This is a genomic window from Necropsobacter massiliensis (assembly GCF_000827595.2).
Taxonomy (GTDB): Bacteria; Pseudomonadota; Gammaproteobacteria; order Enterobacterales; family Pasteurellaceae; genus Necropsobacter; species Necropsobacter massiliensis.
Genome location: NZ_LN776183.1, coordinates 173014 through 403699, shown reverse-complemented (window position 1 = coordinate 403699; position 230686 = coordinate 173014). Strand labels below are relative to the sequence as shown.

At 44.3% G+C, this 230686-nt stretch carries 208 protein-coding genes, 1 tRNA gene, 2 other RNA genes and 3 pseudogenes (2 of these 214 running past the window's edge); 128 read left to right on the top strand and 86 right to left on the bottom strand.

Annotation, left to right across the window (positions count from 1 at the left end):
* Nucleotides 1-622, bottom strand: partial view of a tRNA pseudouridine(38-40) synthase TruA gene (gene truA / locus BN3349_RS05755; RefSeq protein ID WP_040976385.1) — the 5' portion only. It extends 173 nt beyond the left edge of the window; 622 of the gene's 795 nt are visible here — the first part of the coding sequence; its start codon is at nucleotides 620-622; its stop codon lies beyond the left edge, outside the window.
* Nucleotides 623-740: 118 nt separating this feature from the next.
* Here truA and BN3349_RS05750 point away from each other — a divergent pair, with 118 nt between their 5' ends.
* The 3 genes from BN3349_RS05750 (at nucleotide 741) to BN3349_RS05740 (ending at nucleotide 5125) form a co-directional block, all read left to right on the top strand.
* Nucleotides 741-1589 (top strand): patatin-like phospholipase family protein, encoded by an 849-nt coding sequence (locus BN3349_RS05750; protein WP_040976384.1) that lies wholly within the window; start codon nucleotides 741-743, stop codon nucleotides 1587-1589.
* A gap of 281 nt (nucleotides 1590-1870) precedes the next feature.
* A complete protein-coding gene (locus BN3349_RS05745; protein WP_040976383.1) occupies nucleotides 1871-3322 on the top strand; it encodes a peptide MFS transporter in 1452 nt (483 codons plus the stop codon).
* Nucleotides 3323-3334: 12 nt separating this feature from the next.
* The gene (locus tag BN3349_RS05740; RefSeq protein WP_040976382.1) at nucleotides 3335-5125 is read left to right on the top strand and encodes an aminopeptidase P family protein; all 1791 of its coding nucleotides are present in this window, start codon (nucleotides 3335-3337) and stop codon (nucleotides 5123-5125) included.
* 104 nt (nucleotides 5126-5229) lie between these two features.
* On the opposite strand, the gene BN3349_RS05735 is transcribed toward BN3349_RS05740, so the two are convergent.
* Nucleotides 5230-6171, bottom strand: a complete 942-nt coding sequence (locus BN3349_RS05735; protein WP_040976381.1) for a sugar ABC transporter substrate-binding protein — start codon at nucleotides 6169-6171, stop codon at nucleotides 5230-5232.
* Nucleotides 6172-6388: 217 nt separating this feature from the next.
* On the opposite strand from BN3349_RS05735, the gene BN3349_RS05730 reads away from it, so the two are divergent.
* Genes BN3349_RS05730 through deoR form a run of 4 tightly spaced genes read left to right on the top strand, consistent with a single transcriptional unit; the run spans nucleotide 6389 to nucleotide 11148 of the window.
* Nucleotides 6389-7903, top strand: a complete 1515-nt coding sequence (locus tag BN3349_RS05730) for a sugar ABC transporter ATP-binding protein (RefSeq protein ID WP_040976380.1) — start codon at nucleotides 6389-6391, stop codon at nucleotides 7901-7903.
* Complete coding sequence (locus BN3349_RS05725; protein WP_040976379.1) at nucleotides 7893-8921, top strand: ABC transporter permease; 1029 nt, start codon at nucleotides 7893-7895, stop codon at nucleotides 8919-8921. Before BN3349_RS05730 ends, BN3349_RS05725 begins: the two co-directional genes overlap by 11 nt.
* Nucleotides 8922-8934: 13 nt before the next feature.
* A complete protein-coding gene (locus tag BN3349_RS05720) occupies nucleotides 8935-10386 on the top strand; it encodes an FGGY-family carbohydrate kinase (protein WP_040976378.1) in 1452 nt (483 codons plus the stop codon).
* A gap of 6 nt (nucleotides 10387-10392) precedes the next feature.
* Nucleotides 10393-11148, top strand: a complete 756-nt coding sequence (gene deoR / locus BN3349_RS05715) for a DNA-binding transcriptional repressor DeoR (protein ID WP_040976377.1) — start codon at nucleotides 10393-10395, stop codon at nucleotides 11146-11148.
* 41 nt (nucleotides 11149-11189) lie between these two features.
* Here deoR and BN3349_RS05710 read toward each other — a convergent pair whose 3' ends face one another.
* From BN3349_RS05710 to BN3349_RS05695, 4 genes are all read right to left on the bottom strand, one after another.
* Complete coding sequence (locus BN3349_RS05710; protein WP_040976376.1) at nucleotides 11190-11666, bottom strand: redoxin family protein; 477 nt, start codon at nucleotides 11664-11666, stop codon at nucleotides 11190-11192.
* 17 nt (nucleotides 11667-11683) lie between these two features.
* Nucleotides 11684-12334 (bottom strand): cytochrome c biogenesis protein CcdA, encoded by a 651-nt coding sequence (locus BN3349_RS05705; protein ID WP_040976375.1) that lies wholly within the window; start codon nucleotides 12332-12334, stop codon nucleotides 11684-11686.
* A gap of 1 nt (nucleotide 12335) precedes the next feature.
* The gene (msrB, locus tag BN3349_RS05700; RefSeq protein WP_370738137.1) at nucleotides 12336-13310 is read right to left on the bottom strand and encodes a peptide-methionine (R)-S-oxide reductase MsrB; all 975 of its coding nucleotides are present in this window, start codon (nucleotides 13308-13310) and stop codon (nucleotides 12336-12338) included.
* A gap of 160 nt (nucleotides 13311-13470) precedes the next feature.
* On the bottom strand, nucleotides 13471-13767 hold the full coding sequence (locus BN3349_RS05695) for a hypothetical protein (protein ID WP_245853748.1): 297 nt from the start codon (nucleotides 13765-13767) through the stop codon (nucleotides 13471-13473).
* Nucleotides 13768-13900: 133 nt separating this feature from the next.
* On the opposite strand from BN3349_RS05695, the gene BN3349_RS05690 reads away from it, so the two are divergent.
* Together BN3349_RS05690 and BN3349_RS05685 are read left to right on the top strand one after the other, a co-directional pair.
* Nucleotides 13901-14470 (top strand): sigma-70 family RNA polymerase sigma factor, encoded by a 570-nt coding sequence (locus tag BN3349_RS05690; RefSeq protein ID WP_040976372.1) that lies wholly within the window; start codon nucleotides 13901-13903, stop codon nucleotides 14468-14470.
* A 1-nt stretch (nucleotide 14471) separates the two neighbouring features.
* Nucleotides 14472-14642: a zf-HC2 domain-containing protein gene (locus BN3349_RS05685; protein ID WP_048736331.1), complete on the top strand. Its 171-nt coding sequence runs from the start codon at nucleotides 14472-14474 to the stop codon at nucleotides 14640-14642.
* Nucleotides 14643-15199: 557 nt separating this feature from the next.
* Here the strand turns inward: BN3349_RS05685 and rpsI are convergent.
* From rpsI to BN3349_RS05640, 9 genes are all read right to left on the bottom strand, one after another.
* Nucleotides 15200-15592, bottom strand: coding sequence for a 30S ribosomal protein S9 (gene rpsI / locus BN3349_RS05680; RefSeq protein WP_017806615.1), 393 nt, complete (start codon nucleotides 15590-15592; stop codon nucleotides 15200-15202).
* A 16-nt stretch (nucleotides 15593-15608) separates the two neighbouring features.
* Entirely contained in the window at nucleotides 15609-16037 is a 429-nt protein-coding gene (gene rplM, locus BN3349_RS05675; RefSeq protein ID WP_032108986.1) for a 50S ribosomal protein L13, read from the bottom strand.
* A 233-nt stretch (nucleotides 16038-16270) separates the two neighbouring features.
* Nucleotides 16271-16867, bottom strand: a complete 597-nt coding sequence (locus BN3349_RS05670) for a class I SAM-dependent methyltransferase (protein ID WP_040976371.1) — start codon at nucleotides 16865-16867, stop codon at nucleotides 16271-16273.
* A gap of 54 nt (nucleotides 16868-16921) precedes the next feature.
* On the bottom strand, nucleotides 16922-17662 hold the full coding sequence (cobB, locus tag BN3349_RS05665; RefSeq protein ID WP_245853753.1) for a Sir2 family NAD+-dependent deacetylase: 741 nt from the start codon (nucleotides 17660-17662) through the stop codon (nucleotides 16922-16924).
* The gene (gene recD, locus BN3349_RS05660; RefSeq protein ID WP_040976369.1) at nucleotides 17632-19650 is read right to left on the bottom strand and encodes an exodeoxyribonuclease V subunit alpha; all 2019 of its coding nucleotides are present in this window, start codon (nucleotides 19648-19650) and stop codon (nucleotides 17632-17634) included. Before recD ends, cobB begins: the two co-directional genes overlap by 31 nt.
* Nucleotides 19650-23297, bottom strand: a complete 3648-nt coding sequence (gene recB, locus BN3349_RS05655) for an exodeoxyribonuclease V subunit beta (protein ID WP_048736325.1) — start codon at nucleotides 23295-23297, stop codon at nucleotides 19650-19652. The genes recD and recB overlap by 1 nt, the downstream gene beginning before the upstream one ends.
* A 186-nt stretch (nucleotides 23298-23483) precedes the next feature.
* Entirely contained in the window at nucleotides 23484-23840 is a 357-nt protein-coding gene (locus tag BN3349_RS05650; RefSeq protein WP_040976367.1) for a DsrE/DsrF/TusD sulfur relay family protein, read from the bottom strand.
* A 63-nt stretch (nucleotides 23841-23903) separates the two neighbouring features.
* A complete protein-coding gene (locus BN3349_RS05645; RefSeq protein ID WP_040976366.1) occupies nucleotides 23904-25214 on the bottom strand; it encodes an NCS2 family permease in 1311 nt (436 codons plus the stop codon).
* 168 nt (nucleotides 25215-25382) lie between these two features.
* On the bottom strand, nucleotides 25383-26357 hold the full coding sequence (locus BN3349_RS05640; RefSeq protein WP_245853747.1) for an oxidoreductase: 975 nt from the start codon (nucleotides 26355-26357) through the stop codon (nucleotides 25383-25385).
* Nucleotides 26358-26418: 61 nt separating this feature from the next.
* On the opposite strand from BN3349_RS05640, the gene ybaK reads away from it, so the two are divergent.
* Nucleotides 26419-26892, top strand: a complete 474-nt coding sequence (gene ybaK, locus BN3349_RS05635; RefSeq protein WP_040976365.1) for a Cys-tRNA(Pro) deacylase — start codon at nucleotides 26419-26421, stop codon at nucleotides 26890-26892.
* A 78-nt stretch (nucleotides 26893-26970) separates the two neighbouring features.
* On the opposite strand, the gene fabA is transcribed toward ybaK, so the two are convergent.
* The gene (gene fabA / locus BN3349_RS05630; protein WP_040976364.1) at nucleotides 26971-27501 is read right to left on the bottom strand and encodes a 3-hydroxyacyl-[acyl-carrier-protein] dehydratase FabA; all 531 of its coding nucleotides are present in this window, start codon (nucleotides 27499-27501) and stop codon (nucleotides 26971-26973) included.
* 198 nt (nucleotides 27502-27699) lie between these two features.
* A complete protein-coding gene (locus tag BN3349_RS05625; RefSeq protein WP_040976510.1) occupies nucleotides 27700-29481 on the bottom strand; it encodes an AAA family ATPase in 1782 nt (593 codons plus the stop codon).
* 144 nt (nucleotides 29482-29625) lie between these two features.
* On the opposite strand from BN3349_RS05625, the gene matP reads away from it, so the two are divergent.
* Nucleotides 29626-30072: a macrodomain Ter protein MatP gene (gene matP / locus BN3349_RS05620; protein ID WP_040976363.1), complete on the top strand. Its 447-nt coding sequence runs from the start codon at nucleotides 29626-29628 to the stop codon at nucleotides 30070-30072.
* Between the two features lie 105 nt (nucleotides 30073-30177).
* Complete coding sequence (gene dld, locus BN3349_RS05615; RefSeq protein WP_040976362.1) at nucleotides 30178-31869, top strand: D-lactate dehydrogenase; 1692 nt, start codon at nucleotides 30178-30180, stop codon at nucleotides 31867-31869.
* 50 nt (nucleotides 31870-31919) lie between these two features.
* On the opposite strand, the gene rnpB is transcribed toward dld, so the two are convergent.
* Nucleotides 31920-32321: RNase P RNA component class A (gene rnpB / locus BN3349_RS05610), an RNA gene on the bottom strand.
* Between the two features lie 92 nt (nucleotides 32322-32413).
* Here rnpB and BN3349_RS05605 point away from each other — a divergent pair.
* A complete protein-coding gene (locus BN3349_RS05605) occupies nucleotides 32414-33349 on the top strand; it encodes a KpsF/GutQ family sugar isomerase (RefSeq protein ID WP_040976361.1) in 936 nt (311 codons plus the stop codon).
* A gap of 4 nt (nucleotides 33350-33353) precedes the next feature.
* A complete protein-coding gene (locus BN3349_RS05600; protein ID WP_040976360.1) occupies nucleotides 33354-33902 on the top strand; it encodes a KdsC family phosphatase in 549 nt (182 codons plus the stop codon).
* A gap of 72 nt (nucleotides 33903-33974) precedes the next feature.
* On the opposite strand, the gene BN3349_RS05595 is transcribed toward BN3349_RS05600, so the two are convergent.
* Nucleotides 33975-34844: a pirin family protein gene (locus BN3349_RS05595; RefSeq protein WP_040976359.1), complete on the bottom strand. Its 870-nt coding sequence runs from the start codon at nucleotides 34842-34844 to the stop codon at nucleotides 33975-33977.
* A gap of 319 nt (nucleotides 34845-35163) precedes the next feature.
* Between BN3349_RS05595 and ftnA (BN3349_RS05590) the strand changes: the two genes are divergently transcribed.
* Both ftnA (BN3349_RS05590) and ftnA (BN3349_RS05585) read left to right on the top strand, forming a co-directional pair.
* A complete protein-coding gene (gene ftnA, locus BN3349_RS05590) occupies nucleotides 35164-35649 on the top strand; it encodes a non-heme ferritin (protein ID WP_040976358.1) in 486 nt (161 codons plus the stop codon).
* A gap of 15 nt (nucleotides 35650-35664) precedes the next feature.
* On the top strand, nucleotides 35665-36162 hold the full coding sequence (ftnA, locus tag BN3349_RS05585) for a non-heme ferritin (RefSeq protein WP_040976357.1): 498 nt from the start codon (nucleotides 35665-35667) through the stop codon (nucleotides 36160-36162).
* A gap of 40 nt (nucleotides 36163-36202) precedes the next feature.
* Here ftnA (BN3349_RS05585) and BN3349_RS12045 read toward each other — a convergent pair whose 3' ends face one another.
* Nucleotides 36203-36367 carry a hypothetical protein gene (locus BN3349_RS12045; RefSeq protein WP_180334836.1) on the bottom strand — a complete coding sequence of 55 codons (165 nt, stop codon included), beginning with the start codon at nucleotides 36365-36367 and terminating at the stop codon, nucleotides 36203-36205.
* 128 nt (nucleotides 36368-36495) lie between these two features.
* Here BN3349_RS12045 and fnr point away from each other — a divergent pair, with 128 nt between their 5' ends.
* Both fnr and uspE read left to right on the top strand, forming a co-directional pair.
* On the top strand, nucleotides 36496-37269 hold the full coding sequence (gene fnr / locus BN3349_RS05580; protein WP_032108969.1) for a fumarate/nitrate reduction transcriptional regulator Fnr: 774 nt from the start codon (nucleotides 36496-36498) through the stop codon (nucleotides 37267-37269).
* 132 nt (nucleotides 37270-37401) lie between these two features.
* The gene (gene uspE, locus BN3349_RS05575) at nucleotides 37402-38328 is read left to right on the top strand and encodes a universal stress protein UspE (protein WP_040976356.1); all 927 of its coding nucleotides are present in this window, start codon (nucleotides 37402-37404) and stop codon (nucleotides 38326-38328) included.
* Nucleotides 38329-38417: 89 nt separating this feature from the next.
* Here uspE and topA read toward each other — a convergent pair whose 3' ends face one another.
* Nucleotides 38418-41024, bottom strand: coding sequence for a type I DNA topoisomerase (topA, locus tag BN3349_RS05570; RefSeq protein ID WP_040976355.1), 2607 nt, complete (start codon nucleotides 41022-41024; stop codon nucleotides 38418-38420).
* A gap of 99 nt (nucleotides 41025-41123) precedes the next feature.
* Here topA and BN3349_RS05565 point away from each other — a divergent pair, with 99 nt between their 5' ends.
* Nucleotides 41124-42017: a LysR family transcriptional regulator gene (locus BN3349_RS05565; protein ID WP_040976354.1), complete on the top strand. Its 894-nt coding sequence runs from the start codon at nucleotides 41124-41126 to the stop codon at nucleotides 42015-42017.
* A gap of 199 nt (nucleotides 42018-42216) precedes the next feature.
* Here the strand turns inward: BN3349_RS05565 and rplY are convergent, their stop codons facing one another.
* On the bottom strand, nucleotides 42217-42504 hold the full coding sequence (gene rplY / locus BN3349_RS05560; RefSeq protein WP_040976509.1) for a 50S ribosomal protein L25: 288 nt from the start codon (nucleotides 42502-42504) through the stop codon (nucleotides 42217-42219).
* 249 nt (nucleotides 42505-42753) lie between these two features.
* Between rplY and BN3349_RS05555 the strand changes: the two genes are divergently transcribed.
* Entirely contained in the window at nucleotides 42754-43362 is a 609-nt protein-coding gene (locus BN3349_RS05555; RefSeq protein WP_040976353.1) for a DedA family protein, read from the top strand.
* Between the two features lie 157 nt (nucleotides 43363-43519).
* Here BN3349_RS05555 and BN3349_RS05550 read toward each other — a convergent pair whose 3' ends face one another.
* The 8 genes from BN3349_RS05550 to glnS all read right to left on the bottom strand — a co-directional run bounded on the left by BN3349_RS05550 (nucleotide 43520) and on the right by glnS (nucleotide 56032).
* The gene (locus BN3349_RS05550) at nucleotides 43520-45982 is read right to left on the bottom strand and encodes a glycogen/starch/alpha-glucan phosphorylase (protein WP_040976352.1); all 2463 of its coding nucleotides are present in this window, start codon (nucleotides 45980-45982) and stop codon (nucleotides 43520-43522) included.
* A gap of 136 nt (nucleotides 45983-46118) precedes the next feature.
* Nucleotides 46119-47561, bottom strand: coding sequence for a glycogen synthase GlgA (gene glgA / locus BN3349_RS05545; RefSeq protein ID WP_040976351.1), 1443 nt, complete (start codon nucleotides 47559-47561; stop codon nucleotides 46119-46121).
* Nucleotides 47562-47628: 67 nt separating this feature from the next.
* A complete protein-coding gene (gene glgC / locus BN3349_RS05540; protein WP_040976350.1) occupies nucleotides 47629-48936 on the bottom strand; it encodes a glucose-1-phosphate adenylyltransferase in 1308 nt (435 codons plus the stop codon).
* Between the two features lie 43 nt (nucleotides 48937-48979).
* Nucleotides 48980-50977: a glycogen debranching protein GlgX gene (glgX, locus tag BN3349_RS05535; protein WP_040976349.1), complete on the bottom strand. Its 1998-nt coding sequence runs from the start codon at nucleotides 50975-50977 to the stop codon at nucleotides 48980-48982.
* A 96-nt stretch (nucleotides 50978-51073) separates the two neighbouring features.
* Entirely contained in the window at nucleotides 51074-53266 is a 2193-nt protein-coding gene (gene glgB, locus BN3349_RS05530) for a 1,4-alpha-glucan branching protein GlgB (RefSeq protein ID WP_040976348.1), read from the bottom strand.
* On the bottom strand, nucleotides 53235-53732 hold the full coding sequence (locus tag BN3349_RS05525) for a hypothetical protein (protein ID WP_040976347.1): 498 nt from the start codon (nucleotides 53730-53732) through the stop codon (nucleotides 53235-53237). The genes glgB and BN3349_RS05525 overlap by 32 nt, the downstream gene beginning before the upstream one ends.
* 82 nt (nucleotides 53733-53814) lie before the next feature.
* Nucleotides 53815-54270, bottom strand: coding sequence for a YcgN family cysteine cluster protein (locus BN3349_RS05520; RefSeq protein ID WP_082024881.1), 456 nt, complete (start codon nucleotides 54268-54270; stop codon nucleotides 53815-53817).
* Nucleotides 54271-54361: 91 nt separating this feature from the next.
* Nucleotides 54362-56032, bottom strand: a complete 1671-nt coding sequence (gene glnS / locus BN3349_RS05515) for a glutamine--tRNA ligase (RefSeq protein ID WP_040976345.1) — start codon at nucleotides 56030-56032, stop codon at nucleotides 54362-54364.
* 256 nt (nucleotides 56033-56288) lie between these two features.
* On the opposite strand from glnS, the gene BN3349_RS05510 reads away from it, so the two are divergent.
* The 3 genes from BN3349_RS05510 (at nucleotide 56289) to tdeA (ending at nucleotide 60853) form a co-directional block, all read left to right on the top strand.
* Nucleotides 56289-57455: an efflux RND transporter periplasmic adaptor subunit gene (locus BN3349_RS05510; RefSeq protein WP_040976344.1), complete on the top strand. Its 1167-nt coding sequence runs from the start codon at nucleotides 56289-56291 to the stop codon at nucleotides 57453-57455.
* 17 nt (nucleotides 57456-57472) lie between these two features.
* Nucleotides 57473-59407 carry a MacB family efflux pump subunit gene (locus BN3349_RS05505; protein WP_040976343.1) on the top strand — a complete coding sequence of 645 codons (1935 nt, stop codon included), beginning with the start codon at nucleotides 57473-57475 and terminating at the stop codon, nucleotides 59405-59407.
* Nucleotides 59408-59482: 75 nt separating this feature from the next.
* Nucleotides 59483-60853: a toxin/drug exporter TdeA gene (gene tdeA / locus BN3349_RS05500; protein WP_040976342.1), complete on the top strand. Its 1371-nt coding sequence runs from the start codon at nucleotides 59483-59485 to the stop codon at nucleotides 60851-60853.
* A 151-nt stretch (nucleotides 60854-61004) separates the two neighbouring features.
* Here the strand turns inward: tdeA and cspD are convergent, their stop codons facing one another.
* Complete coding sequence (gene cspD / locus BN3349_RS05495) at nucleotides 61005-61214, bottom strand: cold shock domain-containing protein CspD (RefSeq protein WP_040976341.1); 210 nt, start codon at nucleotides 61212-61214, stop codon at nucleotides 61005-61007.
* A gap of 213 nt (nucleotides 61215-61427) precedes the next feature.
* The gene (locus BN3349_RS05490) at nucleotides 61428-61601 is read right to left on the bottom strand and encodes a YoaH family protein (RefSeq protein ID WP_082024880.1); all 174 of its coding nucleotides are present in this window, start codon (nucleotides 61599-61601) and stop codon (nucleotides 61428-61430) included.
* A 79-nt stretch (nucleotides 61602-61680) separates the two neighbouring features.
* Between BN3349_RS05490 and BN3349_RS05485 the strand changes: the two genes are divergently transcribed.
* Nucleotides 61681-62685 carry an ornithine carbamoyltransferase gene (locus BN3349_RS05485; protein WP_040976340.1) on the top strand — a complete coding sequence of 335 codons (1005 nt, stop codon included), beginning with the start codon at nucleotides 61681-61683 and terminating at the stop codon, nucleotides 62683-62685.
* 103 nt (nucleotides 62686-62788) lie between these two features.
* Here BN3349_RS05485 and truC read toward each other — a convergent pair whose 3' ends face one another.
* A complete protein-coding gene (truC, locus tag BN3349_RS05480) occupies nucleotides 62789-63517 on the bottom strand; it encodes a tRNA pseudouridine(65) synthase TruC (RefSeq protein ID WP_040976508.1) in 729 nt (242 codons plus the stop codon).
* A 2-nt stretch (nucleotides 63518-63519) separates the two neighbouring features.
* Complete coding sequence (locus BN3349_RS05475) at nucleotides 63520-63834, bottom strand: YqcC family protein (protein ID WP_040976339.1); 315 nt, start codon at nucleotides 63832-63834, stop codon at nucleotides 63520-63522.
* Between the two features lie 107 nt (nucleotides 63835-63941).
* On the opposite strand from BN3349_RS05475, the gene BN3349_RS05470 reads away from it, so the two are divergent.
* The 3 genes from BN3349_RS05470 to ppnN are packed head-to-tail and all read left to right on the top strand — an operon-like array spanning nucleotide 63942 to nucleotide 66965.
* The gene (locus BN3349_RS05470) at nucleotides 63942-64730 is read left to right on the top strand and encodes a Zn-ribbon-containing protein (RefSeq protein ID WP_040976338.1); all 789 of its coding nucleotides are present in this window, start codon (nucleotides 63942-63944) and stop codon (nucleotides 64728-64730) included.
* 19 nt (nucleotides 64731-64749) lie between these two features.
* Nucleotides 64750-65589 (top strand): NADPH-dependent 7-cyano-7-deazaguanine reductase QueF, encoded by an 840-nt coding sequence (queF, locus tag BN3349_RS05465; protein WP_040976337.1) that lies wholly within the window; start codon nucleotides 64750-64752, stop codon nucleotides 65587-65589.
* A gap of 11 nt (nucleotides 65590-65600) precedes the next feature.
* Entirely contained in the window at nucleotides 65601-66965 is a 1365-nt protein-coding gene (gene ppnN / locus BN3349_RS05460) for a nucleotide 5'-monophosphate nucleosidase PpnN (RefSeq protein ID WP_040976336.1), read from the top strand.
* 94 nt (nucleotides 66966-67059) lie between these two features.
* Here ppnN and BN3349_RS05455 read toward each other — a convergent pair whose 3' ends face one another.
* From BN3349_RS05455 to BN3349_RS05440, 4 genes are all read right to left on the bottom strand, one after another.
* Nucleotides 67060-68226 (bottom strand): multidrug effflux MFS transporter, encoded by a 1167-nt coding sequence (locus BN3349_RS05455; RefSeq protein ID WP_040976335.1) that lies wholly within the window; start codon nucleotides 68224-68226, stop codon nucleotides 67060-67062.
* Nucleotides 68227-68297: 71 nt separating this feature from the next.
* Complete coding sequence (gene hrpA / locus BN3349_RS05450) at nucleotides 68298-72200, bottom strand: ATP-dependent RNA helicase HrpA (RefSeq protein ID WP_040976334.1); 3903 nt, start codon at nucleotides 72198-72200, stop codon at nucleotides 68298-68300.
* A complete protein-coding gene (locus BN3349_RS05445) occupies nucleotides 72197-72592 on the bottom strand; it encodes a DUF423 domain-containing protein (protein WP_040976333.1) in 396 nt (131 codons plus the stop codon). The genes hrpA and BN3349_RS05445 overlap by 4 nt, the downstream gene beginning before the upstream one ends.
* A 1-nt stretch (nucleotide 72593) precedes the next feature.
* Complete coding sequence (locus BN3349_RS05440; protein ID WP_040976507.1) at nucleotides 72594-73046, bottom strand: DUF441 domain-containing protein; 453 nt, start codon at nucleotides 73044-73046, stop codon at nucleotides 72594-72596.
* A 174-nt stretch (nucleotides 73047-73220) separates the two neighbouring features.
* Between BN3349_RS05440 and BN3349_RS05435 the strand changes: the two genes are divergently transcribed.
* Entirely contained in the window at nucleotides 73221-74150 is a 930-nt protein-coding gene (locus tag BN3349_RS05435) for an AEC family transporter (protein WP_040976332.1), read from the top strand.
* Between the two features lie 53 nt (nucleotides 74151-74203).
* On the opposite strand, the gene BN3349_RS05430 is transcribed toward BN3349_RS05435, so the two are convergent.
* The 3 genes from BN3349_RS05430 to fdhD form a co-directional block, all read right to left on the bottom strand.
* Nucleotides 74204-76438, bottom strand: coding sequence for a copper-translocating P-type ATPase (locus BN3349_RS05430; protein WP_245853746.1), 2235 nt, complete (start codon nucleotides 76436-76438; stop codon nucleotides 74204-74206).
* A 47-nt stretch (nucleotides 76439-76485) separates the two neighbouring features.
* Nucleotides 76486-76695, bottom strand: coding sequence for a cation transporter (locus BN3349_RS05425; RefSeq protein WP_032108942.1), 210 nt, complete (start codon nucleotides 76693-76695; stop codon nucleotides 76486-76488).
* A gap of 223 nt (nucleotides 76696-76918) precedes the next feature.
* Nucleotides 76919-77743: a formate dehydrogenase accessory sulfurtransferase FdhD gene (gene fdhD, locus BN3349_RS05420; RefSeq protein ID WP_370738131.1), complete on the bottom strand. Its 825-nt coding sequence runs from the start codon at nucleotides 77741-77743 to the stop codon at nucleotides 76919-76921.
* A 196-nt stretch (nucleotides 77744-77939) separates the two neighbouring features.
* Between fdhD and fdnG the strand changes: the two genes are divergently transcribed.
* The 5 genes from fdnG to BN3349_RS05390 all read left to right on the top strand — a co-directional run bounded on the left by fdnG (nucleotide 77940) and on the right by BN3349_RS05390 (nucleotide 84615).
* Nucleotides 77940-81041 carry a formate dehydrogenase-N subunit alpha gene (gene fdnG, locus BN3349_RS05410; RefSeq protein ID WP_143933744.1) on the top strand — a complete coding sequence of 1034 codons (3102 nt, stop codon included), beginning with the start codon at nucleotides 77940-77942 and terminating at the stop codon, nucleotides 81039-81041.
* Complete coding sequence (fdxH, locus tag BN3349_RS05405; protein WP_032108938.1) at nucleotides 81038-81961, top strand: formate dehydrogenase subunit beta; 924 nt, start codon at nucleotides 81038-81040, stop codon at nucleotides 81959-81961. The genes fdnG and fdxH overlap by 4 nt, the downstream gene beginning before the upstream one ends.
* The gene (locus BN3349_RS05400; RefSeq protein WP_040976328.1) at nucleotides 81954-82622 is read left to right on the top strand and encodes a formate dehydrogenase subunit gamma; all 669 of its coding nucleotides are present in this window, start codon (nucleotides 81954-81956) and stop codon (nucleotides 82620-82622) included. The genes fdxH and BN3349_RS05400 overlap by 8 nt, the downstream gene beginning before the upstream one ends.
* A 75-nt stretch (nucleotides 82623-82697) precedes the next feature.
* Nucleotides 82698-83615 carry a formate dehydrogenase accessory protein FdhE gene (gene fdhE / locus BN3349_RS05395; protein WP_040976327.1) on the top strand — a complete coding sequence of 306 codons (918 nt, stop codon included), beginning with the start codon at nucleotides 82698-82700 and terminating at the stop codon, nucleotides 83613-83615.
* A 184-nt stretch (nucleotides 83616-83799) separates the two neighbouring features.
* A complete protein-coding gene (locus tag BN3349_RS05390) occupies nucleotides 83800-84615 on the top strand; it encodes a pyridoxal phosphatase (RefSeq protein WP_040976326.1) in 816 nt (271 codons plus the stop codon).
* A 68-nt stretch (nucleotides 84616-84683) separates the two neighbouring features.
* Here BN3349_RS05390 and BN3349_RS05385 read toward each other — a convergent pair.
* Nucleotides 84684-84773 (bottom strand) — tRNA-Ser (locus BN3349_RS05385).
* Between the two features lie 203 nt (nucleotides 84774-84976).
* On the opposite strand from BN3349_RS05385, the gene BN3349_RS05380 reads away from it, so the two are divergent.
* From BN3349_RS05380 to BN3349_RS05355, 6 genes are all read left to right on the top strand, one after another.
* Nucleotides 84977-85639 carry a Bax inhibitor-1/YccA family protein gene (locus tag BN3349_RS05380; RefSeq protein ID WP_040976325.1) on the top strand — a complete coding sequence of 221 codons (663 nt, stop codon included), beginning with the start codon at nucleotides 84977-84979 and terminating at the stop codon, nucleotides 85637-85639.
* A gap of 82 nt (nucleotides 85640-85721) precedes the next feature.
* A complete protein-coding gene (locus BN3349_RS05375; RefSeq protein WP_040976505.1) occupies nucleotides 85722-86051 on the top strand; it encodes a TusE/DsrC/DsvC family sulfur relay protein in 330 nt (109 codons plus the stop codon).
* Nucleotides 86052-86143: 92 nt separating this feature from the next.
* Nucleotides 86144-87025, top strand: coding sequence for a metal ABC transporter substrate-binding protein (locus BN3349_RS05370; protein WP_040976324.1), 882 nt, complete (start codon nucleotides 86144-86146; stop codon nucleotides 87023-87025).
* Nucleotides 87025-87954, top strand: coding sequence for a metal ABC transporter ATP-binding protein (locus tag BN3349_RS05365; protein ID WP_040976323.1), 930 nt, complete (start codon nucleotides 87025-87027; stop codon nucleotides 87952-87954). The genes BN3349_RS05370 and BN3349_RS05365 overlap by 1 nt, the downstream gene beginning before the upstream one ends.
* Entirely contained in the window at nucleotides 87948-88805 is an 858-nt protein-coding gene (locus BN3349_RS05360; protein ID WP_040976322.1) for a metal ABC transporter permease, read from the top strand. Before BN3349_RS05365 ends, BN3349_RS05360 begins: the two co-directional genes overlap by 7 nt.
* A 40-nt stretch (nucleotides 88806-88845) precedes the next feature.
* Entirely contained in the window at nucleotides 88846-89622 is a 777-nt protein-coding gene (locus BN3349_RS05355) for a metal ABC transporter permease (RefSeq protein WP_370738136.1), read from the top strand.
* Here BN3349_RS05355 and BN3349_RS05350 read toward each other — a convergent pair.
* Nucleotides 89619-89891, bottom strand: coding sequence for an acylphosphatase (locus tag BN3349_RS05350; RefSeq protein ID WP_040976320.1), 273 nt, complete (start codon nucleotides 89889-89891; stop codon nucleotides 89619-89621). The genes BN3349_RS05355 and BN3349_RS05350 overlap by 4 nt on opposite strands.
* Before the next feature lie 176 nt (nucleotides 89892-90067).
* On the opposite strand from BN3349_RS05350, the gene BN3349_RS05345 reads away from it, so the two are divergent.
* The 4 genes and pseudogenes from BN3349_RS05345 to yccS all read left to right on the top strand — a co-directional run bounded on the left by BN3349_RS05345 (nucleotide 90068) and on the right by yccS (nucleotide 93912).
* Nucleotides 90068-90724 carry a curli polymerization inhibitor CsgI-related protein gene (locus tag BN3349_RS05345; protein WP_040976319.1) on the top strand — a complete coding sequence of 219 codons (657 nt, stop codon included), beginning with the start codon at nucleotides 90068-90070 and terminating at the stop codon, nucleotides 90722-90724.
* A gap of 71 nt (nucleotides 90725-90795) precedes the next feature.
* Nucleotides 90796-91253: pseudogene (mgsA, locus tag BN3349_RS05340) on the top strand (methylglyoxal synthase).
* Between the two features lie 20 nt (nucleotides 91254-91273).
* Nucleotides 91274-91720, top strand: coding sequence for a YccF domain-containing protein (locus tag BN3349_RS05335; protein ID WP_040976318.1), 447 nt, complete (start codon nucleotides 91274-91276; stop codon nucleotides 91718-91720).
* Nucleotides 91721-91734: 14 nt separating this feature from the next.
* Nucleotides 91735-93912, top strand: coding sequence for a YccS family putative transporter (gene yccS, locus BN3349_RS05330; RefSeq protein ID WP_040976317.1), 2178 nt, complete (start codon nucleotides 91735-91737; stop codon nucleotides 93910-93912).
* On the opposite strand, the gene smrB is transcribed toward yccS, so the two are convergent.
* Nucleotides 93898-94404: an endonuclease SmrB gene (gene smrB, locus BN3349_RS05325; protein ID WP_040976504.1), complete on the bottom strand. Its 507-nt coding sequence runs from the start codon at nucleotides 94402-94404 to the stop codon at nucleotides 93898-93900. The two genes, yccS and smrB, sit on opposite strands and share 15 nt — an antisense overlap.
* Nucleotides 94405-94500: 96 nt before the next feature.
* Here smrB and prmB point away from each other — a divergent pair, with 96 nt between their 5' ends.
* The 4 genes from prmB (at nucleotide 94501) to BN3349_RS05305 (ending at nucleotide 97940) form a co-directional block, all read left to right on the top strand.
* The gene (gene prmB, locus BN3349_RS05320; RefSeq protein WP_048736322.1) at nucleotides 94501-95490 is read left to right on the top strand and encodes a 50S ribosomal protein L3 N(5)-glutamine methyltransferase; all 990 of its coding nucleotides are present in this window, start codon (nucleotides 94501-94503) and stop codon (nucleotides 95488-95490) included.
* Nucleotides 95491-95702: 212 nt separating this feature from the next.
* The gene (locus tag BN3349_RS05315) at nucleotides 95703-96341 is read left to right on the top strand and encodes a nucleoside recognition domain-containing protein (protein ID WP_040976316.1); all 639 of its coding nucleotides are present in this window, start codon (nucleotides 95703-95705) and stop codon (nucleotides 96339-96341) included.
* Nucleotides 96338-96799 (top strand): YjiG family protein, encoded by a 462-nt coding sequence (locus BN3349_RS05310; RefSeq protein ID WP_040976315.1) that lies wholly within the window; start codon nucleotides 96338-96340, stop codon nucleotides 96797-96799. Before BN3349_RS05315 ends, BN3349_RS05310 begins: the two co-directional genes overlap by 4 nt.
* 16 nt (nucleotides 96800-96815) lie before the next feature.
* Complete coding sequence (locus BN3349_RS05305) at nucleotides 96816-97940, top strand: M20/M25/M40 family metallo-hydrolase (RefSeq protein ID WP_040976314.1); 1125 nt, start codon at nucleotides 96816-96818, stop codon at nucleotides 97938-97940.
* Between the two features lie 108 nt (nucleotides 97941-98048).
* Here BN3349_RS05305 and BN3349_RS05300 read toward each other — a convergent pair whose 3' ends face one another.
* Genes BN3349_RS05300 through BN3349_RS05290 form a run of 3 tightly spaced genes read right to left on the bottom strand, consistent with a single transcriptional unit; the run spans nucleotide 98049 to nucleotide 100042 of the window.
* Nucleotides 98049-98378, bottom strand: coding sequence for a branched-chain amino acid transporter permease (locus BN3349_RS05300; RefSeq protein ID WP_040976313.1), 330 nt, complete (start codon nucleotides 98376-98378; stop codon nucleotides 98049-98051).
* Entirely contained in the window at nucleotides 98379-99107 is a 729-nt protein-coding gene (gene azlC / locus BN3349_RS05295; protein ID WP_040976312.1) for an azaleucine resistance protein AzlC, read from the bottom strand. It lies immediately after the preceding gene.
* Nucleotides 99108-99115: 8 nt separating this feature from the next.
* Nucleotides 99116-100042, bottom strand: coding sequence for a LysR family transcriptional regulator (locus BN3349_RS05290; protein WP_040976311.1), 927 nt, complete (start codon nucleotides 100040-100042; stop codon nucleotides 99116-99118).
* Between the two features lie 341 nt (nucleotides 100043-100383).
* Here BN3349_RS05290 and BN3349_RS05285 point away from each other — a divergent pair, with 341 nt between their 5' ends.
* The 12 genes from BN3349_RS05285 (at nucleotide 100384) to BN3349_RS05230 (ending at nucleotide 114119) form a co-directional block, all read left to right on the top strand.
* Nucleotides 100384-102300: an FTR1 family iron permease gene (locus BN3349_RS05285; protein WP_040976310.1), complete on the top strand. Its 1917-nt coding sequence runs from the start codon at nucleotides 100384-100386 to the stop codon at nucleotides 102298-102300.
* A gap of 40 nt (nucleotides 102301-102340) precedes the next feature.
* Nucleotides 102341-102862 (top strand): iron transporter, encoded by a 522-nt coding sequence (locus BN3349_RS05280; RefSeq protein WP_040976309.1) that lies wholly within the window; start codon nucleotides 102341-102343, stop codon nucleotides 102860-102862.
* A gap of 138 nt (nucleotides 102863-103000) precedes the next feature.
* On the top strand, nucleotides 103001-104401 hold the full coding sequence (locus BN3349_RS05275; protein WP_040976308.1) for a Fe-S-containing protein: 1401 nt from the start codon (nucleotides 103001-103003) through the stop codon (nucleotides 104399-104401).
* 1 nt (nucleotide 104402) lies between these two features.
* Complete coding sequence (locus tag BN3349_RS05270) at nucleotides 104403-105722, top strand: ABC transporter permease (protein ID WP_040976307.1); 1320 nt, start codon at nucleotides 104403-104405, stop codon at nucleotides 105720-105722.
* A gap of 10 nt (nucleotides 105723-105732) precedes the next feature.
* Nucleotides 105733-106848, top strand: coding sequence for an ABC transporter permease (locus BN3349_RS05265; RefSeq protein ID WP_101430482.1), 1116 nt, complete (start codon nucleotides 105733-105735; stop codon nucleotides 106846-106848).
* Between the two features lie 2 nt (nucleotides 106849-106850).
* Nucleotides 106851-107522 carry an ABC transporter ATP-binding protein gene (locus BN3349_RS05260; protein ID WP_040976305.1) on the top strand — a complete coding sequence of 224 codons (672 nt, stop codon included), beginning with the start codon at nucleotides 106851-106853 and terminating at the stop codon, nucleotides 107520-107522.
* Nucleotides 107519-108007 carry a TlpA family protein disulfide reductase gene (locus tag BN3349_RS05255; protein ID WP_040976304.1) on the top strand — a complete coding sequence of 163 codons (489 nt, stop codon included), beginning with the start codon at nucleotides 107519-107521 and terminating at the stop codon, nucleotides 108005-108007. Before BN3349_RS05260 ends, BN3349_RS05255 begins: the two co-directional genes overlap by 4 nt.
* A 2-nt stretch (nucleotides 108008-108009) precedes the next feature.
* Nucleotides 108010-108321, top strand: a complete 312-nt coding sequence (locus BN3349_RS05250) for a c-type cytochrome (protein WP_040976303.1) — start codon at nucleotides 108010-108012, stop codon at nucleotides 108319-108321.
* Nucleotides 108322-108455: 134 nt separating this feature from the next.
* The gene (locus BN3349_RS05245; RefSeq protein WP_040976302.1) at nucleotides 108456-109220 is read left to right on the top strand and encodes an ABC transporter ATP-binding protein; all 765 of its coding nucleotides are present in this window, start codon (nucleotides 108456-108458) and stop codon (nucleotides 109218-109220) included.
* A 55-nt stretch (nucleotides 109221-109275) separates the two neighbouring features.
* Nucleotides 109276-110103, top strand: coding sequence for an iron-siderophore ABC transporter substrate-binding protein (locus tag BN3349_RS05240; RefSeq protein ID WP_370738135.1), 828 nt, complete (start codon nucleotides 109276-109278; stop codon nucleotides 110101-110103).
* Nucleotides 110097-112052, top strand: a complete 1956-nt coding sequence (gene fhuB / locus BN3349_RS05235) for a Fe(3+)-hydroxamate ABC transporter permease FhuB (protein ID WP_040976300.1) — start codon at nucleotides 110097-110099, stop codon at nucleotides 112050-112052. The genes BN3349_RS05240 and fhuB overlap by 7 nt, the downstream gene beginning before the upstream one ends.
* A gap of 51 nt (nucleotides 112053-112103) precedes the next feature.
* The gene (locus BN3349_RS05230; RefSeq protein ID WP_040976299.1) at nucleotides 112104-114119 is read left to right on the top strand and encodes a TonB-dependent siderophore receptor; all 2016 of its coding nucleotides are present in this window, start codon (nucleotides 112104-112106) and stop codon (nucleotides 114117-114119) included.
* Nucleotides 114120-114225: 106 nt separating this feature from the next.
* Here the strand turns inward: BN3349_RS05230 and grxD are convergent, their stop codons facing one another.
* The 5 genes from grxD to ompA all read right to left on the bottom strand — a co-directional run bounded on the left by grxD (nucleotide 114226) and on the right by ompA (nucleotide 117671).
* Nucleotides 114226-114555 (bottom strand): Grx4 family monothiol glutaredoxin, encoded by a 330-nt coding sequence (gene grxD / locus BN3349_RS05225; RefSeq protein ID WP_032108903.1) that lies wholly within the window; start codon nucleotides 114553-114555, stop codon nucleotides 114226-114228.
* An 83-nt stretch (nucleotides 114556-114638) separates the two neighbouring features.
* Complete coding sequence (locus BN3349_RS05220) at nucleotides 114639-115424, bottom strand: TPM domain-containing protein (protein ID WP_040976298.1); 786 nt, start codon at nucleotides 115422-115424, stop codon at nucleotides 114639-114641.
* Nucleotides 115417-115866, bottom strand: a complete 450-nt coding sequence (locus BN3349_RS05215; RefSeq protein ID WP_040976502.1) for a TPM domain-containing protein — start codon at nucleotides 115864-115866, stop codon at nucleotides 115417-115419. The genes BN3349_RS05220 and BN3349_RS05215 overlap by 8 nt, the downstream gene beginning before the upstream one ends.
* A gap of 15 nt (nucleotides 115867-115881) precedes the next feature.
* Nucleotides 115882-116463: a LemA family protein gene (locus tag BN3349_RS05210; protein WP_040976297.1), complete on the bottom strand. Its 582-nt coding sequence runs from the start codon at nucleotides 116461-116463 to the stop codon at nucleotides 115882-115884.
* A 140-nt stretch (nucleotides 116464-116603) separates the two neighbouring features.
* Nucleotides 116604-117671 (bottom strand): porin OmpA, encoded by a 1068-nt coding sequence (ompA, locus tag BN3349_RS05205; RefSeq protein ID WP_040976296.1) that lies wholly within the window; start codon nucleotides 117669-117671, stop codon nucleotides 116604-116606.
* 529 nt (nucleotides 117672-118200) lie between these two features.
* On the opposite strand from ompA, the gene ydiJ reads away from it, so the two are divergent.
* The 5 genes from ydiJ (at nucleotide 118201) to yfaE (ending at nucleotide 124364) form a co-directional block, all read left to right on the top strand.
* Nucleotides 118201-121296: a D-2-hydroxyglutarate dehydrogenase YdiJ gene (ydiJ, locus tag BN3349_RS05200; protein WP_040976295.1), complete on the top strand. Its 3096-nt coding sequence runs from the start codon at nucleotides 118201-118203 to the stop codon at nucleotides 121294-121296.
* Nucleotides 121293-121712, top strand: coding sequence for a hotdog fold thioesterase (locus BN3349_RS05195; RefSeq protein ID WP_040976294.1), 420 nt, complete (start codon nucleotides 121293-121295; stop codon nucleotides 121710-121712). The genes ydiJ and BN3349_RS05195 overlap by 4 nt, the downstream gene beginning before the upstream one ends.
* Entirely contained in the window at nucleotides 121709-122674 is a 966-nt protein-coding gene (hemH, locus tag BN3349_RS05190) for a ferrochelatase (protein WP_040976293.1), read from the top strand. The genes BN3349_RS05195 and hemH overlap by 4 nt, the downstream gene beginning before the upstream one ends.
* A gap of 184 nt (nucleotides 122675-122858) precedes the next feature.
* Nucleotides 122859-123989, top strand: coding sequence for a class Ia ribonucleoside-diphosphate reductase subunit beta (gene nrdB / locus BN3349_RS05185; RefSeq protein WP_032109912.1), 1131 nt, complete (start codon nucleotides 122859-122861; stop codon nucleotides 123987-123989).
* A 117-nt stretch (nucleotides 123990-124106) separates the two neighbouring features.
* A complete protein-coding gene (yfaE, locus tag BN3349_RS05180) occupies nucleotides 124107-124364 on the top strand; it encodes a class I ribonucleotide reductase maintenance protein YfaE (RefSeq protein ID WP_048736319.1) in 258 nt (85 codons plus the stop codon).
* Between the two features lie 104 nt (nucleotides 124365-124468).
* On the opposite strand, the gene dapB is transcribed toward yfaE, so the two are convergent.
* From dapB to ribH, 6 genes are read right to left on the bottom strand one after another with little or no spacing between them, the layout of a single operon-like run.
* Nucleotides 124469-125281: a 4-hydroxy-tetrahydrodipicolinate reductase gene (gene dapB, locus BN3349_RS05175; protein ID WP_040976291.1), complete on the bottom strand. Its 813-nt coding sequence runs from the start codon at nucleotides 125279-125281 to the stop codon at nucleotides 124469-124471.
* A 15-nt stretch (nucleotides 125282-125296) separates the two neighbouring features.
* A complete protein-coding gene (locus BN3349_RS05170) occupies nucleotides 125297-125923 on the bottom strand; it encodes a homoserine/threonine efflux transporter (RefSeq protein WP_040976290.1) in 627 nt (208 codons plus the stop codon).
* A gap of 8 nt (nucleotides 125924-125931) precedes the next feature.
* Nucleotides 125932-126423: a phosphatidylglycerophosphatase A family protein gene (locus BN3349_RS05165; RefSeq protein WP_370738134.1), complete on the bottom strand. Its 492-nt coding sequence runs from the start codon at nucleotides 126421-126423 to the stop codon at nucleotides 125932-125934.
* 9 nt (nucleotides 126424-126432) lie between these two features.
* Complete coding sequence (gene thiL, locus BN3349_RS05160) at nucleotides 126433-127440, bottom strand: thiamine-phosphate kinase (protein ID WP_040976288.1); 1008 nt, start codon at nucleotides 127438-127440, stop codon at nucleotides 126433-126435.
* A gap of 21 nt (nucleotides 127441-127461) precedes the next feature.
* Nucleotides 127462-127890: a transcription antitermination factor NusB gene (nusB, locus tag BN3349_RS05155; protein ID WP_040976287.1), complete on the bottom strand. Its 429-nt coding sequence runs from the start codon at nucleotides 127888-127890 to the stop codon at nucleotides 127462-127464.
* Between the two features lie 3 nt (nucleotides 127891-127893).
* Complete coding sequence (gene ribH / locus BN3349_RS05150) at nucleotides 127894-128367, bottom strand: 6,7-dimethyl-8-ribityllumazine synthase (protein ID WP_040976286.1); 474 nt, start codon at nucleotides 128365-128367, stop codon at nucleotides 127894-127896.
* A gap of 311 nt (nucleotides 128368-128678) precedes the next feature.
* Between ribH and BN3349_RS05145 the strand changes: the two genes are divergently transcribed.
* Both BN3349_RS05145 and BN3349_RS05140 read left to right on the top strand, forming a co-directional pair.
* Nucleotides 128679-129890, top strand: a complete 1212-nt coding sequence (locus tag BN3349_RS05145) for an aromatic amino acid transport family protein (RefSeq protein WP_040976285.1) — start codon at nucleotides 128679-128681, stop codon at nucleotides 129888-129890.
* Nucleotides 129891-130027: 137 nt separating this feature from the next.
* A complete protein-coding gene (locus tag BN3349_RS05140; RefSeq protein ID WP_040976284.1) occupies nucleotides 130028-131203 on the top strand; it encodes an MFS transporter in 1176 nt (391 codons plus the stop codon).
* A 162-nt stretch (nucleotides 131204-131365) separates the two neighbouring features.
* Here BN3349_RS05140 and pgi read toward each other — a convergent pair whose 3' ends face one another.
* The 15 genes from pgi to BN3349_RS05065 form a co-directional block, all read right to left on the bottom strand.
* Nucleotides 131366-133012, bottom strand: a complete 1647-nt coding sequence (gene pgi, locus BN3349_RS05135) for a glucose-6-phosphate isomerase (protein WP_040976283.1) — start codon at nucleotides 133010-133012, stop codon at nucleotides 131366-131368.
* Between the two features lie 140 nt (nucleotides 133013-133152).
* Nucleotides 133153-134229, bottom strand: a complete 1077-nt coding sequence (alr, locus tag BN3349_RS05130) for an alanine racemase (protein WP_040976501.1) — start codon at nucleotides 134227-134229, stop codon at nucleotides 133153-133155.
* An 11-nt stretch (nucleotides 134230-134240) separates the two neighbouring features.
* Complete coding sequence (locus BN3349_RS05125) at nucleotides 134241-135659, bottom strand: replicative DNA helicase (RefSeq protein ID WP_040976282.1); 1419 nt, start codon at nucleotides 135657-135659, stop codon at nucleotides 134241-134243.
* Between the two features lie 270 nt (nucleotides 135660-135929).
* Entirely contained in the window at nucleotides 135930-137018 is a 1089-nt protein-coding gene (aroG, locus tag BN3349_RS05120) for a 3-deoxy-7-phosphoheptulonate synthase AroG (RefSeq protein ID WP_040976281.1), read from the bottom strand.
* Nucleotides 137019-137168: 150 nt separating this feature from the next.
* Nucleotides 137169-138422 carry a lipoprotein-releasing ABC transporter permease subunit LolE gene (lolE, locus tag BN3349_RS05115; RefSeq protein ID WP_040976280.1) on the bottom strand — a complete coding sequence of 418 codons (1254 nt, stop codon included), beginning with the start codon at nucleotides 138420-138422 and terminating at the stop codon, nucleotides 137169-137171.
* Nucleotides 138419-139111, bottom strand: a complete 693-nt coding sequence (gene lolD, locus BN3349_RS05110; protein ID WP_040976279.1) for a lipoprotein-releasing ABC transporter ATP-binding protein LolD — start codon at nucleotides 139109-139111, stop codon at nucleotides 138419-138421. Before lolD ends, lolE begins: the two co-directional genes overlap by 4 nt.
* A 69-nt stretch (nucleotides 139112-139180) precedes the next feature.
* On the bottom strand, nucleotides 139181-140371 hold the full coding sequence (locus BN3349_RS05105) for a lipoprotein-releasing ABC transporter permease subunit (RefSeq protein ID WP_040976278.1): 1191 nt from the start codon (nucleotides 140369-140371) through the stop codon (nucleotides 139181-139183).
* An 89-nt stretch (nucleotides 140372-140460) separates the two neighbouring features.
* Nucleotides 140461-141402 carry a 2-hydroxyacid dehydrogenase gene (locus BN3349_RS05100; RefSeq protein ID WP_040976277.1) on the bottom strand — a complete coding sequence of 314 codons (942 nt, stop codon included), beginning with the start codon at nucleotides 141400-141402 and terminating at the stop codon, nucleotides 140461-140463.
* Between the two features lie 136 nt (nucleotides 141403-141538).
* Nucleotides 141539-142393, bottom strand: a complete 855-nt coding sequence (kdsA, locus tag BN3349_RS05095; RefSeq protein WP_040976276.1) for a 3-deoxy-8-phosphooctulonate synthase — start codon at nucleotides 142391-142393, stop codon at nucleotides 141539-141541.
* Nucleotides 142394-142405: 12 nt separating this feature from the next.
* A complete protein-coding gene (locus BN3349_RS05090; protein ID WP_040976275.1) occupies nucleotides 142406-143200 on the bottom strand; it encodes a SirB1 family protein in 795 nt (264 codons plus the stop codon).
* Between the two features lie 10 nt (nucleotides 143201-143210).
* The gene (prmC, locus tag BN3349_RS05085; RefSeq protein ID WP_040976500.1) at nucleotides 143211-144119 is read right to left on the bottom strand and encodes a peptide chain release factor N(5)-glutamine methyltransferase; all 909 of its coding nucleotides are present in this window, start codon (nucleotides 144117-144119) and stop codon (nucleotides 143211-143213) included.
* Between the two features lie 62 nt (nucleotides 144120-144181).
* Complete coding sequence (prfA, locus tag BN3349_RS05080; RefSeq protein ID WP_040976274.1) at nucleotides 144182-145264, bottom strand: peptide chain release factor 1; 1083 nt, start codon at nucleotides 145262-145264, stop codon at nucleotides 144182-144184.
* Nucleotides 145265-145414: 150 nt separating this feature from the next.
* Nucleotides 145415-145876, bottom strand: a complete 462-nt coding sequence (locus BN3349_RS05075; protein ID WP_032091978.1) for an outer membrane lipoprotein — start codon at nucleotides 145874-145876, stop codon at nucleotides 145415-145417.
* Between the two features lie 19 nt (nucleotides 145877-145895).
* On the bottom strand, nucleotides 145896-146219 hold the full coding sequence (locus BN3349_RS05070) for a hypothetical protein (protein ID WP_040976273.1): 324 nt from the start codon (nucleotides 146217-146219) through the stop codon (nucleotides 145896-145898).
* A gap of 5 nt (nucleotides 146220-146224) precedes the next feature.
* Nucleotides 146225-146812: a VOC family protein gene (locus BN3349_RS05065; RefSeq protein WP_040976272.1), complete on the bottom strand. Its 588-nt coding sequence runs from the start codon at nucleotides 146810-146812 to the stop codon at nucleotides 146225-146227.
* Nucleotides 146813-146898: 86 nt separating this feature from the next.
* Here BN3349_RS05065 and argS point away from each other — a divergent pair, with 86 nt between their 5' ends.
* Both argS and BN3349_RS05055 read left to right on the top strand, forming a co-directional pair.
* On the top strand, nucleotides 146899-148629 hold the full coding sequence (argS, locus tag BN3349_RS05060; RefSeq protein WP_040976271.1) for an arginine--tRNA ligase: 1731 nt from the start codon (nucleotides 146899-146901) through the stop codon (nucleotides 148627-148629).
* 51 nt (nucleotides 148630-148680) lie between these two features.
* On the top strand, nucleotides 148681-149580 hold the full coding sequence (locus BN3349_RS05055; RefSeq protein WP_048736316.1) for an RsiV family protein: 900 nt from the start codon (nucleotides 148681-148683) through the stop codon (nucleotides 149578-149580).
* A 226-nt stretch (nucleotides 149581-149806) separates the two neighbouring features.
* On the opposite strand, the gene mdh is transcribed toward BN3349_RS05055, so the two are convergent.
* Nucleotides 149807-150742, bottom strand: coding sequence for a malate dehydrogenase (mdh, locus tag BN3349_RS05050; protein WP_040976270.1), 936 nt, complete (start codon nucleotides 150740-150742; stop codon nucleotides 149807-149809).
* A 226-nt stretch (nucleotides 150743-150968) separates the two neighbouring features.
* Here mdh and argR point away from each other — a divergent pair, with 226 nt between their 5' ends.
* The 11 genes from argR (at nucleotide 150969) to BN3349_RS04995 (ending at nucleotide 161130) form a co-directional block, all read left to right on the top strand.
* Nucleotides 150969-151436 carry a transcriptional regulator ArgR gene (gene argR, locus BN3349_RS05045; RefSeq protein ID WP_040976269.1) on the top strand — a complete coding sequence of 156 codons (468 nt, stop codon included), beginning with the start codon at nucleotides 150969-150971 and terminating at the stop codon, nucleotides 151434-151436.
* Between the two features lie 23 nt (nucleotides 151437-151459).
* Nucleotides 151460-152344, top strand: coding sequence for a TIGR01777 family oxidoreductase (locus BN3349_RS05040; protein WP_040976268.1), 885 nt, complete (start codon nucleotides 151460-151462; stop codon nucleotides 152342-152344).
* Nucleotides 152345-152481: 137 nt separating this feature from the next.
* On the top strand, nucleotides 152482-153063 hold the full coding sequence (rsxA, locus tag BN3349_RS05035; protein ID WP_040976267.1) for an electron transport complex subunit RsxA: 582 nt from the start codon (nucleotides 152482-152484) through the stop codon (nucleotides 153061-153063).
* Nucleotide 153064: 1 nt separating this feature from the next.
* Complete coding sequence (gene rsxB, locus BN3349_RS05030; RefSeq protein WP_040976266.1) at nucleotides 153065-153664, top strand: electron transport complex subunit RsxB; 600 nt, start codon at nucleotides 153065-153067, stop codon at nucleotides 153662-153664.
* The gene (gene rsxC, locus BN3349_RS05025) at nucleotides 153657-155747 is read left to right on the top strand and encodes an electron transport complex subunit RsxC (protein ID WP_040976265.1); all 2091 of its coding nucleotides are present in this window, start codon (nucleotides 153657-153659) and stop codon (nucleotides 155745-155747) included. Before rsxB ends, rsxC begins: the two co-directional genes overlap by 8 nt.
* Nucleotides 155748-155758: 11 nt before the next feature.
* Nucleotides 155759-156844 carry an electron transport complex subunit RsxD gene (rsxD, locus tag BN3349_RS05020; RefSeq protein WP_040976264.1) on the top strand — a complete coding sequence of 362 codons (1086 nt, stop codon included), beginning with the start codon at nucleotides 155759-155761 and terminating at the stop codon, nucleotides 156842-156844.
* A complete protein-coding gene (gene rsxG, locus BN3349_RS05015) occupies nucleotides 156844-157449 on the top strand; it encodes an electron transport complex subunit RsxG (protein ID WP_040976263.1) in 606 nt (201 codons plus the stop codon). Before rsxD ends, rsxG begins: the two co-directional genes overlap by 1 nt.
* Before the next feature lie 29 nt (nucleotides 157450-157478).
* Nucleotides 157479-158171 carry an electron transport complex subunit E gene (locus tag BN3349_RS05010; RefSeq protein ID WP_040976262.1) on the top strand — a complete coding sequence of 231 codons (693 nt, stop codon included), beginning with the start codon at nucleotides 157479-157481 and terminating at the stop codon, nucleotides 158169-158171.
* An 8-nt stretch (nucleotides 158172-158179) separates the two neighbouring features.
* Nucleotides 158180-158815, top strand: coding sequence for an endonuclease III (nth, locus tag BN3349_RS05005; protein WP_040976261.1), 636 nt, complete (start codon nucleotides 158180-158182; stop codon nucleotides 158813-158815).
* A gap of 52 nt (nucleotides 158816-158867) precedes the next feature.
* A complete protein-coding gene (locus BN3349_RS05000) occupies nucleotides 158868-160235 on the top strand; it encodes a sodium-dependent transporter (protein WP_040976260.1) in 1368 nt (455 codons plus the stop codon).
* 139 nt (nucleotides 160236-160374) lie between these two features.
* Nucleotides 160375-161130 (top strand): class I SAM-dependent methyltransferase, encoded by a 756-nt coding sequence (locus BN3349_RS04995; protein WP_040976259.1) that lies wholly within the window; start codon nucleotides 160375-160377, stop codon nucleotides 161128-161130.
* Between the two features lie 147 nt (nucleotides 161131-161277).
* On the opposite strand, the gene BN3349_RS04990 is transcribed toward BN3349_RS04995, so the two are convergent.
* Together BN3349_RS04990 and BN3349_RS04985 are read right to left on the bottom strand one after the other, a co-directional pair.
* On the bottom strand, nucleotides 161278-163224 hold the full coding sequence (locus tag BN3349_RS04990; RefSeq protein WP_040976498.1) for an ABC transporter ATP-binding protein: 1947 nt from the start codon (nucleotides 163222-163224) through the stop codon (nucleotides 161278-161280).
* Between the two features lie 117 nt (nucleotides 163225-163341).
* Complete coding sequence (locus BN3349_RS04985; protein WP_040976258.1) at nucleotides 163342-163863, bottom strand: gluconokinase; 522 nt, start codon at nucleotides 163861-163863, stop codon at nucleotides 163342-163344.
* A gap of 253 nt (nucleotides 163864-164116) precedes the next feature.
* Between BN3349_RS04985 and idnD the strand changes: the two genes are divergently transcribed.
* From idnD to cydC, 7 genes are all read left to right on the top strand, one after another.
* Nucleotides 164117-165154 carry an L-idonate 5-dehydrogenase gene (gene idnD / locus BN3349_RS04980; protein ID WP_040976257.1) on the top strand — a complete coding sequence of 346 codons (1038 nt, stop codon included), beginning with the start codon at nucleotides 164117-164119 and terminating at the stop codon, nucleotides 165152-165154.
* Nucleotides 165155-165169: 15 nt separating this feature from the next.
* Nucleotides 165170-165934, top strand: coding sequence for a gluconate 5-dehydrogenase (idnO, locus tag BN3349_RS04975; protein WP_040976256.1), 765 nt, complete (start codon nucleotides 165170-165172; stop codon nucleotides 165932-165934).
* A gap of 23 nt (nucleotides 165935-165957) precedes the next feature.
* Complete coding sequence (locus tag BN3349_RS04970; protein ID WP_040976255.1) at nucleotides 165958-167307, top strand: GntP family permease; 1350 nt, start codon at nucleotides 165958-165960, stop codon at nucleotides 167305-167307.
* A 104-nt stretch (nucleotides 167308-167411) separates the two neighbouring features.
* Nucleotides 167412-168263 (top strand): co-chaperone YbbN, encoded by an 852-nt coding sequence (locus tag BN3349_RS04965; protein ID WP_040976254.1) that lies wholly within the window; start codon nucleotides 167412-167414, stop codon nucleotides 168261-168263.
* 80 nt (nucleotides 168264-168343) lie between these two features.
* Complete coding sequence (gene trxB, locus BN3349_RS04960) at nucleotides 168344-169297, top strand: thioredoxin-disulfide reductase (protein ID WP_040976253.1); 954 nt, start codon at nucleotides 168344-168346, stop codon at nucleotides 169295-169297.
* A 267-nt stretch (nucleotides 169298-169564) separates the two neighbouring features.
* A complete protein-coding gene (gene cydD / locus BN3349_RS04955) occupies nucleotides 169565-171328 on the top strand; it encodes a heme ABC transporter permease/ATP-binding protein CydD (RefSeq protein WP_040976252.1) in 1764 nt (587 codons plus the stop codon).
* A complete protein-coding gene (gene cydC, locus BN3349_RS04950; RefSeq protein ID WP_040976251.1) occupies nucleotides 171328-173052 on the top strand; it encodes a heme ABC transporter ATP-binding protein/permease CydC in 1725 nt (574 codons plus the stop codon). The genes cydD and cydC overlap by 1 nt, the downstream gene beginning before the upstream one ends.
* Nucleotides 173053-173134: 82 nt before the next feature.
* Here the strand turns inward: cydC and ffs are convergent.
* Nucleotides 173135-173233, bottom strand: an RNA gene (ffs, locus tag BN3349_RS04945) — signal recognition particle sRNA small type.
* A 213-nt stretch (nucleotides 173234-173446) separates the two neighbouring features.
* Between ffs and tesB the strand changes: the two genes are divergently transcribed.
* The 27 genes and pseudogenes from tesB (at nucleotide 173447) to BN3349_RS04810 (ending at nucleotide 206944) form a co-directional block, all read left to right on the top strand.
* Nucleotides 173447-174316 (top strand): acyl-CoA thioesterase II, encoded by an 870-nt coding sequence (gene tesB, locus BN3349_RS04940; RefSeq protein ID WP_040976250.1) that lies wholly within the window; start codon nucleotides 173447-173449, stop codon nucleotides 174314-174316.
* A gap of 432 nt (nucleotides 174317-174748) precedes the next feature.
* Nucleotides 174749-175264: pseudogene (gene katE2 / locus BN3349_RS04935) on the top strand (catalase KatE2); the annotation flags it as partial.
* A gap of 169 nt (nucleotides 175265-175433) precedes the next feature.
* A complete protein-coding gene (locus BN3349_RS04925) occupies nucleotides 175434-176282 on the top strand; it encodes a KilA-N domain-containing protein (protein ID WP_040976248.1) in 849 nt (282 codons plus the stop codon).
* An 11-nt stretch (nucleotides 176283-176293) separates the two neighbouring features.
* Nucleotides 176294-176575 carry a CD1845 family protein gene (locus BN3349_RS04920; protein ID WP_040976247.1) on the top strand — a complete coding sequence of 94 codons (282 nt, stop codon included), beginning with the start codon at nucleotides 176294-176296 and terminating at the stop codon, nucleotides 176573-176575.
* Nucleotides 176576-176648: 73 nt separating this feature from the next.
* Complete coding sequence (locus BN3349_RS04915) at nucleotides 176649-177686, top strand: DUF6017 domain-containing protein (protein ID WP_040976246.1); 1038 nt, start codon at nucleotides 176649-176651, stop codon at nucleotides 177684-177686.
* A complete protein-coding gene (locus BN3349_RS04910) occupies nucleotides 177686-178171 on the top strand; it encodes a PcfB family protein (RefSeq protein ID WP_040976245.1) in 486 nt (161 codons plus the stop codon). The genes BN3349_RS04915 and BN3349_RS04910 overlap by 1 nt, the downstream gene beginning before the upstream one ends.
* Complete coding sequence (locus BN3349_RS04905; RefSeq protein ID WP_040976244.1) at nucleotides 178168-179949, top strand: VirD4-like conjugal transfer protein, CD1115 family; 1782 nt, start codon at nucleotides 178168-178170, stop codon at nucleotides 179947-179949. The genes BN3349_RS04910 and BN3349_RS04905 overlap by 4 nt, the downstream gene beginning before the upstream one ends.
* Before the next feature lie 82 nt (nucleotides 179950-180031).
* Nucleotides 180032-180154 carry a hypothetical protein gene (locus BN3349_RS12280; RefSeq protein ID WP_281256012.1) on the top strand — a complete coding sequence of 41 codons (123 nt, stop codon included), beginning with the start codon at nucleotides 180032-180034 and terminating at the stop codon, nucleotides 180152-180154.
* Nucleotides 180130-180648: a DNA alkylation repair protein gene (locus tag BN3349_RS04900; protein WP_245853752.1), complete on the top strand. Its 519-nt coding sequence runs from the start codon at nucleotides 180130-180132 to the stop codon at nucleotides 180646-180648. The genes BN3349_RS12280 and BN3349_RS04900 overlap by 25 nt, the downstream gene beginning before the upstream one ends.
* Before the next feature lie 316 nt (nucleotides 180649-180964).
* Entirely contained in the window at nucleotides 180965-181276 is a 312-nt protein-coding gene (locus BN3349_RS04895) for a hypothetical protein (RefSeq protein ID WP_040976243.1), read from the top strand.
* A 3-nt stretch (nucleotides 181277-181279) separates the two neighbouring features.
* Nucleotides 181280-181495 carry a Maff2 family mobile element protein gene (locus BN3349_RS04890; protein ID WP_000345446.1) on the top strand — a complete coding sequence of 72 codons (216 nt, stop codon included), beginning with the start codon at nucleotides 181280-181282 and terminating at the stop codon, nucleotides 181493-181495.
* 12 nt (nucleotides 181496-181507) lie between these two features.
* The gene (locus BN3349_RS04885) at nucleotides 181508-182371 is read left to right on the top strand and encodes a VirB6/TrbL-like conjugal transfer protein, CD1112 family (protein WP_000466903.1); all 864 of its coding nucleotides are present in this window, start codon (nucleotides 181508-181510) and stop codon (nucleotides 182369-182371) included.
* Between the two features lie 12 nt (nucleotides 182372-182383).
* On the top strand, nucleotides 182384-182650 hold the full coding sequence (locus BN3349_RS04880) for a hypothetical protein (protein WP_040976242.1): 267 nt from the start codon (nucleotides 182384-182386) through the stop codon (nucleotides 182648-182650).
* 3 nt (nucleotides 182651-182653) lie between these two features.
* Nucleotides 182654-183052, top strand: a complete 399-nt coding sequence (locus BN3349_RS04875; RefSeq protein WP_040976241.1) for a PrgI family protein — start codon at nucleotides 182654-182656, stop codon at nucleotides 183050-183052.
* Nucleotides 182955-185387, top strand: coding sequence for a VirB4-like conjugal transfer ATPase, CD1110 family (locus BN3349_RS04870; RefSeq protein ID WP_040976240.1), 2433 nt, complete (start codon nucleotides 182955-182957; stop codon nucleotides 185385-185387). The genes BN3349_RS04875 and BN3349_RS04870 overlap by 98 nt, the downstream gene beginning before the upstream one ends.
* A 6-nt stretch (nucleotides 185388-185393) precedes the next feature.
* Nucleotides 185394-187688 (top strand): CHAP domain-containing protein, encoded by a 2295-nt coding sequence (locus BN3349_RS04865; RefSeq protein ID WP_040976239.1) that lies wholly within the window; start codon nucleotides 185394-185396, stop codon nucleotides 187686-187688.
* Nucleotides 187689-187703: 15 nt separating this feature from the next.
* Nucleotides 187704-187934: a hypothetical protein gene (locus BN3349_RS04860; RefSeq protein WP_040976497.1), complete on the top strand. Its 231-nt coding sequence runs from the start codon at nucleotides 187704-187706 to the stop codon at nucleotides 187932-187934.
* Complete coding sequence (locus BN3349_RS04855; RefSeq protein ID WP_040976238.1) at nucleotides 187912-189516, top strand: CD1107 family mobile element protein; 1605 nt, start codon at nucleotides 187912-187914, stop codon at nucleotides 189514-189516. The genes BN3349_RS04860 and BN3349_RS04855 overlap by 23 nt, the downstream gene beginning before the upstream one ends.
* Nucleotides 189517-189607: 91 nt before the next feature.
* Nucleotides 189608-191314: a DNA topoisomerase 3 gene (locus tag BN3349_RS04850; protein WP_040976237.1), complete on the top strand. Its 1707-nt coding sequence runs from the start codon at nucleotides 189608-189610 to the stop codon at nucleotides 191312-191314.
* 49 nt (nucleotides 191315-191363) lie between these two features.
* Nucleotides 191364-192317, top strand: a complete 954-nt coding sequence (locus tag BN3349_RS04845; RefSeq protein WP_048736311.1) for a DNA cytosine methyltransferase — start codon at nucleotides 191364-191366, stop codon at nucleotides 192315-192317.
* Between the two features lie 9 nt (nucleotides 192318-192326).
* Nucleotides 192327-200678, top strand: coding sequence for a helicase-like domain-containing protein (locus tag BN3349_RS04840; protein ID WP_040976235.1), 8352 nt, complete (start codon nucleotides 192327-192329; stop codon nucleotides 200676-200678).
* A 54-nt stretch (nucleotides 200679-200732) separates the two neighbouring features.
* Nucleotides 200733-201392 (top strand): hypothetical protein, encoded by a 660-nt coding sequence (locus BN3349_RS04835; RefSeq protein WP_040976234.1) that lies wholly within the window; start codon nucleotides 200733-200735, stop codon nucleotides 201390-201392.
* 149 nt (nucleotides 201393-201541) lie between these two features.
* A complete protein-coding gene (locus BN3349_RS04830; protein WP_000033212.1) occupies nucleotides 201542-201763 on the top strand; it encodes a helix-turn-helix domain-containing protein in 222 nt (73 codons plus the stop codon).
* Between the two features lies 1 nt (nucleotide 201764).
* A complete protein-coding gene (locus tag BN3349_RS04825; protein WP_040976233.1) occupies nucleotides 201765-202787 on the top strand; it encodes a DNA cytosine methyltransferase in 1023 nt (340 codons plus the stop codon).
* Between the two features lie 13 nt (nucleotides 202788-202800).
* Complete coding sequence (locus BN3349_RS04820) at nucleotides 202801-203757, top strand: HaeIII family restriction endonuclease (protein WP_040976232.1); 957 nt, start codon at nucleotides 202801-202803, stop codon at nucleotides 203755-203757.
* Between the two features lie 2 nt (nucleotides 203758-203759).
* The gene (locus BN3349_RS04815; protein WP_218971804.1) at nucleotides 203760-205661 is read left to right on the top strand and encodes an ATP-binding protein; all 1902 of its coding nucleotides are present in this window, start codon (nucleotides 203760-203762) and stop codon (nucleotides 205659-205661) included.
* A 29-nt stretch (nucleotides 205662-205690) separates the two neighbouring features.
* The gene (locus BN3349_RS04810) at nucleotides 205691-206944 is read left to right on the top strand and encodes a DNA cytosine methyltransferase (RefSeq protein WP_040976231.1); all 1254 of its coding nucleotides are present in this window, start codon (nucleotides 205691-205693) and stop codon (nucleotides 206942-206944) included.
* Nucleotide 206945: 1 nt separating this feature from the next.
* On the opposite strand, the gene BN3349_RS04805 is transcribed toward BN3349_RS04810, so the two are convergent.
* Both BN3349_RS04805 and BN3349_RS04800 read right to left on the bottom strand, forming a co-directional pair.
* Complete coding sequence (locus BN3349_RS04805) at nucleotides 206946-208277, bottom strand: relaxase/mobilization nuclease domain-containing protein (protein WP_040976230.1); 1332 nt, start codon at nucleotides 208275-208277, stop codon at nucleotides 206946-206948.
* Entirely contained in the window at nucleotides 208278-208637 is a 360-nt protein-coding gene (locus BN3349_RS04800; protein WP_040976229.1) for a plasmid mobilization protein, read from the bottom strand.
* 303 nt (nucleotides 208638-208940) lie between these two features.
* Here BN3349_RS04800 and BN3349_RS04795 point away from each other — a divergent pair, with 303 nt between their 5' ends.
* The 14 genes and pseudogenes from BN3349_RS04795 to proX all read left to right on the top strand — a co-directional run bounded on the left by BN3349_RS04795 (nucleotide 208941) and on the right by proX (nucleotide 223384).
* A complete protein-coding gene (locus BN3349_RS04795; RefSeq protein ID WP_040976228.1) occupies nucleotides 208941-209840 on the top strand; it encodes a helix-turn-helix transcriptional regulator in 900 nt (299 codons plus the stop codon).
* Between the two features lie 60 nt (nucleotides 209841-209900).
* On the top strand, nucleotides 209901-210515 hold the full coding sequence (locus BN3349_RS04790; RefSeq protein WP_040976227.1) for a GyrI-like domain-containing protein: 615 nt from the start codon (nucleotides 209901-209903) through the stop codon (nucleotides 210513-210515).
* 11 nt (nucleotides 210516-210526) lie between these two features.
* Entirely contained in the window at nucleotides 210527-211069 is a 543-nt protein-coding gene (locus BN3349_RS04785) for a ClbS/DfsB family four-helix bundle protein (protein ID WP_040976226.1), read from the top strand.
* A gap of 20 nt (nucleotides 211070-211089) precedes the next feature.
* The gene (locus BN3349_RS04780) at nucleotides 211090-211965 is read left to right on the top strand and encodes an SPL family radical SAM protein (RefSeq protein WP_040976225.1); all 876 of its coding nucleotides are present in this window, start codon (nucleotides 211090-211092) and stop codon (nucleotides 211963-211965) included.
* A gap of 239 nt (nucleotides 211966-212204) precedes the next feature.
* Entirely contained in the window at nucleotides 212205-212618 is a 414-nt protein-coding gene (locus BN3349_RS04775; RefSeq protein WP_218971803.1) for an RNA polymerase sigma factor, read from the top strand.
* Between the two features lie 142 nt (nucleotides 212619-212760).
* Nucleotides 212761-212973 carry a hypothetical protein gene (locus tag BN3349_RS04770; RefSeq protein ID WP_040976223.1) on the top strand — a complete coding sequence of 71 codons (213 nt, stop codon included), beginning with the start codon at nucleotides 212761-212763 and terminating at the stop codon, nucleotides 212971-212973.
* A 505-nt stretch (nucleotides 212974-213478) separates the two neighbouring features.
* Nucleotides 213479-213634, top strand: a complete 156-nt coding sequence (locus BN3349_RS04765) for a hypothetical protein (protein WP_001035198.1) — start codon at nucleotides 213479-213481, stop codon at nucleotides 213632-213634.
* Nucleotides 213635-213732: 98 nt separating this feature from the next.
* Entirely contained in the window at nucleotides 213733-215397 is a 1665-nt protein-coding gene (locus BN3349_RS04760) for a recombinase family protein (RefSeq protein ID WP_040976222.1), read from the top strand.
* On the top strand, nucleotides 215397-217064 hold the full coding sequence (locus tag BN3349_RS04755; RefSeq protein ID WP_040976221.1) for a recombinase family protein: 1668 nt from the start codon (nucleotides 215397-215399) through the stop codon (nucleotides 217062-217064). Before BN3349_RS04760 ends, BN3349_RS04755 begins: the two co-directional genes overlap by 1 nt.
* Nucleotides 217057-218550 carry a recombinase family protein gene (locus BN3349_RS04750; protein WP_040976220.1) on the top strand — a complete coding sequence of 498 codons (1494 nt, stop codon included), beginning with the start codon at nucleotides 217057-217059 and terminating at the stop codon, nucleotides 218548-218550. Before BN3349_RS04755 ends, BN3349_RS04750 begins: the two co-directional genes overlap by 8 nt.
* A gap of 84 nt (nucleotides 218551-218634) precedes the next feature.
* A pseudogene (locus BN3349_RS04740) lies at nucleotides 218635-219639 on the top strand (catalase); the annotation flags it as partial.
* A 472-nt stretch (nucleotides 219640-220111) separates the two neighbouring features.
* On the top strand, nucleotides 220112-221305 hold the full coding sequence (proV, locus tag BN3349_RS04735; protein WP_040976219.1) for a glycine betaine/L-proline ABC transporter ATP-binding protein ProV: 1194 nt from the start codon (nucleotides 220112-220114) through the stop codon (nucleotides 221303-221305).
* Nucleotides 221305-222324: a glycine betaine/L-proline ABC transporter permease ProW gene (gene proW / locus BN3349_RS04730; protein WP_040976218.1), complete on the top strand. Its 1020-nt coding sequence runs from the start codon at nucleotides 221305-221307 to the stop codon at nucleotides 222322-222324. The genes proV and proW overlap by 1 nt, the downstream gene beginning before the upstream one ends.
* A gap of 73 nt (nucleotides 222325-222397) precedes the next feature.
* Nucleotides 222398-223384 (top strand): glycine betaine/L-proline ABC transporter substrate-binding protein ProX, encoded by a 987-nt coding sequence (proX, locus tag BN3349_RS04725; protein WP_040976217.1) that lies wholly within the window; start codon nucleotides 222398-222400, stop codon nucleotides 223382-223384.
* 83 nt (nucleotides 223385-223467) lie between these two features.
* On the opposite strand, the gene BN3349_RS04720 is transcribed toward proX, so the two are convergent.
* The 7 genes from BN3349_RS04720 to BN3349_RS04690 form a co-directional block, all read right to left on the bottom strand.
* Nucleotides 223468-224568 (bottom strand): lytic murein transglycosylase, encoded by a 1101-nt coding sequence (locus BN3349_RS04720; protein WP_040976216.1) that lies wholly within the window; start codon nucleotides 224566-224568, stop codon nucleotides 223468-223470.
* Nucleotides 224569-224631: 63 nt separating this feature from the next.
* Nucleotides 224632-225435 (bottom strand): glycosyltransferase family 2 protein, encoded by an 804-nt coding sequence (locus BN3349_RS04715; protein WP_040976215.1) that lies wholly within the window; start codon nucleotides 225433-225435, stop codon nucleotides 224632-224634.
* Complete coding sequence (locus BN3349_RS04710) at nucleotides 225435-226319, bottom strand: glycosyltransferase (protein WP_040976214.1); 885 nt, start codon at nucleotides 226317-226319, stop codon at nucleotides 225435-225437. The genes BN3349_RS04715 and BN3349_RS04710 overlap by 1 nt, the downstream gene beginning before the upstream one ends.
* Nucleotides 226319-227500, bottom strand: coding sequence for a hypothetical protein (locus tag BN3349_RS04705; RefSeq protein ID WP_040976213.1), 1182 nt, complete (start codon nucleotides 227498-227500; stop codon nucleotides 226319-226321). Before BN3349_RS04705 ends, BN3349_RS04710 begins: the two co-directional genes overlap by 1 nt.
* A 3-nt stretch (nucleotides 227501-227503) precedes the next feature.
* Nucleotides 227504-228277, bottom strand: coding sequence for a glycosyltransferase family 25 protein (locus tag BN3349_RS04700; protein ID WP_040976212.1), 774 nt, complete (start codon nucleotides 228275-228277; stop codon nucleotides 227504-227506).
* A gap of 64 nt (nucleotides 228278-228341) precedes the next feature.
* Nucleotides 228342-229529 carry a lipopolysaccharide biosynthesis protein gene (locus tag BN3349_RS04695; RefSeq protein WP_040976211.1) on the bottom strand — a complete coding sequence of 396 codons (1188 nt, stop codon included), beginning with the start codon at nucleotides 229527-229529 and terminating at the stop codon, nucleotides 228342-228344.
* Entirely contained in the window at nucleotides 229519-230496 is a 978-nt protein-coding gene (locus tag BN3349_RS04690) for a polysaccharide pyruvyl transferase family protein (protein ID WP_032108837.1), read from the bottom strand. The genes BN3349_RS04695 and BN3349_RS04690 overlap by 11 nt, the downstream gene beginning before the upstream one ends.
* A gap of 186 nt (nucleotides 230497-230682) precedes the next feature.
* On the opposite strand from BN3349_RS04690, the gene BN3349_RS04685 reads away from it, so the two are divergent.
* Nucleotides 230683-230686, top strand: the 5' end (the start) of a protein-coding gene (locus BN3349_RS04685) for a YdcF family protein (protein ID WP_040976210.1). The gene runs 746 nt beyond the window's last position; 4 of the gene's 750 nt are visible here — the first part of the coding sequence; the start codon lies at nucleotides 230683-230685; the stop codon falls past the right edge of the window.

Here is a 230686-nt window from a genome sequence, read left to right as displayed (position 1 = left end):
GACAACCGACTTCAATCAGGCTGCCGACAATATTGCGCACCATGTGATGAACAAACGCATTCGCTTGAATATCAATTACGAGGTAATCGCCGCGCCGAATTACATGCAGATGATGCACATTGCGCCACGGCGTATTTGACTGGCATTGCGCAGCACGAAACGCGGAAAAATCATGCTCGCCCACTAACGCCTGCCCGGCTTGGTTCATTAATTGATGATCCAGCGGCAAATGGCAATGAGTGATGCCGTCAGGTAAAATCGCATTGCGCAATTTATGGTTATAAATCACATAACGATAACGGCGCGCCGTCGCACTGAAACGCGCATGGAAATCATCATCCACCTGTTTTGCCCACGTAACCGCAATATCATCGGGCAACTTGGCGTTCACGCCGAAACACCAAGCCTTTTCCGGTCGCAACGCAGCGGTTTCAAAATGAATGACCTGTCCGGTGGCATGAACGCCAGCATCAGTTCGTCCGGCACAAAAAACCGCGCATTCTTCATCGGCAACAAAAGCGATTGCCCTTTCCAGTTCTGCCTGTACACTGGTCACCTTTTCTTGACGCTGCCAGCCGAAATAATTTTTGCCGTTATAGGTGATACCGAGCGCGATTTTCATGCTATTTTCCTTAACTGTTGATCTTATCGCGCTATTATAGGGGAAATTTCCGGTTTATAGAATGAAGTTGGGGTGATATGATGGCAAGTCTGAATATAATTGAATAAAAGGTGAACGGATGAAAATCGGCTTAGTTCTGGAAGGCGGCGGAATGCGCGGTATGTTTACCGCCGGCGTGCTGGATGTGTTGATGGATGAAAATATCTGGGTCGATGGCATCGTCAGTGTGTCCGCCGGCGCATTGTTCGGTGCCAATTATCCTTCTCGTCAGCGCGGACGAGTTATTCGTTATAACCTGAAATATATCAATGATAAACGCTATATCGGATTGCGCAGTTTGCTGACTACCGGCAATATTATCAATAAGGAATTTGCTTTTTATGAAGTTCCCGTTACGCTGGATCCCTTTGATAACGCCGCATTCAAAGCATCCGCAATTGATTTTTATGTAACCTTGACTAATGTGGAAAGCGGTCTGGCAGAATATGTCAAAATCACCGATGTGTTTGCGCAAATGGAGTTGTTGCGCGCTACCTCCGCCATGCCTTTCGTCTCAAAAATGATTGAATTTAACGGCAACAAATATTTAGACGGCGGCATCGCCGACAGTATTCCGTTAACCTATTGTCAATCGTTGGGGTATGACAAAATTATTGTGATCCTAACTCGTCCTTTTGATTACCGCAAAACAGCCGCCAATCGCTATTTCATTAACGCATTTTATCGTAAGTATCCGAATTTAGTTGATACTTTGTCCCGCCGTCATTTGGATTATAATCGCCGAGTGGAGGAAATTATCCGTCTGCACCAGCAAAACTGGATTTTCGTTATCCGCCCGTCAGTGTCTTTGCCCATCGGTCGTATTGAAAAGGATTTAAATAAAATTCAAGCAATGTATGAGTTGGGCGTCAACGATGGCATACGGGAGCTGGATAATTTAACACGCTATTTAAATCATTCGGCTTAACGCATGTTCAGGCAAATACACCGGCAGAACACCTATAAAGTGCGGTCGATTTTTTAAAGGGTTTTCAGCCTCAGAAAATATCTTAATATTCACCGCACTTGGTATGTTATTTTGGTAGCATAGCGCATCGGATAATGACGCATGATTTAGCGTCAGGATTACTCCTTAAAAAAATATTCTTCTTTCTCAGATTTTGTGTTAAATTTTTGTTAAGTTCGAACCCAATGATTTCATTTCACAAGATGTTGCACGCTTATTGACTTAATCACGAGGAGGACGATATGTCACCGACCCCAACCGCACGGACATTTTTCGGGCATCCGTTTCAGCTGAGCAAACTGTTCCAGATCGAATTGTGGGAACGCTTTTCTTTTTACGGCATGCAAGCCATTTTAATGATGTACCTGTACTATCACACCATAAACGGCGGTCTGAACATTGATAAAACTGTGGCCGGCGGCATTGTCGGTGCCTATGGCGGCAGTATTTATTTAGCCACAATTTTGGGCGGCTGGCTGTCGGATCGTTTAATCGGTGCCGAACGCACTCTATTCTGGTCGGGCGTGGTGGTCATGGCGGGACATATTGCGCTGGCAATTGTGCCCGATTTTGTCGGGCTGATAGCCGGCTTAGTGTTGATTGCTTTCGGTAGCGGCGGCGTGAAAGCCTCGGCAAGTTCCATGGTCGGACAACTCTATGAAAGCAAAGAAACCCGCCATCTGCGTGATGCAGGTTTTTCCATTTTTTATATCGCCATTAATATCGGCGCACTGCTCGGCCCACTGTTGACAGGGCTGCTACAAAGTAATATCGGTTTTCATTACGGTTTCGGTGCGGCCGCCATCGGCATGGCGTTCGGTTTATGGCAATACAGTCGCGGACGGAAATTTCTCCCTAAAACCCCCGCCCCTTTTCCGTTACAATCCCATGAAAAACCGGCGATTTTCCGCCTTACCTTGTTAGGTTTAGCGCTCTTTGCCCTATCGATTGCGCTTGGTTGGCTGCATTTCGGTAATTTTAAATCGGTGTTATTGGCGGTGGTCGTCCTGCTTTCGGTGTATTATTTTACCCGCCTGTTAAAAGGCAAACAGAGCACGTCAACCCAGAAAAAATATATTCTGGCCTATTTACCGCTGTTTTTAATCTCTTGTATTTTCTGGGCATTATGGTTTCAGTTTTATACCGTGATCACGATTTATATCGACGAAACCGCAAAAGCGCAGCGGATGTTCGGCAGCTTTGAGATTCCGGTTGCTTGGTTCAGTTCAATTCAGGGATTATGGGTAATTCTGTTTTCAGGTCTGCTGGCGGGGTTATGGATGAAAATGGGCAGAAATCAGCCGAAAACACCGGATAAATTTGCTTACGGTTTAATCACGGTCGGCGTGTTTTATCTGCTGTATATGCCATTTCTCGGCGACACCGTTATGCCGCTGATTTTTATTGCGCTGTCGATCATTGTACTCACTCTTGCCGAACTGCTGATTTCACCGATTTCGCTGTCTTTTGCAACCAAGATCGCACCGCCTCATTTTAAAACACAAATGGTGGCACTGAATTTTCTTTCACTCTCTATCGGTTTCACCTTAGGCGGCTTGATATTCGAATGGTTTTATCATGCCGATACACTGTTACATTTTTACGGTCTGCTTGGCGGCATTGGCATCGGTTGTGGTGTGCTACTGCTGGTTTTCACCAATAATTTAAACCGCATGCTCAGCGGTATTGACTGATTTGGAGGTATTATGACAGCTCAACATTCACCGCTTGCCCGTTTACGGCAGGCAATGCAGCAACATCAACTCGACGGCTGGATCGCCCCTTCCGCCGATCCACATCTTTCGGAATATCTGCCCGAACATTGGCAAACCCGTCGTTGGTTATCGGGTTTTACCGGCTCAGTTGGCACATTGGCAGTAACGGCAACACAGGCAAGTTTATGGGTGGATAGCCGCTATTGGGAACAAGCGGCAGAGCAGCTGAACGGCAGCGGCATTAGCCTTGGCAAATTGGGAACGGGGCAAACTCACATCGACTGGCTGATAAATAATTTACCCACAGGCGCCACTGTCGGTGCTGCCGCCGACGGGCTTTCGCTATCCGCTCAGCGTCAGCTGGAACGGGCATTTGCCGCCAAATCAATTCAATTGTGTAGCGCATCAGACATTGTTGCCGATATTTGGTCGCAACGTCCGCCTTTGCCCGCGGCGCCAATTTATCCGCACGCTGGCGAATTCGTGGTGCAATCTGCTACACAGAAACTGGCGAAAATCCGCCGCGCAATGCAAGAAAAAGGCGCAAATGCACATTTAATTTCCAGCTTGGATGACATTGCCTGGCTGACTAATCTGCGTGGCAGCGATGTGCCTTATAATCCTGTCTTTCTTGCCCATTTGCTGATTGAAAACGACAGCGCAACAGTTTTTGTCGAACCCAGTAAGCTCAACGCGCAATGTTCGGCCCTGCTGGATGAGGCCGGCATTCGCGTTGCAGATTATCACGCCGTGACAGACCGCATGGCGGCGCTGCAAGGCGGTCTTTTGCTCGACCCGAACAAAGTCGCAATCAGTACGTTGGCGAAACTGCCGGCACAGGTAACACTAATTGAAGCAATCAATCCCAGCACCTATTTAAAAGCGATGAAATCCGCACAGGAAATCGCCTTTATTCGTCAGGCAATGGTGGAGGACGGCGTGGCGCTGGCCGGTTTTTTTGCCGAATTGGAACAGCTCATCGCAGAAAATAAGGCGTTTACCGAACTGGATATCAGCGAGATGCTGATTAAACACCGTTCTCATCGACCGCACTATATTTCGCCAAGTTTCAACACCATTGCCGGCTTTAACGCCAATGCCGCACTACCCCACTATTCCGCTACTGCCGAGCATTTCAGCCGTATCGAAGGCAACGGCGTCTTGTTAATCGACTCCGGCGCGCAATACCACACCGGTACAACGGATATTACCCGCGTGATCGCCATACGCAACGCGAGCGATGCACAAAAACGGGATTTCACTTACGTATTGAAAGCGCATATCGCGCTGGCACAGGCGATTTTCCCCGAAGGGATTCTGTCACCGATGTTGGATGCAATCTGCCGCCAGCCGTTATGGCAGGCACAGCGCGAATACGGACACGGCACCGGTCACGGCATCGGCTATGTACTGAATGTTCACGAAGGTCCGCAGGTGATTTCCTACCATGCCGCCCCACAACCGCAACACGCCATGCGGGCAGGTATGCTTACCTCCAACGAACCGGGATTATACCGCCCGCAGCGCTGGGGAATCCGCATCGAAAATCTGGTTGTAAATCAGCCCGTTGAACAACCGCAGGAACACGAATTCGGTACTTTCCTATGCTTTGAAACCGTTACTCTCTGCCCGATTGACACCAGACTTATTGATAAATCATTGCTGAATCAAAATGAAATCGACTGGTTAAATAATTATCATCGCACCGTACGCGACAAACTCGCCCCTCATTGCGAAGGTCGAGCCAAAGAATGGTTATTGGACAATACGGCAGCGATTTAAAAGTGCGGTCGGTTTTCGCACCGTTTTTCAGTGGAAAAACAGGCCAAATACTGACCGCACTTTTCAGTCCGTACAAAGACGGATAGTCATTTATACAAACCGGGTTAATATTTCGCCGATTCTTTTTTGTCCACCACAACCGGTTCTACGTAAACGACCGGGTCAATCGGCTGTTTATTAATTTGTTTTAACGCAGATTCAATCGCGATGGCGACTTGTTTTTTCGGCAATTGATCAATGGTATTCTGCATTTTGCCTTGTTTTACATATTCAATGGCAAGCGGAATACCGTCGTAACCCGTTACGAGCACTTTCCCCGCCAACCCGGCATTTTCTACCGCCGTAACCGCGCCGATCGCCATATTATCATTAGCCGCAAAAATACCTTGAATATCCGGATTTGCGGTTAAGATATTACTCGCCACATTTAATGCTTGTTCCGTTTCCCAGTTAGCGGATTGTGATGCGACGATATGAATGTCGGGATATTCACCGAATGCTTTCAACGCGCCAGCTTTGCGCTGCTCGCCGTTATCCACACCGGCAATCCCTTCCAACATTGCGACTTTGCCTTTGCCACCTAGCGCCTCTGAAAGATTTTTTGCCGCTAAATAGCCGCCGTAGAAATTATCAACACCGACATAATTAAATGCCAAACCGGCTTTTTTAGCTGCGTCAGCATCAAGCCGAACATCTAAATCAATGATCGGAATTCCGGCTTTTTCCGCTTTTTGGAATGCCGGAATAAAAGCAATCGAATCATTCGGTGTCACAATAATCGCATCGACTTTCTTGGCAATCATGTTTTCTACTAAGCCGACTAATTGTTCGGTAGAATCCTCTTTTTCCGCCACCTGTACAATTAAATCCACATTTTTTTGTTTCGCCGTTTCCTCGGCACCTTGTTGCATTGAAATAAAATATTCATTACTCAGCGTTTTCATTAATAAGGCGATTTGTGGTTTTTCCGCCGCATTGGCAAAACCGGTAACAGACAAGGCGAATAATCCGGATAATAAGGTTTTATGCAATAAATTACGTTTCATATTGATTTCCCCTATGGTTAAGTCGATGTGATTAACTTACAACAGTTTTGTTGTAATTAATGTTAGTTTATTCTCAAATCAACGGCTTTATTGTGATTAATATCACAAAATAAATCTTGGATTGTAATCTATTTTTCATTTTGCGAGAGAGATCTCATTTTATTGCGAAATTATAGAGTAACCTAAACATGTTTATCTAAACTAATCGGAACAGAAAATGGCTGAACCTATTTTGCAATTACAAAATATATGTAAACAATTTTTTGGAGTGGAAATTCTGAAAAATATCAATCTGGATATTTATCCGGGTAAAGTACATTGTTTGATTGGTGAAAACGGTGCAGGAAAATCCACGTTATGTAAGATTATTGCCGGTATTTATCATGCCGATCAAGGCGCGATGAAATTTTATCAACGCCCCTATTTACCCCAATCCGTCAAGCAGGCACAACAAGCCGGTATTGGCTTTATTCACCAGGAATTAATGCTGGTTCCTCAATTAACCGTGCTGGAAAATATTTTTTTAGGCAATGAACAATCACATTTTTTCGGCAAAATGGATTGGGAAAATATGCGCATACGCACACAGGAAATCATTAATCGACTGGAATTAGATATTCGACCGGATGATTTAGTCGCGGATTTATCCATTGCCCAGCAACAAATGGTTGAAATTGCAAAGGCAGTGTTTAGTCGTTACAAAGTGATTATTTTTGATGAACCGACCGCATCCATTTCGCGTAAAAATACGGAAACCCTGTTCAAAATCATTCATCAGCTTAAAACAGAAAATGTCGCGATGATTTATATTTCTCATCGTTTGGAAGAATTCAATTACATTGCCGATACGGTAACCGTATTAAAAGACGGTGTCGTCACAGGTACGCGGCCTTTTGCCGAAACCTCAGCTGATGAAATCGTACGTCTAATGGTCGGTCGTGATGTGGATTTCAGCCGTTATCAGCGTAATGTGCAATTTGAACATGAAGTTTTACGCGTAGAAAATTTGCATAACAGTAAACTTTGTCCAATCTCCTTTCATTTGAATCAAGGTGAGATTTTAGGGTTCGCCGGTCTGGTCGGAGCGGGACGAACGGAATTGTTACGCGCCATTTACGGCGCAGATGAGGCGCAGGGAGAAATTTATCTAAACGGCGAAAAAGTAACGATCTCCAGTCCTGAACAGGCCGTAAAACAGCATATTGGCTTGATTACCGAAGACCGTAAATCACAAGGTCTAATTCTGGGAATGAATGTTCGTGAAAATATTACGTTGCCTATCCTATCGCGTTTTTGGCGGCATTGGCGACTGGATAAAAAACAAGAACGCGAAGTGGCGGAGAAAAATAAAGATAAATTGCGCATTGCCTGTAACAGTCAGGATCAAATAACCAAAACGCTATCCGGCGGTAATCAGCAAAAAGTGATCATTGCCCGCTGGTTAGAAAGCGGTGTGAAAATTCTGTTTTTTGACGAACCGACACGTGGTATCGATGTAGGTGCAAAATCCGAAATTTACGATTTGATGCGTCATTTTACCGATAATGGCGGCAGTATCATTATGGTTTCTTCGGATTTGCCCGAACTGCTTACGATGTCGGATCGGATTATAGTGATGAAGGCCGGAGAATTAGTCGCGGAAATCACACAACGCAGTGCAATGAATGAAGAAAATATCATGCATGCAATGATGGGGCTCGGTAAAAGTCAGGAGCGTAACAATGAATGTTAATAAAATGATTTCAAAATTAGGTATAGGTCTGGTACTGGTCTTGATGATTGTCGCCATGTCTTTTGCCTCTAATAGCTTTTTATCCACACACAATATTTTAAACATTTTGCTGCAAGTCTCGGTGATTTGCATTATTGCAGTGGGCATGACGTATGTTATTTTAACCGGCGGCATTGATTTGTCAGTCGGTTCTATCGTGGCGCTGAGCGCCGTTTGTCTGGGGCTTTTTGTGCACAAAGGAATGGATTGGTTAGGTGAAAATCCCTCCGAAAGTGCGGTCATTTTTGTCGTGATTTTATCGGTATTCGGCGCGTTACTGGTTGGTGCGTTATGCGGTTATCTAAACGGTTTTATTATTGTGTATTGTAAGGTAACTTCCTTTATTACTACCCTTGGCATGATGGGAATCGCCCGCGGCTTAGCTCTCACGCTTTCGGATGGCAAAACCATTTATAATTTTCCTGACGCCTTGCGTTTTTTCGGCAATGGTAAGATTCCGCTGGCAGAAAATTTCAGCATTCCCGTACCGGTCATTGTGGCGTTGATCGTCGTTGCGCTCAGCTATTATATTTTGACTCAAACTATTTTCGGACGGCAAGTCTATGCACTCGGTGGCAATCGTGAAGCCGTCAAACTATCTGGTATTAATGTGAACAAGCTGGAGGTAAGAACCTATGCAATCAACGGATTACTCGCCGCCTTGGGCGCGGTGATTTTAGTGGGGCGGTTAAACGCGGCGCAACCTATTGCCGGCACCGGTTATGAACTGGATGCGATTGCAGCCACCGTTATCGGCGGTACGAGTTTAATTGGCGGCGTCGGTTCAGTGTTAAGCACCGCGATCGGGGCGTTAATTATGGGCGTGTTGCAAAACGGGCTGACCTTGCTGAACGTAACCTCTTATCTGCAACGCTTAATCATCGGTCTTGTGATCATTTTGGCGGTCTTTATGGATCAAATCAGACGTGGCGAAATATCCAAGCAAAGTTTTAAAAATCTGATTTTCAGAAAATCCTAAGGAAAAGTGCGGTATGTTTTATTTAGGTATTGATTGCGGCGGAACCTTTATCAAAGCGGCACTCTTTGATCAGCAAGGTAAAATGTACGCCTGTGAACGAAAAAACGTAGAAATTATCAGTGACCGGGAAGGATATGCCGAGCGGGATATGAACCGACTGTGGCAGGTCTGTGCGGATGTTATCCGACTGACCGTGCAAAAAAGCAATATCGCGCCGGCGCAAATCGAAGCCGTCGGTATTTCAGCGCAGGGTAAAGGTGCGTTTTTGTTGGATAAAAACAAGCGACCGCTGGGACGCGCGATTTTATCTTCCGATCAGCGTGCGACAGCCATAGTAAAACGCTGGCGACAGTTAGCCATTCCCGAGATTATTTATCCGATAACCTCTCAAGCCTTATGGAGCGGGCACCCGGTATCCATTTTACGTTGGTTGAAAGAAAATGAACCGGAACGCTATACAAAAATTAATCATGTATTGATGTCGCATGATTATTTGCGTTTCTGTTTAACCGGAAAGCTGCATTGCGAAGAAACGAATATTTCCGAATCTAACTTCTATAATATGCATACCGGACAATACGATCCCGCACTGACCAAGCTATTTGGTATTGAAGAAATATTTGATAAATTACCACCGATTATAAAAGGCAATCAAATTGCCGGAACCGTTAATTTGCAAGCAGCGAAAAAAACCGGATTAAAAATTGGCACCAAAGTGGTCGGAGGATTATTTGATGTCGTTTCCACCGCACTTTGCGCCAATCTGCAAGACGAACAGACGTTAAATGTCGTCCTTGGTACCTGGACAATCGTCAGCGGTGTCAGTGCGCAATTTGATCAAACCTCAGGGTTAATTTGCGGGCGCTACATTCAGGACGGTAAATTTATTATTCATGATGACAGTCCAACTTCTGCCGGCAACCTCGATTGGTTTATCAACAAATGGGAAAATATTACCTATTCCGAAGTCAATAAAATCATTGCCGATTTACCGCCGGTATCCAGTTCAATACTGTTTGTCCCTTTTTTGTACGGTTCCAACATTAAACTGGGCATGCAGGCCGGGTTCTACGGATTGCAATCCTATCACACTCAAGCCCATTTATTGCAGGCGGTTTATGAGGGAATTCTATTCAGCCTAATGTACCATTTGGAACGCATGAAAGTGCGGTTTCCAAATACGCAGATTTTACGCATTACCGGCGGTGTGACTAAATCGCAAGTTTGGCTGCAAATGCTGGCGGATTTAACCGGCTTAACCCTTGAAATTCCTCAAATTGAGGAAACCGGGTGCTTTGGGGCGGCCTTAATCGCAATGCAGGGTGTCCGGAAAGCTGAAAAAAATGCTATGATAGCGCAGGTTGCAATGCAGACCATTCAACCGAGTAAACAAAATTTTTCGTTGTACCAAGAAAAATATCAACGTTACCAAAAACTTGTCGATGCTTTATCGGTGATGGCCTAATATCAGATGGACAAAAAAACGCAATTACGGGTACAGAAATTGGAATTTCTGCTTACCCAAACAGATAAAATTCATTTACGCAATGCCGCGGAATTACTTAATGTATCGGAAATGACTATTCGCCGTGACGTGAACACCGAACATAGTAACATGAGTCTTATCGGCGGCTATATTTTAAAGAACAACCAAGATCAGCCCCAGCTGAACCATTTGTTATCCCAACGCCAAACTAAAAATGTATTAGAAAAGATTCATATCGGTAAAATCGCGGCAAATTTGGTGGAAGAAGGCGATACTATTTTCTTTGACGGCGGTTCGACCATTCCTTTTATTGCTTCTCAAATTCCCAATACGGTACGATTTACCGCAATTTGTTGTTCTATCAATACTTTTCTGATTTTGCGAGAAAAACCCAACTGTAAAATTTATCTGTGTGGCGGTTCTTATTCACAAGACGATTTATTTATTAATCCGGTGCAAAATCCGAATTTGTTGGATCTCATTTGTACGACCAAGGCTTTTATCTCGGCTTCCGGTGTGGATAAACACCTTGGGTTAACGTGTTTCCGTTTAGATGAAGCGCAGATTAAACACAAAGCAATGGCAAAAACTGCACAAAAGATCCTTATTTTTGATCATTCCAAATTTAATCAGGTACAGCAGGCTTATTTCGGTAAGCTGGAAGAGTTTGACACAATAATCTGTAATCAATCCCTGCCGGATGATTTTTCCGTGTCGTCACAGTTAAATATCATGGTGTAATGACAATCCCTGCATGGAATACAGGGATTTTACGGAAGAAGTTACTCAGACAAATAGCGTTTAATTTGTTCGGCACTCAAATGTCCCGGGATGGTTTTTGTGACGTTCAATGAGGCGTCCAAAATCAAATTGGTCGGATAGCCGCGGACTTTGGCTTTTTTGATCACTTCGCCCTCTTCGTCTAGCAACACTATGATATTTTTGTAATCCAATCCCTTATACCATTGGATAAAATCGGCGGTCGATTTCTCACCTTTATGTTCGGGAGAGACAATGGTAATAATGGCGGCATCGTTGTTCGGCTCGCCGCTTAATTCGTTGATCTCTGCCAATCCCGCCAAACAAATCGGACACCAAGACGCCCACATTTTGACGTAGAGTTTCTTTCCCTGATACTGTTCGAGCGTGACAGTATTCTGCTCAAGATCTTTAAATTTAATGTTTTTCAAGTTGACTTCTCCTGCTGCAAAAAGATTAAAACTGAACAATAACATCATTAATCCGATAATTTTTTTCATGTTTATTTCTCCTGTAGTTACATCACAATATGTAGGTTGTTGGTGATTAATAAAACGCCCATCAGAATAATCAGGATTCCGCCGATAATTTTAAATTTTGTTAAATGTTTATTCAGTGCTTTGGTTCTTTTCAATAAACTGTCGGAGAAAAATGAAAAGAGGATAAACGGTGTCGCCAGCCCCAATACATAAACCAGCATCATGCCTGCGCCGTATAACGCGGAACCTTCATCGCCGGACAAAGCCAGCACGGCGGCTAAAATCGGTCCGATACAAGGCGTCCAGCCCAGACTGAAGGTAAGCCCCAAAACAAACGCTTGCAGCGCCGCACTTTTATTATCCGTATTTATTTCAACCAATTTAGTCTGTTCTAACAGTCCGATCTTTAAAAGACCCAACTGATGTACGCCGAGAATAATAACAATAACGCCCGCGATAATTCTGGCAGTGTCGTTAAATAAAATATCGCTTAAAAAACCAAAGCTGAAACCCAGTCCGATAAATGTCAGCGATAAACCCAATATAAACAATAAGGTGTTTAATATTTTTCTGCCACCTTTGCTTAGAATACCGAAATAAATCGGCACAATCGGGAAAATACAGGGCGATAAAAAAGACGCCAATCCGGCTAAAAAAACACTACCGACTAATAAATTCTGCTCAAACATTTTATTTTCCTTTAACAAGGTTGATTAAATAACCGTAATTCTGTGCTTCCATTTGATCCAGCGGAATAAATTTAATCGAGGCGCTATTGATGCAATAACGCAGCCCGCCTTTCTCTTTCGGTCCGTCGTTAAAAACATGACCCAAATGTGCTTTTCCGCTACGGCTTAAGACCTCGGTTCTCACCATATTGAAACTGGTGTCTTCCGCATAGGTCACAACATCTTCCACAATCGGCTTAGTAAAACTCGGCCAGCCGCAACCCGACTCGTATTTGTCGGCGGAAGAAAACAGCGGTTCGCCGGTGGTAATATCGACATAAATACCCGGCTCGAAATTATCCCAGTAATCATTACTAAACGAATGCTCGGTATTTTTATTTTGAGTGACGCTATATTGCAACGGCGTAAGTGTGGCTTTCAGCTCGGCATCACTCGGTTTTGGGTAATCCTGCGGATCGATAATCACCTTATCTGCCTGCGCTAAATCAATATGGCAGTAGCCGTTCGGATTTTTCTTTAAATAATCCTGATGATATTCTTCCGCTAAAATATAATGTTTTAACGGTTCAACTTCGATCTGAATTTTATCTTTATATTTTGCCTGCAACGCATTAAGTGCGGTTAAAATGATCGCCTTATCTCCATCGTTTTGATAATAAATGCCAGTACGGTATTGTCTGCCGCGATCATTGCCTTGCTTATTGACACTGGTCGGATCAATGACCTGAAAATAATATTTCAGTAATTTATCCAGCGAAACTTTATTGGCGTCATAGGTCACATGTACTGTTTCCGCATGATCCGTTTTGCCGATAATCGGATAGGCGGTCTGTGCAGTCTTGCCGTTGGCGTAACCGGAAGTCGCGTCTTTTACGCCATATATTTTTTCCATGTAGGCTTCAATTCCCCAGAAACAACCGCCAGCTAAATAAATATCCCGGAGATCTTCTTGCAATGTTTTTGTATTTTCCATCATTTTTGCCTTATCCGAATGTATTTCATGTGCTACCGCCGGTGAAGCGAATACCGCTGCCGACATCAAAAATAAAAAAAGTTTATTGTATTTCATATCGTTCCCCTTTATGACGACTCATCCGTATGGGCGACGGTTGTGAACCTGACGCCCACACGCCAAATTACATATTGTGTTTGGTCATTTTTTCTTTCTTCATTTTTTGCTCTTTCTTCATATCGTCTTTTTTCATGTCCTCTTGTTTCATCTCCTCTTCCATCATAGAATCTTTCTTCATCATAGAATCGGATTTCATTTCTGTTGACATCATGCTATCCTTTGCCGCATGTTTCGATTGCATCATCGTCTCTTCCGCGGTATGTTGAGATTTCATCTCTCCGGCGTTGGCAGTGACGGCGGCAGCAGAAAAGAAAGCAACAAGGCTTAACGCTTTCAATGTGTTAGTTAATAATTTCATCATGTTTTCCTTCTAGTTAATTGTTGATTATGAATTAATATGTTATGAAAGAATCCCCTTCACATTAAAGTTAGTCGGACAACGCCCGAAATCCTGACAAAAAAATGACAACTTTTTTTAAAAAAATTATAACTATATGATAGTAAATGAAATTAATTCCGCTTTTTCTGCGCAGCAACTCACAGAAATTCGAGAGCAAATGTTAAAATTTGCCCGTCTCCAACTGCGAGACGGTACGCTTGCAGAAGATCTTGTGCAAGAAGCCTTATTAAGTGCGGTCAAAAATATTGATAAATTCAAACGTCAGGCAGCATTAAAAACTTGGGTCTTCGCTATTTTGAAAAATAAAATTATTGATTATTTGCGCCAAAAAGATCGGTTTATCGTCGAAAGCGATCTTCAATCCGCAGAAGAAGATAACCACTTTTTTGACCGCAACGGGCATTGGAAAAGCGAATGTTGCCCGACAGACTGGCAGGAGCGCGAGATTTATTCACAAGAATTTTGGCAATTATTTGAAGCCTGCCTCACTCACCTACCGGCGCGCCAAGGACGGGTTTTTATGATGCGGGAATATCTGGAATTGCCATCGGACGAAATTTGTCATACCGTCGATATTACTCGGGAAAATCTGCACACATTGCTCTATCGGGCCCGATTACAACTACAACATTGTTTATCCGGAACATTTCGTCAGGGAGAATGATATGAATTGCCGACAAGTCACTAAATTGATTTCCGATTCAAGAGAACGAACGCTAAGTTTGCATGAAAAAGTCGGTATGAAGACACATTTGCTCTTCTGCCCCCACTGTCGCAATTTCCAACAACATTGCAAACAAATCAATAAGCTGATGAAACAGTTTGCAGATAAGTAAAGGTAATTCGGTGGTGTAAAAGGCGCTGCCGAAATACCGGAAATTTCAACCGCTCTTGTACCTAATCGGGTTAAAAAGCACTGACAATGCTTCTCTGTTTGACTTGGCTAAAGTGCAATAATGATGATAAAAGCTTAAGTGGCGGGGCGATCTTTTGGACTTTATTTATAGTAGGTGCTGTAAATGTTCTCTGTGCTGGAGTATGGGTAACTCAACTGAAACACGACAGGTCGTGAATTGTCTTTAGGTTTTACCTAAACTGGAAGTATGGGTAACTTCGGTCTGCGGATCTTGCTTGCTTACTCCTCTTAATATTTAAACTTCAAATACTAAGTACATAAAAGTGAAGATCATACCTTACAGCCTTTCGAGTTGGTCATTTACTTTCCCAACTTAGCACAAGATCTTGAGCAACGCTCCGTCTCTTGTCTGCTTCCCAAGCCCCTCCAAGAGGAGCTTGAAAAGTTGGTTGAAACATATAAGAACACTGCTCCAACCAAGCAACAAACCCTTGATATATAAGGAAATATTGCCACAAGTACGACAACTTGTCGCACTTAACGTTTTGAGTACTGTGGACGACGACGTGCTTTGTGTAAGCCCACTTTTTTACGTTCAACACGACGAGCATCGCGGGTTACGAAGCCTGCTGCGCGTAATGCTGGACGTAATGTTTCATCATACTCGATCAACGCACGAGTGATACCGTGACGGATTGCACCCGCTTGACCTGAAATACCACCACCTTTTACAGTGATGTATAGGTCTAATTTATCAGTCAATTCAACCAATTCCAATGGTTGACGTACGATCATGCGTGAAGTCTCACGGCCGAAATATACATCTAATTCACGTTGGTTGATAGTGATTTTACCACTGCCCGGTTTGATAAATACACGAGCTGAAGAGCTTTTGCGGCGACCTGTGCCGTAGTTTTGATTCTCTGCCATTTTCCTAACCCCGTGATTAAATATCTAAAACTTGTGGTTGCTGTGCTGCGTGCTGGTGTTCTGCCCCCGCATACACTTTCAATTTACGGAACATTGCACGACCTAATGGGCCTTTCGGCAACATACCCTTAACCGCAATCTCAATCACTGCTTCAGGACGGCGTTGGATCATTTCTGCGAAAGTCGCTTGTTTGATACCGCCTACATAACCTGTGTGCCAGTAGTAAATTTTATCGCTTTCTTTTTTACCTGTTACGGCAACTTTCTCCGCATTAATTACGATGATGTAATCACCGGTGTCAACGTGCGGCGTATATTCAGCTTTATGTTTACCACGAAGACGACGGGCCAATTCGGTGGCTAAACGACCTAAAGTTTTACCTGTCGCATCCACTACATACCAGTCGCGTTTAACCGTTTCCGGTTTTGCTACAAAAGTTTTCATTAATTTAATTACCAATTAAAAATATTAATACCCAGTGTCAAAAAGACACAACCATGAATCTCAATCTGCACCCCTTCGAGTGTGATCTCAATAAAATAATGCGCGGTGGGAATCCGCCACATTCACAGGGTCGGGCGATTATACAAAAATTTGCGCCGAATGCCAATGATTTATATACAAAACAGGATAAATTTCGACCGCACTTTTTTCTGTGAACGTCAAAATAAAAATCGTTAGGGTTTACGCCCCAGCAAACAAACGATCGAACTGGTGCCGATATGGCGGTTGCCTTCGTTCATCTCACATAAACGGTGTTCGGCAATAAGCCAATCTAGCCCGGAAAGTGCCTGTTGCATTTGCGCCAAAGTTCCCAGCATTTCAATATTACTCGGTCCGCCCGTGCCGTAATGAAGCTGATCCGGATGATAAAATACACCGACGAATAAGCCGCCCGGTTGCAGTGCATGAACAATGCGTTGCATCATACAAGTGCGCTCGGGTTCCGCAAAATGACAAAACACCAAACTGATCACTGCATAATGCTGCACCGGCATTGGCATTTCGGTAATGTTCGCCAAGCGCGTGGTAAAAGCCACATTGTAGCGTTGTGCCAGTTGCCGTGCTTTTGCCAAACCAACGGCAGACATATCCACGCCTTCCGTTTCTAGCCCCTGTTGGGCTAAAAAGATGCCGTTGCGCCCTTCTCCGGTAGCTAGATCCAGCGCTCGTCCGGTATTTGGTAAATAAGGGCGAATTCGGGCAATAAATTCATTTGGTTGCGTACCGAAAATATAATCTTCAGTTTGATAGCGTTCATCCCATTTTGTCATAGTCGTCTCCTGAAAATAATTAACCGAATGGAAAGATATAAATTTATTTTTTAATTAGTGCGACAAATGTTTCATGAGTTCTTCTACAAACGTCGGCACAATTTTACTTGCCTTGCCGTAACGTTTTTGCTTAAATTTCGAGCCGACCGAACTCGGTTCCAGGTTCAGTTCAACGGTTTGACAGTGATTCGGCACCGCGTCCACAAATCCCGCTGCCGGATAAACGTTGCCCGACGTACCGATAGCGATAAAATAATCGGCATGTTCAAGTGCGGTGTAAATTCGCTCCATTTCCAGCGGCATTTCGCCGAACCAAACGATATGCGGGCGTAAAGAACGCGGCGGCGTACAGCATCGGCAGCGCGTGTCGAGCGTAATATCCTGCGCCCAATCATAAATTTGTCCCGACCAAGTGCAGCGCACTTTCAGCAGTTCGCCGTGCATATGGATAATATTTTTCGAACCGGCGCGTTCGTGCAGGTTATCCACATTCTGCGTGACCAACAGCAAATTCTCGCCTAATTGTTGTTCCAGTTGCGCCAACGCAACATGAGCGGGATTCGGTCGAATAGCGGGATCAAACAGTTTTCTGCGGCGTGCATTATAAAAACGCTGTACCAATGTCGGGTTGCGCTGGAATCCCTCCGGCATTGCCACATCTTCAATACGATGTTCTTCCCATAAACCATCAGAGGCACGAAAAGTGCGAATTCCCGACTCGGCGGAAATACCCGCACCAGTAAGTATGACGATATGCGCATGTTTCATGCTTCCTCCCCTAACATATCTTGCAATAAATGCCCTAATCCGCTTTGCCGTTTGGTTTCGGTGCCGACGGCATATTCCCAGCTTAATCGATTGGCAAACACGGTAATTTTTTCTTTTGCGCGGGTAATGCCGGTATAAACCAGCTCTTTGGATAGCACCGGGTTCGGTTCCGGCGGCAAAATAAGAAAAGTATGATTAAATTCCGAACCCTGCGATTTATGCACTGTCATCGCGAAAGCCGGTTCATGGCTCGGAATGCGGCTGGGCAATTCGCTGTTGCCGTTTTCAAACCAGAAACGTCCTTTAACCTCGCCGTTTTTATCTTGCGTCACCAGATATAAACCGATATCACCGTTAAACAGTCCCACATTCGCATCATTTTCGGTAATCATAATCGGTTTGCCCACATACCAGTCTCGGCTTTGGTTAAACTCCAGCCAACCTTGTCGGCGCAAACCCTCTGCGATATATTGGTTTAAGGTTTCGCTGCCAAATTCACCGACCCGTAACGCAGTCAAATAGCGCACCTTATTAAACAGCTTAAAAATATCAGCCAGCTTTTTATCGTCCAGCACTTTTGGCGCTAATGTCATTTGTTTGATTTCCCGCAGATATTCAGTGTAATTTTGCACCGCACTTTGTACCACATCATTAATGCAGGCTTTGCGGTAAATCGGCGTATTTCGTTCTGCTGATCGATCTTCCAAATGCGCATCGAAATCTATCAGTTCAATTTGCCGTTCGGCATTTGTGACAACATCACAATGTTCGGCAAATAATCCCCAGCTGCGTGCCGCCTGCCTTTGATTTACTGCCTCCGCCAACTGACCGATATAAGGCTTGCTGCCGAAACGACGGCTCACCACCAAATTACACAGGCAATCACGCATCGGATTCCCCCGTGCGGCGGCAGCGAGACGTTCATCAACGGTGTGCCGTAAATATTGTGTCAACGCCGCACTGTATCCCTGTCCGACAAATTTACCTAATTCTCCCAGCACGGCGCCCGCCTCCACCGATGCCAGCTGATCTTTATCACCCAACAAAATCAGCTTGGTCTGCGGTGTTAACGCCTGGAGCAATTTTGCCATTAAAGCCAGATCAATCATCGATGCCTCATCCACCACCAATATATCAACCGGCAGCGGATTTTGGCGGTTATAACGGGTCTTCTCGCTGAACGGGCGCACGCCTAGTAAGCGATGAATGGTTTCCGCCTGTGTCGGTATCGCATTCTGCAATGCGGGATCTGGCTTAAACAAGACAAATTGCGATAAATTCCGTAACGCTTGCCCGATACTTTCGCTCAGACGCGCAGCAGCTTTCCCCGTTGGTGCGGCTAATTTTATGCGCAGCCGACATTGATTCAGCTCTTGTAAACTCAGCAACACGCGGGAAACCGTGGTGGTTTTTCCGGTGCCGGGCCCGCCGCTAATCAGGCAAAACGGTTTGTGCAACGCAATAGCGACCGCGATTTTCTGCCGATTCGGTGCGCTGCTTGATTCCTCGGTTGGAAAATAACGCGCTAAAACATGCGCAATATTCGTCATTTCAAGCGAAGACGGATTTTCGCCAGCATTTTTAACCGCACTTGTCAGATATTGTGCGACGCGGTATTCATCCTGCCAGATACGGTAAAAATATAAGGCGTCATATTGAAATACCAACGGTGCATTTTTTTCCATCGGTCGGTCGCTGAACGCAATATGTCCCGCCAAGGCACTCTGCCAACGACTGACTGGCAGCGCATTGATTTTTTGTGCTATCTGATCGAGAAAATGCCGTTCGCTGTAAGGCAAAAAAAACAAATTGTGGTGAAGACTGTCGTCCAGCAGCAAGCAAGTATGCCCCTGCTGATAAGTAAAATTACATAGCGCAGCCAGCAAGATAGCCAGATTCTGTACCTCTTGCGGATAAGCGAAAGGCTGCTGCTTATCGGCGATCAATTTGGCAAAATAATAATCGCCCGCGCTAATCAACGCTTGTTGTTTTAATTGAGATAAAATCGCCAGCATTAAAATAATTTCTCCAATTCCTCAATTAAACGCGACTCCGGTTTATCAAAATACACACCTGTCGTGTCTTTACCGTTCATGCCGCGTAGAAAGCTGTAAATTACTCCGCCAAAATGTTGCTCATAATCGTAATCGGCATCACGTTGTTTGAGATAACGGTGCAACGCCACGCTGTACAGAAGATATTGCCAGTCATAATGGCTGTTCAGTATGGCTTGCCGTACATGTTCCACCACATAATATGAGGCGTTGTTGCCTAATAAATTCGATTTATAATCCATTAAATAATATTTGCCGTCATGCCGAAATACTAAATCAATAAAGCCGCGCAGCATGCCTTTAATACGGTTAAATATTAACGGCTGACAAGGCAAATGGTGATATCGGGTTAATGCTCGATTAAACGCGGCGACATCAAAATCACGGCTTAATTTCAGATAAAACGGCATTTCTTTTATACAGGCTCGGCTGTCAATGTTTGCCAGGGTCAGCGCTTGACCGACTACCGGCAGCGGCGTGTGCATAATTGCCGTCAACCACTGCCGTAGCGGTGAAAGCCAATTGTCGTCCAGTTGTAAACGATGACAAAGCCGGCGTATGTTTTGTTCATTTAACGGATGATTAAAATCGTTTTTTTCCAGATAACGATGCAGTTCGGTTCCCACCTGCGTACCGTGCGGAAAAGCAAAAGGAGAATACCCCGGCGGATAATCTTGCGCAACATGCAACGAATTTGCCTCCGCCGAGGTTTCGACTAATTCCGGCGGCGCAGGCGGAAGAAAATCATAATCTTTGGCAGTATCAAAAACTTGGGGAATTTCCACCGCACTTTGCCCTTCGTCTACTTGCTCGCGCCGCATGCTGAAATATTCATGCTTGTGAGCTATATCGCTGAAACTGGTGACATGCCAGTTATATTCAATCTTTCCATGAAATTCGGCGGGAGCCAGCGGCTCTGCGGCAACAGGCAAATGCAGCGCTTCACCGCCGGTCAACGTCGCGGCGTCTTGCAGCACAATGTGGTGCGCGCCAACTTTATGCTGCAAACGTTCAAGCAGGACTCGTGCCTGATACTGCGGCGTTTTAAAAGTTAAATTCTGCCCGATTTCACCTTCGCTCAGCGCGTACAGCAGAGCGTTCCATTTTCCCTCAAAGACTGCTGGCAGCCCCATCACCACCTGATATTTCGCCCGCGTCAACGCCACATACAACAGACGCATTTCCTCCGCCAAATTTTCTTTGATGACCGCCTCTTGATGTTTGCCTTCCAGATCCCAGACGACCTGTTGCTGCGCTGCGCAATAGTAGGTATTAATGGCATGGACATCGGTTTTTCTGCCGCTTTCTTTTGCTGGCATCGCGATAAAAGGCAGCCAAACCAGATCGTAAGCCAGCCCTTTCGATTTATGAATCGTGACGATCTTCACCAGTTCGCGTTCGCTTTCCAAACGAATAATTTCCTGTAACCGTTGCGTTCCTTGCAACTGTTTTTCAAACCAGCGCAATAATGCCGCCTCGGTTTCATTTAACCGGCTCGCCTGCTGGAGCAATTCCGCCAAGTGCAGAAAATCCGTCACGATACGCTCGCCGCCAACTGCCGCCGATAATCGTTCGCTAAGCGGAGAGTCAAGCAGCAGACGGTGCAACATAGCTAACACGCCTTGCGCCTGCCAAAGTCGGCGATAGGCTACAAACTGTTCCACCGTTTGTTCCCACTGGGTTTCTTCTTGTCTGATGCGATAAATCTCGGCGGCGCTTAAGCCGAATAGCCCAGTCGCTATCGCATTTAAAATCGACCGTTCATTTAACGGATTCAAACAGGCGGTTAGAATTAGCGCCATATCACGCGCCGTCGGGCTGTCGAACACATTGCTTTTGTCGGACAGATAAACCGACGCTACGCCAAGTTGCTGCAATTCGTGTTTAACCAGCTCCGCCTCATGACGGTTTCTCACCAGCACGGCAATATTTTTCGCCAGTAACGGGCGTTGTTCAATAACGGCTTTATTTTCCACCGCACTTTGTAACCAATGCCAGATAGACAAGGCGCAGGCTCGGGCAAGCGCCGTTCGTTCGCCGGTTTGCGCAATATAGGCACGTAACGGCGGTTCAGACGTGCCGTTTAAGACAAAAGGTGCGCTGCCTCTCCCAGCTTTTACCGGCAAAAAACGAATATTATCGAATAAAAACGGCGGCATCGGCGAAAAATCGAAGATCCCATTGACACAGTCGATCAACGCTTGTCCCGAGCGCCAGTTATATTCCAGCGTAAAGCGATTGTCCGCCTGTTGGGATGCCGCCAAATAGGTAAAAATATCCGCGCCGCGAAATTTATAAATGGACTGTTTGGGATCACCGATCATAATAAATCCGCTGTGCGGTGATTTAGCCTGAATATAAACACGGGAAAAAATCTGATATTGCTGCGCATCGGTATCTTGAAACTCGTCGATCATGGCAAAAGGATACTGATAGCGAATAAGTTGCGCCAGCTCATCGCCGGTCGGCGCATAAAGCGCGTCGCGCACCAGCCGCAGTAAATCATCAAAACCTTTTTGGTTATGATGTGCTTTGTAATCAATCAGCTTACGGCGTATCGCACCGATGCAATGATACAGCACAATCGCACTGTTGGCTGCGGCACAAGGCATGGCATCGTCAACAAGCTGTTGCGTCTGTCGAAATAACGGATGGTTCAACGTCCCGCCGTTTTTTAGGGACGCGTCAATTGCTGATTGGGTAAAATACTTGGTCAGCTTTTGTGGCAAATCCGTGTCTGCCGGGTTTTCCGCCCATTTGCGAATATCACGCAAACGCGAACGGAGGTAATCGTCACGATATCCTTTAATCCGCGCTTTATTTTCTTCAAGCAACTCGTAAACAGCCTGTTCTTGTGCCAGCCAATCCTGTTTAAAACGGTTGATACGCGTCAATTGCGGACTTAAATAATCAGCCAAAAACGCACTCAACGGCATTTGTAATAACTCCGGTCGGCTGATTTTCGCCACGAGTTCATCTGAGGTGATATAGGCGCGGATTTTTTGCATTAAATCGTCCGGCGAAACGAATTGGCGGCGAATAAATTCGCTAATATTGACTGGTTGCGGATAAAAATGTTCGCGCCAGAATTCATTGACAATACGTTGCAACAGCTCGCTTTCATCGGTGATAAGATCCAAATTAAAATGAATACCCGAATTAAACGCATACTGCATTAAAACGCGCCGGCAAAAGCTATGGATGGTATAAACCGCCGCCAAATCCATATTCTGTTCCGCCAACGTCAGGCGACGAATCGCCGCTTCAATATCATCAATATGGGTTATCAGATCCGATAAAAAATCATCGCCGTCGAAAATACCGATATCCTGCGTGTCGCGATAGCCAATAAACAACTGTCTGGCTTGATGTATGCGCGCGCGAATACGTTCACGCAGTTCTTCTGTCGCCATGTCGGTAAAGGTCACCACCAGAATTTGCTCGACGTTAAGCGGTCGTTCGAAGTGATTTTCGCCCGCCTGCAACAATAAGCGTAGGTATAACGATGCCATAGTATGCGTTTTGCCGGTGCCGGCGGACGCTTCTATCAAACTGACGCGGTTAAGCGGCACGGTAACAGGGTTAAGCGGTTCGGATCGGTTCATCATTTGTTCATATCGAAGGTTAAACACGGGCTTGATGTTCGTTTCGGTTGGTCACTAACGGCTTGTCCAAACAATCATCGCATGATTCGTGTCTATAAATAACATGCTATTTTAACGGCGGGAAAGCCTGTGGTTTGCGGGCTGTTTTATATCCCGCCCGGATAAAATTCAGTGTGTAATTAACGCTGATTAAAAGTTCAACACTTTATCAGCCTCGACCGTCCAATCTGCCAACTCCGCCAGCGTGCCGATTTCCACGCCCACCGCGAATGGCAATTCGGTAATACCGCGTGCGTTGGTACAGGTTTTACATAATTTCACCGTGGCACCTTGTGCGGTCAGAATTTCAATCATTTGCTGCAAATGATAACCTTCCGCCGGGTGTTGTTTGGCTAACCCACCGCTCACCGCATCGGACATCAAAAACAGTTTGATTTGCACCGCACTTTTATGCTGTTCCTGAATCTGCAATGCCAGACGCAGGGCGCTGAAAAAACTTTCGTTGCCGTACGGCGCGGCATGGACAATAAATAATATGTTTTGCATATAAACTACCCTAGTTATATATAGATGAATGGAAAGACGGGCTGATGCCCGTCCGTGATTAATTTAACCGACCCATACGAATTTTGCAATAAACAGCAACGCAACCACCCAAACTGGCGCATTCACTTCTTGCCAGCGACCGGTTCCGACTTTCATCACACAATAGCTGATAAAGCCGAACGCAATACCTTCGGTAATCGAGTAGGTGAACGGCATCATCGCCGCGGTAATAAAGGCCGGCGTGGCTTCGGTCAGATCGTCCCACTGTACGCGAATCAGACTGGATGCCATCAAAATGCCCACATACACCAATGCTCCCGCAGTGGCATAAGGTGGTACCAAACTTGCCAGCGGCGAAAAGAAAATGGTCAACAAAAATAATACGCCGACGACAACTGCGGTCATCCCGGTACGTCCGCCAACGGAAACGCCAGCACCGCTTTCAATATACGTACTGATTGCTGAGGTGCCGATATAAGAGCCGGTGACTGCACTAATGCTGTCTACATACAGCGCCTGTTTCATGTTAGGGAAACGCCCTTTTTCATCGCTGATGCCGGCTTTGTCAGTTACGCCGAGCAGGGTACCAGAGGAATCAAATAAATTCACCAGCAAAAAAGAAAAAATAATCCCCAGTAATGCCGTATCCAGCGCGCCGGCAATATCCACCTGACCGACAACCGGCGCTAAGCTCGGTGGCATGGAAATAATACCACTGAACACAACGTTGTCATCAAACGCCAATGCCAGTGCGGTAACTAACGCGATTGAAATCAACACGCCGGAATAAATATTGCGCGCCGCCAACACCACAATAATAAAGAAACCTAAAATCCCCATTAATACCTGCGGATGGTGTAACTCGCCCAGCGCCACCAAGGTCGCCGGATTGGCAACCACCAATCCCATATTTTTAAACCCGATGAGAGAAATAAAAAAACCGATTCCCGCACCGATACCTACCCGCAAGCTCAGCGGAATAGACGCCATTAACCAATAACGGATTTGAAACACGGTAAGCAGCAACAGACCGACGGAGCCCCAGAAAATAGTACCCATGCCAACCTGCCAAGAATAGCCTAACTTACCGACTACGACATACGCGAAAAAAGCATTTAATCCCATTGCCGGCGCCAGCGCAATCGGCAAATTACTGAACAGTCCCATGGCAATGGTACCGAATGCCGCAATCAGGCAGGTAGTCACAAATACCACTTGTTTATCCATGCCCGCGTCACCTAAAACGGACGGATTGACAAATACGATATATACCATGGTGAAAAAGGTGGTAATACCCGCGATAATTTCGGTTTTTGTTGTGGTGTTGTGCTGAGTTAATTTAAAGAATTTGTGTAGAAAAGATTGATTTTCCATTTTTTAATCCATAATCCAGATTGATTGAGAAAAAAGATGAAAAACAATTCTTAAAAGAAAGGTGTTTTTCCTGCTGATTTTAGCAAAACAAAGCCAAATCCGCGATCTGTTTTTATGCAAAGAAAAAAATCCGGCAGGCGACAGTCTCCCGCCGCCGTATTACAGAAGTCAGTAGCCTTCCTGATAAATAGCTTCCGCCAGTTTCACAGCCATCCGGGCCAAAGTGAAACGCTGTTCATCGGCAACCGTCCAGAATCGAATGCCGTTTTCCACCGCACTTGCCGCACTGATATGCAGCGTCACGTTGTTTTCATCGCTTTCGTGTTCCCCGTTGATAACCGGCGTGACGATATTTTCCGGATGATATTGCAGCAACGCATCCTGCTGCCAATGCAAAATATGTTGTTCACTATCCACTGCGTAATCGGAAAGTGCGGTGATAAATTGGCTCATTCCGTAAAAAACCGGCACCTGAATCGAATGGAAAACCACATTATCCGCCTGTGGGAAAAGGCGCTGTAGCTGCGCAGATAAATTCGCTGTTTCAAGCGGAAACACATCAAACGCCAGCCGTTGCTGCGTCTCGTCAAGCGGAATGCCGTTTAACAACTGCGCGGTTTGTCCGGCCAGTTGGGTTACGGTTTCCGCATTCCGATAAGACGCTGGCAATAATGAAGTGATCGTGATCTGCGTTAACTGAACTTCCCGCATTAACGGTGCCAATGCCAAGGCAGCCTGAGTAACTTGCGGGTCAGGCAAGGAGACAATGTTACGTTGTCGCAAGTCAACTAATTCTGCATCGTTAATGCTCGGTACAACCACCGGCACATCCGATAATGAGGCGCAAACGCCCAACAGATCAATCACAATACAGCCTGCCTGCGCAGCTTCCGCCAGGATTGCCGCCTGTTCCATTTTGCCAGCAAAAAATACATAATTAAATGCCGACCAATCTGCATCCGACACGGCAATTTGCGCCACCGCTTTATTATTAAAGCGAATCCCCTGCTCTTCACCAAACGGATACACTTCAATGACCGTCAACTGACTGATTGTCAACGCACTTTGTTCTAATGCCTGCGCAATTTTTTCACTTAATTCAAATTCGGCCGCAATGGCAATATTTAACATTTTTTCTCCCATCCTATTGATAATCGGCGTAAAATAACCGCCGTATTGTACAGAATAATCGCGAGAAAAGACAATGACACCGGCAATCGATTTATTAAAAAAGCATAAAATCCCTTTTATATTACATACTTATGAACATGATCCGAATAACACCCACTTTGGTGATGAGGCTGCCGAAAAGCTCGGCATAGCTCCAGCGCAATCCTTTAAAACCTTATTGGTAGCAGAAAACGGCGATCAGAAAAAACTGGCTTGTTTCGTATTACCGACAGCCAATATGCTTAATCTGAAAAAAGCGGCAAAAGCCATCGGAGTGAAAAAAACCGAAATGGCAGATAAGGAATTTGCTCAGAAAAGTACCGGTTATTTGGTCGGCGGGATCAGCCCGCTGGGACAGAAAAAACGGATAAAAACTGTAATAGCACAGACCGCACTTGAGTTTGAACGTATTTACGTTTCCGGCGGAAAACGCGGATTAAGCGTAGAATTGGCGCCGCAGGATCTGGCAACGCTGCTAAATGCGGAATTCGCGGATATTGTCGACTGAAACATTCAAGCCGAGAAAAAGGGCTCAAGCAACAAAGGGAAAACGAAACTTGAGCCAAAAAGCCTTGCGGCAATATGATTAAAATGCAGAGGTATCCTGAAACAGACCGACTTTTAAATCCGTCGCCGTGTAAATCACGCGACCGTCCACTTCCACTTCGCCGTCTGCCATACCCATCACTAATTTACGATTGATCACGCGTTTCATATTGATACGATAAATCACTTTTTTTGCCGTCGGCAAAATCTGACCGGTAAATTTCACTTCTCCCACACCCAGCGCACGACCTTTTCCTTTGCCGCCGACCCAGCCGAGATAAAATCCTACCAGCTGCCACATGGCATCCAACCCTAAACATCCCGGCATGACCGGATCACCGATGAAATGACAGCCAAAAAACGGTAAATCAGGACGAATATCCAGTTCCGCTTCAATATAACCTTTATGGAAAGCGCCGCCGTTTTCATTCATTTCAACTACACGATCCATCATCAGCATGGTCGGTGCCGGTAACTGCGGTCCTTCCGCGCCGAATAATTCGCCGCGTCCCGAGGCGAGTAAGTCTTCATAGCTGTAACTACTTTTCTTATTGGGTGTACAACTGTTCATTATTTTAAATTCTCCTGATTATAGATAACACTCTACTGGTTATAGATATCCGCATTGTAGCAGGATTATTTAAATTTTAAAACAGCTAACACTTGTTCGCTTAACTTATCGGATCAGTTTTTTCCGGATTTGCCGACGGTATAAAAAAGCGGTTTCAGATCACACACTGAAACCGCCTTTTTATATAATAACGCTTACCTATCCGCGTCTGCGAAACAGCATATCCCATAATCGAGAGCGTTGCTGCTGCTCCGCCCGCTGTTCAATACGCCGGCTAATCAGTCGGGTTAACGGCAGACTGTCCTCGGTATAATGCTCGCCCTCTTCTTCCGACAAACGGCGTTGGAATAAAATTTCGCAGGTCTGAAAGACATCCTCCACCACCCACACGGAAAACTGCCCGTTTTGCACCGCACTTATTACCGCCTCCGACAAGCTGAGCTGGTTGATCACCGCCGCAGGAACAATCACGCCTTGATTGCCGGTTAGCCCGCGCCGTTCACACAGTGTAAAAAATCCCTCGATTTTATCGTTTACGCCGCCAACGGAATGTACCAGTCCGAACTGGTCAATGGCGCCGGTAATCGCGATAGACTGCGGCAGCGGCAGATTTGCCAACGCACTGACCAGCACACAAAAACTGGCGAGCGAAGCGCTATCGCCGTCAATTTCACTGTAAGACTGTTCAAACACAATAGAGGCGGAAAACGGTAACTGTGACGGCAAATCTAAAATATTCGCCAGACAGACTTCGGCAATCATAATGCCTTTGCCATGTATATTGCCCGCCAGCTCATTTTTACGTTCCACATCCACCACTTCGCCATCGCCAAATTGCACAATGCAACTGATACGCGCGGGTTCACCGAACGACAACGGCGTGCCGGGGTATTCGATCACCGATAATCCGTTGATCTGCCCGACGATTTCGCCCTCTGTCGCCACATACACCTGTTCATGCAGGATATCCGCATAAGTTTGTTCACGCAAAAAGCCCTGTTGGTGAAATTGCTGTTTAAAATAGGCGTCAAAATCCACCGCACTTAGCCGACTATGCCCGCTTAATGTGGCGGCACCGGTCAGGATATTTTTCAACATCGACGGCGAAATATTGATTAAATAACAGTCTTCGCTCTCCCGTACCAGCAGCTGATAAAGTTTTTGCAGACCGTCCAGCGTCGGTTCTGGCAGACGATGTTGACGCGCATAATGCACGGTATAATCCGCCCACAATTGTTGCCGTGCATCTGATTCCAATGAGAAATAACTGTCGATTTCCGCGTAATCGGCGAGGGAATACAATGTTTCGTCCAGTTCATCCAACGCGGCCAGCTCATTGCGACTGCCTAATAAAATAACTTTGAGATTTAGCGGGCAACCGGGGATCTCGCAAGGCAAGGTTTTATAAGGATGCAGCGCATACCAATCGAAAATCTTGTCGGTCAGAATCCGTTTCAGGCGCACCCATAGGTCAAATTGCGATAATAAGGCGGACAGGCTTAAAATCAGCACGCCATTATTCAGCCGGTGTACCAGCCCCGGCGTAAGCTGAATATCCTGTGACGCGGGATGCACCCGCACGGCGCCGAATAGGCGAGTGTTGTCAAGATATAATGCGCTTGCCACCGACTGTTTGGCGGCAAAATTATCATCATGATGTTGTGCCGGTTCGACCTGCACGCGGGGAAAAGAGAAACTGTCCCCCTGTTCCACTGTATATCGCACGCCGGAAAGCGGCAACTCTGCGGGCTGCCGAGCACGAATGTACGCCTCCAACAGCGGCGCATATTCGCTTTGATCATCGGCTTTCAGCACTAATAAAGTGCGGTCGGAATTTTGTAAGAATTGGTCAATGGCTGATGCGGCACGCGGCTGTAGTGCAAAAAAATCAACCGGTTGCTCGCTAATATGCTCAACCGTTAGTTCAGGACGCAGTTGTTGCCAAGCTAAACGCTGATTAGATAAAGAAGACAAAGTCACAGCTATTCTCTGGTTGTTATTATCGGGACGCGCATTATCGCACATTTCCGCCCAACTAAATAGACTTAAAATTTACTGGCAAAAGCATGAGGAAACGCGTATATTATGGCAAGGTTACAATGTCACTTCAACGGATAAAAAATTATGAAATATCAGAAATTAGAAAATCAGGAAGCGCATTGGAAATGGCTGTACCTTATGAAGAAACAGCGTGAAGGAGAAAATATTACCCGTTATGCGGAACGCAGTTTGCGCGATGAAATCGTAACACAGCTGTCCGGCGCGCAGAATTATCCAGCGCAAATCGAACAATGGATTACAAACCATCTGTCGCCGGATTTAACCGTTAAACTGGATCAGGCAATCCGCGCCAGACGAAAACGCTTTTTCAATGCGGAAAAACAGTCCACCAAGAAAAAATCCATTGATCTGGAATATGCGGTCTGGCTTAGATTATCAAAATATTCCCGTAAAATGAAAATGACGTTGTCAGAAACCATCACCTATATGATTGATGAGCGGGAAAGCAAGGCACTGTATGAAAATCAAATGTCCGCCATGAAAGCCGGATTGAAAGATTTACTCAAATAACAAAAACTTTGTTAACTGTCTCACACTTTTATCGCATTTTTTACCCGCTCTTGGCTTGTGTTGTTATAATATTGTTAATTATTCGTAAAATAAGGACAATAAATAATGACAACACAACAGCTGATCGCCGCCCTGACTCAGATTGTCGGTGCTTCCCATATTATTACCGATCCCGCCAAAACCGAACCCTATCGCAGCGGTTATCGCTTTGGCACGGGCAATGCCGTCGCCGTTGTCCGTCCTGCGACCCTGGTTGAATTCTGGCGTCTGCTGCAAACTTGTGTAGCCGCCGATGCTATTGTGATCACGCAGGCGGCCAATACCGGGCTGACCGGTGGCTCAACTCCTAACGGCAATGATTATGAACGGGATATTGTGATTATTAATGCCATGCGTATTGACGGTATCCAATTAATCAATCATGCCGAACAGGCGGTTTGCCTGCCCGGTTCCACCCTCAATGAGCTGGAAATTCAGTTGAAATCTCACGGGCGAGAACCGCACTCGGTCATCGGCTCATCCTGTATCGGTGCTTCCGTGATCGGCGGCATTTGTAATAATTCCGGCGGCGCACTGGTGCAGCGGGGACCGGCTTATACGGAAATGGCGCTATATGCCCAATTAAATGCAAAAGGCGAGCTGACATTGCACAATCATCTGGGCATTGAGCTCGGCAAGCAGCCGGAAGAAATATTAAGCAATCTGGAAAATCGGCGTTATCAACCTGACGATATTGCACAAAATTGCGGCAAAGGTCATGACCATGCCTATTGTCAACACGTGCGCCAAATTGACGAAGCCAGTCCGGCTCGTTTTAATGCCGATCCGGCGCGACATTATGAAGCCTCCGGTTGTGCAGGAAAACTGGCCGTTTTCGCCGTTCGTCTGGATACCTTTCCATTGGAAAAAGAAACCGCCGTTTTTTATATCGGCACCAACCAAACTACGGTACTGAACGACATTCGCCGTTATATGTTGGCAAATTTCACCCAGCTGCCGATTTCCGGCGAATATATTCATCGCGATGCTTTTGATATGGCGGCGAAATACGGCAAAGATACGTTTTGGGTGATCAAAAAATTCGGTACGCACCGATTACCGAAACTATTTGCGCTGAAAGCCAAAACTGATCGGATTGCCAAAAAGCTGCGTTTTCTGCCGCGCGATTTCAGCGATAAACTGCTACAAAAACTGTCCGGATTATTACCGCAACATTTGCCTAAACGCCTGTGGGATTACCGTCATCAATATGAACATCATTTGATTATTAAAATGGGCGGCAGCGGCGTACAGGAAGCCGAAGACTATTTACAGCGCTATTTTTCCGCTCAAACTAAAGGCGATTATTTCCGTTGCGATGCGGTTGAAACGCAGGCGGCGATGCTGCACCGTTTTGCCGTGGCTTCCGCTGCGGTGCGCTACCGTGCGGTGCACGGCGATACGGTAGAAGATATTGTCGCCCTTGATGTGGCTTTGCGCCGTAATGATCAGGATTGGTTTGAAACACTGCCACCGGAAATCGAAAACAAACTCAGCCACAAACTGTACTACGGTCATTTTATGTGTCATGTGTTTCATCAGGATTATATTGTTAAAAAAGGTAATGACTGTATGGCGCTGGAACACGCAATGCTGGCATTATTGGATAAGCGCGGCGCACAATATCCGGCGGAACACAATGTGGGGCATTTGTATCAGGCGAAGCCCGAACTGCGCAAGTTTTATCAAACGCTGGATCCAACTAACAGTTTCAATCCGGGAATCGGTCAGACATCCAAGAAAAAACACTGGGCGTAACCAGCAGCAAAAAAGCCTTCCGACAGCTGTCGAAAGGCTTTTCTCCGAATAAATTGAGTCGGTCGGTAAGCCGGGTTCTGTCGCGGACAATCATTCCTCTAGGCGTTTATTTACACAAACGCTCAAGCGACCTACCCGAACTCTGAGCGGGCACACTCATTGAGTTCCTATTTGGTCTTGCTACAAGTGGAGTTTACCCAGCCGTGAAATGTTGCCACTCACGCGGTGCGCTCTTACCGCACCCTTTCACCCTTACCTGATCTCTTGCGAGCCATCGGCGGTCTGCTCTCTGCTGCACTGGTCGTAGGCTCGCGCCTCCCGGACGTTATCCGGCACTCTGCCCTGTGTAGCCCGGACTTTCCTCTCGTTTACTTGTCCCGCTAGGTCGTTATTCATATTCACTTCAAACGGTTAAGGGCTTTCAATAAACCAGCGATTGTCTGACCGACTCGGCGCGCAGTATAACGTAAATCCGATAGAAAATATAGAGTTAAAGTTTAACATGGGTTAAAATGAGCGCACTTTTTTGATTAAGGATCAGACTATGGATTACTTACAAATCGCTCGCGATACCCTGCGGGTTGAAGAACATGCGCTGGCTCAATTAAGCCGGAATTTGGACAACAGTTTCAATGACGTAGTAGATCTTATTCTGCACTGCAAAGGACGTTTGGTCGTCGGCGGAATTGGAAAATCAGGCTTAATCGGCAAGAAAATGGTCGCCACGTTCGCTTCTACCGGTACGCCGAGCTTCTTTTTGCATCCAACCGAAGCCTTTCACGGCGATCTAGGTATGCTCAAACCGATTGACATCGTGATGCTGATTTCTTACAGCGGCGAAACCGATGATGTGAACAAACTGATCCCCAGTCTGAAAAACTTCGGCAATAAGATTATCGCCCTAACCAGCAACAAACATTCCACGCTGGCAACACATGCCGATTATGTACTGGATATTACGGTGGAACGCGAAGTCTGTCCGAACAACCTTGCCCCCACCACTTCCGCCCTGATAACCCTGGCATTGGGCGATGCGCTGGCGGTATCACTGATTACCGCACGCAATTTCCGCCCCGCCGACTTTGCCAAGTTTCACCCGGGTGGCAGTTTGGGTCGCCGTTTACTGTGCCGAGTGAAAGATCAAATGCAAACTCGCCTGCCGATAGTCCAACCGACAACCGGCTTTACCGACTGTTTGACCATAATGAACGAAGGACGTATGGGCGTCGCGTTGGTTATGCAAGATAACATGTTGAAAGGCATCATCACCGACGGCGACATTCGCCGTGCGCTAACAGCCAACGGCGCGCAAACGCTGAACAAAACCGCGCAGAATCTGATGACATCCAATCCGAAGAGCATTAATTACAACACTTATCTGGCAGAAGCGGAAAACTTTATGAAAGCGCATAAAATTCACTCTCTGGTTGCGGTAGATGATAATAATCAAGTGGTCGGTTTAATTGAATTTTCGAGCTAACATTATGATTAACAATGAAAAACTACAGAAAATAAAACTGGTGATAAGCGATGTGGACGGCGTATTGACCGATGGCTTGCTACATTATAATGCCCACGGCGAGGCACTGAAAAGTTTTCATGTGCGCGATGGTCTGGGCATCCGCATGCTTATGGAAAACGGCATTCAAGTTGCCGTACTGTCCGGACGGGATTCTGCTATTTTGCGCAAACGCCTCGACGATCTTGGCATTACCCTGTTTCTGCTCGGTAAACTGGAAAAAGAAAGCGCCTGCCTTGAGCTGATGCGACAAGCCGGTGTCAGCGCGGAACAAACCGCCTATATCGGCGATGACAGCGTGGATCTGCCTGCCTTTGCGGTCTGCGGTCTGACCTTTGCTGTAGGTGACGCCATGAACTATGTGCAAGATTGTGCCGATCATGTGCTGGAACTGCACGGCGGTAAAGGTGCGTTTCGTGAAATGTCGGATCTGATTTTACGCGCACAGGGCAAAACCGATGTGTATGCCACCGCACAAGGATTTTTGAAAACCGTGGAAAATATGGCGCAATAAAACGATGTAAAAAATCGACCGCACTTTTTTTATTCTAACCAAAGTGCGGTCAGTTTCAGCGCAGTTTTTCGTTCAGGCGATTTGCCCGAATTTACCGCTTTGCACATCGCGTATCGCCTGCAAAATTTCCGCCTTACTGTTCATCACAAAAGGTCCGTAACCAACAAGCGGTTCATCAATCGGTTCGCCGCTCAACAATAATAACTTCGCGTTGTTATTCGCCTGAATTTTCACATCGGCGCCGCCCCGTTCAAAGGTTACCAACTGACTATGGCGGGCAATATGTGCATCGTTAATCCGTACCGAGCCGTCTAATACAAGAATAATCAGATTATGCGACTCCGGCACCACAAACTCATGCGATTTACCGCCGCTTATTGTCACATCCCACATATTCACCGGTGTGAATGTTGTCGCCGCGCCTTTTACCTTATCCAGCTCACCTGCGATGATACGCGCACAGCCCGCATTACCTGCGAATTGTAGCACCGGAATGTCGGCGGATTTAATCGCCTGATATTTCGGCGTCGTCATTTTATCTTTAGCCGGCAGATTTACCCACAGTTGCACCATCTCAAACAGACCGCCGCTTTGCGAATAGTCTGCGGAATGATATTCTTGGTGCATTAATCCCGCTCCGGCGGTCATCCACTGCACATCACCAGTACCGATCGTTCCGCCGCCGCCATAAGAATCTTTATGTGTAACTTCGCCCTGATACGCGATTGTCACCGTTTCAAAACCGCGATGCGGATGCTCACCGACGCCGCGAAAATCAGTACGACGCCCGCCGTCAAAATAACACGGCGGATTGTAATCCATTAATAAAAACGGACTGAGATTGTTATGTTTCTCCTGATAACTGAACATAGAATGCACATGGAAACCGTTACCAACCCAATGTTTTGCCGGCGCGTTGCGCACGGCTGCGACTTTTTTCATTGCCTGCTCCTTACCTATCCCTCTTGTTAAGCCGTCTATCGGTCAATTTGATACCATTATATAATTAACTTTAAATTAATAAATATAGATAATATTGAAAGACTTTCAACCAATAATAAATAATGTTATGCCTTAAAAATATTAGTCAAGGCAGTGGCATTGTTGTTAACAATTCGTATCTTTATTTGTTAAACAAGAATAATTTCCATTAAAAATACTCTTTGAAATTAATGAGTTACATGAAATAAAACTTGCAATATGTAAAAAAACCGTTAAACTGATGCCGCTGTGATCAATTTATCAAGGAAAGGAGTTTGTTATGTTAAATCATGCGATTAGTGAAAAACTCAACGAACAAATTAATCTGGAATTTTATTCATCCAATATCTATTTACAAATGAGCGCTTGGTGTGAGCAAAAAGGCTATGAAGGCGCGGCGGCATTTTTATTGCGCCATGCCGATGAAGAAATGTCGCACATGCAAAAACTCTTCACTTATATCAGCGAAACCGGTGGGCTGCCGCTATTAGGCGCCATTGACGCACCGAAAAATGATTATCAATCACTGAAAGAAGTGTTTGAAATTATTCTGGAACACGAAAAATTCGTGACCGCGAAAATCAACGAACTGGTGGAAGTGACATTTGCCCACAAAGACTATTCCAGTTTCAACTTTTTACAATGGTATGTAGCGGAACAACACGAAGAAGAAAAACTCTTCAGCAGCATTTTGGATAAATTTAATTTGGTTGGTGAAGACGGTCGTTCGCTGTACTATATTGACCGTGATTTAGCCACTTTATAACAGGAGAACCGTACTATGCTATCGGCAAACGTAATCAAATTATTAAACGATCAAATGAATCTGGAATTTTATTCCTCAAACTTATACCTGCAAATGAGCGCTTGGTGCGAACAACAGGGCTTTAAAGGTGCGGCACAGTTTTTGTCTGCCCATGCAGCGGAAGAAATGCAGCACATGCGCAAATTATTCACGTATCTGAATGAAACCGGGGCATTACCGGTTATCGGCGCAATTAACGCACCGCCACACGATTTTTCTTCCTTAAAACAGGTAATGGAACTGACCTATCAGCATGAAAAACTGATTACCGGCAAAATCAATGAGCTGGTTGGCAAAACCTTTGAAGAAAAAGATTTTTCCGCCTTTAACTTCTTGCAATGGTATGTGGCAGAACAGCATGAAGAAGAAAAACTGTTCAGCGCAATTCTGGATAAACTGAATCTTCTCGGCGACGACGGCAAAGGCTTGTTCTTGGTAGATAAAGATTTAGCCAATCTGGCAAGCGCAGGTTAATTGTTCATTCAGCATTATGCCGGCTTTCCTGCCGGCATTGTCATTTCTCAGTTATCTGCGTATTTTCCACCGCACTTTCCACAGCCGTTTTAGGTACTGCTGTGCTGTCATAGCGGCAGGTATGATAAATAAATGCCGAAAGCAAAATGCACAACATCAGTAAAATTTGAATCAAACGCTTTTTAGTCAACTTTTCCGCAGCCATGCCATATTCCTTAACATATTTTTAACTATTTAAATCTTCTTAATTTTTAGATTTAATGCTATTATTTATTGAGTTAGATCAATTTTATCACGATTTTCTTTTGGCTTTATCGAGTTATTGAGGATTAAATGAAAATTTTAGCCAGCGAAACTAAAATTGGACGCCGAGTTCAGTCCGGCGGTTGCGCGATTCACTGCCAAGATTGCAGTATCAGCCAACTTTGTATCCCATTCACCTTAAATGAACACGAGTTGGATCAGCTTGATAATATTATTGAGCGTAAAAAACCGATCCAGAAATCTCAAGTATTATTCAAAGCGGGGGACGAATTAAGCTCGCTTTATGCTATCCGTTCCGGCACCATTAAATCCTATACGATCAGCGAAACTGGTGAAGAGCAGATCACCTCCTTCCATCTTCCGGGCGATCTGGTTGGTTTCGACGCAATTATCAATATGCAGCATCCGAGTTTTGCGCAAGCGCTGGAAACCGCAATGGTATGCGAAATTCCCTTTGATATATTAGATGATTTATCCGGCAAAATGCCAAAACTGCGCCAGCAAATCATGCGCTTAATGAGCAATGAAATTAAAAGCGATCAAGAAATGATCTTACTGCTGTCCAAAATGAATGCCGAAGAACGCCTCGCTGCTTTTATTTATAACTTATCCCGTCGTTATTCTGCACGCGGTTTTTCCGCCCGGGAATTTCGCCTCACCATGACTCGCGGCGATATCGGCAACTACCTCGGGCTCACCGTTGAAACCATCAGCCGCCTGCTGGGACGCTTCCAGAAAATTGGCATGTTATCGGTGCAGGGAAAATATATCACCATTAACAATATGGCGGAGCTTTCTGAATTGGCCGGCGCCACCAAATCCCGCATTCAAATGATTAGCTAAGCGGTTTTAAATCACACTTTTTGCCGGCGCAGAATATTTTGGCGCCGGTCGATTTTTTTCAAAACTCTTCTTGTTATTTACTCAAATCTTTTCTATGCTATTAGCGATTAAAACCATAGCATGGAGGTTGTTATGAAGTTTACGAATATACTGGTCGTACTGAATCCGGAAAATGAGAAACAATACGCGCTCGCCCGCGCGGTTCGCTTGGTAAAAGAGCAGAAAAGCGAAACAAAGGTAAAAATCACAACCTTTATGGCGGTATATGATCTGTCTTACGAAATGTCCGCCCTGCTGTCCGCCGAAGAACGCGAGAGCATGCACCACGGCGTGATCGAGCAGCGACATAAAGCGGTTCAGCCCTATCTGGAAAAATACGCCGATCCGAATATTGAATTCGATTCCACCGTGGTGTGGAACAGTAATGAAGCCGAGGCAATCACTGAGGAAGTGGAACGTCATGGTTATGATTTAGTGGTGAAATATACGCAAGAAGAAGAAAGTATCGCTTCTCTGATTTTCACCCCGATGGACTGGCAGCTGCTGCGTAAATGCCCGGCGCCGATTATGATTGTCAAAGACGGTGACTGGAAACACCAACGTCGCATTCTGGTTGCGGTAAACGTGTCCGATGATGAAGACTACCACAGCATTTTCAATGATGAATTAGTCACTTTAGGCATTGATTTAGCCGATATTTTAGAGCGCGGTAACGTACATCTGGTAACCGCCTACCCGCCGACCCCAATCAATATGGCAATTGATCTGCCAGAATTCAACACCGCCGAATACAATAACAGTATCCGCGGTCAACATCTGATTAATATGAAAGCATTACGCCAGAAATTCGGCGTTGATGAAGATCACACGCACGTGCGTGAAGGCTTCCCGGAAGATGTAATCCCGGCGGTTGCGAAAGAAATCGGTGCGGAAATGGTCGTACTAGGTACTATCGGACGTACCGGTTTGTCTGCCGCGTTTTTAGGCAATACGGCAGAGCATGTCATCAGCAAACTAAATTGTAACTTGCTGGCAATTAAACCGAGCGAAAAAGAATAAGTCGGTTTATACAAAAAGTGCGGTTAAAAAATCAAACATTTTTAACCGCACTTTTTTATGTCCGCATATTATGTCCGCATAGCACAAGATTACTTATGCCGTTCCACCCATTTACCGTCCAAATAATCAACGATCCATTTTGTCGCCTTGCCATTTTTCTCAGAAGTCACATACTGGCGTTTTTCTTTGCGGCTGTAGCGAATGATCGCGGCATTTCCCTCCGCGTCCTGCTGCGGCGCATCGGCTAAATAACGCAGTTTTTCTGGTAAGCGATCACGGTATAACGCCAATTCAGCCACTTTTGCCGGGCGGGTTTCGCGTGATTTCGGGAAATTATGCGCCGACATAAACACGCCGCTGGCGCCGTCGCGCAGTACAAAATACGCATCGGATTTTTCACATTTTAATTCCGGGAAATGCACCGGTTCTTCTTTCGGTGGAGCGACTTCCCCATTCTTTAAAATCTTACGCGTGTTGTCACATTGCGTACAAGCCATATATTTACCGAAACGACCTAATTTCAGGTGCATATCGGCACCGCACTTATCACATTCCACAACTGGACCGTCATAGCCTTTGATTTTGTATTCGCCCTGTTCCACCACATAACCGTCACAGTTCGGATTATTCCCGCAGATATGCAGTTTGCGCTGCGTATCGATAAGGTAGCTGTCCATCGCCGTACCGCATTTCGGACAACGTTTCCGCTCCATTAATGCTTTAGTTTCCGATGCCTCATCCAGCACATTCAGTAATTCGGCTTCGGGAATCAAGTTTATTGTGGTTTTGCAACGCTCTTTCGGCGGCAGCGCATAGCCGGAACAGCCTAAAAAGACACCGGTGCTAGCAGTGCGAATTGCCATTTTGCGCCCGCAAGTCGGGCAGTTAATGTCCGTCAGCACCAGACTGTTCGGCTTCATACCACCTTCCAGTTCATCTAGCTCCGCTTGGCTCAGTTGCTGAGAAAAATCTTTAAAAAAGTGATTTAACTCGGTCTTCCAGTCTTTTTTACCGTTTGCGATCTGATCCAACACATCTTCCATATTGGCGGTAAAATCATAATTCATCAGCTCGACAAAAGACTGATCCAAACGATCAGTGACGATTTCCCCCATTTTTTCCGCATAAAAACGGCGGTTTTCCGTGCGCACGTAACCACGTTCCTGAATGGTGGAAATAATCGAGGCATATGTAGAAGGACGACCGATGCCACGTTTTTCCAGTTCTTTCACCAGTGCGGCTTCAGTAAAACGTGCCGGCGGCTTGGTAAAGTTTTGCTGCGGGATTACCTCTCGTAAATTTAATGTTTCGCCGACAACCACATCCGGCAATACCTGATCTTCCGTCTGCTTGCCGATTGGCGGCAGCACTTTCGTCCAACCGTCAAAGCGCAAAATACGCCCTTTGGCTTTCAGTACATAATCGCCCGCCGCGACGGTTAAGGTGGTGCTGTCATACTGTGCAGCCGGCATCTGACAGGCGACAAACTGGCGCCAGATCAAATCATATAACCGCACGGCGTCTTTTTCCATACCGACAAGCGCATCGGCTTGAATATTCACATCGGAAGGACGAATAGCCTCATGGGCTTCCTGCGCGTTATCCTTGCTGGAATAGAAGTTCGGTTTGGCAGGTAAATACGGCTGCCCGAAATGCTTACCGATATAATCACGCACCATGCCAAGCGCATCTTGGCTTAGATTGGTGCTGTCGGTACGCATGTAGGTAATATAGCCCGCTTCATACAAACGCTGCGCCAACATCATAGTTTTTTTCACACCGAAACTCAGCCGAGTGCTTGCCGTTTGCTGCAATGTTGAGGTAATAAAAGGAGCGCGCGGTTTAGAACCGGTCGGTTTGGTTTCCAATTCGGTGACACGGTAACCGGATTTCTGCAAAAAATCCACCGCACTTTTTGCCTGTTCGGCATTCTTCGGTTCGAATTTTTTGCCCTGAAACTCAGTAACATCAAGACGAATCGCGGCATGCTGCCGCGTATCGGTCAACACGTCCACTTCCCAGTATTCCTGTGGCTTAAACGCTTTGATCTCGCGTTCGCGCTCAACCAATAATTTTACCGCGACGGACTGTACACGCCCGGCTGATAAGCCGCGGGCAACTTTTTTCCACAACAACGGCGAAACCATAAACCCCACCACCCGATCGAGAAAACGCCGCGTTTGTTGGGCATTCACCCGATCCAGATTTAACTGTTCCGGTTTTTCAAATGCCTGTTTAATGGCATTTTTAGTAATTTCGTTAAACACAACGCGGCTGAAACGCGCATCATCGCCGCCAATCACTTCACGCAAATGCCAAGCGATAGCTTCCCCTTCTCTATCCAAGTCGGTCGCCAGATAAATATGATCCGCTTTTTTTGCCAGCGACTTCAACTCGGATACCACTTTCTCTTTGCCCGGTAAAATCTGATAATTCGCCGCCCAATCATGGTAAGGATCAATGCCCATGCGCTTTACCAACGCATTACGTTCTTTTTCTCGCTTGATTTGCTGTTTTTCCTGCACGCTCAATCCTTTGGTAGAAACCGGCTTGGCTTTTTCGCCGTTGCTGCTGCCGACAGTGGGTAAATCGCGGATATGCCCGACACTGGATTTCACCACATAATCACTACCTAAATATTTATTAATGGTTTTCGCCTTTGCCGGCGACTCCACAATAACCAAGGATTTACTCATCTTTTATTTACCTAATTCGTTTTATTTTGTGTAAAATTGCCGTTATATTGCTGACTATCTGTTGTTAGGTCAACCATTTTTTTAAAAAAGGCATAATAAATGGACAAACTGAATGCAATTTCCGTCTTTTGCAAAGTGATTGAAACACAAAGTTTTACCCAAGCCGCGGCACAGCAAAATATTTCCGTCGCGATGGCAAGCAAACTGGTCTCTCAGCTTGAAGAACAGCTTAAAACCCGTTTATTACAGCGCACCACACGTAAAATCGTTCCAACGGAAGCCGGCTTGATTTATTATCGTCGCTGCCAGCCGATTTTAACCGAACTGGAAGATGCCGAAGCCAGCATCAGCAATCTGGCGACAACCTTGCAAGGCAACCTAACCATTTCGATTCCGCGCGATTTCGGTTTGCGCTTTATCGCACCGAATCTGGCTTCATTTATTAAAGCCCATCCCAATTTACATATGGAAATCGAATTTAACGACCGCATGGTCGATCTGGTTTCTGAAGGGTTTGATCTCGCGCTGCGCATCGGTTATCTACAAGACAGTTCGCTGGTCGCGAAAAAAATCGCCACCTCCACCATGCACTTTGTCGCATCGCCGGACTATCTGGCACAACACGGCATACCGCAGAACCCGCAAGCGCTGGAAGAACACGATTGTCTGCTGTATAAAGCCACCGGCAATCAAATTTATTGGGAGTTCAGCGATGGAAACCGTATTCAACGTATAAAAATGCGCTCCAAATTGGTTTGCAATAACGGCTTAACCCTTGCTGAGCTGGCGAAAACAGGGCTTGGTATTATTAACTCGCCACGCTTTTTCATTGAAGACGAATTAAAACGCGGCGAACTGGTCGAAGTGCTGTCCGATTATCGTCAACAACAGCTAGATTTGCATATTGTTTACCCGCACCGCCGTCATTTAACCGCTAAGGTCAAAGCGTTTATCGATTTTATCGGCGGGCTCAATCTGTGTGCCACCAAATAACCCCAAAATGCCCAAAAAACCACCGCACTTATTCCTATTTATAAAGCCAGAAAAGGAAAATTGCTCAAACCGCCGAAACAATAAAGACCCATTAAAATAATGGGTCTTTTATAGCAAAAATGATTTCCGAAACTTAAGACTATTGGTCTTTTAATAACACGCTTCGGAAAAATAGCGTTAACGCCTTATAAATACCGAGTTATACTCTTTTGAAGTCAATATGAACCAGTTTCGGTTTGAATGGATGGCGCTGCATGGCTTGAACTTTAACAGCCACTTCTTTACCGTCGATCACCAATGTGATAACGTCGGAGTAGAATCCGTCGTGTTCTTGTGCGTTGTTTAATTCATCGTGATTTAATACGATAGAAACCGGTGCTTCACTTCCGCCATAAACGATTGCCGGGATTTGACCGTTGTGACGCAGGCGGCGGCTCGCACCCTTACCTTGCGCTGTACGAACTTCAGCGTTAAATTTAAATGCCATAATTATGTTCTCTTTAAATAAAAAATTAATCTTAAAAAATCGCAGGCGACCCAGCGATTTTCCATATTCAGCCCAAAGAATCACTTTGAGGTCGCGCATTATAATCAATTTGCCGTATTAAATCAAATAAAATCATTCAGTTAATTCTTTTTAAGGGAAAATTTTTTATAGCCATTCGCATATAAAACAAGCTACAATGACACACTGAATTTATAAGTCGTTCTGTTAATTAAAGATACGGGATTTACAATGGAATTTTTGATTAATTTTTTTACGGATTACGGTTATTTCGCGGTACTTTTTGTTTTGATTATCTGTGGATTCGGTGCGCCGATTCCGGAAGATATTACGTTGGTGTCGGGGGGGGTGATTTCCGGCTTGGGCTATACCGATCCGCATATTATGGTGCTGGTGAGCATGCTGGGGGTGCTGATCGGCGATAGCACAATGTATTGGCTCGGTCGAATTTACGGCATCAAAATTCTGCGTTTTCGCCCCATTCGTAAAATTCTGACTCTTAAGCGTTTAAAAATGGTGCGTACTCAGTTTGATAAATACGGCAATCGCGTGTTATTCACCGCGCGCTTTCTACCAGGATTGAGAGCGCCGATTTATATGGTTTCCGGCATTACTCGTCGGGTAAGTTTTTTACGTTTCGTGCTGATTGATTTTTTTGCCGCGATCATTTCGGTACCGATTTGGGTTTATCTCGGTCATTTCGGCGCCAGTAATCTGGATTGGCTGCATGCTCAGATTAAAAAAGGGCAAATCGCCATTTATATCATTATTGCGGTATTAGTGCTGTTTTTATTCTGGAAATGGAAAAAAAGTAAAACACAAAAAACGGCTTCAGAATAACGATAAAGTGCGGTTAAAATTTTCGATTTTTTAACCGCACTTTTTTGTCCGCTATGCCTTTTTATCTGTATTGAATGCAATCAAAACGCTCAACATACCAAAAGCGTTAAACACTTTATCAGACAACAGCGCCTATCCGCACCGTCTTTATGCGCGCTTAATCCAATGCCAACGGTTTGATTTTCCAAATTTTTTCTGCATATTCGGCAATGGTACGGTCGGAAGAGAAGAAACTCATATTCACGATATTCTGCAATGCGCTGTCAACCCATGCCGTCTGATCCTGATATTTTTTATCTACCGCTTGCTGCGCTTCCAGATAACTGCGGAAATCAGCAAATGCTTGATAATAATCATAAGAACGCAATGAATTCAGCAAATCATGATAGCGATGCGGTTCTTTAGCAGAAAAACGTCCGGCGTAAATTTGATCAATTACGCTGCGCAGCTGTTCGTCCTGCTGATAAACGTCAAACGGGCTATATCCGTTACGACGTAACGCTTCTACTTGCTCCACCGTATTGCCGAAAATAAAGATATTGTCTTTTCCGACATTCGCCAGAATTTCAACGTTCGCGCCGTCCAAGGTGCCCAGTGTTAATGCGCCATTTAAGGCAAACTTCATGTTACTGGTGCCGGAGGCTTCCGTACCCGCCAGCGAAATCTGTTCGGAAATATCCGCCGCCGGAATAATTAGTTGTGCCAAACTCACGCTGTAATTGGGAATAAATACCACTTTTAAGCGCCCTTTTAGACGTTCGTCCCGATTGATCACATTGGCGACATCGTTAATTAAATGAATTGTCTGCTTCGCCGCATAATACGCCGACGCCGCTTTGCCCGCCAGAATAAAGACGCGCGGTGTCCAGTCTTTGTCTGGGTTGGCGAGCATCTCGTTATAGCGCGCAACAATATGCAGCACGTTGAGAATCTGACGTTTATATTCGTGAATACGTTTTACCTGCACATCGAACAAGGCGTCCGGATTCAACTCGATCCCCAGCTTTTTCTTCACATAATCAGCCAAACGCACTTTATTTGCCCGTTTAATTTGGGGAATGGCTTTTTTCAATTCGGGGTCATCAAGGTGCGCCTTTAAATTTTCCAACTGGGATAAATCACGACGCCATTGCGTGCCGATATAACGATCAAACAGGGCAGATAAATCCGGGTTCGCCACGGCAATCCAGCGACGCGGTGTAATTCCGTTGGTGACGTTGGTGAAACGCTCAGGGTAAATACGCGCAAAATCGGCAAAGGTTGAAGTAACCATTAAATCGGAATGAATCGCCGCCACACCGTTTACTTTGTGCGAGCCCACCACCGACAACCAGCCCATGCGTACTTTGCGTGAGTCGCCCTCTTCGATTAAAGACACGCGGCGAATAAAATCCTGCTCGGAGGTAACATAAGTTCTGACATATTCTAGAAAATAGTCGTTAATTTCAAAGATGATCTGTAAATGCCGCGGTAGAATTTTCGCCATCATTTCTACTGGCCAAGTTTCCAGCGCCTCCGACATTAAGGTATGGCAGGTATAAGAGAAAATCCGACGGCACATATCCCACGCGGTTTGCCAACCGTACCCTTCCTGATCAACCAAAATATACATTAATTCGGGAATCGCCAGCGCCGGGTGAGTGTCGTTCAGGTGAATCGCCACTTTATCGGCCAGATTTTCTACGGAACCGTGCGTCCGTTTATGCCGTTTGATAATATCCTGTAATGAAGCGGAAACCAGAAAATATTCCTGACGTAACCGCAATTCACGTCCCGCCCAGGTGGAATCGTCAGGATACAGCACGCGCGATACATTCTCAATGGCGGAACGCTGTTCCACCGCGCCGAAATAATCGCCTCTATTAAAATTATCCAAACTAAAAGTATCACCGGCGTGAGCGCTCCATAAACGTAAGGTGGCGGCGCTGTTGTTCGCATAACCCGGAATCATTTGATCATAAGCCAGTGCAGTGACTTCTTCGCTGCTATTCCAAATACATTTTTTACCTTCAAAATAAATATGACCGCCGAAACGGATTGGAAAACGTTTGGATGGGCGGATAAATTCCCACGGTGTCCCCTTTTCCAGCCAAGTATCGGGTTTTTCGATCTGGCGACCGTCTTCAATCTGCTGGCGAAACATACCGTATTCATAGCGAATACCGTATCCTGTTCCGGGAATTCCTAAGGTTGCAATGGAATCCATAAAGCAAGCCGCCAGCCGACCTAAGCCGCCATTTCCCAGCCCCGGATCCACTTCTTTTTCCAGCACCTCTTCTAAATCGACATTTAGCGCTACAAGGGCATCTTTGACAAGCTCATAAACGCCCTCTGCAATCAGGGCATTGGATAAAGTTCTGCCCATCAGAAATTCCATGGATAAATAATACACACGACGCGTTTGTTCACTTCTGGCTTGGCGGGCGGTTGAAATCCAGCCCTCCGTGACCAAATCGCGTACCGCATATAATGTCGCGTTCAACCAGTCGCGCTGGCTGGCTTCCTGTGGTGAACGTCCGATAGAAAAAATTAATTTATACACAATCGCGTGTTTAAGGGATTCGGTTGAATGCTGTGGTTGGTCATAAAAGAATGGAAAATCAATATTATCGATTACCATAACGTAGATCACTCCTCATTGCTATTAAATAGAAAAACGGCGTAATTTTATTCATTATGAACAAAAATACAACAAAAATTACGCTAATTTACATGGGCGATAACAATCAGGGCAGATTACGCTGCCCTGATTAGTGTTAATTTGAGAAAAGAGACTGATATAAATCCCGATAATGCGTCGCGGCGCTATGCCAGCTGAAATCCTGTTCCATGGCGACGGTTCTGACGCTAAACCATAAACGCGGTTTCTGCCATAGCGCAAAGGCGTTGTTAATCGCCTGAGACAGCGCTTCCTTGCTCGCCTCTTGGAAAACAAAACCGGTCGCCCGTCGCGCTTTAATATTTTCAGCAGTGCTGTCAATCACAGTATCCGCCAGCCCGCCAGTTGCACGAACAAGTGGTAAGGTGCCGTATTTCAATCCGTACAATTGCGTTAAACCGCAAGGTTCAAAACGGCTTGGCACTACAATGACATCACCGCCGGCAATAATCAAATGGGATAACGCTTCATCATAACCGATTTTAACCGCAATATGCTGCGGATATTGCTGCGCCAGCCGCTGAATCCCCTCTTCTAAGTGCGGTGCGCCTGAGCCGAGAATTATCAGCTGCCCGCCCTGCTTCACGATGTCTTCCGCACTGTCAATCAACAAATCAACGCCTTTTTGTTCCGTTAACCGAGTGACCATCACAAAAAGTAATGCTTGCGGGCGCTGTGGCAAATTAAAGTAACCCTGTAACTTTTCCTTATTTCTGCGTTTTCCGGTCATGGATTTTAGCCGGTAATGATCCTCAATATAAGCATCGTTGTGCGGATGCCAGATTTGCGTATCAACTCCATTCAAAATTCCGGTTAACCGACCTTCATGGTGCAACCCGGCTAATAATCCCTGCAAACCATAACCGAATTCTGCTGAGGTAATTTCTTTGGCATACGTCGGGCTGACTGCGGTGACGGCATCGGAATAATATAAACCGGCTTTCAAATAAGAAATCTGACCGTATAATTCCAATCCGTTCACATTGAACATACTTGCCGGCAACCCGATTTCAAATAAATGATGATAAGCAAACTGCCCTTGATAAGCCAGATTATGAATAGTGAAAACAGATTTTGCCGGTCGTCCTTTATCAAACAAATATGCGCTGGCTAATCCTGCATGCCAATCATGAGCATGTACGACCTCTGCTCGCCACCAAGCATCAAGCCCGCAAGCCAGTTCGGCGCCGATCCGCCCGAGTAAGGCGAAACGCTTATAATTATCGGCATAATCGTTATACCATTGATCATGATACGGGTTGCCTGCACGGGCATATAACTGCGGCGCATCAATTAAATAGATTCCAACGCCCTTATAATCCCCATAACGCACAACAACATGACCGACGGCACTGTCATCAAATTCGGCGACCACAGCGGTATCCCAAATACCGGCGGCAATAGCCGGATAGGCAGGAATCAGAATACGGCTGTCAATACCGATGTCTTTTTGCGCAAAAGGTAACGCGCCCATCACATCCGCAAGTCCGCCGGTTTTCAGTAACGGATACAACTCTGAACAAACGTGTAATACTCTCATTTAATTTCATCTTCCTTCAAACAATCATAATAGGGTGCGAATTTACACCCTATTCAATAATCAACGGTCAGTCCAAGTGCGACTCGGAGGCCACACTTTCGCCGTTCAGTTTTTTCAGCATGGATTCCGTCACTAATACCACCCCGCCTTTGCTGACTCGAAAGCGTTTGCTGTCTTCCTCGGCATCAACACCGATTTGCATACCGTCCGGAATCACCACATGACGGTCAATAATACAGCGTTTCAATACACAATTTTTGCCGACGGTTACCTGTGGCAGCACGACGCTATGATCCACCACGGACCCTTCGTTGACTCTGACTCGGTCAAACAACACACAATTGCTGATTGAGGCATCAATAATCACACAACCGCCGGAAATCAACGAATTATCCACCGGTTTGACATTGGCGTTTTTATAGAAAAACTTCGACGGATAGGTTTGCACCGGATTACCGCGAATCGGCCAGCTTTGGTCATAAATATCCAATTGCGGGTTTTCCGAGACCAGATCAATGTTGGATTGCCAAAAACTGTCCAGCGTACCAACATCGCGCCAGTAAATTTCCCCCTCGGTATTGCGCCCCATACAGGAACGGCTAAACGGATGTGCATATAATACTCCGTCCTCTAAGGCTTTCGGTATAATATCTTTGCCGAAATCGTGCGAAGTATAAGGTGTATGCACCTCACGCTCCAAAACGTCATATAAATAATCGGCGTCAAAGACATAAATTCCCATGGATGCCAGTGAAGTATTCGGCTTGCCGACCATTGCCGGCGGATCTTTCGTTTTTTCTACAAAGGATTTCACTTTCAGATTTTCGTTTACCGCCATAACACCGAATTCCGTCGCTTTTTCACGTTCAACTTCAATACACCCCACGGTACATTTCGCCCCGCTTGCGACGTGATCCAGTAACATTTGGCTATAATCTTGTTTATAAATATGATCGCCTGCCAGAATCAAAACATATTTCGGACGATAGTGATTGCGGATGATCGCCATATTCTGATACACCGCATCAGCCGTACCGCGATACCAAGTGGAATCGTCAATTTGCTGACGCGCCGGCAACATATCAACAAATTCACCGCGTTCCTGCGGCAAAAAAGACCAGCCGGTTTGTAAATGGCGCAATAGTGAATGCGCCGCATACTGTGTCACCACACCGATACGGTTCAAACCGGAATTAATACAGTTAGACAAGGCAAAGTCGATAATCCGGCGATTACCGCCAAAATACAGCGCAGGCTTCGCACGCTTATCCGTTAATTCATAAAGACGAGAACCTCGCCCGCCGGCAAGAATAAGGACTAAAGTATCCTTAACGATCTCATATTTACTCGGTAATTTAGAAATGCTGCTACTCATAATGTTTACCTCCGCATTCATTTAACTGACAACAATATCGACTTTATCGACAACTTACATCCTGCAATATACAAAACGCCAGCTCATCGACATCCAGTTGATCTCTTCGAATTGTTGCCGACGCCGCGCTATATACCACTTTCCAGTCACCTTCTGGCAGCCGGAATGTCTGTAACCCCGCTTTCGCGTTAATTAGTAATAACCAATGTTGATCCAATCTTATCTGTAATGCTTTAATCTCACGATTATGCCAATCCACAACCGGCATTGGCGCCCCCTGAGGGGTCAGCCATTGCACATTATCATCGTTCCACCAGCTGTCATTGCGCAGGCTTTGAATCCGTTTTCGCAACGCAATCGTTTGCTTTACGGCGTGAAATAAATCTTGATTAAACCAGCTCCATTTCAACCAAGCCGTTTCATTATCTTGACAGTATGCATTATTATTCCCAAACTGAGTATTGCCGAATTCATCACCGGCCAGCAGCATCGGCGTCCCGTTCGCCAGCAATAACCCGGCTAACATACCGCAACTGGTTAAAAACCGTTCTAAATCCACTGTCCGCGCCGCATTCATTGAGCCCTCAAAACCGTGATTATAGCTGTAGTTTTTATTGCTGCCGTCGCGGTTGCCCTCGTCATTGGCAAAATTATGCTTATCGTTATAACTCACCAGATCGCGCAAGGTAAAACCGTCATGAGAGGCAATATAATTCACCGAATTGTGCGGTAGACGCTCCGCCTGTTTGAATATATCGCTTGAGCCGGCGAAACGTTCGGCAAACGTATCCAGCTCACCGCTTTTCCATAACCAGAACCGACGCATATCGTCGCGGAAACGATCATTCCATTCGGCGAAATACGGCGGGAAATGCCCCAGCTGATAACCGTTTTCGCCCACATCCCAAGGTTCGGCAATAAACTTGCAGTGGCGCAAACTTGGTGTTTGAGCGATTTCCCGAAACAGCAATGCCTGCTGATTATAAGCAGGACTATCCCGCCCCAACACTGTCGCCAGATCGAAACGAAAACCGTCCACATGACATTTTTCCACCCAGTAGCGCAAACAATCAATCACCCAATGGCGACTGATACGATGCGATAAATTCATCGTGTTGCCGCAACCGGTCCAGTTTAAATACTCACCGGATTGGTTTTGCCAATAATAGGTTTTATCATCGATCCCGCGTTGGCTGAAAGTTGGAAAATGCTTTTCCACCTCTGCCGAGTGATTAAACACCACATCCAAAATGACTTCAATACCGGCTTTATGCAAGGCTTTTACCATACTTTTGAATTCTGTCAGCGGTGTAGTTTGCGGTTGACCGGACCAATATTTCGGTTCTACGGCAAACATCGCCAATGGGTTGTATCCCCAGTAATTATGCAATCCTTTTTCCTGTAAGTGCGGTTCATCCAGATGATAATTTATCGGCAACAATTCAATAGCAGTAATGCCCAGTTCTTTCAGATAGGCGATCATTGTCGGATGTGCCAACCCCGCATAGGTGCCGCGAATATGCGGCGGTAAGTCCTCACGCAAACGGGTAAAACCTTTCACATGCACTTCATAAATCACGGTTTCCGCCCAAGGCGTTTTCGGTGCCTTATCACCGTTCCAGTTGAAGCGTTCATTGGTGATCACCGCCTTAGGCGCCAAATGCGCATTATCGCGTTTGTCATGCAGTAAAAACCATGTCCGACTTTCCGCCGAACTTAAATCAGGCTTGCCTTCCACGGTGCGGGCATAAGGGTCAAACATCAGTTTATGTGGGTTACACAGTGTTTCACCGTTTTTACCATATAAACGAAAACCGTATTTCATACCGTAATACACATCAACTAGCCAAATATGCCAGATATCATGAGTGCAGTGCATCGGCAAGCGGATTTCCTGTACATCGTTTTTATCATCAAAAAGGCATAATTCGACAGCTGATGCCTGCGATGAATAAATAGCAAAATTAAATCCGGTGACCCCTTTATTAATCTGTTGAGTACAACCCAAGGGATAAGGTTTGCCTAAGTTAATTCTTGTCATTATTCCGTTTGTCCAAATCCTTTATTTATTGTTTTATCGCGTCAACTGCGAAACGCGCTCATCTATCCATTGCACATAGCATTTTATTTTTTGACCTTACGCATCGTTTAACACCAAATAAATTGTTGCCAGCGGTGGCAGCGTCAAACTGATTGACTGCGGCTTACCATGGCTTGCAATCTCCTCACTGCTAACCGCACCTTGATTCCCTATATCCGAACCTTGGTAATACGCTGAATCGGAATTCAGAATTTCCCGATATTCGCCGCCGACATTAACTCCGATACGATAATCATAACGCGGCACCGGCGTAAAATTGCTGACCACAATCACGCGTTCGCCCTGACGGCTGCGGCGTTCAAAGGCAAATACGGAATTTTGATAATCATCCACCACCAGCCATTCAAATCCTTGCGGATCACAATCCAGCTCATACAATGGCGCATTCGCCTTATAAGTGCGGTTCAAATCTTTCACAAAATGTTGTACGCCTTGATGCCAACCGCCACCGATTGCCTCATCTAGCAAGAACCAATCTAGACTTTCTTCATAATTCCATTCGCGTCCTTGAGCAAATTCATTGCCCATAAACAATAGTTTTTTGCCCGGATAGCCCCACATATAACCATAATATGCCCGCAGATTGGCAAATTTCTGCCACGCATCGCCGGGCATTTTGTCCAATAATGACAGTTTACTGTGCACCACTTCGTCATGGGAAAGTGGTAACACAAAATTCTCACTGTATTGATAAACCATACCGAAAGTCATCAGATTATGGTGATACTGACGGTAAACCGGGTCTTTTTTCATATAGGCAAGGGTATCGTTCATCCAGCCCATATTCCACTTGAAATTAAATCCCAATCCACCGTCTTGCGACGGACGGGTTACGCCGGCAAACGCGGTGGATTCCTCGGCGATTGAAATTGCACCCGGCGCTTCGGAACCGATAATCGCGTTGGTATGTTTTAAAAATTCGATCGCTTCCAAATTTTCCCGCCCGCCGTATTGATTCGGAATCCATTGTCCCTCGGCGCGGCTGTAATCCCGGTAAATCATCGACGCCACCGCATCGACGCGGATACCGTCCAGCGCAAAACGTTCCAACCAGTATAACGCGTTGCCGGACAAAAAGTTTTTCACTTCATTACGCCCGTAATTATAAATCAGCGTATTCCAGTCCTGATGATAACCCTCGCGCGGATCGGCATATTCATACAAGGCGGTACCGTCAAAAGCCGCCAAACCGTGAGTATCGCTCGGAAAATGCCCCGGTACCCAATCCAGAATCACATTAATACCGGCGGCATGGGCTTTATCCACCAGACGACGAAAACCGTCCGGGCAGCCAAACCGGCTGGTCGGGGAATACAAACCAATCGGTTGATAACCCCAAGAACCGTCGAACGGATATTCGGACAATGGCAGAAATTCAATATGAGTAAAACCCATTTCTTTCACATAAGGGATCAATTCGTCAGCGATCTGATCATAATCCAACCAGAAATTATTGGCTAAATTGCGCCGCCATGAGCCCAAATGCACCTCATAAATTGCAATCGGTTGATCCGCACAGTTGGCTTTTTTTCGTTGCGCCGTTAATTCGGAGATCTCCGGCAAGGCGCTGATTTGTGATGCGGTATCGGGTCGAAGTTGCGAACTGAAAGCATAAGGGTCGGCTTTTAAGCGCAGCTGACCGTAGCAATCGATCAACTCAAACTTATACAATTGTCCTAATGATACTTTCGGCAGAAAGAGTTCCCAAATGCCGCTCGCCGGATGAAAACGCATCGGATGGCGACGACCGTCCCAATAGTTAAAATCGCCGACCACGGAAACACGTTGCGCATTAGGCGCCCATAAGCGGAAATTCACCCCGGATACGCCATCGCATTCCATAAAATGCGCGCCTAGCACCTCATAAGGGCGCAGATGCGAACCTTCCGCCAGCAGCCAATTATCCAATTCGCCCAACATCGGTCGGAAACGATACGGATCTTCGATAATCTGCGGCTCATTGCCCCAATACACCTGTAACTGATAGGCGAAAAAGCTACGAGTATTCGGGATCACGCCGGTAAAAAAACCTCTTTCATCCACATAATCCAGATCGGTTAGCGTCGCGTGGGTTTCTTTATCTAATACCGTTACTCGGTTGGCGTCCGGCAATAACACGCGGATTTCAATCCCGTTATCCGTTTCGTGCATACCCAGCACTGAAAAAGGATCGGAATGATTGCCGTCAAAGAACGCGTTAATTACATCTTGTGAAACTAATCTTGTCATAATAACCCCTCACTGATTCATTACCTGCCGGTTGATTCTTGTTTGTCATCCGTTGAAAGACAAAATATATGCCGGGTTGAGCTGCCTGTTGCCGCAGCATGCCTGTTTTTAAAGCACTACAGTCGAAAGAAAGAAAAAGAAACGAAAAAGAGTGGATAAAAGGAAAAAGATATTCAGACAATATTTGACCATTTTCAGCACATGATAGGTCATTGAAAATACTATCGTCGGATAAACAAAAGCCGTCGGGACAATAAGTTATCGGTTCGCTTTCCTGCTGCACCAACACCCCATTAAACAATCCGTCCACCCAACTTACATCACCCGGAGGCTGCAATAGACGACTGAAATCACGCAGGCTTTGACGACCGGCGCAAACCCAATGATCGCCAATACTGTTATTTGATATTGCGATCCCTGATTTTTGCGCCTTTTGGGTTAAACGCTCTAAAATGGGAATGCTCATTTTTGTTTCCAACAACGATAAAAACTGGAGAATATGGTTATTCTATCTAAGCAGACCACAAACACAACGCTTTTAGGCTGATTTAGTGATCTTCATCAACAATATCGTTAACAATAAATTCACACCAATCGATCACATCCCGTTCATGCACGCCGTTGGCAATAAAAACACCCGCCGCTTTTACCGTTGCCGGGTCGCCCGAAATTAACGGATGCCAGTCATACAACGGCTTATTTTCATATAACAAACGATAAGCACAGGTGCTGGGCAACCAACTGAAATCGGGCAAGTTTTTTTTCGTCAATTTGGTACAATCGGGCTCTAGCTGAAAACGTCGTTTATAATGACCGCACTTTCCGCTGTCCAGATCCAATAAATTGCAGGCGATACGGGTAAAATACAGTTTCTGGCGTTTTCCCCTGCCCTCAATAAATTTGCGGTAACAACATTTACCGCAACCGTCACACAACGCTTCCCATTCAGCCTCGTTCATCTCTGGCAGGGATTTGGTTTCCCAGAATTTCGCCTCTAACTGCATGCTATATTCCCGCATAAACAAAAGTGCGGTTGAAATTCAGCCAAATTTAACCGCACTTTTAAAGATTTATCACAATCCTGTCAACCTGAGACTAAAAGCCTTCTTTCAGACTCACCGTTAAATTAAACACCAGGTGTTCCGGTCGACTGTCTTTGCTGTCGGCACAGTAGTAGCCTTCGCGCTCAAACTGGTAGGCTTTTTCCGCTTCAGCATTTGCCAGATTGCGCTCCACAAAACCTTGTTTCACCACAAGAGAATGCGGATTTAACACTGCGTTGATATCTTCGGCGGCACTCGGATTCGGCACCGTAAACAAACGATCATAAAGGCGGAACTCTGCCGCTAGATTGTCCGTTGCCGACACCCAATGGATAACGCCTTTCACTTTGCGTCCGTCCTGCGGGTTGGTACCCAGCGTTTGTGCGTCATAAGTGCAGTACACCGTGGTGATATTGCCCTCGGCATCTTTTTCCACCCATTCCGCTTTAATAATGTAGGCATTGCGTAAACGCACCTCTTTGCCCAGCACTAAGCGTTTATAGTGTTTATTCGCTTCTTCACGAAAATCCGCCCGATCGATATAAATTTCTCGAGTCAGCGGAATCTGGCGCGTACCCAATTCTTCCCGATTCGGGTGATTCGGCACAGTGAGCAGTTCACTTTTTTCCGGCTCGAAATTCTCAATCACTACTCGCAACGGATCCAACACCGCCATAGCGCGCGGCGCGTTAACGTTCAGATCATCGCGGATACAGCTTTCCAGCGCGCTGTATTCCACCACATTATCCTGTTTAGTCACACCGATCCGGCGACAGAATTCACGAATCGACGCCGGCGTATAACCGCGGCGACGCAGCCCTGAAATGGTCGGCATACGCGGATCGTTCCAGCCGTCCACCACACCTTCTTCCACCAGTTTCAGCAGTTTCCGTTTGGAGGTTAAGGTATATTCCAGATTCAGACGCGAAAATTCATACTGATGCGGCAACGGGCGTTCAATGGAAATATTGTCCAGTACCCAATCGTATAAACGGCGATTATCCTGAAATTCCAGCGTACACAACGAATGCGTAATCCGTTCCAACGCATCGGAAATACAATGCGTGAAGTCATACATCGGATAAATGCACCATTTATCCCCGGTCTGATGGTGGCTGGCGAATTTAATCCGGTACAGCACCGGATCGCGCATTACCATAAACGGCGATGCCATATCAATTTTGGCTCGCAGACTTGCGGCGCCCTCGGCAAATTCGCCATTACGCATTTTCTCAAATAACGCCAAATTTTCCGCCACTGGGCGATCACGGTAAGGGCTGTTTTTGCCCGGTTCGGTCAGCGTACCACGATATTCGCGCATTTGTTCCGGCGACAGCTCGTCCACATAAGCCAGCCCTTTTTCAATCAATTCAACGGCATACCCGTGCAGTTGATCGAAATAATCCGAAGCATAACGCGGTTCACCCTGCCATTGAAAACCCAGCCATCTGACATCCTGCTTAATGGAATCCACATATTCCACATCTTCTTTGACCGGATTGGTGTCGTCAAAACGCAGATTGCACAGCCCCTGATAATCCTGCGCAATACCGAAATTCAGGCAAATAGATTTAGCATGTCCGATATGCAAATACCCGTTGGGTTCAGGCGGGAAACGGGTATAAACATTATTCAATCTACCACTGGCAAGATCTTCATCAATAATCTGGCGGATAAAATTCGTCGGGCGATTGTCACTCGACTGTGTATCAATATGGCTCATTCTGACCTCAATTAACGTAATCTTTTTTAATTAAAAATTGGCGCTTATTCTACCCTGTTTACAATCAGAATACAAAAGTGCGGTTGCTTTTCGACAAATTAATGGTAAAATCCGCAACGCAAAAAAATGAACGAACGTTCATTCAGTGAGAGATAAAAGGGAAAATTGTCCGTTTTCATTTCTTAAGTTTTTCTTAAGATACTTTTCTTATCATTGCGAACAATATTAATTTTGTAGTTTTCCGGAGCGATTACTCATGACCAAAAAACAGGTTCTCTCATTTATTGTCTTGGCCGCCCTCGGCATCGGCGCCTATAGTTATTTCGGCAATTCCAACCACAATAACATCACCTATCTGACCGAAACCGTACAACGCAGTGATGTGCAGAAATCGGTAATTACCAGCGGTACGGTGCGCGCTTATAACCGAGTTGAAGTCGGTGCGCAGGTGTCGGGCAAAATCGAAAAAATTCACGTCACGCTAGGTCAGGCAGTTAAAACGGGCGATTTAATCGCGGAAATTGATTCCAAAACGCAAGTCAATAATTTAAATACCGCGCAGGCCTCTCTCGCCTCTTATCAGGCACAGCTAAAAGCCAAAAAAGTGGCTTATGAAGTGGCGAAATCGGCGTATAACCGCATGTCCGGTCTGTATGCCAAAAAATCCATCAGTTTGGATGAGCTGAATGAAGCCAAAGACACCCTTGCCAGCGCAGAAGCGGCGATTGAGGAAGTTCAAGCGTCGATCAAAACCGCTGAAATTGAAGTCAGCACCGCGCAGACCAATTTGGGCTATACCAAAATTCTGTCGCCGATTAACGGCACCATTATTTCCATTCCGGTTTCCGAGGGGCAAACCGTAAACGCCAATCAAACCACTCCGACCATTGTACAGGTAGCGGATTTAAGCAAAATTTTGATTAAACCGGAAATTTCCGAGGGCGATATTACCAAAGTGCAAGCTGGTATGCCGGTCGCCTTTACCACGCTGTCGGAACCGGATACCGTCTATAAATCAACCATTGCTTCGGTTGACCCGGCCATGACCACGCTGACCGACAACGAATATTCCGAAAGTGTCTCCGATACGGACGCGGTGTATTATTACGCCAATGTGGTAGTGGATAATCAGGATAACAAGTTGCGTATCGGCATGACGATCCAGAACACGATTACCATTGCCGATGCTAAAAACACGCTGGTGGTGCCGACCATGACGTTGCACAAACAAGGCGATAAAACCTATGTGAATGTGCTGAATGAGCATAATCAGGCGGAACGGCGCGAAGTCAGCACGGGGCTGAGTGATGATGTCAACACCCAGATTCTTTCCGGTTTACAGGAAGGCGAAAAAGTGATTTCCTCGCAGCTGGCCAGTGGCGAAACTGTCGGAAATTCCAACCGCGGTCCGAGAATGTTCTAAAAAGTGCGGTTAATTTTATGAATATTATTGAAATCAAAGCGATTAATAAATATTTCGGGGAAGGCGAAAACCGTACTCAGGTGTTAAAAGACATTAATCTTGAGATTGAAAAAGGAGATTTCATCGCCATTATCGGTCAATCCGGCTCCGGAAAATCGACCTTAATGAATATTATCGGTTGTTTGGACACCGCCACTTCCGGCTCATACAACATTGACGGCACGGAAGTCAGCCGCCTAAGCCGCGACGAGCTGTCCGACTTACGGCAAAAAAAATTCGGTTTTATCTTCCAGCGCTATAATCTGCTATCTACCTTAAGTGCGGTGGAAAATGTGGCGCTACCGGCCATTTATGCCGGTGTAGATCAACAAACCCGCCTGACACGTGCCGCACAATTGCTGGACAAACTGGGATTAGCCGATCGGCTGGCAAACAAACCGAATCAGCTTTCCGGCGGACAACAGCAACGGGTCAGTATCGCGCGTGCCCTGATGAACGGCGGCGATATTATTCTGGCGGACGAACCAACCGGCGCCTTGGACAGCAAAAGCGGCGAAACCGTGATGGAAATTCTTACTCAGTTGCACAGTGAGGGGCATACCATTATTTTGGTCACGCATGATAAGAATGTCGCTAATTTTGCCAATCGAATTATTGAAATCAAAGACGGACGCATTATTGAAGATACCCGTAAATCCGATGTCATTGCACAAAAAATCGATACGCCACGAGTCAGTAAAAGCTGTTTCAATTTCTATAAAGATCAGTTTATGGAATCTTTTAAAATGTCGGTCAATGCCATTATCGCGCATAAATTGCGTTCGTTGCTGACTATGTTGGGGATTATTATCGGCATTACTTCCGTCGTCTGCGTAGTGGCGCTAGGAAACGGTTCGCAGCAGAAAATTCTTGCCAATATCAACGCTATGGGCACCAATACCATGGATATTTATAACGGTACGGGATTCGGCGATCGGCGGGCGGATAAGAATCAGAATCTGACCGTTGCCGATTCCACTATTCTGGCCAAACAAAGCTATATCGTCAGCTCAACGCCGAACAGTGCCGTCAGCGGTACGCTAACCTACGGCAGCGAAAGTTTCACCGCACAGGTAAAAGGGGTCGGCGAACAATATTTCAATGTAAAAGGCTTAAGCCTGAAACAAGGCGAGCTGTTTAGTGCGCAGGATGTAAAACATAACGAACAGGTTGCGGTGATTGATGAAAACACATTAAAAGACGTGTTCGGCGGACAGAATCCGCTTGGCAAAATTCTGATGATGAACAAAAAACCGCTGAAAGTAATTGGCGTTGCCGCCACATCCAACAATATGGGAATGAACTCCACCACGCTGAATATTTATATTCCCTATACCACGGCGATGAATAAAATCTCCGGCAATCAGAAAATCGATTCCATTACGGTAAAAGTGCGTGATGATGTGAATTCTACAGTGGCGGAAAAAGATCTGACCAATTTGCTTACCGTGCGACACGGTAAAAAAGACTTTTTCGTGATGAATACGGATACCATCAAACAAACCATTGAAAGCACAACCAATACAATGAAACTGTTAATTTCCTGTATCGCAGTCATCTCGCTGATTGTCGGCGGCATCGGTGTGATGAATATCATGCTGGTTTCGGTTACCGAACGCACCAAAGAGATCGGCGTGCGCATGGCTATCGGCGCCAAACAATTCAATATATTGCAACAGTTTTTAATTGAAGCGGTGCTGATTTGTTTAATCGGCGGGATCACCGGCATCGTGCTGTCGATTCTGCTGGGTACGCTGTTTAATCTGTTTATGACCGATTTCACAATGATATTCTCCAGCTTTTCCATTGTGGCGGCGGTACTCTGCTCAACGCTAATCGGCGTGGTGTTCGGTTATATGCCAGCAAAAAATGCCTCGCAGTTAAACCCGATTACAGCGTTAGCGCAGGAATAGATTTTTTGATACAATTTTATTCACTCAAAAGTGCGGTAAAAATGACCGCACTTTACTCATTTCAAGGAAAATATCATGCTAAAACTTTCAAAAGTCGCCTTTGCCGTTACCCTATCGACGGCATTAATCGGTTGCGCGAATATCGATGATTCCTATAACGCGTCGCAATTAGATTTCCAACAATACGAAGAACTCACCAAACAATACAATATTCAGGAAAACTGGTGGACGCTATATAAGGATCCGCAGCTGAACCGTTTGGTGGAACAGGCGCTGGCGAATAATAAAGATTTAGCCAAAGCGGCAATTTCCGTCAACTCGGCGTTATATAACGCTAATCTGGTCGGTGCCGATTTAGTGCCGTCGTTCAGCGGCTCGACCACTTCAACGGCGCAAAAAAATATCAACAGCGGCGGCAATTCCACCATTAAACACAGCGGCGCGCTGGAAGTCAGTTATACGCTAGATCTATGGCGCCGTCTGGCGGATGCCGCCTCTGCGGCGGAATGGACTTATGCAGCTACTGCACAAGATCTGGAAAATACCCGAGTGTCGTTAATCAACTCCGTGATCGTCACTTATTATCAGCTCGCTTATCTAAATGACGCCATTGCGGTGACGAATCAGACTATCGATTATTACGCTCAAATCAACCGCATTATGCAAAACAAATTAACCCAAGGTGTAGCGGACAGCGCCAGTACCGATCAGGCACAACAATCGGTATTAACCGCGCGCAATACCTTAATCAGCTATCAGACGCAGAAAAAAACCGCGGAACAGACATTGCGTAACTTATTGAATCTAAAACCGAATGATGTGCTACAGGTGAATTATCCGCATATTCTGGATGTAAAAAATGTCGGCGTGAATTTAAACGTACCGCTTTCCACCATTGCCAACCGTCCTGACGTAAAAGGTTATCAATATCGCCTGAACAGTGCATTTAAAGACGCCAAAGCCATGCAGAAAAGTTGGTTCCCGACCATTACGCTGGGCGGCAGCTTAGGTTCCAGCGGCGATAAAGTCAGCAATGCGTTCGACACCCCGATTGCCGGCGGTACATTAGGCATCAGCCTACCGTTCTTAAGCTGGAATACGGTGAAATGGAACGTAAAAATTTCCGAAGCCGCTTATGAAACCGCGTTAGTGAATTTTGAACAGAGCATTACCAGCGCATTGAACGATGTTGACACCAACTATTTCGCCTACAATCAGGCACGTCAGAATCTGTCCAATTTACAGCAAACTCATGCCTATAACGTACGAATCACGCAATATTACAGAAACCGTTACAATGCCGGTATTTCTGAGTTAAAAGATTGGCTGAATGCCGCTAATACAGAAAAAAGTTCGCAACTTTCAATCCTGAATGCGAAATACAGTTTAATTCAAAGCGAAAATGCGGTTTACAGCGCAATGGGCGGATATTATTCAATAAAATAATCATTGCCGGGCAAGGGCTTACCTTGCCCATCCAAAATCCCCCCGATTCAAGCAAAGTATCGATATGCCCTCTTTTTTTATGGCATGAAAAAAGACAAGGTAACTAGCCCTGTCTTAAAAGGTATTGACTAAATAAAGGAAAATATAATTATTATTCTACGATAGGCACAATCTTGGTCGCATGAGAACCTTTGTCGCCGTGCACCGCTTCAAAATTCACTCTCTGACCGGCCTTTAGCGAACGGTAACCGTCCATTTCAATCACCGAATAGTGCGCAAAAATATCCGCATCGTTACCTTCTGCGGAAATAAAACCGAATCCTTTCGCATTATTAAACCATTTAACAACACCAACTTCCATAACATTGACCTCTAATATGGATTTAACGTCCTGAATAGACTATTTTATTACCTTGATAAAGCAAATTTGCTTTATCACCCGAATTTCCGAGCAGATATTCAATGAATTTCGACATTTTGGCAATAAAAAATAGTTTAAAATCAAACAGAGATCACAAAATTTCTTTATATATTCATTGCTTATACAATTCAGCAGTTAATTCGCTTGGAAAAATCACTCCACATTTTTCCGCACCGCATCCTGTTCGCCATATTGTTCGCGCAGCGCTTTTGCCACCATAGCAATGGCCTCGCCGCTGCTGATGCCCTGCTGCATCAGTTGTTGAATTCTTTCTACGGCACGCTGCTGCTGTTCGTGGGTGAGACCGAGTAATAAGTTATCCGACATATTTTTACCTTTATCAAGCCGAAAGAAACAAGTAATATACCAACAAAATAACGAAACACAATATAGCAGGAGTAACACAATGCCTTTTAACTTAAAAAACCGCCATTTATTGAGTCTGGTTAATCACACCCCGCGTGAAATCCGTTTTTTACTCGATCTCGCTCGTGATCTGAAACGCGCTAAATATGCAGGCACCGAACAGCAGCGTTTAAAAGGCAAAAATATCGCCCTGATTTTTGAAAAAACCTCAACTCGCACCCGTTGCGCTTTTGAAGTGGCGGCTTATGATCAAGGCGCGAATGTGACATATATTGATTCGGCATCGTCACAAATCGGACATAAAGAAAGTATGAAAGATACCGCCCGCGTTCTCGGACGCATGTATGACGCCATTGAATATCGCGGTTTCAAACAAAGCGTAGTGAACGAATTAGCGCAATATGCCGGAGTGCCGGTGTTTAACGGGCTGACCGACGAATTTCACCCTACCCAAATGCTGGCGGATGTGTTAACGATGCTCGAACATTCCAACAAACCGCTGAATGAAATCAGCTATGTTTATATCGGTGATGCACGCAATAATATGGGCAATTCTCTGCTGCTGATCGGCGCCAAACTCGGTATGGACGTCCGAATCTGCGCGCCGAAAGCCTTATTACCGGAAAGCGAACTGGTAGAAATGTGCCAGCAGATTGCTGCCACAACCGGCGCCCGCATTCTGGTTAGCGAAGATATTGATTCTGCGCTGAAAGGAGTCGATTTTGTCCATACGGATGTGTGGGTATCAATGGGTGAACCGCTGGAAGCATGGGGCGAACGCATTAAATTGCTGCTGCCTTACCAAGTAACACCGGCGTTAATGCAACATTCCGGCAATCCGAATGTGAAATTCATGCACTGTTTGCCAGCATTTCATAACTGCGAAACTGAAATCGGGCGCCAAATCGCTGCGCAATATCCGGAACTTGCCGACGGTATCGAAGTGACAGAAGCGGTGTTTGAATCGCCGATGAATATCGCCTTTGAACAGGCAGAAAACCGTATGCACACGATCAAAGCCGTAATGGTCGCCGCACTGGCTTAGCCGCCGCGCTCAATTAACGGGCGGTACAAAGCAAACCGCCCGTATTAATAACTTTTAGTAAAACACATAAAATTTTCACCGCACTTTTGTCTGGGTCGGCACGTTATGCTATTGGATTGTTCCAACCGAAACGCTCCAGCAACAGTTGCCATTGCCCATCTAACGGAGCGACAATGTCTAGGTCGGCATTTGTGACGGGGTGACGAAAACGCAGTCTATGCGCATGCAGCAACAAACGGTTTACTCCAACATTCGCCGCTAACGCCCGATTCTGATGCAAATCGCCATACTGGGTATCACCTACAATCGGATGAAAAAGATGCTTTAAGTGACGACGTAACTGATGTTTGCGACCGGTATGCGGAATTAATCTCAGCAACGAATAACGACTGGTTTGATAGCGCCCTGCCGAATAAGGCATTTCCACCGTGTTTAATCCCTCGTAATCCGTTACTGCTGGCTGCGCTTGCTTATCTTGCCGACCAAATTTATCGGCGATTTTATCTTCCCGCACGCTTAACGGATAATCCACCCGCCCTTGTCCCGCCAGATAACCGCGCACCACAGCCAAATAATGTTTTTCCACCTGTTTCAACTCGAATTGCTGACACAGCAAATGAGCGACGCGGCTGTTTAAGGCAAACAACAGCACGCCGGAGGTAGGACGGTCTAAACGATGAACGGGAAAAACATGACATCCGATCTGATCGCGCAACGTCTGCATGACAAACCGGGTTTCATGCCGGTCGAGCCAGCTGCGATGCACCAACATTCCTGCCGGTTTATTGACCGCTACGATATCATCGTCTTGATAAATGATCTGCAACGGCATCATCACTGATTCTTGCACAACTGCTCAATTGCGCTGATCGGACTTAATAACTCGTCCAGCCCGTCCAATTCTTTCAGTGCCTCTTCCACATAAGGCACCACGGCAATCTGCTGCGGCAACGGCATATCGCTTTCCAACAGCGCATACATGCGCGGAATAAAAACCCATTGCAACCATTCATGGGCTTCTAGAGTATCCAACGCAAAGGGTTGATTGCTTAAAAATGCGCTTTCCGGCGGCGCTACCGCCTGCCAAAGCTCCAGCTTTTGCATAACTTGTTGTAAATGTTGTAGGTGAATTTTGGTCTGCTGACGCATAATGTATCCTTAAAATCGGTGAAACTGTTTTACAGTTGCGTATTGTATGCAATTTGTCTATCTTAATCCATCAACCGGCACTCAACACCAACAAAAAGTGAGCAAATATGTATCTTATCGAAGCCTTTTTTACTCATCGCAGCAATCGACCGCATCCTATTGCCGATTTAAGTTATCTGGTTAATCAGATTATCGAACAATGGCGCTATAACGGGCAGATTATCGGGCGGGAAATTCCGCTGTTTGCCGCCGAATTGGAGGGCGAGCCGGGACTGGCGGTACGCGTGGTGTGCCCAGAGCAACAAAGCCTGCTGGCGGAATATAATAACACCGAAGTGGATAATGCCTTGGAAAAGGCGGAAAGTGCGGGACTTTTTTTGGACGGATTTCAAATTATCGCCGACGATCTGAATTCCGATACCACCCACAGCGGCGCCCATCCCGGCTGGCAAATACTGTATACCACTTATCTGCAATCCTGCTCACCGTTACACAGCGGCGAAGATTTTCTGCCGATCCCCTTGTATAAACAGCTGAAAAACGTACCGCACTTGAGCATGGACATCATTAAATGGCAGGAAAACTGGCAAGCCTGCGATCAGCTGCAAATGAACGGTGCGGTGCTGGAACGGCAGGCGTTGCGGGAAATTTCGGATATCGACAGCAATTTGTTCAAACACGGTTATTATCTAAGTCGCGATATTGAGCGCATCAGCGGCATTCCGACCTATTATTATCTGTATCGTCTCGGCGGAGACGATTTAGCCGGCGAACAACAACGCCGCTGCCCGCTGTGTCAACGCGAATGGGCGCTGCCCCGCCCGCTATTTGACTTGTTCTATTTTAAATGTGATCATTGTCGCATCGTATCGAATTTATCTTGGCACTGGCAATAAATTAAGGACAATAATCACCATGAATGACCATGACGCCAGCCTGAGCGCACTGAAACTCGGGCAGCAAACGGAATATGCCGCCGATTATGACCGCACTTTGCTGCAAAGCGTACCGCGCAGCTTAAATCGCAATGGGCTGGGTATCACCGCGCATCAACCTTTTACCTTCGGCGCAGACATCTGGACCGCCTATGAAGTGTCTTGGTTGAACCCGAAAGGGCTGCCGCAGGTTGCCATCGCCGAGGTGGAAATTGATTTTCGCAGCAAACATTTAATTGAATCAAAAAGTTTCAAACTCTATCTAAACAGCTTTAACCAAAGCAAATTCAACGATTTTGCTGCGGTCGAACAGACTATTCGACAGGATTTGACCCGTTGTGCCGACGGTGAAGTCAACGTGCGGTTAAATCCGCTGGCATATTATACCAACCAACCCATTACGGCGCTGGACGGCGATTGTATTGATCATCAAGATATCGAGATCAGCGACTATGATTTTAACCCGGCGCTGCTAGCCGGCTGTCGCGGTGAAACAATCATTGAAGAAACCTTGGTCAGCCACCTGCTAAAATCCAATTGTCTGATCACCAAACAACCGGACTGGGGCAGCATTCAGATTCGTTATGTCGGTGCTAAAATCGACCGCGAAAAATTGCTGCGCTATCTTGTCTCCTTCCGCCGGCACAACGAATTTCATGAACAATGTGTGGAACGCATTTTCTGCGATTTAATGCGCTTTGCACAACCGCAAAAACTCACCGTATATGCCCGCTATACCCGACGCGGCGGCTTGGATATTAATCCGTTTCGCTCAAACTTTGAACCCGTTCCGGCAAATTGCCGTTTAGCCAGACAATAAAAGGAGTTTGTATGACTGATATTCATTATGTCAATCCTAGAGGCAGTATGGATCAACTTTCCCATTTGGAAGTGGAACAATTGACGAAAAAAGCGCAAAGCGAGCTTTATACCCTGTATCGTAACTGCTCGCTGGCGGTGCTGAATTCCGGCGCCGTTACCGATGACAGCCGCGCGTTGCTGAACCGCTATCCGAATTTTGATATCAACCTGATTGCCAAAGAACGCGGGATCTCCCTTGAACTGCATAATCCGCCGCCCGATGCCTTTGTGGATGATCGCATTATCCGCAACATCCAATATCATCTGTTCGCCGTATTGCGCGATATTGTTTTTGTCAATGTGCTCAGCCAGCGTATTAACCCTTGTGACATTCAAGACAGCGCGCATATTACCAACCAGGTGTTTTCTATTCTACGGAATGCCAAAGCGCTGATCGTCGGCGAATTACCGAATCTGGTGGTGTGCTGGGGCGGTCATTCCATTAACCAAATTGAATATCAATACTGCCGAGCCGTCGGGCTGGAACTCGGGCACCGCGAGCTGAATATCGTGACCGGTTGCGGACCGGGCGTGATGGAAGCACCGATGAAAGGTGCGGCCATCGGACATTCCGATCAGCGTTATAAAAACAGCCGTTTCATCGGCATTACCGAACCGTCGATTATCGCCTCCGAACCGCCGAATCCGATCGTCAACGAACTGATTATCATGCCGGATATTGAAAAACGCCTGGAAGCCTTTGTGCGCATGGGACACGGCATTATTATCTTCCCGGGCGGCCCGGGCACGCTGGAGGAATTTCTCTATATTTTGGGAATTAAACTCAATCCGGCAAACCGCGCACAAAAATTGCCACTCATTCTGACCGGCCCGCAGGAAAGCGCCGACTATTTTGCCGCAATCGACCGTTTTATCGGCGAAACACTGGGAGAGGAAGCACAAGCTTTATATGAAATCATTATTAATGATCCGGTTGCCGTCGCGCGCCACATGAATGTGGCGATGCAAGAAGTACGCGATTTCCGCTATCAACAAAACGATTCCTACGGCTTTAACTGGACCTTGAAAATTGAACCGGAATTCCAAACCCCGTTTATTCCGACCCATGACAATATGGCCAATCTGGATCTGCATCTCAATCAGTCCAAGGTTTCTCTTGCGGCAAATCTGCGTCGGGTCTTTTCCGGCATCGTCGCTGGCAATATCAAACCGGAAGCGCAGGATAAAATTGCCGAACTGGGCAAATTCCGTTTGCACGGCGATCCGGAATTAATGCAAAAAGTCGATGATTTGCTGCAAGATTTCATTAAACAGGATCGCATGAAGCTGCCGGGCGGCGACGCTTACGAACCTTGTTATCAAATCGTCAAATAGACAATAGAAACGCTGTAATTGCCGAAAGTGATTGAGCATGCAGTATTAATGTAACGGCATGCTCAACGTTCCGGCCTATCGTTCACCGCTGACATCATTCCGCCTGCTTTTGCACAACCCAATAAATGCCCGCGACCATGCCACCAGAAAGCAATATCACCACAGCCGTGGCGTAAAAAATATTCCCGATACCCACCAACGGTGACACCAATGCGCCTAAAAAGAATGGAAAAAAGCCCAATAATGCCGAGGCACTGCCCGCATAACGGCGCTCGCTTTCCATCGCCAGTGCAGAAACTGTCGGTAACGTGAGACCGGTAAATAAAAGCAGCATAAAAAATCCTGCCTCGACCAGCCAGACATGAATCTGTAAATACAGCGCAACCGCTAGGTAGCCGGCGAACAGAACAATGCCGCCGGTACCAATTCGCAACGCACGGCTATTCGCCAGTTTACCGCCGATATTCGAACCGATGATTAATGCCGTTCCGTTTGCGGCAAAACATAAACTGAAAGCAAAGGCGCTCAGCGCATAAAAATTCTGGAAAATAAACGGCGACGCCGCGATATAAGCGAACATCCCCGCCAATGCAAAGGACTGCATTGCCACATAAGTCATAAAACGCCGGTTACACAGGATCGGCACGAATACTTTAAAGCTGGCAAACAACGTGGTCTGCAAGCGGGCGTCCGGCTTTAATGACTCGGTCAAACGCAGACACACCATAGATAAAATCACGCCAAGTGCGGTCAAAAAAATAAAAATTCCGCGCCAACTCATATATTCCAACAGCAAACTACCCAATACCGGCGAGATAATCGGTGCAATACCGTTGACGGTCATCAGCAAGCCAAAAAAGCGAGTCATTTCCCGTCCGCGATATAAATCCGTCGCCACCGCACGTGCAATCACCACACTACCTGCTGCAGACAATCCCTGTACGCTACGCAACAGAATAAAACTTTCGATATTCGGTGCGACAATCAAACTGCCGGTACTGACAATATATACTGCCAGAGACATCATCAGCGGCTTTTTACGCCCATATTTATCGCTGATCGGTCCCAGCAACAGCTGTCCGACCGCCAAACCAACCATGGCGGTAGTCAGACTCAGCTGGGTCATGGAAGTAGGCGTATTAAAAAACGCCGCCAACTGCGGCAATGCCGGCAAATAAAGATCGATCACAAAAGGTCCGAATGCCGATAAGATCCCCAATAACAGCACCAGAAATAATTTACTGTTTGTTTTGCTTCCCATTACTCATCCTAAAAACAATAATAAAGCATCATATTCGATATCTTCACATACACATAAAAAACGGCGCAAAATCAGACCGCACTTTGAATCGCCGCTAACACCCGTTTATCCGATACCGGATATTTGGTCCCCAGCTGTTGAGCAAATAGGCTAACGCGCAACTCTTCGATCATATAACGAATTTCCGCGACCTGCGGCGATATCGGTTTGGATTTCGGCAATTTGCCCAACAACTGTCGGTAAGCAGCGCTGACCTGCTCCACACGCAGCATGGCGGCGCGGTCGCGATTAATATCCTGCGCCAGCTTGTCAATACGTTTATCAATAGCCTGCAAATAACGCTGTATATCCGGCAGACGCGCATAACCGGATTTTTCTACAAAACCGGGATAAACTAATTCCGCCAGCTGAGATTTAATATCCGACAACGCAAACGCCAGCGTGAAATCCATTTTGCCTTTCAGCCGTTTGTTGATTGCAAAGGTTAGCGTCAGCAGTTTTTCCACCTGCTGCGCTACATCGACAGTCACCTCATTCAGATTCTCACGCACGGCATCACGCAGCTTGTCAAAATCGGCTTCCTGCCAAACCACACCGCCAAAATCAGTAATCAGCTTATCCGTCGCACAGGCAATGCAGTCGTCAATCAATGCGGTAACATTGCCGAACGGGGCAAAATATAAACCGAGTTTGGATTTATTCGGCAGTTTTTCATGCAGATACTTAATCGGCGAAGGCACATTCAGCAACAACAAACGACGCAGTCCCTGCCGCATCGCCACCGCTTGTTCGTATTCGGTTTCAAATAATCGAATTCCCACCGCAGTTTTCTCATCCACAATGGCGGGAAAGGCTTTCAGAGTAAAACCGTGTTTTTTCTGCTCGTAACTCTGCGGCAGTGTGGCAAAGTTCCACACATGAATACCGCTTTGCTCAATGCCATCGTCCGCCACCGCGGCGATACTTTCCTGTACTTGCGCTTTAAGGCGAAATTTCAAGCTGTCCAAATCCATGCTTTCCGCGATTTTTTTGCCTTTCTCGTCGATAACCCGGAACGTCATTCGCAAGTGCGGTGCGATTTGGTCGAGATTCCATTGCTTGGCTTCTACGCTAACGCCGGTCATGCGGCGTAGTTCCTCACTTAAGGTCTGCGCTAACGGTTTGTTGAAATCAGTGACGCGCCCTAACAACGCCTCGGCATAATTCGGCGCTGGCACAAAATGTCGGCGCAGCGATTTCGGCAGCGATTTAATCAACGCAACGATTAGTTCGCGGCGCAAACCGGGAATCTGCCAGTCAAACCCGCTCATTTCCACCTGATTTAGCAACGGCAGCGGAATATGCACGGTAACACCGTCGGCGTCGGTGCCGGGTTCAAACTGATAACTCAGTTTCAGCTTCAGATTCCCTTGCTGCCACCAGTTAGGAAAATCCAGTTGGCTGACCCGTTCGGCGTCTTCATTAATCAAAAAGGATTTTTCAAAATTCAGCAATTCCGGATCCTTTTGCCGCGCTTTTTTCCACCAGCTGTCAAAATGCTTCTGCGAAACCACCTCGGCGCCAATGCGCTGATCATAAAAATCGAACAACGCCTGTTCGTCCACCAAAATATCGCGCCGCCGGCTTTTATGCTCCAGCTCCTCCACTTCGCGGATCAGTTTCCGATTTTGCGCAAAAAACGCATGTTTACAATGCCAGTTACCCTCTACCAACGCGGATTGAATAAAGATCTCGCGGCTGAGCACAGGATCAATCGCACCATAATTGACCGCTCTGCCCGCTACAATCGGAATGCCGTACAAACTGACTTTTTCATCCGCCAGCACCGCGCCCTGCGATTTCGACCAGCGCGGTTCGGCATAGGATTTTTTCACTAAATGCGCTGCCAACGGCTCAATCCATTCGGGATCGATTTCTGCCACCATGCGCCCCCACAGCTTAGAGGTTTCCACCAGTTCCGCCGCCATGCACCATTTCGGCTGCGGCTTAAATAAAACAGAATTCGGGAAAATCGCAAAATGCGCATTTCTGGCACCGAGATATTGATGCTTTTCCGCCACTTTCATTCCGATGTGAGACAGCAGCCCGCTTAAAAGTGCGGTGTGAATTTGCGGGTATTCCGCCGGCGCGGAATTGATCGGCAATCCCATTTCTCGTACGGTCTGGCGGATTTGCTGATAAATATCCTGCCATTCGCGCACGCGCAGATAATTCAGATATTCCTTTTGGCATAAGCGACGAAACTGATTCTTCGTCAGAATTTTTTGCTGTTCCTGAAGATAGCGCCACAAATTGAGAAAAGCCAGAAAGTCGGATTTTTTATCGACAAAACGGCGATGTTTGTCATCGGCGGCTTGCTGTTTGTCCTGCGGTCGTTCGCGCGGATCCTGAATGGATAATGCCGCAACAATAATCATCACTTCCCGAACACAGCCAAAATCCACCGCACTTAACAACATTTTCGCCAACCGAGGATCAACCGGCAACTGCGCAAGCCGACGCCCGACCACGGTCAGCCTGCGCTGTTTTTTGTGCCATTCAAAAGCGCCCAGCTCTTCCAGCAATTTAATGCCGTCTTGAATATGCCGTCTGTCCGGCGCATCCACAAAGGGGAAAGCCTCAATCTCATCCAATCCCAGTGCGGTCATTTGCAAAATCACCGACGCCAAATTAGTGCGTAGAATTTCAGGATCGGTAAACGGCGGGCGATTATTGAAATCCTCTTCCGTATACAGACGAATACAAATCCCCTCACTGACCCGCCCGCAGCGCCCTTTACGCTGATTGGCAGACGCCTGCGAAATAGGTTCAATCGGCAAACGCTGCACTTTGGTGCGGTAACTGTAGCGGGAAATCCGCGCCGTGCCCGGGTCAATCACGTATTTAATGCCCGGAACGGTCAACGAAGTTTCTGCCACATTGGTTGCTAATACAATGCGGTTCAGTCCACTCGGATGAAAGATTTTATTCTGTTCCTGCGCTGACAAACGGGCAAACAGCGGCAAAATTTCCGTATAACGCAACTGTTGTTTTTCCAGTGCCTCGGCGGTATCACGAATTTCACGTTCACCGTTAAGAAAAATCAGAATATCGCCGCGCCCCTGTGCCTGTAGTTCGTCCACGGCGGTTAAAATCCCTTGCAATTGATCCTGCTCGCCGTCTTCTACAAGCGGACGATAGCGTACTTCCACCGGAAAAGTACGCCCAGACACTTCGATAATCGGCGCATTGTTGAAATGGCGAGAGAACCGTTCCACATCAATGGTCGCCGAGGTGATAATCACTTTCAGATCGGGACGGCGTGGCAATAATTGTTTCAGATAGCCGAGAATAAAATCGTTATTTAGGCTGCGTTCATGGGCTTCATCGATAATCAACGTATCATATTGATTAAGATAGCGATCGCTTTGAATTTCCGCCAACAGAATACCGTCGGTCATTAACTTAATTTGAGTCTCTTCGCTGATTTGATCATTAAAACGGACTTTGTAGCCCACCAGCGAACCGAGTTCACATTTCAGCTCTTCGGCAATGCGTGCCGCCACCGAACGCGCGGCGATACGGCGCGGCTGGGTATGCCCGATCAAACCTTTTTGCCCCAAGCCGAGCGCCAGGCACATCTTCGGCAGTTGAGTGGTTTTGCCCGAACCGGTCTCGCCGGCAACAATGATCACTTGATGCTCGGCAATTAAGCGCTGAATTTCTTCTTTACGCTGGCTGACCGGTAAATTGTCCGGAAAAACAAGCGGATTTTGCACCGCACTTTTACGCCGCCGTAGCCGTGCTTGTGCTGCCTCAATCTGCTGCTGGATCTCCACGCCAACCGCTGCGCGCGCCGCATCGGTTTTAATGCGAGAAAGCCCTTTAATCCGCGCGCTTAATCGGCGCTGATCGACGGTCATCATTTCAGTCAGCAGAGGAAAGAGGCGTTGTTGTAATGGTGAGAATTCGTTGTTGTTTACTGCGTTTTTCATTCTGTTAATCGATTATTTTTGAGACTTCCGTAAGCCAGTAGCAGCCATCCGAGTAAAAATAGCAAACCGCCGAGCGGTGTCAACCAAGCCATAAAGCGAGCGGCACCGAACGCCAGCGCATATAAACTGCCGCAAAACAGCAGCATCCCCAATGTCCAGAATGCTGCGATAACATCCGTTAAACGAGCCGCGGCAAATTTAGGATGACAAAGCTGTAGCAACGCCACCGCCATAAGCGCCAGACTGTGCACCCATTGATATTGCAAAGCGGTATCGATCCAATCCAGCGCTTGCGCTGGCAAGACGTTTGCCAATCCGTGTGCGGCAAAAGCCCCGAAGGCAACAGAAAACGCGCCACTGAGTGCGGCGATAAGCAACCATTTGTTCTTCACTTTAAGCTTTTCCCAGCAGTAGAGATAAAATACCCGCCGCAATCAACGGTCCAACCGGCACACCGCCGAAAAATGCGACGCCCAAAATGGTGCCGACCAAAAGCCCGGTGAGCAAAATAGGATTAACGCCCATAAAACTCACACCGCGCCCACTCAGCCATGCCACCAATATGCCGACGGCAACTGCCAAAAACATTTTCCAATGCACAAAAGCAGCCCAGCCGGGCAGCTGAATTTTGCCGGAAATAATCGGGCTTAGCACGCCGATCGTCAGAATAATAATGCCGATATTCAAGCCGTTTTTTTCCATAAACGGAATGTATTTAACCAGAAAAGTCTGCTGCATCAATAACAATACAGTAGCGGAAATAGTAATGGAATTATTATTGCCCAGCACCCCGAGCAAAATCAGCACGACCAGCAATAATGCGATGGAATTAAATTGTAATGACATACAATGAACACCTTGAAATTCTGTGAAAAAACCGACCGCACTTTTAAAGGCAGGTAAAGTGCGGTCTAAATCTGCGAAATTATAACAATTTTTACCCGCCTCTGCGGTTTTATTTTCATTTTGGTGCAAAAAAGTATAGTATGAATCCCATTCCGACAAGCCATTCACTTTTTTATGGAAATTGCACTACTTCTGGCGACAAAAATTACCGAGCTCACTCTGGCAGTATTAATGGGCTATGCGCTGGTAAAATCCAAAGTCCTTAGTTCCAAAGACAGCTACCCGTTGTCGGTAGTCGGCTTGTATATCATCAGCCCCGCAGTGATGATCAATGCCTTTCAAATCAGCTATACGCCAGCAATTTTAAACGGTTTGTTACTGTCACTGGGCATGGCGGTGGTCTTGCATGCCATTCTGATTACGCTCGGCAAGCTGTTTAAACGGTTGTTTAAACTGGATCCGCTGGAGCAAGCCGCCGCCATTTATTCCAATTCGGGCAATCTGATTATTCCGCTGGTCGCGTCGTTGTTCGGGCAAGAGTGGGTAATTTATGCCAGCTGTTTTATTGTGGTGCAGACATTTTTATTCTGGACGCACTGCCGTATCCTACTGTGCGGCAAATCTAATCTGAGTCTGAAAATGGTGTGTAAAAATGTCAATATTCTGTCTATTTTTATTGGCGTCACCTTATTCGCCTTTCAGATTAAACTGCCGGGAATTATCACCGGTACGCTGTCCGCCGTCGGGGCAATGATTGGACCGAATGCGATGATTATCGCCGGTATGTTGATTGCCGCCATTCCATTGCGTACCATTTTTTCGTCAAAACGTATTTATTTAGTCACCTTTTTACGCTTGATTCTAGTACCGCTTTGTCTGCTGTTACTGATTAAACTGAGCGGCGTATCACGCTGGGTGGAAAACGGTGAGACCATTGCGATGATAAGTTTTCTTGCCACCACCAGCCCGGCGGCGGCAACAGTGACGCAAATGGCGCTGATTTTCAATAAAAACGCCGCTAAAGCCAGTGCAATTTACGGAGTCACTACACTACTGTGTGTGATTAGCATGCCGTTGATTATTGCGCTGTATCAATTCATCTAAAAAAGAGCGAGGAATTTCGCTCTTTTCGCGACGGAACTTTTCTGCATTGAAACTTATTCATCAACCTTAAATTTCAACAATCGATTGGCATTAGTTGCCACGGTAATGGAAGAAAACGCCATAGCAGCGCCGCCAACCATAGGATTGAGCAAAATGCCAGCAAGCGGATACAATACGCCAGCAGCAATCGGAATGCCCAGCACGTTATACACAAAAGCACCGAACAGATTCTGTTTCATATTGCGCAAAATCCCTTTCGACAGAATTAACCCGTCCGCCACCGCGCTGATACTGTGGCGCATTAAAGTCAGTTCCGCCGTTTCAATAGCAATATCACTGCCGCTGCCCATGGCAATACTGACATCAGCCTGTGCCAAAGCGGGCGCATCATTAATCCCATCGCCGACCATCACCACATTATAGCCCTGCTGTTGCAAGCGTTGAATGGCTTCCGCCTTGCCTTGCGGCAGTACACCTGCGATCACCTGATCAATGCCCGCTTCTTTGGCGATTGCCTGTGCGGTCTTTTCCTGATCACCGGTCAGCATAATCAAACGATAGCCCTGTTTATGCAGGCGCCGCAACGCATGAACGCTATCTTCGCGTAGCGGATCGCGGATGGCAAAAACTGCCGCCAGCTGTTGATCCGCCGCCAAATAAACCACTGTTGCGCCTTGTGCGCTCTCAGCTTCTGCAAATTCGGCGGCAGCGCTAATATCAATGTGTTGCTGCTGCATTAAAGTGCGGTTACCCAGCAATACGTTTTTGCCATCAATATCACCGCTGACGCCTAACCCTTTTAAGGTGTTGAAGCGGCTTGGATTTTGCAGCCGTAGTTGCTTTTCCTGCGCCAGTGTCAGAACCGCTTTCGCCAGCGGATGCCCTGCGCCTTGCTCTAATCCTGCGGCAAGTGCGCTCACCTGCACTTCACTAAATCCGTTAAAGCACTGCAAGCCGGTGACGCGCGGTTCACCTTTAGTTAAAGTTCCGGTTTTATCAAAAACTACCGTATCGGCAGAGGCGGCTTTTTGTAACGCGTCGGCGTCACGCACCAGTACGCCAAGCTCCGCCGCCCGCCCGACACCGGCGATAATCGACATTGGCGTCGCCAAACCTAATGCACACGGACAGGCGATAATCAATACAGTGGTAAAAATCACCAAGGCATAAGACAATTGCGGTTGCGGACCGATCCAATACCAAATGAGCGCGGCAATCAGCGCAATTGCGATAACGACCGGCACAAACACGGCGGCAACTTTGTCGGCTATCTGCCCGATTTGCGGTTTACTACTTTGCGCCTGACGCACCAGTCTGATGATATTTGCCAGCGTGGTTTGGCTGCCGATTTGTTCGGCACGGAATAACAGGGTACCGTCCGTTACCGTGGTACCGGCACTGACTTTATCGCCCGCTTGTTTTTCCACCGCTAAAGGTTCGCCGGTCAGCATACTTTCATCCAGCCAGCCGGAACCCTGCTCGATAATGCCGTCCACCGAGACCCGATCACCGGTTTGCAAACGCAGAATCATCCCTTTTTGCACCTGTTGCAGCGGAATATCCCGCTCGCCCAGCTCATCCACCACTTTCGCCGTCGGCGGCGTTAAATCCAGCAGACGTTCCAATGCGCTGGAAGAACGCTGTTTGGCTTTGGCTTCCAGCATTTTACCGATATTGATTAAGCCGATAATCATCGCGCTGGATTCAAAATACAGATGCCGTGAACTTGCTGGGAAAAATGTCGGATACAAGCAAACGAACATGGAATATAACCACGCAGTTCCCGTGCCTAACGCCACTAGCGTATCCATCGTCGCACTGCCTTTACGCAGATTTTGCCAGGCATTCCGGTAAAAATGTCCGCCGGTCAACACCATGACCGCCAAGGTTAATAGCCCCAACCAAAGCCAGTGAAAATGATTTTGTTCGGTCACCGCCATATCCCCGAACAAGCCCCACAAGGCTAATCCAAAACCGACGATCAGCGCGGCAATCCCCTGCCATTTCCGTCGAGAAATCTCACGCCGGATCTGGATTTGCTGCTTTTCGCGGCGGATCTGCTCATCTTCAATAAGCTCCGCGCCGTAACCCGCCTCGGTTACCGCATCAATCAGCGAGCTCGGCTGCGCCTGTCCGAAGACCAGTGCAGTTCGTTCCGCCAGATTAACCTGCGCATGATCGACACCCGGCACCGCTTGCAACGCTTTCTGCACTTTCAGCACACAAGCGGCACAGCTTAATCCGTCAAGCAATAATGTAACCTGCTCCCCATGATCTTCCGCTGCCACTGGATCGGAATTGACCACCGTTTCGGTAGTCTTTTCGGGCAGCGAAGCTACTTTGCCGCGTTTGCCAATGACGCCTTATAACCCGCATCAATCACCGCATTAATCAGCACTTGCGGGTCAACATCACCGACCACGGTCGCACGTTCTAAGGTTACTTCCGCACTTTTTACGCCGTCAATCGCTTGTAAGGCTTTAGTCACCGATTTCACACAATGCTGACAGGATAATTCACTTAATGCTAAAACTGTTGTTGTCATTTCTGTTCTCCTTAAATGAGTTAACTGGGATCAATTTTCGCTGCGTAGCATAAAGCTTGACCTTAGGTTAAGGTCAAGCGGTATTTAACGAAAAATATACATTTAACGGATATTATCTGCAAAATTGCGATAACGAACGCCGCAGCACTGCGTTCGTATTCATTATTTCCGTTGTAAGACACCGAATATTCTCGGCACGCTAAATGAAAGAGGTTAAATTCAGTTAAAAAATCAACCGCTCTTTTCCGCTGTAAACGGTCGCACGCCCCTCGCGGGCAAAACCAATCAGCGTTAACTGACTTTGCTGCGCCATTTTTACCGCCAGATCCGTCGCGGCAGAAATGGCAACAAGCATTTCAATACCGCAGGTGGCGGCTTTTTGTACCATTTCATAACTGGCACGGCTGGTAACTAGTACAAAGCCTGCGGGCGGATTACGCTTAGCATGCCAACCCAGCAGTTTATCCAGCGCCACATGCCGCCCGACATCTTCGCGCACCGCCAGTAGTTCACCGTCCGGAGTAAAAAACGCCGCGGCATGAGTCGCGCCGGTTTGTTTACCGAGCGTCTGCGCGTTATAAAGCCGTTGCAAACAAGCATCTAGCCGATTTAAGTCGAAGCAAAAAGTGCGGTGTAAAATCGGCAAGTTTTTATACACCTGATTTAATTGTTCCGTACCGCAAATACCGCAGCCTGTGCGCCCGGTGAGGGTACGGCGTTTTTCTTTCAACGCAACGAAGCGACGGGTCGCCAGTTCCACCTGCACTTCAATACCGTTGCAGACCGGCTGAACTTCAATGCCGTAAATCTCCGCCGGCGTATCAATGATCTCTTCCGCCAGCGAAAAACCCAGTGCGAAATCCTCCAGATCGTGCGGCGAGCACATCATCACCGTATGCGATATGCCGTTATACACCAATGCCACTGGCACCTCCACCGCCACGGATTCCTTTTTTTGCTGATAATGAAAAGTTGCTTCGGCGTTTTCATATTGTTCTGCACTTGTTAATTTTTTGAAAAAATTAATTGCAATTTCTGTGATCCACATCACGTTTTATCGTCAACTCCATAAAATTAGTTATAGATTATTGTTTAAAAAATAGGTATTCTAGCTCGGATTTTTAGCGCTCAGCGCGCTATACTATCAAATCTATCCGACTACGAAAAAGAATTTACGTCATTTTGTTCGCCGAATACACGAATTTTCGGCAAAAACAACTCTACTACTTACACAAGGAGTGATTATGCAGGTCACAAGAAGAAAATTCTTTAAGATCTGTGCAGGTGGTATGGCAGGAACGTCTGCGGCAATGCTAGGGTTTGCCCCAGCAACGGCACTGGCGGCTCCCCGCGATTACAAACTATTACGCGCCCAAGAAACACGTAATACCTGTACTTATTGCGCGGTAAGCTGCGGTATGCTGATGTACAGCACCGGCAAACCGGCAACCACATTAAGTTCTCATACCGGCACAAATACACGCAGTAAACTGTTCCATATCGAAGGTGATCCGGATCACCCGGTCAGCCGCGGTGCGTTATGTCCGAAAGGTGCTGGCGCGCTGGATTATGTCAACAGCGAAAGCCGCAGCCTCTACCCGGAATACCGCGCACCCGGTTCGGATAAATGGGAACGTATTTCTTGGCAAGATGCAATCAAACGCATTGCGCGTTTAATGAAAGACGACCGCGACGCCAACTTTATTGAGAAAAACGACGCCGGCAATACGGTTAACCGCTGGACTACCACCGGAATTCTGACCGCTTCGGCAATCAGTAATGAGGCGGCATTAATCACCCATAAATGGATTCGCATGCTGGGCATGCTGCCGGTAGGCAACCAAGCGAATACTTGACACGGACCAACGGTAGCAAGTCTTGCTCCATCATTTGGTCGCGGTGCGATGACAAATAACTGGGTTGATATTAAAAACGCCAACCTTATTCTGGTACAGGGCGGTAACGCTGCTGAAGCGCATCCTGTAGGCTTCCGCTGGGCAATTGAAGCGAAGAAAAACGGTGCGAAAATCATCGTGGTCGATCCGCGCTTTAACCGTACAGCCGCGGTGGCGGATTTCTATACCCCGATTCGTTCCGGTTCGGACATTGTGTTCTTAATGGGCGTGGTGAAATATCTGCTGGACAACGATAAAATTCAGCATGAATATGTAAAACATTACACCAACGCATCTTATCTGATCAACGAAGGCTACAAATTTGAAGACGGTTTATTCTCTGGCTTCAATGAAGAAAAAAACAGTTACGATAAATCAAGCTGGTCTTATCAATTAGACGAAAACGGCTATGCCAAACGCGATATGACATTGCAGCATCCGCGCTGTGTGCTGAATATTCTGCGCGAACACGTTGCGCGTTACACACCGAAATTGGTGGAACAAATGTGCGGTGTAAAACAGAAAGATTTCCGTTATATCTGCGAAGAAATCGGCAAAACCGCGGCGCGGGATAAAACCATGACGCATTTATATGCGTTGGGCTTTACCGAGCATTCTATCGGGACGCAAAATATCCGTTCGATGGCGATCATTCAACTCTTGTTGGGGAATATCGGTATGCCGGGCGGCGGAATCAACGCGTTACGCGGTCACTCTAACGTACAGGGTACCACGGATATGGGCTTGCTGCCGACCTCATTACCCGGTTATATGCGTTTACCGAACGATAAAGAAACCTCTTACGAGCAGTATATCGACGCCATTACGCCGAAAGATATTGTGCCGAATCAGGTGAATTACTATCGCAACACCTCAAAATTCTTTGTTAGCTTAATGAAGTCATTCTATGGCGATAAAGCGACTAAAGAAAACGGCTGGGGATTTGATTTCCTGCCGAAATTTGAGCGCGTGTACGATCCGATTACCCACATTCACTTAATGAATGAAGGCAAAATGCACGGCTATATTTGTCAGGGTTTCAACGTGTTAAACTCACTGCCGAATAAAAATAAAACCCTTGCTGGTTTAAGCAAGCTGAAATATTTAATTATTTTAGATCCGTTGCAAACCGAAACCTCAGAATTCTGGAAAAACTTCGGTGAATCCAACGATGTAAACCCGGCAGAAATTCAAACCGAAGTCTTCCGCCTGCCAACTACCTGCTTTGCCGAAGAAGACGGCTCGATTGCCAACTCTGGACGCTGGGCGCAGTGGCACTGGAAAGCCTGTGATCAACCGGGCGAAGCATTGCCGGACGTCGATATTCTGTCTATGCTGCGCGAGGAATTGCTGGAACTCTATCACCGTGAAGGTGGACGCGGATTGGAACCTTTTGAAGCAATGACATGGGATTATATTCAACCGCATTCACCAAGTGCGGAGGAATTATGTAAAGAACTCAACGGCTATGCCTTAGAGGATCTTTATGACGCCAACGGCAACCTGATGTATAAAAAAGGTCAATTGCTCAATGGATTCGCCCACCTGCGCGATGACGGCACAACCTCATCGGGCAACTGGCTCTATGCGGGGCAATGGACTGAAAAAGGCAACCAGACAGCAAATCGGGATAATTCCGATCCGTCCGGTTTGGGTTGTAACATCGGCTGGGGCTTTGCATGGCCGGCAAACCGTCGCGTTCTGTATAACCGCGCCTCTTTAGATATCAACGGCAACCCTTGGGATCCAAAACGTCAGCTGATCAAATGGAACGGTAAAAACTGGAACTGGATGGATGTCGCCGACTACGGTGCAATTCCACCAGGCGCAGATACCGGACCGTTTATTATGTCGGCTGAAGGCGTAGGTCGATTATTTGCGGTGGATAAGATCAATAGCGGACCGTTGCCGGAACATTACGAACCAATAGAAAGCCCGATTGGGACGAATCCGTTGCATCCGAATGTGGTAAGCGATCCGACCACCCGTATCTATCAGCAAGATCGCGAATCTATCGGTTCAAGCAGCGAATTCCCGTATGTGGGAACCTCCTATCGCTTAACCGAGCATTTCCACAGCTGGACGGCACAATCCGCCTTGAATATCATCGCTCAACCGCAGCAATTTGTGGAAATCGGCGAAGAACTGGCGGCAGAAAAAGGTATCGAAAAAGGCGACATGGTAAAAGTGACCTCCAAACGCGGCTACATTAAAGCGGTCGCCGTCGTCACTAAACGGATTAAGGCATTAACCATCAATGGGCAAACCGTCCATCAGATCGGTATGCCGATCCATTGGAATATGAAAGCGTTGAACGGAAAAGGAAACCGCGGTTTCTCTACCAACACGCTGACACCATCATGGGGTGATTCCAATACACAAACACCGGAATATAAAACCTTCTTGGTGAATATTGAAAAAGTGACTGAAACGGTAGGAGGTGCTAAATGACATCATCGGTAATGACTCAGGATATCGTCAAAGTCTCCGCAACCTCAGGCTATACACCGCCGCCCCATGCGCGCGATCACAAGGTTGAAGTGGCAAAACTGATCGATGTCAGCACCTGTATCGGCTGCAAAGCCTGTCAGGTGGGCTGTTCCGAATGGAACGATATTCGCTCGGCCGTCGATGCAAAATGTGTCGGCGTTTATGACAATCCGACCGATCTGAACGCAAAAGCATGGACGGTCATGCGCTTTAATGAAGTGGAAGAAAACGATCGTCTGGAATGGTTAATCCGTAAAGACGGCTGTATGCACTGCACCGAACCGGGCTGTTTAAAATCCTGCCCGGCGCCGGGGGCAATCATCCAGTATGCCAACGGTATTGTGGACTTCCAATCGGACAAATGTATCGGCTGTGGTTATTGTATCGCCGGTTGTCCGTTCAACATTCCACGCATGAACCCTGAAGATAACCGCGTATATAAATGTACGCTCTGTGTGGATCGCGTATCTGTCGGACAAGAACCGGCCTGCGTGAAAACCTGTCCGACCGGTGCAATTCGCTTCGGTTCGAAAGAAGAAATGAAAGTCTATGCCGAAAAACGCATTGCCGATCTTAAATCGCGCGGTTATGAAAACGCGGGACTTTACGATCCAGAAGGCGTGGGCGGCACCCATGTGATGTATGTGCTGCACCACGCCGACAAGCCTGAGCTGTATTCCGGTTTGCCGAAAGATCCGCACATTGATATCAGCGTAACACTGTGGAAAGACGTGCTCAAACCGGTTGCGGCAATAGCCATGGGCGGTCTGGCATTAGCCGAAGTGGCGCACTACCTCACCGTAGGTCCGAATGAAGAGGAAGATGTGGAAGATCACAGCGAACAGTTTGAGGCAGAAGACAGAGGGGAAAAACATGAGTAAATTAAATCTCAGCAATGACACTAAAATTGTACGCCATAAACCGTTGGCGCGGGTAAGTCACTGGTTCCTTGTAATCTGCTTTTTCATGACCATGTTCACCGGCGTGGCGTTCTTCTTCCCGGATTTCGCTTGGTTGCATGAAATTCTCGGTACGCCGCAGCTTGCGCGTGCCGTGCACCCGTTCACCGGCATCATCATGTTTATCTCGTTTATTATTCTTGCCTTTATTTATTGGCATCATAATATTCCCGAGAAAAACGATATTCGCTGGCTGAAAGGCATCAAGCAAGTCTTGCTCGGCAATGAACACGCCGTCGCCTACAACGGTAAATACAACCTCGGGCAGAAAATGCTGTTCTGGACGTTAATCCTCGCCATGTTCACATTACTGACTACCGGGATCATTATGTGGCGTCAATATTTCGCTCATAATTTCCCGATCCCTGTCATCCGCATTGCGATTTTACTCCACTCTGCCAGCGCATTTGCACTGTTTACCGGCATTTTGGTACACATTTATATGGCATTTTGGGTAAAAGGCTCAATTCGCGGTATCGTGGAAGGCTGGGTAACCGTCCGCTGGGCGAAAAAACACCACCCGAAATGGTTCAAAGAAGAAGTGTTGCCTGAACTTGAAAAACAGGCGGACAACACCCAATAACCCTTAAAAGTGCGGTCGAATTTTTATAAATTTATAAAATTTTCACCGCACTTTCTTTCAACAACAAAGATTATTATGGCAATCCGAATTTTACCCGAATCAGAACTGCAAAAGGCAAGCGATTCCTATCAACGCCCTGCATTATTGTTTTCCAATCCGAAAAACCTCTATGCCCGGCGCGTCGAGCGATTAAAGGCGCTGGCTGAAAATCATCCGCTGGCGGATTATCTTCGCTTTGCCGCCAGCGTTGCCGCAGCCCAGCTGAATGTGTTAACGACTCTACCGCTGGCAAAAAATCATCTGGAAAATCAAAAATTAGATCAATATATCCCGCTTAATGCCGCCCATTGGCAGCGAGATCCATACTGGCGCCAAGCACTTCGCGCGTTGCTCACACAGCTGAAAGCTGATGCAAATGACACAGTTAGAGACGTCATTACATACCTTGAACAGGCTTCCGACGATGAATTGGAGCAAATCGCCGATGAGCTGCTGGCACAAAATCTATCCGAGCAACTTGCCGACAAGGCGGTGTTTATCTGGGCGGCGTTATCTCTTTACTGGGTTCAGCTTACCGAGCAAATTCCGCACGGGCATAATCTCGAAAATACGCAGCAGCTGCATCACTGCCCGGTTTGCGGTTCGGCACCGGTATCAAGTTTGGTGCATTTCGGCGCATCACAAGGATTACGCTATCTTCACTGCTCCTTATGTGAAAGCGAATGGAATCTGATGCGCGCGCAATGCACGAACTGCGGACATGACGGTAAAGTGTCTTACTGGACATTAGATAACGAAATGGCGGCGGTGCGGGCAGAAAGCTGCGGTGACTGCAATAGCTATCTAAAAATTCTCTTTCAGGAAAAAGATCACAATGTCGAACCAGTCGCAGATGATTTAGCCGCGATTTTTCTGGATATTGAACTGGAAGAAAAAGGCTTTGCGCGTAGCGGTCAGAATCCGTTCATGTTTGCTGCACAGCAAGCTAAATAAAGTGCGCGATAACCACCATAACCCCATATCCAGCCACAAAAAACACTGTCTCCGGTGACCGATCGGAGACAGCCGCGCCCCGAAACACTCTCCGTTTAGCCCGCTCACACCCGATTTTTTGTTTATTTTCAGTAACAAAGCCTCTATACTTAGTATACCTATAAAGTATGACAGAGAGGAAAACATGACATTTCAGGTAATTGCTTTTGACCTTGACGGCACGTTATTAAACAGTCAGGGACAGATTTTAGCCTCCAGCCAACGCGCTATTCAAAACGCCCGAGAAAAAGGCATCAAAATTATTTTAGTCACCGGTCGTCATCACACCGCCGCTCGCCCTTATCATTATCAACTGGGCTTGGATACCCCGATTATTTGCTGTAACGGCACCTACATTTATGATGCCGAAACCGACAGCATGCCGATTGCCAATCCCCTATCCAAAGCACAGGCGCAGCAGGTTATCGAAGTCGCAGAAAAATACGGCACGCACTTACTCATGTATTCACGAGATGCCATGAACTACCTACAGCTTAATGATCACATGCGAAAATTCAGTCGCTGGGTCGCCAGTTGTCCTGAGGCTGTACGCCCTAAACTTCAGCAGCTACAGGATTTCCGTCAACTATTAGAAAAAGACAATGAAGTTATCTGGAAATTTGTCGTCAGCCACCCAGATCGAAATATTATGGAACAAACCGTTGCCGAACTGCCGCCGGAAAATTTCAGTTGTGAATGGTCTTGGGTGGATCGCGTCGATATCGCCAGAAACGGAAACAGTAAAGGCAGACGTTTGCTTGAACTGCTTAACACATGGCACATTGATCCACAAAACGTCATGGCATTCGGTGATAATCACAACGACACCAGCATGCTAACATCCGTCGGACTCGGCATCGCCATGGGCAACGCCGAACCGGCCGTCAAACAACAATCCACCATAACCACCCTTTCCAATGATGAAGACGGCATCGCAGTAGCATTGGAGGAGTATATTTGATACTAGTAAGGATATAAGCCGTAAGTTATTAAGTCCAAAGACCTTTAACTTACAACCTTATCAAAAAATGGCGGAGGAAGTGAGATTCGAACTCACGGAGGGCGTAAACCCTCGCCGGTTTTCGAAACCGGTGCCTTCGGCCACTCGACCATTCCTCCGTTTTGGTTGTACAAAATATAGTACAGATAACAGAGGGAGTAAATCAAAAAATAATAGTTAGCGCATTAAAAGACGATAATTTATTCGTTTCGGGCGGATTTCAAACAATAGCGCTGAAAAAAGATCTCACTAGTACATTGACTTTTAATAGGTTAGCCATTACTTTATGGCAGAGCGCTTTTATTATTAAACAGGAGATTTTATGCAATCACGAATTATTGTTGACACCAGAGAACAATCGGTTTTAGCAACGAATAAAGTATTACGTAACACTTATTTTCTGCTTGCTTTAACGCTGACTTTCTCCGCCGTTGTCGCATTTGCTGCAATGGCATTAAATCTGCCGCCATTACATTACGGTATTCTATTGGTCGGTTTTTACGGGTTGCTGTTCTTAAATAACGCATTAGCAAACAGCGGATGGGGGATTCTGTCCACATTTGCACTGACCGGATTTCTGGGCTACTCTCTCGGCCCGATATTAAACGCTTATGTCGGTGCAGGATTAGGTGAGCTTATCGTATTTGCGTTAGCCGGTACTGCGGCGGTATTTTTTGCCTGTTCTGCTTATGTGTTAACCACTAAAAAAGATATGTCGTTCCTATCCGGCATGATGTTTACCCTTTTTATCGTGCTAGTCGTCGGAATGATTGCCAGTTTCTTTTTTAATGTGCCGGGATTTTATGTTGCCTTAAGTGCATTATTCATCGTCTTCTCAAGTATGGCTATTTTATATGAAACCAGTAATATCGTGCACGGCGGCGAAACCAATTATATTCGCGCGACGGTCAGTTTGTACGTCTCGCTGTACAATATTTTTGTCAGTTTGTTAAACTTATTGCGTATTTTCGGTAGCGATGATTAATTATCGGTTCAATAGGTAAATTCAGCGCCCCTTTACAGGGGCGTTTCTGTATAATAAAGACATTTGGTATAGTGTAAAAATGATGTTAATCGTAAATAATCGACAACTTGAAACGGATTCGGACGGCTACTTGCTTGATCTGAACCAATGGAATCCCGATGTCACTTTAGCTATCGCCCGGCAGGAAAAGCTGGAGCTAAGCGAGGCTCATTGGGAAGTAATCCATTTTGTACGGGCGTTTTATCAGGAATATAAAACCTCGCCAGCAATCCGCATGTTGGTAAAAGCCATGGCGCAAAAACTGGGTGAGGAAAAAGGAAACAGCCGTTATTTACAGCGTCTTTTTCCGGACGGACCAGCAAAACAAGCGACGAAACTCGCCGGATTACCCAAACCTGCAAAATGTTTATAATTTAAAAATTGATAATCATTATCATTTACAAATATAAAATAACCTTGTATAATGTGCTGGCACTTAATAACTTAATCTTTAAAGGAGAAATTATGTCACGTTTATTAATACTAATTAGTGCCGCACTTTTAACCTTATCCAGCCTGCCCAGCTATGCCAAATTTAAAGTGATTACGACTTTTACCATTATTCAGGATATTGCGCAGAATGTCGCCGGTGATGCAGCGACGGTCGAGTCTATTACAAAACCTGGCGCAGAAATTCATGATTATGAACCAACTCCGAAAGACATTGTAAAAACTCAGTCTGCCGATCTCGTTTTATGGAACGGTTTGAATCTGGAACGCTGGTTTGAGCGCTTTTTCCAGAACGTGCAGGATAAGCCGTCCGTAGTCGTAACCGAAGGGATTACGCCGATTTCAATTTTTGAAGGTCCTTATAAAGACGCACCGAATCCACATGCTTGGATGTCACCGACTAACGCGCTTATCTATATTGAAAACATTAAAAATGCGTTAGTTAAATACGATCCGAAAAATGCGGACACTTATCGCCGTAATGCGGAAAATTATGCACAGAAAATCAAAGCGTTAGATGAACCGTTGCGCAAAAAACTGGCACAAATTCCGCAACAGCAGCGCTGGCTGGCAACCAGTGAAGGCGCATTCAGTTATCTAGCACAGGATTACGGTTTACAGGAAGTCTATTTATGGCCGATTAATGCGGAGCAGCAAGGTACGCCACAACAAGTGCGCCATATGATCGATCTAGTCAAAAAACATCATATTCCGGTAGTATTCAGTGAAAGTACAATTTCTCCGAAACCGGCACAGCAAGTAGCAAAAGAAAGCGGTGCGAAATACGGTGGCGTGCTTTATGTAGATTCCTTATCTAATGCTGAAGGACCGGTACCAACTTACATTGATTTGCTGAACACCACTGTTACCACCATTGTAAAAGGATTTGAAAAATAATGTCGTCTCAAACCCCGGCCTCAATTTACGTTGACAACGTAACGGTACGTTACAACAACGGTCACACTGCTATTTATGATGTATCATTTGAATTGCAGGGCGGCACGACCTGTGCCTTAGTCGGGGTAAACGGCAGTGGAAAATCCACCCTGTTTAAAAGTCTGATGGGATTAATCAAACCGCAGCAAGGCACAATCCAACTGTGCGGGCTGCCTATCGCCAAAGCACTAAAACGGAATATGGTGGCCTATGTCCCGCAAAGCGAAGATGTGGACTGGCAGTTTCCTGTTTCCGTTTATGATGTGGTTATGATGGGGCGCTACGGCTATATGAACTTCCTGCGAATACCGAAAACCGTCGATAAACAGGAAGTTCAGCGCGCCATGCAGCGGGTTGGTATTGAACACTTGGCTGAACGACAAATCGGTGAATTGTCGGGTGGTCAGAAAAAACGCGTTTTTCTTGCCCGCGCGTTGGCACAGCAAAGTCGAATCATTTTACTGGACGAGCCTTTTACCGGCGTCGACGTGCAAACGGAAAACGCAATCATGGAGTTACTGGCACAATTACGCACCGAAGGCTATCTCATTCTGGTTTCCACCCATAATTTGGGCTCCGTGCCGGATTATTGTGATCAGGTCGTCATGATTAACCGCACTGTGTTGGCAAAAGGCAGCACCGAAACCACCTTTACCCAGCAGCACCTTGAATTGGTTTTCGGCGGTGTGCTGCGCAATGTCAAGCTGCTGGGACGCGATTTGCATGATGATGAAGACAGTCGCGCGGTGACGGTATTGACCGATGACGAGTTACCGGCGGTATTTTACGGACAAACTAAAAATGATCCACCCGCACCGATTATCAAAGAACATGCTGTTGTAACAGCGCGCGAAAAAAACCGGCGACCGAAGGAAAACCCTCCATGCTAGCGATTTTACTTGAACCGTTTTCCTATGATTACATGCTAAAAGCGCTGATATTAAGCGCAACCGTGGGTGGCATCTGTGCTTTTTTATCCGCCTATTTAATGCTGAAAGGCTGGTCGCTGATTGGCGATGCGCTATCTCACTCGGTAGTTCCCGGCGTTGCCATTGCCTATTCGCTTGCCCTTCCCTATGCGCTGGGTGCATTTTTTGCCGGAATTTTAGCCGCACTTTCTATTCTGTGGATCAAATCTATCTCGGCATTACGCGAAGACGCTATTATCGGCTTTATCTTTACCACGTTTTTCGCCGTCGGTTTATTGATTATCTCGTTAAACCCGACCTCGGTTAACGTACAGGAAATTATCTTAGGCAATATTCTTGGTATTGCTGATGAAGATATTGTTCAAGTGGCTATCATCATCGCGATCTGCCTGATTTTGCTATTAATGTTCTGGAAAGATCTGTTGCTGGTTTTCTTTGATGAAACTCATGCTGCGTCTGTCGGATTATCGCCGTTTTATTATAAACTGCTCTTTTTTGTTTTACTCAGCGCCTGCGTGGTCGCCGCATTACAAACTGTCGGCGCCATATTAGTGATCGCCATGGTAATCACTCCCGGCGCGACGGCCTATTTATTGACCGATCGCTTTAAAACACTGGTCATTATTGCGGTCTCATTGGGTATCGTAACCAGTGCATTGGGCGTTTATGTCAGCTATTATTTGGACGGCGCCACTGGCGGATTAATTGTCTGTTTTCAGACCGCACTTTTTCTAACAGCGTTCCTGTTTTCGCCGAAATACGGTTTGCTCGCACAAAAACGTGCCGTCGTGCAGGAGGTGCGCCGTGAATAACGTCTTCAACTGGTTTCTTGAACCGTTCAGCTACCCGTTCATGCAAAATGCGCTACTAACCGCGCTTATTGTGGCGGTGATCTGTGCCGTACTGTCTTGCTATTTGATTCTGAAAGGCTGGGCGTTGATGGGCGATGCGGTTTCTCATGCGGTACTTCCCGGCATCGTACTGGCCTACTGGCTCGGTCTGCCGCTTGCCGTCGGGGCGTTCGGTTCTGGTCTGGCTTGTGCGTTGAGTATCGGTTATTTAAAAGAAAATAGCCGCATCAAAGAAGACACCGTAATGGGCATAGTCTTTTCCGGTATGTTTGCATTAGGGTTGGTGCTGTTTACCAAAGTAGATACGGACCAACATCTCATGCACATCTTGTTCGGCAATCTGCTCGGTGTCAGTTCCGCCGAATTATGGCAAACCTTTATTACCGCCGCGCTGATTTTACTGATCATTTTGCTGAAACGACGGGATTTTCTGCTGTATTGTTTTGATCCCAGCCATGCGCGGGTGGCGGGCTTGTCTCCGCGGCTGCTGCATTACGGCTTATTGATATTACTGGCTCTGACGATTATCAGCGCGATGCAGGTGGTCGGCGTAATTTTGGTGGTCGCCATGCTGATTTCCCCGGGAATTACCGCTTACACCCTTAGCAAACGCTTCGATAATATGCTGCTTATCGCCGTCTCGGTGTCAGTGACAACAAGTATTCTGGGTACCATTATCAGCTATCACATTGACGGTGCTACCGGTGCCTGCATTATCCTGTTACAGGCAATTTTCTTTCTGCTTTCATTAGTTTACAGCAAATTGAAACAGCACTAACGGCGTACAGAAAACCCCTCAAATTGCTGTTCGCCGTGATAATCCTGCTCGACAACCCGTTCCACTACAGCAGTTCTCGGCCCTTGTTGCAGAAAGCGACGTAACGCGTCAAGCTGAGATTGCGAACCGATCGCTACAACCTGAACGCTGCCGTCGGATAAATTTCTGACCATGCCGCTCACACCGATTTTAACCGCCTCGCGCCAAGTAAAAAAACGAAAACCGACACCCTGTACCACGCCATAAACCGTAAATTGTTTCTTCAACATAGTTTCCTCCGTCACTTGCCGATACCCGCTCAAATCAGGTAAAAAGTAAAAATTTTTGCTGAAAATGAATTTTCCTATTTCCATTTTTCTTAAATTAGAATAGCATACGGCTAACGCTTTATCGAATAGAGTGCGTTAGAATTAAAAGACATTATTCCCATCATAGAGGAGCAAGTATGAAATTTCGTTTCGCTGCATTGGCTACCGCAGCTTTATTAACCAGCACAGCAAGTTTTGCCGGTGTTGTGAGCAGCTCGTCAAACGTTGATTTTCTGGCTATCGACGGACAAAAAGCAAGCAAGTCATTATTAAAATCGACCAAATCTTTTAATGTTAATGATACTCAGACCCATCAGGTTGTCGTTCGCGTCAGTGAGGTGGTGAAATCCGGTTCCGATCGTTCGTTATTCGAATCCAACCCGGTTGTAGTCACTTTTCAAGGCAGCACGGAAGATATCGTAATCTCCGCTCCCCACATTGAAACCGAACGCGATGCCTCTATGTTCAACCAAAAACCGGAAATTATCATTAAAACCGTTTCCGGCAAAGCAATCGCAAACAAACAGGACGCGTTAAAACAGGAAGGCTTTCTGCCGGGCGCCAATTTAATCGAAAATCTTTCCGAATATAATGCCTCCGGCGCGACAGCTTCCGTGCCTTCATTGGCGACCAGCGCAATTCCTGCCGCCGTACCGGGCTTTTCCAAAGCGCAAAAAGGCAAAGTCGTGGTGCAAGGTGAAAACGTCGCTGAACAACAACTGCAATACTGGTTCCAGCAAGCGGATAAAGACACCCAAGCCCGCTTCCTTGATTGGGCGAAAAAACAAAAATAATTTGTTTTGATGCTTATCTGTTCTGATCTTAAAGTGGGCTTGGTTGCTCACTTTTTTATTATGGAGACGCTATGCAAAGTACAACCCGTCAATTAGCAGCAGCCAAACACATTGCGCTGGTTGCCCATGATCACTGCAAACAGGATCTAATAAACTGGTGCAAAAACAACCGCACTTTATTACACCCGCACCGACTGTACGCCACCGGCACCACCGGCGCTCTTATCAGCAAAGAAACCGGTCTGACCATCACCAATCTGCTTAGCGGACCGATGGGTGGCGACCAACAACTCGGCGGTTTAATCGCTGAACAACGTATTGATTTGCTGATTTTTTCTGGGATCCGATGAATGCCGTACCGCACGACCCGGATGTCAAAGCGCTGATGCGCATTGCAACCGTCTGGAATATCCCGATTGCAATGAATATGGCCAGCGCTGATTTTATCATAAGTTCCCCTTATTTTAACCAGACTATCGATATTCGCATTCCCGACTATGCGGACTATCTAAAAGTGCGGTTAAAATAACCGCACTTTAAGGAGAAAGTATGGCGTTAATATTAAATATTCTGAATTTTATCCTCGGCGGCTTTGCAACCACATTAGGCTGGCTATTTGCGACTTTCGCCAGTGCCATCTTGATTATCACCTTACCTTATACCCGCAGCTGCTGGGAAATCACCAAAATGTCGCTGGTGCCGTTCGGCAACGATATTATTCACGTTAAATACCTTGAACCCACAACGGCGACCGGCAACACGCTCGGTTCCGTACTCAATATTGTCTGGTTCGTATTATTCGGCTGGTGGCTGTGTTTATTGCATATTATGTCGGGTGTCACCCAATGTTTGAGCATTATCGGCATTCCCGTCGGCTTGGCTAACTTTAAATTGGCGGGGATCGCATTGTTTCCCGTTGGTCAGCGCGTGGTGCCGAAAGCACTTGCCGAACTGGCTCGGCAACAAAGTGCGCAGCGACGGCTTGGCAATCAATAATCGCAAGGAAACACATGAATAACTGGCTGAACGCAAAAGTCATTGCAACGATCCCTATTTTTATCGCCGTGAATATCGCGGCGGTAACAGTCTGGTGGTTTGATATTTCCCAACAGAGCATGCCCTTGGTACTGGGGATTATTGCCGGCGGCTTGGTGGATTTGGACAACCGGCTGACCGGGCGGCTGAAAAATATTTTTTTCACCGTAATTGCGTTTTCCATTTCTTCGCTCAGCGTACAGCTCACGCTGGGCAAAAGTGTTGAATTCACGCTATTGATGACAATGTTGACCTTTATTGTCACCATGCTCGGCGCGCTCGGTCAGCGTTACAGCACCATCGCGTTCGGCACATTAGTCATCGCGCTTTATACCACCCTGACTTATTTTCCCGGCACCCTGTGGTATCTCAACCCGCTGCTTATTTTATGCGGCACCTTGCTTTATAGCGCAGTGACTATCGTAGTTTATCTGTTTTTTCCCAATCGTCCGGTACAGGAAAATGTGGCGCATTCTTTTACCGCCCTAGCCGAATATCTAGAAACCAAATCCCAGTTTTTTGATCCGGACGATATTGAACAGCTGGAAAATAAACAAATCCGGCTGGCAATGAAAAACAGTAATTTAATCAATGCGTTTAATGCCTGCCGCACGGCATTGTTTTACCGGATTCGGGGGCAATATCGGCACAGCCGTACCAGTAAAATGATTAAATATTATTTTGCCGCACAGGAAATTCATGAACGCGTCAATTCAAGTCATTTTGATTATCAAATTCTTGCCGAACAATTAAAAAACACCGATCTGATATTCCGCATTCAGCGCCTGCTTGAATTACAGGCACAGGCTTGTCGCGATATTGCCACCGGATTACAACAAACTCGAGCTTATCGTTATGATCCGCGGCTGGAAAAAGCCATTTCCGGCATTCATCAATCGTTAGAACATTACGCGCAATTTAAAACCGTCGAACCGCGTCAGCTAATCGCCATTAAGCATCTAATCAATAATCTACAAGGCGTTGATTGGCAGTTAAAACATCTGGAACAGGAACAAAGCGCCGATAAAGTGCGGTCGGAAAATGCACAGATTCATACGGAACAGATTACCGGATTAAAAAATATCTGGCTTGCTATCCGCAGTCATCTCAGTTTTGATTCACAGTTATTCCGCCACGCCGTCAGATTATCGATCGTCGTGTTTATTTCCTGCGCGATTGTGGAATTTTTTCGACTCGATCGCGGATATTGGATTTTACTTACCGCGGTGTTTGTCTGTCAACCGAATTATTCCGCCACCAAACTGCGCCTGAAACAGCGAATCGTCGGCACTATTTTAGGTGTAATCGTCGGTTCTCTCCTGCCTTATACCCAACCGACGATTGAATTGCAGCTCGGGCTAATCGTCGCCACCAGCGCCCTATTTTTCTTTTTCCGAACCAACAATTACAGCTTCTCCACCTTTTTTATTACCTTGCAAGTGCTGATTAGCTTTGATGTGATTGGTTTCGACATTCACAGCGCACTGTATTCCCGTCTGCTGGACACCTTAATCGGTGCCTTTATCGCTTGGCTCGGTGTTTCTTATTTATGGCCGGACTGGAAATATCTCCAGCTCAATAAAGTGATTCGTCAAGCAATTAAAAGCGACGCGCGCTATTTGTTGTATATCATCAGCCAATTACAGTTTGGCAAAAGCGATAATCTGAAATACCGTATTGCGCGGCGCAAAGCTCACGAATACGCCACTGCCTTGAGTGCGACCTTATCCAATATGAATAATGAGCCGAAACGCTATCGGGATTACCTACAGGAAGGATTTGAACTGCTGAAACTGAACTATTCGCTGCTCAGCTATATTTCCGCACTGGGCGCCTACCGCAATAACATGCAGCACATGCAGCAGGATGTTCGTTTTCTGGCCGAATTTTATCCTATCGCTAAAAAATTAATTTATGCGCTGGAACATATTGAAGAAATGACACCGGAAATATTCCATAAATTACACGACAATATTACCTCTGCTCTCACCCAATTTAATGCCGATCAAAGCGACAATGTCAGCCAGTCGGAATTAAGCATTCCGATTCAGCAACTGAACATGATCAGTGGGATTCTGCCGCCGCTGTATGCCGCATTTCAGCGCAATTCGCACAGCCACAATGCCAAACCGCATCGCTCAGACATCCAGTAATATCAAAATTGCGGCATCGCCGCCCCAGATTTTCGGCGCCTGATGCAGCGCACGCACCCGTGGATGCTGCACCAACCAGCGCGGAATCTGGCGTTTCAGAGTATAAGTGCCATAGCCGGTCATGACGCTTGCACAATAAATATGTTCCTTCTCGCAAGCCTGAATCAGACCGGCCAATTCGATTTTGGCTTGTTCTTTCGTCAGCCCGTGCAAATCAAGAAATATCTGCGGCGAGAAATCACCGCGGCGCAATTGCTTCAGCAAATACGTATCTTCACCTTCTCGCAAATATTTCACCGCACTTTCTTCGTTTAGCAAAGGTTCGTATTCATCGGAAAAAAAGAATAAGGTGTCCTGCGTTTCACGCATGGTGCGAATTTCAGTTTTTTGCTTCAAATTGCGCACCTTAGGTACAACGACACGATTCTGTACCAATGGCTTTGCCCCCTTTACCGCCTCACGAAATAAGGCGATATCTTCATCTTTCAGCATAGTCATCTCTGTTCTCGTTTAAATCGGGCTTAATCATATCACAGTTATATGATATAAATAGCGCCTGAATAACACATCAACAAGTGGGAATATCCATTGAATACGGCAACATTTAACCAACAGCTTATCGAAACGATCAACACAGACCAACCGCAACAGGATCTGCACACCATCAAAGACTTTTTACGCTGGACATACAGCACATTTAACCGTGCCGATATTTATTACGGTCATGGTTACGACAACGCATGGGACGAAGCGCAACAGCTGATCTTCGCAGCATTGCAGGTAGCACCTGATATGCCGCTGGCATTATATGACGCCCGCCTTACTCGCGCGGAAAAAACACAGCTGATCGATTTAGTGATCGCTCGCCTGCAAAAACGCGTGCCCGTAGCATATCTGACCAATAGCGCGTGGTTCTGCGGTCTGGAGTTTTATGTTGACGAGCGCGTTATTATCCCGCGTTCGCCAATTGGCTCACTGATACAAGAACGCTTTGACGGATTACTGAATCAAGCCCCGAGCCGTATTCTTGATCTATGTACCGGTAGCGGATGTATTGCCATTGCCTGTGCGTATCAGTTTCCACAAGCGGAAGTGGATGCGGTGGATCTGTCTGTGGACGCGTTGAATGTGGCGGAAATCAATATCGAACAGCATCAGCTCAGTCACCGCGTATATCCGATTCAATCGGATCTGTTTGCCGATTTAGCCGCGGATAAATACGATTTAATTGTCACCAATCCGCCTTATGTGGATGCACAAGACATCGCCGACATGCCGCAGGAATTTCACTACGAACCTGAAATGGCGCTAGGCTCCGGCAGTGATGGGCTGCATATCACCAGACAAATTTTAGCCTCCGCCGCGGATTATTTGACCGATGACGGTATCCTCATCTGCGAAGTCGGCAACAGCATGATTCATCTGATTGAACAATTCCCGCAAGTTCCCTTTCAGTGGCTTGAACTGAAAAACGGCGGACTTGGCGTTTTCGCGATAAGCCGAGAAATGCTGTCGGCTCATCAAGCCGCATTTAAACAGGCTGTTTGCAAGTATCGTAATCTATCAACATCAGGCTGAGTTATAAACTTAAAACACCATTCGGCTCTGCCGCGAGCAGAGCTTTGTTATGCTGATATATGTCGGCGTTCATCCACACAGTTTTTTTCTAATCTGTTCATTTCTTTCATTTTTTATTCGTTCCGTTTCGTGAAATAAATCACATTTTCTTACCTTATTTTAGCGTATATTGAGGTTCAAGATTTATGACGTTACCGATAGAAGGAGAAACAATGAAACAAGATATCAATCCTAAAATGTTGATCGCAGGCACCATTTCCCTGCTATGCGCCATTATCTTTTTCGGCGGTTTTGCCAAAGATTGGTGGGGCGGTATTTTCGATTTCGGCAAGCTGAGCGGGCAATTTCCGGAATGGTTAAAAACAGCGGGCGGTTCCAGTGCAAAAGGTGGTTTCTTATTTGCCGTCACGCTGATCCCCAGTGTGATGCTGGCGCTCGGCTTCGTTGCAATTTTTGAACATTATGGCGCGCTGATTGCCGCCTCAAAATGGTTAAGCCCGATTTTAAAACCGCTGATGGGTATTCCGGGAATTTGTTCCATTTCATTAATTGCCAGTACACAAAGTACCGATGCTGGAAGTTCAACCACCAAATTGTTATACGACGAAAGAAAAATCAGCCATAAAGAATTGTTGATTTTTTCCGCCTTTCAATTTAGTGCCGGTGCATTATTAACCAACTTTCTGGCTTCTTTCGCGCCATTATTGCAAGTCAGCGATCAATTTGGACAGATCGCACCGGTATCTATCGCAATGTGTTTAGGTATTATTTTTGTTTTCAAAATTTTCGGTGCCAACCTGATGCGTTTATATGTGAAAAAATTTGTTAAAGAGAACGAGGAAACCCTATGAGCGGCAACGAAACCAAATTAGTCACCGACATCTTCGTCGAAGGCGCCAGAAAAGGCTGGAATATTGCCATTCACAGCACGATTCCGAACGTATTAATGGCATTTGTGATCATTTATATTCTCAACACCTCGGGATTATTAAAATTTATCGGCGAATATATCGGCTTTATTATGGCGCCGCTAGGGCTGCCAGGCGAATCCATCGCAGTATTTCTCGCCGCCTTTTTAAGCTGGGGCGGTGCGGCCGGCGTACTGGTCGCGTTGGTGCAGGAAGGCACTTTAAATGCACAGCACATCGCCATTCTGTTGCCGGGAATGGCGCTGGTCGGATCCACTGTACAATATATGGGGCGCGTGCTGGGCGTTTTAGGCGTTGCGGGAAAACATTATCCCGCACTATTCGGTATTTGCCTGATAAACGCTTATCTGGCGATGTTATTAATGCGCTTTTTAGTTTAAATCGGGAGAAGATATTATGCAAAATGCACAACTGGACACCTTTCTCGCAGAATTAAAAGAATTAACCGACATCGAAAGCCCGACAGCCTCCATTGAAGGCGTAAATCGGGTTGCCGACTGGTTCATCCGCAAAGCCGACAAACTGGGATTAGCACATCGAAAAATCCCACTAAATCCCGGTAAAGTAGCGGACAGCTTGCTGATCAGCAATAATCCGGATGCGGCACAATTCGATATTTTGTTTATCGCCCATATGGATACGGTTTTCCCCGTCGGCACGCAACAAGACGTGCCGTTCAAACGACAGGGCGAACGGATTAACGCGTTAGGCGCAATCGATGATAAATCCGGCGCATTACTGACCTTCTATATTTTACAGGAACTGGATTTAAGCCGATATAATATCGCCGTTTATCTTAATTCCCACGAAGAAATCGGTTCCTTGTATGCAAAAGAAAGTATTCGTCAATATGCGCGTAAATCCCGCTATTGTTTCGTCATGGAACCGGCGCGCGAAGATGGTTCCATGGTGGCAACCAGAAAAGGCGTGATGACCTATGACATCGAATTTCACGGTGTGGCGGCACACGCCGGAAACAGCCCGGAAAAAGGGCGCTCGGCACTAGTTGAGGCGGCAAACTTTGTTGTCGAATTCGCCAAGCTCAATGACTTTGACGCCGGACATACATTTAATTGCGTTATCACAAACGGCGGCAGCGCGCATAACGTCATTGCGGATTTTGCAGCACTGACCATCGAAATGCGCTACAAACAGCAAAGCTCAATCGATTATTTCCATCAGCATTTAAACCGCGTGCTGGAAAACCCGTTTGTCCGTGGCGTCAGTGCGAAAAAAACCTTAATCAACGACGAATCGCCTATGATTGATGAGGTGAATCTGCCGAATATAAAAGCGATTTTTGCTCAGGCGGGAAGCGAATTACACATGCCGATCCGCTGGGTGGATGCCGGCGGGCTCAGCGACGGTAATATCGCAGCCTCGGCCGGTTGCCCGACTATTGACGGGCTCGGACCGACCGGCGGCAATATGCATGCTAAAACAGAATATCTGGAAATAGCTTCCGTGGTACCGAAATGCAATCTGTTACTAAACGTTATCAACAAACTGTTTGCCGCATAATACCCTAAAATAATGCCCGGACGTTGCAACGCGCCGGGCAAAAAGTGCGGTGTTTTTTCGCAGTGTTTTTTGAGCCGCCACACGGCCGGGCGCAGTACCAAATGCCCGTTAAACAAACACTTGCTGGACTAAAAACATATACAATCCGGTGCCGACTAGCATGGAAAGAAACATGTTCTTTTTCCAAAAATGCAGCAACAGCACCACAATGCCAGCGATAAAATCCGGTGCGCCGTGATAATCCGAGGCAAGGTCGATATTTTTATAACAATATATCACCAGCATACCGAACATTGCGGCGGGCAATACTTTGCCTAAATAACGAATATATTCCGGAATCGGACGGTTCGCCGGAAAAACCCAAAACGGTAGCAAACGGGATAACTGCACTGCCAAAACCGCCACACCAATGGTCATAATCTGTTCGGTTAAGCTCATTTAATCCTCCGCTTTTGTCAGTTTCGTTGCCAATTTAGGGCGGCGCAGCGTCAAAATGCCCCAAATCCCAACTAAGGTCGGAATTAAAAAATGTTCTTTGCCAACCACAATCAAACAAATCAGTGCAAGCCCCAGTCCAAGCAGCGAACTTTCGTGATTTTTTTCTTTCATCCAGTTTTCGGCAAAAATAATCAGAAATAACGCAGTCATGGCAAACTCTACTCCTTTCAAATCAAGCGGTAAAATTTCACCGAATATATTGCCTAAACCAGCGCCGAGAATCCAATAACATTGCAGATACAAGGTGACGAAAAACATATACCACCCTTTGTCCAGCGACGGTGGAATTTTCGCCATATAATTCAACGAAAAACTTTCATCTACCAAGGCGCTGATTAAATACCAACGCTTTTTACCAAGATGCGCACCATATTTTTCCAACATGGAAATGCCGTAGAAAATTTGTCGCCCGCTGACCATTAAGGTAATCAAAAAAATATGCAGCGGTGCAAACGGCACCACCAGCGCCCCCGCCACAATAAACTCCACGGAACCGGCATAAATTAACGCCGCCATTAACAGCGGATACCACACGCCGAAGCCCAGCGCTTTCATGTATAATCCGTAAGCGATCCCCAAAAACAGAAAACCGATCATCATCGGCGCGGAATAAGGAAACGCCGCTTTTGCCGCCGCCCGGATCGAACCGGCATGTTTTACCTCTGACATACAACCAACTACTCTAAAACCGATAACCCCGGCAAGGTGGAAAAACTTTGCGTTTTCACCGTTTGATAAAAATCATCGACAAATGCCACACCGGCATCCGCCTCCCGAAATGCGGCATACAGATTACTGTACAAGCCGTCGTCGGTAATTTGCCGCGCCACCACATAACCGCGATCCAAATAGGGTTTAGCTGCCCAGAACGGCAACGCGGCGACCCCACGTTTACTTGCCACCAGCTGAATAATCGCAATTGTCAGTTCACTGGTGCGGCGTATCGGATTAATGCCTTTCGGTTGTAGCACTTTACGCAATAAATCCAACATATCGTCCGGAACCGGATAGGTAATCAGCGTTTGCTCAATAAAATCTTCCGCCTGCCACACCGTCTTTGCCGCCAACGGATGATCTTTCGCGCAAAGCCCGACCATTTCATAAGAAAACAACGGCTTATGAATAATGCCCGCCGTTTCTTCAATTTCCGACACCACTGCCCAGTCGGCGCGGTGTGTGAGCAACAAACCAACCGTATCGGTATGAAAGCCGGACACAATATCCAGCTCCACCAGCGGCCAATCACGGCGAAAATTATCCATTGCTGGCATCAGCCAATCGAAACAGGTGTGGCATTCTACCGCAATACGCAGCTCACCTGCCTCGCCCTGTTTTACTCGCGCAAGATCACGCTCGGCTTCCACAACTTTGGGCAAAATATCATTAGCTAATTTAATCAGCCGTTCGCCTGCCGAGGTAAAATGCAGCGGCTGAGTTTTGCGCTCAAATAACGGCAGACCGTATTGATCTTCAAGCAGTTTAATTTGATGAGAAAGCGCTGATTGAGTCAGATAAACCCGTTTCGCCGCCAACGATACGCTGCCGGTTTCCTTAAGGGCTAACAAGGTTTTTAAGTGACGTAATTCAAGAAAGATCGGTTTCATTAAAATAATTCAGAGAATTAACAAAAGATGAACGGAATTATAGCGAAAAAATCACCGCACTTTAAGTAAAAAAGCCCCGTTACGCACTGACACACTTTATTGGTTGCTAAGAATGATTTTTCACGCTAAAAAGTGCGGTCGTTTTTTTCGTGGTTTTATGGTTAAAATAATACCGTTATGCGCGATCACTAAAAATTAACAACTTAATTAATATTTAATAACAAAAAATGTGGCGACTATCACAAATCACTAACAATGCCGATATTTTTCTTGCCAAATAAAATAATCAGAGGATAATCGCAATGAAGATAAGAATTACTTTTATTTAGATTGGAAGTCGTATGTCTGTGTCTCAGTGTTATCGCTACATTCTCTGCCTGTTCAGTTTCTTCTTCATTTACTCCGCCCATGCGACTGATAATTATCAGCAATGGGTTGCGGATATTGAAAATCGTTTGGATAAAACCGCAGAACTCTATCAACAAAATAATATCGACGATGCCCGTACTGAAGTGCAAATGGCGTATTTTGAGGTGTTCGAAAATCTGGAAGGACCTATCCGCATTAACTTTTCAGCACAAAAAAGCTATCAAATGGAAGCGACTTTCGGCGAAATTCGCAAAATGATCGGTGCAGAAAAACCCTTTGCCGAGGTAAAAGCGAAAATCGACGGGCTGAAAGCCGAATTGCAGGAAGTGTTGCCGTCACTGGCCGAGGGGCACCAACTAAATGCCTCCGCCCAACATGAAGTCTATGATCATCCAGATATTGCCCAGCATTGGCAGCAAAGTTTTAAAACGATTGATGATCTTCTGGCACAAGCCATCACTGCTTATCAGCAAGGCGATTACGCCACGGCGAAAAAACAAGTACAGCAGGCGCAATATGACGGCTATAAAAATTCCGAAATGGAAATGTCTATCCGTCAGAATCGTTCCGCCGCCGTCTCTTCGGCTATCAATCAGCAATTTTACGATTTAATCAAACTCAGCGAGCAGCCGGAACGAATCAACGATTTCGGCTATCAAACCACCGTGCTGCTGCAAGATATCGAAGAACAATTGCCGAACCTGCCGACAACCCGCGAAACGCAAGCCGTGAGCGCACAAAGCACGCAGGAAAACGCTGCGGTGGATAATGTGCCGGAACAGGATTGGGCAAATGTAGCCGCCGAAGTCAATCAGCAAATTCAGCAAGCCATCGCATTATTTGATCAAGGCGAAACGAAAAAAGCCATGCTGGCGGTACAAGACACCTATTTTGATGTATTTGAAAACAGCGGCATGGAAAACAAAATCGGTTCGCGCGACAGTAACTTCAAAGCGGAACTGGAAGGCTATTTCACCCGCTTGGTCAGCTTAATGAAAGCCAATGAAAGCAGCGACAAGTTACATCAACAAGCCGAGGGATTAGCCCAAGGATTAAGCAAAGCGGTAGAAATGTTACAGGGTGGCGAGCAAAGCGACTGGTCGATGTTTATCTACAGTTTGCTGATTATCCTGCGCGAAGGATTGGAGGCGTTGCTTATCGTGGCGGCTATTGTGGCTTATCTGGTAAAAAACAATCATCAGGACAAACTGCCGGTCATCAAACAATCCGTTTATGTGGCATTAATCGCCAGCGTAATTACTGCGGCGATATTCCAGCTGGTCTTTTCCAACTCGGGTGCTAGCCGCGAACTGCTGGAAGGATTTACCATGATGATTGCCGTAGTGATGCTGTTTATGATGAGTTATTGGCTGTTGTCCAAGGTGGAAGCGCAAAACTGGAAACGTTATCTGGAAGGCAAGCTGTCCGCCGCCTTAACCACCGGTTCATTGATCGGTTTATGGTTGACCAGTTTTCTGGCAGTCTATCGCGAGGGAGCGGAAACCGTGCTGTTTTATTACGCCTTAGCAGGTGATGCCTCAAGTGCGGTCAGTTATTTGTATCTTTTCGGCGGCTTTATGGTCGGCGCGGTGCTTCTGGCAATCTGCTATTTTATTATGCGCTACACTGTAGTGAAGTTACCGTTAAAACCGTTTTTTATGTTCACCGGCACTTTTATGTATTTAATGGCGTTTGTGTTTGCCGGCAAGTCCGTATTGGAACTGATTGAGGGCAAGCTATTCCAACCGACGCTGGTTGCAGGCGTGCCTGAAATCTCTTGGCTGGGCATTTATCCTTATATGGAAACCCTAGTGCCACAAGCAGTTTTACTGATTGCCGCCGTATTTGCGCTGTTCTATATGAAATATCAAAGCAACAAATCGGCGTAATTCGTTTCACCACACCCTATACTTACAGGAGAAATAACCTATGAAAAAAACTTTGTTAGCAGCGACCTTACTGGCTAGCATTTTAACCGCCCCGTCCGCATTGGCGTTTAAAGAATACCCAATTGGCGAAACGATCACCATGAACGAAATGGAAATCGCCGCGGTATATTTACAACCGGTAGATATGGAACCGCGCGGCATGGGATTATCAGCGAAAGATTCCGATATTCACCTTGAAGCCGATATTCATGCCACCAAAGGCAACAAAAACGGCTTCGGCGAAGGCGAATGGATGCCGTATCTGACAATTGCCTACACGCTGGTGAACACCGATACCGGCGAAAAACAGGAAGGTACCTTTATGCCGATGGTTGCCGGTGACGGTCCGCACTACGGTGCCAATATCAAAATGATGGGGGTCGGTAACTACAAACTGACATATCACATCGATCCGCCACCGAAAGCGGGCATGCACCGTCATACTGACGAAGAAACCGGTGTGGGTCGTTGGTGGAAACCGTTCGACGTTAATTATGAATTTAAATTTACTGGTCTGAATTGATCCTAAATTTATCCTAAAGACGGGTGCGGACCACCGTTCGCGCCCGCCTCTGCCCCTAAACTCCGACACCTGTGACCCAAGGTGTTTTGTTGTTTTTACAAAAACGAATTTTTATTTCTCGGCTGTAACGGAACGATTATGAATTATTATTTTGTTTTTCTCTTACAAGCTATTCTGCCGCTTGCTATCCTGCTCGGCTGCAACTGGGCGAACTACGCCAACATTAAACTGAAAAGTATCCTCTGGCTCAGTCTGTCCGGCTTGGCGCTGGGGATTGTCATTTGCCTGCACTACCCCGCCGGTCAGCAAGCAAATCTAGCGCTAAATCTTGTGCTGCTCGCCGCATTTTTACTGTTTTATTTCAGCCAATTTTTCCGTTCGGCACCGCTTGCCTACGGCTGGCAGTTTATCTTCTGCCTGATTGCCGGCGTTCTGTGGGCAAAAGATCCGAATATCGAAGCCATTACCAATACTGATGTGATCAATACCGATTTTATTTTGCATGTAAGTGCGGTCATTTTAGGATTGTTTTTCTGCATTTTTATACTAGCGTGGCTGAATATTCTGTTTAAACAAAGCAAAACGCAGCAAAAACTGACCGCACTTCGTCTGGCTGTGATCAGTTTGATAACGCTGCTTTTAATCACGCCGTTGATTGGCGACATCTTATTAACCCTGATGAAGCTGCAAGTAATTGAATTGACCAAAATGCGCTTGAGTTTTGTTGCCAAAGCTGGCAATGTGACAACCTTTTTTAATTATATCAATGGGTTGATTTTATTCTTTATTCTCTTACGGTTTGCGTTCAGCGTACATTCACCGCGTAAATCCGCCGCACGGCAAGAATCCAATCCCATCGAAAAGCGGAAAAAAATGGCGCTGATGCGCAATTCCAAACGCACTATTATTTGGGGGCTAAGCGCCGTTCTAATTATGCTGGGAGCCCAGCTTTACTGGGATAAAGTCGCATCTCAGCCACCGCGGTTGTCGGAAGCGACACCGGTCTCGTTGGATCAAGACAATAATGTGCGCATCCCGGTCGAACAAGTTAAAGACGGCAAACTGCACCGTTTCGTCTGGATCGCGAGCGACGGTAAAGCGGTGCGCTTTTTTATCATTAATCGTTCAAACAAAACCGTCAATCTTGCCGCAGTGTTTGACGCTTGTATCTTATGCGGCGATCAAGGCTATGTGATGGAAGGCGATCAGGTGGTATGCGTCGGCTGCGGCGTGCGCATGTTTATTCCGTCTATCGGCAAACCGGGCGGTTGTAACCCGGTACCGATCGAAAACTGGCAGCAAACGGACGGTCAGGTTGTCATCAGCCGAAAAAGTCTGGAAGACGGTTTAAATTATTTTTCCACTATCGTTGAATTGGAAGTTATTGATCCGGTAGATGGCAGCAAACTGAAAAATACCGCCACTGAATATAAATATACCTACGAAGGCAAAACCTATTTCTTTGCCACCGAGCAAAATTTGAATCGCTTCCGTGATGAGCCGGAAAGTTATTTGTCCGATAAAGGAGGAAATAACTGATATGCTGACACGTATGTTATTTCAATCTTGGCGACATGGCTTAAAACGCAAACTGCTGGCGATTATCACAATTTTTCTGGCGGCGGGACTGGTTTCCGCGCTACTTGCTGTTTCCATTGACATCGGCGATAAAATGGCGCGCGAGTTAAAATCTTACGGTGCCAATATTTTGGTTGAACCCGCCAGCAGCGCGGTGTTGCCCGAAGATGTCAACGGCGGTACTCTTTCCACCCAGGATTTTCTCGATCAAAAAGAACTGCCGAATGTAAAAGATATTTTCTGGCGCAATAATATCGTTGGTTTCGCACCGCTGTTGTCCGCCGAAGTGGAAGCCGACAATCTGTCGCAACATAATCAGCGCAATGTCGCCATTCTAGGTACATTTTTTGACCATCGCATCGCGATTCCCGACGAAGAAGACTACCACACCGGGCAACGCATTATCAGCCCGTATTGGAAAGTGGAAGGCAACTGGGTGGACGACAGCAATGATCAGTTCGGAGAATTTATCCCAGCACTAATCGGCGAGCAACTGGCAAAAGCTAGCGGCTGGAAAATCGGTGATCGAATTGCACTACATTATCACGAAGGCGATATTCAGCACAGTATTCGCATTCAATTGCACGGCGTGCTATCCACCGGCGGCAGTGAAGATCAGCAATTAGTGCTGCCGCTTAGTGCGGTGCAAAATCTACTTGATTTAGCAGGTAAAATTCAGGCTATTAAGGTTTCCGCACTCACCGTGCCGGAAAACGAACTATCGCGAAAAGCGCGCGCCAATGCCGACGCGCTGGCGGCGGAAGAATACGACCGTTGGTATTGTACCGCTTATGTTTCCTCAATTTCTCACCAGCTGGAAGAAGCCGTTTCCGGTGCTATCGTGCGCCCGATCTGGCAGGTCGCCGCTTCCGAGGGCGTAGTGATTGAAAAAATTCAGCTATTACTGGCTGTGGTCACCGTTGCCGCGCTGATTGCGGCGGCGATGGGGATCGCCTCGCTGATGACCACCACCATTATTGAACGCGGCAAAGAAATCGGTCTGATGAAGGCGCTGGGCGCTTATCAATGGCAAATCGTGCTGCTTTTTTATTGCGAAGCGGTGATCAGCGCCCTTATCGGCGGCGTGTTGGGTTGTATTGCCGGCTGGGGGCTAGCGAAATTTATCGGAATAACGTTATTCGGCGCACCGCTCAGTTTTGCCTGGATCGTAATTCCTTGCGTATTGGTGTTATCGGTTATCATCGCATTAGTCGGAACCTGGTTCCCGGCGCACCGTATCGCGCGCTTATATCCGGTGGAGGTGCTATATGGCCGTCAATAGTTCATATGCTATGTTCCGCCGCTTGATCTTCAGTGCACTGCGTCAACGCCTGCAACGCGTATTGATTATTTTTGCTGCACTCACCGTGGGTGCCAGTATCGTGACGGCAATGGCGGCGGTTTATTTTGATATTAATACCAAAATGAGTCAGGAATTGCGCACTTTCGGCGCAAATTTCTATATCGGTTCCAACAGTAGCGGTTTGATCCAAGAACGCGACATCAAACGAATTTTGCACCACGCGCCGGATAATCTGGTGACGGCGGCCAGCCCTTATCTGTACGGCGTCGCCCGTTCTGATCTGGAAAAAATCGTGCTGATGGGCGTCTGGTTTGAAGATATGCGAACATTAGCGCCCTACTGGCAAATTAACGGTTCCGCTATCGGAGTGAATTTCGACCAGCGCAACGCGATGATCGGCAAAACCCTGGCCGAACGGTTGAATGTGAAAGTCGGCAGTAAAATTACACTCAGCAAAAATGCGGTAGAAAAACACACCTTCAACATTAAAGCGATTGTAGAAAGCGGCGATGCTACCGATAATATGCTGATTGTCAGCCTTGAGTTCGCACAGGATTGGCTGGAAAAAGACGGACTGGTAACCAACGCACTGTTGAATGTGAAAAACGATCAAGGGCAGGTGGAGCAATTCGCCAGCCAACTACAACAACGTTATCCTGATCTGGAAATTCGTCCGATCCGCAAAGTATCAGCGTCAGAAGGACAGATTTTAGATAAAATTAAAGGATTGATGGGGCTGATTTCGTTGGTCATTCTGGTGCTGGCGACCCTTTGTGTCAACACCACGCTGATTGCCATTGTCGGAGAACGGGCGAAAGAATTCGCGCTGCAAAAAGCGCTTGGCGCCAGACCGCGGGATATTATCCTCCAAATCGGTACCGAAATTTTACTCATTGCAATATGTGCAATTGTTGCCGGTCTGATTATCGGCTATTTGCTGGCTCAGATTCTCGGCATCACGGTATTTAAAGCCTACATCGATATGCGTTTACCGGTAATTCCGATTACCGTCCTGCTTTCATTAATCGTGGCGTTTATCGCCGTTATCGTGCCGACCCGTCGGGCGTTGCAAATCCAAATGGCGAATGTATTAAAAGGCGAATAATTATGACCAACTATGTAATTGAAACTCAGCATCTGTATAAACGATTCGGTCAAGTGACCGCACTTGAAGACATTAATATTAAAATTGCCGAGGGCGAGTTTGTCGCCATTATGGGTGCCTCCGGTTCGGGAAAAACCACATTGATGAATATTCTGACCGGTCTGGATACGGCAAGCGAAGGTAAAGTGATACTGGACGGCATCGATGCAGCACAGCTTGACGACACCGGGCGGCAGCGCTTTCGGGCGGAAAAAATCGGTCTAGTCTTTCAGCAGTTTCACTTAATTCCTTATCTGACTGCGCTGGAAAACGTGATGCTGGCGCAGCATTATCACAGCGTAGTGGACGAACCCGCCGCGAAAGCTGTATTGGAGCAAGTGGGACTGGGGCATCGTATCGATCACCGCCCGAGCCAACTTTCCGGCGGCGAACAGCAGCGGGTGTGCATTGCCCGCGCGTTGGTTAATCAACCGCCAGTCATTTTTGCCGACGAACCAACCGGCAATCTGGATGAAAAAAACGAAAAACTGGTGTTGGATCTGCTCACCGCGCTGAATAAACAGGGGCGCACGGTGGTGATGGTCACGCATAACCCGGAGCTGGGAAAATTGACCGATCGCACCATTTTCCTGCAACACGGCAAATTCTTACGTGAAGAGCATAATCATCAATGATACAAATTAATCGATTTATCAAAGTGTTACTGATAAGTGCGGTAGTTTTCGGCACAGTTTCTTGTAAAGACGAAATCGCCGAAATCGGCGCTCAGGCGCCGGAAATTGCGGTATTCGATCTACAGGGCAACGCAGTGCATCTGAACGATCTGCAAGGCAAGCCCGTGCTGCTGAATTTCTGGTCGGAAAGCTGTGGAATCTGTCTTTTTGAACTGAACGCTTTACAGCAACGCCTACAGCAATCTTCCGCACAAATACAGGTACTTGCCGTCAATATCGACGGAGAACGAAGCGATACGGCGGCAGTGGCGGAAAAAAATCGACTTCGTCTGCCGATTGTCAAAGATCAGCTGCATATCACCGCCGAACGCTACGGTTTAATCGGTACGCCGACCTCTTTTATCATTGACCCGAACGGTAAAATCCTTTATAAATTCGAGGGATTAATTCCTGAGGATATGCTACAACAACTGTTTAAAGGCTGATAATGAACAAAATCTACTCTACCCTAACCTTATTACTGGCATCATGTTTCGTTGCCACTGTTCAGGCGGACACCAATCCCGAACGCGGCAAACGCCTGTTTAATCAAAGTTGCGCCATCTGCCATGGCAAACAAGGCGAAAAATCGGCTTTAAATCAATCTATTATGATTAATACGCTTAAAACTGATGAAATTGTGACCGCACTTGAAAAACGTAAAGCCGGCGAAATTGTCGGCGCCGGCAACAGCGCAAAATCCCGCCTCGGCAAGGAGGATATGCAGGCGGTCGCTGAGTATATTCAGAATTTGAAATAACTCAAATCCAGCGGGCGCTTTGCGCCCTTTTTCTTCTCCGCACATTCTCTTCTCTATACACAAATTGAAACAAAAATAATTTTCATCTATAATTCAGCGATTCAAAATCAAGCAACTGTCAACGGTGAATAGCAGTGTTTCAACTCAACCGCGTTTTCTTTTCGATTTCCGACCGCACTTTGTTGGCGCCAACTACATTGTCTGTGCAAGCCGGCAAAGTTTACGGGCTTATCGGGCATAACGGCTCGGGCAAATCCACGCTACTTAAACTGATGGCACGCCAACAAACGGCAAGCGGCGGAGACATTCTGCTTAACGATAAACCGATTAACCATTGGAATCATCGCGATTTTGCAAAACAGGTCGCCTATTTACCGCAACACTTACCTTTGGGCATCAATCTGACCGGCGGCGAATTAGTGAATATGGGGCGGTATGCTTGGAACGGTTTATTCGGACGCAAAACTGAAACGGATCAGCAGGCAATACTGCGCGCCATGAAGCTGACCCAAACGGAAAAATTCGCTGCGCAATTGGTTGATATATTATCCGGCGGTGAACGCCTGCGTGTCTGGCTGGCGATGCTATTGGCACAGCAAAGCCGTTTTTTATTGCTGGACGAACCCCTCGCGCCGTTGGATATCGCTCATCAGGTAGAAGTTATGCAGTTGTTGTCTCACCTGAGCCGGGAGTTAAATCTCGGGGTGGTGATCGTAATTCACGATATTAATCTGGCAGCGCGCTTTTGCGACCGGCTTATTGCGTTGCACAGCGGTCGCATACTGGCGCAAGGTAATGCCCGTCAAATCGTCAATACCGAATCGTTACAGGCTATTTACGGAATTCGGCTGAATGTTATCGATCATCCTCATTGTGATCGTCCGGTGAGTTTTTATTGATATGCGTTATATTCTGCTTTTTATTTTCGGCTGCTTGCCTCTTTGGACGCAAGGAATGCTGGCACAATCACATAGCGCTTATGCCACCCTTGATTGGACAGTGGCGGAAACGCTGATTGCGTTGGATCAGCCTCCGTTGGCGCTGGGAGAAGTAAAGAGTTATCGACGTTGGGTGATGCAGCCGCAATTGCCGGACAATATAGTCGATCTCGGTATTCGCCTGCAGCCGAACCCCGAACAAATACTGACATTGTCACAGAGCTTACAAGATAAGCCACTCTCTTTTATTAACAGTAGTTTTTATGCGTCTGCGACGCCGTTACTGGAGCAATTCGGCACGGTGGAAATTGTCGATTTTTATCGACCGGGCAATGCATGGCGCAATATCATCCATGCCACCTATCAAGTCGCACGCTTAATCGGCAAAACGGAAAATGCGGATCGTTTGTTGAATCAATTTCAGCAAAAAATTGCGGAAATTCGACCGCTCTTACAACCCTTTGCTGACCGCCCGATAATTCTGGTGCAGTTTATCGATACCCGTCATTTGCGCATTTATGCCGAAAACAGTCCTTTCGGCGCGGTGTTGCAGCAACTCGGTTTACATAATGCTTGGCAAGGCGAACATAACGATTGGGGCTTTCAAACTATTGAAGTGACACAACTAACGGCACTGCCCGCCAATAGTCGTTTTGTCGTTGTGCAGCCTTATCCCGCCGATATTGCCGCCGCGCTGCGGCATAATACCTTGTGGCAACATCTCGGCATGGCGCAGGATCCGCTGATTCTCCCCGCAGTCTGGACGTTCGGTGCGATTCCGTCGGCACAGCGTTTTGCCGAACTATTAGCGCACGGCTTATTGCACGGGGGCGAATCATGGTAAAAAATCAGCGTTTATTTTTTATCGCGTTAAGTCTGATTTTCGTGACGCTGTTAATCAGCCTGCTAGCATGGCAATTACCGGACAATCAATCGCTGATCGCGCTTTTTCTGCCGAGCGAATCGCTGGCGCTATTATTGCTGCAAAGCTATACTCTGCCGCGTATTTGTATCGCACTTATCGCCGGTGGCATATTGGGCATTGCCAGCCTTTTATTGCAACAGGTAATAGCAAATCCGCTTGCTTCCGATAACACCATTGGTATCAGCGCCGGTGCGCAATTCAGCCTGTTTGTCTGCGCGATTTTCATGCCGGGGCTACTGGAAAACGGCGCAACGCTTATTGCCTTGCTCGGCGCCGGGCTGAGTTTAGCTTTAGTGCTGGCGTTGGCATGGCGCAAAACCATGTCGCCCTTATTACTGATTCTTGCCGGTTTAGTGGTAAATCTTTACCTTGGTTCTTTCAGTGCCATAATGATGTTGTTTTATCCCGAAGAAAGCCGCGGTTTAGCGCAATGGGGGGCTGGCTCACTGGCACAGGAAAGCTGGCGTAATAGTCAATGGCTGTTCATGCAGGCCCTGCCTTTATTAGGGTTAATCGCCTTGTTGCGCCGTCCGTTGGCAATGCTATCGCTGAACGAAGACAATGCTCGCAGTTTGGGCTTGCCGGTAGGTCGCCTGCGTTTTATCGGTATCCTTATCGGCGCCTATCTAATCGCGGCAGTGGTCAGTGCAGTAGGTATGTTGGGATTTATCGGATTAGCGGCGGCAACACTGGTGCGTCAGTTGGGCATCCGTACCTTTCAGTATCGGCTTATCGGCGCATTTTCAACCGGTGCCTTATTATTAAGTATCACCGATTTATCTCTACAGTTACTCGCATTATTCAAACACATTAATTTACCGACCGGCGCGGTCACTTCATTACTAGGCACACCGTTGCTGTTATGGCTGATGTTCCGGGCGTTACCTGACAACGGACGAATACCACAAACGCCCTACCAAATCCAACAAATATTTAAACCGCACTATCCGATTATGCTAAGCGTGGCATTATTCGCCGCTGTCGTCATCGCGCTGAGCCTCGGTAAAAGTGGTAATCAATGGCATTGGTCGGCATTTTCCGATCCCCTGTTGACACTGCGTTATCCGCGTATACTGACCGCCGCCGCAGTGGGAGTATTGTTAGCCACTGCCGGTGTGTTCATGCAGCGTTTGACCTTAAATCCAATGGCAAGTCCCGAGCTTTTGGGGGTATCTTCCGGTACCGGTATGGGTGTTTTGGTCGCATTATTTCTCTTTTCCGCCACCCGCCCCGCCTTTTTCTGGGCTGCCGGGATCATCGGTGCAATCATTGCATTGTTTATATTAAGCGCGATAAATCAACGCAACGGCATGCTGCCGGAAAAAGTGCTGCTGACCGGAATAAGTTTATCGGCGCTGTTCAGTACGATGCAAAGCCTTGTTATCGCCAGCGGTGATCCGCGCGTCAGTCAGTTGATCGCGTGGACATCAGGCTCTACTCAACAGGCAGATATGCGCTTTGCGTTACCGTTTTTGCTGTTCAGTCTCGGACTATTGGCGTTGAGTCTGCTCTTCTCTCGCTGGCTGGAATTACTGGCATTACAGGCACCGATCGCACAATCACTGGGATTAAACCTGCTGCAAACGCGATGGATTCTGATTTTATTCAGTGCGCTGTTAACCGCACTTGCAACATTGATTATCGGTCCGTTAAGTTTTATCGGTTTATTGGTACCGCACTTAACCCGATTCTTCGGCGTAACCAAGGCGTCGCGACAAATTCTGTTTTCCGCGTTATTAGGTTGCCTGATTATGATTATCGCCGACTGGTGCGGGCGACAACTCTTATTCCCTTATGAAATCCCCGCCGGTTTGGTCGTCACCTTAGTCGGCGGATCTTATTTCTTACTTGCAATGCGAAAAATTTAATTCTCCACGGCAAATGCCGTAATTGACATTACTCGTTATAGGAAGGCTAAAATGAACAAAACATTTATTTATACCGGTGTCGCAAGCGCCGTACTACTTGCCCTTAATTCCGCCTATGCGGAAGATAAAAAAGAAGCACTGGACGCAATTGAAGTCGTCGGTTCCGTAGTCAAAAGTGGCAAAGTGGAATACCTGTCGCCGAAATCCGTCAATACCATAGACAGCCGGCAAATCGCCGATATGGGCGTCGCTCAACTGGATGCCGCATTACGCTATGAATCCGGTGCTTTATCACAAACCTACGGTGCGGATTTAGACGACAGCGATTGGTTAAAAATCCGTGGTTTTGATGCCACCGTTACACTTGACGGTTCTTCCTTTTATAAAGGCGGTTATTCCGGCTGGAACCCGGATCTATACGGTGTAGAAACCATCGAAATGATCAAAGGCGCCGACTCCTTAACTTATGGTTCAGCCAAAACGGGCGGCGTGATCAATCTCGTCAGCAAACGACCAACTCAAACGCCGCAGGGCGAATTTAAAGCTAAAATCGGTAATCGTAGCGAACGCGGTTTAAGTCTGGATATCAGTGACAGCGCCGCGGACAATCTGCGCTATCGTTTGGTGGGCAATTATAATAAAAAACACGGTGAAACCAATGGAACGTGGCTGGAGCGTTATTATTTCGCACCGAGCCTGACTTGGGATATTTCCGAACGCTCATCGTTAACCCTGCTTGCCAGTGTACAAAAAGATGCAGGCGTTCCAACCACCTCATTTTATCCGCTTATCGGCACGCTTGATACTTCTGCCGGCACCATTTCCCGCCGTACCAATCTCGGTGATCCGACAACGGATTATCTGGATCGTAAATCCTATTCCGTCGGATATGAATTTAAACATGATTTCGGCAACGATTTAATTTATACCCAAACTTATCGCTTTAACGCGGACGACCGTAAGCAATTATCCGGCTATTACAGTTACATACTTGCCTTTCCAACGATTCAACAAGGTTCGCTGTTTGTTGATGTACTCACCCGCAATCATACTTTGGATAATCGATTAGCCAAAACATGGCGCTTTGACAGCGGGGAAAACACCTTGCTCGGCGGTATTGAATATAAGCATAACAGCGCAAGCGGAAAATACGGCTATGGGTCAGGTAACACATTAAATACGCTTGCCCCGATTTATGCAGGAATCCGTGAGCCGAGCGTTAATCCTTACGCGATAAAACAACGTCAGCTGGGTTTTTATCTGCAAGATCAACTGAGCATTGCCAATTGGCGCTTTTCCGCCGGCTTGCGGCATGATCGGGCGCGTGGCGATTCCGATACATTCGGTGTAAAAGAGAGTTATCGCCATAATCAAACCACTTATTCCGGCGGTATGATGTATGTTGCCGAAAACGGATTATCGCCTTATTTCAGTTATTCCGAATCATTTGAACCGGTTGCCGGAAACGACGGTCAGGGCAAACGTTATGAGCCGTTAAAAGGCAAGCAATATGAAACCGGGATTAAATATTTACCGCACTTTATCGACGGAAAATTCTCCGTTGCCTATTTTCATCTTAAGGAAGAAAACAGTTTCGTGCAGACCGGCGCAATTACTACACAAGCGGGCAAACAACGCAGCCGCGGTGTTGAGGTCAATGCGGATTTCAATCTGACCGATACTATTACCGCAGCTTTGGCTTATACTTACACCCAAGCCAAGCAAGATAAAACTGATGGTACCGAAGTGCGCAAACCGTTGATTCCGCGCCATACGGCGTCGGTGCGTGCAACCTATACTTTCAAAGATAATCTACTGGACAGATTGCTGTTAGGCGCGGGATTCCGCTATATCGGCACCTCCAGCGATGAAATAGGTAACCCGGGATATAAGCTGCCGGCGGTTACGCTGTGGGATGTCATGCTGAAATATCCGCTGGCTAAACACTGGGAGCTACAAGCCAACATTTCCAATCTGACGAATAAAACATACCTGTCAGGCTGTTATTATTCCTGCTATTACGGTGAAGGGCGCAAAATCAGCGCAGAAATCAGTTATAAATGGTAAAAAAACAGACCGCACTTTAAAAGTGCGGTCAATAATCATTGCGTTTCGGGTAAGCTCGCGGAATAAAAAATCCGCCTTATTATCAGCGGATGTTATCGGTAACGCATTATGCCTGCGGATGTCTTTCCGCCACCTCGGTCAACAGGGGTTGCAACTCGCCTTGCTGGAACATTTCCAAGATAATATCACAGCCGCCGATTAACTCTCCCTCAACCCATAATTGCGGGAAAGTCGGCCAATTGGCGTAAACCGGCAGTTCGGCACGAATATCCGGATGCTGCAGAATATCCACATAACCGAAAGGCACTTTGCAGTTGATCAGCGCTTCTACCGCACGAGCGGAAAAACCGCAAGACGGAAATTTCGGCGAGCCTTTCATATAAATAAGAATTGGGTTTTCACTGATTTGTTTTTTGATTTTATCTAGGGTTTCCATAATCGTCCTCGTATATAATGAAGTGCGCTGATTGTAACATAAGCTCCGCCAGATACCAATAATCCGACCGGCATAATCAACTATTACCAGCTGCCGCCAGCACCGCCGCCGCCAAATCCACCACCGCCGAAGCCGCCTCCGGAACTTCCGCCAAATCCGCCACCGCCGCTGCCGAATCCACCACCGATACTGCGGTTATGACGCCGCCCAATAGTGGACTGCCGACGCAGTATCTGCCCGCCATGGTTATTGGTTGGGCTGATATAAGGGGTTTTGCGCCACTGTATTTCACCGAAAATAACAATCAGCACAAAGATCGTAATCATAATAAAAGGAATATATTCGCCCATATCATTTTGCTGCTGCGACTCGGGGGCAAATTCACCCTTGCTGGCGGCGATAATGTTATCCAGACCGTTGCTGATTCCGCGGGCATAATTGCCCTGCTTAAACTGCGGTGTGATAACACTGCGGATAGTCTGCGACAAAAAGGCATCCGGCAATACACCTTCCAACCCTTGCCCGGTAGCAATAAAAATTTTACGATCATTAACTGCAATCAGCATTAATACGCCGTTATTCAGCTGTTTGCGCCCGATGCCCCATTTATCCCCCAGCTCAAAGGCATACTGCGCGATATCATAGTCACCAGTGGTGGGAATCAGCACTACGGCGATTTGCGAGCTGGTTTCCTGCGAATAGGCAATCAGTTTGTTTTCCAGTTGCTGCTTTTCACTCGCGCTTAAACGATTGGTATAATCATTCACATAGCGAAACGGGTTCGGTGCGGCGGGAAAGTTTACAGCCGAAGCTGCAAAGCTTAGTAAAACACAGAAAAAAACCACCGCACTTTGCATCAGTTTAATCATGAATGATCACCTCATTATCCAATTCATTGCTATCGTCCGGCTGAATCGGAAAATGCGCCGCCAGTTTCTCGGCGATACGCCGAATACAGTGAACTACGCCGTCGGTATAACGATGCTGCTTGAAATCCGCCGTCATCAAAGTACATTGTTGTTGCCAGAAATCTTCGCCAACATACTGATGAATTCCTGAATCACCAATCACCGCACACCGATGATCCTTATACGCAATATAAATCAATACGCCGTTGCGCGCTTGTGTGGCGTGCATTTCCAGCTGCTCAAAAACCCGCAACGCCCGTTCGACAACCGAACAACCCTCGTCGCAATCGCTCATATAACGTTCGATATAAACCCGTAATTCCGCCGACGTTTGTGATTCAAGGTGTGCTATCGCATCCTCAATCTGCTGTTTAGCAAAGGGAATTCTTGAAAATAACGGCATAATGTCAACCATATTTTAGTTAAAACTGACTACCGGCGCATTTTCCGAACCGGCGGCGGACTTAAAGTAAGGTTTTTCTTTAAAGCCCAAAATCATTGCGGCCAATTTAGTCGGGAACTGACGCACTTTTTGATTATATTCACGTGCGGCGCTATTGAACGCATTTCGAGCGACATTAATGCGGTTCTCGGTTCCTTCCAACTGAGACTGTAAATTCATAAAGCCGTCATGTGCTTTTAACTCCGGATATTTTTCTACTGTAACCAGTAAACGTGACAGCGCGGAACCGACATTATTTTGTTCCTGCTGGAATTGTGCCAGCTGTTCTTCTGTCATATTGCTCGGATCGATTTTGGTCTGGCTCGCTTTCGCCCGCGCTTCAATCACTTTAGTTAAGGTTTCCTGCTCAAAATTTGCCTGACCTTTCACCGTATTGACTAAATTCGGGATTAAATCCGCGCGACGCTGATATTGCGATTCCACGTTCGCCCAAACCGAGTCGATTTTTTCTTCCGCCTGAACCAGACCGTTATAGCTGCTCATTAAAGTAAAACCCGCAACAATGACAACAAGAATCACGACTAACCATTTTTTCATTTTATAGTTCCTTATACCAATTAGAGGCATGTGTTAATTTTCATCTTCGGGAGCATTAATCCGCTCCCTTATTAGACGACAAAAGACCTAAACTTACGTTTAGGTCTTTTTAATCAGTTCATTAAAGTATTAACAAAGAATTATTTGTTACCTTTAACAGCGATTTCTACACGACGGTCGTCAGCTAAACATGCGATTAACGCTTTACGCGCTTTAACGGAATCACATTTGTTGCCTGTTACAGGGTTAGCTTTACCGTAACCTGTTGCAGAAATTGCATTCTGAGCAACGCCTTTAGATACTAAGTAGTTAGCTACAGTATCAGCACGACGTTGGGATAATTTTAAGTTGTAAGCTTCGGAACCGATACGGTCAGTATAACCTGCAACTGCAACCTGCGGTGCGTTCAATTGAGCGATTTCACCGTAGATACCGTCTAACACGCCCTGTGCTTCAGGTTTTAAGTTCGCTTTGTTGAAGCCGAAAGTAACGTCTGAATTCAAAGAGAATGTTTTGCTTACGATTTCAGGCGCAGCAATCGGTGCAGCACCCTGACCGAAACGGTAAGATAAGCCAGCGGTTACAGAACCGATCCAAGGTGTATAGTCAACACGGTTACCATTAGCGTCTTCTAATTTACCAACGCTGTTAACCCATTGATATTCAAGACGTAATGCTAATTCTGGTAATGATGGTAGACTGTACTCAACACCGGCTGCGAATACAGGAGAAACTTTCAAGCTGTGGTTACGAACTAAGTTGTCGCTGTCACCGATAGAGCTGACTTCTTCACCTTTTTTGAATTTATAGTCAGAACGAACTAAAGCTGCGCCAACACGACCGTAAACATCTAAACCTTCTAACACTTCGTAGCTACCTTTTAAGCTCAAGTGTGCACCATGGTTAGTATGTTTAGCAATAGTAACACCTTCTTTACGTAATTTAGCACGACCGAAATCATCGTAGCCTAATTCAACCGCTAAACCTAAGTTGTCTTGGTTAAGAATTTGGTAACCACCGAATACACCGTAAGTTACTGAGTTACGTAAATAACCGTAACCTGCTTCTTCGACTTGTGTATAACCATCGTGGAAAGATGCCCAACCAGCTTTTGCACCAGCGTAGAAAGTATTTGCTTGTGGAGCTGCTTGTGCTACCGAAGCTGCTGCTAAGCCAGCGATTGCTAATGCGATTGCAGTTTTTTTCATTTGGATGATCCTCTATTTAGTCATCAATAATATTAAAAATTAAAGTTCCATCTAAATCTAGCTGAAACCTAAACACGATTTAGTGTTATTTGATCTTAAACCCTTTTTATAAAAAAACAAACTTTTTTATAAAAGAATAAACTTTTTTTAGTTTATACGGTCTAAGGTTTGTATCAACCTAAGGGGCAGAAAACCACTCCTCTTCCTTTTGATTAACCGATTTTTCTTACGACTTACTCGAAGAATCGCTCAAAAGTGGATACATTATCGTTCCGAAAAAACATAAAATCAAACCCTTTTTCCTCTTTTAGCTCAAAAAACAAACAATCAAACCGTAAAATAGATTATTTTTTGAACTTTTTCCGTTATTACTGCAAACTTCATACGAAGTCTGAGACAAAATTAGACCGCACTTTTATCCATTTATACGAAAGGGCAAAAATTTTCTAACTTAACCGGTTATCTATGCTAAAATCTGGTCGTTTTCAACGACCCGACTTTCTGCTTTACGATATTCAAGAGTAATAAAATGCTACCTCGCTTAAAAGACATTCCTCAACAGAATCCTCTGATTTCCGATTATCTGCAAGATCTGAAAAACCAACATTTTGAAGGTGATATTGCCGAAAATTATGCCGACCGCCTCAGTCTGGCGACGGATAACAGCGTGTATCAGCAACTGCCGCAAGCCATTGTGTTTCCCAAAAGCACCGCGGATGTGGTGCGGATTACCAAGCTGGCACAGCAGGAAAAATACCTGTCGTTGACATTCACACCGCGCGGTGGCGGCACAGGCACCAACGGGCAGGCGATTAATCACAACATTATTGTTGATCTTTCCCGCCATATGACTCGAATTCTGGAACTGAATGTAGAACAACGCTGGGTAAAAGTGCAGGCAGGTGTGGTAAAAGATCAGCTTAATCGTTTTTTAAAACCTTACGGCTTGTTTTTTGCGCCGGAACTGTCCACCAGCAACCGCGCAACTTTAGGTGGAATGATTAATACCGATGCCTCCGGGCAGGGATCGTTAAAATATGGTAAGACCTCCGATCATGTTTTAGCTTTGCGTAGCGTGCTGATTAACGGCGAAATCTTAGATACCGCTGCGATCAAAAGTGAGGCATTCTTAGACAATCTTGCCCAACAGCCGCAAAGCGCCCTAAGCAAAACATTGCATCGGGAAATATTTCAACGTTGTACAGAAAAACGCCAAACGATTCTAAACGATTTACCCCAGTTAAATCGCTTTTTGACCGGTTACGATTTAAAAAACGTGTTTAACGCCGATCAATCTGAATTCAATCTCAGCCGGATTCTTACTGGTTCCGAAGGATCGCTGGCATTTATTTGCGAAGCTACATTAGATCTGACCCCGATTCCGCAATGTCGTACCCTGATTAATATTAAATACGATTCCTTTGATGCCGCGCTGCGTAATGCGCCTTTGATGCTGAAAGCCGACGCGTTATCGGTGGAAACCGTGGACAGCAAGGTGCTGAATCTGGCGAAACAGGATATTATCTGGCATTCTGTGCGTGAATTGCTCCATGAAGATCAGCATAAGCCAATTCTCGGCTTAAATATTGTGGAATATGCCGGAAATCATAAACATCTTATCGACGCGCAGGTCGCGCAATTATGCACTCGTCTGGATGAAAAAATCGCCGCCGGGCAAGACGGCATTATCGGCTATCAGATCTGTGACGATTTAGCCTCAATTGAGCGTATTTACGCCATGCGCAAAAAGGCGGTGGGGCTATTGGGTAATACACAAGGTGCCGCCAAACCAATTCCTTTTGTAGAAGATACCTGCGTACCGCCGCAGCATCTAGCAGACTATATCAGTGAATTCCGTGCCTTGCTGGATAGTCATCAACTGCAATACGGCATGTTCGGGCATGTGGACGCCGGCGTACTGCATGTCCGCCCAGCACTGGATCTCTGCGATAAACAGCAGGTTGTGTTATTTAAACAAATCTCCGACCAAGTGGCGGCGCTGACACATAAATATGGCGGCTTAATCTGGGGCGAACATGGCAAAGGCATGCGTTCTCAGTACGGCGAAACTTTCTTTACGCCGGAATTATGGCGGGAACTGCGCTACATTAAATTCCTGTTTGACCCACATAACCGTTTAAATCCGGGCAAAATCTGTACCCCACTGGAAAACGAACAGCAGCTTTACACAATCCTTTCGCCCATGCGCGCCGATCAGGATCGTCAAATTCCGATTCAAATGCGGGACGCCTTTTCCGGCGCGATGAATTGCAACGGCAACGGATTGTGTTTTAACTTTGATGAACACAGCATCATGTGCCCGTCGATGAAAGTGAGTAAAAACCGGGTTTATTCGCCAAAAGGGCGGGCGGCGATGGTGCGCGAATGGCTACGACTAATGGCAAATGCGAACGTGCATCCGGAGCAGCTGGACTTCCGCCGCAGTGAAGTAAAACTCACGGATCTGGTACAACGAGTACGTAACAGCCTGCAAAAACGCCGCGGCGAATATGATTTTTCTCATGAAGTCAAAGCGGCGATGGACACCTGTCTGGCATGTAAAGCCTGTGCCAGCCAATGCCCGATAAAAATCGACGTACCGACATTCCGGACTAAATTTCTGTATTTTTATCATCAGCGCTATTTGCGCCCGCTGAAAGATTATGTAGTCTCCAATGTAGAATTCGTCGCGCCTTGGATGTCAAAAGCGCCGAAGTTTTTCAACTTTTTTACCGCTGCCGATATCAGCCGACCGCTTGCCGAAAAGTTACTGGGCATGACGGATTTACCATTGCTCAGCACGCCGACACTACAGCAACAATTGGTAGAAATCGGTTATCAGGGCTACTCGCTGGAACAGCTTGAGGCGTTGAGTGCGTCAGAAAAACAGGATGTATTGCTGATAGTACAGGATCCATTCACCTCTTTTTATGATGCGAAAGTGGTGGCTGATTTTGTCGAGCTTTGTCGTCAATTAGGTTATAAACCGATTCTGCTGCCATTTAAACCGAACGGTAAAGCGCAGCATATTAAAGGTTTTCTGGCACGTTTTGCCAAAACCGCTAAAAATCAGGCGGAATTTTTAAACCGCATGGCAACAACCGGTCTGCCGCTAATCGGTGTCGATCCTGCCATTGTGCTTTCCTATCGTGATGAATATCACGAGGTGCTCGGACGCGAACGGGGCGATTTTCAGGTAATGACCGCGCATGAATGGCTGTACACTCAATTGCACAGCGAGAAATTACAAAGTGCGGTCAAAAATTTAACTAAACATGACCGCACTTTCTCACAGCCGTGGTATCTGTTTCCACACTGCACGGAAACCACCGCAATGCCGAACAGCCCGCAGGAATGGCAGCAAATTTTTTCCGCCTTCGGGCAACAGCTGCACACCGAAACTGTCGGCTGCTGCGGTATGGCGGGGACTTTCGGACACGAAACCCAGCATCTTGAAATGTCCAAAACCATTTATGCCGTGTCATGGGCGAAAAAACTGGAAGGTAAAGCCCCCGAACGTTGTCTGGTTACTGGCTATTCCTGTCGCAGCCAGGTCAAACGTATGCAGCACTGGCAGCCGAAACATCCGCTACAAGCATTATTAGGGATATTGAAATCAGTATGACAATTTGGAAAAAAGCACTGACATTACAACAACTTAATCAAATGAACGCGCATTGCGCTGTCGCTCATCTCGGTATCCTATTCAGTGCGCAGGGCGATAACTGGCTGGAAGCGACCATGCCGGTGGATCGGCGCACCACTCAACCGATGGGATTCTTGCATGGTGGCATTTCCGCCGCCCTCGCTGAAACAGTGGCTTCAATGGCCGCTTTTTGCTGCGTTGACGAGCCTTACGGCGTGGTCGGTTTAGAAATTAACGCCAGTCATCTGCGCCCGGTCAAAACCGGCAGCGTTACCGCTCGCGCGACTCCGATTCGGTTGGGGAAATCTACCCAATTCTGGCAAATTGACATTAAAGATCAAACAGATAAACTATGTTGCAGTTCCCGTTTAACAGTTTCCGTGGTTAATCAATGAATAAAAAAATCGGCATTATTCTTTCCAATTTAGGGACACCTGACGCCCCAACACCGCACGCAATTTCTCAATATCTCTGGCAATTTTTAACCGATCCGCGCGTAGTCGATCTGCCCCGCTGGCGTTGGCTGCCATTATTAAAATGGATCATTTTGCCGCGCCGCGCCGCTCGAATAGCCAAAACCTATCAATCGATATGGACTGCACAAGGCTCGCCGCTATCAGCCATCAGCGAAACCCAAAAACACGCGTTGCAACAAGATTTAACCGCCCGACGGATCGATGCGGTGGTGGAAATCGGCATGACTTACGGCAATCCGTCCATGGAAAAGGCGCTGCAAAATCTCACCGAACAGCAAGTGGAAAAAATCATCGTGCTGCCACTGTATCCGCAATACAGCAGCACGACCACCGCGGCGGTGTTCGACGCATTTGCCGCCGCCCTGCAAAAACAGCGTCGTATCCTGCCTTTTGAGTTTATTCATTCTTACCACCTGAACGAGCACTATATCAACGCGTTGGTCGAATCCATAAAAGTGCGGTTCAAATCCGATGAGTTTTTGCTTTTTTCCTTTCACGGCATTCCGCTGCGTTATGAAAGTCAAGGGGATAATTATCGCCAATATTGCCGACAAACCGCACTGCAAATCGTGGATCGTTTGGGACTGACGGAAAATCAATGGGGATTATCCTTTCAATCCCGTTTCGGACGGGAAGAATGGCTACAGCCTTATACGGACCAGCTATTAGAGCATATCGCAGCCCAACAGGGCGTACAAAAAATCGCCGTCATCTGCCCGGGTTTTGCCAGCGATTGTTTGGAAACGCTGGAAGAAATCGAGGTGGAAAACCGCGCGCTTTTTCTCCATAACGGCGGCATTTCGTTTCACTACATTCCGGCATTAAACGCGATGCCTGCACATATAAACATGATGTCCGAGCTAATCCGCGCCCGCCTGTGATGTCTTTTATGGTTAAATAAAAACGGCTTGCAGTGCTCAGCCCCCAAAATTACCGGCTACATACATAGCCGGATAGCGAGGTGTAATTTTACTTAAGATGAGTACTACCTCTTTCGGCTTATCACATATCGCCGTTTTCATGATAGAATACAAACCATTCTTAACTGCAACTGAAGGTATTTTTATGGCATATACCACCTTTTCCCAACACAAAAACGATCAGCTCAAAGAACCGATGTTTTTCGGTCAGAATGTTAACGTGGCGCGTTACGATCAACAGAAATACGAAACCTTTGAGAAGCTCATTGAAAAACAACTTTCTTTCTTCTGGCGACCAGAAGAGGTGGACGTATCGCAAGATCGCATTGATTACGCCGCCTTGCCTGAGCATGAAAAACATATCTTTATCAGTAATTTAAAATATCAAACACTGCTTGATTCCATTCAAGGGCGCAGTCCGAATGTTGCGCTGCTGCCGTTAGTTTCCATTCCAGAACTGGAAACTTGGATCGAGACTTGGACGTTTTCGGAAACCATTCATTCCCGTTCCTACACCCATATTATTCGCAATATCGTTAATGATCCATCAGTGGTGTTTGACGACATCGTCACCAATGAAGAAATCATCAAGCGGGCAAAAGATATTTCCGCCTATTATGACGATTTAATCCGCGACAGTCAGTTGTACGGTCTGTACGGAGAAGGCACTTACAACGTAGACGGTCAGGAATGTGTGGTGACTTTGCGCAATCTGAAAAAGCAGCTTTATCTTTGCTTAATGAGCGTCAATGCGCTGGAAGCCATTCGTTTCTATGTGTCTTTCGCCTGTTCCTTCGCATTTGCCGAACGTCAACTCATGGAAGGCAATGCGAAAATCATTAAATTTATCGCCCGTGATGAAGCCCTACACTTAACCGGCACCCAGCATATTCTGAACATTATGGCGGCCGGTCAGGATGATCCGGAAATGGCGGAAATCGCCGAAGAATGCAAACAGGAAGCCTACGATTTATTCGTTGCCGCAGCCGAGCAGGAAAAAGCATGGGCGGATTATCTGTTTAAAGACGGTTCGATGATCGGTTTGAATAAAGATATTCTGGTGCAATATGTGGAATATATCACTAATATTCGCATGCAAGCAGTGGGACTTCCGCTACCGTTTCAGGCGCGCTCCAACCCGATTCCGTGGATCAATGCGTGGCTGGTTTCCGACAACGTACAGGTTGCACCGCAAGAAGTGGAAGTCAGTTCCTATCTTGTCGGTCAAATCGATTCCAAAGTCGATACCAGCGATTTCGGCGATTTTGATCTGTAATTTCAACCGATAAAAAGTGCGGTGTTTTTTTTATGTGTTTTAAAAACTTTTGAAAATCCGACCGCACTTTTGACCTAATCAATAAAACTATTGCCGCAAGCAAAACAATTCATAGGCATGAAAAGTTATAACATTCACCTGCTCCGTACTAACCTGAGCATTCAACATCGCAATGATCTGTCTTTGCTGGATAATTTGGAAATTCACGGCATTCATCACGAATTCCAATGCCGCAGCGGGTATTGTGGTGCTTGTCGGGTGAAAATGAAAAAAGGCAAGGTTTCTTATCACGACAAGCCCCTTGCCTTTTTGAATCCGGATGAAATCCTACTCTGCTGCTGTCAGGTGGAAGAGGATTTAGAACTTGAGTTATAAAACTGATAAAAAACTACCGCACTTTGACCGCATATTTCAGATTAAATTGAATGTCTCTAGCTAATACGGCAAATAACAGTGTTGTACGGTAATTATCGATTTTCTTACAGATTATTCAAATCCAATACATCCGTCATATCAAACAAACCGTTGTTTTGCGCAGCAATCCATTTTGCGGCGCGTACAGCGCCATTGGCGAATGTCATTCGGCTTGAGGCTTTGTGGGATATTTCTACCCGTTCACCAATATCGGCAAACCAAACGCTGTGCTCGCCGACCACATCCCCGGCTCGAATGGTTGAAAACCCGATTTCATCCGCTTTACGTTCGCCGATAATGCCGTCACGGCAGAAAACACCTTGCGTTTTTAAATCACGTCCCAGCGTTTTGGCGATATGTTCGCCCATAGATAATGCGGTGCCGGACGGAGCATCGACTTTGTGGCGGTGATGCGCTTCGATAATTTCGATATCGCAATAATCGCCCATCACGGCGGCGGCTTTTTCCAGTAATTTAAAGACCAGATTGACGCCGACGCTGAAATTAGAGGCAAATACGATCGCGATTTGCTGTGCGGCACGCTGAATATCCTGCTTGCCCGCCTCATTAAAACCGGTGGTACCGATAATCATTTTTTTCCCGTTAGCAACGCAGAATTTAAGATGCTCTAACGTGCCTTCCGGACGGGTAAAATCAATCAGCACATCAAAATGATCGCGTTGTACGAGCAGATCATCCGATACTTTAACGCCCAAAGTACCGACACCCGCCAGTTCACCAGCATCAGTACCGATTAATGATGAACCTTGGCGTTCGAACGCGGCGCCGAGACTAACTCCCTGCGCAAGCTGAATCGCCTGAATTAACTGGCGACCCATGCGCCCGCCTGCGCCAACAATGGCAATTTTTAATGTCATATTTGCTCCTTATGTTTATAAAATTTCTTGTACGCCACTGTAAATTAAATACAAGCCGAATAAAATAAAAATCACACCCGCCATATTATCAATATAACGACTGTATTGGCTATAAAAACGTTTTGCTGTTGGGCGTGAAAACAAAATGGAAACGACGTAAAAATACAAAAAAGTTTCCACAATAATCAGCAAAAGTGCGGTCAAAATTTCCCACGTTTTTGTCATATTGACCAACACAAGGGACATAACGCTACTGAAATAGACCACTACTTTGGCATTGGACAGATTGATCCAAAGTCCTTTTAAAATCTCTTTGCCTATGGTCGTTTGCTTGTTTAATTCTTGTTCCCTTGCCTCGGTAAATACCGCATTGGTGCGTACTTTTGCCATTAATACGCCTAAATAGCATAAATAGCTACCACCGAGTAAAATAATCACGCCGTGCAAGGCAGGAAAATTATGGAATAAAATCGCCAAGCCCAACATGGCTGCCAATGCCCAAATGGTAACACCCAAGGTAATGCCTGAAATAGCACACAGGGCATTACGACGCGAGCTACTAGCTGCGGTGCGGCTAACGTAGAAAAAATCAGGGCCTGGACTAAGCAAGCCGATTAAATGAACAAACATAAGATTTAACATTTTGTTTCCTATAAAAAAATCCGAGCAATCAAAATAACAATCGCTGCATAAATCGCCGCCAGCACATCATCTAGCATAATGCCAAAGCCATTTTCGACCTTTTGATCGAAATATTTAATCGGAAAAGGCTTCCAAATATCAAACAAGCGAAACAGCACAAAGGCGGTGGCGCACCAGAAAAATGAAAGTTGTGGCACGGCAAGCAATACGATAAAAATGCCGACAAATTCATCCCATACAATCGCGCCATGATCATGCACGCCCATATCCTGTGAGGTTTTGCGGCATAAATAACAGCCCAGCAGAAAACAAAGTGCGGTCAAAATCAGAAAAGAATTCGGCGTTAAATATTGCAATAATAACCAACCGATAAGCGTGCCGGCAAGCGAGCCCCAGGTTCCCGGCGCAGGACGAATCAAGCCGGCACCGAACCCCAGCGCGAATAAATGAACGGGATTACGTAAGGTTATCCGTTGCAACGGATCATGGTCGGACTGCATCATCATCTCCTAACGAAAATGTTCGAAGCCTGCGGTATTCACCGCCTCCACTGGCTTGCCGTAGCGCTGAAAATAAATGCGGTTTTTATTATGTGTGCCGAGCGAGCGGATCTGACCGACACAGGTATAAGCCACTCCGATATGGGTGAGCGCACGTTCTAGTTTTGCCCGGTTAAGATCAGAGACGGTAAAGCACAATTCGTAATCTTCACCACCGGTCAGGGCAAATTGTTCCGCCTGCTGCTGACCGAATTCATGGCGTAACGGCGCAGATAACGGCAGTTTATCCAAATGAATGACCGCACCACAATGACTGCGCTGCAAAATATGCCCCAGATCAGCAATAAAGCCGTCGGAAATATCAATTGCGGCATTTGCCAAGGAAGAGACCGCCAGCTCAAACCCCAGCAGTACGCGGGGCGTCGGGCGTAAATGACGCTGAATCAAATAGTGCTGATCGGCGTTAAGCGCATTCTGCGCCGCACCTTTTCCCTGTAGCAATAAAGATAATCCACCCGCACTGTCGCCGAGCGAGCCGGAAACATAAATCCAATCGCCCGGTCTGGCACTGTGACGGCATAGCGCTTTACCTTTCGGCACAATGCCTTGAGCAGTGATCGTAATCACATGCAAAGCGCCTTGTGTGGTATCGCCGCCAATCAAATCCACATTATAGTGATCCAACACGGCAAAAAAGCTTTGGCTAAATTCGCTCAGCCACTGGTGATCAACCTTCGGCAAGGTCAGTGCCAACGAAAACCACGCCGGCTCGGCACCCATCGCGGCCAAATCGCTTAAATTGGTCGCGGCGGCTTTATAGGCAAGATCCGCCGCACTAATATTCGGCAGGAAATGGGTGTTTTCCACCATGGTATCGGTGGTAACGGCAATACGTTGATTCTGACGGTGTTCGGTAATCGCACAATCATCCCCCACCGACACAATCACATCTTTACGGGGAAGCCTTTTCGACGCAGTGAAATACCGTTGAATAATATCAAACTCACTATCGCTCATACTACTTCCCCTTGACATCAATTATTTACGCGCTAACGCCGGCGCAACTTTATCCAATACGCCGTTCACATATTTATGACTGTCGTCCGCACCGAACACTTTCGCCACTTCAATTGCTTCATTGATCGCAACTTTATACGGCACTTCCGGTTCAAACTGTAATTCGTAAACCGCCAGACGCAAAATCGCCCTTTCGATCGGATCTAACTCGCTAATATCCCGATCCAAATATGGACGCAAGGTCGTTTCAACCGCATCAATATTTTCCACGGTTTGACGGAACAGCTTACGAAAATAAGGCAGATCCACGCCCTTCATATCCTGATCGGTAACAAACGCCAACTCAACAGTTTCCGCTGGATTCTGCGAAACATACCAAGAATACAGCGCCTGAACCGCGCATTCTCTTGCTCTGCGGCGCGGAGAAACTTTTTTTACTTGTTCACTCATAGATTACGCCGCTTCGATCTGTGCCAATAAATTCACCATTTCCAGCGCAACCAGTGCGGCCTCCGCCCCTTTATTGCCCGCTTTGGTACCGGCGCGTTCAATCGCTTGTTCAATATTTTCTGTGGTCAGCACACCGAATGCGACCGGAATTTCCGCCTGCATAGCCACCTGACCTAAACCGCTGCTCGCCTCGCCCGCCACATATTCAAAATGTGCGGTACCGCCACGAATCACCGTACCTAACGCCACAATCGCATCATATTTTTTAGTTTCCGCCAAACGGCGCGCCACCAACGGCAATTCATATGCGCCCGGCGCACGGACTAAAGTAATATTTTCGTCTTTAACCTGACCGACACGTTTCAGCGCATCCAACGCACCTTCCAGCAGGCTTTCATTAATAAAACTGTTAAACCGGGCGATCACCACCGCGATTTTTGCGTTCGGCGCCGCAATTACGCCTTCCAATACTTTCATAGTCTTTCCTAACATTAATGATGCATAATAAATCGGTTGGGGATTTTATCATAAAAATAGGGGCAGAGTAACACAATCCTGAAATTCCCTATTGCCCGCCACCTCGCATCAGCAACGCACTCAAAACCGCGCTAATATCGGCACTTTTCACTTTATCATGATGATACTGTTTTTGAGATAACAATAATAAATACAATGAGATAGGATAAATTGTAAATAAATTAAAACGCTCCGTAAAAATATAATTACAAGCACTGAAATTTACGCTAGAATGACCGCACTTTTTTATATTTAATAAGGATAATCGGTTTATGCGAAATAAAACTTTCGGAAGTGCATTGCTCGTGGCGGGCACTACCATCGGTGCGGGTATGCTGGCAATGCCGCTGACTTCGGCGGAAATGGGGTTTACTTATACCTTACTGCTGCTGTTTGCACTTTGGATTTTACTGTCTTACAGCGCGCTGTTATTTGTTGAGGTATATCAGAAAGCCGAACGCAAAGATGCCGGTATCGCCACACTGGCGGAGCAATATTTCGGTATGCCGGGACGCATTCTCGCCACGCTGTCACTGGTGATTTTTATGTATGCGATCTTATCTGCCTACGTCACCGGCGGCGGTTCTCTGCTGGCAGGCATTCTGCCGTTTTTGGGCGACTATGCTACGCCGATCTCAATCGTGCTGTTTACCGTCATTTTAGGAATTTTCATCATTATCAGCACCGGGGCGGTGGATGCGCTGACGCGTTTGCTGTTTATTATCAAACTGGTGGCATTTGTCTTGGTATTAAGCATGATGCTGCCGCAGGTCAGCGCCGAGCACCTGATGGCAATGCCGTTAAAAGATTTCCTGATTATTTCCGCCAGCCCGGTATTTTTTACCTCTTTCGGCTTCCATGTGATCATTCCGAGTATCAACAGTTATCTAGACGGCGACATCCGTCGTTTACGCATAGCCATCATCGGCGGAACGGCCATTCCGCTTGTCGCCTATATTTTATGGCAAATGGCAACCCATGGGGTATTTCCGCAATCCCAGTTCGTGCAAATCATTAATACGGATCCGACCTTAAACGGACTGGTTAACGCCACCTATCACGTCACCCAAAGCCCGCTTATCAGCGGCGCTGTGCGCACCTTCTCCACCTTAGCGCTGATTACCTCATTCCTCGGCGTCGCGCTGTCATTATTCGACTGTCTGGATGATCTGTTAAAACGGGTAAACATCCGCGCAGGACGTCTTGGTTTGGGCGTGTTAACCTTTATTCCGCCGCTGGCATTTGCGCTGTTCTATCCGGATGGTTTCGTCGCTGCGCTGGGGTATGCCGGTCAAATGTTCACTTTCTACGGTTTAGTGCTGCCGGTCGGTCTGGCATGGCGCATCCGCAAGCTATATCCGAATCTGCAATACCGCGTCATCGGCGGCAATCTCAGCCTGATTATTGCTCTATTGCTGGGACTGCTGATTATGAATGTGCCGTTTTTGATTCAAGCAGGCTACCTGCCGCCGGTAATCGGTTAAGCGAAATCAGTTTCATGCTTCATATGGGCGACTGCGGTCGCCTTTTTGTTTGCTGGCAAAAAACTTTGCGATTTCCGACCGCACTTTTGACCGTAAAGGTGTAAAATAGGTCTAATTTTATTCCGACATTTTTCGTTATGCTGACACCCGAACCTCACAAACCGGCTAATACGGTCGCTTTTACGTTTTTATTAATCGCTTTTCTAACCGGCATCGCTTCGGCGTTTCAACAGCCGACACTCAGTCTGTTTTTATCTCAGGAAATTAAAGTCCCGCCGCTGCTGGTCGGTGTTTTTTATTCCGTCAACGCCGTTATCGGTATTGTACTAAGTCAGCTGGTAGCAAAATATTCAGACACCCGACAAGATCGGCGCAAAGTGATCATGCTCTGCTGCCTGATTGCGGTTTTCGGTTGCCTGATTTTTGCCTATTGTCGCAATTATTATGTGTTAATCTTAGCCGGCACGACGCTTTTGGGGCTGGGTTCCGCCGCCAATCCGCAGTCTTTCGCGTTTGCGCGCGAATACACCGAAAGCCTCAAACGCGAAAGCGTGATGTTTACCACCGTGATGCGTACCCAAATTTCGCTTGCATGGATTATCGGTCCGCCGCTGTCTTTTGCTATTGCGCTGCATTGGGGCTTCAGCTACATGTATTTGCTGGCCGGACTGGCATTTTTGCTGTGTGCTACGGCTGCCATTACCTTACTGCCAAAAATCAGCCGTACCCTTCCGCGCACCAGCCGAGAAATCACTGATGCGCCACGTTCGAATCGTAAAAGCACCGCACTGTTATTCGTCGCCTGTCTGCTGATGTGGATGTGCAACAGTATGTACTTTATCAATATGCCGCTGTATTTGATCCATCAGTTACAACTAGCGCAGGAACTGGCGGGGATCTTAATGGGCACTGCGGCGGGGCTGGAAATTCCAGTGATGTTGATAGCCGGTTATTTAACTAAATTTTTCAGTAAAAAACAGCTGATGTTCACCGCACTAACGGCGGGCATGTTGTTTTATCTGGGGTTATTATTCGCGCTACAGACTTGGCAGTTTATCGCCTTGCAAGGACTGAATGCCGTGTTTATCGGCATCATTGCGACCATCGGCATGGTGTATTTTCAAGATTTAATGCCCGCTCAAATGGGTGCAGCAACGACCTTGTTCAGCAACGCGGCGAAAAGCAGTTGGATAATTGGCGGTCCGATCGCCGGATTGATCGCACAAATCTGGCATTATAATACAGTCTTTTACCTTGCCGTACTGCTGTTGCTGATAAGTGGCTTTTGCATGCGCAAAGTAAAATCCGTCTAACTGCATGCGGGACTTGCGGTGAAATGTTAAGCCAAAACGCCATAAAAATCCACCGCACTTTGGGTGCTGCCCCCATAAAAAACGGACATGCCACATAAGCGGATGTCCGTTAATATCGCCGCTGGAAGTTTCACCGAAACTCGGTGAAAACCTACCGCACTTTTAGCGCCAGGCTTTAAAGCGGTTAATCAGTCCGTTAGTGGAACTGTCGTGGCTGCTGACGTTGGCATCATCCGCCAGCTCCGGCAAAATGCGATTAGCCAGCTGTTTACCCAATTCCACACCCCATTGGTCGAAACTGAAAATATTAAAAATCACACCCTGTACGAAAATTTTGTGTTCATACATCGCGATTAATGCCCCAAGGCTGAACGGCGTAATTTTACGCAATAAAATTGAATTTGTCGGTTTATTGCCGGTAAAGACTTTAAACGGCACAATCTCTTTGACTTCGTCTAAGGATTTGCCGGCGTTGACAAATTCCGCTTCGACGACCTGTTGGCTTTTACCGAACGCCAACGCTTCGGTCTGGGCGAAGAAGTTGGACAGCAGTTTGCTGTGATGATCGGACAGCGGATTATGGCTTTGCGCCGGCGCAATAAAATCACAAGGGATCAAGGTGGTTCCCTGATGAATCAGCTGATAGAACGCATGCTGACCGTTAGTACCCGGTTCGCCCCAGATAATCGGTCCGGTTTGATAATCGACCGCTTTACCGTCGCGTGCCACATATTTCCCGTTCGATTCCATATTACCTTGCTGAAAATAGGCGGCAAAACGGTGTAAATACTGGTCATATGGCAAAATCGCTTCGGTTTGTGCGCCGAGAAAATTGGTGTTCCATAAGCCTACCAGCGCCAAAGTGGCGGGAATATTTTTTTCAATCGGTGCTGTGCGGAAATGTTTGTCCATTGCGTGCGCGCCGCTTAATAGAGCTTCAAAATTCTCAAAGCCGATAGAAAGCGCGATCGACAACCCGATAGCAGACCATAACGAATACCGTCCGCCGACCCAATCCCAGAATTCAAACATATTGGCGGTATCAATGCCGAATTGCGCCACTGCGTTGCCATTCGTGGACAAGGCGGCGAAATGTTTCGCCACATGGGCTTCATCTTTTGCCGCCGCTAAAAACCAGTCGCGCGCCGACAAAGCGTTAGTCATGGTTTCCTGTGTGGTGAAGGTTTTTGACGCTACCAATATCAGCGTCGTTTCCGGGTTCACTTTTTTCAAGGTTTCAGCAATATGGGTGCCGTCCACATTGGAAACAAAGTGCATGGTTAAATGATTTTTATACGGACGCAGGGCTTCGGTCACCATATAAGGTCCTAAATCCGATCCGCCGATGCCGATATTGATCACATCGGTAATCGCTTTACCGGTATAGCCTTTCCATTCCCCGGAAATTACACGTTGGCAGAATGCTTTCATTTTAGCCAGTACGGCATTAACCTCCGGCATCACATCTTTGCCGTCCACCAATACCGGCGTGTTGGCGCGATTGCGCAATGCGGTATGCAAAACCGCGCGATTTTCGGTACGGTTGATTTTTTCGCCGCTGAACATGGCTTCCACCGCGTCGGATAATGCGCATTCATCGGCTAACTGACGCAACAGTTGCAGCGTTTGTTGATTGATATTGTTTTTTGAAAAATCCACTAACATTTCATCGTTAAAAGTTAATGAATACTGAGCGAACCGCTCCGGCTCCTGTGCAAAAAGCTGTTGAATGGTTGTCGCAGCAAAATCGGTTTTATGTTGCTGCAACGCTTGCCACGCTTTAGTGGTGGTCGGATTAATATTTTTCATGGTGTTTCCTTTTTAAGGTGAATTATTAAAAATACTATAATCAATTAGTCAGCGCGATGCCTCCTCTGTCAATAGTAAACTGGAGGAGGACGCCACAGGAGGAACGTTTATGTTACATTCGCCGCCCTTTGCCGGCGCGCTTAATCAATATATTCGGTCAAAACTCGCGGCGTAAGTTTTGTAATTAATTCATAACTCAAAACGCCACCAATTTCCGCAATTTCTTCAATAGGCAATTCCTTGCCCCATAAAATAACCTCATCGCCCACCTGATCCCGGCTGTCGACGCCAAGATCCACGGTCAACATATCCATAGAAACTTTACCCACAATCGGCACGCGACGCCCGTTAATATAAACTGGCGTTCCCATCGGCATATCGCGCGGATAGCCATCGCCGTAACCGATCGCAATCACGCCGATTTTAGTATCCCGTTGGCTAACCCATTTTCCGCCGTAGCCCACCGGTTCGCCCTGTTTATGATCGCGTACGGCAATCAGCGACGAGGTCAGCGTCATCACCGGGATCAGCCCGTACTCACTGCTCGGTGTATTATTCGGCGAAATGCCGTACATAATAATGCCCGGACGAATCCAGTCCAAATGCGAATCCGGCCAAAATAACACACCGCCGGAGGCGGCAATACTGCGTTCGCCGTTTTTATCCTGTGTTACCTGTAAAAAATCCGTCAATTGCTTGCGGGTATAACCGCATTGCAGCTCATCGGCACGGCTGAAATGACTGACAAAACCGATATTATTATCCACCGCATCACAATGTTGCAGTTGGCGGTAAAATTCGTCCACCTGATCCAAACGCACGCCCAAACGGTGCATACCGGTGTCAACCTTCAGCCACACTTTGATTTTATTCGGTACCTGTGCCTGTTGTAGCGCACTGAGCTGTTCCTGATTATGCACAATGGTTTGAATATTGTTCACCGCAATAATCGGCAGATCTTTTTCTGAAAAAAAGCCTTCCAGCAGCAAAATCGGTTTGGTGATGCCGTTAGAACGCAAACTTAACGCTTCTTCCAGACGCGCCACACCGAAACAGTCCACCATCGCCTCCAATGCGGAAGACACAAACACCACGCCGTGTCCATAGGCATTGGCTTTCACCACAGCGATAATTTTACTGTGCGGCGCTTTTCGTTTAATGGTCTGGATATTATGTTTTAATGCGACGGAACTGATTTTTGCCGTCGCGGGTTTCATGTGCATCATGCTTAATACTCGTCCATATATTCCGGTTGTTCTTTTAGATTGTCAAAGCGCGAATATTGCCCTTGAAATTTTAACCGCACTCTACCGATCGGACCGTTACGTTGTTTACCGATGATGATTTCGGCAATGCCTTTGTCATCGGAATTGTCGTTATACACTTCATCGCGGTAAATAAACATAATCAAATCCGCATCCTGTTCAATGGAACCAGATTCGCGTAAATCCGAGTTCACCGGGCGCTTATCCGCGCGATTTTCCAGTGTTCGGTTCAGCTGTGACAGCGCGATGACCGGCACTTCCAGTTCTTTCGCCAAGGCTTTCAGCGAGCGCGAAATTTCTGCAATTTCCAGCGTACGGTTATCGGCAAAACCCGGCGCGCGCATTAACTGTAAATAATCCACCATAATCAGGCTCAGCCCTTTATTTTCACGGTATACCCGTCTGGCACGGGAACGCAGTTCCGTCGGTGTCAAGCCGGAAGAATCGTCAATAAATAAATTCGGTTTCTGTTTAAAAATACCGAGCGTGCTGCCGATTTTTGACCAATCGCTTTCATCTAGCCCTTGTCCGGTACGGATTTTGGTCTGATCCACACGGGAAAGCGAAGCGATAGTACGCATCATAATCTGCTCGGCGGGCATCTCAAGGCTGAACACCAACACCGGCTTTTCGCTTGCCAATGCGGCGTTTTCACATAAGTTCATGGCAAAAGTGGTTTTCCCCATGGACGGACGCGCCGCCACAATAATCAGATCGGAAGGCTGCAAGCCTGCGGTTTTTTTATCCAGATCAATAAAGCCGGTCGTTACGCCCGTGATCCCGTTATGATTTTTATTCAGGCTCATGGTTTCGATTTTATCCACCGTCGCCTCCAGAATATCAATGATATTCTGCGGCCCTTCACTGGAGGTGGTGCGTTTTTCTGCAATGGCGAACACTTCGCGTTCCGCTTCGTCTAAAATCGCTTTGACATCTTGCCCTTTCGGCGTGTAGCTGATTTTGGCAATCTTATTACCGGCAGCAATAAGTTCACGTAAAATCGCCTTTTCGCGCACAATATCGGCATAGGCGATAATATTCGCCGCACTCGGGGTATTATTGGACAGTTCCGCCAAATAAGCGAAACCGCCGACTTCATCGGTTACCCCTTTATTTTTCAACGCTTCATCAATCGTCAGCAGATCCACCGGTTGATTACGACGTACCAGATCGGTCATTTCCTGAAAGATCAACCGATGCTGAAAAGTATAAAAATCCTCCGCGATAATCCGCTCGGCAACGGCATCCCAATGGCTGTTGCTCAATAAAATACCGCCTAAAACGGCCTGTTCCGCTTCAATGGAATGCGGCGGAATACCGACCTGCTCCACTTTATGGTCTCTCGGTTGAGTACGTTGAGGCTGAGAGTTTTGCTGTGCCATATAAATTAATGTTATCCGATACGAAAAATTGTCGTATATGATATACCAAATCCGGCGACGATTTAAGAAAAAAGCAAATAAAAAGACGGATAAAAATTAATGGAAAAATAAGAGGAAAAGCCGATTTTCATCGGTCGAAACGGACGAAAAAGCGGACATCTCCGCCCGCGCTAAAGAAAAATTCAATAAAAAGTGCGGTGCTTTTTTGAACGGTTTTCATAAATCTTATGAAAATCTTGCTACCGCACAATCGCTCACCAGCAATTAAGCTCAGCCGGTTACCTTGCGACGAGCAACAACCGCATCGGACAACTCCTGCAAGACCTGCTCGCTGTCTTCCCAGCCGATACAAGCGTCGGTCACACTTTGACCATATACTAATTCTTTTCCGTCTTCCAGATCCTGACGACCTTCGACCAAATGGCTTTCCACCATTACGCCGAAAATTTGGCTCGAGCCGCTGGCAACCTGACGGCAAACATCCTGACAGACATCCAATTGTTTTTTAAATTGTTTATAACTGTTGGCGTGACTGAAATCAATCATGACATGCGGAATTCGACCGCTCTTGGCAATATTGTCACATACGATACGCACATCCTCGGCGCTGTAATTCGGTCCCTTATCGCCGCCCCGCAAAATAATATGCCCGTCTTCATTACCTTTGGTGGACACAATGGCGGAATGCCCGAATTTAGTCACCGATAGAAAATAATGCTGCGCTTCTGCCGCGCCAATCGCATCCAGTGCAATGCGCACACCGCCATTAGTCGCATTCTTAAAGCCTACCGCGCAGGATAATCCGGACGCCAGCTCACGATGCACCTGCGATTCCGTGGTTCTGGCACCAATTGCGCCCCAGCTCATAAAGTCGGCGATATATTGCGGGGTAATCATATCCAAAAACTCACCGGCAGTCGGCACTTCAAGATCGTTAATGTCGGAAAGCAATTTGCGCGCAATTCGCAATCCGTCATTAAGGGCATAACTGTGATCCAAATAAGGATCGTTAATCAGCCCTTTCCAGCCCACGGTGGTACGCGGTTTTTCAAAATAAACACGCATGATAATTTCCAGCGTATCTTGATATTTTTCGCGCATCGTTTTAATGCGGCGGGCATATTCTAGCGCGGATTTCGGATCATGAATTGAACAAGGACCGATAATCACCAATAGACGATCATCCTGCCCGTGAATGATATTATGTGCCTGTTTACGTGCATTTTTTACGGTTTTTACTGCAATTTCGCTTGCCGGATATTTTTCCAACAGCGCAATCGGCGGTAACACCTGCTCTATTTTGGCAATTCGGGTATCGTCATTGGCGATACGAATATGGTTTTTATTTTTTGTACTCATACATCACTCTCTCAATATGTTCGGCGAACCTTACAGCCGCCCCTTTATTTTGCTTTCCTGAAGAAATCATCAAACCACGGATAATGGGTACCAATGTAACACGCATTTCTGTACTAGTAAACTAGTTTAAAAATATAATGCGCTTTTCGCTTAATGACCGCTCAAAACTTGCGCAGGTTGTAATTTCGCCGCCCGACTTGCGGGATAGAGGCTTGCGATCAGACTGAGGATTAATGCCGCAATCAGCACGATAACCACATCCTGCCAATGCAATTCGCTGGGTAGAAAATCAACAAAATAAACCCCGTCCGATAACAGTTTTCTTCCGATCAGCCATTCTATCCCCTCAATTAGAACGGTCAAATTCAGCGCCAGTACTATACCCAAAAGAATACCGATCAGGCAACCTTGCATGCCCGCCTGTAAACCGTACCAGATAAAAATCCGTTTAATAAAGGCATTATTCGCCCCCAGCGTGCGCATAATGGCAATATCGCCTTGTTTATCCTTCACCGCCATAATCAGGGTGGACACAATATTAAAACAGGCGACGCCGATCACCAGTACCATGGCGATGTACATCACCGTGCGAATCAGTTGGATATCACGATACATATAGCCGAATTTGGCAATCCAATTCTGCACATTCAACATCTGCGGATAATGCTGTAGCCGAGTATAATCCATTTGCTGCACCGCAAAAGGGGCTTTCACCTTCAATTCCACGCCGCTTACCTGATCGGTACGATACGCGAGAAATTCTTGCGCCATTGCCAGCGGCATCAACGCATAGCTGTGATCAAGCTGTCCGTCCAGCCGCAAGATACCGCTGATCTGAATCCGATGGCGCACCGGCTGGGTGAAACTTTCACCGTCGCCGCGCGGCGACACCAATAAGGTTACCCAATCCCCGGAAACAACGTCCAGCTCACGCGCAATCGCATAGCCGAGAATCAGCCCACCGTGCTGTTCAAAACGCTGCCAGCCCTTATCCAACACAAATTTTCCCAGCGCACTTACCTGATCCTGCGCCGCTTTTTCAATGCCTTTAACCTGCACCACTTTCAGCTTGGCGCCGTTTTCCACCAACGCGGTAAAGCCGACAAAGGGCGCAACACCGCTGATTTGCGGGTCTTGGCGTAAAAGTGCGGTCAAATTTTGCCATTGATCAAGGGTTTCACTATCGCCTTGCTGCGCATAAGCACTGATTTCCACATGCGGCACCACCGCTAAAATTCGATTATTCAGCTCCCGTTCAAAACCGTTCATCGCGCTTAACCCGACAATCAGCACCGCTACACCCAGCGCGATACCGATACCGGAAAACAGTGAAATCAGCGAAACCAAACGGTTTTTCTGCTTCGCCCGCTGATAGCGCCAACTGATAAAAAAAGGCGTATTCATGCTTGTGCCTCGCTCAAGACACCGTCTTGCATCACCAAACGACGGGACAGTTTTTGTGCTAAATTCAGATCATGGGTAACCAGCAAAAAGGCGATATGCTGCTCCGCATTTAACTGTCGAATCAGCTCAAAAATACTTTCCGTGGTTTTGCGATCCAGATTACCGGTAGGCTCGTCCGCCAAAACTAACGCCGGATGATTAACCAGCGCCCGCGCAATCGCCACCCGCTGCCGCTCACCGCCCGACAACGCCGAAGGACGATGCGTGATACGGTGCGACAACCCGACCGCAGTCAACATGCCCTCCGCCCGATCGCGCGCCTCCGTTTTATTCTGCCGTCCGATCAGCATCGGCATCATGACATTTTCCAACGCGTTAAAATCCGCCATCAGATGATGAAACTGATAGACAAAACCCAGATGACGATTGCGTAACTGCGCCAGCTCATCGGCATTTGCCTGTTGTAAACAACGACCACGGATAAACACTTCACCGCCACTTGGTTGATCCAACCCGCCAAGCGTATGCAGCAAGGTACTTTTGCCGGAACCCGAACTGCCGACAATCGCGACCAATTCGCCAGATTGCATGGAAAATGTGACGTCTTTCAGCACCTGGGTGCGGATCGCGCCCTCCTGATAATATTTGGTAACATTTTGACAATGTAATAAAATTTCGTTATCCGTCATGAGGTAATACTACCCTGTTGAGTAAAAATAAAAAACACACCAAAAAACCACCGCACTTTTTTCTCTGCGCTATTCATAACGCAGGGCTTGTGCCGGTTCCACCTGCGCCGCTCGGTAAGCGGGATAAACGGTGGAAAGCAATGACAGCAGCAATGAAAAGCTCACCACCAAGGCAAGCTGCATACCGTCGATTTGGGTCGGCAAAAAGATTCCCTGCGGGTTGATAAAATGAATCAGGCGATCCAGATTTAACGTTGCCGCAATGCCGAGCAGCGTGCCGAACAAAGTGCCGCTTACCCCAACGAATAAGCCTTGCGCAATAAAAATATGACGCACCTGTGCTTTGCGCAGTCCTTGAGTTTGCAAAATCGCAATTTCGCCTTGCTTATCCACCACCATTAAACTCAGCGAGGTAATAATATTGGAAACCGCCACCACGATAATCAGACTGATTAATAAGCCCATCATGTTTTTTTCCATTCTGACCGCCTGAAAAAACTCGCCTTTCTGGCTACGCCAATCGTCAATTTTCCATTGTTGTGCAGGAAAATATGTCGATAACTCGGTGATTTTGAAAGGATCATCAAGTAACAGGCGATAGCCCTGCATTTGCTGTGGTTGGATCCGCATTAAACGACCAATATCGGTTAAATTGGCAAACACTTCGTAACCAGCGCTTTCCGCAGCGGAAAAATAAATATCGGAGACCGTAAACAAACGCTGTACCGGCACGCGTCCAAAAGGCGTATAACGGCTGTTTTCCGTAATCATGACGCGTACTTTATCGCCGATTTGCAATTGCAGTTTGTGTGCCAGTGTCGAACCAATAATCAACTTAAACTCGCCGGCAGGCAAGACTTGCGTAAAGGGTTGTGACGCCAATTCATCCAGCAAGCTGTCATCGGAAAAGGCTTGAATGCCGATAGCCTGTCCGGCGCTGACGCCTTTTGCAGTCTGTAAAATCACGGCGGTGGTATTGATCGGCACGGCTTTTTGCACAAAATTCGGCAACGCTGGCGGTGGCGCATCAAGCTCCAGATTGCCCTCAACGGGCATCACAATGGCATGCGGAATAGTGGCAAGCACCTGTTGTTTTTGATGTTTTTCCAAACCATTCATCACGGAAAGAACGATGGTTAGCGCCATCACGCCAAGGACAATGCCGCTGGCGGCAAGATTCGTCACCAGCCGCCCGAAACGATCCGCGCTTTTGGCACGCCAATAACGCAGGGCGATAAATAAAGGGACAGGAAAAGTCATATCGGTTTATTGGTTATCTCTGCAAAATAAAAGCACGGACTATAGTCCGTGCCGGTATCAGAAACGGATGATGCCATTATAGCGATAATTTATTTGGCTGTCGCGACAAACTCTTCAATGTTTTGCGTCACTTTATTTACCAATGTTGTCACCGCACTGTCTGATGCCCAGGCAATATGCGGCGTGATAATCAGATTCGGTAAACGGGTTGCCGCCTGAATCAGCGGATTGTCTTTTTCCGGCGGTTCTTTCACCAAGACATCCAACGCCGCTGCCGCAATCGTACCGTTTTCCAGCGCTGCCACCAACGCCTTTTCATCAACCAACGGTCCACGTCCGGTATTAATTAAATAGGCGCTCGGCTTCATCAGCTTGAGGGTATCGGCATTGATCAAATTGGTGGTGGTCTCGGTCAATGGGCAATGTAAGGTCAGAATATCCGCTTCACGCAAAACCGCCTCGAACGGCAAGTAACCGTCACGAATGGTGATCGCATCTTTGCGTTCCGCATAAATGACATTCATGCCCAATGCCGTCGCCAGACGCCCGATTTCGTTTCCCAGATTGCCTTTGCCGACAATACCTAAAGTAGCACCGCGCACATCGGTAATCGGATAATCAAAATAACAAAACTGCTTGCAATCCGCCCATTTGGCGCTGAGCTGATCTTTATACCAGTTCATCAGGCTGTGTTTGAGGGCGAAAATCAAACCCAGCACATGTTCCGGCACCGTCACCGAGGAATAACCGGTGACGTTTTTCACCGTAATGCCCAACTCCTGCGCGGCCACCAGATCGATATTATTGGTGCCGGTCGCTGTTAAAGCGATCAGTTTTAAATTCGGCAGCTGACGTAAGATTTCGCGGTTAAACACAACTTTGCTGGTAATCACAATATCGGCATCTTTGGCGCGTTCTACGGTTTGTGCGGCTGAGGTATGTTCGTATTCAGTCCATTGATGCGCAAAAGTCGGGCGGGGAATCGGGATATGTTTCGGTATGGCGGTACTATCAAGAAAAACAATATTCATAAATAACTCTCCTTTTATCAAAAAGTTGTGTTGTGGTTTACCGTCTTCGACTATACCGCAGGCGGTCGACTTTAACAATCTTTTTACAAAACTTATGAAAAATCGACCGCACTTTCTCGGCTAATCTGAAGCAGAATTAATTCGAAGTATCAATCTCATCGAACCCTTTCACCAGTTCATCAACGGCTTTCATCTGCCCGATAAAAGCCTCCAGTTTCGACAATGGCAGTGCCGAAGGTCCGTCGCATTTGGCGTTATTCGGATCCGGGTGCGCTTCCAAAAATAAGCCCGCCAATCCCACCGCCAAACCAGCGCGCGCCAGCTCGGTAACCTGCGCACGACGTCCGCCCGAAGCGGCACCGAACGGATCGCGACATTGCAACGAATGGGTGACGTCAAAAATCACCGGGCAACCGTTGGAAACTTGTTTCATCACATTGAAACCAAGCATATCCACCACCAGATTGTCATAACCGAAATTGGTGCCGCGATCGCACAAAATCACTTTATCATTGCCGCATTCACGGATTTTTTCCACAATATTGCCCATTTGCCCCGGACTTAAAAACTGCGGTTTTTTCACGTTAATGACTGCGCCGGTGCGCGCCATTTCTTCCACCAAATCCGTCTGGCGGGCTAAAAACGCCGGCAGCTGGATAATATCCACCACATCCGCCACCGGTTGACACTGATAAATTTCGTGTACGTCGGTAATCACTTTCACGCCGAAGGTATCTTTCAGTTCCTGAAAAATTTTCAGCCCTTCGTCCATGCCCGGTCCGCGGTAGGAATGAATGGAAGAGCGGTTGGCTTTATCAAAAGACGCCTTAAAGATATAAGGCACGCCTAATTTTGTCGTGACCTCCACATATTTTTCACAAACCGCCATCGCCATATCGCGACTTTCCAGCACATTCATACCGCCGAATAAGACAAACGGTTTATCGTTGGCAATTTCAATCTCGCCGACACGCACAATATTGTTTTGCATAATACATCCCCTCTAATGAATTGATTCCGTTTCTTTTTTAAGTTCCGATAACTGCCCCGCCAGCAAAAGTGCGGTGGGATCTTGCGGACATTTTTCGATAAAATACGTCAAATCGTCCGCCGCCGCTTTAAAGCAGCCCATTTGCGCTAGCACAATACCACGATCACGAATTTCATACGGATCCTCCGGCTTGTGGCGTAATAACGTTTCGATATATTGCAGCGCGGCATAATTATGCTCCTCGCGAATCAGGGCATTTTTCGCCAGCTGTCTGAACCGTTCGGTCAGAGTCTGCCAATCCGCCCGTTCCAGTGTCTCCGCCGTCAGCGTTGCGCCGAAACCGAAGGCACCTTCATACAAGGTTTCCAAGCGCTGGCGGGAAACGGTTTTACCGTTCCAAGGATCGATAAATAACGTTTCGCCGTCGAGTTCGGCACGCAAAATAAGCTGGGTTGGGAAATTCACCGGATACAGCGGAAGATTCAGACTTTCCGCCAAATACAGTACAATGGCGCCGATACTCACCGGCATGCCGCTATGCGTCGCCAGCAACTGCGGCAAATACAGCTTAGCGGAATGAAAATAATGCTCGGGATCGCAGTGAAATCCCCAATCGTGGTAAACCAGCCGCAATAAATGCTGAATCTTGTCTTTCTCGCTCAGCGTCGCATCGATGGCTTTGCGCGCTTTACGCACCAGCCCGCCCATTAATGCGCGGATACGAGCAAGCTCGTCCCCCTCATCATCACAAGTGACTAAATAAAAAGACGTCATTTCGTCATACAAAGCTTTTTGATAATACTTCATTGCCTCAATCCTACTTGGCTAAGCGCCCTAAGGTTACCCGTTCATTGTCGCCGTAATCTCGCACGCTTGCAACCTCAAGCCATTGATCCGGCACAAAAAACGACCGCACTTTCTCGCCCTGCCGCCAGCCATGCTCCAACAACAACCAGCCATTGGTTTTTAAATATTGCGGCGCCCGTTCAATAATATGCTGCAAATCGCCGTATCCCTGACGCTCGGCAACCAATGCAGATAACGGCTCAAAGCGCACGTCGCCTTGGCGCAGATGCGGGTCTTGCACATCAATATAGGGCGGATTGGCAACAATAAGATCAAAACGCCGGCGGCGAAGTGCCTCAAACCAATCGCTTTGCATAAAACAGACATTTTTCACCTGATTGCGTTCGGCGTTATCAGTTGCCAGTGCCACTGCTTCGGCAATGACATCCACGCCTAAAACGGTTAAATTTGCACCGCACTTTTCTGCTATCGGCGTCAGTTCGGCAGCCAGTGCCAGCGCGATAGCGCCGGTGCCGGTACCGAGATCCAACACGCTCAGTTCACCGTCAAAGTGCGGTGAATTTAACCGCCGTTTTGCCGCTGCCAGCGCCTGCTCAACCAACACTTCGGTGTCCGGACGCGGAATCAGAGTATGTTTGTCCACCTTAAGATTAAGCGACCAGAACGCCTGTTCACCGAGAATATACGCCATCGGCTCGCCTTTGGCGCGGCGCGATAATAATTGTGACAGGGTGGCAAGTTGCCCGTCGTCCAACAAGGTTTCCGGGAATGCCAGAATCGCTGCGCGATCGCGTCCTGTCACAAACTGCAATAACAAACTGGCATCCGCTTTAGGATGCGCATAAGGATCCTGGGTTTGATAAGGCTGTAAATAATCAACGGCGGCTTTTTGCCATTGCCGATAGCTTTGCGGAGAAATCTTATTCACCTCAACCGATTTTGTCTATAGGATAATAACCGGGCGAATCGCCCGCTAACACGTTAATTCTGTTCGGATAATGCTGCCAATTGATCCGCTTGATATTCGGTGATAATCGGCTGAATTAATTCGTCAATTTTGCCGTTCATCACTTCATCCAAACGATAAATGGTCAGATTGATGCGGTGATCGGTTACCCGCCCTTGCGGATAATTGTAAGTACGGATCTTATCTGAGCGATCACCGGAACCGAGTAAGTTACGGCGTGTGTCCGCTTGCTCGGCAGCCTGTTTTTCCTGTTCTGCCTGCACAATACGTGACGCCAGCACCGACATTGCCTTCGCTTTGTTTTTATGTTGCGAACGTTCATCTTGGCATTCCACCACAATGCCGGTCGGAATATGGGTAATGCGCACGGCGGAATCGGTGGTGTTCACGTGCTGACCGCCGGCACCCGAAGAGCGGTAGGTATCGATACGCAAATCCGCCGGGTTAATTTCCGGCAGTTCGCTTTCCGGCAATTCCGGCATCACCGCGACAGTACAAGCAGAAGTATGAATCCGCCCCTGCGATTCGGTTTTCGGTACGCGTTGCACACGATGACCGCCGGATTCGAATTTCAACTGACCATAAACGCTATCGCCGCTGATTTTAACAATAATTTCTTTGTAGCCGCCTTGCTCGCTTTCATTTTCGCTCAGCACTTCCACCCGCCAGCGCTTACTTTCTGCATAGCGGCTGTACATACGGAATAAATCTCCGGCAAAGATCCCCGCTTCATCACCGCCGGTTCCCGCCCGAATTTCCAGATAACAGTTATATTCGTCATTCGGATCTTTCGGCAATAATAAAATCTGTAGCTGTGTTTCGACTTGTTCCAGCTCCGTATTGCATGCTTCAATTTCTTCTTGCGCCATTTCACGCATACTCGGGTCATCCAGCAGCAGCGTCGCCTCTTCCAGATTACCGTGCAGCCGTTTCCAGCGAGCAAAACATTTCACCACATCTTCCAATTGGGCATATTCTTTTGAGTAGGCGCGGAATTTATCCTGATCGCTGATAACAGACGGGTCGCCCAGCAGCGCTTCCAGTTCTTCATGACGTTCGTTTAAACTATCTAACTTACTGATAATTGAGGGTTTCATTCACTAACCTTAATCGTAAAACATAAATAAAAAAATCGGGCTATTCTAGCACGGTTTAACCGCCAAATTGTAGTGATCGAAAAAATTTCACACCAAAAATAAAGGCTTCCGGCAATGCCGAAAGCCTTTTGTCAGTGATGAAGACAGGGTTTATAATGCCGATACGTTCAGCGAGGAACCGCCGACAATCCGCACCCGCGCACCTGGGACTAAATTCGCTTCATATTTTTGTACCACGACGATTTCTTTACCGTCATCTTTTTTGATCACCAACTCAAGCGAATCCACCTGGCTGGCTTTTTCTTCCACTTTGCTGCCAATCACCGCACCGGCAATCGCACCCACCGTAGTGGCGATTGCCTGTCCGGTGCCGCCGCCGACGCCGGAACCGGCAATACCGCCTAATACCCCACCGCCGACAGTACCGATCACGCCTTGATTATCCGCCTGAATTTTCACCGGTCGGGTTGAGACAATGGTACCGTAACTGATCGAACGCGCTTCTTTTGCCTGCGCACCGGAATAAACGCTACCACTGTAAATATCCTGATTGGCGCAACCGGCTAATCCCAATGTTAATAACAGCGCAAATGCTAAACTGATTTTTTTCATAAAAACCCCTTAACCAATATTAATGCTTGCCGGTTCTGGACAACCAAGACGCCGATTTTGATCTCGACACATTTTTGATGCTCAGATTACCGTTATCGTCCGCGGAAACCGATACGCAGGCACCGACAACCAAATTGGAATCATAAGGATAAACCAATTCGATCATTTCCGCATTACCGTCCGAAGGTTCACAATTGTCTCGGCGAATGGTCAGTTTTAAATTATTTCCTTCATAAGCGCTGAAAACCACCTCACCTTTATAGGTGTTGGCGTCGGAATGTGATGAACATGCAGTCAGTCCTAGGCTGAATAAAATGGTTAATGCTAAAGCAGCTTTTTTCATTGGCGTTAAACCTCAATTATTTTTTTAATATTATACGGATGAACCTTAATACAGGTATGATTCTCCGATTGCTGCGCAAAGCTCACCGCGATAGAAGGATTCGGCAGCCGTTCGCCTTCAACTTTCGGCTCGCTGACTTTGACGCTTAAATCGGTTAATTTGTTCCATAAAAATAGCGTATTAATGCGCTTAACCCATTCTTCCGTCGATTCTTTGTACAAAAACGGAATCACAACTTCAATATGCTCCCAAGAATTTTGCGGATATACTTTATTTTTAGGAAACGGCAATTCGATAATATCCACGTTCTGACCACCAAATCGCAGCGGTTTATTCAATTGAATCAAATAAATAGGTCGACCGTTAACAATATTATCGCTCAAAATTGTACCGCACTTTAACAATACTGTCAGCCATTGCTCGGCATCTTTACGCTGATTTACTCTCACCGCCAAATGATCGATTAAATATGCCTCCAAAGGTAATGTCATCGCCGCTGCCAATGAGAAGATTTTTCGTTCAAATTCAATAAAATCTGCTAAATGCAGCGGCGCTTCGGCAAACAATGGATGATTTTGGTTGGGAATGATCATTTTTTCTCACTTCATCTTTTCTGGATCACGAAAGAACGGTATCATAGCGGATTACTTTCACAATTCAAAATCAGGTTACAAACACAGTGAATATTCAATCGATTCTATCGGACAAAATCAAACAGGCGATGATGGATGCGGGCGCGGATGCGCAATGCGACGCGTCGGTACGGCAATCGGGCAAACCGCAATTCGGGGATTATCAGGCTAACGGTATTATGGCAGCAGCCAAAAAGTTAGGGCTGAATCCGCGTGAATTTGCACAACAAGTGATTCAGCAACTGGATTTGCAAGGCATAGCGGAAAAAACCGATATCGCAGGTCCGGGGTTTATCAATATTTTCTTAGATAAAAACTGGTTAGCGGAAAACCTGCAACTGGCGCTGGAGGATGAAAAACTCGGCGTGCGCGCACAACAAATACAAACCGTGGTTGCCGACTATTCCTCACCGAATGTGGCGAAAGAGATGCACGTCGGACACCTGCGTTCCACCATTATCGGCGACGCCGTAGTACGCACGCTGGAGTTTCTCGGCAATAAAGTGATCCGTGCCAACCATGTGGGCGACTGGGGTACCCAGTTCGGTATGTTAATCGCTTATCTGGAAAAAATGGAAAACGAACACGCCACCGCCATGCAATTAAGCGATTTGGAAGCCTTTTATCGCGCCGCCAAAGAACATTATGACAGTGATCCGGCGTTTGCGGAAAAAGCCCGCGGCTATGTCGTCAAACTTCAAAGCGGTGACGCATATTGCCGTACCATGTGGAAAAAGCTGGTGGATATTACCATGCGCCAGAATCAGCATAACTACGAACGCCTGAACGTTACCCTAACGGAACAGGATGTGATGGGAGAAAGCTTGTATAATCCGATGCTGCCCGGTATTGTGGCGGATCTGAAAGCGCAGGGACTGGCGGTTGAAGACGACGGCGCTTGGGTAGTTTATCTGGACGAATTCAAAAATAAAGACGGCGATCCAATGGGCGTGATTATTCAGAAAAAAGACGGCGGCTACCTTTATACCACCACGGATATCGCCGCGGCCAAATACCGTTACGAAACCTTGCACGCCGATCGCGCCATGGTATTTTCCGATACCCGCCAAAGCCAGCACATGCAACAGGCTTGGCTGATTACCCGCAAAGCTGGCTATGTGCCGGACAGTTTCCAACTGGAACACAAAAACTTCGGTATGATGCTGGGCAAAGACGGCAAACCCTTTAAAACCCGTACCGGCGGCACCGTCAAACTCGCCGATTTACTGGACGAAGCAATTGAACGTGCCGATAAATTAATTTCGCAAAAAAGCACCGCACTTTCTGCCCAAGAAAAAGCGGCGGTAGTAGAGGCTGTGGGTATCGGCGCAGTAAAATATGCCGATTTATCCAAAAACCGTACGACCGATTATGTGTTTGATTGGGATAATATGCTGAGCTTTGAAGGCAACACCGCGCCTTATATGCAATATGCTTACACCCGTATCCGTTCCGTCTTTAATAAAGCAGAAATTAAAGCAACGGATTTATCCAAGGCACAAATTCGGCTGACCGACGAAAAAGAGCGCTTGCTGGCAATTAAATTACTGCAATTTGAAGAAGCCGTGCAAGTGGTCGGGCGCGACGGCACACCGCATATTCTCTGCGCGTATTTGTATGAACTGGCGGGTCTGTTCTCGGCATTTTATGAACACTGTCCGATTTTAAACGCCGCGGACGACATTAAGCTCAGTCGCTTAAAACTGGCGCTGTTAACCGAAAAAACCCTAAAACAAGGGCTGGATCTACTGGGAATCAAAACCGTAGAAAAAATGTAATTCGCACAAAAGGGCGCTGTCGCCCTTTTTTCATCTGATAAGGTGACAATTATGCCAAAATCCGTTCCCGCCCTCCTCATCATTGCGGTACTGCTTTCAGCCTGCCATGACGAAGAAGCCAGCCGATTACAACAGCAATTGCGGCAATCGCAACAAACCATCAGCCGGCTGCAAGCCGCAACAGAAAAAGCACAAACCGAGCTGACTCAGCTCAAAGCCGATGTACCTGCTTTGCAGGTTAAGATCACCGAGCTTTTTAACCAACAAGCACAAATTGAATTCAATGCCAAAGCGGAAAATAATCCGGATATTGCACAGGCGACAGTCAATACCTGCGATTATCTGCCGGAAACCGGCGTACAATGGCTGGATAATTTACTGATAAAGAAACAATATGGCTACCTTATTAATTTCGATGAAAAAAGTCAGCCAGAATCAGATAATCCCGGCAAAGCGGATTTAATCAAACTGCTGGAAAGTATACATACTCGTGCCGTTAATGAAATCAAGCAGGAACCGACGCCGGGATTCGACTTATGTATCAACGCGAATTATCTCGGTCAGCGTCAGAATGTGGTCAGTTTTGAAGAGGCGCTATCCACCTATAACGGCGGCGCACACGGCATGCACTATCTGTTTTACACCAATATTGATATCAACAAAAAAGCGATCATCGGGCTTGATGATTTAGTCGTGACAGGTGCTCGACCTAGACTTACCGAATTTCTATGGAAAGACTATATCGACAACGTAATAAATGGGGAGCCACCGTTTATTGCTAAAGAAGATTTCCATATTTCGCCGCAATTTTATTTCAGCCCGGAAGGCATTCATTTCGTTTATCCGCCTTACGCATTAAACGCTTATGCCTACGGCGATGTGACTCTGATTTTGCCTTGGGGCGCGATAGAAGAAAATCTGATTAATCCTGATTATAATTGGTATAAATAAGATAAAAAAAAGTGCCTCATTGAAAGAGGCACTACTCGGAAAGCAAAATATGTCGGCTATTTTGTTATAGCACTTGTTTTTGATGGGCGTAGAATACAGAATTAACCCTCATTCTGCAAATGGTTATTACAAAATTTGTGAACTAACTCACGGTTTTAGCTAAATATTTTGCTAAAAAAGCAAAAAAGCGGCTTAATTGCCGCCTTTTTGAACAAATAAATTCGCGTTACGAATTAACAAATTTCTCACCCAGCTCAATGTCCGCACGTAATGTCGGTAACATCGCCTCCAGCGCCTGCTGTTCAAACGCGCTTAACGGACCGATCGGCAGAATTTCTTCCACTCCGTGTTTACCCAAACGAACCGGTTGTGCGAAGAAGCGGGCATATTTGCCGTCGCCTTCCACATAAGTACATTCCACTACGGTTTCACCGCTCAAACCTTTCACCAACGCTCGGGCAAAACGGGCCGCCGCCTGTGCCATGGAAAGAGTCGCCGATCCGCCACCCGCTTTCGCTTCAACCACTTCCGTACCAGCATTCTGGATACGCTTGGTCAACGGGGCGATTTCTTCCTCTGTCCATTCGGCAAACTGTACCTGAGACAGCAACGGCAGAATCGTCACGCCGGAATGACCGCCGATCACCGGTACCGCTGTACGCGAAACATTCAGCTGTTTTAATTCGGAAACAAAGGTTTCTGAGCGCAACACATCAAGTGTGGTGACCCCGAATAATTTACGTTTATCGTACACACCGGCTTTTTTCAGCACTTCCGCTGCAATCGCAACTGTCGTATTCACCGGATTGGTAATGATGCCGATACAGGCTTGCGGACATACGACCGCGACTTTTTCAATCAAATTGCGCACAATACCGGCATTAATATTGAATAAATCGGAACGATCCATTCCCGGTTTACGCGCTACACCGGCTGAAATCAATACCACATTCGCCCCCTGCAAGGCTGGTGTCGGATCTTCACCGGCAAATCCCTGCACTTTAACCGCGGTCGGGATATGGCTGACATCCGCCGCAACCCCCGGAGTTACCGGCGCAATATCATATAACGATAATTCGGAACCTGCCGGTAACTGTAATTTCAACAATAATGCCAATGCCTGACCGATACCGCCTGCGGCGCCTAATACTGCTACTTTCATTTAAAACTCCTTACAGTTGATTAAGTTTGCAAATTGAACTCCTGAATTCTAAATTTATTCATACCTAAATTCAAACGGATAAATTGAATAGTGAGATCTAACTCAAGGTTTTGGCCCCAATTCCCCTCTTTTTCTGCCGAAAACCTCAACCACAAATAAATTTTATTTACTTATTTTGCATTTTTATGCAAAAATCCATGGCAAAAACATAATCTGGAGCATTCCGATGACAAATGAAAAAAGCGATAACTTAACCGCTGCCTTTAAAGCACTGCTAGCGCAAGAAAAGTTCGGTTCGCAAAGCGAAATCGTCACCGCTTTGCAACAACAGGGGTTCAGCAATATTAATCAATCGAAAATATCACGCATGCTGAACAAATTCGGCGCGGTACGCACCCGTAATACGCGCATGGAAATGGTCTATTGCCTGCCGAACGAACTCAGTGTACCGAATACCAGCAGCCCGCTTAAAAATCTGGTGCTGGACATTGACTCCAACGCCTCGTTGATCGTGATAAAAACCAGCCCCGGTGCCGCCCAGCTGATCGCCCGCCTGCTAGATTCGGTAGGAAAAGCGGAAGGTATTTTAGGTACGATTGCCGGTGACGACACCATTTTTATCACGCCCACCGCAGGCACCGACATTAAACGTCTAATCGGCAATATTCAGCAGTTGTTTGAAAACTCACTTTAACCTGTCACAACAGGGGAGGCGAAATGAACATTCTATTTACCGGCGCAACCGGACTGATCGGCAGCACGTTAATCCCCCGTTTAATCGGCGACAATCATCAGGTTATCGCACTAAGCCGAAACCCGGCGCAGGCAAAAATGCGACTGCCTGCCGCAGTGGAATGGACCGACACACTGGAAAATTACAGCGACCTGAATGGTTTTGATGCGGTCATCAATTTGGCGGGAGAACCGATTTTCCGGCGTCGCTGGACGCCGCAGCAAAAAAACCGATTAATCCATAGCCGAGTGGATTTAACCAAAAAACTGACCGCACTTATCAATTGCAGCAGTCATCCGCCGCACACTTTTATCTCCGGCTCGGCAGCGGGCTATTACGGCGATCGAGGAGAAACGGCGCTCAGCGAAGACAACCGCGCAGGCGACACATTTCCCGCTCGTCTTTGTCAGCAATGGGAAGCTGCTGCGCAGCATGCCGCAACCCGCGTTTGCTTATTGCGTACTGGTATCGTGCTGGCGCAAAGCGGTGGTGCGTTAGCACAAATGTTGCTGCCGTATCGCTTAGGTCTGGGCGGAAAACTTGGCAGCGGACGACAATATTGGGGCTGGATCGCTCTATCGGATATGGTCAATGCCATTTTATTTCTGTTACACCACCCGCAGTGCCACGGCGCCTTCAATCTGTCGGCGCCGAATCCGACGCGCAACAGCGAATTCAATCACACCTTGGGATCACTGTTAAACCGACCGCACTTTGCACAGGTTCCGGCGTTCCTGCTACGATGGGCTTTCGGCGAACGGGCGCAGTTGTTATTAGACAGCCAGAAAGTCCTCCCGACCAAACTGCTGCAAGCCGGTTTTCGCTTTCAATATCCAGACATCAAATCGGCATTGGTGCACTGTTTGTAATCGCCGACAGATATCCCCCGTTTTTGGCATAAAAAGTGCGGTCGTTTTATGTTAAATTTCCGCGCGCTAAACTTTTTATTGTCCTTGGCGGCAGAAACAGAGATAATATACGGCTTAATCAAATCAGCGAAAACACTATGACAGATTATATTTTATTGATTATCAGCACTGCACTTATCAACAACTTCGTGCTGGTGAAATTTCTCGGACTGTGTCCGTTTATGGGCGTGTCGAAAAAAATCGAAACCGCTGTCGGCATGGGATTGGCAACCATGTTCGTACTGACGGTGGCGTCATTGTGTTCCTATTTGGTTGATCGCTACTTATTAACGCCGTTTAACAGCAATTTTCTACGCACGTTAGTTTTTATTCTGGTTATCGCGGTGGTGGTGCAGTTTACTGAAATGGTGATCAACAAAACCAGCCCGATGCTATACCGCCTGCTCGGCATCTTTCTGCCATTGATTACCACCAACTGCGCCGTACTCGGCGTGGCGCTGCTGAATATTAATCTGGCGCATAATCTTACTCAATCGGTGATTTACGGCTTCGGCGCCTCGCTGGGTTTCGCACTGGTGCTGGTGCTGTTCGCCGCGTTGCGTGAACGACTGGCGGCCGCTGACGTACCGTTGCCGTTTCGCGGTGCGTCCATTGCACTGATTACCGCCGGTCTGATGTCTCTTGCCTTTATGGGCTTTACCGGTTTGGTGAGAGTCTAGTATGACTACGTTTTATTATGTGCTGATCGCCATTGCGCTATTGGCGTTAATTTTCGGCATCATTTTAGGCTTTGCTTCAATAAAACTGAAAGTCGATGCCGATCCTATCGTCGAGAAAATTGACGCTCTGCTACCGCAAAGCCAATGCGGTCAATGTGGCTATCCCGGCTGCCGCCCTTATGCCGAAGCCATTGCCAACGGCGATGTCATTACCAAATGCGTGCCCGGCGGACAACCGCTGGTGGTTAAACTGGCGGATCTGTTGGGAGTCGATGTGCCGTCCACAGAGCTGGCGGAAGAGCCCGCCCCCAAAGTCGCCTTTATCGACGAAAACATGTGTATCGGCTGCACCAAATGTATTCAAGCCTGCCCAGTTGACGCCATTATCGGTACCAACCGCGCCGTACATACCATCATTCCCGATCTTTGCACCGGCTGCGAATTGTGCGTCGCCCCCTGCCCGACGGACTGCATTTCCATGATAAAGGTGAAACCGAATATTGATCACTGGAACTGGAAATTTGATCCGAAACTGGTTATTCCCGTGCTGGACACCACTTCCGTGCAGAAAAAACTTGTTGTGGGAGATAGCGATGAATGATGTATTAACCCGTTTTAATTCAGGTAAGTTGTGGGATTTTGACGGCGGTATTCATCCGCCGGATATGAAGTCGCAATCGAATCAGACGCCGATTACCCGCGCCCCGCTGACGGAGAGATTTTATCTACCGGTGAAGCAACATGCTGGTAAAGCGGGCAATATTCTAGTGAAAGCGGGTGAAAAAGTATTAAAAGGTCAGCCGCTCACCTTGGGCGAAGGATTGCGCGCCCTGCCGGTACATGCACCGACTTCCGGCACGGTCATTCAAATTGCGCCGCATGTTGCCGCCCATCCGTCGGGACTGAGCGAACTGTGCATCGAAATTCAGGCGGACGGTCTGGATCAATGGCGTGAACGTCAGCCCATTGAAGATTTTCTCAGCCGTACACCGGAACAATTGATTGACACAATCTATCATGCTGGCATCGCCGGTTTGGGCGGCGCGGTATTTCCTACCGCGGCTAAAATTCATTCGGCGGAAAAACAGGTTAAACTGCTGATTATCAATGGTGCGGAATGCGAACCTTATATCAGCTGTGATGATCGCCTGATGCGCGATTATCCGGCAGAAATTATCGAGGGCATCCGCATTCTGCGCTATATTCTGCGCCCTGAAAAAGTGGTGTTGGCCATTGAAGATAACAAAGCGCAGGCGGTCGCCGCTCTTCGTCGCGCCCTGCACGGCGCAAACGATATTGAAATCCGCGTGATTCCGACCAAATACCCGTCCGGCGCCTCAAAACAGCTGATTCAAGTGCTGACCGGGCTGGAAGTGCCGAGCGGTCAGCGTTCTTCCAGTATCGGCGTATTAATGCACAATGTCGGCACCGCCTTTGCGATTAAACGCGCGGTAATAGACGACGAACCGTTAATTGAACGCGTCGTCACACTGACCGGCGATAAAATCGTGCATAAAGGCAATCAATGGGTGCGTTTAGGTACGCCGATCGCGGATTTGTTGCAACAGACGGGCTACCAATATGATGATCGCTTTCCGGTATTTATGGGCGGTCCGATGATGGGGGTAATTTTGCCCGATTTAAACGCGCCGGTCACCAAAATCACCAACTGTCTGCTGGCGCCGGATCATTTCGAATACGCACCGCCTGAACCGGAACAATCTTGCATCCGCTGTTCCGCCTGTTCGGACGCCTGCCCGGTACATTTAATGCCGCAGCAGCTTTACTGGTTCGCCCGTAGCGAAGATCATGAAAAATCCGAGCAGTACGCCCTAAAAGACTGCATCGAATGCGGGGTATGCGCTTACGTTTGCCCGAGTCATATTCCGCTGATTCAATATTTCCGCCAAGAAAAAGCCAAACTGTGGGAAATGAAAGAAAAAGCGCAAAAGGCCGAAGAGGCTAAAATTCGTTTTGAAGCCCGTCAGGCGCGTCTGGAAAAAGAGGAACAGGCACGTAAGGCCCGTACCCAGCGCGCAGCTGAAAACCGCCGCGCAGAATTGGCGCAGCAAAAAGGCGAAGACCCTGTTCAAGCCGCATTGGCACGCTTAAAAGCCAAACAAGCCGGCGAACCAGCAACAGCGCAGATTAAAATCAAAACCTTGGTGAATGCCGACGGTGAAGTGATGCCGGATAACAGCGACATTATGGCACAGCGTAAGGCCCGCCGTTTGGCCCGCCAACAGGCGGAACAACAAACACAGGCTACCGCCGCGACTTCGCCGGCGCAATCCGCGCAACATGCGGCTGTCCACACGGCAAATGTGGCGGTTGAAACATCAACCAGTGCGGTCGAAAAAACGCCTGAAAATAGCACCGCACTTGACCCTAAAAAAGCCGCTATTGCCGCTGCCATTGCGCGCGCCAAAGCAAAAAAAGCCGCGCAGCAAGGCGATAACACAGAGGGCACGTTAGAGACGACATCTTCTGCCACCACAACCTCGGCACAATCCGCGCAACATGCGGCTGTCCAAACGGCAAATGTGGCGGTTGAGACATCAGCAAGTGCGGTCGAAAAAACGCCTGAAAATAGCACCGCACTTGACCCTAAAAAAGCCGCTATTGCCGCTGCCATTGCGCGCGCCAAAGCAAAAAAAGCCGCACAGCAACAGGATAACAATTAAGAGATTAATCTATGTTTAAAATGATCAGTTCACCCCATACGCATTCGGGCAAACTTACCGCTCGGATTATGTTATGGGTTATCGTCGCCATGCTGCCCGCACTGTGCGCCCAACTCTATTACTTCGGTTTCGGCGTGCTGATTCAAGCCGCACTTGCCGTTACCTTCGGGTTAGCGCTAGAATTCGGCGTGACGCTGTTACGTCGCAAACCCGCCTTGTTTTATATCGGCGATTTCAGTGTTATTCTGACCGCACTTATTCTGGCAATGGCAATCCCGCCCTATGCGCCTTATTGGATCATTCTGCTCGGCGTCGGCTGCGCGGTAATCCTCGGCAAGCATGTTTACGGCGGTCTGGGGCAGAATTTATTTAATCCTGCCATGGTTGGTTATGTAGTGCTGTTGGTGTCTTTTCCGCTGCAAATGACCACCTGGCTGCCGCCGATCCAATTGCTTAACGAACCGCCGACCTTTGCTGATGCCTATGCCTTGATTTTTACCGGTTTCAGTACCGACGGATTCAGCCTACATCAATTAACCGCCTCGATTGACGGCATTACTCAAGCCACGCCGCTGGATACCTTGAAAACTGCTGGCAAACATGCCACCGAAAACCTCGCGCAGATTGGCTTATCGCCGATTTTCGAGCGCATGCTGCCTGTGGGCGACAATAGCCTGCCGCAGGGGATCGGCTGGATGCAGGTGAATCTGTGCTTTCTGGTGGGCGGCATTTTTCTGATCTGGAAAAAAATTATTCACTGGCATATTCCCGTGGCTTTTTTAGCTACAATTTTTCTGTTCAGTCTGTTTCACTGGTTCGCCCCCTTGGCTACCGACCCGTTATGGCAGTGGTTCAGCGGCGCAACCATGTTTGGCGCATTTTTTATCGCCACCGACCCGGTCACCGCATCAATCACGCCGAAAGGCAAACTGCTGTTCGGCGCCATAGCGGGTTGTCTGGTGTGCATCATCCGTTTTTACGGCAACTATCCCGATGGCGTGGCATTCGCGATTTTGCTGACCAACATCTGCGTGCCGCTGATCGATCACTATACCCGACCACGCGTTGCCGGTCATGCGGCTAAAAGGGGGAAATAATGCAGCTTATTAAAGTCAGTAGCCGTTACGGTTTGCTGTTGGGATTGATTGCGCTGATTTGCACCGCACTTTCCAGCGGCGTTTATTTTTTAACGAAAGATAAAATCGATCATGCCGTTGCGCAACAGCAGCGAACACTTCTGCAACAGGTGATTGTGCAAGACAATTTCGATAACGATTTGGCGCAAAGCTGTCAAGACATCAAAGGCAAGATTCCTTATATTGATAAGCTCTGCCATGCCGACAAAAATGGCAAAACCGTTGCCTATGCCTTTGAAACCACTGCGCCGGACGGTTATTCGGGCAATATCCGTTTATTGGTCGGGATGACAGCGCAGGGCGAAATACTGGGCGTGCGCGTAATTGAACATAAGGAAACCCCGGGATTGGGCGATAAAATCGAACCCCGCGTATCCAACTGGATTCTCGCCTTTGCCCATCAACGTATTTCCGCCGACAATCAAGCGGAATGGGCGGTAAAAAAAGACGGCGGCAAGTTCGATCAATTTTCCGGCGCCACCATTACGCCACGTGCGGTGGTCAATCAGGTGAAACGCTCGGCACTTGCCTTGCTGGAGGCTATCCAGCACAATAAGGCGGAATAACACAGGATAGCGACAGGTAAAACACGACAATGGAAACTTCGGAAAAAACTACCGCACTTGAAACGCCCGAAAGTGCGGTGCAAAAACATTCAGTTTGGCGCAATATTTTTATTCAGGGTGTTTGGAAAAATAATTCAACGCTGGTACAGTTGCTCGGACTTTGTCCGCTGCTGGCGGTATCCAATACGGCAACCAACGCGCTGGGGCTGGGGCTGGCGACCATGCTGGTGCTAATCTGTACCAATACGGTGATCGCCGTGTTTCGCAAACAGATTCCCAATGAAATCCGCATTCCGATTTATGTCATGATTATCGCCACCACCGTCACCATGGTACAGCTGGTTATGAACGCCTATACCTACACACTTTATCAAGCGTTGGGCATTTTTATCCCGCTGATCGTCACCAACTGCATTGTGATCGGGCGCGCTGAGGCGTTTGCCTCGAAAAACGGCATACTACATTCTCTGTTTGACGGTTTTTCCATGGGGCTGGGAATGAGTCTGAGCCTGTTTGTGCTCGGCAGTCTACGGGAAATCGTTGGCACCGGCAAATGGTTTGACGGAATCGAAAATCTGTTGGGAAGCTGGGCAACGGTGCTGCATCTGGAACTGTTCCATGCGGACAGCAGCTTTTTGCTGGCAATTCTGCCACCCGGCGCATTTATCGGCTTAGGGCTAATGCTGGCAGTAAAAAACATCATTGATCATAACAGCAAATAATTGTAAAGATGAATAAACAAAAACGCATTGAAATTCTGACCCGGTTACGGGCTCATACCCCTAAACCGACCACCGAACTGTGCTATCATTCGCCCTTCGAGCTGCTGATTGCCGTCATTCTATCGGCGCAAGCCACTGATAAAGGCGTCAACAAAGCCACCGCCAAACTGTTTCCGGTCGCCAATACGCCGCAGGCTATATTGGCTCTCGGAGTGGAAGAGCTGAAAGGCTATATCAAAACCATCGGACTGTATAACAGCAAGGCGGAGAATATCATCAAAACCTGCCGTGATTTGATCGAAAAACATCACGGCGAAGTGCCGCAAAATCGTGAAGCGCTGGAAGCGCTGGCGGGCGTTGGGCGCAAAACCGCCAATGTGGTATTAAACACCGCGTTCGGTCATCCGACGATTGCGGTAGATACCCATATTTTTCGCGTCGCCAACCGCACCGGCTTTGCACCCGGCAAAAATGTGCTGGAAGTGGAGCAAAAACTGCTTAAGGTCGTGCCTGACGAATTCAAACTGGACGTTCATCACTGGCTGATTCTGCACGGTCGCTATACCTGTGTTGCCAGAAAACCACGTTGCGGTTCCTGCATTATTGAAGATTTGTGCGAATACAAAGAAAAAACCGATATTTAATCGACCGATTGCGCCGTAAACGGCATAATTATTAACGCATTAAGGCAATATTATGACAACAAAAACAACAGAAAGACAAACTTGGTCGAGCCGATTAACTTATGTAATGACGGTAGCGGGTGCCACCGTCGGCTTCGGCGCCACCTGGCGCTTCCCTTATCTGGTCGGTGAAAACGGCGGTGGTGCGTATGTGCTGCTGTTCTGCATTGCGATGCTGGTCATCGGTATTCCGATGATTTTAGTGGAAAACGTTATCGGTCGTCGTCTGCGGGTCAATTCTATTGATGCGTTTGGCGACAGACTGGCAAGCAAACGCATTTCTAAAGGCTGGAAACTCATTGGTTATATGGGGTTGCTCGGCGCTTTCGGCATTATGGCCTATTATATGGTGCTCGGCGGCTGGGTGATCAGCTATATCATCAATCTGATCGGCGGCAATCTTGATATTTCGCAGCCGATCAGCAAAGATATCGCCAAAAACTTCTATGATCTGCATATCAGCAACAGCCCGTTGGAAATTATGTTTTACACTTTCCTTTTCGTGGCGGTCAACTATATTATTCTGGCTAAAGGCATTATCGGCGGTATTGAACGTTCAGTAAAATACCTGATGCCGTTGCTGTTTGTGTTCTTAATCGGTATGGTTATTCGCAACATTACCTTGCCGGGCGCAATGGAAGGCATTGTGTATTATTTAAAACCGGATTTTTCCAAAATCACTGCACAACTTTTTATTATGGTATTGGGGCAAGTATTTTTTGCTTTAAGTTTAGGCTTCGGTGTGATTGTGACCTTGTCCAGCTATCTCAGCAAGCAGGAAAATCTGATTCAAACCGCAATTATCACCGGTTTTACCAACACAATCATCGCCGTACTCGCCGGCTTCATGATTTTTCCGTCATTATTCAGCTTTGGAATCGAACCTAATGCCGGTCCCACGCTGGTTTTTCAGAGCCTGCCTATTGTATTTTCCCATTTATGGGCGGGACGTTTTTTCGCCGTCATTTTCTTCAGTCTGCTGCTTATCGCCGCCTTAACCACCTCCATTACCATTTATGAAGTGATTATCACCGCTTTACAGGAAAAACTCAGAATGCGGCGCAGCAAAGCCATCGCGCTGACATTGGGTGGTATTTTCGTGCTGGGCAACATTCCGTCGATTTTAAGCGACAATCTGCTGAAAAACGTCACGTTTTTCGGCAAAAGTATTTTCGACGCCTTTGATTATGTTAGCGGCAATATTCTGTTTTTGCTCACCGCCTTGGGCTGTGCGATCTTCGTTGGTTTCGTACTGAAAGAGGACGCCAAAAAAGAACTGTCTCCCTGCCCGAATTCCGTATTTACGACAATCTGGTTTCATTACGTGAAATTCGTTGTACCGTTAATTATCTTGTTGATTTTTATCAGCAATCTGATGTAACTCAGAAGGGCGGTTGTGCATCTCAACCGCCCTGCCCGCCATGTGATTCCCCTTTCGTGAATAAGAATAAATATCATTACTACATTTGTTCTAAATCTGATATATTGAGTCAACTATTATCATCAAGAGGACGAAATACATGAAAAAAGAAGAAGTCGGCCATCATTTTCTCGCCCGTTTAGGCAAAACGCGGTTGCGCCCAGGCGGCAGAAAGGCAACGGAATGGCTGATTGGCAACGGCGATTTTAGCCGCGATAAACAAGTGCTGGAAGTCGCCTGCAATATGGGAACCACCGCAATCGGGCTGGCAAAACGTTTCGGCTGTCACATTGAAGGGGTGGATCTAGATGAGACCGCGCTAGACAAAGCCCGTGCCAAGATCAACGCGCAGCATTTACAGCATTTGATCCACGTTCAGCGCGCTAATGCCATGTCATTGCCCTTTAATGATGCCACCTTTGATATTGTAATCAATGAAGCCATGCTAACCATGCTGCCACCGGCAGCAAAAATCAAAGCGGTACGGGAATATTATCGCGTGCTGAAACCGGGCGGTTTTCTGCTGACTCATGATGTCATGCTGACCGTCGAAGACGGTGAAGCGGTGCTACAACAGCTGCGGGAAGCAATTAATATCAGCGTGACACCGCTGAGTAAAACGGGCTGGAAAAAGGTATTTTGCGACGCCGGATTCGCTAATATCGACACGTTCAGCGGCGATATGACCCTGCTGTCGCCACGCGGCATGCTTTATGACGAAGGCGTTTTCGGCACACTGAAAATCATTAAAAATGCCCTGAAAGCGGAAAACCGCGCGACATTCAAAAAAATGTTTAATGTCTTTAATGATCCGCATAAACAATTACACTTTATTGCAGTATGCAGCCGTAAATAATCCTTCGTTCCGTCGCTTAACGCCCATAGTGCGATAGAAAGGCAAAACAGAAAAATGCGGCAAAAAGTACGCTAAAGCACAATAAAAAAGTGCGGTAAAAAATCACAACAATTTTCCACCGCACTTGCGACAAGCCGCATCGGGCAATTACTTCGATTTCATTGCCGCCGCCTTTTCCTCCAACGCTTCCCAACGCTGAAATGCGTCCTCCAGTGCCTGCTCCGCCTCAGCGAGTGCCTGTAGTTTCGCTGCGGTGTAAGCGTGATCCTGCTGGAAAAACGCTGGCGCGCTGACTTCTGTTTGAAGTGCGGTGATTTTCTGTTCCAATTCCTCCAGCAATTGCGGTAATCCCTCCAGCTCACGCTGTTCTTTGTAGGATAATTTCAGCGAGCGGTTTTTCGGCGGCGGTGCAGAAACTTTCTGAGTTTGAACCGCACTTTTATCGTCGTCTGTGGCACCTTTTCCTGCGCGGGCCGCTGCCGCTTTCGTTGCAAGATAATTGGTTTGCTGCTGTTTGGCATCGTGAAAACCGCCGATATATTTATTCAGTACACCGTCGCCCTCGAAGATATAGCATTCAGTCGCGGTATTATCAATAAACTGACGATCATGGCTGACGATCAACAAAGTGCCCTGATAATCAGTCAGAATGTCTTCCAACAATTCTAACGTTTCGACATCCAAATCATTAGTCGGTTCGTCCAAAATCAGCAGATTATTCGGCTTAAGCAGCAATTTTGCCAACAGCAGACGATTGCGCTCACCGCCGGATAAGGCTTTAACCGGCGTCATTGCCCGTTTAGGCGGAAACAGAAAATCCTGTAAATAGCCCAGCACATGACGTTTCACGCCGTTAACTTCAATATCCTGTTTGCCGTCCGCCACATTGTCCATGACTGTTTTTTCCGGATCCAGATCGGCGCGATATTGATCGAAATAGGCGATGTCTAGCTTGGTGCCGCGGCGCACTGTCCCGGCGCTTGGTTGAATCTCACCGAGCAATAATTTAATAAAGGTGGTTTTACCGCAACCGTTCGGTCCGACTAAGGCAATTTTATCGCCGCGTAAAATGGTGGTGCTGAAATGATTTAACAGCTTTTTGCCGTCGATGTCATAGCTGAGGTCTTCCAGCTCAAACACTATTTTGCCGGAACGGCTTGCATTATCCAATTGTAATTTGGCACTGCCCAGCACTTCACGCCGTTGACGACGTTCCTCACGCAGCGCCTTTAACGCCCGCACACGCCCTTCATTGCGGGTGCGACGCGCTTTAATACCTTGTCGGATCCAGACTTCTTCCTGCGCCAATTTCTTATCAAACAGTTCGTTTTGTAATGCTTCCACGCGCAGATTTTCTTCTTTTGTGGTCAGATACAGATCATAATCGCCCGGATAAGATACCAGTTTGCCACGATCCAAATCCACAATGCGCGTTGCCATTTTGCGGATAAAGGAACGGTCGTGAGAAATAAACACAATGCTGCCGGCAAAGCCTAACAGAAATTCTTCCAGCCACTCGATCGTGTCCACATCCAAGTGGTTAGTAGGTTCGTCCAGCAGCAATATGTCCGGCTCGCAAACCAATGCCCTTGCCAGTGCTGCCTTGCGCAACCAGCCGCCGGATAATTCGGATAACTGCATTTCGGCATTCAGCGTCAGTTTCGCCAACACTTCGTGAATTTTATTTTCGAAACGCCAGCCGTCGGCATGTTCAAGCTGACTTTGAACCCGCGCCAATTGGTTCAACGTGTTGTCGCTACAATCTTTTTCCAGCAAGCGAGAAAGCTGATGATAAGTTTTTAACAACTCAGCCAGATGTCCGATTCCCTCGGCGACATAATCAAATACGTTGCCCTGCACATGACGCGGCGGATCCTGTTCCAGACGGGAAACCACCAGTTCCCGTTCCAGTTGCAGGCGACCGTCATCCAGCATAATATCGCCGGCCAGAATTTTCATTAAGGTAGATTTGCCTGCACCGTTACGCCCGACCAAACACACCCGCTCCCCGCTTTCAATATGCAGTTCAGCTTGATCCAATAAAGGCTGATCGCCGAACCCAAGATAGCCGTTGGTTAAACTCATTAATGCCACTGTTATTCCCGACTCCGTTTGCAAAAAATCAGGCGGCATTTTATCAGTTCCGGCTGCATTTTTGTAGCGGCAAAGGCGCAAAGATAGCGCGGATACATGAAGTGCGGGTGACAATAGTTATAAAAAAGGTTTCAATGCCGCAATGCAGCGTTCAACCACCTCTTCAAACGTCCCGTCAACGGCAATCGGGATAACGTCCGTTTCATCCGCCTGCGGCACTTCCAGCGTATCGAACTGACTTTTCAGCATAGCCGTTTTCATATAATGCCCTGTGCGCTGCTGCATGCGTTCAAGAATTAACTCAAAGGCACCGTGCAGAAATAAAAATTTGACGCTGTCGTTACCCTCGCGGATCATATCTCGGTATTTTCGTTTTAATGCGGAACATACAATAATGCCGACTTCGCTTTTATGTTCAAGGCTGAATGCCGCATCGCGGATACGCTCCAACCAGGGCGCGCGGTCATCATCGTTTAGCGGTCGTCCCTGCCCCATTTTGATAATATTCGCGCGCGGGTGCAGATCATCGCCGTCGATCAGTTTGATCCCCAAACGGTGTGCGACCGCCGTTCCCACCGTGGTTTTTCCGGTGCTGGACACCCCCATTAGAATAAAACTTTTACCTTTTGCATTTCGCATCGCAGTACTCCTTAGCCTGATGCCGTAGTCCGTTTGTCGCTACAATAACAAAAATCCGGCAACAAGTTACCAGTAACATTAAATTCTGTGATTCACTTCACAAAAAATGAACAAAAATCGCTATACTGAGTAATATCGCAAGCAAAAACTTGAACTTCATCACAAATTTAACCGATGAAATCAAATTTTGCTTTACGAACACCCCTAGAGTACGTATGTTACCAGTAACCAAACATCGAATGGAGGCAGGATAATGAACATAGAAACGCTTTCTTGTGTGGTAAAAGGTCCGCAACAGGTTGAAGTGATCACACAGCCGCTGGTCTATACGCCGAATGACGGACAAACATTGGTGCAAATTACCCGAGGTGGGATTTGTGGTTCCGATCTGCACTATTATCAGCATGGCAAAGTAGGCAATTTTGCCATAAAACAGCCAATGATATTGGGGCATGAGGTAATCGGTAAGGTCGTTAAAACCAACGCACCTGATCTGCATGAAGGTCAAAAGGTCGCCATTAACCCGAGTAAACCGTGCGGACAATGTCAATATTGTTTATCCGGTGAAACCAATCAGTGTGAATCCATGCGCTTTTTCGGCAGTGCCATGTATGATCCTCATGTCGACGGCGGATTCACCCGTTTTAAAGTGGTGGATAATGCCCAATGTATCCCCTATCCGCCCGATGCGCCCGATGACATCATGACCTTTGCCGAACCCTTGGCGGTGGCGATACATGCCGCCCGACGCGCCGGCGAGTTACAAGGCAGACGGGTTTTCATTTCCGGCGTCGGTCCAATTGGTTGTCTGACCGTCGCGGCGGTAAAAGTGCTAGGTGCAAAAGAAATTGTCTGCGCTGACGTCAGTCAGCGCTGCTTGCAGATCGCACGACAAATGGGCGCGGATAAAACCCTGCTGGCACAGGATGATTTCAGCCAATATATGCAGCATAAAGGCGTATTTGACCTTGCCTTTGAGGCTTCCGGTCATCCGTCTTCGCTCATGCGTTGTCTGGATGTCACCAAAGCGCGCGGCAGCATCGTACAAATCGGCATGGGCGGTGCAATACCCGACTTTCCGCTGATGCAGTTAATCGCCAAAGAAATCAGCTGGATAGGAACATTCCGCTTTGTTAAAGAATTTGATACCGCCGTACAATGGCTAAGCGATGGCAGTGTGAATCCGCGTCCGTTACTCTCAAAAACCTTCCCCTTTACCGCATTACGGCAAGCCCTTGACTGTGCCGGCAATAAAACAGAAATCGCCAAGGTTCAACTGACCTTTGCATAAACGGAGAGACAGTTTATGGAAACTCTTTTTTCACTTAAAAACAAACGTATTTTAATCACCGGTTCCAGCAGAGGCATTGGTAATATTCTGGCACAAGGCGTAGCACGCTACGGTGCTGAAGTGATAATTAACGGCACGACACAGGATAAAGCCGAACAAGCGGCGGAAAAATTGCGCGCGCAAGGTCTCACTGCGCATGCGCGCGCTTTTGATGTAACCGATACCGCAGCGGTACGACAGGCAATTGATAATATTGAGCGACATATTGGTCCGATTGACGTGCTAATCAACAATGCTGGAATTCAACGCCGTCATCCGTTTTGTGATTTTCCGGAGGAAGACTTTGATGAGATCGTTAAGGTCAATCAAAAAGCGGTATTTATTGTTTCACAAACTGTCGCCCGCTATATGATCAAACGCCAACAGGGCAAAATTATTAATATCGGTTCCATGCAAAGCGAGCTGGGGCGCGACACCATCACGCCTTATGCAGCATCCAAAGGCGCGGTAAAAATGCTGACCCGCGGCATGTGTGTGGAACTTGCCCGCTATAATATTCAGGTTAATGGTATTGCACCGGGTTATTTCAAAACCGAACTCACTCAACCCTTGGTGGAAGACAAAGCATTTACCGATTGGTTGTGCCAACGCACACCGGCGGCGCGCTGGGGCGATCCGCAAGAGCTGGTGGGTGCGGCGGTATTTTTTTCGTCGGCTGCCTCGGATTTTGTGAACGGTCAGCTGCTGTTCGTTGACGGCGGCATGCTGGCAGCGGTTTAAGATGAGTTAAAGAGGAATTTACTATGTTGATTTTTATTATGATCGCGTCGGTTTTAGTATTGCTTCTGCTGATCATGAAGTTCAGAGTGCATGCCTTTGTGGCGCTGTTTATTGTCAGTTTATTGACCGCACTTGCCACCGGCATTCCGATTGATAAGCTCCTACCGACCCTGCTGAACGGTTTCGGCGGTACGCTGGCCTCGGTAGCCTTATTGGTGGGACTAGGCGCGATGATCGGTCGTCTGCTGGAAATTACCGGCGGCGCCAAAGTGCTGGCCGATACGCTGATCAATAAGTTCGGCGAAGAAAAAGCCCCGTTAGCCTTAGGGATCGCCTCTCTGTTGTTCGGATTCCCGATTTTCTTTGATGCCGGATTAGTGGTGATGCTGCCGATTATCTTCAGCGTCGCCAAACGCTTCGGCGGTTCCGTACTGCGCTATGCCTTTCCGGCAGCCGGTGCCTTCGCGGTTATGCACGCCTTCGTTCCGCCGCATCCCGGTCCGGTAGTTTCCGGCGATTTACTGGGCGCCAATATGGGATTGCTGGTTATCGTCGGTTTTCTTTGCGCCATTCCGACTTGGTATCTTGCCTGCTATCTGTTCGGCAAATACTTGGGGCGCAACATTTATCTGGAGCTGCCGAAATCGTTCCTAAATGCCAGCGCAATCAACGAAACCGCGGTAATTAACCCGCCGAGTTTTAAAAAAGTTTTATCGATTTTATTACTGCCTTTAATGCTGATTTTGTTTGATACGGGTCTGAACACGCTTTCCGTTACTCAGGTAATCGACGGTTCGCAGCTTTGGGTAGAAAGCCTGCGTTTACTCGGCAAAACCCCAGTTGCCTTGCTGATTACGCTGATTGTGTCAATTATTTTGCTGAAAGACCAACGCAACAACGAACAAATCGAAAAAATCTGTGATAACGCCCTTGGTCCGATTTGTTCCATCGTATTGGTAACCGGCGCCGGCGGTATGTTTGGCGGCGTGTTGCGCGCAAGCGGTATCGGCGATGTGCTGGCAGCCATGCTGTCCGATACCGGTATGCCGGTAATTGTCGCCGCCTTTATTATTTCCGCGGCGCTACGAGTCGCACAGGGTTCCGCTACTGTCGCACTGACCACGACCTCAGCCTTAATTGCACCGACTGTCGCGGCTACCAGCGGTCTCAGTCAGTTTGATCTGTGTTTTATCGTGATCGCCATTGCCTCCGGCGCCACCGTGTTATCGCACGTCAACGACAGCGGTTTCTGGCTGGTCAGCCGTTTTCTGGAAATGGATACCAAAACCACATTAAAAACATGGACGGTACAGGAAACGCTAATTGGGCTGGTCGGGTTCGCCCTCGCCGTAATCGGCAGTATCTTGCTCTAATCTCTCGCGTTTGCCGAAGTGCGGTGGTTTTCAGAAAAGTTTTTCAAAAATCACCGCACTTTTGTTACAATCCTGTCAATTTTATCAATGCGACAGGATTTAACATGGCACCTTATATTATTGAAATTAACGAACAAAATCTCACCGATACGCTGCAACTCTCGCAACAAACCCCGCTGGTGCTGGTGTTTTACGCGCCAAGCCATGCGCAATCGGTGGAATTTACCGCCTTGCTGGAACGTTACGCCACACAATATCAGGGACAGTTTTTACTGGGTAAAGTTGATTGTGAAGCGCAACAGCTGGTTGCCGCTCAATTCCGCATTCAGGCATTGCCGACCACTTACCTGTTTAAAGAGGCGCAAGCGCTGGACGCCTTTCAGGGCGTGCTGGACGAAACGACGCTACAACAGCGTTTAAGTGTCATTTTGCCGAAAGAAGAAGAGATCAAATTTAATCAGGCGCTGGATTTTTTACAGGTGGAAGACTACGCTGCGGCGCTGCCTTTATTAAAAGAAGCCTGGGAATTATCCGAGCACAAAAACAGCGACATCGCCCTGCTGTATGCCGAAACCTACATTGCAATGAAACGAATTGAGCCAGCGCAGGAAATTCTCAACCGCATTCCGTTACAGGATCGCGACAGCCGCTGGCACGGGCTACAGGCACAGATTGAACTATTGATTAAAGCCGCAGACACCCCGGAAATTCAGCAATTGCAAGCGGATTTCAGCCGCAACCCGAGTGCGGAAATCGCGCTTAAGTTGGCGCTCCAGTTGCATCAGGCAAACCGTAACGAAGAAGCGCTCAACCTGCTATTTGACATTTTGCGCCAGGATCTCGGCGCCCAAAACGGCGAAGTCAAACAACAGTTCCTCTCGATTCTGGCGGCAATCGGCAACGATGATCCGGTCACCAATAAATATCGCCGATTGCTGTATTCGCTGCTGTATTAATGAATTTACCGTTGAAATCCTTATAATGGACGCAATATAAGATACAATTTCATCGCTTATTTTTAACAAAAGGATTTTTTATGTCAGAGATTAAACACAGTAAACTGCTTATTTTAGGTTCTGGCCCCGCCGGTTATACCGCGGCAATTTATGCCGCGCGCGCCAATTTAAAACCGGTGCTGGTAACCGGCTTACAGCAAGGTGGCCAATTAACCACCACCAGCGAAATCGAAAACTGGCCGGGCGATTTCGGCGATACTACCGGACCGGCATTAATGCAGCGCATGCTACAACACGCCGAAAAATTCGATACCGAAATCGTCTTCGACCATATTAACCGCGTGGATTTATCATCCCGCCCGTTCAAGCTGTACGGCGATGCGCAAACTTTCAGCTGCGATGCGTTAATCATCGCCACCGGCGCTTCCGCTCGTTATCTGGGTTTACCGTCCGAACAAGCCTATAAAGGCCGCGGCGTTTCCGCTTGTGCGACCTGCGACGGTTTTTTCTATCGCAATAAACCGGTGGCGGTCGTCGGCGGCGGCAATAGCGCTGTGGAAGAAGCGCTTTATCTCGCCAATATCGCCTCCGAAGTGCATCTGATTCACCGTCGTGACAGTTTCCGCGCAGAAAAAATTCTGATCGACCGTTTACATAAAAAAGTCGAGGAAGGTAAAATCATTCTGCATACCAACCGCACTTTAGAAGAAGTATTGGGCGACGAAATGGGTGTAACCGGCGTGCGGTTGCAAGACACCCAATCGGATAAGCGCGAAGAGCTCAAACTGGACGGTGTGTTTATCGCAATTGGACATGCGCCGAACACGGAAATTTTCGCCGATCAGCTGGTCCTGAACAACGGCTACATTGTGGTTAAATCCGGTCTGGAAGGCAATGCCACCGCCACCTCCGTCGCCGGTGTGTTTGCCGCCGGCGATGTGATGGATCACAATTACCGCCAGGCAATTACTTCCGCTGGTACAGGCTGTATGGCGGCGCTGGACGCCGAGCGCTTTCTTGATGCGCAAGAATAAATTAACATAAAAAACACCGTACTTTCACTCACGCTCCGGCACGTTTCCCGCATAAACCGCCTGAGCGTGAGGCGCATTTTTGTACCGGGCATACCGACACAACAAAATATGCGCTGCCGTTTTTAGCGATTAGCTGAAAGTGCCTAACCCAGCAATAACGCCGAACGCCATTGCGCAGGCGAGGCTGAACCGATAACAATAAACCGTCCGTTAGCCGAAAACAAGAATAGCCAAATATCGGACCGATAAATAAAAGAAAACGATCTTATGGACAAAACCCGCCAAAAATACCTGCAAAAATGGTTGCGAATGCAACAGCAGCCAATCAAAAAATTGCTGAATCTGAACATTTTACTGGCAAGCCTGTCTGCCGTGATTTTAGTGGCGCAAACCTACTTTTTAGCTCACATTTTGCATCATCTGATTATTCTGCAAACCGACCGCTTTGAGCTGGTACCTTATTTTCTCGCGCTGATCGCAGGTTTCGGACTGCGTGCTGCGATTATCTGGCTGCGCGAAAAGATCGGCTTTAAGTGCGGTCAACAATTACGCAATATTATCCGCCGCCAGATTCTTGATAAAATTCATCAGGTAGGACCGGCGACTATCAGCAATAAACCGGCGGGCAGCTGGGCGACAATTATGCTGGAACAGGTGGAAAATCTGCACAATTTTTATGCCCGTTATCTGCCGCAGCAGGCGTTAGCCGGGATTGTGCCGGTGGTTATTTTACTTGCGGTGTTTCCTCTAAATTGGGCGGCGGGGTTAATTTTGCTGCTCACCGCACCGCTGATTCCGTTGTTTATGATTTTAGTCGGCATTGCGGCTGCCGACAGCAGCCAAAAAAATATGGCAACCCTTGCCCGTTTAAGCGGTCAGTTTCTTGATCGTCTGCGCGGGCTGGAAACCTTGCGGCTATTTAATCGCACACAGGAACAAACCCGCCATATTGAAGAAAACGCTGACGATTTCCGCATCACCACCATGGAAGTGCTGAAAATGGCATTTTTATCTTCCGCCGTGCTGGAATTTTTTACCTCCATCTCTATTGCGCTGATGGCGGTATATTTCGGTTTCAGTTATCTGGGCGAGCTTGACTTCGGCACTTACGGCACACCGCTCAGCTTATTTATCGGCTTTTTCTGCTTAATGCTGGCGCCAGAATTTTATCAGCCGCTGCGTGATCTCGGCACCTATTACCACGATCGCGCGGCGGGTATCGGCGCCGCCGATGCGATCGTCGATTTCTTACAGCAAGATTATCTGACCGCGCAATCCGTGCCGCAACAATCGCTTGAACTGCAAAGTGCGGTGGAAATTTCGGCAGAAAATTTGGTGGTGCTGTCGCCACAGGGCGATGCGCTGACCCAACCGCTGAATTTCATTTTACCCGCACAAAGCCACACCGCGCTGGTCGGTCAGAGCGGCGCCGGCAAAACCTCATTGATGAACGTATTGCTGGGTTTTCTGCCTTATCAGGGCAGTCTAAAAATTAACGGTATTGAGCTGAATCAAACGGATCTTGTACAGTGGCGCCGCGTCATTGCTTGGGTCGGACAAAATCCGCTGCTGTTACAAGGCACTATCAGAGAAAATCTGCTGCTCGGCGGCATTCAAGCCGACCAAGCCACCATCGAACAGGCATTAAGCCGCGCGCAGGCGAAGGAATTTACTGATAAACTGGGACTGGATGCCGAAATCAAAGAAAACGGCGGCGGTCTTTCCGTCGGTCAGGCGCAGCGTCTGGCTATCGCGCGGGCGCTGCTGCGCCAAGGGCATCTGCTGTTGCTGGACGAACCCACCGCCAGTTTGGATGCACAATCAGAAAATCTGGTGCTACAAGCACTGCAACATATCAGCCGTAATCAAACGACGCTGATGATCACGCACCGCATCGAAGATCTGAAACAATGCGATAATATTTTGGTCATGCAGCAAGGGCGGCTTGTCCAGCAGGGCAATTTCGATCAATTACGCGATCAAGGTTTCTTCGCCGAATTATTGGCACAACGTAAACAGGACATCAACTAATGCGCGCTTTACTTCCTTTTTTATCCTTGTTCAAACACGCTAAATGGGTATTGTTTCTAGGCTTGTTGCTGATGCTCGGCGGGCTTGCCGCCAGTATCGGCTTGCTCACCGTTTCCGGCTGGTTTCTAGCAGCCACCGCAATTGCCGGTGTCGGCACATTATTTAATTATTTCTACCCTTCCGCCAGCGTGCGCGGGCTGGCTATCGGGCGAACCGTCACCCGTTATTTCGAGAAAGTCGTCACCCATGACGCTACTTTCCGAGTGCTGGCAAAACTGCGCGTGCAGGTATTTCGCAAAATTATTCCGCTTAGCCCCGCCGTATTAAACCGCTATCGCAACAGTGATTTGTTAAATCGGCTAGTTGCTGATGTGGATACGCTGGACAGCCTTTATTTACGCCTGCTTGCGCCTTTTATCAGTGCGCTGACGGTCATCGTGCTGCTGACACTCGGTCTAAGCCTGTTTAATCTCAAGCTGGCATTATTTATCGGTATCAGTTTGTTTTTGCTGTTACTGTGCGTGCCGACAATTTTTTATCATCTGGGTACCCGCTTCGGCGACAAACTGACTCGTGCCCGCGCGCAGTATCGCACTCAGTTCGTCGAATTTATTCAGGCACAGGCGGAACTGCTGCTGTTTAACGCGGCACAGCCGTTAGGGCAGAAACTACAACAAACGGAACGGCAATGGCAGCAGTATCAGCAGCGAGAGGCAAATTTATCCGGATTATCCACCGCACTTTTATTGTTCGCCAACGGGCTGATTTTATCCGCAACACTATGGTTTGCCGCTGCTGCAGATTTCGGTTCGACGCCATACGCGGCGGCATTTATTGCGCTGTTTGCCTTTGCCGCTCTCGCCGCGTTCGAGATTTTAATGCCGCTTGGCGCCGCCTTTTTGCATATCGGGCAGGTTATCGCCTCTGCCGAACGGGTCAGCGAAATTACCGAACAGCAACCGTTGGTAGTGTTTAACGGAACGGAAACGGCTGAAAAAAGCACCGCACTTTCAATTCAAATTGAAAATCTGACATTCGCCTACCCGCAGCGCTCGGACATTGCGTTAAATAATCTGCACTTAAATGTGGCTGCGGGACAAAAAGTGGCGATTTTAGGCAAAACCGGCAGCGGCAAATCCACGCTATTACAGCTGCTGGTGCGCAATTACGATGCGCAGCAAGGCAGTATCGTATTGGGCGGCAAACCGATTGCCACTTACAGCGAGCAAAGCCTGCGCACACAGATTTGTTTTTTAACCCAGCGGGTACATGTTTTCAGCGATACGCTGCGTAACAACCTGCAACTTGCCGCTGCGCAAACCATCGACGATAACCGCATGCTGACAGTGCTGAAACAAGTCGGTTTGGCTACGCTGGCGCAGCAAGGGCTGGATATATGGCTCGGCGACGGCGGACGTCCGCTTTCCGGCGGCGAACAGCGCCGTTTGGGGCTGGCTCGAGTATTGTTGAACGATGCGCCGATTTTGCTGCTGGACGAACCGACGGAAGGTTTAGACCGCGAAACGGAACGCCACATTCTGCGCCTGATTCTGGCGCACAGTGAACATAAAACGCTGTTGATGGTGACCCATCGTCTGACCGCTATTGAACGTTTCGACACTCTTTGCGTCATTGATCAATCCCGTTTAATTGAACAGGGAAGTTATGCTGAATTAATCAATAAACCCGGCGGCTATTTCCGGCAACTGGCGGAGAGAATCTGAAACGGCGGCGGGGCGATTTGCGCCAGCATGATGAGAAAACACACAGGGCGGTGCAAAGACCGCCCTGCTAAAATGGGTGGAAACCTTCCCGGCTGAATCTCGGCACACGGAAATTCTGACTTTGGCTGCTTTCTTCCGAACCTGACCGGGTAAACCAGACACCATTGCGAGGAACCGAAAAGGTTTCCATAGAATTAACCGCACAGGCGGTTAAGGCTTGGTATTATGCAATAAGCGAAAGATGATTGCAAATCTTTCGCCGCCGATTGTCGCTAATCGGTTAAAGAATATCCCGGCGACCTCCACCGCAACAATATCGGCGATATAGAACATTGATAACATTATCGGATGCGACGAACAACGCAATTCACTACATAAACAGAAGGAAACGATTATGTCAGCAGTACTTAATAATTTGATACAACTACTTAAACTGGAAAGACTGGATGATGTGCTGTTCCGCGGCGAAAGCCAAGATCTCGGACTGCGCCAGCTGTTTGGCGGACAAGTGATTGCACAGGCGCTGTCTGCCGCCATGCAGGTTGCGCCGCAGGAACGGATTTTGCACTCCTGTCATGCCTATTTCTTAGCACCGGGCGACAGCCAACATCCGATTATCTACGATGTGGAAACCCTGCGCGAAGGACGCAATTTTACCGCATTACGGGTAAAAGCCATTCAGCATAACCAACCAATTTGCCATATTACCGCCTCTTTTCAGCTTGAAGAAGCGGGCTTTGAACACCAAAGCGCGATGCCACAGGTGGGCGAACCGCAGGATTTTCTGCAAGAAAGCGTAGTCATGCAAAAACTGGCGCAGTATATTCCCGCAGCGGTGCGCGACAAATTTACCGCCGAACGACCGTTTGATATTCGCGCCAAATATATGAATAACCCGTTTCACGGCACAAAGTTGCCGCCTGAGCAATACGCTTGGGTGAAAGCAAATGGCAACGTTCCGGCGGATCTGAAGATTCAACAATGCCTGCTGGCTTATTTCTCCGATTTTCATACATTACTGACCGCACTTCATCCGCATAGCAAAGGTTTTCTGGAAACGGGCATGAAAGTGGCAACGATTGACCATGCGATCTGGTTTCACCGTCCGTTTGATTTAAACCACTGGCTACTTTATGCACTGGAAAGCAACAACGCCTATGGCGCACGCGGGCTTTCGCGGAGCGAAATTTTCGACCATCAGGGACGCCTTATCGCCACTACACAGCAGGAAGGGCTAATTCGCTACTGCGCAAACAAAAAATAGCCGCTGCTCGCCATCATATCAATATTGCCCGGTCGAAAGGCATCACATAGCTCGACCGGCTTTGCCCGTTTACCGCAAATAACAAAAACGCCGCCAAAACTGACCGCACTTTTTGCCGACTTTGCACACTGACCGCAAAACAAAAAACGTCATCAAAACCGACCGCACTTTTTGCTGGCTCGAATGCGCGGATAAAAGTTATTTTCTTAGTAAGAATCACCAATAATTTATATTGAAATCAATATATTACTGTATCTTATTGACAAGCCGATTGATCTTCTACGTGCTTTTAAGATGTCGGTTTTATTTCATTTGATAGAAATTACTAATTAAATTTATTACTTAAATAGTTAAAATTTTATCTGTATGATAATTTACATCTGATTTTTATTAACGATGATGTTCAATCCCTCTACTTTAAAGGAGTATGTTATGAGCAAATGCCCTGTTACCCACTTAACCATGAATAACGGCGCGCCAGTGGCGGACAATCAGAACAGTCTGACCGCAGGCGAGCGCGGTCCGTTGCTGGCACAAGATTTGTGGCTGAATGAAAAACTGGCGAATTTCGTGCGGGAAGTGATTCCGGAAAGACGTATGCACGCAAAAGGCTCCGGCGCTTACGGCGTGTTTACCGTCACGCACGATATTACCCGCTACACCAAAGCGAAAATTTTCAGTGAAATCGGTAAAAAAACGGAGATGTTTGCGCGCTTTACCACCGTTGCCGGTGAACGCGGCGCAGCAGACGCGGAACGCGATATTCGCGGTTTCGCATTAAAATTTTATACAGAAGAAGGCAACTGGGATCTGGTTGGCAATAACACGCCGGTATTTTTTCTGCGTGATCCGCGTAAATTCCCGGATTTAAATCGTGCCGTCAAACGTGATCCGCGCACCAATATGCGTTCGGCAAACAATAACTGGGATTTCTGGACACTACTTCCGGGTTTCGTGTCATAATAATGACACAGGCAAATAGTCAAGTAAATACAAGGGTTTTAGAGCTTCTACCAAAGTTTAAAATCAAAAAAATGAATCGTTGGTGTGCTGTTTAGAGCAGTTATTACGAAAATAAATGTTGTAAACAGTACATCAGCATAAAGGAGGAACTCATATGTCTAAGGCGAAAAAAGAGACGATTGAAGCAAAAGGTTTTGCTATTCAAATTTATACTGAAGACTTTAAAAACGACTATATAAGTCTAACAGATATTGCTAGATATAAAAGCGATGAACCAAGTGATGTAATTAAAAATTGGATGAGAAGAAAAGATACAATTGAATTTCTTGGTTTATGGGAAAGCTTAAACAACCTGAATTTCAATTCGGTCGAATTCGACCGAATTAAATCGGAAGCGGGTTATAATTCATTTACATTGTCTCCTAAGAAATGGGTAGAAAAAACAGAAGCTATCGGAATTATTTCAAAAGGCGGAAGATATGGTGGTGCATTTGCACATACAGATATTGCCTTTGAATTTGCTTCATGGATTTCTGCTGAATTTAAGATGTATGTAATTCAGGATTACAAAAGACTTAAGTCAGATGAAAACTCTAAGCTATCATTATGCTGGAATTTGAATAGAGAAATTTCTAAGATTAACTACAAAATCCATACAGATGCAATCAAAGAATACCTCTTAAAGGATCTTACTAGCGAACAGTTGTCTTATAAGTATGCAAGTGAAGCAGATATGCTAAATGTAGCTTTATTTAACAAAAGAGCAAAACAGTGGCGTGAAGAAAATCCTGACTTAAAGGGTAATATGAGAGATTATGCAAGTCTGAATGAGTTACTGGTTCTTGCGAATATGGAAAGCTATAATGCAATTCTTATCGGAAAAGGCATGGATCAAAAAGAAAGAATGATAGAACTTAGAAAGCTTGCCAGAACTCAGCTGATGTCAATTGAAAAGTTGAACAATACAGGTATTAAGAGTTTAGAGGATAAGTCAAAGAAATAGAGAGGTATGTTATGAGATGGGCATTGAAAATAATTTTATTTCCAATAATATTGCTCTTGTCGATACTAATTGCTTTTCTAAAATTTATTATAAAAGTTAGTGGAATGATTTTAGGTATAATATCTTTTCTGGTATTTATCGGAGCAGTAGCTTGCTTTATACAAAAAGATATGATAACAGGAATGGTAGCATTACTTCTAGCATTCTTAATTAGTCCTTATGGGCTACCTAAAATTGCACTGTGGATTACAGCATACCTTGAAGTAGCGAAAGATACATTAAAGGAAATATAAGAGATATAAGACGATGGAATATAAATCTATCGTCTTTTTCTATGCCTAAATTTAAGAGAAAGGAGGCGATGAAATGAGTATGTATTTGTTTGATGAACAACCTATATTGGCAAATAAAGCGTTAGCTAGAGAATTAGGCTTAAATGAAGCTCTTGTGCTTCAACAAATAAATTACTGGATTGAGATAAACAAGAAGTCTGGTAACAATTATCATGATGGCAAGTATTGGACATATAACTCAATAAGAGCATGGCAAGAAAATGATTTCGACTATTTAAGTGTTGATACAGTTAAACGAACTTTTTCTAAGCTTGAAAAAGCGGGCTATCTTTTAGTCGGTAATTATAATAAAGATTCTAGAGATAAAACAAAGTGGTACACAATAAATGACAAGAAATTAGAAGAACTTTATCTTGAACTAAATCAAAGAAAGCAAGAGAAAGAAAGAGAAATATTAGAACAAGCAAGTAAAAGTGCTATGCCTAATGCATTAGTGCAAAATGCACCAATGGAAGAAGGCAAAATCCACCAATGCAATGAGGCATTTAGCACCGATGCATTTGATGAAAATCAACCATTGCATTATGGCAACTTGCATGAACCATTACCAGAGATTACTACAAATAATTCATCAAAGATTACTTCATATATTTCTACAGAGAATTCCTCCCACCTACCCATCTGTGAAAGAGATCCGTTTTATTTAAGGTACGGAATGGAGGAAGGATGTAAAAAAATAAAATCATATAAATCTTGTTTAGAAGAATTAAGAGAAAGTACAGGGTATAACGAACACATGAAGCTAGGTAATAAGATTATTGCTAAAACCTTTGATGAAATAATTAAAGTTTTAGCTGATGTTATGGTATTAAATGCAGAAGATACTGTAACAATAAATCAAACAAAATTACCAGCAAATGTTGTTCAAGAGCGATTTAGAGAACTAGATTCTTCGCATATGGAGTATCTTGTAAATGCTTTATCAGAGAATGAATCAAAAATAAGAAATGTAAGAGCATTTATTTTAACGGCAGCATATAATGCACCAAGCAATATGGATGCCTATTATACAGCACTTGTTAGTTATGATATGAGGGAAGGAGGTTACTGATGATAAATGAGGAAATTTCTAATAGAGTAGTTAATATTGAAGTTAATGTCTTAAAAGCAACATATCAAGAAATCTTGAGCCAAGTAAAGAAGTTGCAACAGAGATCAAAACAACATGGTGGCTTAGATAAACTTATCAAGGCTGAGGGAAATGAAGTCAAACTCAAAGATATGGTTAAGAAAGGTCAGCTTGAAGAAATCAATGTTAAAGACGGCGAATTAAAAGAACTAAAAAAAGAATTGAATAAACATGGTGTTAAATTCTCAGTGATGAAAGATAAGGGAACAGGGACACATTCGGTATTCTTCCAAGCAAAAGACACAAAAGTTATGAATAAAGCTTTTCAAAATGTACTTTCAAATATTGAGAAGAAAGAGAAAAATAAGGAGTCAATTCATAAAAACATAGAGAAATTTAAAGAGATGGCAAAGAACTCTATTTCTAAAGATAAAGTCAAGAATAAACAAAAGGAGCAAAGCCTATGATAGATAAGATACCAAAAGACATCAAAGGCTTATTTAAGGTGCAAGATAAGGCAAAGTTTTTCAAGCAGAACATTCCCTATCTTGCATTTTTCTATGTTGGTAATATTTTTTCTCACCATGTAAGAGCATATACTGGTGGCGATGTGATAGACAAAATCTTTCAAGGAATATTAGAGCTTAATACCATGAGCTTACTGCCAAGTATTCATGTGGCTGATATTTTAATGGGCGTAGGGGTAGTAGCTTTAATTAAGTTTGTTGTCTATACCAAAGGTAAAAATGCAAAAAAGTTTAGGCAAGGTAAAGAGTATGGATCAGCAAGATGGGGAACGACAAAAGATATTCAGCCGTATGTGGATGAAAAGTTCCAAAATAATATCTTGCTTACTCAAACTGAGCGATTAACAATGAATGGAAGACCGGCAAATCCAAAGTATGCAAGAAATAAAAATGTACTTGTTATAGGTGGTTCTGGTTCAGGAAAAACGAGATTTTATGTAAAGCCGAACCTAATGCAAATGCACTCTTCATATTGTGTTACAGATCCTAAGGGAACGATAGTCGTTGAATGTGGCAAGATGCTTGAAGAAAATGGCTATGAGATAAAAATCTTAAATACCATCAACTTCAAAAAGAGCATGAAGTACAATCCATTCGCTTACATCAGAAGTGAAAAAGATATACTGAAACTGGTACAGACAATCATTGCAAACACTAAGGGAGAGGGCGAAAAAGCAGGTGAGGACTTTTGGGTGAAAGCTGAAAAGCTCTACTATACAGCTCTTATCGGATATATCTTCTATGAAGCTCCAAGAGAAGAAAAGAATTTTGCGACACTATTGGACATGATAGATGCTTCAGAAGTTAGAGAAGATGATGAAACCTATATGAATCCGATAGACAGACTATTTGAAGCACTGGAAAAGAATGAGCCTACACACTTTGCAGTCAAGCAATATAAAAAGTACAAATTGGCTGCTGGAAAAACAGCAAAGTCTATTCTTATATCATGTGGTGCAAGGCTTGCTCCCTTTGATATTCAGGAGCTTAGGGACTTGATGAAAGAAGATGAACTTGAGCTTGATACTCTTGGAGATAGAAAGACAGCACTTTTTGTTATTATCTCTGATACAGATGATACCTTTAACTTTGTGGTGTCTATTATGTACTCACAGTTATTTAACCTACTTTGTGATAAGGCAGATGACGAGTACGGAGGAAGATTACCTGTTCATGTAAGGTGCTTGCTTGACGAGTTTGCCAACATCGGCTTAATTCCAAAGTTTGAAAAGCTGATTGCAACAATCCGAAGTAGAGAGATTTCAGCAAGTATTATTTTGCAGGCACAATCTCAGCTAAAGGCAATATACAAGGACAATGCAGATACGATTGTGGGTAACTGTGATAGTACCTTGTTTCTTGGTGGAAAAGAAAAGACCACACTTAAAGAGCTATCTGAAACACTGGGTAAAGAAACCATAGATCTGTATAACACTTCTGAAACTCGCTCCAACGCCAATAGCTATGGACTAAATTATCAAAAGACAGGAAAGGAGCTGATGAGTCAAGATGAGATAACGGTTATGGATGGCAGTAAATGTATTTTTCAGCTTCGAGGTGTCAGACCGTTTCTATCAGACAAATTTGATATTACAAAGCACAAGAATTACAAGCTCCTTGAGGACTATGATAAAAAGAATGTATTTGATATTGAAGACTATATCAAGAGAAAAGGAAAAGTTAAGCTTAATGGAAATACAGTAATTACAAGATTGTAATATTTTCTGTTATAGCTTTATGTGACAGGGGTATATTTGGTATAATAGAAGAAATTAGAATTTTGTTAGGAGGTGAGGCTAATTGAAAGAATATATTTTGAGTTTAGAAAAAGAATTCTCTTTGATAGAAAATGGCTTTAAAGAGCAAGAAAAAAAGCCTTTGCTGATTATAAATCTAATATTAATGAGCATAGCAAAAAATTAGCATTTTTAGCTTATAAATCCAATGTATATCAAGTTAGAATGTATGGTGTGTTTCTCTTTGGATATTTATCATCAGATGAAGAAATTTTAAGATTTATGAGAGATGAAGTTTCTAAAGACGATAATTGGAGAGTTCAAGAAGTATTAGCAAAGGCATTTGATGAATTTTGTAAGAAAACAGGTTATGAAAATTCACTTTCTATTATTGATGAATGGCTACAAAATAGCAATCCAAATACAAGAAGAGCAGTTACAGAGGGTTTGAGAATATGGACAAGTAGACCGTATTTCAAGGAAAATCCTAATGAAGCTATTGAAAGAATTGCAAACTTAAAAGAAGATGGAAGCGAATATGTAAGAAAATCTGTTGGAAATGCTTTAAGGGATATTAGTAAGAAATTCCCAGAGTTGATTAAAATTGAACTTGATAGTTGGAATTTAGAAAGTAAAGAAATTAAACAAGTTTATAAGCTAGCGAGTAAATTAATTGTATGACAATTCCCAGTTTGTCTAACTAAATACAAAACGTCAAAGACGATAGAAAGAAAAAATCTATCGTCTTTTTTCATGCCTATTTTCAATTTTTATTGCGATCAATAAATAGGGAAAACTCGCAAGAGTTGCTAACTAGTATTTCAAATGCCTCTCACTAATATATGCACGACAAAATGCTAGTTCCCTTAAATATGTTACAGAAAGTAAAGGAGAAAAGATGATAAGGATAAGAAGCCCTACCTAAAAGACAACTAAATATACAAATACTTGGCGATTGGAATCAACTTTTCAGTCGCTTTTTTAATTGGAGGAAAAAATGGACAAAGAAATGATTAATATCAATGCCAATCTGTTAAAAGAACCTACTTTTGGAACTTTTACAAGAGGTGATGAAGAAGTTCAAGTTGTAAATTTTGCTCTTTCGAAAGGATATGGAAAAGGTAGAGAGTATATCAACTGTGCAGCATATGGCAATAAATCTGAAGTAGCTAAGGAATTTTCAGAAGGTGATTTCATTCATGTATATGGCTACTTCAATAAACGAACTAAAAATGGAAAGATATATAAGAATTTTGTGGTTATGTCTATGAACAAAATTGAAAAGAAAGAAGAAAACGAGGAGGAATAAATAATGGATTTTTTCGTACAAGCAGTTAATGTATTAAAGATTTTGGTAATGGCAGTAGGTGCTGGTCTTGGAGCATGGGGTGTTATCAACCTTATGGAGGGATATGGTAATGATAACCCTGGAGCAAAATCTCAGGGTATTAAACAGCTAATGGCTGGTGGAGGTATCGTTCTAATCGGCTTAAAACTAATTCCATTACTTTCAAATGTCTTGAAGTAAGGAGAGTAGCTTATGTTTGGTATTTTCGATAAGATAGAAGAATTTTTTAAAGAGCTTCTTCTCGGAGGTATCCAAGCAAATCTTGAGTCAATGTTTATCGACATTAATGATAAAGTCGGAGCAGTTGCAACTGATATAGGTAAGACACCGATGGGATGGAACTCAGAGGTATTTAATTTTATTAAGAGTATCAATGATAGTGTCATTATTCCAATTGCAGGTTTAATCATTACAGCAGTCCTTTGTATTGAGCTGATAAATATGGTTATGCAAAAAAACAATATGCACGATACGGACACTTTTGAGTTTTTTAAGTACATGATAAAGATGTGGATAGCTGTATGGCTTGTATCTCATGCCTTTACATTCTCAATGGCTGTATTTGATGTTGCACAACACCTTGTAAATCAGGCGGCAGGAGTAATAAATACTTCTGCCACTGTTTCAGGTGATCAGATTGTTCAGATGGTTGAGGGATTAAAAGATAAAGGTCTTGGAGAACTGGTGATGATACTCTTTGAAACCTCACTTGTTAAAGTTGCAATACAGGTTATGTCGGTAGTCATTATGCTAGTTGTATATGGCAGAATGTTTGAGATATATGTTTACTGTTCAGTTTCAGCAATTCCATTTGCCACTATGGGAAATAAGGAATGGGGACAAATTGGAACAAACTATATCAAAGGTCTGTTTGCTATTGGACTTCAAGGCTTATTCTTGATTATATGCTTGGGTATTTACGCAGTTTTAGTAAAGACGATAAAGATAACGGACATTCATGCAAGTACCTTTATGATATTAGGCTATGCATTACTTCTTGGTCTAATGATGTTAAAGAGTGGAACGCTTGCAAAGAGTGTATTAAACGCACATTAAGGAGGATTTTTAATGATAGAAGTAAAGAAAAAGTTTTTTCCTGTTTCAATTATTGTAGTAGGGATTGGAGCATTTACTATCTCAATTTTTAACAGGAATAAATTAAAGAATTTAGAAGATGAAGTAAAAAGTACAAGAGATGATGTGAAATCTATCCTTTGTTATCAAGAGCAGAAAAATGCACTAATTGAATCGGAATTAGAAGAGATGAGAAATGAAGTTGCTTCATGCTATGAGCATTTTGAAGTATTTTCAAAGGAAAAAGAAGATGGGAGGTAAGCTATGGGATATGTACCAATTCCCAAGGATTTAAAAAAGGTAAAAACAAAGGTAGCCTTTAATCTTACAAGAAGACAATTAATTGGATTTACACTTGCTGGACTGGTTGGTATACCAGTCTATTTATTTATGAGAAAGTTTATGCCAAATGATATAGCGATACTTTTTTTAATTGTATCAACGCTTCCAATCTTCTTTGTAACACTATTTGAAAAAGATGGACTTACCTTTGAGAAATATTTTAAGCACATATATCTACACAAGTTTTATCAACCACAGAAGCGAGTGAGAAGGGAGGTTTACCTTGAACAAGAAAAGAAAAATACAGCAAATTCAATTAGAAAAAAATCAAAAGGTATTAAAGGAAAACAAAAGAAACCTGAAAAAAGAAAAGCTGACTAGGCAAAAGAAAAAAACTTCTTTGATCGACTTAATATTTAAGAAAGAGCCTAAGAGATACACTGTTGAAGATACAATACCTTATATGAGAATGCTAAAAAGCGGGATATGCCAGCTTGATGAAAAGCACTTTAATAAGTGTATTGCATTTCAGGATATAAACTATCAGCTTGCATTAGAAGAAGATAAGGATTTGATTTTCAATCAATTTGCGAATGTCTTAAACTCTTTTGATCCAAGTGTAGACATTGAATTTTCATATATCAATCAACTTGGAAGAAATAATGAATTAAAAGCCGCTATTCAGATACCGGATAAAAATGATGGTTATGATGATATTCGATTAGAGTTTCGTGAGATGTTAAAAAGTCAGCTTGCAAAGGGAAACAACGGGCTAAAGAAATCGAAGTATATTACTTTTGGAGTGGAAGCGGATAGTTTGGAGCAAGCGACTGCAAAACTTGAGCGACTTGAGATTGATATATTGTCAAATCTAAAGAGTATGGGAGTTCGTGCTGAGGGCTTAACTGGAACAGAAAGACTAAAAGTCTTACATGATATTTTAAATCCAGATAAGCTCTTTTCTTTTTCCTATAAAGACTTAAAACCAAGAGAAAGTACAAAGACTGTTATTGCACCAGATTCTTTTAACTTCGTGCCAAGTAAGTATTTTAAGTTTGGAAAATATATTGGAGCAGTAAGTCATCTTCAAATACTTGCAAGTGAGCTATCGGATAGAATGCTTGCAGAATTTTTAGATATAGATGATAACATCAATATTTCTTTTCATATCAAGGCAGTTGAGCAGACAGAAGCTATTAAGATGGTGAAAAGAAAAAATACAGATATTGATAAGATGAAAATTGAGGAAAATAAAAAGGCAGTTAGAAGTGGCTATGATATGGACATCTTGCCAAGTGATTTAATTACCTATGGAGATAATATCAAGATGCTTTTAAAAGATCTCCAGACAAGAGATGAGCGTATGTTTATCGTAACGATTGTCTTTATGAATTTTGCAAGGACAGTACAAAAGCTTGATACGACTATTTCTCAAATTTCATCTATTGCAAGTAAACATAATTGTAAGATTAAACGCTTAGATCATAGTCAAGAACAAGGCTTTGTAAGTGTATTACCTCTTGGAGTAAATAAAATTGAAATAGATAGAGGGCTAACCTCATCATCTACAGCAGTCTTTTTACCATTTACAACAGAGGAGCTTTTCATAAACTCATCAAATAGCTTGTACTATGGATTAAATGCCTTAAGCCATAATCTTATTATGGCGGATAGAAAAATGCTTAAAAATCCAAATGGCTTAATTTTAGGTACGCCTGGTTCTGGTAAGTCATTTTCTGCCAAGCGTGAAATGGCAAATGCTATTCTTACAACAGATGATGATGTGATTATTTGTGATCCAGAGGGAGAATATGGCAACCTTGTTAAACAGTTTAAGGGAGAAGTCATTAAGGTTAGTGCAAAGAGTAAAGACTATCTCAATCCACTAGATATAAATATGAATTATGGAGATGGTGATGCACCACTTAAGGATAAGGCAAACTTTATTATGTCTATGCTTGAACTTGTGGTTGGTGGTAGTGGACTTACAGCAGAAGAAAAGTCTGTTATAGATAGGTGTTTACCTAGAATTTATGAAAAGTATTTTGAAAATCCAATTCCAGAGAATATGCCTATACTCCAAGACCTTTACAATATGTTAAAAGGACAAGAAGAAAAGGTGGGAAAGAAACTTGCAACAGAAATGGAAATCTATGTTTCAGGAAGTCTTAACGTCTTCAATAATCAATCCAATGTGGACTTAAATAAGCAGCTTATTTGCTTTGACATTAAAGAACTTGGAACACAGCTTAAGAAGATAGGTATGCTTGTTATTCAAGACCAGGTTTGGAATAAGGTTTCTCAAAACAGAAATACCGGCAAAAGCACAAGGTATTACATTGACGAATTTCACTTGCTTTTAAAGGATGAACAGACTTCACAGTATTCGGTGGAAATATGGAAGAGATTTAGAAAATGGGGAGGTATTCCAACAGGCATTACACAAAATGTCAAAGATCTACTTGCAAGTAAAGAAATTGAAAATATTTTCGATAATACGGATTTTATTCTAATGCTTAATCAAGCAACAGGTGATAGAGACTGGCTTGTTGTAAAGCTTAAAATCTCAAAGGATCAGGAAAAATTCGTTACCAATTCGAGAGCTGGTGAAGGTCTGATTTTCTTTGGAAATACCATTGTTCCATTTGTAGATAATTTCCCTAAAGACACAATCCTATATCAAAAGATGACTACAAAACCTGAAGAAGTGAGGTAGCGTCTTATGAGTAAAAAAAGAAAGCGAGATTTGAATGAAAAGTTAAGGGCAAGAGAAGAAAAAATAATCACAAAGGCTGAAACAGATGATGTCCTAGATTACAAAAGAAAAACTGGAGATGATTATAGAGACAAGGTTGTTAAAGATGAAAATAGGTTTCAAGACAAGATTCACGAGAAGATAAGTAAAAGGTCTGATATTACTAGTGAAATAGACACAAGTAACAAGAGCAAAAATGCTATAAAAAGAAATCTTCAAAGTAACAGTTTTGAAACTGACAGTGGAATGAAGCCTATTGTAGAGTCTCCAGAGAAAAACCAAAGGATAGAAGCTAATTCAGATGCTTATAGAGTTTTTGAAAATACTGCTTCTAAAGAAACTCATAGGAATAGAGAAGTAGGTAATACTAATAATGGTTTGAATAGTCAGAGCGTAAATGTTAATAAGCGAAAACATTCTAAAAAACTTGTGAGTGATTTTGCTGAAACGGAAGTAGCTAAGTCAGATTATCAAACAAAGGTTAAAGAAAATCGTATCTATGATCCTTTAGCAAAAGACCAAGATGGTGATGGTGTTATTGATAGATATGATAATGACTTTAGAGATAGCGATGTATCTTATGAGCCTTTAGGTAATAAAAAATCCAAACTTCATGAAAAGCAGAAGAAATCACTTAAAAGAAAGAACTATTCTGATAAGCTCTTTACAAGAAAAGGGGCAGATAAGAAAAAGGAAGATAATATTAACGCTTCTAACACTGGCAAAGAAGTCATCAAAGATAGGGAAAAGAAAAATCAGCTTTATAAAAGGTATAACAAGGAAACCTTAGTCGGTGGAAGTGTGATTGGAGCTGCAAAACTTGGTGAGGTTACAAGTGCTTATCTATCATCTGGTAGTGATGAAAATGCATCTGTTGAAGCTGCTGAAAAAGGCTTAGGAAGTTCCTCTAAACTTATTCATGGTGTAAAGAATTATTCGGACAAGAGAAAAAGTAAGAAGTTATATGATTTAGAAAAGAGCGATAGGAAAATCCAAAGTAGAAAATCTAAGCTTCAGTTTAGAAAAAGCATGGACGAGGTTAAGAAGACCGACCAATATAAAAAAGCAAATGCTTATAAAAAGTTTCAAAAGAAGAAACAGATGAAGTCAGCTATCTATAAACAAAATAAGACAAGAATTAGAGATAGAGTTAAAAAGACACTGATGAATACATTTAAGGTATCTAAAGACTTCATCATAAGAAAAGCAAAAGTGGTAGCAATCATAATGACCGCCATAATTATTTTTGGAACTTTTGTATTTAACTTTGCAAGCATGACAATGGGTGGATTTGCTAACTCTACAAGTAGTGTTTTAACAACATCATATTTATCAAGCCCAAATGTTTTAACTGAGATTAACCAAAGTTTTTCAAACAAGGAGAATGACTTATATAGCGAGCTTGAAAATGTAGAAAAGAATAATCCCGGATACGATGAATATATCGTAAGAAAAAATGGAGATATTGGTCATAATGTTCATGAGCTTTTATCCTATATCACTTCAAGATGTGGTGAAGTAAAGAGTTTGTCTGAAGTTAGTAGTATTTTAGATGACTTGTTTAAGACTATGTACCATGTCGATTATAAAGAGGAAATAGAGATAAGATATAAGACTGTAACTGGAACTTACACTGATGAAGGGGGGAACGGATATACCGAGAGCCACGAAGAACCTTATGAGTATAGAAAGCTCATTGTTACTTTAAGTAAAAGAGAAATGGATAGCGTGGTTCGAGAAGTCTTCGCCAAGTATCCAGATAATTTAAAGCATTATGAAGCACTATTCCTTGCACAGGGGAATATGGGCGAAATGTTTGGCAACACGAATCTCATTACTGCAAACGGTGGCATAGGTGGAGGAAAAGAATACGAAGCATCCTCTGATGTTCAAAAGAAAATTGTAAATGCAGCATATATTACTCCATCACCTGGAGTAGGTTGGTGTGCAATGTGGGTTTCTCAGGTTTATCAAAATGCAGGTCTTGGATATATCGGAGGTAATGCTAATGATATGTATCGAAACCATACATTTACTTCTGATAGATCAAAGTTAAAAGTAGGAATGCTTGTAGCAGTTGAAAGTAGCAGTAGTGGTGGACAAGCTGGACTTACTTATGGTCATGTCGGAATTTATATTGGTGATGGTAAGGTGATGGATAATATTGGAGTAGTTAGGGTAACAACCTTAGATGATTGGATTGCAACATTCTGTAAACACCATCCAGTAGGATTTGGATTTCCACCAAATGTACAAAGATAGAAGGGAGTGGAAAATGTGAATAGGGAACTGAATACTGTTAATAAAAAAATTCAAAAATTATTAGATAAGAAGGCTCAGATCGATAAAGATTTAGAGCCTTTATTTATTCGTAAAGAAGAGCTATTAGACCAAGAATATGTAGTGATTTGTAGAGAGAACAATATCACTCTTGAGGAATTAGTGAAGATGTTCAAAGAGAAAAAAGAAAAGGAGAAATATAATAATGAAAAGCAAATTGAAGAATAAGAAAGTATTGGTCGCACTTATTGGAGCCACGTTACTTTTGGTTTCAATTATAGGTGTGATGACTGTAAATAAGCAGATTGTATTTGCAAAAGATGGAACTGTACTTTCAATGCTTAATCCGATTGAAGCTCTTGCAGAAACGGAAGAGAAATTTGAAGTAAAGATTAAATATGTATTTTCAGACGAGAAAGTATTTAAGGAAGAGGTTGTAAAGGCAGATAAAGGACAAATCTTTGATAGTGGTGACTTGCCAATGTTACCTGACGATATGAAATTCATTGATGATTTTCTTTATTATGAAGTAAAAGGCGACGGGAAAGATGAGATTATCCGTAAGGTAGAAAAGATTGTAAAAGATGAAGCAACTCAGACTGAAAATGAAAAAGATAAAGAAAAGAAGACTGAGGAAGTAAAACAGGATAAAGCCACTCAAACAGAAGAACCTAAGAAAGATTCATCATCTCAGACAGATATTACCAAAAATGATTTAGACAAAATGGATAAGGAGTCTAAAGAGTTAAAAGAAAAGGTGGATAATCTTAGTAAGGAACTTAAGGAGAAAAACAAGTTAAGTGATAAGCAAAAAGATAAAATCAAAAATCTTGAAGATGAAATTGAAGCTTTGGAAAAGAAAATCAAAAAGGATAAGGATTCTATAGATTCTTCAAAAGAAAATACTGAGCTTAAAAAATCTATTGAAGAGTTAGAAAAGAAGACTAAGGAGCTACAGGAAAAGCTTAATTCTATAAATAAAATAGGAATTAATTCTAATCCAACTATCTCAAATTCAGTACCTAAAAATAATGAATCTTTTAGCAAGTTTATTCCAAGTACACCTATAAATACAGGAAAAGGTAGCGATGCTTCTGGTAGTGTATCAACAACATCTAAGACAGAAAATAAGGTAGAAACTAAGCCAGATAAAAAAGAGGAGAAGCAGGAAATCCGTTATCCGAATAAGCTAACACCTAAACAGCTTTCAAATAGTGGAAATACGTCTTCTATGGATGGAACAAGTAAGCCTGTAAATACCAATAAAGGAGTAGCGTCAGCACCATCAAAGGCAAGAGGAACTGTTACAGAGAATAAGGATAATGCAAACAAAGATTATCCAATTCACCACAATGATGGTAAAGATAATAAGTCTACAGATATGTATTCAGTAGATGCAAGACAGTTTGTAACTTTTACGACTAAAAATGGAAAGACTTTTCATCTAATTATTAATCATGATGAAGATAGCGAGAATGTCATGCTTTTAACAGAAGTTTCAGAAGATGATTTGCTGAATATGGTTGAAAAGAAAGAAACACAAAAGGATATTGTAAAGGAAGAGCCAATAAAAGAAGAGACTAAACCAGTGAAAAAAGAAGAGAGTAGCAATATGGGAACATACTTAATTCTGATTCTTGTGGTAGCTGGAGCATTAGGTGCAGGTTATTACTTCAAGGTTGTTAAAAAGAAAGAAAATGAAGAACTTGAAGCATTAGAAGATGATGACGATGATTTTTTCTCAGAAGCTGATGAAAGTGAAGAAACCTCAGAAATAGAGGTTGAAGAAATCGAAGAAGATGAAGAATAAAATGCATCATAAATTATATGATTTTTGGTGCAAGTTAAAGGCGAGGGAGTATTATCTTTCGCCTTATTTTATTTGAAAGATTGGAGATAATATGGATTTAGTTATTGCAGAAAAACCGAGTGTAGCTATATCAATTGCAAAGGTAATAGGAGCTACAAAAAAGAAAGAAGGATACTACGAGGGAAATGGATATAGGGTATCATGGTGCGTTGGTCATCTAATTCAGATGGCAAATCCTGATAGCTACGATGAAAAGTATGCTAAGTGGAATATGGAAGATTTACCGATTATTCCGACTAAATATAAGTATGAGGTTTCAAAATCTACTAAGAAACAATTTAGCATCTTGAAGAAACTATTGAATGATAAAGAAGTAGAGAATGTAGTAAATGCTTGTGATGCAGGTCGTGAGGGAGAAAGCATATTTAGACTTGTTTACAATCAAGTAAATTGTAAAAAGAAGATGAAACGACTTTGGATTTCATCAATGGAAGATAGTGCAATTAAAGATGGTTTTAGAAACTTAAAAGATGGAAGTTACTACGATGATTTATTTGAATCTGCCAAGGCAAGAGCGATTGCTGACTGGCTAGTCGGAATGAATATTAGTAGGCTTTATTCTTGTTTGTATAAGCAAAATTATAGTGTGGGAAGAGTACAAACACCTACACTTGCAATGATTGTAAATAGGGAATATGAAATTAATAATTTCAAGAAAGAAAAATACTATACAGTAGAACTTTCTTTAGATGGATTTTCACTTTCTACAGATAGAATTGATGACAGGACTACAACAGAGCAGCTAATCAATTTAGTAGGTAATTCCATAGAAATTACTGATGTCGTTCAAAAAGAAAAGATAACAAAGCCTGAGTTACCGTTTGACCTCACAACACTTCAAAGGGAATGTAATAAGTGTTTTGGATATAGTGCGAAACAGACACTTGATTATGCTCAAAGTCTTTATGAGAAGAAACTTATCACATATCCAAGAACTGATAGCAGATGTCTGACTGAAGATATGATTACATGCGTCATTAATAATATCTTAGGCAAGAATGACTTTGATACTGAAAGAATTAAGATAGTGTTTAATTCCAAAAAAGTTACAGATCACCATGCGATTATGCCGACAATCAGCTCATTAAAAGATGATATTTCAGCTCTTCCAGAAAGTGAAGAAAAAGTATATAGATTTATAACAAATAAACTTCATGCAAGTGTTGGATACCCTTTAGTAGAAAATACTACAAAAATAGTTGCTGAGTTTGATGGTTTTGAATTTACAAGTAGTGGCAAAGTGATAATTGATGAGGGATTCACTAAGTATCTAAAAGAATATAAAACTAAGAAAACTGAAGATACATTACTACCAGGTGTAAAGGTAGGCGAAGTATTTGAGATAAGAAATAAAGAAGTAAAAGAGAAATATACATCACCACCTAAGCATTTTACAGAAGATACACTTCTTAAGGCTATGGAAGTAGCGGGTAATGACGCCTTAGAAAAAGGCATTGAGGTAGAAAGAAAAGGACTTGGTACACCGGCAACTCGTGCAGGTATTATTGAAAACTTGATTTTCAAAGGTTTTATCGAAAGAGATAAAAAGAATTTGATTGCAACTAATAAAGGAATTAGTTTGGTGACTATTGTTTCAGATACTTTTAAATCAGCAGAAACTACTGCCGAATGGGAAATGAAACTATCTGATATTGCTAATGGCAAGGCGGATAAGGATGACTTCTTAAAAGGTATAGAGAATGAAATAAGAGAAACAGTAGGAATATATCGTAAATAATTTTTAGGGGAATGAGAGCTAATCTTGTTCCCTTATTTTATTGGAGGTGATGAAAATAGATGAGTTGAATGTATTAGAACTGTTTGGTGGTATAGGTGCTATTAGAAAAGCTTTAATAAGGCAAAAAATACCTCATAAGATGGTTGATTATGTAGAGATAGATAAGAACTGTGTTAAAAGCTATAATGCACTTTATGATGAAGAATTTGAGCCTAAAAGTATAGTAGATTATCATCCACCAGATGAAAAAATAGATTTATTAATGCATGGTAGTCCATGTCAAGATTTTAGTCGAAGTGGCTTAAAGAAAGGTGGCACAAAAGGTAGTGGTACAAGAAGTAGTCTTCTTTTTGAAACAATACGAATAATAGAAGAAATGAATATTAAGCCCAAGGTTGTGCTTTGGGAAAATGTAAAGGGAGTTCTCGATAGAAATTTGAGAGCTTCCTTTTTTCATTACTTAAAAGAAATGGAGAGACTAGGATATGAGAACAAATATGAAATTCTAAATGCTATGGATTTTGGAATACCACAGAAAAGAGAGCGTATCTTTGTTGTGAGCATCTTGGAAAATAATCTTTTTAACTTTGCTAAACTCGAAAAAATGCAAGCAATGGACATATCTGAATTTATAGAGAAAGATGTTTCCAATCTTTATGAAGTAAGGCAAGAGTCAATGCTTCGATATATAAGAGGAGAACCTAAAAATAAAAATTTTAGAGGAAGACTTAAAGTGATAGAGAAGTTTGCATATACCATTTCCACCAAGCAAGTGCGTATTCCTAATTCAGGAATTATAGATTTAGGTAATGATAGATATAGATATTTAACGGAGCGAGAGTGTTTTCGACTTATGGGTTTCGATGATGAAGACTTTGATAAACTCAAAGCTATATATCCAGGAAGAAAAGGTAAATTATCGTCAATACTATATAAACAAGCTGGAAATAGCATTGTCGTGAATGTGTTAGAAGCAATATTAAAGGAAATTTTGAAGAACTAGGAGGTAAAGATGAGAACGAATGATTTTTACAACATAATTGAGCTTGTAAAAAGAGATGTTTTAGATAGTGAAAGAGAATATCTAAAACTCTTAAAGGTCATTGGAAATAATCAAAGATATGACTTTTTAAGTCAACTTAGTATCTATGATAAAAATCCTAACGCAACTGCTTGTGCAAGCTTTGATATGTGGAGGGAAAGATTTAATCGAACTGTTATGAGAGGGCAAAAAGGGATACCTATTCTAAATGACAGTAATGCTTTCCAAAAGGTAGGATATATCTTCGATATTAGTCAGACGGTATCGATGGATAAAAATGTGAATGAAGTGGAACTATGGTCTTTTGATAGAGAGAAGCATGAGAATACATTAAAGGACATGATTGAGCTACAAGGATATGACTCAAGTGATAGCCTATCGGAAAACCTATATTCTCTTAGCAGAATATACGTAGATGAAAGCATATATGAGCTTGCAAATAATCTGAGGATTGCTGATGAAGATAGAAACTCATTTGTAAACTTTATGAGAAATTCTATTAGCTTTGCAATTTCTAATAGATTTAACCTGGATTATCCTATTCCAATGGATAACTTGCAAGAAAATTTTAAGCACTTAGATAGAATTTCTTTAATGAGTGTTGGTAATTGTATTTCCAATGCTTGTAGCAATATTATTGAAGCTACAATGATAAGAACAAGAAATTTATCTGTCAATCAAGACCTGACAAAGAGTATAGGTGCCGATTATAATAAGCTTAACGAAAAGAATAATGAATTAGGAGGTATGGAGAATGCTATTCGATCAAATGACGAAAGAGATGATAATGACGGAAACCGATTTTTCAGGTATGGAAAATACGGACGAGATAATTTTGGTAATCAAAGAGAAGACTTTGAACAATCTGGAGGAAGAGAAGAAGTTCATGGAAGAATTTCCGAATCCGATTTACGCAGTGATGAGATTGGACTTTCTAACAGAGAGCAGCGAGGAGAAACACTATCAAATGTTAATAGACCTTTACAAAGAGAAGAGACTAGTGAAACATTTGATGGAAGTTCAAAAGAGAGCCATAAACTTTATGAGACAAGAGAAGCCGAATATGATGGAAGCTTGGAAAATAGAGAGCGAAACGAATCCAGAATACAAGGTAATGATTTCAGCCTTGAAAGAAATGGCAATCAAGGAAATAGTGGAAGCTTAGAAAAAATCATTGAGAAAACGAACGAGGGAGCAGAAAATGCTCCCGTTTTCTATTCTAAAGAAGAACCATACAATTTAATGACTGATGAAATGCTTGAGCGTGTTCCAAAGCTTTATGACCAAGAACATACTAATCTAGCAGATACTCAGGTTCATGCAGCATATATCATTCCATTTAGAAGCAATTGGACATGGTATATGACGGAATATGATAGGGAAACAGGAGATGCATTTGGTCTTGTTTTAGGAATTGAACCAGAGTGGGGATATTTTAATATTCATGAGCTTGAAGAACTAAATGCTCAAAGACTTATTTTAGAAGATTTCCCAAAGACTTTTAGAGAACTTAAAGACAGAGAATTAAAAAAGCAGATGGATGAGCATGAGCTTCAAGTGGTCTTTAATGGGGAACTCAGTTTTGAAGATGATGTAATTCCTAAAGAAGTTAGCAATGAAGTAATAGATAAATTTGAAGAAGAATTAAGTCCTAATTTTGCTGAAGAAGTTGGCTCTATTATGGAAGAATACAAACTATCAAAAGATGTTGCAATTAGTAGACTTGCCACAAGTAAATTAGAAGAAGCACTTCAAGGTACAAACATTGGGATTGATGATTTTAATTTTGAACAATTAGAACAGATTATGAGTGCCATAAAGGAGTACGATTTTTATGGAAATGAAATTACTGAGATTGCAGATCCTAAACTACCTGTATGGAAGATGGAACATTTAAAATGGCTTATTGATGATTGGAACAAAGGTCTGGGTGGTGTTACATCAGAAAAGATAAAATATCTGAAAGAGTTAGACATTGAACTTGCTAAGTTTAATGTGCTTAAAGGTTATCTAATGAATGATGAAGTAAGCATAAGTCAAATTGAAGAATTTAAGGATAACATTGACTTTGTTACGATGAGTGAGTTTGTTGATAGCCTTAAAGATTACGCATATAACAATCAGAATGAGAAAGTAGCAGTTAAAGTCGGCAATGAATTTATACTTGCAAGTAAACAAGATAGCTTAGGGATTAATATTGAAGATACTGGAAGAAAAGTAGCAGTTGATGGAATAGAATATTCACTTAATCGAGGAGTAGATTTTAAGGAAAGCACAAAGGTTGATACTTTAATTGATATTGGAAAATATGAAGCATATAAGATTGCTGATTATGTTGTAGAAGCCAGTCAAGTTGAAGCAAAACAAGAGACACTTTTTGATTACCTTAATCCAGAAGAAGATAAAGAAAAATCATTAGACTTATCTGTTGGGAAAACGGTCTACAAGGATCATGAGGCATATAAGATTGATGATGAAGTGAGCTTTAATGAGATTCTAAAAAAGAATGATTTAAGACTTGCTCCTCTAAGAAATGATAATCATACGATGCCTATAGTAAGTTTTGCAGATGATAAAGAGTTATTAGAAAAGATTAGCTTTGATAGACCTAAGCTCCTTGTTGGAGACGAAGTTCACTATAAAGATAAAGACTACACTATAACTCGCTTTGACGAGATGGGTGGTGGTCTTAAGACTGTTACAATAAAAGATAATGTTGAGTATCTTGAAGGAATGATTACGGGTTCAGAAGTTATTCCGTATAGATTAGAAAGTGATTTAGAAAGACTTTTTGGACTTGAGGAAAAGAAACAAGAGAAAGTATCAAACTTTAGAATTAAAGAAGATATTCTCCCTGATAAACTTGCTCCAAGTGAAAGGTTAAATAATAATCTTGAAGCCATTTCAATGCTTAAGAGGATAGAAAAAGGTGAAAGGGATTTAGATATTACAGCACAGGAAACTTTGGCTAAATATGTTGGGTGGGGTGGACTTGCTGATGTCTTTGATGAAAGTAAAGACGGTCAATGGAAAGAGGCAAGAACTTTCCTAAAAGAAAATTTATCATCATCAGAATATGAGGTTGCTAAGGAATCTACCTTAACAGCTTTTTATACGCCTAAAATTGTAATTGATGGAGTATATAGTACGCTTTCAGAAATGGGATTTAAGAATGGAAATATTTTAGAACCATCGATGGGCGTAGGTAATTTTATCGGTAATCTTCCAGATGAAATGAATGAGTCAAAGTTTTATGGAGTTGAACTTGATTCTGTTAGTGGTAGAATTGCAAAACTTCTTTATCCTGAAATTGATGTGCAAGTTAAAGGCTTTGAAGAGACAAGTTTTTCAAATAACTTCTTTGATGTGGCAATCGGCAATGTTCCGTTTGGTGAATTTAAGGTTAATGATAGGGAATACAATCGTAATAACTTCCTTATTCATGACTATTTCTTTGCTAAATCCATTGATAAGGTGAGAAATGGTGGTGTTATAGCCTTCATCACATCATCTGGAACAATGGACAAAAAAGACGAAAGTATCCGTAAATATATAAATGCAAGAGCAGAGTTTTTAGGTGCAATAAGACTTCCTAACGATACCTTTAAAGGTGTTGCCGGAACTGAGGTGACAAGCGATATTATTTTCCTGAAGAAAAGAGATAGTGTACTTGAGCGTGACGATGACTGGGTTCATTTAGCAGAAGATGAAAATGGCTTAACTTACAATAAATACTTTGTAGACCATCCTGAACAAGTATTAGGTTCTATGCGTGAAGTTAGTGGTAGATTTGGAAAGACTTTAACTTGTGAGCCGATAGCCTTTTTAGGACAAGAGAATAATATGGAGTCTCTTAAAGACCGTATTGAAATAGCAGGTGAAAGAATATCAAAAGATGCGAAGTATGAAGAGATAGAGCTACTAGATGATGAAGTAACCTCAATACCCGCAACCGATGATGTAAAAAACTTTTCCTACACAATCATAGATGATGAGGTATATTACAGGGAAAATTCACTTTTCATTAAGAAAGAAGTATCAGACAAAAACAAGGAAAAGATCAAGGATTATCTCGAATTAAATGACGCACTAAAGAATGTAATATACAAGCAGAAAGAAGACTTTAGTGAAGCTGAAATCAAAGAATCTCAGGATAAATTAAACACAGTTTATGATAGTTTTTCTAAGAAGCATGGTTTTGTAAATAATTTAAGTAACATAAGAGCCTTAAGAGAAGATAGTAATTTCCCTTTGGTATCTTCTATTGAGATACTGGATGAAGAAGAAAACTTTAAGGCAAAAGGCGATATTTTTTCTAAGCGAACTATCACAAAAGCGAAAGTTATTGACCATGTAGATACTTCACTTGAAGCATTGGTACTATCTATTTCACAAAAAGGTTATGTAGATTTTGATTACATGACAAATCTAACGGATAAGGATAGAAACACTCTTATAGAAGAACTTAGAGGAGAAATCTTTTTAAACATTAGGGAAGAGAATGTTAGTTTTAATCAGAAGCTTTCTTTTGACTTGGGAGATGGGGATTTACCATTTGCTTGTAGCGATGAGACTAATTCTTTTAAGTATACCTATGTAACGAAAGATGAATACTTAAGTGGAAATATTAGAGAAAAAATAGGTATTGTAGATAGTTATATCAATAGGTTACGACAAGCAGAACGAATGCTTTCAGAAGGAAGTGAAAACGAAAGGGAAACACTTGTAAATGAACTAAGCCGACTGGAATATCAAAAATCAGAACTTCAAAGAGTAATGCCAAAAGAACTCGAAGCCAGTGAAATCAATGTAAGGCTTGGTGCAACATGGATTCCACCTAAGGATATTGAAAGATTCATATTTGAAACATTAAAGACTCCAGGATATGCAAGATGGGATATTAAAGTTAAATTTTCACATTTAACCAGTGAATGGAATGTTGAAGGTAAAAGCAAAGATAGAGGAAATGACCTTGCTGAAATGACCTATGGAACAAGTAGAGTGAGTGCCTACAAGCTGATTGAAGATGCTCTAAACCTAAAAGAAACAAAGGTGTTTGACCAAATTCTCAATCCAGATGGTTCAAAGACTTCAGTACTAAATAAAAAAGAAACTATGCTTGCGGGGCAGAAACAAGAACTTATAAAAGAAGAATTTAAGAATTGGATATTTAATGATCAGGAAAGAAGAAATAGACTTGTAAAAGCCTATAATGAAAAATTCAATTCTATTCGTAATCGAGAATATGATGGATCAAATTTAAGCTTTGATGGAATGAGTACAGATATTTCTCTTCGTCCACATCAAAAGAATGCAATTGCAAGAATACTGTATGGTGGTAACAGCTTACTTGCTCATGTGGTAGGAGCCGGCAAGACTTTTGAAATGGTAGCAAGTTCTATGGAAGCTAAGAAACTTGGAATGTGTACTAAGTCATTGTTTGTTGTGCCAAATCATCTTACAGGGCAAATTGGTCGTGAGTTTATGCAGCTATATCCATCAGCAAATATCATGGTGGCAGATAAAAAAGACTTTGAACCAAAGAATCGAAAGAGATTTATAGGGAAAATTGCCACAGGTGAATATGATGCAGTTATTATTGGGCATAGTCAATTTGAAAAGATTCCAATGTCTAAGGAATATCAACAAAAGCACATTCAAGACCAGATTGATGAGATTATCAATTATGTAGAAGAGTACAAGCATGATAGAAATCAAAATTTTACAGTAAAAGAGCTTCAAAAAACCAGAAAGAAATTAGAAACAAGGCTTGAAAAGTTGAATGATGATTTCAAAAAGGATGATGTTATTACTTTCGAAGAGCTTGGCGTAGATAAGCTGATTGTTGATGAGGCACATAACTATAAGAACCTATATCTTTATACAAAAATGAGAAATGTTGCAGGTATTGGGCAATCAGAGGCTTTTAAGTCATCAGATATGTTTATGAAATGCCGATACATGGATGAAATGACTGGTGGCAAAGGAATTGTATTTGCGACAGGCACTCCAGTATCAAACTCAATGACAGAGCTTTATACTATGCAAAGATATTTACAGTACGACACTTTAAAAAAGAATGGACTAGAGCATTTTGATTCATGGGCTTCAACTTTTGGAGAAACACAATCTGCTTTTGAATTATCTCCAGAGGGAACAGGTTACCGAGTTAAGACTCGTTTTTCTAAGTTTTATAACCTACCTGAGCTTATGAGTATGTTTAAGGAAGTAGCCGATATTCAAACCGCAGATATGCTCAATCTTCCTGTTCCAGAAGCTCATTTTAAAGTTATTAAAACTGAACCAAGTGAAGAGCAAAAAGGAATACTAAAGAGCTTGTCTGAAAGGGCTGATAAGGTGCGTAATAAGTCCGTAGAGCCTGAAGAAGATAATATGCTTAAGATTACTAATGATGGTAAGAAACTTGCATTAGATCAGCGTTTAATCAATCCATTACTTCCAGATGATGAAAACTCAAAGGTGAATGTATGTGTTAAAAATGTATTTTCTATTTGGGATAAGACAAAAGAAGAAAAATCAACACAGCTTCTATTTTCAGATATGTCTACACCAAAAGGTGATCGCAGCTTTAATATCTATGATGACATTAGAGATAAACTTGTAGATTTAGGAATACCAAAGGAAGAAATTGCATTTATACATGAAGCCAATACTGATAAGCAAAAAGATGAACTCTTTGCAAAGGTAAGAAAAGGTGAAATTCGTATTTTAATGGGTTCTACTCAGAAGATGGGTGCTGGTACAAATGTGCAAAATAAACTAATTGCAATGCATGATTTAGACGTACCATGGAGACCTGCTGACCTTGAGCAAAGAAGTGGTAGAATTGTTCGCCAAGGCAATGAAAATAAAGAGGTCAATATTTATCGTTACATCACTGAGAATACCTTTGATGCGTATCTTTGGCAGACGATAGAGAATAAGCAGAAATTTATTTCACAGATTATGACTTCAAAGACGCCTGTTCGTGTTGCAGAAGATGTAGACGAAAGTAGTCTGAACTATGCTGAGATTAAAGCTCTTGCTACTGGTGATCCAAAGATAAAAGAAAAGATGGATTTGGATAATGAAGTTACAAAACTTAAAATGCTTGAAGCAAATTACAAGTCCAATCGATATAGATTAGAGGATAAGGTTGCAAAGACATATCCTGAAGAAATAGCAAGGACTGAAAAGCTAATTGAAGCAGTGAAAAAAGATATTGAAAATGTTGAACCACAAGGAAGTGGTGAAAATAAATTCACTTCTATCATGATTAATGGTGAGATAATTCGAGATAAAAAGATAGCTGGAGAAAAGCTCTTAGAAGCGATTAAAGGCATAAAAATTAATGAAAGTAAGGTTATAGGACAGTACCGAAATATGGACTTAGAGGTAAGCTATAATTTCTTCACCAATGAACATAATTTTACTTTAAGAGGTACTACAAACCATTCAGGAGAGCTTGGTACAAGTGCAGATGGTAATATTACAAGACTAGATAATGCTATTGATAAAATGCCTGAAAGGTTAAATCGCCTTGAAGAAAAACTCATTATCACAAAGGAACAACTGGAAAATGCCAAAGAGGAACTGAAAAAGCCTTTTGAAAAAGCAGATGAGCTAAAGACAAAAGTATTAAGACTTGCAGAATTAAACAAGCTACTTGATATGGGAGAAGTGGAAGAAAAAGAAAATCCTAATCCACTAATTGAAGATGTAAAAAGAGCTATTGTAGATTTTTGTAAAAGGGAATATGAAGATGATAGTTATACCTATGAAAACTTTAATAATTTATTTCCTGATATTGCTCATATTGGAATTGCATATACAACTACACCAGATGAAAAGCATGAAATTCAATATGAAATTAGCTTAGAAGACCTTACAGTTACCCAGTATATCAATGGAGAACTAATTACAAAGATTGATTATCTCAAAGACCTTGGAAGTGAAGAAAAGGCATTAGAATTTCTAAAACAAAAAATGGAATATGGAGATTTTGGAGAGTTTGTATCTATTGATGATAATGACCTTAAAAAAGCACTAGGTCTTGAAAGAGATGACGATGGTAATATCTACGATCCACTTGCAAAAGATTTGGATAATGATGGTGTGCCAGATAGATACGATAATGACTTTAGGGACAGTGACTACTTTGAAACCACTTATGATGTAGAGGATAATCTTAATACAAAGGCAGAAAGCAAAGATAAGGTGTTTGAAAAACCATCTATCTTAGGCCAGATTAAGTCATATCAGTCAGAAGAAAAACAAGCAGAAACACGAGAAAATAAATCAAAAGAACACGAAGAACGTTAAGGGGCTTATTTTTAAGCCCCTTTTCAATTTTAGTAGAAAACATGGAGGTATACTATGAACTACAAAGAAATGAGAAATACACTAGAACATATGGCAAACGAAAATCACGAAAATTTTACAAAGGCACTAATTAGTTTTGAAAAAGGAATTAATGATAAAGATGCCTTGGATAAGTTATACCAAGAGTATATGGGTAATGACAGTATGAGTTTACTTAATGATGAGTTTGATTACTTGATTGACGAACTTAGAGAAAATGGACGGATTAAAGATAGTGCAGCAATCGAAAAAGAAGATAATGATTTGGTAAACATTGTTGGTAATATCGTAGGCGAGGTTGAAGCAATAGAAAGAGAAAATAAAAATGGAGAAGCATTTAAAGTAGTTAATTTCTCAGTTGTGTCAAAAGATAATGAAGGAAATAAGATTTATACAAATTGTTCAGCTTATGGAGATAAGGGAGATATTCCAAAGGATTTTAAGCAAGGTGACTTTGTAAAGCTTTTTGGTCAGGTGAGAACATCCATTGATGATAACGGAAAGGAACATACTAATGTCAGAATCCTATCTTCTAAGCTTTTAAAAGCAAAGGAACAGATGAAGAACCAAGATGAAAAGAAAGAATCTGTACTTGGAGCAATAAAGAAATATAAGGCTGAAGAAAAAGCAAAACCTATTGAGAAGAAAGAATCTTCAAAGGAAACTGAGAGATAGAATATGTCGGTGTGGTCTTCGGACTGCACCGATTATTTTTTATTGCAAAATTGGTTCGAGAAAAGAGAATAAAAGTGTACTAAAAGTACTAGTTTTGTGGTATAATAAAAACGATATGATTTTAACAAGAAAATGACTGGAGGTTAGTCATGTCAAAATTCAGCTATAAAAAATTGTTTAAAAAATTGATAGATAAAGATATGAAAAATACTGAACTTATGAAAAAAGCAAAAGTGAGTAAAAGTACATTCTATAAAATTAAAAATGGGGATAATGTCACAACTGATGTGTTACTAAGAATCTGTAATGTATTGGAATGTGATATTTCAGAGATTGTAGAATGTGTTAATGATTCTTCGGAGGAAATATAAAATGAATTTAATTAGCTTGTTTTCAGGAGCGGGAGGATTAGACTTAGGATTTGAAAAAGCAGGGTTTAATGTGGTAGCTGCTAATGAATACGATAAAACAATTTGGGAAACATATGAAAAAAATCATGATACAAAACTTATTAAGGGAGATATTTGTGGTATTCCTTCAGAGATGTTTCCTGAATGTGATGGTATTATAGGAGGTCCGCCATGTCAGTCTTGGAGTGAGGCAGGGTCATTAAAGGGCATTGACGATCCAAGAGGGCAATTATTTTATCAGTACATTCGCATTTTGAAAGATAAAAAACCGAAGTTCTTCTTAGCAGAAAATGTTAAGGGAATGATGGCGAAAAGGCATAATAGTGCTGTTGAAAATATTGTTTCTCAATTTGAGGAAGCTGGTTACGATGTTTTCATTCATTTGTTAAATGCTAGTGATTATGGTGTCCCTCAGGATAGAAAAAGAGTTTTCTATGTTGGATTTAGGAAGGATTTAAACATCAAATTTGAACCGCCTAAACCATACGAGTCAAAGTTGACTTTTAAAGATGCGATATTTGATTTAAAAGATTTGGCAATTCCAGCATTAGAAAAAAATAAGACAAATGGTGATAGCTGTAAAGTTTTGAATCATGAATACTTTATTGGTGCCTATTCGCCAATATTTATGAGTAGAAATAGAGTTAGACAATGGGATGAACAGGCATTTACGGTCCAGGCATCTGGTAGACAGTGTCAACTACATCCACAAGCACCAGTTATGCCTAAAGTAGAAAAAAATAAAAATATATTTGAACCTGGTAAGGAAGCACTATATAGAAGATTAACCGTGAGAGAGTGTGCAAGAATACAAGGATTTCCGGACAATTTTAAATTTTATTATACGAATTTGAACGATGCATATAAAATGATCGGTAATGCTGTTCCTGTGAACTTAGCGTATGTTATGGCTGAGTCCATTTTAGACGCTTTGCGTAATTCTAGTTCAAATTTGAGTCTCCTAAAAACAGGCACAGATAATTAGGCGGAGGGAATCTATGAGTGAAAAAAGTAATAATCAAGGAAGGGCATATGAGTTTTCTTATTTAACTACATTGTTTGAAGAAATATCAAAAGTTCGTCCGGCAAAGGTAGAAAAAAACAGTAGTTTTTATGCTGCAGAACGTGCATGGAATACTTTAACCGATTCTGAAAAAGCTATATACAAGATTAGTGCATTAGCTGGAGTAAATACTATATTTGAACTTGAACCTTTGATTTTAGATGATGGATTAGATGAGCTGGAATTGAAAATTCAATCAGATGACAAGGGCAAAGAAGGCGATGTAAGAGATGTACTGATTATTAGACGAGGTATTGAGTGGGAAATTGGTCTTAGCGTAAAACACAACCATTTTGCTGTAAAACATAGTAGATTATCTAAGAATTTAGATTTTGGAAAAAAGTGGTATGGAATAGATTGTTCTGAACAGTATTGGAAAGATATTAAACCAATATTTGAATATCTTGATTCTGAAAAACAAAGGGGTTCTAAGTGGAGTGAATTACCTAACAAAGAAGACGATGTATATGTTCCTTTATTAAATGCATTTAAAGGGGAACTGGAGAGACAAAATTGCTTGTTTGGTAAAGATATTCCTAGATTGATGGTTGAGTATTTGCTTGGAGAATTTGATTTTTATAAAGTAATTGGGATTGATAATAAAAAGATAACTCAAATTCAAAGCTACAATTTGAGAGGAACATTGAATAGACAGGGTAAAAAGCGTAAAAGAAGCGTTGAATTGCCAATATCAACACTTCCAACAAGGATTGTTAGCTTGGAATATAAACCAGACAGTAAGAATACATTGGAACTATACCTTGATGGTGGTTGGCAATTTAGTTTCAGAATTCATAATGCTTCGACTAAGGTTGAATCAAGTTTGAAGTTTGATATACAAATTATAGGTATGCCTACAACAATTATATCGATAGATTGTAGATGGAAATAGGAATGCTAGGAGGGTCTGATAGTTTTATCAGATGTAATATTATGGAAAATAGTGGATTTAAAATTAAATTTGATAAGAATACAATTGATCATTTAGGGATAAAATTATATAGTTCATTTCCTCCTGTTATCGCTGAATTAATTTCAAATTCTTACGATGCAGATGCTGAAAATGTTGAGATAAAAATCAACTATGATGAAAAGGTAGTAACAGTTACAGATGATGGAACAGGAATGAACCATGATGAATTAAATCAGAATTTTTTGGTGATTGGTAGGAACAGAAGAAAAGCTGAAGGTACAGGCGTTTCTAAAGTAAAAAAAAGAAAAGTTACAGGAAAGAAAGGTCTAGGTAAATTAGCTGTATTTGGTATTGCAAAGACTATAGAGGTATATTCTATAAAAGATGGCGTGAAAAATGCTTTTAGTATTAATTATGATGAAATGAAAGCAGAAAGTGAATCAGAATATAAGCCAAAAGTGATTTGTGAAAATGAAAATACTAATGAACAATCTGGGACTGTGGTTAAAATCAAAGAAATTAAGCAAAGTACAATAATGGGTATTGAGGATTTAGCATATAACTTGTCCAGAAGATTTTCATTTTATGATGCTGAGTTTGAGGTTAAACTCATTGATGAAAATTCACAACAAGAGCAACCTATTACAAAATCAATTTATTTTGAGAAGTTAGAAAAAGAATTTGAATGGAAATTTCCAGAAGACTTTATAAATGATATTAATAGCGTAGAAGAATTTAAAAGACTAAAAGATCATGGTATTACTGGAAGGGTATATACTAAATCGACTCCTTTAAGGAAAAAGGATAGTGGTTTTTTACTATATGTTAGAAACAAATTGGCTTCAGAAAATGTATTTTTTGATGATAGGGCAAATGATAGATTTAATAGCTATGTAACTGGATTTTTTAATATTGATTTTATAGATGACTCAGATGAAGAGGATTATATATCTACAGCTAGACAGTCAATCCTTTGGGAAGAAAATGAAAGTACAATTCAATTAAAATATGATTTAAATAAGTTGATTTCAAAAATATCATCTTTATGGAGAGAAAATAGGAGAAAGAAAAAAGAAGAACTTATTACTTTAGATGAATCATTTTTTAAGGGATTAACACCAACAGAGATAAGTAGTATCAAGAAAGTTAAAGATACATTATTAACAAATTCTACAGAAACAGATGATATAGAATCAATTAAACGTGTTTTGGACAACTTAAAAAATTTATATAAATTTGAGAGCTTTCAGTCATATATAGAAAATTTGAAAGAAGAGAATTTAACAGTTGATGAAGTTGAAAAAATAACTTCGGATTGGGAATATATAGAGGCTAAAGAGCTTGCAAAAGTTGCAGTTGGTAGAATAAAAGCTATAGAACAATTTGAGAAGTATGTTAATGGAAATGAGAGTGAATCTAAAGTAATTCAACCATTTCTAGAAAAGTTTCCTTGGATTTTAGATCCTAGAATTACAACATTTGAAAGAGAAAAAACATATAGTAAAATTTTAAAAGATAATTTTTCAGATGAAAAACTAGAGGGAAGTAATCGTAGGATTGATTTTCTTTGTAATTTAGTAAATGGTGAATTAATTATTATTGAATTGAAGAGACCGAATATTAAAATTAAAACAGAGGAAATAAATCAAGCATTAGATTATAAAATTTTTGTTCAAAAACATTATAAGTTGGATAAAGTAACAACATTTTTGATGTCTGACAGATATGATATGGATCCTATAGTTAGAACTACTGCAAATTCATTAGAACAAAGTGGTGATTTATTTATTAGATCATATTCAGACTTGTTAAGAGATGCAAAAAAGTTTAATCAAGAATTTATAAATAAATACGAAGAAATTAAAGAAGTGTATGATAATTGATTTAATCAAATACGAAAGGAGGTGTGGTTATGCTAAATATAGTAGATGTGTTTTCAGGAGCGGGTGGATTAACCGAAGGATTTAGGTATAAAGACTATTACAATTTTATTTGTCATATAGAAATGGACAAAGATGCTTGCTCTTCTTTAGAATTAAGAAATATATATTACTATTTAAAAAAAGAAAATAACCTATCTTCATATTTTGAATATATTCAAGGTAAAATCTCGAGAGATGATTTGTACTCGATTATACCAAGAGATCTAACTAAAGATATATTGAATAAGGAAATCAGTAAAGATACCATACCTTCGATTTTTGAATTTATTGACCAAAGATTAGGCAATAATGAGTTAGATGGTATTATTGGCGGACCACCATGTCAGGCATATTCTACAATCGGTAGAGCCAATAACAAGTCGAAAAAATCTACTGATAAAAGAATTTATCTATATAAACATTATTTAGATTTTCTGGATAAATATAAACCAAAGTTCTTTGTTTTTGAAAATGTTAAAGGGTTGCTTTCTTTTAAGGATTTATCAGGAGAGTTACTCTTGCCAAAAATAATTTGCGAATTTGATAAGTGCGGATATGAGGTAGATTATCAAATAGTAGATGCCAGTGATTATGGTATAGTACAAAAAAGAGAACGTTTAATACTTGTCGGACATCGAAAAGATTTAGTGTTCGATAACTCATTTTTTGACTGTTTGGCTGAATATGTTGAGGTCGCCCCAACTATAAAAGAATTGTTTGAGGACTTGCCAAGTATAAAGTCTGGAGGAAGTTCTCATAAGTATCGTTGTGATGTTTCGAGTCAGTTTGTTGAAAAATATATACGTAAAAAAGATGATATTTTAACGCAACATGCTGCAAGACCTCATAATGAAAATGATTTGAAGATATATAAATTGGTACTAAAAGCTAAGAAAAAAGGTAAGAATTTAAGGTATATCGATATACCTGAAGAACTACAAACGCATTCTAATACAACATCTTTTTTAGATAGATATAAAGCTTTGGATTATGGCTCTGTTAGTCATACAGTTGTTGCTCATATTGCGAAGGATGGACATTACTATATTCATCCAGATTTAAGACAGAATCGTTCAATTACAGTAAGAGAAGCAGCTAGAATACAAGGGTTTCCAGATGATTTTTATTTTGAACATTCACGAACAGCTGCATTTAAGCAGATAGGCAATGCTGTTCCGCCAATTCTATCTAAAAAAATTGCAATGGCCATTATAGATTTTTTGAGAGGACAAAAAGGAGAATGAATTACCTCTCCATCTCCCTTCCCATATATTTCTCATAATTTTTCCTGATTTGATACAGTTCTTTCATATCGGACTTTGTAGAAGAATACTCTTGCATTAGGGTATTCTTTTTTTCATGCAATGAATCAAGCTCTTTCAAAACATCCTTGGAATTTGGAAGTTTTGAGTAAGATTTTTTCAGGTCAGAAAGGGCATTTTGATACAGTGCTACTTCTGATCTATGCTCTGCAAAAAAAGCCTTGTCTGATGTATCTTCCTTATATTCCAGATAGATCTGGCGATACAATTTTACGGTATGAACTTGTTCCATAGTATTTGATAGAGCTGAAATTTTGTTATCAATAACTTTGATTTTATCCTGTAAATTTTGTCTTTTTAATGCACTTTCTTTAATGTGTTCATCAAGCTGAGACATAGACTTAAATCCTTTTTCACGCATCAAAATAACAGTATCGGCTGCAGTTTTCAAATTATGTTTTGTAGCCCAATACTCATAACCTTTGCTTGATTTTACCTTTTCGTTATTTGTCATATCTATAATATTTCCGACACGTTTTTTAACAGTATAGGTTCTTTGATTAGCATTATCTAAGATACGCTCTTTTAATCTATCTTCAGTATAATCTTCTCCAATAGTCTTAGCTCTTGTAAATCTTTCTTTGTCCTTGTGCTTAAATGCAATGTGTTTTCCATACTTGATCTCATAATCAAGGGAAGACATTCTCTTTATAAAATCATCCCAATCGTTGGATTGTTTAATAACTCTATCTATATCAAATTGAAGCTTACCTTTCCAAGAAGTGCCTTTCTTAAATTGGTTATTTTCATACCACGATTTACCATTAGTTTTATATTTCTTTCTATAAGTTTCGTAGAACTCATCAATAACAGATAGGTTATTTTCTTTGCACAATTTATCGCTTTGATACCTAATTTGATGATAACTTCTCTTGTTGGATTGGTAGCACTTGCCTGTAACCATATTTACATTATTGAAGATGATATGGTTATGGATATGCCCTTTATCTATATGGGTAGTAAGTACGAACTCGTACTGATCTTTAAGTATTCTTTTACAAAGTTCCATTCCGATTTGATGTGCCATTTCTGGCGTAGTTTCACCTGGCGTAAATGACTGAATGAGGTGTCTTGCAAGTACAGCTCCATTAACTTTATTATCTTCTCTAGTCTTCATAAAAGCAGTATGGGCAGTTGAAGCAAAGCACTTATTTGTGCTTACCAATATTTTTTCATCTGTCTTTTCTTCATTTGTTATATAGGCAATAGCAAGATTAAGAGTAGATTTTATAGGATGAATTTTTGTAATTGCCACTTATATTTCATCTCCTTTGTCAGTAGTTTTATTGAGTAGTAGGGAATGTATCTGCCATATTTCTTTTGATAGATATTCAATTTGGGATTGTATATCTTTGATGTCATCGCTATAGATAACACCAGTAGAATTAACTCGTTTTGCAATTTGGTTGATACTACTTGCATACCTAAAAAGCAGTCCTTGTATTTCCCTAAAGGGCTGTAAATCGATAACATAAATATCTGATTCAGATACCACTTTTCTTAGAAAATGATTCATTGTTTTACACTTTGCCATCTTCATTTTCTTTTCAAAAAGTGCTTTTTCTTCTTCTGTTAAGTTTATCTTCAGCTGAACATTTCTAATTCTATTTGCCATGTCTGTTACTTCCTTTCATAAAATCTGGGGTCTTAGGGTACGCCCTAACAAGTTAAAAATTGATAAAAAAAGAAGCAACTCCACGAGGGGCTGCTTCATCGATTTTTCGTAAGTGGGTACACACTTACTGTGCTTGCTACATAAGAATGATTTGTAAAGCAAGCGTTAAGCGAGATATGAGTTTGTGTCTTAATTATACCAAGTATAGAAGTTAATGTCAGCGTTTTATCTAAAACACATTTATAACATGACAAATAATGTCATATTTATGGTATAATAGTATCTACTAGGAGTGGTAAAATAATGAAAAACAATAGATTGTTTAAAATTTTGTATTATGTACTGGAAAAAGGAAAAGTAACGGCAAATGAACTTGCGGAAAAATATGAAGTATCAATAAGGACAATTTATAGAGATATTGATGTCCTTAGCAGTGCCGGAATTCCCATCTACGCCACCCAAGGGAAAGGTGGTGGAATAGAAATAGCGGATGATTTTGTATTGAAAAAATCATTTCTTTCTGAGAACGAGCAAGAACAGATTTTGATTGCCTTAAAAGGTTTAGAACTGACAAATAAGGAGTACGAAAATGAACTTTTAACCAAATTAACCGCTTTATTTAAAACGAAAAATACTAACTGGATAGAAGTTGATTTTACAAATTGGCAACGAAGTAAATCTTATGATGAATTATTTAAAGATATAAAATCAGCAATCATCAATAAAAATATTGTTCGTTTTATATATTTTTCCAGTAATAAAAAAGAAACAAGCAGAAAAGTAAAGCCAATAAGACTCCTATTTAAAGGATGGGATTGGTATGTGTATGCATTTTGTTTGTCAAGAAATGATTTTAGATATTTTAAGCTGTCACGCATAAAAGAATTTGAAATTTTACCAAATACCTTTGAAGATGATTTTGATAGTATTGTCTTAAAAAAAGAAATGGAGTATGAGGAAACTGTATTTGTTAAAGTAAAATTTGATAGAAAAATGGCTTTTAGAGTATATGATGAAGTATCCAGTGCTATTGAAGAAGATGAAGATGGAAATTTATATGCTACAGTAGAACTTCCCAACGATTACAATTTATATAACTATATATTTTCCTATGGAGATGCGGCAGAGGTGTTAGAACCGAAAGAAATTCGAGGTAAAATTAAAAACACAATAAACATTATGGCTAAAAAATATAGAATATGACAGATGGTGTCAAGTTAACTTTTGTATAATATATTTATCAGTACAAAGGAGAATTTTGCTATGAAATATGAATGGAAAAAAGAAGAAAAATACTTATATGGAGCGAAGCAAAAAGCGGAGATAATAGATGTTCCTAATCAGAAGTTCATTATGATAAATGGAGAAGGTAATCCCAATTTAGCTGATTTTTCAGATAGAGTTTCGGCATTGTTTACATTAGCATATGGTATAAAAATGTTATTTAAAAAGACGAATATAGATGAAAATAATTCTTCTTACAAAGACTTTGCTGTATTTCCACTCGAAGGCATCTGGAGAAAAAACTCTGGAGAACAATTTGATAAAAATAAATTGAAATATGCAATTATGATTAAACAGCCAGATTATATTACAAGAGATATTTTTGATTTAGCTATTAAGAATGTTAGAGAGAAAAAACCGAATAAATTATATGATGAAATCATTTTTGATAATGTAGAAGGTGGCAAAGCAGTACAGATTTTACATATTGGAAGTTTTGACACAGAACCATATTCATTTGAAAAACTAGAAAGTTTTATGGAAAAACATGGTCTTTTAAGAAAATTTGATTATCATACAGAAATCTATTTGAGCAACAAGAATAGAACATCAGAAGAAAACTTAAAAACCATATTGAGATATAGCGTAAAGTAGGAGGAAATATTATGCCAAGACCAAGAACAAAAGAAGATTTAATGATTGCAGCGAAAGAAAACTACGATAAGTTGAACGTATTAATTGCTAAGCTATCTGACGAAGAATTAAACACACCTTTTGACTTTTCAAGTGATGAAAAAAAGAAAGAGGCTCATTGGAAAAGAGATAAAAATCTAAGAGATATTTTGATCCATTTATATGAATGGCACCAGCTTCTTTTGAATTGGGTAAATACAAATTTAAAGGGAGTGGCAAAACCTTTTATTCCAGCTCCATATAATTGGAAAACTTATGGAGATATGAATGTAGAGTTTTGGAAAAAACATCAAAATACTTCTCTTGAAGATGCAAAAGAAATGTTTCAGAAATCCCATAAAGATATTTTAGAATTAGCTGAGAGATTTACAAATGAAGAATTGTTTTCAAAAGATGTCTATAAGTGGGTAGGAGGAAGTGTACTCGGTTCGTATTTTGTAAGCACTACTTCAAGCCATTATGATTGGGCGATGAAGAAATTAAAAGCACATCAAAAAAATTGTAATAAAAAATAAGCAGATATGGAGATGATAGAATGCATTTTACGAAGGTAAAAGGAATATTATCTTCAAAAAATGGAATGAATTTATTCAGAGGCTGTACACATGGTTGTATTTATTGTGACTCAAGGAGTAAATGCTATCAGATAAACCATAGATTTGAAGATGTAGAAGTTAAAGAAAATGCCCTACAGCTTTTAGAAGATTCTTTAAGAAGAAAACGCAAAAAATGTATGATTGGATTAGGTTCTATGACAGATCCATACATTAAAGAAGAGCTTAGATTAAATTATACAAGGCAGGCACTTGAGTTAGTGAACAAATATGGATTCGGCATAACGCTTATAACAAAATCATCAAATGTGTTAAGGGATTTAGATTTATTGAAAGAAATAAATGCCAAGACTAAGTGTGTTGTTCAAATGACACTTACTACTTATGATGAAAAGTTATGTAAATTGCTTGAACCAAATGTTTCTACAACAAAGGAAAGATTTGAAACCTTGCTTGCTTTAAGAGATGAAGGAATACCTACAATTGTATGGTTAAGTCCAATTTTACCTTTTATTAATGACACTGAAGAGAATTTAACAGGCATTTTAAATTATTGCAAAGAAGCAGAAGTAAAGGGGATAATTTGCTTTGGTATAGGTCTCACTCTAAGAGAAGGGAATAGAGAGTATTTCTATTGTGCATTAGATAAAAAATTCCCCAAGGTTAAAGATAAATATATTAAAACATTCGGAAATAGCTATATTGCTAGCAGCAAGAATAATTCTAAATTAATGAAGATCTTTCATGACTTTTGCGAAAAAGAGAAAATAATGCATGACAATGATATTATTTTTGGCTACTTGAAAGAATTTGAAGAAAGAGAGATAACTAGGCAACTTAGTATATTTGATTTTTAGAAAATAGAAATAATACAAAAGGTTAAGGAGAACTTTTAAAGATGGTGTCACAAAGAACTAAATACGATACATATCTTAATATAAGCCCTTTTTTATATTTTCAATTTAGTAAATCATAAGGATTACCATGTAAATAATTTAATATTTTTCATCCATTATGGAGGATTCGGTATGCATAAATGCCGAAGTCCTCCTTTTTTGTTTTAAACAAGAAAACAAAGAAATGGAGGAAAATAAAAATGCGAAAAAATTATTTCTTGTTTGTAAATGGAAAAAAAGTGGAGGTTAGTGAAGAGATTTATAAAGTCTACTGGCAAGAAAAAAATCATGAAAAATATTTGAAGCAGGTGGATAGAAAAAATCACCTGCTTTTTTTCTCGTCTTTTGATCATGATGGACATTTTGAGGATAGTATAGTTGATGAGGGATTTGATGTAGATAAGATTGTTCAGACACAGATGATGATAGAGGCAGTGCGAGATGCACTATCAAAATTAAATGATGAAGAAAGAGAAATCATTGATAGACTTTATTTCAATGATGAGACTATTCGTTCGGTGGCTGAAACGAAAAAAATATCTCATCCAGCTCTCATAAAGAGAAGAAATAAGATATTGGACAAGTTAAGAGAATTGCTGAAAGACTTTAAATAGCATTTAGGTCATTACGAAAAAACAGCAAAAAAATACTTAATATCGACATTAAAATGCCTTTTTCTTACAAGTGGGTTGTAATTTAAGATAAATTCTTTTAACCTATACAAACTTAATAAAATGGGTAACAGGAGGAAAAGGTATGATTGAAAAAGAGGTATTAGAACTTGTTGTTAAAAAAGTAATGGACAAGTTTGCAAAAGAAAATGATGGTTCAAGAGGTTGGGCAAAGGAAGATGTTGAGAACGAAATACTACTGCTTGGCGGAACTATGACTGATATTTACGAAGCTATGAAGATAGGATTTAATGTTTGTCTTAATGACTACAAACTTCAAGAACCATTATATTGCTAAAACTTTATTTGAAAGGCATCTACGGAGATGCTTTTCTTTTTCAAAAAAATTCATAAATCTGGTTACCAAAAGGGATAAATTTTCACTATTAAAGTGTAGGAGGAAATTTATCCTTTTTGCTTTTGAGGTAGAAGAGAAAATCTATTCCGTTATTAAGCAAAGAATCCTACATAGCAGAAAGCTAATTGATCTTTGACAACTGAATAGACCAAGGTGGGACGTTATCCATTTGTGGAGAATTATGACCTACGCCAAGACTTTTCTGCTGAGAGATTGGTTTAAATGAATACTGGTAAGTGCCAAGGATAAAAGAAAAAGAGCGATAAATAGGAATACATAAAGGATAGATGTGGCAATCTATCTCTGTGATACAAATGGTGATAATGATACTTCAATAGTTTAAGCCGGCTCGTCTTAATAAGGGGCGGTGGTGAGATTCCAATGTAGCAGCCAATGCACCTACCAATGTCATAAAACTTATTATAAAAATAGTGAGGTTAAGACTATGAATAAGAAAAAAGAAGTTAAGAAAGATAAGGATAAGAAGCAAATAGCAGATGATTATTCTAAGAAAATAACCTACTCTACAAGCGAAAGTGAAAAGCTTGATTTACTGGATATTGTTGAGATGTATCTATGTAAATCCTGTGTCAGAATTTGAGGGGCTGACAAAGAGAAATAGGGTGCGGTAAAATATAGGTGGTAGAAGTAATCTTCTGAAATGACTATTTGCCAAAATATCATTTTAGGAGGATTGTTATGAGAAATACTGCATGTATGTATCTTCGTCTTTCAAGAGAAGATGGAGACAGTAATGAAAGCAACTCTATTTCAAATCAAAGACAAATAATCAAATCTTATGCTAAAGAAAAGAGCATAGATCTATCTTATGAATATGTAGATGATGGATATAGTGGTTCTAATTTTGAGCGTCCAAATTTTAAGAATATGATTGATGACCTGAATAAAGGAAAGTTTTCTATCATTATGGTAAAAGACTTATCTCGTTTCGGCAGAGATTATATTGAGTCTGGAAAGTATCTGCAAAAGATATTTCCTGAAAAAGGTATTCGCTTTATATCTGTAAATGATAATTATGATAGTGATAATGCGGATGTTAGCGATACACATTTAATACTTCCTATTAGAAATTTTATCAATGACAGTTATTGTCGAGACATTTCTATGAAGGTGAAATCATCAAAAGAAGTGAAAAGGAAAAATGGCGAGTTTATTGGATCATTTGCTCCTTTTGGATATAAGAAAGATGATAAAAACAAACATCAGCTTGTAGTTGATACAGAAGTAGCTCATATTATTGAGCGAATATTTAATATGAAAATAGAGGGTTATTCCTCAAAGGCTATTGGCGACTTTCTAAACAGTATTGGAACAGTTACGCCATCAAAACATAAGGAAAATAATGGTGATAACTTCAATACTGGTTTTGTTGTGAAAAAAGCAAAATGGGATGCTAAGATGGTAAACCGTATTATTTCAAATAAAGTTTATATTGGTGTCTTGGAACAAGGAAAAACCACAAAGTTAAATTATAAATCAAAGCATGAAGTAGATGTTTCAAAAGAAGACTGGATTGCAATAGAAAATGCTCATGAAAACATAGTCTCAAAATCTATCTTTGCACTAGCAAACAAAATGCTACTTCGTGATGTGAAACACTCTAAAGATAAGCCATATATATTATCAGGGATGCTTTATTGTAAAGATTGTGGTAGTCCTATGATCAGGCGAAAAGTAAGAGACAAGACTTTCTACATTTGCTCTGAATATAACAATTCCGGAGAGTGTTCAAGACATAGTGTAAAAGAAGATTATGTTACTTATGCAACTATTCATGCACTAAATGAATATCTATCTAAGTACAATGAGCTGCTTAAAAAAGTTAGCGAAATAGATGTTTCAAAGTTTACATTAAAGGTTGATTTTGAGTCATTAAATGCAGAAAAAAGAAAGTATGAAAGACTTAGACAATCTCTTTATATGGATTTAGAAGAAGAACTTATAACTACTGAAGAATTTGAACGATTTAGAAAAAATTATCTTATTAAGATTAGGGAAATTGAGAAACAAATTATTGCAAAACAAAATATCGTAGATGAACTGAAAATGAAGATAAACGATAAAGGTAGTTTAGTTTCTGAGATAGTTCCTAATCCTGAAAGTTATGAACTGAATCGATTGTCTTTAGTGTCTTTTATAGATCGTATTGAGATTGGAGAGGATAATGCAATTAACTTTGTATTCAACAATATTGAAACAGTGAATCTGCTTCAAACGATTGTGGATAGTGATAAGGTTAAAGCTAATAACACACATAAGGCGAGACTAATATCAATGGGCAAGTTATTTGATGAGCATTTAGAAAGAGTTGAACCTAAGCTTGCAGTTGGAGGTGTTTGTTAATGGCAAGGACTTCCAAAAGATATATAAGAAAAAACGAAGAACAAGCACAAAAAATATTTTATAAAGCTGGAATATATACAAGATTATCCAGTGAAAGAAAAGAAGAGTGGCGTGAGAAATCATCGTCTATCGAAACCCAGGTGCTTTGTTGTAAAGAGTATGCTCTAAAGGAAAATATCAAAGTCGTAAATATTTACACAGACTATGAATATAGTGGAACAAATTTTGAAAGACCACAGTTTCAAGAGATGATGCAAGATATTCGTGAAAGAAGAATTAATTGTATTATTATAAGAGACCTATCAAGACTTGGAAGAGAATATCTTGAGATGGGAAGACTCATAGACAAGGTATTTCCATTCTTGGGAGTAAGGTTTATTTCTGTTAATGATAAAGTTGATACTGTTAAGGATTTAGATTCTAAGAAATCATTTGAAGTAACTCTTAAGAATATCGTCAACGATATGTATGCTAAAGACATTTCGGTAAAGATAAAGACAAGTAAGCACAATAGGGCAAGGAATGGATATTTTATTGGTTCTGTTCCACCTTATGGATATAAGGTAGTGAAATTAAAAGAGGGACAAAAGTTAGAAGTTGATGAGAATGTTAGATTCATTGTTGAAGAAATGTTCCGATTGACACTTGAGGGGAAAAGCCAATATGAGGTTGCAAAGCACTTTAATACTAAGGGCTATGCGACAGGAATGGTCTATTACAAAACAGGTAGAATTTATAGACAAGATGGTGATCCACAGTGGAATAAAGCTACTATTTCTAAAATGCTTACTAACAGAGCTTATACAGGCACTTTAGTACAAGGTGTTAAGCAACAAAATCTTGCAAAAGGAATAAAGCAACAGTATGTGGATGAAAGTCAGCATATTATATATGAAAATGCTCATGAACCTATTATCTCAAAAGAGGACTTTGAAAAAGTGCTGCAAGGACGAGCAGAGAGGTTAAAGAATAATGCTTTTGGTGCCGAAATGCATAACTTTGAGAGAGATTATGAGAATAGATATAAGGGATTGATTTTCAATAATGCAACAGGTAAGGAGCTTTACCGAAGAACCAGAATTTATGGAATAAACCATGATAGGCTTTATTACTCATTTCAAAATGATACTTGTACAGGCAAGATAGATAATGAAGTAAGAATATTTATTATGGAAAGAGAACTTGATAAAGCAATGTCTGAAAAGGTAGCAGAGTTTATTATTAAGGCTACAAGTAAGGCAAAGCTAATAGAAAGAGTTTCTAAAAGATTTTCTGAAAGCATAGATAAACTAAACGAAGGTATTTTAAAGCTTAAAACAAAGACTCAAAAGGAAGAGCTATTAATTCAAAAAGCTTATGAAGAATATAGCTTAGGTAAGATTGATAGAGAAGAATATAGCCTTAAAAGAGAGATTGCTCTTAGCCATATTGCAACAATCAATAATGAAGTTATTGCTATTGAAAAGGTTGTAAAAGACTTTGAAAGGGATAAGAAAACATCTATTAAGTGGATTAAAGATGTATTTTCGGCAAAAAAGGTTAAAAAATTACCAGCTGATTTAATTCGTAGCTTAGTGGAAAAGATAATTGTCTATGGCAATCATAACTTTGAAATAATCTTTAAATTTAATATGGATGGTTTGATGGGAGATGTGAAAGATGAGTAAAATTGCACTTTATATCAGATTATCTGTAGAAGATCAGATGAAGAAAGATGAGAGCGAAAGTATCATTAACCAAAGGTATTTCCTGAATGATTTTCTTGATAAAAATGATGAATTTAAAAGCTTCCAAAGAGAAGAATACATTGATGACGGATATACAGGAACAAATGAGAAAAGACCATCTTTTCAAAGAATGCTTGAAGAAGTTAAGAATGGAAAAATCAATGCAATCATTGTAAAAGACTTATCAAGGTTTATGAGAGATTACATTTCGCTTGGTGATTATCTGGAGAATATTTTTCCTTTTCTTGGTATTAGGTTTATTGCGATTAATGATGGTTATGATAGTGCTAAGGAAAAAGGAAATGGAACCGACCTGGATATTCAGTTTAAAGGTTTGTTATATGACTTCTATACAAAAGATATTTCGCAGAAAGTAAAGACAGTTACTACTGAACTTAAGAAGCAAGGAAAGTTTCTTGCATGGAGTCCACCATTTGGTTATATGAAAGATCTAGATGATAAGCACAATATTATCATTGATGATAAGACAGCTTGGATTGTGAGGAAGGTATATGACTTAGCACTTACAGGACTTGCATCAAGAAAGATTGCAGCAGTTATGAATGAAGAGAATATACCAACACCAAATGAGCGTAAAAAAGAGCTTACCAATATGGATTATGAATATAACATAGTGTCATCAGATACAAGAGATGCACCAACATGGACAAATGGTACAGTGGTAGATATTTTATCCAATGAAAATTACACAGGTACTTATGTCTTCAATATGCAAGAAAAGTCGGTATTGACTCCTGGTAGTTTTAAATTTAATCCTAAAGAAGAATGGGGTAGAGTTTATGACCATCATGAAGCTATTATCTCAAGAGAAGAGTTTGATAAGGTTCAAGAAATTAAAGAAAAGAATAGTTTCTTAAAAGGAAAGAATACTGATTACCCTTGGAGGACAAAATCGCCATTGCAAGGATTTGCAAGATGTCCTACTTGTAACCATATTCTTGGACTTACTCAATCAAAGTTTAAGCGACCAGATGGAAGTGTGAGAATACACAAGTATTTTCATTGTAGGATTTGCAAGTGTAATAATGTAGAACATAAAAACTCGAGAGTAGATAAGTTGGAGGAACAGGTGCTTGCACTTATTAAAGAGAAATATTGTGAAGTAGAAGTAAAACCCAAAGAAAAAATAAGTATTAAAGATATAGAGAAGAAGATAGAAAAGCTTCAAGCAAAGAAGATGTCTGATTTCGAAAAATATAAACTTGGAAAAATGACGAAAGTTAAGTTTGTAGAAAGTAAAAATCAGATAGATAATGAAATTAGTAAGTTAGAAGAAAAGATAAAACTATCTTCTAATGAAACAGAAGTAGTAACAGATAATGAACTTACACGAGAACTTATGGAAAAGTATGTTGAGTCAGTTATCTGTGAAGGTAGTATAGTTCAAAAAATCATATGGAAATAGACGCAAGAGGGAGTGAGAAATCACTCTCTTTTTGCTGTCTAAAAATAGACAATGTATTTTGTGTCAGTCGCTTGACACGAGAGGGAAGCGCTACATCAGGTAACGATCGTCATGAGCGACCGCGGCATTCCTGACGGCTATCGCCACATGCATGGTTTCGGTTCGCATACCTATAGTTTGATTAACGCCGACAACCAACGTTTCTGGGTCAAATTCCATTTCCGTACTCAGCAAGGCATTAAAAATCTGACCAATGCACAGGCGGCGGAACTTATTGCCAAAGATCGGGAAAGCAGCCAGAACGATTTATATCAGGCCATTGAGCGCGGCGACTTCCCGAAATGGACGCTGTTTATTCAGGTAATGCCGGAAGCCGATGCCGAAAAAGTGCCTTATCATCCTTTTGATTTAACTAAAGTATGGCCGAAAAAAGATTATCCGTTAATTGAAGTGGGAGAATTTGAGCTTAACCGAAATCCGGAAAACTTTTTCGCCGAAGTGGAACAATCCGCTTTTGCTCCAAGCAATTTGGTGCCCGGTATCAGCGTTTCGCCGGACAAAATGCTACAGGCGCGTTTATTCAACTATGCAGATGCGCAACGTTATCGTTTGGGGGTAAATTTCAACCAGATTCCGGTCAATGCGCCGCGCTGCCCGGTACACAGTAATCTGCGCGACGGCGCGGGTCGGGTTGACGGCAATTATGGCGGCGGTCCGCACTATGAGCCGAATAGCTTCGCCAAATGGCAGGAGCAGAAACACTATGCTGAACCGCCGTTAAAAATCAACGGTGATGCGGCGCACTGGGAATATGCCAACACCAACGATGATTACTTCGCCCAACCGCGCGCATTATTCCGTTTAATGACTGCGGCACAGCAACAGGCTTTGTTTGAGAATACTGCAGCGGCAATGGCTGATGCTTATGACTTTATCAAATACCGGCATATCCGCAACTGTTATGCCTGCGATCCCGCTTACGGCAAAGGCGTTGCTAGCGCACTGGGATTAACTCTTGAAGATGCCATAGCCGCTTATGATACCGATCCGGCACAGGGTTTTGCTCGGCTGATAAAAGTTGAACGTTAATCCAATCACAAATACACTCCGGGGCGTAAAACGCCCCTTATTTATCTTTAGTTTAAAATAATATTTTATTTATTTTCTCTTACTAAAATAAATATATTACCGCCACCAAAAAATCAAACTTAAAATAAAAATTAAAAACTTAATTAATCTTGCAAATAAACACCAAGAAAACCAAAACAAAACTCATTAAAAACATTTACATTCAATAAAAATATATCCTCACACAACCAAATAAATCGACACGCTTATTTTCCTAACAACATCGTTCCGTGAAACAATATTTCACCCAAAACAAAAAAAATAAATAACACACTGATAAACATAGTGTTTTTACACAATAAACAATGATTAATTAGGTATATAGCCTAAAGACGATTTGCATTTCTGTTATTTTTTTGTTAAGGTAATTTTACTTGCGCCATTCAATACTTTTAAATATTTTTATTTTTAACTTTAGGAGATTAATATCTAAATGTCAGTTAAATTATCCGTTAAAAATTTATATAAAATTTTCGGAGAGCACGAAGACGCTGCGTTTAAATTATTAGAAAAAGGCTCATCAAAAGAAGAGGTTTTTTCTAATACAGGTTCGACTGTCGCAGTAAATAATGTTTCTTTAGAAATTATGTCCGGTGAAATATTCGTAATTATGGGGCTGTCCGGTTCGGGAAAATCCACTTTAGTCCGATTATTAAATCGTTTGATCGAACCGACCAAAGGACATGTCTTTATTGATAACGACGATATTGCCGAAATGTCGGAACACGAATTAAGAGCGGTGCGCCGCAAACGGATAAGTATGGTATTTCAGTCTTTTGCGTTAATGCCGCACATGACTATTCTGGAAAATACCGCTTTTGGTCTGGAATTGTCGGGCATTTCGCTTAAAGCGCGCCAGCAAAAAGCGCTTGATGCGTTAAGCCGAGTTGGTTTGGAGGCTTACGCCGATTCTTATCCGTCGGAACTGTCCGGCGGTATGCAGCAGCGAGTCGGTCTGGCACGAGCATTAGCCAATGATCCAGAGATCCTGTTAATGGATGAGGCATTTTCGGCGCTTGACCCACTCATCCGCACCGAAATGCAGGATGAGTTGTTGCGTTTACAAGAAAATTCGGACCGCACTATTGTGTTTATTTCCCATGATTTAGACGAAGCGATGCGCATCGGTAACCGAATCGCAATTATGCAGAACGGTCAGGTGATTCAGGTCGGTCAGCCGGACGAGATTTTACAAAATCCGGCAAATGATTACATTCGTTCGTTTATTCAAGGCGTTAATGTCTCCAATGTGCTAACGGTGAAAGACATCGCTAGCAAACGGCATTTATTGGATATCGTACAGAAAACCGACAATGAAAAACCGCATGTGGCACTCAAATTGCTGGAACAGCACGAACGCGATTTTGCCGTCGTGTCGGATCGGCGCGGCGTATATCAAGGCATGGTTTCCGTGGACTCGCTACAGCAAGCAAAACGCAACAAACAATTGCTTGCGGACAGTTTCATTGACATAACGGCATTAACGCCGGACAGTTTAATCGGCGATATTATCAGCGACGTCGCGCAGGCACCCTGCCCGCTTCCGATTGTTGACCAACACGGACGTTACTACGGTGTGATCACCAAAGTGAAAGTATTACAAACATTAGATAGAAGGACTGAATAATGACAACGGAAAACGCAGCAAATACAGATGCTTGGGACAGTATGACGCAAACCGCGTCGCAAACGGACGCCGCCGGCTGGCTGAGCGCGCCGGAGCAGACAACGCAATTCGACTGGCTGCACCCTTTTAATGACACCCTGCTCCCCTTCGGTCATTGGGTGGAAACGGCAATCAATTGGCTGGTTACGCATTTAAGAGGATTCTTTCTGATGATCAGCGCACCGATTGATTCTATTTTAACCTTATTTCAATCGTTATTTAATTCATTACCGCCGACAATCATGCTGTTGTTACTGACCTTGATCGTATGGCAAATTTCTACATTCCGCCTGGCGGTGCTGACATTAATATCCATGCTTATCATCGGTGCGGTCGGCGCATGGGATGAATTAATGGTCACGCTGGCGTTAGTGCTGACCTCCGTGTCATTTTGTTTACTCATCGGTCTGCCGATGGGAATTTGGATGGCGCGCTCACAGCGGGTTTCCGCCGTAATCAAGCCGATTCTTGACGCCATGCAGACAACCCCGGCATTTGTATATTTAGTGCCAATCGTGATGTTATTCGGTATCGGTAACGTACCCGGCGTAGTCGTCACCATTATCTTCGCCCTACCACCGATTATCCGCTTGACCATCTTGGGGATCCGTCAAGTACCGGAATCCTTGATTGAAGCAGCCAACGCCTTTGGTGCAAACCGTAAACAGTTACTGTATAAAGTGCAGTTACCGTTAGCCATGCCGTCAATTATGGCGGGGATTAACCAAACCTTAATGCTGTCATTATCTATGGTAGTAATCGCTTCCATGATTGCCGTCGGCGGTTTGGGGCAAATGGTGTTGCGCGGTATCGGGCGACTTGATATGGGACAAGCGGCGACCGGCGGATTAGGGATCGTATTAATGGCGATCATTCTCGATCGTTTAACTCAGAAAATCGGTGAAAATCTGCAAAATGCAAAACGCCAGCGTTGGTATCAACGCGGTCTTATCGGACTGTTCGTACGCGATAAATCCTAACGCAACCGTCACATCAACCGATTAATTCAACTGACGGCATTGCTTACCGAATATCATTATATAAGGAGAAAATATGTTACATAAAACAACAATCACCGCACTCACTCTTTTTTCCGTTTGCGCGGCAGCCTCTGCACAAGCGACCGACACCGTTATTCAACCGATTCAAAGCACGATTGCAGAAGAAACATTTCAAACAGTATTGGTTTCCAAAGGTCTGGAAGCGTTGGGCTATCAGGTGAACGCCCCTAAAGAAGTGGACTATAACGTTGCCTATGCCTCGGTTGCCAACGGTGACGCCACTTTTCTCGCGATCAACTGGAGCCCGCTACATGATGATAAATATGAAAAAGCTGGTGGCGACAACGCGTTTTACCGTCAAGGTGTTTATATCAATAATGCGGTACACGGCTATTTAATCGATAAAAAAACCGCGGACAAATACGGTATTACCAATATCGGGCAGCTCAAAGACCCGAAAATCGCCAAATTGTTCGACCATGATGGCGATGGCAAAGCCAACTTAACCGGCTGTAATCCAGGTTGGGGCTGCGAACGCGCCATTAATGAGCATTTCGATATTTATCAACTGGGCAACACTATTGAACACGATCAAGGCAACTATTCCGCATTGATCGCCAACACCATTGCCCGTTATCAAAACGGCGACCCGGTGCTGTATTACACATGGACGCCTTATTGGGTTAGCGGCGTGTTGCTACCCGGCAAAGATGTCGTCTGGCTTGAAGTGCCGAAAGAAACCGCACCCGGCAAAACAGCGCCAAATAATACCGCACTTGCAAACGGCAAAGACTATGGTTTCACCATGAATACTATTAATATTATCGCCAATAGAGCCTTTGCCGAACAGCATCCGGACGCTGCGAAACTATTTTCTTTAATGCGGCTGCCGCTCAGCGATATTAATGCGCAGAATATGGCAATGCGTCAGGGACAGAATTCAACGAAAGATATTGAACGCCATGTAAACGGCTGGATTAAAGCCCATCAGGCGGAATTCGATAACTGGATCGCGCAAGCCAAGGCGGCGAAAAAATAATCTATGCACCCGTAATCAAATAAGCATAACGGTGTTTGCCGTTATGCTTATTGTTTATCCTACCGCCGCAATGCCGTAGCGGATTAATTGCCGATCCGTCGGTTGATACTATCGGCGAACATACCGATACTGACGGCAAAATAATTCGATTTATTCCAATCCAGAATAGTACGGAAATTATTCGATACTAAGAAAGCCCGCCCCACATCGCGATCCGGTCGAACCAGCCACAATGGCGCTGAAGAAAGTGCGGTCAGTTTTTCCTGTTCTTGCATTGTCGGCGATTTCAGCATAATGCCAAGCGCCTGCCAATCCTGCCATGAACGGGCTTTGCCTGGTTCCGTGCCGGACAGATTGAGATCCACATATTGCGTCAGCGTCACTTCCACGCCCCAAGGTAATTGATCGTTCCAGCCGACAGTATGCAGATAATTGGCGATAGAAGCAAAAACATCATAATGATTGCGCCAAATGTCTTTTTCGCCGTCATTATTGCCGTCCGCCGCATAGCTTAAATAAGAACTCGGCATAAACTGCGTCTGTCCCATTGCGCCCGCCCAAGAACCGAGCATTTTCTCACGCCGGATATGATCGCGCTCTAGCATTTTCATCGCAGCGATAAATTCCCGGCTGAATAACGCCTCGCGCCGACCGTCAAAGGCAAGCGTTGCCAGCACCGACAACACATCATAATTGCCCTGATAATAGCCGAAGCTACTTTCCATGCCCCACAATGCCAACAGATAAGCCTTTTGTACGCCAAAACGCCGGCTGGCATTTTCCAGCTGCGGCAACTGTTCCCAGTAGCGTTCTTCGGCAACATCCACTTTGTTGGCGGTCAATACCCGATTCAGATAATTGGTTACCCCGTTCGGATTGGACAGCGGCGGCAAATTCGGATCCCGGCGCTTAATTCTGCCCGCCTGTTGTTGGTCCAGATCCACCGCCTTTTGAATATAACGAATATTATTCTGTTCATTCAGCACCGTAACCGACACGCCCTGCCCTGCGGCTTTTGCTTTTAAAAACTGCACATAATCATCAAAATACTGTAATGTCCGCGGTTTATCGTAGGCGGTGGCACCGTCAATCGGCATTACCCGTGCATTATGCGCACTGCCCGCGCAACCTGCCAATATCAGCACTGTCGCGCATAATGAAAATTTAATTTGCCGTTTAAACATTCTGCTTTCCTTATCAATTTAATCATCATGCCGCCATAACAGCCGCATAACAAGCCTAAAAAATTATTTGCGTAAAAAGCGATACACCACTTGCAACAGCCATAACGGTAATAAGCGTGGAATAACACGTAAGGCAAACACGCTCAGCCCCGCTACAATTCCCTGCATGTTCAAGCGACGTTTCAGCTTAAATAAATTCCACTCGCACTTTGCCTGTGCCAGCCCGCGGCGGCGTCCGACCATACCGTTGCCGACCCGCGCATATACCAGAATATCTGCCAGATTAGCGACTTGCTGCGGGTATTTCGCCACCAAATTGATCCATAAATAATAATCTTCCTGCAAATCCTGATAACCGCCCGCCGCCAATACCGCAGATTTTTTATACGCCACCGTCATGTGGTTGAACGGACAGCGCCGGCGGGTAAACGCCACAATATCCGCAGCATCCGTCGGTACTCGGCGATAACTGACAATATCTTGCATATCCGTTCCAAACTCGGCAATCTGACCGCCCACAATCACACTGTCGGGATGTTGGCGGATAAAAGCCGCCTGTTTTTCGAAACGTTGCGGTTGGCAAATATCATCGGTATCCATACGCAATACCCATTCGTTGACACAATGTTGCAATCCCTCATTTAACGCCTTGCCCAAACCGCGGTTTTGCGCCAGTCTGACGATTTTCAGCGGTAATAATTCTTGATAATGTTGCACCGCACTTTCCAGCGCCGGTGTGAGTGCGCCGTCAAACACCAAAACAATTTCATCCGCCGGCAGAGTTTGTGTTTTCAAACTTTCAAGACATTCGCTCAAATATTGCGGATTTTCTTTAATATATAAAGACATTAATACGGAAAATTTCATTAGATAAACCTTTTCAAATTAATCGCCAGCTTCGGCGAAATCAATATGATGAGTGCCGCCGCCAGTAATGTGATACTGCGGTTTAGTTTGAACATGGCAAAATAATATTTCGCCGCGCGACGCGATAAATTCATCATATTCGGGTACGCCAGCATATATTGCGCATTCAGAGCAAAGTTTTTACGCTGCGTTGGTGTCGTCACATATTTTTCGGCAATCACCGCAATGGCGTGTTCAGTATTCGTCGTATTGGTCGACACGCTGGAACGGCGGGTATGAAAAGTGCAGCGACTCAGCGGCAAATCCACATACAGCGGCGTGAAACTGTCATCACAAACCAGTTTCAGTACAAACTCATAATCTTCCAGCGATAATAAATCCGTCGATAATCCGCCGACTTTCATAAACAACGCCTTCGTCAGCCCCAGCATCGGCATACCGCCGATCTTATTGGCGCGCAGAATATTATCCAGCGTGAGCTCGCGCACATCCTGATAAGGATGAGTAAAATAGGTAAACCGTTCATTCACCATCAGACATTCTGCCGGATGATACACAAAATTGACCGCTGGCTGCGCAGCAATCGCTTGTGCCAGCACCTCGCATTTGTTATCAGCAAAACGATCATCATCGTCTAAAAACAGCAGCCAGTCGTATTTTGCCTGCTGCACACCGATATTGCGACTGCGCGCCGCCCCTTGGTTGACGGCATTGCGAATAATATTGACCGAAAACGGATAGGATGCGGTCAACTCAACCGCCTGCGTCGAACAATCGTCAACAATAATGACTTCAAAATTATAGCGGGTTTGCCGCTGCAAACTGTCCAGTAGCGCGGGAATTTCGGTATTGCGGTTATAAGACGGCACAATAATACTAAACATCAGCGGTTTTCCTCATTCTTAAACAACACGCGGTATTTGCCCTGTTTGCCGAATAAAGACAATAACATCAGCAGCATCAGCATAATGCCCGGAAAGGCATACGTATCCGCTTTAATATTCAGCACCGACAGTATCAACAAGGTGGACAGGGTAAACAGCCGACTGCCGTCAAACCAATTCAGCGCGATTCTATGCACAAAATACGCGGTAAACAGAAAACATACCAGCACATTCAGCACACCGCCGTACAGTGCCTGCCGTAAAAAGCCGCTGTCGGTGCCGCCGTAATATTTGCCTTGCGGCGTCACATAATAGCCGTCACCGAACAGCAGCTGGCGCCATTGCGGTATAAATAAATGTTTTTGCATCAGCGTATCGGTGGAGGAACTGGTTAAACCGCGGTGATTTAATATATTGATCAACGGTTCCAACGCATGCGCCACATAGCGATTGTCGGCATAATTCAGCGCCAAAAATACACACAGCCCGGCAAACAGCAACAACGCTGGAATATAGCGCCACTTAAAATACAAAGCGATACTAACCACCGAGAGTAGCAAAAAAGTGCGGCCGGAAATCAGCCCGATACATAACAGCAGAAATAAAAACACTGCACTGATAGTATTGTGCCGTTGATTGTACGCCAGCAGAAAATGCAACAACATCAAATAAAAAGCGCTCAACTGGAAAAATGCCGCCGACGTAATATTGTACAGACGGTATTCCTGCTCCGAACCGTAAAATCGCGGCAACGGCACATGGACGGACAATGCAAGCTCAATGACAAACGGCAGCCCCGCCAAGGCAAGAAAACCAATCGACGCCTGCACACCGATACCGATTTTCAAATCGCGCAGCATGCTTGCCTGAGCGCCCGCACCTATATAAAACAGATTATAAATACCTACAGCAAAAACGAATAAAATCAAGGTTTTGCTATATTGCATAAGCACAGAAAAATCCTGTGTGCCATGTACCAGCAATGGAACAAAATTGAATAGCAGCAGCGCGATAATTACAGCGAAACTGTCCAGCGGAACAACAATACCGTGCGGCAGTCGGTTGCGATACCAGCGATACGCCAAATAAAGCCATGCCGCCGCACCACAAAAAAACGCCATACGGAAAACATGAAACAGCCATGGGTCATACAAATAAAACAAATTGAACAGTGCGGACATGCGTTATTTTCCTAAATTTCGTTTAACCGCCAACACTTTTTTTGCCGGATATTTGATGAGTTTCTGCCATATATTATGCTGTAATGAACCGCGCAACGTTTCCAGATTGCTGGTAAGCGCTGGATTTTCGATGACCAGCAGCGGACGAATCACGCCCACCGCCAGCTTAAAGGCATCACCGAACAGAATATAATCGTCCGCCAGCCAGAATGGGCGCGCGTATTGCGGCGCCAGAAAAGCTTTCAACGCCGATTTTTTAATCAAGTAAGCGACCGTGCCGGCAAAATAATTACGGTAAGGATAAGCATAACGCCGCTGACTGCCGGCAAGCGGCTTGCACAAACAGGCAAAGGTGGTCGGGTAATTGATTTCCAGCTCCCAGTGATGGAAAGCGGGAATTTTAGACTGTCCGATCAAAATAATCTCGGTGCCAAGCCGCTGGCGCAAAATGCAATCCAGATTCGGCTGAAAATCCGGCGCAAACAAAGCATCGTCCTCACAGATCAGACAATATTCGTTTTCTGCAATCGTGTTGTCTTGCTCAATCAGTCGATACACCGCCAGATGACTTAGGGTGCAGCCAATTTCGCCCTTTGTCACCGCTCTGCCGTAACGCTGGGCGAATCTATCCGCATCAAAAAGTGCGGTCAATTTTTCGTCCGTTTCCGCCATCGTGTTAATTGCACTGAACACATGGAAATCCTGCGTATCGGGCTGCGCGAAAAACAGCTCGCGACGATGACTGTCTTTATCCAGAGAAATCAGATATTTTTTCATGTATATTCCTACTTGCCACTTGCTTTGCAACAAGCTAAACCACTTTTTTGTCTCGGCAATGCAATTACGGCGACTGCCTGACCGGAAATTTATAATAATACAATACAGAAATCAGCAGACGGGTTAGACTCGCGCCGATTAGCGCATAACCTACGCCATACAGCCCCTGCTCCTTAAACCAGAAAAACAGGCTAACCAGCACCGCAATCGACACCAGCTGGCGGGTAAACAGCAGTACCTGTTTGCCCAGAATCAACATATTCTGCGACAACACCCATGATAATCCCGCTAAAATCGAATTGATAATAAACAACAGTAATGCCGGTGCCGCCGGCGCATAGCGCGCGCCGAAAAAGAAGGTCACCACCGGTTCAGCTAAAAACGGCACCAGCGCCACTGCACCGATGCTCATGGCGGCAATCAGCAATAGCACCGGTTTAATTCGGTTGAAGTTATTCAGCAACCCGGAATAATAATAATCCGCCAGCATATTGATAAACTTGGTCAGCAACGCGTCAAAGGCGATACATACCGTATAAAGCCCCAACGTGTAATTTCCCATTAAAGAAACAATCAAAAATTTATCCAAATTCACCGTCGTGGCGCCGAACGTCTGTAATAAATTCTGCTTGATCCAGTTTTTACTAAAAAAGCCGATATCAATATCGGTAATCTCATTTTCGCGTTTGAATTTCGCTTCAATTTTTGCCAGATAATATATACAGCACAAGGCCTGCACGGCAGTCAGCCCAGTCAGCAAATAAACCGCCACGGCGATATGTTGCTCGCCGAACAGCACATAATATGTGCCGTACAGTAACACGGCCAAAATCGGCTGTTGCAACGACAGCAGGCGATAAATGCCCAGATTGGCGTCGATTTTGCTATTTTCCAGCGTAATGGTTAATACTGCGGTGAGCACCACATTAAATACAAACAGCGCATTCAAATTCGTAATATTAAACAGGCACAGGGCGATAATAGCGACCAGTCCGGCGATAATCAGAAAGCTGACGAAATAATAGCGCCAGCGCTCGTATTGTTTATGGCGCATGCACAGCGCCAAAGCAAACCCCACACCGCCGGCGCCCACCGTGACCACATAGGTGACCGCAGTCACGAACAATTGAAATGCGCCGCGCTCGTCCACCGTTAAGAGGCGCGCCAGCAAAAAGGAACTCACCATTGTCAGCCCGGTGCTAACGATAGTGACCAACAGCAAGCTGAGCAGATTGCGATGATTACCGTTCATATTGTGTTGCAAAATCAATATCTTTCGTCCATTGATTGTAATAACCGGAATTTTTACCGTAAGAATTATCACACACCTGATTCGGCAATTCCAACAGACAGGAAAAAATATGCCCGTGCAGACGGCTGGTGATCACGCTGTCATAGCGGATAAATTCCGCTCTCGCCCGCTCGATCACATCCCACGTATGCCGATACCACAGAGTATTGACCTTATTTTTCAGAAATGCCAAATGCAGCTTATTGGCAATCCGCGCCAGACGACCGCACAGCAGTTCATAGTTGACATCTTGTTCGGTTAAAATATCGTCCCAGTCTTTCACCGCGGCATCCGGCGGCAATGTTGCCCGAATCTCTTGTTCCAGCTGGCTGGCTTCAATATCTTTTCTTAAAAAATAAAGCGGTTTTTCTGCCGGATTTTGCACCGCACTTTTTTCTTTCGGGCTTAATACGCCGTACAGCTGATGCGCCATATCCGGCGATAAAAAGACCTTATCGGAAAATTTCTGCCGCATAAGCTCAAATGTTGCCGTATCACGCGCGAACAAATAACAGTCCTGATGGGCAGAAAAAATCGCCGCCGATTTCTCCAACGCGTTTTGGTCGGCAAAATGCGCGGTTTGCGGCAATACAATAATCCGATTGTGCGGAAACGCCGTGACCAGCTCTTCACGCAAGCGCTGAATCGAGGGGTACAAATCACCGAAATTGCCGCCACCATGGCATAATAACGTGGTGTTCGGGTTCACATATTTTTTTATTTCAGCAAGATTAAAACTCTGCAAACAACGGCGCAGACGAATATTAACCGCATAATCTTTAAAAAAAGTTTCGGTGCCGGCATAAATCAGCAGATCACCGACATTCAAATGCAACGGATAATCAAAATACAGCACATCGTTTTTATCGATAATCAAGGCAAGAATTTTTTTCAATTCCTGCTTCAGGGAAACTAATACGTCATTCATTTTTCAACCCGTTTACTCTCTAATAGAAGGCTTGTGCCAAAGGAGGGCATTTTAAAGCATAACGTTCGTATGCTTAAGCATCTTTACAAAATATTATAAGCGCTTTATGCTTGCGCCCTAATATTCACAACTTTTAGTTTGACAACGGACTATTCCGATAGTTCTTTATCGACAAGGTATAACCCTATGT

Excerpts from the sequence above, each read along its gene's own strand:
- glgX (WP_040976349.1), bottom strand. The coding sequence starts at position 50,977 with ATGACAAGAATTAACTTAGGCAAACCTTATCCCTTGGGTTGTACTCAA.
- rplY (WP_040976509.1), bottom strand. The coding sequence starts at position 42,504 with ATGGCATTTAAATTTAACGCTGAAGTTCGTACAGCGCAAGGTAAGGGT.
- BN3349_RS05730 (WP_040976380.1), top strand. The coding sequence starts at position 6,389 with ATGGCTGAACCTATTTTGCAATTACAAAATATATGTAAACAATTTTTT.
- BN3349_RS04835 (WP_040976234.1), top strand. The coding sequence starts at position 200,733 with ATGAACTACAAAGAAATGAGAAATACACTAGAACATATGGCAAACGAA.
- BN3349_RS04755 (WP_040976221.1), top strand. The coding sequence starts at position 215,397 with ATGGCAAGGACTTCCAAAAGATATATAAGAAAAAACGAAGAACAAGCA.
- truC (WP_040976508.1), bottom strand. The coding sequence starts at position 63,517 with ATGCCGTTGCAGATCATTTATCAAGACGATGATATCGTAGCGGTCAAT.
- BN3349_RS04845 (WP_048736311.1), top strand. The coding sequence starts at position 191,364 with ATGAAAATAGATGAGTTGAATGTATTAGAACTGTTTGGTGGTATAGGT.
- BN3349_RS05260 (WP_040976305.1), top strand. The coding sequence starts at position 106,851 with ATGACCAACTATGTAATTGAAACTCAGCATCTGTATAAACGATTCGGT.
- BN3349_RS04915 (WP_040976246.1), top strand. The coding sequence starts at position 176,649 with ATGAGTATGTATTTGTTTGATGAACAACCTATATTGGCAAATAAAGCG.
- rsxA (WP_040976267.1), top strand. The coding sequence starts at position 152,482 with ATGACAGATTATATTTTATTGATTATCAGCACTGCACTTATCAACAAC.
- BN3349_RS04765 (WP_001035198.1), top strand. The coding sequence starts at position 213,479 with ATGAATAAGAAAAAAGAAGTTAAGAAAGATAAGGATAAGAAGCAAATA.
- BN3349_RS05140 (WP_040976284.1), top strand. The coding sequence starts at position 130,028 with ATGCTGACACCCGAACCTCACAAACCGGCTAATACGGTCGCTTTTACG.
- rpsI (WP_017806615.1), bottom strand. The coding sequence starts at position 15,592 with ATGGCAGAGAATCAAAACTACGGCACAGGTCGCCGCAAAAGCTCTTCA.
- nusB (WP_040976287.1), bottom strand. The coding sequence starts at position 127,890 with ATGAGTGAACAAGTAAAAAAAGTTTCTCCGCGCCGCAGAGCAAGAGAA.
- BN3349_RS05230 (WP_040976299.1), top strand. The coding sequence starts at position 112,104 with ATGAACAAAACATTTATTTATACCGGTGTCGCAAGCGCCGTACTACTT.
- topA (WP_040976355.1), bottom strand. The coding sequence starts at position 41,024 with ATGAGTAAATCCTTGGTTATTGTGGAGTCGCCGGCAAAGGCGAAAACC.
- BN3349_RS04760 (WP_040976222.1), top strand. The coding sequence starts at position 213,733 with ATGAGAAATACTGCATGTATGTATCTTCGTCTTTCAAGAGAAGATGGA.
- BN3349_RS04800 (WP_040976229.1), bottom strand. The coding sequence starts at position 208,637 with ATGGCAAATAGAATTAGAAATGTTCAGCTGAAGATAAACTTAACAGAA.
- glgA (WP_040976351.1), bottom strand. The coding sequence starts at position 47,561 with ATGAGAGTATTACACGTTTGTTCAGAGTTGTATCCGTTACTGAAAACC.
- ompA (WP_040976296.1), bottom strand. The coding sequence starts at position 117,671 with ATGAAAAAAACTGCAATCGCATTAGCAATCGCTGGCTTAGCAGCAGCT.
- smrB (WP_040976504.1), bottom strand. The coding sequence starts at position 94,404 with ATGCTGAAAGATGAAGATATCGCCTTATTTCGTGAGGCGGTAAAGGGG.
- BN3349_RS05170 (WP_040976290.1), bottom strand. The coding sequence starts at position 125,923 with ATGTTAAATCTTATGTTTGTTCATTTAATCGGCTTGCTTAGTCCAGGC.
- ribH (WP_040976286.1), bottom strand. The coding sequence starts at position 128,367 with ATGAAAGTATTGGAAGGCGTAATTGCGGCGCCGAACGCAAAAATCGCG.
- BN3349_RS05100 (WP_040976277.1), bottom strand. The coding sequence starts at position 141,402 with ATGAATATTGTTTTTCTTGATAGTACCGCCATACCGAAACATATCCCG.
- fdhD (WP_370738131.1), bottom strand. The coding sequence starts at position 77,743 with ATGTGGATCACAGAAATTGCAATTAATTTTTTCAAAAAATTAACAAGT.
- glgB (WP_040976348.1), bottom strand. The coding sequence starts at position 53,266 with ATGACAAGATTAGTTTCACAAGATGTAATTAACGCGTTCTTTGACGGC.
- BN3349_RS04695 (WP_040976211.1), bottom strand. The coding sequence starts at position 229,529 with ATGAACGGTAATCATCGCAATCTGCTCAGCTTGCTGTTGGTCACTATC.
- BN3349_RS05240 (WP_370738135.1), top strand. The coding sequence starts at position 109,276 with ATGCTGGCACAATCACATAGCGCTTATGCCACCCTTGATTGGACAGTG.
- yfaE (WP_048736319.1), top strand. The coding sequence starts at position 124,107 with ATGAAAAGTTATAACATTCACCTGCTCCGTACTAACCTGAGCATTCAA.
- msrB (WP_370738137.1), bottom strand. The coding sequence starts at position 13,310 with ATGATGGAAAATACAAAAACATTGCAAGAAGATCTCCGGGATATTTAT.
- BN3349_RS05455 (WP_040976335.1), bottom strand. The coding sequence starts at position 68,226 with ATGGGAAGCAAAACAAACAGTAAATTATTTCTGGTGCTGTTATTGGGG.
- BN3349_RS05220 (WP_040976298.1), bottom strand. The coding sequence starts at position 115,424 with ATGATTAAACTGATGCAAAGTGCGGTGGTTTTTTTCTGTGTTTTACTA.
- BN3349_RS05275 (WP_040976308.1), top strand. The coding sequence starts at position 103,001 with ATGAATTATTATTTTGTTTTTCTCTTACAAGCTATTCTGCCGCTTGCT.
- BN3349_RS05380 (WP_040976325.1), top strand. The coding sequence starts at position 84,977 with ATGCAATCACGAATTATTGTTGACACCAGAGAACAATCGGTTTTAGCA.
- ftnA (WP_040976357.1), top strand. The coding sequence starts at position 35,665 with ATGCTATCGGCAAACGTAATCAAATTATTAAACGATCAAATGAATCTG.
- BN3349_RS05670 (WP_040976371.1), bottom strand. The coding sequence starts at position 16,867 with ATGACAAAATGGGATGAACGCTATCAAACTGAAGATTATATTTTCGGT.
- BN3349_RS04910 (WP_040976245.1), top strand. The coding sequence starts at position 177,686 with ATGATAAATGAGGAAATTTCTAATAGAGTAGTTAATATTGAAGTTAAT.
- grxD (WP_032108903.1), bottom strand. The coding sequence starts at position 114,555 with ATGGAAACCCTAGATAAAATCAAAAAACAAATCAGTGAAAACCCAATT.
- BN3349_RS04770 (WP_040976223.1), top strand. The coding sequence starts at position 212,761 with ATGATTGAAAAAGAGGTATTAGAACTTGTTGTTAAAAAAGTAATGGAC.
- BN3349_RS05375 (WP_040976505.1), top strand. The coding sequence starts at position 85,722 with ATGTTAATCGTAAATAATCGACAACTTGAAACGGATTCGGACGGCTAC.
- BN3349_RS04750 (WP_040976220.1), top strand. The coding sequence starts at position 217,057 with ATGAGTAAAATTGCACTTTATATCAGATTATCTGTAGAAGATCAGATG.
- BN3349_RS05600 (WP_040976360.1), top strand. The coding sequence starts at position 33,354 with ATGATTAACAATGAAAAACTACAGAAAATAAAACTGGTGATAAGCGAT.
- cspD (WP_040976341.1), bottom strand. The coding sequence starts at position 61,214 with ATGGAAGTTGGTGTTGTTAAATGGTTTAATAATGCGAAAGGATTCGGT.
- BN3349_RS04895 (WP_040976243.1), top strand. The coding sequence starts at position 180,965 with ATGGACAAAGAAATGATTAATATCAATGCCAATCTGTTAAAAGAACCT.
- BN3349_RS05710 (WP_040976376.1), bottom strand. The coding sequence starts at position 11,666 with ATGAAAAAAATTATCGGATTAATGATGTTATTGTTCAGTTTTAATCTT.
- BN3349_RS05010 (WP_040976262.1), top strand. The coding sequence starts at position 157,479 with ATGGAAACTTCGGAAAAAACTACCGCACTTGAAACGCCCGAAAGTGCG.
- BN3349_RS04790 (WP_040976227.1), top strand. The coding sequence starts at position 209,901 with ATGAAATATGAATGGAAAAAAGAAGAAAAATACTTATATGGAGCGAAG.
- trxB (WP_040976253.1), top strand. The coding sequence starts at position 168,344 with ATGTCAGAGATTAAACACAGTAAACTGCTTATTTTAGGTTCTGGCCCC.
- BN3349_RS05425 (WP_032108942.1), bottom strand. The coding sequence starts at position 76,695 with ATGACAACAACAGTTTTAGCATTAAGTGAATTATCCTGTCAGCATTGT.
- BN3349_RS04865 (WP_040976239.1), top strand. The coding sequence starts at position 185,394 with ATGAGTAAAAAAAGAAAGCGAGATTTGAATGAAAAGTTAAGGGCAAGA.
- thiL (WP_040976288.1), bottom strand. The coding sequence starts at position 127,440 with ATGAGCGATAGTGAGTTTGATATTATTCAACGGTATTTCACTGCGTCG.
- argR (WP_040976269.1), top strand. The coding sequence starts at position 150,969 with ATGACAAATGAAAAAAGCGATAACTTAACCGCTGCCTTTAAAGCACTG.
- BN3349_RS05210 (WP_040976297.1), bottom strand. The coding sequence starts at position 116,463 with ATGAAAAAATGGTTAGTCGTGATTCTTGTTGTCATTGTTGCGGGTTTT.
- BN3349_RS05315 (WP_040976316.1), top strand. The coding sequence starts at position 95,703 with ATGAAACAAGATATCAATCCTAAAATGTTGATCGCAGGCACCATTTCC.
- proW (WP_040976218.1), top strand. The coding sequence starts at position 221,305 with ATGACAACGGAAAACGCAGCAAATACAGATGCTTGGGACAGTATGACG.
- fabA (WP_040976364.1), bottom strand. The coding sequence starts at position 27,501 with ATGAACAGTTGTACACCCAATAAGAAAAGTAGTTACAGCTATGAAGAC.
- BN3349_RS05300 (WP_040976313.1), bottom strand. The coding sequence starts at position 98,378 with ATGAGCTTAACCGAACAGATTATGACCATTGGTGTGGCGGTTTTGGCA.
- BN3349_RS05645 (WP_040976366.1), bottom strand. The coding sequence starts at position 25,214 with ATGGAAAATCAATCTTTTCTACACAAATTCTTTAAATTAACTCAGCAC.
- BN3349_RS05105 (WP_040976278.1), bottom strand. The coding sequence starts at position 140,371 with ATGACTTTTCCTGTCCCTTTATTTATCGCCCTGCGTTATTGGCGTGCC.
- BN3349_RS05090 (WP_040976275.1), bottom strand. The coding sequence starts at position 143,200 with ATGAAGTATTATCAAAAAGCTTTGTATGACGAAATGACGTCTTTTTAT.
- BN3349_RS04965 (WP_040976254.1), top strand. The coding sequence starts at position 167,412 with ATGGCACCTTATATTATTGAAATTAACGAACAAAATCTCACCGATACG.
- BN3349_RS05565 (WP_040976354.1), top strand. The coding sequence starts at position 41,124 with ATGGACAAACTGAATGCAATTTCCGTCTTTTGCAAAGTGATTGAAACA.
- BN3349_RS05650 (WP_040976367.1), bottom strand. The coding sequence starts at position 23,840 with ATGCAAAACATATTATTTATTGTCCATGCCGCGCCGTACGGCAACGAA.
- BN3349_RS04850 (WP_040976237.1), top strand. The coding sequence starts at position 189,608 with ATGGATTTAGTTATTGCAGAAAAACCGAGTGTAGCTATATCAATTGCA.
- BN3349_RS05390 (WP_040976326.1), top strand. The coding sequence starts at position 83,800 with ATGACATTTCAGGTAATTGCTTTTGACCTTGACGGCACGTTATTAAAC.
- BN3349_RS04815 (WP_218971804.1), top strand. The coding sequence starts at position 203,760 with ATGCTAGGAGGGTCTGATAGTTTTATCAGATGTAATATTATGGAAAAT.
- ftnA (WP_040976358.1), top strand. The coding sequence starts at position 35,164 with ATGTTAAATCATGCGATTAGTGAAAAACTCAACGAACAAATTAATCTG.
- idnD (WP_040976257.1), top strand. The coding sequence starts at position 164,117 with ATGAACATAGAAACGCTTTCTTGTGTGGTAAAAGGTCCGCAACAGGTT.
- rsxG (WP_040976263.1), top strand. The coding sequence starts at position 156,844 with ATGCAGCTTATTAAAGTCAGTAGCCGTTACGGTTTGCTGTTGGGATTG.
- rplM (WP_032108986.1), bottom strand. The coding sequence starts at position 16,037 with ATGAAAACTTTTGTAGCAAAACCGGAAACGGTTAAACGCGACTGGTAT.
- BN3349_RS05505 (WP_040976343.1), top strand. The coding sequence starts at position 57,473 with ATGAATATTATTGAAATCAAAGCGATTAATAAATATTTCGGGGAAGGC.
- BN3349_RS05355 (WP_370738136.1), top strand. The coding sequence starts at position 88,846 with ATGCAAAATGCGCTACTAACCGCGCTTATTGTGGCGGTGATCTGTGCC.
- BN3349_RS04970 (WP_040976255.1), top strand. The coding sequence starts at position 165,958 with ATGTTGATTTTTATTATGATCGCGTCGGTTTTAGTATTGCTTCTGCTG.
- BN3349_RS04920 (WP_040976247.1), top strand. The coding sequence starts at position 176,294 with ATGAGATGGGCATTGAAAATAATTTTATTTCCAATAATATTGCTCTTG.
- cydD (WP_040976252.1), top strand. The coding sequence starts at position 169,565 with ATGGACAAAACCCGCCAAAAATACCTGCAAAAATGGTTGCGAATGCAA.
- lolE (WP_040976280.1), bottom strand. The coding sequence starts at position 138,422 with ATGAATACGCCTTTTTTTATCAGTTGGCGCTATCAGCGGGCGAAGCAG.
- BN3349_RS05345 (WP_040976319.1), top strand. The coding sequence starts at position 90,068 with ATGAAATTTCGTTTCGCTGCATTGGCTACCGCAGCTTTATTAACCAGC.
- BN3349_RS05485 (WP_040976340.1), top strand. The coding sequence starts at position 61,681 with ATGCCTTTTAACTTAAAAAACCGCCATTTATTGAGTCTGGTTAATCAC.
- BN3349_RS05695 (WP_245853748.1), bottom strand. The coding sequence starts at position 13,767 with ATGATGAAATTATTAACTAACACATTGAAAGCGTTAAGCCTTGTTGCT.
- BN3349_RS05550 (WP_040976352.1), bottom strand. The coding sequence starts at position 45,982 with ATGGTAATCGATAATATTGATTTTCCATTCTTTTATGACCAACCACAG.
- BN3349_RS04880 (WP_040976242.1), top strand. The coding sequence starts at position 182,384 with ATGATAGAAGTAAAGAAAAAGTTTTTTCCTGTTTCAATTATTGTAGTA.
- BN3349_RS04840 (WP_040976235.1), top strand. The coding sequence starts at position 192,327 with ATGAGAACGAATGATTTTTACAACATAATTGAGCTTGTAAAAAGAGAT.
- BN3349_RS05000 (WP_040976260.1), top strand. The coding sequence starts at position 158,868 with ATGACAACAAAAACAACAGAAAGACAAACTTGGTCGAGCCGATTAACT.
- BN3349_RS05490 (WP_082024880.1), bottom strand. The coding sequence starts at position 61,601 with ATGTCGGATAACTTATTACTCGGTCTCACCCACGAACAGCAGCAGCGT.
- uspE (WP_040976356.1), top strand. The coding sequence starts at position 37,402 with ATGAAGTTTACGAATATACTGGTCGTACTGAATCCGGAAAATGAGAAA.
- BN3349_RS04700 (WP_040976212.1), bottom strand. The coding sequence starts at position 228,277 with ATGAAAAAATATCTGATTTCTCTGGATAAAGACAGTCATCGTCGCGAG.
- BN3349_RS05075 (WP_032091978.1), bottom strand. The coding sequence starts at position 145,876 with ATGAAAAAAATCAGTTTAGCATTTGCGCTGTTATTAACATTGGGATTA.
- BN3349_RS05335 (WP_040976318.1), top strand. The coding sequence starts at position 91,274 with ATGGCGTTAATATTAAATATTCTGAATTTTATCCTCGGCGGCTTTGCA.
- cydC (WP_040976251.1), top strand. The coding sequence starts at position 171,328 with ATGCGCGCTTTACTTCCTTTTTTATCCTTGTTCAAACACGCTAAATGG.
- BN3349_RS05165 (WP_370738134.1), bottom strand. The coding sequence starts at position 126,423 with ATGCAGTCCGACCATGATCCGTTGCAACGGATAACCTTACGTAATCCC.
- tdeA (WP_040976342.1), top strand. The coding sequence starts at position 59,483 with ATGCTAAAACTTTCAAAAGTCGCCTTTGCCGTTACCCTATCGACGGCA.
- BN3349_RS05255 (WP_040976304.1), top strand. The coding sequence starts at position 107,519 with ATGATACAAATTAATCGATTTATCAAAGTGTTACTGATAAGTGCGGTA.
- BN3349_RS05270 (WP_040976307.1), top strand. The coding sequence starts at position 104,403 with ATGCTGACACGTATGTTATTTCAATCTTGGCGACATGGCTTAAAACGC.
- BN3349_RS05605 (WP_040976361.1), top strand. The coding sequence starts at position 32,414 with ATGGATTACTTACAAATCGCTCGCGATACCCTGCGGGTTGAAGAACAT.
- BN3349_RS05690 (WP_040976372.1), top strand. The coding sequence starts at position 13,901 with ATGATAGTAAATGAAATTAATTCCGCTTTTTCTGCGCAGCAACTCACA.
- fhuB (WP_040976300.1), top strand. The coding sequence starts at position 110,097 with ATGGTAAAAAATCAGCGTTTATTTTTTATCGCGTTAAGTCTGATTTTC.
- queF (WP_040976337.1), top strand. The coding sequence starts at position 64,750 with ATGAATGACCATGACGCCAGCCTGAGCGCACTGAAACTCGGGCAGCAA.
- BN3349_RS05520 (WP_082024881.1), bottom strand. The coding sequence starts at position 54,270 with ATGCAGTTAGAGGCGAAATTCTGGGAAACCAAATCCCTGCCAGAGATG.
- matP (WP_040976363.1), top strand. The coding sequence starts at position 29,626 with ATGAAATATCAGAAATTAGAAAATCAGGAAGCGCATTGGAAATGGCTG.
- BN3349_RS05510 (WP_040976344.1), top strand. The coding sequence starts at position 56,289 with ATGACCAAAAAACAGGTTCTCTCATTTATTGTCTTGGCCGCCCTCGGC.
- hemH (WP_040976293.1), top strand. The coding sequence starts at position 121,709 with ATGAATAAAAAAATCGGCATTATTCTTTCCAATTTAGGGACACCTGAC.
- BN3349_RS04810 (WP_040976231.1), top strand. The coding sequence starts at position 205,691 with ATGCTAAATATAGTAGATGTGTTTTCAGGAGCGGGTGGATTAACCGAA.
- BN3349_RS04855 (WP_040976238.1), top strand. The coding sequence starts at position 187,912 with ATGAAAAGCAAATTGAAGAATAAGAAAGTATTGGTCGCACTTATTGGA.
- BN3349_RS04705 (WP_040976213.1), bottom strand. The coding sequence starts at position 227,500 with ATGTCCGCACTGTTCAATTTGTTTTATTTGTATGACCCATGGCTGTTT.
- BN3349_RS12045 (WP_180334836.1), bottom strand. The coding sequence starts at position 36,367 with ATGGCTGCGGAAAAGTTGACTAAAAAGCGTTTGATTCAAATTTTACTG.
- BN3349_RS05435 (WP_040976332.1), top strand. The coding sequence starts at position 73,221 with ATGGAAATTGCACTACTTCTGGCGACAAAAATTACCGAGCTCACTCTG.
- BN3349_RS05440 (WP_040976507.1), bottom strand. The coding sequence starts at position 73,046 with ATGTCATTACAATTTAATTCCATCGCATTATTGCTGGTCGTGCTGATT.
- BN3349_RS05400 (WP_040976328.1), top strand. The coding sequence starts at position 81,954 with ATGAGTAAATTAAATCTCAGCAATGACACTAAAATTGTACGCCATAAA.
- BN3349_RS05750 (WP_040976384.1), top strand. The coding sequence starts at position 741 with ATGAAAATCGGCTTAGTTCTGGAAGGCGGCGGAATGCGCGGTATGTTT.
- BN3349_RS04875 (WP_040976241.1), top strand. The coding sequence starts at position 182,654 with ATGGGATATGTACCAATTCCCAAGGATTTAAAAAAGGTAAAAACAAAG.
- recD (WP_040976369.1), bottom strand. The coding sequence starts at position 19,650 with ATGCTGGCGATTTTATCTCAATTAAAACAACAAGCGTTGATTAGCGCG.
- BN3349_RS04890 (WP_000345446.1), top strand. The coding sequence starts at position 181,280 with ATGGATTTTTTCGTACAAGCAGTTAATGTATTAAAGATTTTGGTAATG.
- hrpA (WP_040976334.1), bottom strand. The coding sequence starts at position 72,200 with ATGAAAAACGCAGTAAACAACAACGAATTCTCACCATTACAACAACGC.
- BN3349_RS05350 (WP_040976320.1), bottom strand. The coding sequence starts at position 89,891 with ATGTTGAAGAAACAATTTACGGTTTATGGCGTGGTACAGGGTGTCGGT.
- BN3349_RS04775 (WP_218971803.1), top strand. The coding sequence starts at position 212,205 with ATGCGAAAAAATTATTTCTTGTTTGTAAATGGAAAAAAAGTGGAGGTT.
- BN3349_RS04710 (WP_040976214.1), bottom strand. The coding sequence starts at position 226,319 with ATGTTTAGTATTATTGTGCCGTCTTATAACCGCAATACCGAAATTCCC.
- BN3349_RS04825 (WP_040976233.1), top strand. The coding sequence starts at position 201,765 with ATGAATTTAATTAGCTTGTTTTCAGGAGCGGGAGGATTAGACTTAGGA.
- nrdB (WP_032109912.1), top strand. The coding sequence starts at position 122,859 with ATGGCATATACCACCTTTTCCCAACACAAAAACGATCAGCTCAAAGAA.
- BN3349_RS05040 (WP_040976268.1), top strand. The coding sequence starts at position 151,460 with ATGAACATTCTATTTACCGGCGCAACCGGACTGATCGGCAGCACGTTA.
- pgi (WP_040976283.1), bottom strand. The coding sequence starts at position 133,012 with ATGAAAAATATTAATCCGACCACCACTAAAGCGTGGCAAGCGTTGCAG.
- ydiJ (WP_040976295.1), top strand. The coding sequence starts at position 118,201 with ATGCTACCTCGCTTAAAAGACATTCCTCAACAGAATCCTCTGATTTCC.
- prfA (WP_040976274.1), bottom strand. The coding sequence starts at position 145,264 with ATGAAACCCTCAATTATCAGTAAGTTAGATAGTTTAAACGAACGTCAT.
- fdhE (WP_040976327.1), top strand. The coding sequence starts at position 82,698 with ATGGCAATCCGAATTTTACCCGAATCAGAACTGCAAAAGGCAAGCGAT.
- BN3349_RS05305 (WP_040976314.1), top strand. The coding sequence starts at position 96,816 with ATGCAAAATGCACAACTGGACACCTTTCTCGCAGAATTAAAAGAATTA.
- BN3349_RS05735 (WP_040976381.1), bottom strand. The coding sequence starts at position 6,171 with ATGAAACGTAATTTATTGCATAAAACCTTATTATCCGGATTATTCGCC.
- fnr (WP_032108969.1), top strand. The coding sequence starts at position 36,496 with ATGAAAATTTTAGCCAGCGAAACTAAAATTGGACGCCGAGTTCAGTCC.
- BN3349_RS05070 (WP_040976273.1), bottom strand. The coding sequence starts at position 146,219 with ATGAAAAAAGCTGCTTTAGCATTAACCATTTTATTCAGCCTAGGACTG.
- recB (WP_048736325.1), bottom strand. The coding sequence starts at position 23,297 with ATGATGAACCGATCCGAACCGCTTAACCCTGTTACCGTGCCGCTTAAC.
- BN3349_RS04995 (WP_040976259.1), top strand. The coding sequence starts at position 160,375 with ATGAAAAAAGAAGAAGTCGGCCATCATTTTCTCGCCCGTTTAGGCAAA.
- BN3349_RS04795 (WP_040976228.1), top strand. The coding sequence starts at position 208,941 with ATGAAAAACAATAGATTGTTTAAAATTTTGTATTATGTACTGGAAAAA.
- BN3349_RS05250 (WP_040976303.1), top strand. The coding sequence starts at position 108,010 with ATGAACAAAATCTACTCTACCCTAACCTTATTACTGGCATCATGTTTC.
- BN3349_RS05470 (WP_040976338.1), top strand. The coding sequence starts at position 63,942 with ATGTATCTTATCGAAGCCTTTTTTACTCATCGCAGCAATCGACCGCAT.
- BN3349_RS04720 (WP_040976216.1), bottom strand. The coding sequence starts at position 224,568 with ATGTTTAAACGGCAAATTAAATTTTCATTATGCGCGACAGTGCTGATA.
- BN3349_RS05720 (WP_040976378.1), top strand. The coding sequence starts at position 8,935 with ATGTTTTATTTAGGTATTGATTGCGGCGGAACCTTTATCAAAGCGGCA.
- BN3349_RS05055 (WP_048736316.1), top strand. The coding sequence starts at position 148,681 with ATGCCAAAATCCGTTCCCGCCCTCCTCATCATTGCGGTACTGCTTTCA.
- BN3349_RS04985 (WP_040976258.1), bottom strand. The coding sequence starts at position 163,863 with ATGCGAAATGCAAAAGGTAAAAGTTTTATTCTAATGGGGGTGTCCAGC.
- BN3349_RS05195 (WP_040976294.1), top strand. The coding sequence starts at position 121,293 with ATGACAATTTGGAAAAAAGCACTGACATTACAACAACTTAATCAAATG.
- proX (WP_040976217.1), top strand. The coding sequence starts at position 222,398 with ATGTTACATAAAACAACAATCACCGCACTCACTCTTTTTTCCGTTTGC.
- BN3349_RS04715 (WP_040976215.1), bottom strand. The coding sequence starts at position 225,435 with ATGAAATTTTCCGTATTAATGTCTTTATATATTAAAGAAAATCCGCAA.
- BN3349_RS04830 (WP_000033212.1), top strand. The coding sequence starts at position 201,542 with ATGTCAAAATTCAGCTATAAAAAATTGTTTAAAAAATTGATAGATAAA.
- BN3349_RS05685 (WP_048736331.1), top strand. The coding sequence starts at position 14,472 with ATGAATTGCCGACAAGTCACTAAATTGATTTCCGATTCAAGAGAACGA.
- BN3349_RS05370 (WP_040976324.1), top strand. The coding sequence starts at position 86,144 with ATGTCACGTTTATTAATACTAATTAGTGCCGCACTTTTAACCTTATCC.
- ppnN (WP_040976336.1), top strand. The coding sequence starts at position 65,601 with ATGACTGATATTCATTATGTCAATCCTAGAGGCAGTATGGATCAACTT.
- BN3349_RS05705 (WP_040976375.1), bottom strand. The coding sequence starts at position 12,334 with ATGTTTGAGCAGAATTTATTAGTCGGTAGTGTTTTTTTAGCCGGATTG.
- BN3349_RS05725 (WP_040976379.1), top strand. The coding sequence starts at position 7,893 with ATGAATGTTAATAAAATGATTTCAAAATTAGGTATAGGTCTGGTACTG.
- ybaK (WP_040976365.1), top strand. The coding sequence starts at position 26,419 with ATGACACCGGCAATCGATTTATTAAAAAAGCATAAAATCCCTTTTATA.
- BN3349_RS04885 (WP_000466903.1), top strand. The coding sequence starts at position 181,508 with ATGTTTGGTATTTTCGATAAGATAGAAGAATTTTTTAAAGAGCTTCTT.
- BN3349_RS05285 (WP_040976310.1), top strand. The coding sequence starts at position 100,384 with ATGTCTGTGTCTCAGTGTTATCGCTACATTCTCTGCCTGTTCAGTTTC.
- yccS (WP_040976317.1), top strand. The coding sequence starts at position 91,735 with ATGAATAACTGGCTGAACGCAAAAGTCATTGCAACGATCCCTATTTTT.
- BN3349_RS05280 (WP_040976309.1), top strand. The coding sequence starts at position 102,341 with ATGAAAAAAACTTTGTTAGCAGCGACCTTACTGGCTAGCATTTTAACC.
- aroG (WP_040976281.1), bottom strand. The coding sequence starts at position 137,018 with ATGAGTACAAAAAATAAAAACCATATTCGTATCGCCAATGACGATACC.
- dapB (WP_040976291.1), bottom strand. The coding sequence starts at position 125,281 with ATGACATTAAAAATTGCCATTGTTGGCGCAGGCGGGCGCATGGGTCGC.
- BN3349_RS04785 (WP_040976226.1), top strand. The coding sequence starts at position 210,527 with ATGCCAAGACCAAGAACAAAAGAAGATTTAATGATTGCAGCGAAAGAA.
- BN3349_RS04690 (WP_032108837.1), bottom strand. The coding sequence starts at position 230,496 with ATGAATGACGTATTAGTTTCCCTGAAGCAGGAATTGAAAAAAATTCTT.
- azlC (WP_040976312.1), bottom strand. The coding sequence starts at position 99,107 with ATGTCAGAGGTAAAACATGCCGGTTCGATCCGGGCGGCGGCAAAAGCG.
- BN3349_RS05290 (WP_040976311.1), bottom strand. The coding sequence starts at position 100,042 with ATGAAACCGATCTTTCTTGAATTACGTCACTTAAAAACCTTGTTAGCC.
- BN3349_RS05310 (WP_040976315.1), top strand. The coding sequence starts at position 96,338 with ATGAGCGGCAACGAAACCAAATTAGTCACCGACATCTTCGTCGAAGGC.
- BN3349_RS04820 (WP_040976232.1), top strand. The coding sequence starts at position 202,801 with ATGAGTGAAAAAAGTAATAATCAAGGAAGGGCATATGAGTTTTCTTAT.
- dld (WP_040976362.1), top strand. The coding sequence starts at position 30,178 with ATGACAACACAACAGCTGATCGCCGCCCTGACTCAGATTGTCGGTGCT.
- BN3349_RS05595 (WP_040976359.1), bottom strand. The coding sequence starts at position 34,844 with ATGAAAAAAGTCGCAGCCGTGCGCAACGCGCCGGCAAAACATTGGGTT.
- glnS (WP_040976345.1), bottom strand. The coding sequence starts at position 56,032 with ATGAGCCATATTGATACACAGTCGAGTGACAATCGCCCGACGAATTTT.
- BN3349_RS05555 (WP_040976353.1), top strand. The coding sequence starts at position 42,754 with ATGGAATTTTTGATTAATTTTTTTACGGATTACGGTTATTTCGCGGTA.
- glgC (WP_040976350.1), bottom strand. The coding sequence starts at position 48,936 with ATGAGTAGCAGCATTTCTAAATTACCGAGTAAATATGAGATCGTTAAG.
- BN3349_RS05640 (WP_245853747.1), bottom strand. The coding sequence starts at position 26,357 with ATGGGAGAAAAAATGTTAAATATTGCCATTGCGGCCGAATTTGAATTA.
- deoR (WP_040976377.1), top strand. The coding sequence starts at position 10,393 with ATGGACAAAAAAACGCAATTACGGGTACAGAAATTGGAATTTCTGCTT.
- rsxC (WP_040976265.1), top strand. The coding sequence starts at position 153,657 with ATGAATGATGTATTAACCCGTTTTAATTCAGGTAAGTTGTGGGATTTT.
- lolD (WP_040976279.1), bottom strand. The coding sequence starts at position 139,111 with ATGACGGATAACGAAATTTTATTACATTGTCAAAATGTTACCAAATAT.
- BN3349_RS05365 (WP_040976323.1), top strand. The coding sequence starts at position 87,025 with ATGTCGTCTCAAACCCCGGCCTCAATTTACGTTGACAACGTAACGGTA.
- fdxH (WP_032108938.1), top strand. The coding sequence starts at position 81,038 with ATGACATCATCGGTAATGACTCAGGATATCGTCAAAGTCTCCGCAACC.
- rsxB (WP_040976266.1), top strand. The coding sequence starts at position 153,065 with ATGACTACGTTTTATTATGTGCTGATCGCCATTGCGCTATTGGCGTTA.
- BN3349_RS05360 (WP_040976322.1), top strand. The coding sequence starts at position 87,948 with ATGCTAGCGATTTTACTTGAACCGTTTTCCTATGATTACATGCTAAAA.
- BN3349_RS05065 (WP_040976272.1), bottom strand. The coding sequence starts at position 146,812 with ATGATCATTCCCAACCAAAATCATCCATTGTTTGCCGAAGCGCCGCTG.
- BN3349_RS05265 (WP_101430482.1), top strand. The coding sequence starts at position 105,733 with ATGTTCCGCCGCTTGATCTTCAGTGCACTGCGTCAACGCCTGCAACGC.
- proV (WP_040976219.1), top strand. The coding sequence starts at position 220,112 with ATGTCAGTTAAATTATCCGTTAAAAATTTATATAAAATTTTCGGAGAG.
- BN3349_RS05145 (WP_040976285.1), top strand. The coding sequence starts at position 128,679 with ATGCGAAATAAAACTTTCGGAAGTGCATTGCTCGTGGCGGGCACTACC.
- BN3349_RS05475 (WP_040976339.1), bottom strand. The coding sequence starts at position 63,834 with ATGCGTCAGCAGACCAAAATTCACCTACAACATTTACAACAAGTTATG.
- rsxD (WP_040976264.1), top strand. The coding sequence starts at position 155,759 with ATGTTTAAAATGATCAGTTCACCCCATACGCATTCGGGCAAACTTACC.
- BN3349_RS05215 (WP_040976502.1), bottom strand. The coding sequence starts at position 115,866 with ATGCCGTTATTTTCAAGAATTCCCTTTGCTAAACAGCAGATTGAGGAT.
- alr (WP_040976501.1), bottom strand. The coding sequence starts at position 134,229 with ATGAAACCCGCGACGGCAAAAATCAGTTCCGTCGCATTAAAACATAAT.
- idnO (WP_040976256.1), top strand. The coding sequence starts at position 165,170 with ATGGAAACTCTTTTTTCACTTAAAAACAAACGTATTTTAATCACCGGT.
- BN3349_RS05740 (WP_040976382.1), top strand. The coding sequence starts at position 3,335 with ATGACAGCTCAACATTCACCGCTTGCCCGTTTACGGCAGGCAATGCAG.
- BN3349_RS04780 (WP_040976225.1), top strand. The coding sequence starts at position 211,090 with ATGCATTTTACGAAGGTAAAAGGAATATTATCTTCAAAAAATGGAATG.
- mdh (WP_040976270.1), bottom strand. The coding sequence starts at position 150,742 with ATGAAAGTAGCAGTATTAGGCGCCGCAGGCGGTATCGGTCAGGCATTG.
- BN3349_RS04905 (WP_040976244.1), top strand. The coding sequence starts at position 178,168 with ATGATAGATAAGATACCAAAAGACATCAAAGGCTTATTTAAGGTGCAA.
- BN3349_RS05125 (WP_040976282.1), bottom strand. The coding sequence starts at position 135,659 with ATGGCACAGCAAAACTCTCAGCCTCAACGTACTCAACCGAGAGACCAT.
- BN3349_RS05525 (WP_040976347.1), bottom strand. The coding sequence starts at position 53,732 with ATGAGCATTCCCATTTTAGAGCGTTTAACCCAAAAGGCGCAAAAATCA.
- tesB (WP_040976250.1), top strand. The coding sequence starts at position 173,447 with ATGTCAGCAGTACTTAATAATTTGATACAACTACTTAAACTGGAAAGA.
- BN3349_RS04925 (WP_040976248.1), top strand. The coding sequence starts at position 175,434 with ATGTCTAAGGCGAAAAAAGAGACGATTGAAGCAAAAGGTTTTGCTATT.
- kdsA (WP_040976276.1), bottom strand. The coding sequence starts at position 142,393 with ATGCAAAACAATATTGTGCGTGTCGGCGAGATTGAAATTGCCAACGAT.
- nth (WP_040976261.1), top strand. The coding sequence starts at position 158,180 with ATGAATAAACAAAAACGCATTGAAATTCTGACCCGGTTACGGGCTCAT.
- BN3349_RS05745 (WP_040976383.1), top strand. The coding sequence starts at position 1,871 with ATGTCACCGACCCCAACCGCACGGACATTTTTCGGGCATCCGTTTCAG.